Below are 225,215 nucleotides of genomic sequence, written 5' to 3'. Positions count from 1 at the left end.
CGATCGAGGTCGCCCAGATCGCCCGCGCGCTCGCTAGAGCGCTGAAGCTCGACGAGGATCTGGCGGAAGGCGTCGCTCTCGTGCACGATTTCGGCCACACGCCCTTCGGCCACACCGGCGAGGACGCGCTGCACGAGGTGCTACTGCCCTATGGCGGCTTCGACCACAATGCCCAGTCGCTGCGCATCGTCACCAAGCTCGAACGCCGCTACGCCGATTTCGACGGCATCAACCTGACATGGGAAAGCCTGGAAGGGCTGGTCAAGCATAACGGTCCGCTACTCACCAAGGACGGAACCGGCACACGCGGCCCCGTGCCGCAGCCGATCCTCGATTACTGCGAGATCCACGATCTCCAGATCGACACCTACGCCAGCCTTGAGGCCCAGGTTGCCGCGATCGCCGACGATATCGCCTATAACACCCACGATATCGATGACGGCCTGCGGTCGGGCTATCTCACCTTCGACATGCTGGAGGATATTCCCTTCCTGGCCGGGCTGATGGCCGAGGTGAGGGAGCGCTACCCCACGCTGGAGCCAAGCCGCTTCACCCACGAAATCATGCGCCGCCAGATCACCCGCATGGTCGAGGACGTGATTTCGGTCGCGCAGGAACGTCTGGCCGAGATCCGCCCCGAAAGCGCCGACGACGTCAGACACGCCAGCCGCGTGATCGCGACGTTCTCCGAGGGGATGGCCGAGACGGACAGGCAGATCAAGGCGATGCTCTTCAAGCGCATCTACCGCCATCCCGACATCATGCGCATTCGATCAGGCGCGGCCCAGATCGTCACCGACCTGTTTTCGGCCTACATGGCCAACCCGAAAGAGATGCAGAGCCACTATTGGGTGGATCACATCGCCGGGCTGGCCGAAGCGCCAAAGGCGCGCCATGTTGGCGATTACCTCGCCGGCATGACCGATACCTACGCCATCAGCGCCCACAGGCGATTGTTTGACCAGACTCCCGATTTGCGCTAGGCAGCGGTCGCTCGGCAAAGGCCGGGCGGATGCCGTGTGGCACAGCCTATGCATGGAAGAGTGCGATGAACCTTTTTACCGATTTCGAAGCCAGGATTAAAACCGCCCTTGAACAGATCGATCTGGTCAAGGAAAAGCGATCCGAGCTGGATTTCGGACGCATTGCCGTCGAGCCGCCGCGTGATGCGAGCCACGGCGATGTCGCGACCAATGCGGCGATGGTGCTTGCCAAGCCGCTCGGCACCAATCCGCGCGCGCTGGCCGAAATCATCACCGAAAAGTTGAAGGAAGATCCGGACGTAGCCGAAGTATCGGTCGCAGGCCCTGGTTTCATCAACGTCAGGATCGCCGTCGGCTACTGGCAGCGCCTGCTGGCCTCGATGATCACTGCTGGCACCGACTACGGTCGCTCGACAATGGGTGAGGGCCGCAAGGTCAATGTCGAATACGTCTCGGCCAACCCGACCGGCCCGATGCATGTCGGCCATTGCCGTGGCGCCGTCGTCGGCGACGCGCTGGCCAATCTGTTGTCCTTCGCCGGCTTCGACGTCACCAAGGAATATTACATCAACGACGCCGGCTCGCAGATCGACGTCTTGGCGCGCTCCGTCTTCCTGCGCTACCGCGAGGCGCTCGGCGAAAAGATCGGAGAGATTCCAGCTGGCCTCTATCCGGGCGATTATCTCGTTCCCGTCGGCGAAGCGCTGGCGCGTGATTACGGCGTCAAGCTGCACAACATGCCCGAGGATCAGTGGATGCCGCTGGTCAAGGATCGCACCATCGATGCGATGATGGTGATGATCCGCGAGGATCTGGAGGCGTTGAACGTCCATCACGACGTGTTCTTCTCCGAGCGCACGCTGCACGCCAATGGCGCTGCCGCCATCCGCACGGCCATCAACGACCTGACCTTCAAGGGCCACGTCTACAAGGGCACGCTGCCGCCGCCGAAGGGCCAGCTGCCGGAAGACTGGGAAGATCGCGAACAGACGCTGTTCCGCTCGACCGAAGTCGGCGACGACATGGATCGTCCGCTGATCAAGTCTGATGGCTCCTACACCTATTTCGCGGCCGACGTCGCCTACTTCAAGAACAAGTTCGATCGCGGCTTCAGCGAGATGATTTATGTGCTCGGCGCCGATCATGGCGGCTACGTCAAGCGCCTGGAAGCGGTTGCGCGCGGCGTGTCGGAAGGCAAGGCCAAGCTTACCGTTCTGCTGTGCCAGCTGGTCAAGCTGTTCCGCGATGGCGAACCGGTCAAGATGTCGAAGCGCTCGGGCGACTTCGTGACGCTCCGCGATGTGGTCGAGGAAGTCGGCCGCGATTCGGTGCGCTTCATGATGCTGTATAGAAAGAGCTCGGAGCCGTTGGACTTCGATTTCGCCAAAGTAACGGAACAGTCGAAAGACAATCCGGTCTTTTACGTACAGTACGCGCACGCCCGTTGCATGTCTGTCTTCAGGCAGGCCAAGGAGGCGTTTCCGGATCTCGACGTGTCGCCTGAAACCCTCGCGAAAGCTGTGTCTGGAATCTCGGATCCTGCGGAATTACAATTGGTTGCGAAGGTTGCCGAGTTCCCTCGGCTGGTCGAGGCGGCGGCTCAATCGCAAGAGCCGCATCGTGTCGTATTCTACCTCTATGATCTTGCCAGTTCTTTCCATGCTCATTGGAATAAGGGCAAGGATCAGGTAGACTTACGATTTATTAACGATAAGAGCCGAGAGTCTAGTATTACCAGACTAGGGCTGGTGTACGCCGTTGCGTCCGTTTTGAAGTCGGGTCTTGCCATCGCAGGAACGGCTGCGCCGGAAGAGATGCGGTAGCGTCACCATTTACCCACAATGCGCTGGCACGAAACCTTTGCATTTGCGAGTGGATGAGTATGGCAGATAAACAGCGGGCGTATGACACGCGTAACGATGCGAACCTCTTTGCTGACGACGATCCCCTTGCGGAGCTTGCGCGTATCGTCGGTTTTGAGCCCCGTGTAGCGGCAAACACCGTCGAAGCGGCGCCAAGGCAGGAGCCTGCCTTCAATCTCGAAGACGAACTGCTGCGCGAGTTCGAGCGTTACGACGCTCCGACCGCGCCTGCAGTCGTCGATCATCCGATCGAGGCGGCCTACGCTCAGCCTGAGCCCGTAGTCTATGCCGAGCCGGAGCCAGTCACCTACGACGAGCCCGAGCCGCACTACGAGGCCGCACAGCACTACGAGCAGGCACCGCGCTATGATGCCGAGCCGGTTCATTACGAGGCGCCGGTTGTCTCGGAACGGGTCGAAGACGAGGCCTTGCCTGTCATCGAGCAGCCGTCTGTCATCGAACAGCCAGATGCCCGCGCGATCCTCTCGTCCGCCGATTGGGCGGCCAGCGTCTCGCGGCCTGCGGAGCCTGTCTCCGGCGGCGCTCGTGATCTGATCGAGGAACTCGAGCTTTCGATCAGCGCCGCACCGACGCCGGTGCAGCCCGCCAAGGCGCCGCAGTGGTCGGCCGCAAGCATCCGCCTGCCGATCGCCAACTTCCATACGTCTCGCCGCGAAGAGCCGGCCGCAGCGCCTGTTGCCGCTCCGGCACCTGTCGTCGCTGCCGAGCCCGTGCCTGCCGCGCCGCGCTTTGAAGCGCCGGCCGCCGCAAGCTTCCCCGCCGAGATCGACCGTCATGAGCCGTCGTTCGTCGTCGAGCAGCCCGTCGCCGAGCCGATCGTCGAGCCTATGGTCGATCACAGCGCCTTCGATCTGGCCGCTGCCGCCAAGGATGGTGACGTCAAGGCCGATGCCGCACTGACGGAAGCCGTCGCCGAAGTCGATGATATCGCCTTCGATATCGATGACCTCCTCGCTGATGTTTCGCAATATCCGGTTACCGCTCGCGAAGCTGCGCCCGTGGAAGCCCAGCCGGTCGCCCCGGTCGTCCACGCGCCGATCCCTGCACCGGCCTATGTGCCCGAGCCGCCTGTTGCCGCCGCTCCTGTCGCGGCAGCGCCCGTAGCGCCGCGCTATGCACCCGAGCCCCAGCCGGTTGCTGCCAAGGCCGCACCTGACGTCGAAGACCCGTTTGCCGGCCATGACTTCGAGCTGGATCTCGAAGGCATCGAGCTCGAGCTCGCCGACCTCGATTTCGTCGAGCCTGTTGTTGCCGAAGAGATCGAACAGCCGAAGCCGCAGCCTGTAGCAGCACCCGTGGCCTACCAGCCGGCAGTCCGCCAGCCGGAGCCTGCCGCGCAGCCGGCACCCGCACCGTATCAGCCGTCCGCCCCGGCACAAGCTTATCAGGCGCCGACCTACCAGGCGCCCGCCTATCAGGCAGCCGCACCGGTCTACCGTTCGCCGGAGCCCGCAGCCCCCGCAGCGCCATCCTACCGCGCGCCGGCACCTGTCGTCGACACGACGGAAGAGCTGCCCTTCGATCCGTCGATGATCTCCGATGCGGAGTATCAGATGGAAGCGGTCGAGATGCATGTCCCGACGCTGCCGCCGGTCGAAAAGCACGAACCCGTTCCCGCGATGTCGGATTTCGATTTCGACGTCGATTCGGAAATCGCAAACCTGCTGACGCCAGCCAAGCCGGTCGAAGCACCCGCAAAGCCGGCTCAGGACATCCGCGCCCGCGCCCAGGCCTCTGTCGCCGCCGTGGCATCCGTTGCACGGCCGCAGCCGTCGCAGCCGCAGGCCCAGAGCTTCGATGAATTCGAGCGCGCTCTGGAGGAAGATTTCCGCCGCAGCGTCAACGAGCCCGTGCAGCAGCGTCGCGAGACGGTGTCCGAAGTTCAGATCCAGTCGGCGAGCGACGCCGAGGATATGAGCCGCGCGCGCTCGATGAAGCGCATGCTGGCGGCAGCCGCTGCCATCGTCATCTTCGGCGGCGTCGCTTATGCCGGCTATTCCTTCCTGGCGCGCGACGGCGGCCTCGGTGTCGCCACCGGCGAACCGCGCGTCATCGTGGCCGACAAGGATCCGGTCAAGGTCGTTCCGGAAAACCCGGGTGGCAAGACCGTTCCGAACCAGGACAAGGCTGTCTATGACAGCGTTGGTGGCGCGGCCACCGAAGCTCCGAAGCAGAAGTCGCTGGTGTCAAGCGACGAGCAGCCGGTTGACGTCGTTCAGCGCACGCTGACGCCGGAAACGCTGCCTGAAGACAACGACGCCCCGATGCCATCAATGGCAACGCCAGTCGGCGACACCGAGGATCCGCGCCTGCTGCCGAACGACAGCGCGACCGATACGGCAGCAGCCGCTCCGTCGGATGCCGATCGTTCGCCATCGGTCTCGGCCCGCAAGGTCCGCACCATGATCGTCAAGCCGGACGGCACGCTGGTCGCCAGGGAAGAGCCGGCGCCGGAGCCTGCGGCATCCTCGCTGCCGAAGCCCACCTCGGTGCAGACGCAGAAGATCGCGGCAGGTGGTGCATCGGCTTCGGCTCCGACGATCGAACAGCTGGCGTCCGCCGACATTCGCTCGACGCCGGTCGAAGGTGCTACGCCGACCGCAAAGCAGACTTCCGAGAACGTGCTTGCCAAGGCCGCGGCGGCAACGCCTGACAGCGTCAACCCGCCGGTCCGTGCCGTCACCAGCACCAAGACCGACACCGCGCCGACCCCGGCATCGCGTCCGGGCGCTTCGGCTCTCGCACCCGCGACGGCCGCACCGGCGCCAGCTGCCCAGGCACCAAAGGAAGTCGCGGCGGTTCCGCCGGCAGCGGCTCAGGCCCAGCCGACCACGGCCGCTCCTGGCAGCTACGGCGTCCAGATCGCATCGCTGCCGTCTGAAGCCGAAGCCAAGAAGTCCTATGCAAGCCTGTCGAAGAAGTTCGGCGGCGTACTGGCTGGCATGCCTTACGAAATCCGCAAGGCCGACATCGCAGGCAAGGGCACCTATTACCGCCTGCGCATCACTGCCGGTTCCAAGGACGAAGCAGCCGCGATCTGCGAAAAGTATCGCGCAGCCGGCGGCTCCTGCCTGATTTCGAAGTAAGGCTCGAAACTGAATTGATTGAGAGCGGCGGGGCCTACCCGCCGCTCTTTTCGTTTGCAGAACTCAGTTTTGCGTCGTTCTTTTTTGTGAATGGCAGTTGACGCTGCTCGCATTTCGCCAAGGCGTCTCTATGATTCGGGTATGACCGAATCAAAAGCGATGATCCTTGGCTGTAGCGGCCTTTCCCTGACGCCCGAAGAGAAGGCCTTTTACGCGGGCGAGCGCCCCTGGGGCTTCATCCTGTTCGGCCGCAATATTTCCGAGCCGCAGCAGATCTCTGACCTCGTGGCCGAGATGCGCGAAAGTGTCGGCTGGCAGGCGCCGGTACTGATCGATCAGGAGGGCGGCCGCGTCCAGCGCATTCGCCCACCGATCCTGCCGCATTATCCCTCCGGCCAGCAGCTGGGCGACCTCTATCGAGAGGACCCGGAAAAGGGCAAGCGCGCGGCCTGGCTGATGTCGCGCCTGCACGCCTTCGATCTCTCGAAATTCGGCATCAACGTCGATTGTCTGCCCGTCCTGGATGTTCCGGTCGAAGGCAGCAGCAACGTCATCGGCAACCGTGCCTATGGCATGGACCCGAAGACGGTGACCGACATGGGCAACGCCGCATCCGAGGGCCTGAAGGCCGGCGGCGTGCTCTCCGTGATGAAGCACATGCCGGGCCACGGCCGCGGCTTTGCCGATTCCCATCACGAGCTTCCGGTCGTCCGCGTCTCGCGCGAAGAGTTGGAAGCCCATGACTTCCCGCCATTCATCGCCATGAAGGACGAATTGATGGCGATGACCTGCCATCTCGTTTTCACCGCGATCGACCCGGAAAATCCCGCCACCACCTCGCGCAAGGTCATCGACGGCATCATCCGCGAGCATATCGGCTTCAAAGGCCTGTTGCTTTCCGATGATAGTTCGATGAACGCGCTGAGCGGCACGCTTGGCGAGCGGGCGGCGAATATCATTGCGGGCGGGTGCGATATCGTGCTGCATTGCAATGGTCATATGGATGAGATGCTTGAGGTGGTCGCCAACGTGCCGCTGCTGCAAGGTGGAGCGCTCGAACGTGCCAAGCGCGTGGAGCAGGGGTTCCCGACGGCCGATGGCGCCGACGAGGCCGTGATCCGCGACGAATTCGATGCGATGTTTGCGACGGTCTGATCGCGAAAGGAACGAGACGACGTGACAACGACGACAAAGGCTCAGGAGCGCCCGCAGACATCGGCAACGCCGATGGACAAGCTGTGGCAGGACGGCGGCGCCGACCGCGCCTCGACCGATCCGGCGCTGTTGATCGATGTCGCCGGCTTCGAAGGCCCGCTCGACCTCCTTCTCCATCTGGCCCGCACACAGAAGGTCGATCTCTCCCGCATTTCCGTGTTGGCGCTCGCCGAGCAATATCTGCTGTTCATCGACAGCGCCCGCCGCATCCGCATCGAGCTCGCGGCGGACTATCTGGTCATGGCGGCATGGCTCGCCTACCTGAAGTCACGCTTGCTCATTCCGCAGCAGGTGAAGGACGACGGCCCCTCGGGCGAGGAAATGGCGGCGTCGCTGGCGTTTCGCCTGAAGCGCCTGGAAGCGATGCGCGAGGCGGCCGGTGGTCTCGTGAACCGTAACCGTCTCGGCCGCGACGTGCTCGCCCGCGGCGCGCCCGAGCATATTCCCGATCGCCACCAATCCGCCTACGACGCCAGCCTCTACGATCTGCTGACCGCCTATGCCTCGCTGCGCCAGCGGCAGGCGGTGACGCAGGTCACGATCGCGCGCCGCACGGTCTGGTCGCTCACCGAGGCGCGCGAACTGCTGACCCGCCTGATCGGTGAGATCGGCGACTGGACGGCGCTCGAGCAGCATATCCTGACCTACATGGTCTCGCCCGAAGACCGGGTGACGGCGATCGCCAGCGCCTTTGCGGCATCGCTCGAGCTCGCACGCGAAGGAAAGATCGAAATCCGCCAGGAAGGCGTCTTCGAGCCGATCTACATGCGGCGCGGACCAAACCATGCGACACTGCAGGTCGTCGAACAGGAGCTGCCGGCGTGAGCGATCTGGAAGATACCGATCTGGACGATGGCGACGCCGAGCGCGACACCGACCGTACCGGTGATGACACCGTCCAAGACGAGAGCGAGGCAGCGCGTATCGCCGAGGCCCTCGTCTTCGCCTCCGCCCAGCCCGTCTCGGAAGCTTTCATCAGCGATCGCCTGCCTAAGGCATTCGACGTGCGCGCCATCATGCTGCGGCTGCAGCAGGAATACGCCCATCGCGGCGTCAATCTGGCGAGGGTTGATGATGCCTGGGCGTTCCGCACCGCCGCCGACCTCTCCTTCGTCATCCGCCGCGATGAAAACGAGGTGCGCAAGCTCTCTCGCGCCGCGCTCGAGGTTCTCGCCATCATCGCCTATCACCAGCCGGTGACGCGTGCCGAGATCGAGGATATCCGAGGCGTGCAGACCTCGCGCGGCACGCTGGATGTGCTGATGGAAGCCGGTTGGGTGCGTTTTCGCGGCCGCCGCCGCACGCCGGGACGTCCGGTCACGCTCGGCACCACCCGCGACTTCCTCGATCATTTCGGGCTCGAGGAACTGCGCGACCTGCCGGGTATCGAGGAGTTGAAGGGGGCAGGGCTGCTCTCCGGCCGCATTCCGGCCAATTTCAACATTCCGTCGCCGTCGATGAACGACGAGCTGACTGAAGAGGAAGACCCCATCACGCAGATGGATCTCGAGGAACTGGGCCTTCTGGCGCCCGGTGGCGCGTCCGAGGAATAGCCGGCTCCGTGTCTTTGTTTCGCCACTGGAAGCGAAAACAATTGTCTTCACGACTTTTCGACCGGGGACTATCTTGTCACGATGGTCGATACCGTGACATTAAGCGTCTATCTACGGGGAATTAGATGTTGGATTTGATGTCGGGTATTCTTACATCAATAGAGCATCACAACAGGAGTTAGCGTAATGGGTTCTTTTAGCATGTGGCACTGGCTGATCGTTCTGGTCATCGTGCTGTTGCTCTTCGGTCGCGGCAAGATTCCGGAACTGATGGGCGATGTTGCCAAGGGCATCAAGAGCTTCAAGAAGGGCATGAACGACGAGGACGCGCCCGAAGCTTCGAGCACGACCACCGCAGGCAAGACCGTCGATCACAAGGCCGACGAAACGAAGTAACCACGTCCGGGCAGCGCCGCCCCCGCGTTTCCCGTTCAGGAGCCTTGAATGTTCGATATTGGCTGGACCGAGCTGCTTGTCATCGCGGTCGTATTGATTGTCGTGGTGGGTCCCAAGGATCTGCCCCCGATGCTTCGTGCTTTCGGCAAGATGACGCAGCGTGCCCGCAAGGTCGCCGGCGAATTCCGTGCCCAGTTCGACGAGGCGCTGCGCGAAGCCGATATGGACGACGTGCGCCAGACGCTGAGCGACGCGCAGAAGCTCAATCCCGTCAACACGCTGCGTGAGGCGATGAACCCGCTTCGCCAGATGGGCAACGAGATCAAGGCTGATCTTCAGCGCTCGACAACGGTCGATAGCAAGACGGAAGCGCCGCTCGGCTTGATGCCGGCGCCCGAGGTCGCACCGACCGAGACGCCTGCGGTCATGCCGGCTCCGACGCCGGTGCCTGCAGCATCGGCCGCCGTGCCCGAGGCCGCCGCGGCAAAGCCCGCTCGCAAGCCCCGCGCCAAGGCCGCCGACAAGGCGGACGCTGTAGCCGCCGTCGCGGTGACGCCGGCCGAAAAGCCGAAGCGCGCTGCTGCCAAGCCAGTTGCCGTCAAGGCGGCGCCGGCTCCGGCAAGTGCCGCTCCTGCCAAGGCTGCTCCCGCAAAGAAGACGGCCGCCGCCAAGCCGGCAGCAGTAGCCACGGCCGCGCCCAAGAAGCCGGCGGCGAAGAAAAAGAAAGATGAAGCATGAGCGGTGATATCGAAGACAAGCCGCAGCCGTTGATCGAGCACCTGATGGAGCTGCGCACGCGGCTCATGTGGTCGATCGGCGCCTTCTTCGCTGCCTTCATCGTCTGCTTCATTTTCGCCAAGCATCTCTTCAATGCGCTGGTCTTCCCTTACAAATGGGCGGTCCAGTGGGCGCATCTCGATGTCTCCAAGGCGCAGCTGATCTACACGGCGCCGCAGGAGTTCTTCTTCACGCAGGTGAAGGTGGCGATGTTTGGTGGTCTCGTGATCGCCTTTCCGATCATCGCCGCGCAGATCTACAAGTTCGTGGCCCCCGGCCTCTACAAGAACGAGCGTTCGGCCTTCCTGCCGTTCCTGATCGCCTCTCCGATCCTGTTCCTGATGGGCGCCGCACTCGTCTATTTCTTCTTCACGCCGATGGTCATGTGGTTCTTCCTGACCATGCAACAGGCGCCGGGCGAGGGCGACGTTGCCATCTCGCTCCTGCCGAAGGTCTCGGAATATCTCAGCCTCATCATGACGCTGGTCTTCTCCTTCGGCCTGGTCTTCCAGCTTCCCGTCATCACCACGCTGCTCGCCCGTGTCGGCCTGCTGACGTCCGACTGGCTGCGTGAAAAGCGCAAGTTCGCGATCGTCATGGCCTTCATCGTCGCAGCGGTGCTGACCCCGCCCGATCCGATGTCCCAGATCGGCCTTGCGCTGCCGACCATCATTCTCTACGAGATTGCCATCTACGCGGCGCGACTCGTGGAACGCCAGCGTGCTCGCGATGCGGCCACCGAGGCTGAAGGGTCCCAGGACGTTGCCAAGACGGACAACGTCTAGCGTCACCGCAATTCCTCGATGAGCGCTTTCCAATATCCGGTCGAGGCCCGGTCAGGCTTTGGCCGGGTCATCCTTTTTGTAACGACCTGGAACGACGATGCTCGATATCAAATGGATCCGTGAGAATCCCGAAGCCCTCGACGCGGCACTTGCCAAGCGTGGTGCCGAGCCCCTGTCTGAAAGCCTGATCGCGCTGGACGAAAAGCGCCGCACGGCCGTTCAGAAGGTCCAGGACATGCTGTCCCGCCGCAACGCCGCCTCCAAGGAGATCGGCGCTGCCATGGCGCAGAAGAACACCGAGCTGGCCGAGAATCTGAAGGCCGAGGTCGCCGACCTTAAGGTCCTGCTGCCGGCCGCCGAGGAAGACGATCGCGCCTTCTCCGAAGAGCTGAACGACGCCCTCTCGCGCATCCCCAACGTCCCCCATGACGACGTCCCCGTCGGCAAGGACGAGGCCGACAACGTCGTGACGCGTGTCACCGGCGAGAAGCCGCGTTGGAACCATACGCCTAGGGAACACTACGAAATCGGCGAAGCGCTCGGCTACATGGATTTCGAAACCGCCGCCAAGCTCTCCGGCTCGCGCTTCACCGTCCTGACCGGCCCGCTGGCAAGGCTTGAACGGGCGCTCGGCCAGTTCATGATCGACCTGCACACCAGCGAGCACGGCTATACCGAAGTGAGCTCGCCGCTGATGGTGCGCGACGAGGCGGTCTTTGGCGTGGGCCAGTTGCCGAAATTCGCCGAGGACATGTTTCGCACGACGGACGGCCGCTGGCTGATCCCGACCGCGGAAGTCACGCTCACCAACCTCGTGCGCGAGCAAATCCTTGAGCACGACAAGCTGCCGCTGCGCTTCACCGCGCTCACCCCGTCCTTCCGCTCGGAAGCAGGCTCGGCCGGCCGCGATACCCGCGGCATGCTGCGCCAGCACCAGTTCTGGAAGTGCGAGCTTGTCTCGATCACCGACGCCGAAAGCTCGATCGCCGAGCATGAGCGCATGACGGCTTGCGCCGAAGAAGTGCTGAAGCGCCTCGGCCTGCATTTCCGCACGCTGACGCTCTGCACCGGCGACATGGGCTTCGGTTCGCGCAAGACCTACGATCTCGAGGTCTGGCTGCCCGGTCAGAACACCTACCGCGAAATCTCGTCCTGCTCGGTCTGCGGCGATTTCCAGGCGCGGCGCATGAACACGCGCTATCGCGGCAAGGAAGACAAGACCAACCGCTTCGTTCACACGCTGAACGGCTCCGGCACCGCCGTCGGCCGCTGCCTGATCGCTGTTCTGGAAAACTATCTGAACGAGGATGGCTCGGTGACCATCCCCGACGTGCTGGTACCCTACATGGGCGGCCTGACGAAGATCGAAAAGGCGGCTTGAGACCATGCGCATTCTGCTTACCAACGACGACGGCATTCACGCGGAAGGCCTTGCGGCGCTGGAGCGGATTGCGCGCACGCTCTCCGACGACGTCTGGATCGTCGCGCCCGAGACCGACCAGAGCGGTCTCGCCCACTCGCTGAGCCTGTCGGAACCGCTGCGCCTGCGCAAAATCTCCGACAAGCACTTCGCGCTGCGCGGCACGCCGACCGATTGCGTCATCATGGGCATCAAGCAGGTGATGGAGATCAAGCCCGATCTCGTGCTGTCTGGCGTCAATGCCGGTTCGAACGTCGCTGACGATGTTACCTATTCAGGCACGATCGCCGGCGCCATCGAAGGCACGATGCAGGGCGTGCGCTCCTTTGCGTTGAGCCAGGCTTACATTCGCGAAGGCGACCAGCGCATCCTGCCCTGGGAAGTCTGCGAGGCGCATGCGCCGGCGCTGCTCAATAAGCTGATGTCGGTCGATCTGCCCGAGGGCACTTTCCTCAATCTCAATTTCCCGAACTGCGCGCCTGACGAAGTCGAGGGCACGGAAGTGACCGCGCAGGGCAAGCTCGCCTTCAATCTGGAGGTCGATGCCCGCGCCGACGGTCGTGGCTTTCCCTACTACTGGCTGAAGTTCGGCGAGCGCGCCGGTGCCTTCGTTGATGGCACCGATGTCAACGCGCTCAAGAATAGAAAGATTTCGGTAACGCCTTTGAAACTGGATCTGACCGATTATTCCGTACAGGACCGCGTGGCGCGGGCGCTTTCGGGTACGGAGTAAATCGCATTGGCGGCACGTCTGGTGGAGAAGGAAGAGTTTGCGGCACTCGTTTTGAGGCTGCGGGCCGAAGGCGTGTCCGATCTTGATCTGCTGACGGCGGTCGAGCAGGCGCCGCGCTCGCTCTTCGTGCCGCCGCAATTCGCAGAGCAGGCCTATTCCAGCCGCACCATCCCGATCGAATGCGGCTCCTTCCTCGAAGGCGTCGATTTCGCCGTCCGCGTCCTGCATCACCTGAGGGTAAAACCCGGCCAGCGTGTGCTGGAAGTGGGCACGGGCAGCGGCTTCATGACGGCTGTGATCGCTCGAATGGCCGAGCGCGTCCTCACCATCGACCGCTACAAGACGCTGACCTCTAATGCTCAGAAGCGCTTCGAGACGCTCGGCATCCGCAACATCATCGTGCGCCAGGCCGATGGCAGCGCCGGCCTGCAGGGCGAGGGCACCTTCGACCGTATCCTGGTCACCGCCGCCTTTGAGAGCATGCCGCGCTTCTATGCCGACCAGCTGGTTTCCGGCGGTTCGATGATCGCGCCGCTGATAATCTCCGAGACCGAATGTCGCCTCGTGCGCCTGACCAAGACCGGAAGTCGCTTCGAGCGCGAGGAGTTGTTCAACTCCCCATACCTGCCGATTGTTCCGCGCGTCGCCTCGCAACTCTGACCGCGTCGTCGCTATGGTTAGCGATTTGTCAAAAAACGCAAGCTGATGTTTCCGCCTTAACCGGTTGGTAATGCTAACGCGCTTTAATCATACCCACAAATGGTTGCGTTATTCAGTGGGTCGAGTGTCATGCGTTTCAGCGTTTCGCCTAAGTTCGGGAAGTCTGCCGGTAATGCCCTGATCGTGGCTCTCCTGGCGAGTGCTGCATCAGGTTGCAGTTCCGATGTGACGCGTTTCGGCGGTCTGTTTTCTTCGTCCGGTCAGGACCAGATGACGACAAATTCCATTCCGCGTCGGAGCATGAGCGGCCTTCAGGCTGATCCCGTGCCGCAGGCGGACATGCAGGGCGGCGCGATGCAGCCCAACTACGCCAACAACAATCAGGCGATGAATCAGCCCTATCCGAGCCAGCAGTCGACCTACGGCTCGAGCGCTCGCATGGCATCGGCTCCGGTTTCTGTTCAGCGCTCCGAGCTTGCCGCTCCCGGCGCTGTGTCGCAGGCTCCCATGGCTTCCGGCAACATATCCGCCGCTCGCGAAAAGCAGGTCGCTCTCGCTCAGCCGTTCCCGGCCGCCAACGCGCCGCAGCATTCCAGCCAGGTCATCGTTCCGCCGAAGCGCAACGCCGACAACATCGTCACGGGCTCGACGCCGAAGGTCTCCGGCTGGTCCTCGACCAACGCTCCCTCGGTGACCATGCGTCCCGGCGAAAGCGTCGCGATCCTCGCCAACCGCTATGGCGTTCCAGAAAAGGAAATCCTGCGCGCCAATGGCCTGAAGAGTGCCGCCGCCGCTAGGCCCGGCCAGACCATCCTGATCCCGACCTTCAACGGCGGCAACGCCGCCAAGGCCGCCGCGCAGTCGAACGACCTTGCGAAGGGTGGTCAGGCGCCGCAGCCGGCTCGTGGCCAGGAACAGAACCTTGCGGTCATCCCGAATGGCTCGAACGCCTCGCGTGACAAGTCGATGGCAAGTGCTGATCAGTCCGGCAAGGCGCCCGTCGGCGCCGGCCCGAAGGGCGCTGGCGGCACCTACGTCGTCAAGTCGGGTGACTCGCTTGCCAAGATCGCCAAGGCGACCGGCAACAGCATCGACGACATCAAGGCCGCCAACAACCTCACGGCCGGCTCGATCCGCATCGGTCAGGAACTGAACATCCCGAACGGCAGCGGCTCCGCCGACACCATGAAGACGGCGTCGATCCAGCCGAAGGCCGAGCCCAAGCCCGCCGCACAGCCGGCATCGGCATCGGCACCGGAAACGGCCGCAGCCCAGCCCGCCACCTACAAGGCGCCGGTCGCGACCGAAAGCGTCAGCGACGCCGCCAAGAAGGAAGTGGCATCGGCAGCACCTGAAGCCACCGGCATCGGCAAGTATCGCTGGCCGGTCCGTGGTGCCGTGATTGCCGCCTACGGCGCCAACGTCAACGGCAGCCGCAACGACGGTATCGACATCTCGGTTCCGCAGGGTACCGCCATCAAGGCAGCTGAAAACGGCGTCGTCATCTACGCCGGCAACGGCCTCAAGGAACTCGGCAACACCGTCCTCGTTCGCCACGACGACGGCACCGTCACCGTCTACGGCAATGCCGACACGCTGAGCGTGACGCGCGGTCAGAAGATCCAGCGCGGCCAGACGGTCGCCGTCTCCGGCATGAGCGGCAACGTCAAGCAGCCGCAGGTTCACTTCGAAGTCCGCAAGGACGCGACGCCGGTGAACCCGATGACTTTCCTCGAGTAGTTTAGGCGTCAGGTAGGTCAAGAGTTTCCTCGAATAGGTATTGTGTATCGAGGACAATGCAAAAGCCCGGCGGACGCCGGGCTTTTGTCGTTTCAGTCGATGATTGAATGAGGACTAGGCTCTATCGAGCGCGATCCGCTTCCGGCCCGCGAGGTCCTGAATGTACTGCCAAGCGACGCGGCCCGAGCGGGCGCCGCGCGTCGTTGCCCATTCCAGCGCTTCCGCATGCAGCGTTTCGCGGTCGAGCGGCAGCTTGAAGTGGGCGGCGTAGCCGTCGATCATCGTCAGATAGTCTTCCTGGCTGCACTTGTGGAAGCCGAGCCACAGCCCGAAGCGGTCCGACAGCGACACCTTCTCCTCCACCGCTTCCGACGGGTTGATCGCCGTCGACTGCTCGTTTTCCATCATGTGGCGCGGCAGCAGGTGGCGACGGTTGGAGGTCGCATAGAACAGTACATTTTCCGGCCGTCCCTCGACCCCGCCATCAAGCGCCGCCTTCAGCGACTTGTAGGCCGTGTCGTCGTGGTCGAAGGAAAGGTCGTCGCAGAAGACGATGACCCGGTGCGGCGTGTCCTTCAGGAGGTCGAGCAGTGTGGGCAGACTGGCGATATCCTCGCGGTGCACCTCTACCAGCTTCAGTGAGACGCCGCTGTCGCGTCTGACATCTTCGTGAACGGCCTTCACCAGCGACGACTTGCCCATGCCCCGTGCACCCCACAGAAGCACGTTGTTGGCTGCATAGCCCTCGGCGAAGCGCACCGTGTTTTCATGCAGGATATCGCGCACGCGATCGACGCCGCGGATCAGCCCCAGCGCCACACGGTTGGGGCGGGCAACAGGCTGCAGATGCTGGCGGGCAGGGGCCCAGACGAAACAGTCGGCCGCGTTCCAGTCGTTGATGGCGGGCGGCGGTCCCGCCAGCCGTTCCACGGCATCGGCAAGGCGGCGCAGTTCGCCGAGAATGATGCTGTTGACGTCTTCGGCCATGGCCTTTTCTCCTTGGGGCGTATGCGGCTGTGTGGCAATTGCTTTTCGTAGTCGGGTAGCATGGCCTTTTATACGCGGAAAGGTTATTAGGCAGCGGAATCGGTACGGTTTTCGGCTGTTTCAGTTGCAATCGCAAAGACCATAATTATAGTCCGGCCACCGAGAAAAAAGGCGACATTCCGCCTCCGGAAAAGTTTGAGGAGATTAGCATGTTCATCACCCCGGCATTCGCCCAGGCCACCGACAGTGCGGCGTCGCCGTTCGGTTCCGGCTTCGAAATGATCATCCTGTTCGTGCCGTTGATGGTCGTCTGGTATTTCCTGCTCATCCGTCCGCAGCGCGCCCAGGCGAAGAAGCGTGACGAAGCCCTGAAGGCAATCCGTCGCGGCGATCAGGTCGTCACATCCGGCGGTCTCGTCGGCAAGGTCACCAAGGTGATTGACGAAAAAGAAATCGAAGTCGAAATTGCTGATGGCGTGCGCGTTCGCGTTGTCCGCACCGGCGTCACCGAGATCCGCGTCAAGGGCGAGCCCGTAAAGGCAGACGCCGCATAATCATCACGCATATCCCACGAACCGGATCACCCGGATCTGACATAGTCGAGAGAAAATGCTTCATTTTTCCCGCTGGAAGACCCTTCTGATCTGGTTTGTGGTGCTGGTGGCCGTGTTGATCGCGGCCCCCAATTTTCTGCCGGTCGGCCAGTCCGGCCTGCTGTCTTCCTGGCTGTCCAAGCACCGCGTCGTGCTTGGTTCCGATCTCCGCGGCGGCACGCATGTCGTCTTCGAGGTCGACCGCGCCGATGTCGCGCGCCAGAAGCTGGTCGCCACCGTCGGCGAGATCAGCCGGTCCCTGCGCCAGGCCAATATCCGTTACACCGGGCTTACGGGCAACGACCAGACAGTCACCGTTAAGATCACCGACCCCGCGCAGGTCGACGCCGCCGTCGCCGCGCTGAAAAATCTGACATCGACGCAGGGTGTCACGCTCAAGCAGACCAATAGCGGCGACCTCACCATCGAAATCGCGGATGCCGCCATCAACGCCGCCATTTCTGAGGCGCAGGCCCAGTCCGTCGACATCGTCAGCCGCCGCATAGCCGGCCTCGGCAATCCGGATTTCGCGATCAAGCCCGAGGGTGCCGATCGTCTCGATGTCCAGGTCTTCGGCGTCATCGATGCCGAGCGTCTGAAGAATATCCTCAACGAACCCGCCAAGCTGTCGGTCCGCATGCTCGACGAGACCATGTCGGGGCAGGACGCGGTCAACGGCCGCTGGCCGGCTAGCTCCGAAGTTCTCTATTCGCTGGATGATCCGCCGATCCCCTATCTCGTGGACCGTACCGATTTCATCACCAGCGCCAATGTCGTCGATGTCCAATCCTTCGCGGATGCGCAGGCCGACACGGTGGCGATCCGCTACGCACTCGACGCCGAAGGCACCAAGCGCCTGGCGGAGAAGACGCAGCAGCACGCCGGCGGCCATCTCGCCATCATCTTTGACGACCAGGTCATGGCGTCGCTCCCGATCAGCGCGCCGATCCTCGACGGCAAGGGCGAGATCCCGGTCAGCTACACCGAACAGGGCGCCAGCGACCTGGCCCTCATGCTGCGCGCCGGCGCGCTTCCGGCCACGCTGACAACGGTCGAGGAGCGCACGGTCAGTCCGGCGCTCGGCGCGGAATCGGCGCGGGCAGGGCTCGTCGCCGGCACCGTCGCGGCCATCCTGGTCATCGGCCTGATGTTCGGCTTCTATCGCGGCCTCGGCCTGATCGCCGCTTTGTCGCTACTTCTGAACCTTATCCTCATCCTCGCGGTGATGAGCCTCATCGGCGCCACGCTCACCTTGCCGGGTATTGCCGGCATCGTGCTGATCATGGGCATGGCTGTCGACGCCAATGTGCTGATCTACGAGCGCATCCGCGACGAGGCAAAAACCGGCCGGCCCTTCTTCGAGGCGATCGATTACGGTTTCTCCCGCGCGATCATGACGATCCTCGACGCGAACGTCACCATCTTCATCGCCGCAGTCATCCTCTATTTCCTTGGCAACGACGCGGTGCGCGGCTTCGCCGTCACGCTCGCCGCGGGCATCCTCACCACCATCTTCACGGCGGTCACGCTCACCCGCTGGATCGTCGTCACCTGGCTGCATCGACGCCATCCCCGGCATCTGCCGAAGGATGTTCACACCGGCATCTTCGACCGCGCCAACATCCGCTTCATGGGCATCCGCCGCTACGTCTTCACCGCCTCGGCGGCGCTTTGCGTCGCCGCCATGCTGGGTTTCGCAGCGGTTGGAATGCATCTCGGCATTGACTTCGCCGGTGGCTCGATCATCGAGGTCAAGGCCAAGCAGGGCCCTGCCGATCTTGAGGATATCCGCGCCCGCCTCGGCGATCTGCCGATCGGCGATATCCTTGCCCGCAGGCTGGCCGATCCTGCCGGCGCGCTGATCCAGCTGGAAGCGCAGGGCGGCGGCGAGAATGCCGAACAGTCGGCGGTCACGCTGGTACGCGACGAACTCGCCAACGACTATGATTTCCGCCGCGTCGAAGTGGTCGGCCCCGCCATATCCGGCGAACTCACCCGCGCCGCCTCGCTCGGCGTGCTCGCGTCACTCATCGTAATCCTCGTCTATATCTGGATGCGCTTCGAGTGGCAGTTCGCCGTCGGCGCCATCGTCGCCACGTTGCACGACATCATTCTCATCCTCGGGCTCTTCGTGCTCACCGGCATCGAGTTCAACCTGACCAGCGTCGCGGCTCTTCTAACGATCATCGGCTACTCGCTCAACGATACCGTCGTGGTCTACGACCGCATGCGCGAAAACCTCAAGCGTTACCGCAAGATGCCGTTGCCGATCCTGATCGATGCGTCGATCAACCAGACGCTGTCGCGCACCGTGCTGACCGCCGCCACCACCATGCTGGCGCTGCTCGCGCTGGCGCTCTTCGGCGGCGAGGTCATCCGCTCCTTCGCCTTCATCATGTTGGCTGGCGTTGCCATCGGCACGTTTTCCTCCATCTACATTGCTGCACCGGTGCTGATCGTCTTCAAGCTCCGCCCGGATGCGCTCGATAACGATAACGACAAGAAAGTACCGGAACCGGCCGCCCAGCCCGGCAAGCCGGCAGTGTGAGAATATGGCAAGAGGCATAGAGATACGCGAAGCGCATTTTCCCGGCCGCGCTCCGATCGATACCTACGGGAACGGCGGCTTCCGCTTCGCCGACATGTCGCATCGCGGCTCCATCCTCTGCCTGCCGTCGGGCATCCACGGCTGGAACATGGACGCGACCATGCCGCTGTCGATCGAAAACCTGCAGCGCGTCCTGAACGAAGCGTCCGAGATCGAATTCCTGCTGCTCGGCACCGGCGTCGACATGCGCCCGATACCGGCTGACCTCAAGGCTGCGCTGAAGGGCGCCGGCATTTCCTCGGATTCGATGAGCACGGGTGCCGCGGTGCGCACCTTCAACATCATGCTGATGGAATCGCGCGCCGTCGCAGCGGCGCTGATCGCGGTCTGACGCATGGCCGATCAATCCTCGACGAACCAGGACATTTGCCTGGCGATGCTGCGCGACAGCGATCGCGACCGCTATCTCGCCTGCCTCCTGTCTCCCGAAGACAAGCGCGGCGCGCTGGCGGCGCTTTACGCCTTCAACGCTGAGCTCGCCCGCATCCGCGATCTCGTGCACGAGCCGCTGCCCGGCGAAGTTCGCATGCAATATTGGCGCGATCTTCTGGAGGGAACCGCGCACGGCTCCACCGAGGCCAACCCGCTGGCTGCGGCCCTGTTGTCAGCGGTCGAGACCCACCGCCTCCCGCGCCAGACGCTGTCGAATATGATCGACGCCCGCATCTTCGACCTCTACGACGATCCGATGGAATCGCGCGGCGCGCTGGAAGGCTATGCCGGCGAAACCGCTTCGGCGCTGATCCAGCTGGCAAGCCTGATCTTGTCGCCTGAGGAGGCAGCGCAGTCGGCCGAAGCGGCTGGCCATGCCGGCGTCGCCCAGGCGATCGCGGGATTGCTGCTCTTGATGCCGCTCCATCGCCACCGCGGCCAGATCTATATCCCACTTGAGATCCTTGCCGCGACCGGGCTTGACCGCGACAGCTTTCTGGCGGGCGAAGACAAGGCGCGCATCTCGGCCGCCATCGAGGCCTTCGCCGGACTTGGCCGCGACCATCTCGCGAGGGCGCGCAAGGTGACTATCCCGCAAGCGGTCTTCCCGGCCTTCCTGCCCGCAGCACTGGCCGCGCCGGTTCTGTCGAAAGCGCAGAAGCTGGGGGCGGGGCTGTTCGATCGCTCCGCGCAGCAACCGCAATGGCGCCGCCAGATCGGCATGACCATGGCGCTGATGCGCAAGAAAATCTGAGGCTCGTTCAAACTCGCGCAAGCCTCGCGCGTTATAGCTGTCATCATCGCTTGCTTTGAATGGAGTGTGACGTGAGCATAATGATCTGGGCCACTCTTTTCGTGATGCTCGTCATCGTGGCCTTCATCGCCGTGCGCATGTCGGCGAAGCACGAGGAGCAGGGCCTGCACGATACCGGCCTTGCCATCATCGAGTTCAACCGCGCCTTCCCGACCGAAGCGATCCGCTCGCTGCAGGCAACGGCCAACGGTCAGGTGGTCTTCGTCCGCCTGCACGACAACAAAGCCGGATTCATGCGTAGCATGCAGCGCCATTACTCCTGCCAGGTCATCCAGCCGGGTAGGGTGCGCGTTCTAAGCTCCGATAGCGGCAAGGGGCTGACGGTCGATTTCCTCGATACGCCGCATCAGAACGGCACCTTCGAATTCGCCTCGCCGAAGGAAGCCTCCGAAGTGGCCCTATGGCTACTCGGCAACTACGTCGCCGAACCCGATCGCGAACTGCCGCTGGCCGACCCGACGGCCGCAAACCACCGATAAGGCGACACGCACTCTTCCCTTACAACGCATTTCATCCCCGCCTATCGTTTGAGAGGGCGGGGATGGATGTTGAGCGTTGCTATCCGCGCTTTTAGTGCAGGATCTGGCTGAGGAAGAGCTTGGTGCGCTCGTGCTGCGGATTGTCAAAGAACTCGGCGGGCGAGTTCTGTTCGACGATCTGGCCCTGGTCCATGAAGATGACGCGGTTGGCGACCTGGCGGGCGAAGCCCATTTCGTGGGTCACGCACAGCATCGTCATGCCTTCTTCGGCCAGACCGACCATGGTGTCGAGCACTTCCTTGATCATCTCGGGGTCGAGCGCCGAGGTCGGCTCGTCGAACAGCATGATCTTCGGGTTCATGCAAAGCGAGCGGGCGATCGCCACGCGCTGCTGCTGGCCGCCGGAGAGCTGGCCCGGATACTTGTTGGCCTGCTCGGGGATCTTGACGCGCTTGAGGAAGTGCATGGCGATCTCTTCGGCCTGCTTCTTCGGCATCTTGCGCACCCAGATCGGCGCCAGCGTGCAGTTTTCCAGGATCGTCAGATGCGGGAAGAGGTTGAAGTGCTGGAAGACCATGCCGACTTCGCGGCGCACTTCGTCGATCTTCTTCAGGTCGTTGGTCAGTTCCGTACCATCGACGATGATCTGGCCTTTCTGGTGTTCTTCCAGACGGTTGATGCAGCGGATCATCGTCGATTTGCCGGAGCCAGAAGGGCCGGCGATGACGATGCGCTCGCCGCGCATGACCTTGAGGTTGATGTCGCGCAGCACGTGGAAATCACCGTACCACTTGTTCATGCCGATGATCTCGATGGCAACATCGGTTGCCGACACGGTCATCTTTTTGGGTTGGGCTTCAGCCATGATTTTTCCCCTTGCTCTTATCGTTTGTGGCCAGTGTCGAGGTGGCGTTCCATGAAGTTTGAATAGCGTGACATGCCGAAGCAGAAAAGCCAGAAAACGAAGCCCGCAAAGATCAGGCCGGTCAAAGGCGTCACGGCACTTGCCCAGTTGGCGTCCGAGAAGTTCAGGCGCACGATGTTCAAGAGGTCGAACATGCCGATGATAGACACCAGCGACGTATCCTTGAAGGTGCCGATGAAGGTGTTGACGATGCTGGGGATAACCAGCTTGATCGCCTGCGGCATGATCACCAGCCGGGTTTTCTGCCAGTAGCCGAGGCCGAGCGAATCCGCGCCCTCGAACTGGCCCTTCGGAATGGCCTGCAGGCCGCCGCGGATGACTTCGGCCATGTAAGCCGAGGTGAAGATCGAGACACCGATCAGTGCGCGCAGCAGCTTGTCGATGGTCCAGCCGGTGGGCAGGAACAGCGGCAGCATGACGCTTGCCATAAAGAGCACGGTGATCAGCGGTACGCCGCGGACGATTTCGATGAAGGCCACGCAGACCATGCGGATGACGGGCATCTTCGATCGCCGACCGAGCGCGAGCAGGATGCCGCAGGGGAAGGAGACCGCGATGCTGACGAAGGACAGGATCAGCGTCACCATCAGGCCGCCCCAGAGCGACGTTTCGACGACCTCAAGACCGAAGCCGCCGTAAAGCAGCCAGAAGGAAACGACCGGCAGGACGAGGAACAGCAGGATGGCGTTCAGACCCTTGCGCGGCACCGACGGGATCAGCATCGGTACCAGGAGTGCAACGAACAGGATGCCGACGATGGTCGGGCGCCAGCGGTCGCTGATCGGATAGCGGCCGAAGATGAACTGGTCGTACTTGGCCTGCACGAAGGCCCAGCATGCGCCGCTCCAGCCATCAGGCTGAACGCCGCCCTGCACGGTGGTGGCGCAGAAGGTGCGGTCGGGACCGGACCAGACGGCCTGGATGAACAGCCAGTTGACGATGTGCGGCACCGCCCAGAGGATGAGCGCCAGCGCAAGCACCGTCAGCACGACGTCTTTCGGCGTCGCCAGAAGGTTCTTGCGGACCCAGGCGGTGACGCCTTTTTCTCCCGCCGGAGCGGGTTCGGGCGACAGCATGGTGGTTCGGACGAAGGAGTTCTTGGATACGGACATCGTCTTATCTCTCCACCAGGGCCATCTTGGCGTTGAACCAGTTCATGAACAGCGAGGTGAGGATACTCAGCCCGAGGTAGATGATACCCCAGATACAGACGATCTCGATCGCCTGGCCGCTCTGGTTCATGATGGTGCCGCCGACCGCGACGAGGTCCGAGAAGCCGATGGCGATCGCCAGCGACGAGTTCTTGGTGAGGTTGAGATACTGGCTCGTCAGCGGCGGGATGATGATGCGCATCGCCTGCGGTACGACGACGAGGCGCGTAACGCTCGAGGGATGCAGACCAAGCGCACCGGCCGCTTCCGACTGGCCCTTCGGCACGCCCCGGATACCGCCGCGAACGATCTCGGCGATGAAGGATGCGGTGTAAAAGGACAGCGCCAGGAATAGCGACATGAACTCGGGCCCGACGACCGAGCCGCCGGTGAGGTTGAACTTGCCGGCAACGGGAATGTCGAAGGACATCGGCAGTCCCGATGCGAGGAAGGCCACGACGGGCAAACCGACGATCAGCCCGATCGACACCCAGATGGTGTGGAACGGCTTGCCGGTAGCCGCCTGCCGCTTGTGCGCCCAGCGCGCCATGAAGATGACGGCGATGATCGCGATCACGAAGGCCGCCAGCACCGCGAGCATGCCGCTCTCGAAGATCGGGCGAGGGAAGGCCAGGCCGCGATTGTTGAGGAACATGCTGAACGGCAGATGCAGCGATTCACGCGGCTGCGGCAGAACGGCGAGAACGCCGGAATACCAGAAGAAGATGACGAGCAGCGGCGGGATGTTGCGGAACACCTCGACATAGATCTGGCACAGCTTGGCGATCAGCCAGTTGTGCGACAGGCGCCCGATGCCGACGATGAAGCCGATGATGGTCGCCGTGATGATGCCGGTGATGGCCACCAGCATGGTGTTGAGGATACCGACGACAAGCGCGCGTCCATAGGTCGAATCGCTGGAATAGCTGATCAGCGACTGGCCGACTTCGAAGCCGGCGCGGCCGCGCAGGAAGCCGAAGCCCGAGGCCGTGTTGCTGCGGGCCAGGTTGGCCGCTGTGTTGTGCGCGATCCACCAGACGAGGCCGACGAGTGCGACAACGGTGAGAACCTGGAAGAAGATGCCCCGATATTTCGGGTCGTTGAGTACGGACCGGTAGTTCCAGCCGTTTTCGGATATGGGTGTGGTGTGAGCCGCCTCTTGCTGCGCCATGCCGAGCCTTTCCCCTGTGTGCCCCTTTTAGGGCTTTTCTTTTTTGGAAGACGGAAAGGCGGCTTGGCCGCCTTTCCGGGCTTTCATATGGGGCCGATTAGCGGACCGGAGGTGCGTACTGGATGCCGCCCTTGTTCCACAGCGCGTTCAGGCCGCGAGCGATCTTCAGCGGGCTGCCCTGGCCGATGTTGCGTTCGAAGATTTCGCCGTAGTTGCCGACGCCCTTGATGACGTTTGCAGCCCAGTCGTTGGTGAGACCGAGATCGGTGCCGATCTTGGTGTCAGCCTCGGAGCCGAGGAAGCGCTTGATGTCAGGGTTCGGCGAGTTCTTCATTTCGTCGACGTTGGCCTGAGTGATGCCGAATTCCTCGGCATTGATCAGCGCGTAAGCCGTCCAGGAAACGATGTCGAACCACTGGTCGTCGCCCTGGCGAACGGCCGGGCCGAGCGGCTCCTTGGAGATGATCTCAGGCAGGATCATGTGCTCGTCGGGGTTCTTCAGCGTCAGACGCAGCGAGTAGAGGCCGGACTGGTCGGTGGTGTAGACGTCGCAACGGCCCGAATCATAGGCTGCGTTGACTTCCTCGAGCTTTTCGAAAACCACCGGATTGTACTGCAGGTTGTTGGCCTTGAAGTAGTCGGCGAGGTTGAGCTCGGTCGTGGTGCCGGACTGTACGCAGATGGCAGCGCCCGAGAGCTCGAGAGCCGACTTCACGTTCAAGCTCTTGCGAACCATGAAGCCCTGACCGTCATAATAGGTGATCGGGCGGAAGTTGAAGCCGAGAGCGGTGTCACGGTTGATGGTCCAAGTCGTGTTACGCGACAGAACGTCGATTTCGCCGGACTGCAGCGCCGTGAAGCGCTCCTTGGCGTTGGTCGGCGTGTACTTTACCTTGGTGGGATCGCCGAAAACGGCGGATGCAACGGCCTTGCAGAAGTCGACGTCGAAACCGGCCCAGTTGCCGGAAGCGTCAGGTGCCGCGAAACCGGTCAGACCGGTGTTGACGCCGCACTGAACGAACCCTTTTGCTTTTACGTCCCCGAGCGTCGTCGCCGAAGCTGCCGAAGCGCCAAGTGCGAAGACTGCTGCGCCAATGGCGACCGACAGAAGCTTAATCTTCATTTTTCCCAACCTTTTTCCGTTATCTTTTGTTTATTGTGGGAGCGTCGGCAGAAGCATGCAGACCCCCCAAAAGACCCGACACCCTCCCGGCGCGAGTTGGCCTATCACAGTCGGAAATGTCACCACGGTCAAGTCTCGCGCCACAAGATTGCGTGATATTTCGGCAATTTGCTAAGCGCGGCTCACAAAATGAGCAATTGATTACCCAAAAGGCAGCGTTTGGCGAAAAAAATCGCGCAAACTAACTGATATATCTGGATAATTGCCGTACCGAGCGGTTCTCTTTGTCGACTTTACGTTACGTGAGCGGGGTTGACCCCGCCTCGGGACAGGTCCAAGACTTCCGCAAAGCGCGTTCATTCCAAAGGCTTAATTAGACATGACAGATAGAGACGGCCTGCTTCAAAACGCCGGCATTAATACCCGCCTTTCGCATATCGGCAACGACCCTTCCGACTATCATGGCTTCGTCAATCCGCCGGTCGTGCATGCATCGACGGTGCTGTTTCCCAATGCCAAGGCGATGGACCAGCGGGCGCAGAAATACACCTACGGAACACGCGGAACGCCAACCACCGATGCTCTTTGCGAAGCGATAGACGCGCTCGAGGGATCGGCCGGAACGATCCTCGTTCCCTCGGGTCTCGCCGCCGTCACCGTGCCGTTCCTGGCTTTCCTGTCGTCGGGCGACCATGCGCTGGTCGTCGATTCGGTCTATGGCCCGACCCGCCATTTCTGCGACACGATGCTGAAGCGCCTCGGCGTTTCCGTCGAATATTACGATCCGGCGATCGGTGTCGGCATCGAGACGCTGATCAAGCCGAACACCAAGCTGGTGCACACGGAAGCGCCGGGTTCCAACACCTTCGAGATGCAGGATATCCCGGCGATTGCCGCGATCGCCCACAAGCATGGCGCGGTGGTAACGATGGACAATACCTGGGCGACACCCGTCTATTTCCGCCCGCTCGATTACGGCGTCGATATCTCGATCCACGCGGCGACGAAATATCCGTCCGGTCACTCCGATATTCTGATGGGCACGGTGTCGGCCAATGCCAAGCATTGGGAGCAGCTGCACGAGGCCAACATCACGCTCGGCATCTGCGGCGCGCCCGACGATGCCTACCAGATCCTGCGCGGCCTGCGCACCATGGGCGTACGCCTCGAGCGCCACTACGAGAGCGCGCTCACCATCGCCAAATGGCTGGAAGGCCACGAAGACGTGGCCACCGTGCTGCATCCGGCGCTGCCGAGCTTCCCGGGCCACGATCTCTGGAAGCGCGACTTCAAGGGCGCCAGCGGCATCTTCTCCTTCGTGCTGAAGGCCGATAGCCCGGCCGCCTTCAAGCCAAAGGCACATGCCTTCCTCGATGCGCTGAGGATCTTCGGTCTCGGCTGGTCCTGGGGTGGCTTCGAGAGCCTAGCGGTCCACGTCAACCTGAACGACCGCCGCGTCACCAAGGCGCCGACCGAGGGGCCGGTGATCCGCCTTCAGATCGGTCTGGAGGACGTCGCCGATATCAAGCTCGATATCGAGCGCGGTTTCGCCGCCGCCAAGACGGCCTGATCAGGTGCGCTGTCAGTCCATCGCGCGATAAGCGTAGATCCAGTCAAGATCCGCCGCGAGGCTTTGCGGCGGCTTCAGCGAGAGAACGATATCACGCCCGATCCGGAATGGACCGCGGGCGTGATAGACGAACTGGTTGAAAGCGCCGCGCTGGCGCAGCCGGTTCACGCGCGGCACGCGATGCGTCTCGAACAGCGGCAGCGCTTCTGAAACGGGACGTTTGGCCAGGAACGACGCCAGTTCGTAGGCGTCCTCGATCGCCATCGCGGCACCCTGTGCGGCAAACGGCATCATCGCATGCGCCGCATCTCCGATCAGCACCGTATCGTGACCGTTCTGCCACTTGCCGCGCGTCGCCTCGTAAAGCGGCCAGAAGGTCATCTCACCGGATTTTTCGAATAGTGTCAGCAACGCCGGGTTCCAGCGCGAGAAGCGGGCGAGCAACTGCTGTCGCTGCGCCTGCGTCGGCTGCGCCAGCCACTCGCGCGCGGCTGCGTGACCAGTCGTGATCGCCACCATGTTGAAGCTGTCGGTCTCGCGCAGCGGATAGGCCACCAGATGCGCCGATGGCCCGAGAAAGGCCGAAACACTCTCCCGGTTGAGGACGCCCCGCGCATCCGCCGCCGAGACGGTGAAGCGATAGGCGATGTTGCCGGAAAAGCGCGAGGAGGGGCTGTCCGCGATGAGATCGCGCGTCTTCGACCAGACGCCATCGGCGCCGATGATCACGCCGCTGGCGCGGGTGATCGCGGCGATGTCGCCGCTTTCGATACGCGAGCCGAGATGAAGCGTGCAGAGCGGATTGTCTTTGACTGCGGCAAGCAGCGCGCCTTGCAGGCTGGTGCGATGCAGCACCCCGTAGGGTGCCTCCCAGCGCGCGCGGGCGGCAGGGCCCGATGGCACGGCGGCCAACTCATGCAGCGACCTGCCGGAGATCAGGCGAATGTTGTTCGGCTCGAGCCAGACCGGTGTCAGCAGGTCGAGAACACCGAGCTTGTCGAGGATGCGCGATGCATTGGGCGATATCTGCAGCCCGGCGCCCACCTCGGTCAGTTCGGGCGCCTGTTCGAAGATTTCGGAACGAATGCCATGCCTGGCGAGTGCCAGCGCCGCCGTCAGACCAGCGACGCCCGCTCCGATAATAGCGGCATGTTCGACCGACATGGTCGATCCAATCTGTGTTTCGGTGAATTAAGCGACCTGGAAGTGGAAGACGCAACCGGCCGGGTTCGTCTGGGTGGCCTTCAGCGCGCCGTTGAAGCGGTAGAGAGTCGAGCAGTAGGAACAGACCTTCTCGTTCTCGTCGCCCATGTCGATGAAGATATGAGGGTGGTCGTAGGGAACGGAGGCGCCGGTGCACATGAATTCCTTCACGCCGACTTCGATGACACGGTGTCCGCCGTCGTTCTGGAAGTGAGGGATATTGTGACCGGCCATGAGGGATCTCCGAATGCCTTTGAAAACGTGCGCACCTTATAGTGCGTCGCCGGAAATGTGTCGAGCCAAAGGAGAGGCGCGCCCGATAGTTTTTGGAGGCGCTTTCGGCCGTGCTTTTTGATTGGGGCAGGGGTTCCCGTCAGCGGCCCGATAAAATATGGTCCCGGCAAAACAGGACTGCCCCGATGAACTTGAATACGCCTGCCTTTTCGACCTTCGTGCACGACGGCCTCAACCTTTCCTATTTCGACGAGGGAAATCCCGAGGGGCCGCCGGTGCTGCTCATCCACGGCTTCGCCTCGACCGCCAGCGTCAACTGGGTCTACCCGGGCTGGCTGAAAACGCTGGGCGAGGCCGGATACCGGGTGATCGCCATGGACAACAGAGGCCACGGCGCAAGCGACAAGCCGCATGATTCCGAAGCCTATCGCCCCTGGATCATGGCTGCTGATTCCATCGCGCTGCTCGATCATCTCGGCATCTCGGAAGCCGACCTCATCGGCTATTCGATGGGTGCGCGCATCTCGGTCTTCGCAGCGCTCAGCAGGCCCGATCGCGTTCGTTCGCTGGTGCTCGGCGGCCTCGGCATCGGCATGACCGATGGTGTGGGCGACTGGGACCCGATCGCCGATGCGCTTCTCGCACCGTCGATCGATGGCGTCACCCATGCACGCGGCCGCATGTTCCGCGCCTTCGCCGAGCAGACGAAGAGCGACGGCCAGGCTCTCGCCGCCTGCATCAGGGGATCGCGCGATCTGGTCGAAAGAAGCGACATGGCAAAGATCGAGGCGCCGACGCTGGTCGCCGTCGGAACCAAGGACGATATTGCCGGTTCCCCGCAGGAACTGGCGGCGCTGATGCCTGACGCCCGCGCGCTCGATATCCCCGGCCGCGACCACATGCTTGCCGTCGGAGACAAGGTGTTCAAGGCGGCGGTGCTGGACTTTTACGCGGAACTCTCCGATCGGTGACATCAGGGGCGGACGCGCAAGGACGATCGTTCACCAAAATGCGGAAATAGCGAAAAGCTGTTTCCGCCGCCCCATTTATATCAGCCGGATTTTGCCCTATATAGGGTGACACTCAAGCGCCAGTGGCGTGGCCGGATCGCGCGATCTGGCCGGAATACAATGCCCGGATGGAGTGCCATTCGGAAGACAAGGAGACCTCGATGGTCGCGAAGTCAGACATTCGTCCTCTTGAGACCCAAGGTTCGCTCAAGGCGATGGACCCGATCTGGGATAGCCTGCGCGAGGAAGCGCGTCTTGCCGCCGAAGCCGATCCGGTGTTGGCGGCGTTTCTGTATTCGACCGTGCTCAACCATCGCTCGCTCGAGGAATGCGTGATCTACCGCATCTGCGAGCGTCTCGATCACCCCGATATGCAGGCGATCCTACTGCGCCAGACCTTCGACCAGATGCTGGCCGACTGGCCGGAATGGGGCGCCATCCTGCGCGTTGACATCCAGGCCGTTTACGACCGCGATCCGGCATGCCTGCGCTTCATGGAAGCGCTGCTCTACTTCAAGGGTTTCCACGCGCTGCAGACCCATCGCCTCGCGCACTGGCTGCTCAATCGCGGCCGGCGTGATCTGGCGCTCTATCTGCAGAGCCGCTCGTCGAGCGTCTTCCAGACCGATATCAACCCGGCCGCACGCATCGGCCGCGGCATCTTCCTCGATCACGCGACCGGCCTCGTCGTTGGCGAAACCGCCGTCATCGGCGACAACGTCTCGATCCTGCACGGCGTCACGCTCGGCGGCACCGGCAAGGAGGGCGCGGACCGCCATCCGAAGATCGCCAGCGGCGTGCTGATCGGCGCCGGCGCCAAGATCCTCGGCAATATCGAGATCGGTCATTGCTCGCGCATCGCCGCCGGCTCCGTCGTGCTGAAGGCGGTGCCGCCGAAGACGACGGTCGCGGGCGTACCCGCCAAGGTCGTCGGCACGGCCGGCTGTTCGGAACCATCCAGGCTCATGGATCAAGTGATCATGGATCAGGTGATGGGCGCCGACATCTAGGCGCTTTCGCGTCGCTCATAGCGACAACATGGCCTGAAGAACGGCGGGGAAAGCGGTGTCACTACCGGCTCCGCGCCTTTACAGGCCCAACTTTCCCATGCAAAAAGCGGCCATTGAGACCGCTCAGGAGATGCAGTGTGAAGCCCGAAGAAATCAAGAAACTCGACGCCTATTTCAAACGCACGTTCAACCCGGAAATGATCGTCAAGGCACGTCCGCGCAAGAACGACTCCGCTGAAGTCTACATGGGCGAGGAATTTCTGGGCGTCGTCTACATCGATGACGAGGACGGCGACCGCTCGTACAACTTCTCGATGGCGATCCTCGACGTCGATCTCTGATCCGATCGCGAGGTCCTTCTCGCAACGATTGTGCCTGGCCGCGACATCGCGGCCTGGCCGAAATTGCTGGTCCCGCTCTGGACCACCCGGTCTTGCGCCCCATCTTGGGTTTGAGCATGTGCTCAAGCGCCATCAAGGGGAAACCGGACATGGGTATTTTCGACAAGATCAAACACGCAATCTGGGGTGAAGCGCACGCCGCCGAGGCAGCGCCTGCCGCGCCGAAGATTGAGCCCGCGCAGGCGCCGATATCGCCCTCCGCGGCCCCGAGCCCGTCTCCGACCCCTGCACCGACATCGCCAGCCACGTCCGCTCCGTCAACCTCGGTCGATATCGCCATGGTGCTCGACGCTGCCGTCAAGAAGAATGGCCAGAAGCTCGATTGGCGCCGCTCGATCGTCGATCTCATGAAGGCGGTCGGTATGGATGCGAGCCTGACCGAGCGCAAGGAACTGGCGACCGAGCTCGGCTATACCGGCGACAAGAACGACTCGGCGACGATGAACATGTTCTTGCACAAGGCACTTCTGAAGAAGCTATCGGAGAATGGCGGCAAGGTGCCGGCCGATCTGCTCGACTGATCGTCGTCGAGAAAGTATTCGCGGCTCGCAACCGAGTTTTTGGTCAAAGCTTACGGTTGCGGCCGCCTGATATATTTTAGCGAAATCAATTAAAGACGTACGTCGCTCGAAAACCGGGCCAGGATTACAATTGCCATCGCAACCAATGATTGTTTTGCATTGCACAAAGTCGCTTGACTTCGTGTGCGGTGCAGCTAACCTTCGATGTCGAGGCAGGGCAAGGAGGCCCACGCACGGCAAGTACGCAAGACAAGGAGGATAGTCATGCTGAATTTTGAGGACACGAATCGCAAGAGCAAGGAAGCCATGGACGCGGTGCTGAAAAGCTACTCGGAAACGGCCAAGGGTATGCAGGCGATCGCGACGGAAACTACCGAATATTCCAAGAAGTCTTTTCAGGACGCTGTCACGCATTTCGAGACGCTCTCGGGCGCCCGCAGCTTCGAAGACGTCTTCGAATTGCAGACCAGCTATGTGAAGTCCGCCTATGAAAACTTCGTCGCCGAAGCGACGAAGCTGACGGAAATGTACTCCGACATCGCCAAGAGCGCCTACAAGCCCTACGAGGCGCCGGTCGCGGCCGCCACCAAGGCAATGAAGCCGGCGCCGGTGGCGACGCAGACGGCGGCGTAAGCTTAGCGCACACGTCTCTTACCTCTTGAAATACAAAGACCGGCTACGCATCTGCAGCCGGTCTTTTTGTTTTGCCGCCAGGCAGTCTCAAATCTGCGCGCTATTTTTGTGTCTTTGCGCCTGACGCGGGCGAATTGTGATTGCAGTGTGAAGCAAGGGGCTTAAAATCGCTCTATTATGAACTAAGTTAGTAGTCAGACATTCGGCGGGTAAAGCACATCTCCCATGCTCCGCCGGGTTGATCGAGGAACGAATGAAAATGATCGCAACGCCCGTCCGGATGCAGGATGATAGCGAAAGGAACGGGGACAACGGAAATCGCGGCACCTCGGTCATAACGCGCACCAAACCGAAGACCAAGAAGCCTAACCTGTACCGCGTGCTTATTCTGAACGACGACTACACGCCCATGGAATTCGTCATCCACATCCTGGAGCGGTTTTTTCAGAAGGACCGTGAAAGTGCCACCCGCATCATGCTGCATGTCCACAACCACGGCGTTGGCGAATGCGGAACATTTACATACGAGGTGGCGGAAACCAAGGTGAGCCAGGTGATGGACTTCGCCCGACAGCACCAGCATCCGCTGCAATGCGTCATGGAAAAGAAGTGAGGATCTGAACGTGCCAACATTTTCGCCTAGTCTTGAGAAGGCGCTCCATCAGGCACTGACCTTTGCCAACGAGCGGCATCACGAATATGCGACGCTCGAGCATCTGCTGCTCGCCCTGATCGACGACGCCGATGCGGCAGCCGTCATGGGTGCCTGCAACGTCGATCTCGTCGCGCTGAAGAAGACGCTCGTCGAATACGTCGACAATGAACTCTCCAACCTGATCACCGGATACGATGAAGACTCGAAGCCGACCTCCGGCTTCCAGCGTGTCATTCAGCGTGCGGTAATCCATGTGCAGTCGTCCGGCCGCGAGGAAGTGACCGGCGCCAACGTGCTCGTCGCCATCTTCGCCGAGCGCGAAAGCCATGCTGCATACTTCCTGCAGGAGCAGGAAATGACCCGCTACGACGCGGTCAACTACATCTCGCACGGCATCGGCAAGCGCGCCGGTTCTTCGGAGAACCGCACGCCGCGTGGCGCCGAGGAAGGCGAAGCCGAGAGCAAGCCGAATGCCGCGCGCGGCACCGAGGAAGAAGGCGGCGCCAAGAAGCAGCAGGACGCCCTGAAGGCCTATTGCGTCAACCTCAACGAGAAGGCCAAGACCGGCAAGATCGATCCGCTGATCGGTCGTCACGCCGAGGTCAACCGCACCATCCAGATCCTGTGCCGCCGTTCGAAGAACAATCCGCTCTACGTCGGTGATCCCGGCGTCGGCAAGACGGCGATCGCCGAAGGTCTGGCCAAGCGGATCATGGAAGGCAAGGTTCCGGAAGCGCTGGCCGATGCGACGATCTTCTCGCTCGACATGGGCACGCTGCTCGCCGGTACGCGCTATCGCGGTGACTTCGAGGAACGCCTGAAGCAGGTCGTCAAGGAACTCGAAGAGTATCCTGGTGCCGTTCTGTTCATCGACGAAATTCACACGGTGATCGGCGCCGGCGCCACCTCTGGCGGCGCGATGGATGCATCGAACCTCTTGAAGCCGGCTCTGTCTTCGGGCGCGATCCGCTGCATCGGTTCGACCACCTACAAGGAATATCGTCAGTTCTTCGAAAAGGACCGCGCTCTGGTGCGTCGCTTCCAGAAGATCGACGTGGCTGAGCCGTCCATCGACGACGCCATCGCGATCATGAAGGGGCTGAAGCCTTACTTCGAGGAATATCACCACCTGCGATACTCGAACGACGCCATCAAGACGGCGGTCGAGCTGTCGGCGCGCTACATCTCCGACCGCAAGCTGCCGGACAAGGCGATCGACGTGATCGACGAAACCGGTGCGGCCCAGATGCTGCTGCCGCCATCCAAGCGCCGCAAGCTGATCACCGAGAAGGAAATCGAGGCGACGATCGCCACGATGGCCCGTATCCCGCCAAAGAGCGTGTCGAAGGACGACGAAGCCGTTCTCGCCAATCTCGAGCAGGAACTGCGCTCAGTCGTCTACGGCCAGGATCTCGCGATCGAAGCGCTCTCGACCTCGATCAAGCTGGCACGCGCCGGCCTGCGCGAACCGAACAAGCCGATCGGCTCCTACGTTTTCTCCGGCCCGACCGGCGTCGGTAAGACGGAAGTGGCCAAGCAACTGGCCTCGTCGCTCGGCGTCGAGCTTCTGCGCTTCGACATGTCCGAGTACATGGAGCGGCACACGGTTTCGCGTCTGCTCGGTGCACCTCCCGGCTATGTCGGCTTCGACCAGGGCGGTCTCTTGACCGATGGCGTCGACCAGCATCCGCATTGCGTGGTTCTGCTCGACGAAATCGAAAAGGCCCATCCCGACATCTACAACATCCTGTTGCAGGTGATGGACCATGGCACGCTGACCGACCACAACGGCAAGAAGATCGACTTCCGCAACGTCATCCTGATCATGACGACCAATGCGGGCGCGTCGGAAATGGCAAAGGCCGCCTTCGGCTTCGGTTCGTCCAAGCGGACGGGCGAGGACGAGGAAGCGCTGAACCGCATCTTCACGCCGGAATTCCGCAACCGTCTCGACGCGGTCATTCCGTTCGCACCGCTGCCGACCGTGGTCATCCACAAAGTCGTGCAGAAGTTCATCATGCAGCTCGAAGCCCAGCTTTCCGAGCGGAATGTCACCTTCGACCTGCACGAGGATGCGATTTCGTGGCTGGCCGAGAAGGGCTACGACGAAAAGATGGGCGCCCGTCCGCTGGCGCGCGTCATCCAGGACGTCATCAAGAAGCCGCTGGCCAACGAAATCCTCTTCGGCAAGCTGAAGAAGGGCGGCGTCGTCAACGTTACCGTCGGACCGAAGGAAGACGGCAAGCCGGGCATCATCCTGGAAGCCGTGTCGGACACCGCGCCGATCAAGCCGAAGCCGGAAGCCGAGGTCGTACACCCCGAGGTGGACGACGAGGATGATGGCGAGCTGAAGACGAAGGCCAAGGCCAAGAAGGCCACGGTCAAGAAGTCGAAGGCAGCGGCGGTTGCCGAGCCCGAGGTAAAGAGCGCGCCGAAGAAGGGCGCGGTGCCAAGGGTGCCGAAGAAGTAAAACGAATATAAAAGGCGGCTCCCGGGCCGCCTTTTTTGATGTTTCGGAGCCTGTGCCTCCGACACGCGAACGCTACCCAGAAACGCTGGTCAGAGCGGTGTGTGGTCGATCTCGATAAACTCTTCGACCTCAGGCACCCAATGGTCGCGGACAAAGGCCGTGTGTACGGGATGCTCGTTGTAAGCGTCGTATCCGGCCTGATTTTCGAACTCCATCGAAAAGCCGAAGGCGAAGCTGTTCTTTCGGCTGGTCTGCCGCAACTGCTCAAAGTTTCTCACACTTGGGATCGTTGTGAGGATGAGTGCTGCGTCCAGAAAGGCCTTTTCCTCGGCGGATCCTTCCGCGTGCTTCAGGCGAAATGCCACGGTATGACGTATCATTGGTGTTCTCCTGATGTGGGTGCGGTCAGCCCAGTCGGCCTCATCAATCAAAGCTCCGCTTTGATCTTCTCCGCATTCGCAGCCAGCACGGCGCCATCTTCCATTTGGCCGGAATGCGGCTTCAGTGCGATGCCTTCGTGCCGTGGGATGACGTGGAAGTGCAGGTGGAATACGGTCTGGCCTGCCGCTGGTTCGTTGAACTGGCAGACGAAGACGCCATCGGCGTCAAACGCTTCCTTCACCGCGTTGGCGATCGTCTGGACGACGGGGATAGTCTTGGCGAGTGCGGCCGGATCGGCGTCGAGAAGGTTGCGCGAGGCGGCTTTCGGCACGACAAGCACGTGGCCCGGCGCCTGCGGCATCACATCCATGAAGGCCAGCGTATGTTCGTCCTCGTAGACCTTGACCGAGGGGATCTCGCCACGCAGGATTTTGGCGAAGATGTTGTTGGTGTCGTAAGCCGCGCTCGTCATCTTATCTCTCCTGATGGTGTCGTCTTCGCGTAGCGCGGCTGAGGCGAGGGCGTCAATCCTCCTGTAGCCGCTCGCCGCGACGGAACGGGCTGTGCTCGCTCAAAATCTCGTTCATGTGCTCGACGTCGTCGCGCTCGCGGGCGAGGTAAGCGCCGATCGCCTGGCGAAGGCCCGCATGGGCGACATAGTGAGCCGAGTGCGTTGTCACCGGTAGGTAACCTCGCGCCAGCTTGTGCTCTCCCTGCGCGCCTGCCTCCACCCGCTTTAGCCCCTTGGCGAGCGCGAAATCGATCGCCTGGTGATAGCAGACCTCGAAGTGCAGGAAGGGATGATCCTCGATGCAGCCCCAATGCCGGCCGTAGAGCGTTTCGGAGCCGATAAAGTTGATGGCGCCGGCGACGTAGCGGCCATTGTGCTTGGCCATGACAAGCAGGATATCCTCGGGCATGCGCTCGCCGATCAGCGAATAGAACTCCCGCGTCAGATAGGGCCGTCCCCATTTGCGGCTGCCGGTATCCATGTAGAAGGCAAAGAACTGGTCCCAGATATCCTCGGTGAGGTCGCTTCCAGTCAGCCAGTCGATGCTGATGCCGTTTTCGAGCGCGGCGCGACGTTCCTTGCGCAGCGCCTTGCGCTTGCGCGAGGCGAGCGTTTCCAGGAATTCATCGTGGTTGGCATAGCCTTCGTTGATGAAGTGGAACTGCTGGTCGGTGCGGTGCAGATACTCCTCGCTCTCCAGCACCGCCATTTCGTCGTCGGGCACGAAGGTGATGTGCGCGGAGGAGACGCCGAGACGACGCACGACTTCCTTCAGGCTCTCCGCCATCGCGTCCTGTACGGCGAGACGCGGATAATCCTCGGCGACGAGCAGGCGCGGGCCGGTGGCGGGCGTAAAAGGGATCGAGCATTGTAGCTTCGGATAATAGCGGCCGCCGGCACGCTCGAAGGCGTCGGCCCAGCCATGGTCGAAGACATATTCGCCGCGGCTGTGGTTCTTCAGATAGCCGGGCAGGGCGCCGACAAGGCGTCCGTCGTCCGTCTCGAGCAGCATGTGGTGCCCGAGCCATCCCGTCTCCGCCGTTGCCGATCCCGATTCCTCGAGCGAGGACAGGAAGGCATGCGAGACGAAGGGGTTGTAGGCGATCGATGTGTTTGATCGGGAAGCCCCGGCGAGCTTGAACCAGCTCTCCGGGGAAATAGCGGTGAAAGACCGCTCTATGCGGATTGAAAGTTCATCAGTCATGGAGCGAATGCGAGACCGTTTCAATGATTTGGGGGCATTGCCAGTCTGCGCATATCTTGATGAAAAAGCGAGGGCTTGTTGAAAAAGCGAGCGTCAAACGGACGCGCGCGGGTCGAAGCCCTCGAAGGTCATTTGGTCGGCGTTTTCGAAGGTATGCTTGCGCGCCTTCTCGTCACGAACCGTCCAGGTGATGACGACGATGCCCTTCTCTCGCTCTGCCGTGATGAACGAGTTGGGCAGGTCCGCATAGAAATAGGAAATGAAGTCGAGACCGTGTTTCATAGCCTTTTCATGGGCTTGGAACTCCTCCGGCTTGTTTCCACCGGCCGTCAACCCGATCGGGTAGGGAGCGTTCAGCGCCTTCAGTTCCTTCAAGAGCCAATGGTCGAAGCTCATCAGCGCCACCTGGCCTTCATAGCCCTCGAGCTCTTCCAGCACCGCCTCGACGAAGCCTTCATCGTCGGTTTCACGGCCCTTGAGCTCGATCACGAGCGGCACTTTTCCCTTCACAAGTTCGAGAAGTTGGCGAAGCGTCGGGATCTTGTCGGCCGTTCCGCCGACCGAGAGCATGCCAAGTTCCTTCGATGTACGCTCGCGCACGTCGCCTTTCAGATTGCAAAGGCGCTCGAGATTCTCATCGTGAAAGACGACGGGAACGCCATCCGAGGCATAATGCAGGTCGCATTCGATCGCGAAGCCTGCCTCGACCGCGCGCGCGAAGGCGGAAAGCGTGTTCTCCCAAACGACCTTGTTCTGGTCGTGATAGCCGCGGTGAGCGACGGGACGTTCCTTAAGCCATGCTGCAGAGGTCATTATGCGATTTCCATGATAGCATCGATTTCGACGGCGGCGTTCAGCGGCAGCGCCGCCATGCCGACGGCGGCACGCGCGTGTTTGCCGGCATCGCCGAGAACATTGGCGATAAGGTTAGACGCACCATTGATGACGAGGTGCTGTTCGACGAATTCAGGCACGGAAGCCACGAAGCCGTTCAGCTTGATGACGCGCTTGATGCGGCTAAGATCGCCGCCGAGTGCTGCACTTGCCTGCGCCAGGATGTTGATGACGCAGAGTTCAGCAGCGCGCTGGCCCGTGGCGACGTCGACATTGCGGCCGAGGTGGCCGGTAACCGCGATCTTGCCGTCTTCGATCGGCAACTGGCCGGAGATGTGGAGGACGTTGCCCGAGATGACATAGGAAACGTAGTTGGCGGCGGGTGCTGCAGCCTGGGGCAGGGATATCCCCATCTCTTTCAGCCGTGCTGCGATCTGATCGGACATTTTTCTCTCCGCTTTTATTGTGAATAGTTCTAAAACTATGCATCCGGGCTTGAATCAATTTTGTGACACGATCGAGCCTCGATTTAGCCGGATGCGTTCTTATAACATCGTTGGTGAGTCCAACAGGAGATTATCAATGGTCCGATCGAGTCTTGCCGCGCTGTTGCTTGCAGGCGTTTCGGCAACCGCTCATGCGGCGACACCCGCAGCCGGCGCAGTGATGGCCACGGGCCTGATCGCGCATCGGGCGATCTACGATCTGGAACTGAAGGATGCGTCGGAGCGCTCCGGCATTTCGGGCATGTCCGGCCGCATGGTCTACGAGTTCGATGGTGACTATTGCACCGGCTACACCACGAAGTTTCGCTTCGTGACGCAGATCGACACCGGCGATGCCGTGCGCGTCAGCGATCAGCAGACCAATACGTTCGAGAACCTGAAGGACCGCAAGTTCACCTTCGACACCAAGTCGTTTACCGACGACCAGCTCGACAAGGAAGTGAACGGTGCCGCCCAGGATCAGGCCGATGGAACCAAGGTCGATCTGAAGCAGCCGGCGAGCAAGGAGCTGCAGCTGGCCGCAAGCCGCTTCCCCACCGAGCACATGATGGACGTCATCAAGAACGCCAAGGCCGGCAACCGCCTGTTTGAAGCCCGCGTCTTCGATGGCTCGGATGATGGCGACAAGGCGCTGGCGACGACAACGGTTGTCGGCAAGGCGGTGACACCCGTTAGCGACGAAGCCGATGCCGGCAATGCGGGCGCCTTCTCCAAGACCTCGTTCTGGCCGGTGACCATTTCCTATTTCAACGAGAACACCAAGACGGACGCCCTTCCGGTCTATCGCATGTCGTTCAAGCTCTATGAGAATGGCATCACGCGCGACCTGACGATGGATTACGGCGATTTTGTCCTGACCGGCAAGCTCTCCAAGCTGGAGCTTCTGGACGCCAAAACCTCGCCTGTAAGTAATTGCACGCGTTGAACGATTTCACCGTTTCAGTTTGACACGGTATGCAAAGCGACGCGCTCTGTGCTAGAGATCGCTCTATAGTGAGCATTGACGGCAAGCGGAGTGCATATTTTGCCAGGCTTTAGAGTATCGATCATGGCCGTGACGGCCTTGGCTGTCGCCATGCTGGCGGCTGCATTTTCTAGTTCGATCTCCGCGGCCGATTGCGGCTCGACCGCCTCCGCGGGTATAGATTGGGGCGGTTGCAGCAAGAAAAACCTGATGTTGCAGGATGGCGATTTCGAGAAGGGAAACCTCGCCGACGCCGATTTCACGCTCACCAATCTCAGCCACAGCAATCTCGCCTCCGCCAACCTGGAAAAGGCGACGTTGGTGCGTACCTGGTTTACCGGCTCCGATCTGACGAAGGCAAATTTCTCCAAGGTCGAAGCTTATCGCTCCGGCTTTGAAGGCGTTAAGGCCGAAGGCGCCAATTTCACAGGCGCGGAGCTGCAGCGCGCCAACTTCAGTGGCGCAACGCTGAAGGGCGTCAATTTTGAAAAGGCTGAACTCGGTCGCGTCAACTTCAAGGGCGCAGACGTTACGGGCGCGAATTTCTCGCTGACCAACCTGTCGCGCGCCGATCTCAGCGGCGCCACCTTCACCGGTCCGATCTCGTTCGACCGCGCCTTCCTGTTCCTGACCAGGATAAGTGGATTGGATCTGTCGCAGGCGACCGGCCTTGAAGAGGCGCAGGTGGCACTGGCCTGTGGCGATTCGAAGACCAAGCTGCCCCAGGGCATGGCGACGCCGACAAGCTGGCCCTGCGACGCCGACTGATCCGCCCCAAGGTCCGGAATGTGCCTAAAGGCCGGGCATAGCGGTTATTTTGCCGATAAGGCTTGATTTTCCGGGGCGGGGAGGGTATGGCCCCCGCATTCCACACGTAAGGCATGGGATTGTCCGGGAGAAATCCGGATGGTTCCGCCCGGTGGCATTCTCGAAGAGAGTGCTGTTCGCCTTGCGGAGGTTCAACCGGAAAAGGATAACTAGGCATGGCATTGCCCGATTTTTCTATGCGCCAGCTGCTTGAAGCAGGCGTCCACTTTGGTCACCAGACTCACCGCTGGAACCCGAAGATGAAGCCGTACATTTTCGGCGATCGTAACAACATCCACATCATCGACCTCGCACAGACGGTTCCGCTTCTGTCGCGCGCTCTGCAGGCTGTTTCCGACACCGTAGCCCGTGGTGGCCGCGTTCTGTTCGTCGGCACCAAGCGCCAGGCTTCCGAGCTCATCGCTGACTCGGCCAAGCGTTCCGCTCAGTATTACGTCAACTCGCGTTGGCTCGGCGGCATGATGACCAACTGGAAGACGATTTCGAACTCGATCCAGCGTCTGCGCAAGCTCGACGAGATCCTGTCTTCGGAACAGTCCGGCTACAACAAGAAAGAGCGCCTGAACCTTGAGCGCGAGCGCGAGAAGCTCGACAAGGCTCTCGGTGGTATCAAGGACATGGGCGGCACGCCGGACCTGATGTTCATCATCGACACCAACAAGGAAAAGATCGCGATCGACGAAGCCAAGCGCCTCGGCATCCCGGTTGTCGCGATCATCGACTCGAACTGCGACCCGGATCTGATCGACTATCCGATCCCCGGCAACGACGACGCTTCGCGCGCCATCGCTCTCTACTGCGACCTGATCTCGCGCGCTGCCATCGACGGTATCGCTCGTCAGCAGAGCTCGTCGGGCCGTGACCTCGGTGCATCGATCGAAGCTCCGGTTGAGCCGGCGCTCGAAGGCGAAGCCGAAGCCTGATAAAAGAAGCAGGCGGATCAAATGGTCCGCCGTGCTTTCCAGAGATTGGGAAAAGGCCGCTCGCGACTTTCATGAAGTTGGGCGGCCTTGACCATTTCAGGCGAGGGGAAAAAGTCTCTCGCCATTTGAGTTTCGTTATGACGCGTCATTCATCACGCTGTCATACATACAGGTACATTTCGTGCCTCAATCCGGTGCCGCACCGCCTTTTGCGGGCCACCGTTTGAACCGACAAGAGGAAGCTTATGACCGAGATTACGGCTGCACTGGTGAAGGAACTGCGCGAGAAGTCCGGCGCAGGCATGATGGACTGCAAGAAGGCGCTGGTGGAAAACAACGGCGACATCGAAGCATCGATCGACTGGCTCCGCGCAAAGGGCATCTCGAAGGCCGACAAGAAGGCTGGTCGCGCTGCTGCTGAAGGCCTCGTTGCCATCGCCGGCGCCGGCCACAAGGCTGTTGTCGTCGAGCTCAACTCGGAAACCGACTTCGTTGCCCGTAACGACGCCTTCCAGGATCTGGTTCGTGGCATCGCCAACGTCGCCCTGACGACCGACGGCACGGTTGAAGCCATCTCGGCTGCGACCTACCCGGCATCCGGCAAGCCGGTCGCCGACACCATCAAGGACGCGATCGCCACCATCGGCGAAAACATGACGCTGCGTCGCTCTGCCAAGCTCGAAGTCGAGCACGGCGTTGTTGCGACCTACATCCACAACGCTGCCGGCGACGGCATCGGCAAGCTCGGCGTTCTGGTTGCCCTGAAGTCGGAAGGCGACAAGGCTGTCCTGACCTCGATCGGCCGCCAGGTTGCCATGCACATCGCTGCTACCAACCCGCTCGCGATCCGCGCTGAAGAAGTCGACGCTACCGTTGCAGAACGCGAACGCAACGTCTTCATCGAGCAGGCTCGCGAATCCGGCAAGCCGGAAGCCATCATCGAAAAGATGGTCGACGGCCGCATGCGCAAGTTCTTCGAAGAAGTCGCTCTTCTCTCGCAGGCTTTCGTCATCAACCCCGACCTGACGGTCGGTGCTGCTGTTGAAGCCGCTGCCAAGGAAGCTGGCGCCAAGATCGAAGTCGTCGGCATGGCGCGCCTCCTGCTCGGCGAAGGCGTCGAGAAGGAAGAGAGCGATTTCGCTGCTGAAGTGGCTGCTGTCGCCAAGAGCTGATCGTCCTATATATGTGAAAACAGAAGGGCATCGCGTGACAACGCGGTGCCCTTCGTGTATCCGGCACTCAGCGGTAATATACGAGGAGCCAAGATGTCGTCAGAGCCTGTCTACAAACGTGTTCTACTCAAGGCTTCCGGCGAAGCCCTCATGGGCAGCCAGGGATTTGGAATCGATGTAGCGGTGGCCGACCGCATTGCGGCCGACATAGCCGAAGCGCGGCAGATGGGCGTTGAAGTCGGCGTCGTCGTCGGCGGCGGCAACATCTTCCGCGGCGTGGCCGTCGCTTCCAAGGGCGGTGACCGCGTCACAGGCGACCACATGGGTATGCTCGCGACCGTCATCAACGCGCTGGCGCTGGCGACCTCGCTGCGCAAGCTCAACATTGATACGGTGGTGCTGTCGGCGATCGCCATGCCGGAGATCTGCGAGAGCTTCTCGCAGCGTGCCACGCTTTATCATCTTTCGCTGGGCCGTGTGGTGATCTTCGCCGGTGGTACCGGCAACCCATTCTTCACGACCGACTCGGCCGCAGCCCTTCGCGCCGCCGAAATGGGTGCCGAGGCAATCTTCAAGGGCACGCAGGTCGACGGCATCTATTCCGCCGATCCGAAGAAGGTGCCCGATGCGACGCGCTTCGACCAGCTTACGCACAAGGAAGTGCTCGACAAGGGCCTCGCCGTCATGGACGTTGCGGCTGTAGCACTCGCACGCGAAAATTCCATTCCGATCATCGTCTTCTCGATCCACGAGAAGGGCGGTTTTGCTGAAATCCTTAGGGGCGGTGGTCTGAAGACCATCGTTACCGACAACTGACAGAGTGGCGGCGCCCAAAGCGCGCCGCAGCTTCTACCGAGACGGGAGCACTGCTATGAGTGAAGGCATCGACATCAACGATATCAAGCGCCGCATGGATGGCGCGATCAACGCGTTCAAGAGCGATATCGCATCGCTGCGCACCGGTCGCGCATCGGCGAACATCCTCGACCCGGTCACGGTCGAAGCCTATGGTTCGCGCGTGCCGCTCAACCAGGTCGCGAACGTGACCGTACCGGAGCCGCGCATGCTCGGCATTTCGGTCTGGGACAAGTCGATGGTCGGCGCTGTCGATCGTGCGATCCGCGAAGCCAATCTCGGCCTCAACCCGATCGTTGACGGCCAGAACTTGCGCATTCCGCTGCCCGAACTCAACGAAGAGCGCCGCAAGTCGCTCGTCAAGGTCGCACACGACTATGCCGAGAAAAGCAAGGTTGCGATTCGCCATGTTCGCCGTGACGGCATGGACGGCCTTAAGAAAGCCGAAAAGGACGGTGTCATAGGGCAGGACCTGAGCCGCTCGCAGTCGGATCGTGTGCAGAAGATGACAGACGACACGATTTCTGAGGTCGACCGCTTGCTTGGCGAGAAGGAAAAGGAAATCATGCAGGTCTAAGGCGCAAAGCGCCTGCGCCTTGGACCTTAAAAACCGGACGGGAAATGTTGGAAAGAACATTTGTGACTGTGCCAGAACACGTTGCCATTATCATGGATGGCAACGGTCGATGGGCAAAGCAGCGGGGGTTGCCGCGCACCATGGGGCATCGCAAGGGCGTTGACGCCGTGCGTGAGACCGTGCGCGCAGCGGGCGACATCGGGGTCAAATATCTCACCCTCTTCGCCTTCTCGTCGGAGAACTGGCGCCGTCCGGAAACCGAGGTGTCGGACCTTTTGGGCCTGCTGAAGGCTTTCATTCGCCGCGACCTCGCCGAACTGCACAAGCAGAACGTGCGCGTGAAGATCATCGGCGATCGCCACAGCCTGCAGAACGACATTCTCGACCTCCTGATCGACGCCGAAGAGACCACCAAGGCCAACACGGCGCTGACGCTGATCATCGCCTTCAACTATGGCTCGCGCGACGAGATCGCCCGCGCCATGGCAAGCCTGGCGCGCGATGTCGAGCAGGGGAGGCTGCGCTCGCAGGATATCACGCCCGCGCTCATCAATGGCCGGCTTGATACCGCCGGCATCCCGGATCCCGATCTCATCATCCGCACCAGCGGCGAAGAGCGCCTGTCGAACTTCCTGCTCTGGCAGGCCGCCTATTCGGAATTCATCTTCATTCCCGATTACTGGCCGGATTTCAGCCGCGAGACGCTGTACGCGGCGCTCGAAACCTTCGCGTCCCGCAACCGCCGCTTTGGCGGTCTGGTCGCCGAAACCGCGGCGGCGGTGGGAACCTGATGCACCGCGAACTTCAGCTTCGTATCATCTCGGGCATCATCCTCGCCGTCATCGTGCTTGCAGCGACATGGTACGGCGGTCTCGCTTTCAGCCTTTTGGCGGCCCTGATCGGGCTTTTGATCTATTATGAGTGGTCGACGATCACCCGCCTCGCCAGTGAGCAGCCAGTCGCCAATGCGATGGGCTGGATCGGGCAGGCGGCGATCGCCGTTGCGGTCGTCTCCGGCACTGTCGGCTACTCGCTGATCCTGCTCTTGTTGTTCTTTGCCATTGCTGTCGGCTTTGTCGTCGCCCGTGGTGTCTCGCGCTGGTTCCCGGCGGGCATCGTCTATGCGGGGCTGACCGGGATTGCGCTCGCGAATATTCGCGGCAGCGATGCGGCCGGCCTGCACGCGATGCTCTTCGTCTTCGCCGTCGTCTGGGCGACCGACATCCTCGCCTACTTCATCGGCCGCGCCATCGGCGGGCCGAAGCTGGCACCAAGGATCTCGCCCGGCAAGACATGGTCGGGCGCGATTGGTGGTGCCGTCTGCGCGATCATCGCCGGCGTGCTGGTGGCCTACGCGGCATTTCCCGATGGTGTCGTGCTGGCGGCCTTCGTGGCGCTCGTGCTGTCCGTCTGCAGCCAGCTGGGTGACCTCTTCGAATCCTTCATCAAGCGCCGCTTCGGCGTCAAGGATTCGAGCCGTCTCATTCCGGGGCACGGCGGGGTCATGGACCGGGTTGACGGGCTCATTTTCGCCTGTTTTGCGGCGTTCTTGCTAGCCGGGCTTTTTTCGCTGATAAAGGGCGGAGAAATGGCGTCGCTGGGCGCGGCCTTGTTCGGCGGATAATGTCGATAGAGGCTGATGGAAGGATTTTATGGCAGGCTTGACCGAAGTTTTTGGGTTTCTGACGGGATATATCGTTCCTTTCGTGCTCGTGCTTTCTCTCTTGGTGTTCGTGCACGAGATGGGGCACTACCTCGTCGGTCGCTGGAGCGGCATCCGCATTCTGGCGTTTTCGGTCGGGTTTGGCCCGGAACTCCTGGGGCGAACCGATAAGCATGGAACGCGTTGGAAGCTCTCGCTGATCCCGCTCGGCGGCTATGTAAGGTTCTTCGGTGACGAGGATGCGTCGAGCAAGCCTGATGAGGACAAGCTCGCGCAGATGTCGGACGAGGAGCGTGCGCGGTCATTCGCAGGCGCCAAGCTCTGGAAGCGCGCGGCAACGGTCGCCGCCGGCCCGATTGCAAACTTCATCCTCGCAATTGCCATCTTCACCGTCCTGTTTTCGATCTACGGCCGCTCGGTTGCCGATCCCGTCGTTGCGCAGGTCAAGCCGGGCAGCGTTGCCGCAGAAGCCGGCGTCGTGCCGGGTGACCTCTTGATCGCGATCGATGGCGGCAAGGTGCAGACCTTCGACGATGTGCGCCGATACGTCAGCATCCGTCCGATGCAGCGCATCGTTGTGACGATCGAGCGCAACGGCGAGAAGATCGACGTGCCGATGGTGCCTGAACGCACCGAAATGACCGACCAGTTCGGTAACAAGATCGAGATAGGCCTGATCGGTATCGTCACCAATCAGGACGTCGGACACTTCCGCCAGCAGACCTACACGCCGCTTGAAGCGCTGCATGAGGGAACGCTGCAGACCTGGCACATCGTCACCGGTACCTTCAAATATATCGGCAATCTGGTGTCCGGTTACATGAAGCCGGACCAGCTGGGTGGCCCGATCCGTGTCGCGCAGGCATCCGGCCAGATGGCGACGCTGGGCGTTGCAGCTTTGCTTCAGCTGGCCGCCGTATTGTCGGTTTCGATCGGATTACTGAACCTGATGCCGGTTCCGGTACTTGATGGCGGCCATCTGATGTTCTATGCGATTGAAGCTGTGAGGGGAAAGCCGTTGGGATCGTCGGCTCAGGAGGTTGCGTTTCGCATCGGCCTGGCCATGGTTCTGAGCCTGATGGTTTTTGCCACGTGGAACGATATTAGTGCTCTGATCGGCTGATTGCGGGACGAGGGAAAATTACGATTTATTTACGATGTTTCAAAGCTGTAGTGGCGAAAGCGTCACGCTTTGAAATGAAGTAAACAGAAATTAACTAGCTCCCTTGCTTGTATATCAAAAGCGGGTAAAACGACACACGTGACCGGAATCGGGGGACGCCTGGTGATGGGGACGAGAAAAAAGGTAATGGGTGAAATGAAGGCTGGTTCAAGATTTTTGAACGCAGTATCGGCGGTTGCGCTGTCTGCAGGTATTGTTGCGTCGGGGGCTGGTGCAACGGTGTTCATCTCGGCTTCTGCTGCCGAGGCTGCAGTCATTCAGCGTGTTGACGTTCGCGGTGCAAACCGCGTTGGCGCCGAAGCTGTGCGGTCCAACCTCACGATCCAGCCCGGCCGGAGCTTCTCCAACACCGACATCGACGACTCCGTAAAGCAGCTCTACGACACGGGTTACTTCTCCGACGTCAAGATCTCCGTTTCCGGCAGCACGCTGGTTGTGACCGTTGAGGAAGCTCAGCTGATCAACCAGGTCGTGTTCAACGGCAACCGCAAGATCAAGGACGACAAGCTTGCAGCGGTCGTCAAGACGCAGTCTTCGGGCGCTTACAACGAAACCCAGATCCAGGCCGACATCCAGTCGATCAAGGACGCGTATGCAGCGACCGGTCGCAGCGAAGTCGAAGTGACGACGCAGGTCGTTCCGCTCGGCCAGGGCCGCGTCAACCTCGCATTCGTCATCAATGAAGGCGACCGCACGAAGATCGACTCGATCAACTTCGTCGGCAACAACGCCTATAGCTCTGGCCGTCTTGCATCGGTCATTGCCACCAAGCGAAGCAACTTCCTGTCCTTCCTGACCCGCAAGGACGTCTACAGCGCTGACAAGCTGCACGCAGACGAAGAAGCGCTCCGCCAGTTCTATTACAACCGTGGTTACGCCGACTTCCGCATCGTGTCTTCCGACGCGGCGTTCGACGAGACGACCAACAAGTACACGCTGACCTTCAATATCGAAGAAGGCCCGCGTTACGACTTCGGCGCAATCTCCGTTCAGTCCACCGTTCAGGGTGTCGACGGCGCGCAGCTTCAGGGTCTCGTTCGCACCCATGAAGGCCAGGTCTACAACGCCAAGGAAGTTCAGAAGTCGATGGAAGCGATTTCGGATCAGGTGGCTTCGGCCGGCTATCCGTTCGCTCGTGTCACGCCCCGTGGCAACCGCGACCTGAACAACAACACCATCGGCGTCGAATACCTCGTCGACCAGGGCGAAAAGGCCTACGTCGAGCGTATCGAAATCCGCGGCAACAGCCGTACGCGTGACTACGTCATCCGTCGCGAGTTCGACATGAGTGAAGGCGACGCCTTCAATCAGCAGATGATCACCAGAGCCAAGCGTCGTCTTGAGGCTCTCGGCTACTTCTCGACCGTCAACATCTCGACCCAGCCCGGCAGCTCGCCGGACCGCGTTGTCGTTGTTGTCGACGTTCAGGACCAGGCAACCGGTTCGTTCGGTATCGGCGCGGGTTACGCTGCCGGCGGAGACGGCCTGCTGCTCGAAGCTTCGATCGAAGAAAAGAACTTCCTCGGACGCGGCCAGTACATCAAGGTGTCTGCCGGTGGTGGTCAGGAAGGTTCGCGTACTTACGGCCTGAACTTCACCGAGCCTTACTTCCTCGGCTACCGTCTGGCTGTCGGCTTCGACATCAACCACAGCGAGACGTCGAGCAACGACAACTACGACTACGAAGAAAACAACGTCGTTCTGCGTGCGACCGCGCCGATCACCGAAGATCTGGCGACGACGTTCCGCTATAACTACAAGCAGATGAAGTACGATCCGTCGGGATCGCTCTCCGATCTGTCCACGCCTTACCAGGACCTCGTCAACAACAGCCCGTGGGTAAAGTCGTCTGTGTCGCAGACGCTGACCTACAACACGCTGGACGACATGGTTCTGCCGCGTGAAGGTATCTACGCCAGCCTGACGCACGAAATCGCCGGCCTCGGTGGTGACTCGCAGTTCTACAAGATCTATGGCAAGGCGCGTTATTACCACACGCTGGCTGACGACGCCGACATCATCGGCTCGGTTGCCGGTTCTGCCGGTTACGTCGTTGGCTTCGGCAAGGATCTGCATGTCTTCGATCAGTTCACGCTGACCAACGGTGACATCCGCGGCTTCGAGAATAAGGGTATCGGCCCGCGCGTTGGCGGCGGTCCGGATGATCCGCTCGGCGGCACGACCTACTTCACCGTTTCGGCTGAAGCATCGTTCCCGCTTCCGGCTTTCCCACGTGACTTCGGTCTTCGTGGCGCGGTCTTCGCGGACGCCGGTACGCTCTTTGGCAACAAGGTCAATGTCAGCGGTTCCGAGTTCGTGAACGGCGAAGATGCTTCGCTGCGCGCGTCCGTCGGTGTCGGTATCGTCTGGAACTCGCCGTTCGGTGCTCTGCGCGTCGACTACGCGATCCCGGTCCTGAAGGAAGACTACGACAAGGTTCAGCACTTCAAGTTTGGCATCAACAACCAATTCTGATATCGGCAGTCCGGAACCGTAAAATCGAATTCCGTTCTGGAGATTTGCCGATGGAGCAAACCTATTTCTTTCCGCCCCATGACGGTGTGAAGCTCTCGGAGCTAGCGCAATTTCTTGGGGCGGAACTTGCCGACCCCAAACATGCCGACATCGTGATCCGTTCCGTTTCGCCCGTAAGTCGGGCGAAGGCGGGCGATCTCTGTTACGTCATTTCCAAGAAGAGCAAGGACGAACTCGTGACATGCGAGGCGTCCGCTGTGCTGGTCAGTTCGGCATTGCAGTCGATCGTGCCGGCGCATGTGCCTGTTCTCGTGTCGAAAAACGCTCATGCCGCGTTCGCGATGGCTGGTGGGCTGCTCTATCCGAGCGCCTTGACGCCTCAGCGGCTGCGCTCTGTGAGTGCTGATGTTTCCGACCGCGCGTCTGTCGATCCAACGGCGAGACTGGAAGCGAATGTCGAGATCGAGCCGTTTGCCGTGATCGGCGCTCATGCCGAGATCGGTGAGGGCACGCGCATCGGCGCTGGCGCCGTCATCGGACCAGGCGTCAAGATTGGCCGTGATTGCACGATCGCCAGCGGCGCCAGCATTCTGTGCTCGCTGGTCGGCAATCGCGTGATCGTCCACAACGGCGCACGCATTGGCCAGGATGGCTTCGGCTACGCGCCGGGCCCTCGCGGCATGATCAAGATCGTTCAGATCGGCCGCGTCATCCTGCAGGATGATGTCGAGGTTGGTGCCAACACGACGATCGATCGCGGCACGATGGACGACACCGTGATCGGCGAAGGGACGAAGATCGATAACCTGGTCCAGATTGGCCACAATGTTCGCATCGGCCGTCATTGCGCCGTTGTCTCGCAGGTCGGTATTGCCGGAAGCGCCATTATCGGCGATGGCGTGCAGATCGGTGGTCATTCTGGTATTCGAGGCCATATAACAATTAACGACGGTGCCCAGATCGCTGCCATGAGCGGCGTAGTGTCCGACATCCCCGCTGGGGAGCGCTACGGCGGCATACCTGCACGGCCGGCGCATGACTTTTTGCGCGAAGTCGCGGCAGTCATGATGCGGACGACGGGCCCCAAGAAAACGGGAGAAAAGAATGGCTGAAGAAGTCAAGAAGTCGCTTTCCTCGGCTGACATCATCGAAATCATGAAGTTGCTGCCGCATCGCTATCCGTTCCTGCTGGTCGACAAGATCATCGACATCGACGGCGATGATTCCGCGATCGGCATCAAGAACGTGACGGCCAACGAACCGCATTTTACCGGACACTTCCCGGAGCAGCCAATCATGCCTGGCGTCCTCTTGGTCGAAGGCATGGCCCAGACGGCCGGCGCGATCTGTGCCAAGAAGGAAGGCGAAAGCGGCAATCTGGTCTACTTCATGACCATCGACAACGCCCGTTTCCGCAAGCCTGTGGTTCCTGGAGACCGGGTGGAGTACCATGTCGTCAAGCAGAAGCAGCGCGGCAACATCTGGAAGTTCCACTGTGATGCGAAGGTCGATGGAGCGCTGGTCGCCGAAGCCGATATCGGCGCGATGATCGTGCGCAAGGATCAGGCATGAGCACGATCGCAGCCAGTGCCAGCATTCACCCGATGGCAGTCGTCGAAGACGGCGCCGTAATCGGCGAGAACGTCAAGATCGGCCCGTTCTGCCATGTCGGCCCGCGGGTCGTGCTCGGCGATAACACCGAAATGCTCCCGCATTCCATCGTCAGCGGCATCACCACGCTCGGCAAGGGATGCCGGATTTTCCCGATGGCTGTCATCGGCGGCGATCCGCAGAGCGTTCATCATGGCGGCGAAGAGACGACCTTGACGGTCGGCGACAATTGCACGATGCGCGAAGGTGTGACGATCAACACCGGCACCGCCGATTTCGGCGGCAAGACCATCGTCGGCAACAACAACCTGTTTCTCGCCAATTCGCACATCGCCCATGATTGCCGCGTCGGCAACCACGTCATCATGTCCAACAACGTGATGCTTGCCGGCCACGTGGTCATCGAGGATCGCGTGATCCTGGGTGGTGGTTGCGCCGTGCACCAGTTCACCCGCGTTGGCCGCCACGCTTTCGTTGGTGGTCTATCGGCCGTGAGCTACGACGTCATTCCGTACGGCATGCTGAACGGCAATCCCGGTCTGCTCGGCGGTCTCAACGTCGTCGGCATGACGCGTGCGGGCATCGATCGCGCGACGATCCATATCGTGCGCCGTGCCTACAAGGCTATCTTCGAGACCGAAGGCAATCTGCGCGACAACGCCGCCGCCATCCGCGAGGAATTCGCCGATTGCGAGCAGGTCGTCCAGATCCTCGACTTCATTGCTGCCGAAAGCGATCGCGCGCTCTCTTCTCCGACGCGGGGACAGAAGGGATAAACCTTGTCTCCAGCAAGTGACACGGCAAAAGGCCGCCTGGCGATCATCGCCGGCAGCGGCTTCTTGCCGTCCTATGTCGCCGAGGCCGCCAAGAGCGCCGGCGAAGACCCGTTGATCATCGCGCTGAAGAACGAGACTGACCGGACGTGGGAAGGCTTCGAGCACGCCATCGTCGGCGTCGGCGATTTCGCCGCCATCGACGGCATGCTGGATAGCCATCGCATCGAGCGTGTTGTCATGTCCGGCGCCGTGCGCCGGCGCCCGGAATGGCGCGAGGTTCGCCCGACGCTGAAGACGCTCGCAAGCATTCCCTCGACCATTCGCACCCTGCTCTCAGGCGGTGACGATACCGTGCTGCGCATGGTGATCGGACTGATAGAGAAGAACGGCCGCCGCGTTATCGGCGTGCAGGAGATTGCACCGGATCTTCTGGCCGCAGTCGGTCCGCTCGGCGCGATTGCGCCATCGGCCGAGGACGTCAAGGACATCGCCAAGGCGGGTGCCGCGGCTGATGCGCTCGGCCGGCTGGATGTCGGGCAGGGCGCCGTCTCTGTCGGTGGCCGTATCGTGGCGCTCGAGGGTGTCGAGGGCACTGACAGCATGTTGCAGCGAGTGGCCGATCTGCGCGCCGCCGGCCGTATCTCGGCCCGCCGTCGCGGCGTGCTGGTCAAACTCTGCAAGCCGCAGCAGGATCTGCGCGCCGATCTGCCGTCGATCGGAATCTCGACCATCGAAAATGCCAGCAAGGCCGGCTTGGCGGGTGTTGCGATCGAGGCCGGGCGCGCGCTGATCCTGGATCGCCCGGCAGTCATATCGGCGGCAAAGGAAGCCGGTATCTTCGTCTGCGGTCTTGATCGTGGATTGCCATCCTGGGGGCTTGAATGAGCGTGCGTGCATTGAAGGTCGCGATCATCGCGGGCGAAGTCTCCGGTGATCTTCTTGCGGCCGATCTGATCGCCGCGCTGAAGCAGCAACATGCGGGTCCGGTGGAACTCGTCGGCGTCGGCGGCGAGGGGCTGCAGGCACAAGGGCTGACGTCGCTGTTCGATTTCTCCGAGCTGTCGATCATGGGCATCACCCAAGTTCTCGCCAAGCTGCCGACGCTGGTCAAGCGCATCCGCCAGACGGCTGCGGCCGTCATCGCCGCCAAGCCCGATGTGCTCGTCATTGTCGACAGCCCCGATTTTACCCACCGCGTCGCCAAGCGCGTACGCACGGCGCTGCCCGACCTGCCTGTCGTGAACTATGTCTGTCCAAGCGTCTGGGCATGGAAGGAATACCGTGCGCAGCGTATGCTGCCCTATATCGACCATGTGCTCGCCGTGCTGCCCTTCGAGCCCGAGGTGATGCGCAAGCTCGGCGGCCCGCCGACAAGCTATGTCGGCCATCGCCTGACCGCTGACGTCGATGTTCTCGCGACCCGCAAGGCGAGGGCGGCAAGCAAGCCGCGCCCGGCACATGAGCCGAAGACGATCATGCTTCTGCCGGGTTCGCGCGGATCCGAGATCACCAAGCTCTTGCCCTATTTCGGCGACGCAGTGGCCGAGCTCTCCGCCCGCAACGAAGGCATGCGCTTTGTGCTGCCGACGGCGCCGCGCCGCGAGGCCATGGTGCGCGAAATCATCAAGGATTGGCCGGTCAAGCCCGACGTGGTGACGGGCAAGGACGACAAGTGGAAAGCCTTCGCCGAGGCCGACGCCGCCATGGCCGCATCCGGCACTGTCATCCTGGAGCTGGGGCTTGCGGGCGTGCCCACCGTCTCGGCCTACAAGACGGATTGGATCATCAAGCTGATGACCGGCAAGATCAAGATCTGGACGGCGGCGATCCCGAACCTCGTCGCGGATTACGCGGTCGTGCCCGAATATATCAACGAGGTCGTGCGTGGCGCAAGTTTCACGCGCTGGGCCGAGAAGCTCTCATCCGACACCTTGCCGCGCCGCTCGATGATGGAGGGCTACGATCTCGTCTGGGAACGTATGCAGACCGAAAAGCCGCCCGGCGTCCACGCCGCGGAAATCGTGCTTGATGTCCTGAAGAACAAAAAACCCGGTCAGGCCTGACCGGGTTTCTTTTTAAGCTTCGATGCGTCGAGATTAACGCTTGGAAACCGGAACGTAGTCGCGCTGCGCTTCGCCGATGTAGAGCTGGCGCGGACGGCCGATACGCTGCTGCGGATCTTCGATCATTTCGTTCCACTGCGCGATCCAGCCGACGGTGCGCGCGAGAGCGAACAGAACGGTGAACATGGTCGTGGGGAAGCCGAGAGCCTTGAGCGTGATACCCGAGTAGAAGTCGATGTTCGGATAGAGCTTCTTCTCGATGAAGTATGGATCGGTCAGCGCGATGCGCTCGAGTTCCATGGCGACGTCGAGCAACGGATCGTCCTTGATACCGAGCTCGCCGAGCACTTCATGCGTGGTCTTCTGCATGATCTTGGCGCGCGGGTCGTAGTTCTTGTAGACGCGGTGGCCAAAGCCCATCAGGCGGAACGGGTCGTTCTTGTCCTTGGCGCGGGCGATGTACTCAGGAATGCGGTCAACCGTGCCGATTTCTTGCAGCATGTTGAGCGCTGCTTCGTTGGCGCCGCCGTGAGCCGGGCCCCAGAGGCAGGCAATGCCGGCCGCGATGCAGGCGAACGGGTTTGCGCCCGAGGAGCCGGCGAGACGAACGGTCGAGGTCGAAGCGTTCTGCTCGTGGTCGGCGTGCAGGATGAAGATGCGGTCCATGGCGCGGGCAAGCACCGGATTGACCACATATTCCTCGCAAGGAACGGCAAAGCACATGCGCAGGAAGTTCGATGCGTAGTCGAGATCGTTCTTCGGGTAAACGAAGGGCTGGCCGATATGGTACTTGTAGGCCATGGCGGCGATCGTCGGCATCTTGGCGATCATGCGCAGCGAAGCGACCATGCGCTGGTGCGGATCGGTGATGTCGGTGCTGTCGTGGTAGAAGGCCGACAGGGCGCCAACGCAGCCGCACATGACGGCCATCGGATGCGCGTCGCGGCGGAAGCCGGTGAAGAAGCGGCTCATCTGCTCGTGCACCATGGTGTGGTGCGTCACGCGGTAGTCGAAGTCTTTCTTCTGCGCGGCCGTCGGCAGTTCGCCGTAGAGGAGCAGGTAGCAGACTTCGAGGAAGTCGCCCTGTTCGGCCAGCTGCTCGATCGGGTAACCGCGATGGAGCAGAACGCCCTCGTCGCCGTCGATATAGGTGATTTTCGATTCACAGGATGCGGTCGAGGTGAAACCAGGATCGTACGTGAAGGAAGCCGTGTTCTTGTAGAGGGCGCCGATATCGATGACATCAGGTCCGATCGTGCCGCTCTTGACCGGCAGGTCGACTGTTTTCTCACCGAGTTTTAGTGTTGCGCTTTGATCCGTCATTCTGATCCTCCAAACTGGCGGTTGGCGCCTTAAAAGCGCCATAGGGTTAAGCGTCGTCTGCGATAGCTATATGATCGCGCGCCTAATGCCAAGTTACCGTGATGCCATTTTGTGCATCGCAGTATCAACTTTTGAGCACTGCTGAGATGCCGTCTCCGCATAGCGGAAGCCAATGATAATCCTGACATTTTCGATGGTTTTATTTCCCGTTTGAATTCAAACGATTATAGTTGCGTTTCGGTTCCGCTGGCCTCATTCTGATTGCAGGTCAGGGTGGCTTTCGGGTGTCGTTGCATGCCGGAGTTGAATGCCAGTCACGTCGTTTTGATGCCACCCGAAGCGGAGCAAATTGCCAATTTGCCGGCCGTACCGGGGCAAAATGCCCGTGCCATAATGACGCGCGCGCCGTTGACGCAGTCGACGTCGGGTTTTCTGAGTCGCGCAAGCCGAGGGATCGGCCGCCAGGCAGCCGTTGCAGCACAAGCGTTCAGCACGGAATTCGATCACGGCCGCTTTTTCCTGGCGTCGCCCATCTTCCTCGGCGCAGGCGCCATCGCCTGGTTCCGCCTTGCTGTCGATATCCCGCCCATGCGGCTCCTTGCCTGGGCTATCCTCTTTGGTCTCGTTTTCGTCGCGGCAGGCGCCGCGCGTGTCGCGAGCGGCCGCGTGGCGATATCAGGCTTGCTTGTCGTCCTCGGCATGTTCGCGGCGTAACTCGAGACCTGGCGCGCTGATACCGTCGTTCTCGATACAGCGGTGACGACGACCGTGACCGGCCGCGTGGAACGGCGCGAGGGCGACGACAACGGCCGCTGGCGCTATATCTTAAGGGTAACGCGCACGGACGAGCCCTCTCTCAAGCGGCCGCCGCAGCAAGTCTCGCTCGTCGCGCGTGCCGGCGAGCCTGTCGCGGTCGGCGGATGGCTCAGGGGCCGAGTGCGCCTGACGCCGCCAGCCGGACCGGCATTGCCCGAACTCAACGATTTCGCATTCTCCGCCTATTTCGACGGCATCGGCGCCAACGGCTTCTTCTACGGCGTTCCGCAGCCCATCGCGTCGCAGACCGATATCGCCGATCTCTCTGCCGCCGATCGCGCCGTGGAATGGCTCTACGGTCTGCGCAGCAGTATTGGCGACCGCATTCGCAGCATCCTGCCTGATGATACCGGCGCCTTCGCCGCCTCGCTTGTCACCGACGAGAGACGCGCCATCTCCAACGAGACGACGGAGGCGCTGCGCCAATCTGGCCTCGCACACATCGTCGCGATCTCGGGCCTCAACATGGCGCTGTCGGCCGGTATCTGCTTTGTCGGGCTGCGCCTGTTCTTCGGCCTCTTCCCCGGTTTCGCGCAGGCCTATCCGACCAAGAAGTTCGCCGCCGGCAGCGCGCTTCTGGCGTTGACGGCCTATTACATGATCTCCGGCTTCGCGGTCTCGGCCGAGCGCGCCTTCATCATGATGGCGATCATGCTTGTCGCGGTGCTGTTCGATCGCCCCTCGATCAGCCTGCGCAACATCGCGCTCTCGGCGCTGCTGATCATCTTGATGTCCCCATCGGAGGTGCTGGGCCCCAGCTTCCAGATGTCCTACGCCGCGACGCTGGCGCTGGTCGCGGGCTTTGCGGTCTGGACCAGAAGGCGACACCGCGAAAGCGTTCTTCTCACGCATCCCGCGATAAAGCCGGTCATGGTCACGATCCGCTTCTTCGGCGGCATTGCGCTGACCTCGATGATCGGCGGTTTCTCGACAGCGCTGTTTTCGATCGAACATTTTCACAGGCTGAGCGGCTACGGCCTTCCCGCCAACCTGCTGGCCATGCCCGTCATCTCCTTCATCGTCATGCCTTTCGGAATGCTCGCGATGTTGGCGACGCCCTTTGGCCTGGATGCGCCACTGTGGACCGTCGCCGGCTTCGGGCTGGATCTGGTGATCGACATCGCAAAGATGGTTTCCAGCTGGGGCGGCAGTGTCGATATCGGGCGGATCCCCGAATGGTACTTCGCGATCGCCGTCCTCGGCTTCCTCGTCTGGGGGCTGATGCGCACACGCCTGCGGTGGATCGGTGCTGCGGTTGCTGCGCTTGCAACGCTCGTCGTCGTCCTGCTGCCTGCGACACCTGCGCCAGAACTCGTCGTGTCCGAGGATGGAAGCCTTGTGGCGGCAGTTACAGGCGACAGTCTCGCCAGCAATCGCGAACGCCCGCCCGACTTCATCTTCGGGCAATGGCAACGCGCGCTCGCGATCGAAGAACACAAGCCGCCGGATGTGATAGAAGGCGAGGCCTTGCCCATCCCCAGGAGGGGTGAGCCAAGGCCACGACTGACACTGAAACAACAACGCGAAGCGCGCGCAATGATGCGCGCTGCAGCGGCTTCGACAAGTGACAGCCGCTTCCAGTGCCTGAAGACCGCGTGGTGCATAACAGCGCTCGATAGCGGCTACGTCATCGCGACGCTCGAAAACGCCGCCTATCTCGGTCCCGCCTGCGATGTGGCCGATATCGTCATCACGCCTGTCCGTCTGCGCCAGGCGACATGCCGTTCCGGCGCCATGCTATTGACGGGCGAAACGCTTAGGCGGTCAGGCGCCGTCGAAATCCGTATCGACGAGCAGGGGGTGCCTGCCGTCAAAACCGCCTATGAAAGCCTCGGCCGTCCCTGGATGCGCCATCGCGCCTATGACTGGCGCAACGACAACTTCAGCGACGACCCGTCATCAACTAGTGACGTCACCACTCAGTGATACCGGCGAATAAGCCCGACGAGCTTGCCCTGGACCTTGACGCGATCAGGTCCGAAAATGCGGGTTTCGTAAGCCGGGTTCGCGGCCTCAAGCGCGATCGAGGCGCCCTTGCGGCGGAAGCGCTTCAGCGTTGCCTCTTCATCGTCGACGAGCGCCACGACGATATCACCGGGATTGGCGGTATTGCCGTTGCGGATGATGACGGTGTCGCCGTCGAAAATGCCGGCTTCGATCATCGAGTCGCCCTTGACCTCGAGCGCGTAATGCTCGCCGGAGCCGAGCATGTCGGCGGGGACGGTGATGTCGTGGGTGTTGTTCTGGATCGCCGAGATCGGCACACCGGCAGCGATCCGGCCCATGACGGGAACGGACGCTGAGTTGCCGTTGTCGGCGCTCGGCGCGGCCTTCGGGGCAGGGGCTGCGGCCACCGGCTGCGGCTTGCCGAGGCTGCCTTCAATGACGCTCGGCGAGAAGCCGCGTCGCGGCTGCAGGCTCGGATTATAGGCTTCCGGCAGCTTGATGACCTCGAGCGCGCGCGCTCGGTTCGGCAGCCGGCGAATGAAGCCGCGCTCTTCCAGCGCGGTGATCAGCCGGTGAATGCCGGATTTCGATGCGAGATCGAGTGCATCCTTCATTTCGTCGAAGGATGGCGGAACGCCCGACTCTTTCATCCGCTCGTGAATGAACAGAAGCAGTTCTTGTTGCTTGCGTGTCAGCATCGAAATGAACCCCAGAGTCGTGAAACAAAGCCAGAACGGACACTATATGTTCCATATGTGTTCCGCAAGTGCCTAAATTTTCGTAAAACTTGGCTCGGAATCGTCGCGATTTTACACTTCATTCGATTTAACCGCGCTCGCCTCTTGCATTGTGGCGAAAGCCAGCGCACATCTCTGCCGAATTCGGGAGGATTTGCCAATGAGTGACCCCCATCCCCTGGACCACGTGGTGCTGCCGGTCGTCAACATCGAGATGGCGCGCGAGCGCCTGGGCAAACTCGGCTTCACCGTCGCCGCCGATGCGCGGCATCCATTCGGCACCGAGAATGCCTGCGTCTTCTTCGCCGACAAAACCTATCTCGAGCCGCTCGGCGTCGCCAGTCTGGAGACTTACGAGGCGGCCATAGGAGACGGCAACGTCTTCACCGCTCGCGACCGCGCCTTTCGCTTCCGCTGCGGCGATGACGGCCTATCGGCGATCGTCTTCGGCACGCCGGATGCCGACGGCGATCACGCCCGCTTTCTCGCCGATGGCATGAGCGGCGGCGAGATGCTGCAGTTCGCCCGGCAGATGAAGATGCCGGATGGTTCGCAAGCGACCGCGGCGTTCCGGCTGGCCTTTGCTGCCGATTTGCGCGCACCCGATTTCTTCCTCTTCGCCTGCCAGCGCGTCAACCCGTTGCCCAGCGACCGCAAGGCACTGGAAACGCATGCGAACGGCGTGTTGGGCATCCTGTCGATCGTGCTCTCGTCGTCCGATCCCAAGGCGTTCGCGCCGCTGTTGCAGTTGGCGTCGGATGCGCAGGCGACCCGCGAGGAGGCATTCGGTGTCAGCCTGGATGCCGGCAACGCCCGTATCAACATCCTGTCGCCGGATGGCCTGAACGCTTACTACGATCTCGCCGAGCCCAAGGCCGATCGCGGGCTGCGCGGCGCGGCGATTGTATTTTCCGTTGCCGATCTCGCCGTGACAGAGGCGCATTTGGCTGCTAACGGGATCACCTATACACGCAAGAACAATCGAATTCTGGTGAAGGCCGCACCCGGCCAGGGCGCGCTCTTCGCCTTCGAGGAGAAACGATGACTGAAACCAATTCCGAAGTGGCCGTCGGCGAAGGCGCCGGCCGTGTGGTGTTTTCCAACACCGGCAAGCTGTCGCTGATCGCCGGCCCCTGTCAAATGGAAAGCCGCGACCATGCCTTCATGATCGCCGGCACGCTGAAGGAGCTCTGCGACAAGCTCGGTATCGGCCTTGTCTACAAGTCCTCCTTCGACAAGGCCAACCGCACCTCGCTGTCGGCCCAGCGCGGCATCGGGCTTGAAACGGCGCTTGAAGTGTTCGCCGATCTCAAGAAGGAATACGGTTTCCCCGTTCTCACCGACATCCACACCGAGGAGCAGTGCGCCGAAGTCGCCACGGTCGTCGATGTGCTGCAGATTCCGGCCTTCCTTAGCCGGCAGACGGACCTGCTGGTCGCCGCCGCCAAGACCGGCCGCGCCATCAACGTCAAGAAGGGCCAGTTCCTGGCGCCCTGGGACATGAAGAACGTGCTGGCCAAGCTGAATGCTAGCGGCAACCCGAACATCATGCTGTGCGAACGCGGCGCGTCCTTCGGCTACAACACACTGGTCTCCGACATGCGCTCGCTGCCGATCATGGAAGCCATGGGTGCGCCTGTTGTTTTCGACGCGACCCATTCGGTGCAGCAGCCGGGCGGGCAGGGTGGCTCGAGTGGCGGCCAGCGCGAATTCGTGGAAACGCTGGCGCGTGCGGCGGTTGCCGTTGGTGTCGCCGGTGTGTTCGTCGAGACGCACGAAGATCCCGACAATGCGCCGTCGGATGGTCCGAACATGGTCTATCTCAAGGACATGCCGCGCCTGCTTGAGAAGCTGCTGGCCTTCGACGCCATCGCCAAGGGCTGACGTTCAAAAGACTGACACGTTCCTGTATTAGGCCACCGAGGAACAAAGCGGCGAAGCATGCGCAAAACGGCCCCAAACTGGCATTGTAATTTGCGCATCTTCGATTAAAGACGAATTTCAAACGATTTATCCACCCCTCAAGCAGAGAAGAGCCGATGACCGCTATTACCGATATTATCGCCCGCGAGATTCTCGACAGCCGTGGTAATCCCACCGTCGAAGTCGATGTCTATCTCGAAGATGGCAGCATGGGCCGCGCCGCCGTTCCGTCGGGCGCGTCGACCGGCGCGCACGAAGCCGTCGAACTCCGCGATGGTGGCAAGCGTTATCTCGGCAAGGGTGTCGAAAAGGCCGTCGAAGCCGCCAACACCGAAATCTTCGACGCCATCGGTGGCATCGACGCTGAAAACCAGATCCAGATCGACAACATCATGATCGAACTGGACGGCACGCCGAACAAGTCGCGTCTCGGCGCCAACGCCATCCTCGGCGTTTCGCTCGCCGTTGCCAAGGCTGCCGCTGAAGCTGCTGGCCTGCCGCTGTACCGCTACGTTGGTGGCGCTTCCGCTCACCTGCTGCCGGTTCCGATGATGAACATCATCAACGGCGGCGCGCATGCCGACAACCCGATCGACTTCCAGGAATTCATGATCCTGCCGGTTGGCGCTGATTCCATCCGCGAAGCCGTTCGCATGGGCTCGGAAGTCTTCCATACGCTCCGCAAGGAACTCGCGGCCCAGGGCCACAACACCAACGTTGGCGACGAAGGCGGTTTCGCGCCGGGCCTGAAGAGCGCTCCTGAAGCCCTCGACTTCATCATGAAGTCGATCGAGAAAGCCGGCTACAAGCCTGGTGAAGACATCCATCTCGGCCTCGACTGCGCCTCGACCGAATTCTTCAAGGACGGCAAGTACGTTCTCGAAGGCGAAGGCCGCACGCTGGAGCCGGGCGCAATGGCTGAATACCTGGCACAGCTCGCTGCCCAGTACCCGATCATCTCGATCGAAGACGGCATGGCTGAAGACGACTGGGATGGCTGGAAGGCTTTGACGGATCTGGCCGGCAAGAAGGTTCAGCTGGTCGGCGACGATCTCTTCGTCACCAACTCGGCTCGCCTGCGTGATGGTATCAAGATGGGCGTCGCCAACTCGATCCTCGTCAAGGTCAACCAGATCGGTTCGCTGACGGAAACGCTCGACGCCGTCAACACCGCGCACAAGGCAGCCTACACCGCTGTCATGTCGCACCGTTCTGGCGAAACCGAAGACAGCACGATCGCCGATCTCGCTGTCGCGACCAACTGCGGTCAGATCAAGACCGGCTCGCTGTCGCGCTCGGATCGTCTTGCCAAGTACAACCAGCTGATCCGCATCGAAGAGGGCCTCGGCCCGCAGGCCCAGTACGCCGGCCGTTCGATCATCCGCGGCTAAGTCGTCTTATTTCAAGCATTTGGAACCCGCGCCCCAACCGGCGCGGGTTTTTTGTTGCGCCGCGTTCATAGTCAACGGACGGTTAATCTCTGCCCGGTAGTCTTCTGGTCAAGGGTAATGCGTTTCGAGAATGCGTGTATGTGGACCAAGCATCATAAGAAGAAAAAGATCGGCCGTTTCGTCATCCCGGCGATGGCGGTCGCGTTTCTCTCCTACTTCGGCTACCATTGCATCCATGGCGACTACGGCCTGCGCGCGACAGAAGTGTTCGAGCGTCAGCGCATCGCGCGCGAAAGGGAGCTGGCCGTGCTTAAAAATAAGCGCGAACACCTTGAAAAGCAGGTGGCGCTCCTAAGTGATGGTTCCATGGATAAGGATATGCTGGACGAGAAGGCCCGTCTTCAGCTGAACTTCTCCCGCGCCGACGAGATCGTCATATTCAATCATTATTCGAATTAACCGAATTCCGGTTAATCGAAATAAATTGATATTTATCAACAGCTTACGCCAGAATATGAGCCATGCATTTATGGCATTGCTGTGGCGAAATTTCTTCCCTATGGTGCGCACCACCCAAGAACCGATAAACCCATAGGGAGGGTTGAATGGCTCCGCGAAAAAACGCGACCGTTTCCAGCCGTAAGACAAGCGCAAAGCCTGCAGCCAAGGCATCGAATGGTGGCCCGGTGGCCGATTTCGATCGTGACGAAGAGCTCAAGGCCTATCGCGAAATGCTGCTCATTCGCCGTTTCGAAGAGAAGGCGGGCCAGCTTTACGGCATGGGCTTCATCGGCGGTTTCTGTCACCTTTATATCGGCCAGGAAGCTGTCGTCGTCGGCATGCAGATGGCGCAGAAGGAAGGTGACCAGGTCATCACCGCTTACCGCGACCACGGTCACATGCTGGCAACCGGCATGACCGCACGCGGCGTCATGGCCGAGCTGACCGGCCGCATCGACGGCTACTCCCGTGGCAAGGGCGGTTCGATGCACATGTTCTCCAAGGAGAAGCATTTCTACGGCGGTCACGGCATCGTCGGCGCACAGGTGTCGCTCGGCACCGGTCTCGCCTTCGCCAACCGCTATCGCGGCAATGACAGCGTCTCGATCGCTTATTTCGGCGACGGCGCTGCCAACCAGGGCCAGGTCTACGAGAGCTTCAACATGGCTGCTCTCTGGAAGCTCCCGATCATCTACATCATCGAGAACAACCGTTACGCCATGGGCACGTCCACGGCACGCGCCACGGCGCAGTCGAACTACTCGCTGCGCGGTTCCGGCTTCGGCATCCCCGGCGTCCAGGTCGACGGCATGGATGTTCGCGCCGTCAAGGCTGCGGCCGACGAGGCGCTCGAGCATTGCCGTTCCGGCAAGGGCCCGATCATTCTCGAAATGCTGACCTATCGCTATCGCGGTCACTCCATGTCCGACCCGGCCAAGTATCGCTCCAAGGAAGAAGTGCAGAAGATGCGCTCCGAGCAGGATCCGATCGAACAGGTCAAGGCACGCCTCATCGAAAAGGGCTGGGCCTCAGAGGACGATCTCAAGGCGGTCGACAAGGACGTTCGCGACATCGTCGCCGATAGCGCCGACTTCGCCCAGGCCGCACCGGAGCCGGATGCATCCGAGCTCTACACCGACATTCTGCTGTAATCGGGGAGGGTAGACCCATGCCAATCGATATTCTCATGCCCGCCCTCTCTCCGACGATGGAAGAAGGCACGCTGTCCAAGTGGCTGAAGCAGGAAGGTGACAAGGTCACCTCCGGCGACATCATTGCCGAAATCGAAACCGACAAGGCGACGATGGAAGTCGAAGCCGTCGACGAAGGCGTTATCGGCAAGCTGCTCGTTGCCGCCGGCACCGAAGGCGTCAAGGTAAACGCCAAGATCGCTATCCTCCTGCAGGACGGCGAATCCGCATCCGACATCTCGGCAGCACCTGCCGCTGCCGCACCGGCCGCCACTGAGGCACCCAAGGCTGCTGAAGCGCCCGCCGCTGCTGCAGCTCCGGTTCCGGCCGAGCCCAAGGCTCAGGTTCCGAACGATCCTGAAATCCCCGCCGGCACCGAAATGGTCTCCATGACCGTTCGCGAAGCACTTCGCGATGCCATGGCCGAGGAAATGCGCGGCGACGACAACGTTTTCGTCATGGGCGAGGAAGTGGCCGAATACCAGGGTGCTTACAAGGTGACCCAGGGTCTGCTGCAGGAATTCGGCGCCCGCCGCGTCATCGACACCCCGATCACCGAGCACGGCTTTGCCGGCGTCGGCGTTGGTGCGGCGATGTCCGGCCTGAAGCCGATCGTCGAGTTCATGACCTTCAACTTCGCCATGCAGGCGATCGACCAGATCATCAACTCCGCTGCCAAGACGCTCTACATGTCCGGCGGCCAGATGGGTGCGCCGATCGTGTTCCGTGGCCCGAACGGTGCCGCTGCCCGCGTCGGCGCCCAGCACAGCCAGGACTACTCGGCCTGGTACAGCCAGATCCCGGGCCTCAAGGTCGTCATGCCCTACACGGCATCCGACGCCAAGGGCCTGCTCAAGGCCGCCATCCGCGATCCGAACCCTGTCGTCTTCCTTGAAAACGAAATCCTCTACGGTCAGCACTTCGACGTGCCGAAGATGGACGACTTCGTTCTCCCGATCGGCAAGGCCCGCATCCACCGTCAGGGCAAGGACGTCACGATCGTTTCCTTCGGTATCGGCATGACCTATGCCACCAAGGCCGTCGCCGAACTCGAGAAGATCGGCATCGACGTCGAACTGATCGACCTGCGCACGCTGCGTCCGATGGACCTGCCGACCGTGATCGAATCGGTCAAGAAGACCGGCCGTCTCGTCACCGTCGAGGAAGGCTACCCGCAGAACTCGGTCGGTACCGAAATCGCCACCCGCGTCATGCAGCAGGCCTTCGATTATCTCGATGCGCCGGTTCTCACGATAGCCGGCAAGGACGTTCCGATGCCGTACGCCGCCAACCTCGAAAAGCTTGCGCTGCCAAGCGTCGACGAAGTCGTCCAGGCCGTGAAAGCCGTCTGCTATACGAGGTGATGAATGTCGTTGCTGACGCCGCATTTTCGCAAAGCGATCGAGAATCTGCCTTTGTCGCCGGAGTTGGGAATCCTTCATCTGCGTGATTCGATTGAGGAATGGAATTCGCTACCTCCTCATGAGGATGACAGTGCAACAAGGGCGCAGCTTAACAGTTTCATCAGGAAGTTTGTCCGGAAACACAATCTGGACATTCCCTTACCTGACGAGGCCGATAATTTTGCTGCTCTTTCAGAGATATTGGATGCCTATGGCAAAGAATATCGGAAGAATGTTGTTGAAGAGGAGTTGGACGAATTAATCGAAGGTATTTCGTCTGAAGCCGACGCAGAATCTTTTGGATACGCACAGCTAAACCAATCGGAGAAGGAACGGATCCACGGCAATATTAGCCGAATCCGGGAGATGATTGGTGCATCTGATCTAACTGATAGAAAAAAGAACGCGCTTTATGATCGCTTGAACCAACTCGCCAGCGAGGTTGATAAGAGCGGTACAAAGACAGATCGTTTTTTTGCGTTCATGGGCGATGCCGCATTTGTTTTGGGTGATATGGCAACCAAGGCAAAGCCATTCACTACTGAACTAAAAGACATGATCAAGACAATCGGGAAAGCTCGCTCTCGCAAGGAGGGTAGTTTATTGCCCCCAGGAGAAGAAGTGTTGACGCTTCCTGCGCCTGAAGAACGGGAGAACAACGATGCCGATTAACATCACGATGCCTGCCCTGTCTCCGACCATGGAAGAGGGCAACCTCGCCAAGTGGCTGGTCAAGGAAGGCGATACGGTTAAGTCTGGCGATGTCATCGCCGAGATCGAAACCGACAAGGCGACGATGGAAGTCGAAGCGGTCGACGAAGGTGTCGTCGCCAAGCTCGTCGTTCCCGCCGGCACCGAAGGCGTCAAGGTCAATGCCTTGATCGCCGTTCTGGCTGCCGATGGCGAAGATGTCGCTGCCGCAGCAAGCGGCGCGGGTTCGGCTGCTCCGGCACCGAAGGCTGCCGAAGCGCCGAAGGCCGAGGCAAAGACCGAAGCCGCTCCGGCTCCCGCGGCTGCTCCTGCACCGGCTGCAGCGCCCGCCGCTGCTTCCACGGGCGGCAACCGCACCTTCTCCTCGCCGCTCGCGCGTCGCCTGGCGAAGGAAGCCGGTATCGATCTCGCAGCTGTCGCAGGCTCCGGCCCGCATGGCCGCGTCGTCAAGAGCGACGTCGAGGCCGCCGTCGCCGGTGGTGGTGCAAAGGCTGCGCCTGCCGCTGCTCCGCAGGCTGCCGCATCGGCTCCTGCCGCCGCACCGAAGGGCGCTTCCGACGAGACCGTTCTCAAGCTGTTCGAGCCGGGTTCCTACGAACTCGTGCCGCATGACGGCATGCGCAAGGTCATCGCCAAGCGTCTGGTCGAATCCAAGCAGACCGTGCCGCACTTCTACGTCACCGTGGATTGCGAGCTCGATGCGCTCCTGGCGCTGCGCGCCCAGCTCAACGACGCCGCTCCCCGCAAGGAGGGCGCGCCGGCCTACAAGCTGTCGGTCAACGACATGGTCATCAAGGCCATGGCTCTTGCACTGCGCGACGTTCCGGATGCCAACGTCTCCTGGACCGAAGCCAACATGGTCAAGCACAAGCACGCCGATGTCGGCGTTGCTGTCTCGATCCCGGGCGGCCTGATCACCCCGATCATCCGCAAGGCCGAGGAAAAGACCCTGTCGGCCATCTCCAACGAGATGCGCGACCTCGGCAAGCGTGCCAAGGACCGCAAGCTGAAGCCTGAGGAGTATCAGGGCGGCACCTCGTCGGTCTCCAACATGGGCATGATGGGCGTCAAGCACTTCGCAGCCGTCATCAACCCGCCGCACGCAACGATCCTCGCGGTCGGCGCGGGCGAGCAGCGCCCCGTCGTCAAGAACGGCCAGCTGGCTGTCGCTACCGTGATGACCGTCACGCTGTCGACCGACCATCGCTGCGTCGATGGCGCGTTGGGCGCGGAGCTGCTGCAGGCGTTCAAGGGCTACATCGAAAACCCGATGGGCATGCTCGTCTGATCAAACGGCGGAGGCGGAAATGACGAAGACCGTTCTTTGCTATGGTGATAGCCTGACCTGGGGTTATGACGCCGCGTCCGTCGGCCGTCATGAGTACAAGGATCGTTGGCCGAGTGCGCTTCAGGCTGCACTCGGCAATGAAGTCAGGGTTATCGCCGAGGGATTGAACGGCCGTACCACCGCCTTCGACGACCATCTGGCCGATTGCGACCGCAACGGCGCCCGCGTCCTGCCGACCATCCTGCAGACGCATGCGCCGCTCGATCTCGTCATTCTGCTGCTCGGCACCAACGACATGAAGAATGTCGTGGCCGGATCGGCCTTCGCCGCCTGCCAGGGCATCGCCCGGCTGGTGCGGCTGATCCGCAACCACGCATGGCCGTTCGATTTCGTCGTGCCGGATATCCTGATCGTCGCGCCGCCGAGGATCTGCGAAACGGCAAACGTGCCCTTCGCGGCCTCCTTCATCGGCGGCATCGAGGAATCGGCAATGCTCGCGACGCTCTACAGGGATCTCGCCGACGAGCTCGGCTGCGGTTTCTTCGACGGCAATTCGGTTGCCAAGACGACGCCGCTCGACGGCATCCATCTTGATGCCGAAAATACCCGCGCTCTCGGGCGCGGCATGGAATCGACCGTGCGGATGATGTTGGGGCTTTGACGGTGGCGTCTTTCGTGACGCTGCGTCCTGCCACACGGGATGACGCGGCCGAACTGGCGATCCTCTCGGACATTGCCTCGCATGGTTTCGCCTCCTGGCTTTGGCTGGGTGAACTGGGCGGCACCGGAAGCGATACGCCGATGGAGCTTGGCCGGCTGAAGATGCGTCAGGACGAAGGTTACGGCACATGGCGCCACGCGGTGCTGGCCGAAGCCTACGGAGAGACGGCGGGCGCGGCGATAGGCTACGCGCTGGGCGAGGACGTAAAGAATATGGAGGTCGACCGCGTGGCTTTGCAGCCGGTGATCGACCTGCAGAAGATGATTGTTGGCAGCTGGTTCATTGCAACGCTCGGCGTCTATAGCCATCTGCGCGGCATCGGGATCGGCAGGGAAATACTTAAAGGTCAGATCGATATGGCAGGGTCGCTGCCGGTCAGTCTGATCACCGCAAGTGACAATGAAGCGGCGCTGTCGCTTTACAAGAAGAATGGATTTTCGGAAGCGGCGCGCCAGAAGGCGATGTCGCTTTTCGAAAGCAGCAGGAAACACGAGTGGGTGCTTCTCACCCGCGACGCCCGATAACAAAGGCAGGAAAACATGGCTGAGAATTACGACGTCATCATCATCGGCTCCGGTCCCGGCGGCTACGTGGCCGCTGTGCGCGCCAGCCAGCTCGGTCTCAAGACCGCGATCGTCGAGCGCGAGCATCTGGGCGGTATCTGCCTGAACTGGGGCTGCATCCCGACCAAGGCGCTGCTGCGCTCGGCCGAGGTGCTCGACCACGCCAACCACGCCAAGGACTACGGTCTCGTTCTCGAAGGCAAGATGAGCGCCGACGTCAAGGCTGTCGTCGCCCGTTCGCGCGGTGTCTCGGCGCGCCTCAACGGCGGCGTCGGCTTCCTGATGAAAAAGAACAAGGTCGATGTGATCTGGGGCGAAGCCAAGATCACCAAGCCGGGCGAAATCGTCGTCGGCAAGTCCTCCAAGCCCGTCGTCGAGCCGCAGAACCCGGTTCCGAAGAACGTCAAGGGCGAGGGCACCTACAACGCAAAGCACATCATCATCGCGACCGGCGCCCGCCCGCGCGCGCTGCCGGGCATCGAGCCGGATGGCAAGCTGATCTGGACCTATTTCGAGGCGATGAAGCCGGCAGCGCTGCCGAAGTCGCTGATCGTCATGGGCTCTGGCGCCATCGGCATCGAGTTCGCGAGCTTCTACCGCTCGATGGGCGTCGACGTCACGGTCGTCGAAGTCATGCCGACCATCATGCCGGTCGAGGACGTCGAAGTCACCGCGATCGCGCGCAAGCAGCTTGAGAAGCGCGGCATGAAAATCCTGACCAGCGCCAAGATCACCAAGGTTGAAAAGGCCGCTGATAGCCTCACCGCCCATGTCGAGACGGCCAACGGCAAGGTCCAGCAGATCACCGCAGACCGCATGATCTCGGCTGTCGGCGTCCAGGGCAACATCGAAAACCTCGGCCTCGAAGCCGTCGGCGTCAAGACCGACCGCGGCTGCGTCGTTATCGATGGCTACGGCAAGACCAATATCGCCGGCATCTACGCCATCGGCGACGTTGCCGGCCCGCCGATGCTCGCCCACAAGGCCGAGCACGAAGGCGTCGTCTGCGTCGAAAAGATCGCCGGCCTGCCGAACGTTCACGCCACCGACAAGGGCAAGGTCCCGGGCTGCACCTACTGCCACCCGCAGGTCGCCTCCGTCGGCCTGACGGAAGCCAAGGCCAAGGAATCCGGCCGCGACATCCGCGTGGGTCGCTTCTCCTTTGCCGCCAACGGCAAGGCAATTGCGCTCGGCGAAGACCAGGGGCTCTGCAAGGTGATCTTCGACAAGAAGACCGGCGAACTGCTCGGCGCGCACATGGTCGGCGCCGAAGTCACCGAACTCATCCAGGGCTTCGTCGTCGCCATGAACCTGGAGACGACCGAAGAAGAACTGATGCACACCATCTTCCCGCATCCGACGGTTTCCGAAACCATGAAGGAAGCGGTTCTGGATGCCTATGGTCGCGTCCTCAACGCTTGATAATTTTCTTCGCCGCTCTCTATGACGGATTGAACCACGTTCAATCTTGGACTGGAAAAAGCGAAAGGAAATCATCATGTCCATGGGTACGCAGGCACTGCTCATCTTCCTCCTGATCGGTCTGGTCGCGGGGTTCCTCGCCAGTCTGATCGTTGGCGGAGGCGGATTGATACGGTGCCTGCTCAGCGGCATCATCGGCGCGTTCGTCGGAGGCTTTCTCTTCAACGCGCTGGGGATCAACCTGGGCATAGACAGCGCCATCGTGGTGCAGATCATTCACGCCACGGTCGGCGCCATAATCGTGGTGTTGATCGCAAGGGCGATAGCTTGAGGGGATAGGACCGGATGGAAGGTGTGGGCTGGATTACGGCGATCATCGTCGGCGGCTTGGCGGGCTGGCTCGCGGGCATTTTGATGGGCATACGCTTCGGCGTTTTGATGAACATCGTCATCGGCATCGTCGGTGCTGTCATCGGCAGTGCGATCTTTGCCCGCGCCGGCATCTATGTCGCCAGCGGTTGGCAGGGTTACCTTGTGACGGGTTTCATCGGCTCTTGTATCTTGCTATTTCTGGCAAAACTCGTCAGACGCTGACGAAAGAGGCCGTTTCGGCGGTTTGAAGGCAGGTTATTGATGGTAACTATTCTCGACAGGATCAATCCAAGCGCTGAAAAGCGCGTGCGGCACCCGGAAAAGGCGCATCGCCCGGACACGGAAGTCATGCGCAAGCCGGACTGGATCCGCGTCAAGGCGCCGACCTCCAAGGGCTACGCCGAAACCCGCTCGATCGTGAAGGAGCACAAGCTCGTCACCGTCTGCGAGGAAGCTGGCTGCCCGAATATCGGCGAGTGCTGGGACAAGAAGCACGCCACCTTCATGATCATGGGCGAGATCTGTACGCGCGCCTGTTCCTTCTGCAACGTCGCGACCGGCAAGCCGAACGCGCTCGACATGGCCGAGCCCGAGAGCGTGGCGAAGGCCGTCAAGGAGATGGGCCTCAGCCACGTGGTCATCACGTCAGTTGACCGCGACGATCTGGAAGACGGCGGTGCCGAGCACTTCGAAAAGGTGATCTGGGCGATCCGCGCGGCATCGCCGACGACCACGATCGAAATCCTGACGCCTGACTTCCTGAAGAAGCCCGGTGCGCTGGAGCGCGTCGTTGCCGCCAAGCCCGACGTCTTCAACCACAACATGGAAACCGTCCCGGGCAACTATCTGACGGTTCGTCCCGGCGCCCGCTATTTCCACTCCGTTCGCCTGCTGCAGCGGGTGAAGGAACTGGACCCGACCATGTTCACCAAGTCGGGCATCATGGTTGGCCTCGGCGAGGAGCGCAACGAAGTGCTGCAGTTGATGGACGACCTGCGCGTCGCCGACGTCGACTTCCTGACGATCGGCCAGTACCTGCAGCCGACCCGCAAGCACCACGCGGTCATGAGCTACGTCACGCCCGAGGAATTCAAGTCCTACGAGACGGTCGCCTACACCAAGGGCTTCCTGATGGTCGCCTCCAGCCCGCTGACCCGCTCCTCGCACCACGCCGGCGACGACTTCGCCCGCCTGCGCGCCGCGCGTGAGAAGAAGCTGCTGGTGGCTGCGGAGTAAGACGGTTCTCTTGTGTGGCCTGCTGTGCCATGATCGGCGGCAGGCAATGCAGCGAAGGAACACGTCATGCCCGTGGTAACAGTGACCGTGCCGGATGAGATGAAGGCCTGGCTGGAAAAGCAGGCCTCCGCCGGCCGCTATGCCGATGCGTCCGATTACGTCCGCGATCTCGTTCGCCGTGACCAGGAGCGCGCGACCAAGATCGCTCGTATGCAGGCTCTTGTCGATGAAGGGCTGGCGAGCGGCGTATCCGACGAAACAATGAATGACATTCTGCGGTCGCTGCACTAGGTGATAGGACGAGCGCTGCGTCGTACACGCACGAATGAGGAGATGTGGATGCAGATCATTCCTGTCGACCCCATCCATCCCGGTGAAATCCTCAAGGAGGACTTCCTGAAGGAATACGGCATCTCCGCCTATAGAGCGGCGGAGGATATGGGAATTCCGCGCACGCGGATCGAACGGGTCCTGCGCGGCGAAAACGGCATTACCGCGGACACGGCGTTGCGTCTCTCCCGCTATTTCAACAACAGCCCGGAATTTTGGCTCAATCTGCAGCGCACCTATGACCTTGCGGTCGCGCGGAGGGCCGCTGGCGATCTCAGTGGGATTACACCCGTCCAGGCGGCCTGATCTTCCCCGCAATCAGACAAGAGGCCATCGTGTTGCAACAACCGAAGCATCGGCTGAAGGTCACTGATCTCGGTGAGGCGGCTGAATTCCTGAAACGCGCCGACCGCATCGTCATCGTTGGCGCTTCCGGTGGCGGCAAGAGCACGCTGGCGCAGAAGCTCGCGCGGATCCTCGGCGTCCGCTATGTCTCCATGGACCGCGAGGTCTTCTGGCTGCCGGGGTGGGTGTCGAGGCCGAGGCCGGCGCAGCGCGAGATCATCGCCAGGATCGTGACCGAGGACCGCTGGATCATCGACGGGAATAATCCAAGGACGCTCGATCTCAGGCTGCCGCGCGCCGATGTGATCCTGTGGGTGAGGGTGTCGCGCTGGCTCTGCCTGTGGAGCATCTTCAAGCGCGGCATCGTCTATCGCGGCAGGACGCGTCCCGACATGGCGCCTGGGTGCCTGGAGCAGTGGCCGGATCGGGAGTTCATATCCTATGTCTGGAATTTCGAGAGGGACGATGTGCCCGAATTCATGGAAGGCATACGTCTGCATGGGCCTGATGTACCACTCGTTGAACTGAGGAGCAGGGCGCAGATGGCACAGCTGCTTCAGCGTCTCGAAGCCATCGGCTAGGATGACGGTCTGATTCGGTCTTTGCTTGCTGGAGGGGAAGGACATGCCGAATTTCGTCACCGATATCACCAGTGCCGCCGACCTCGTCAGCCGCGCCGACCGCATTCTCGTGATTGGCTGCTCCGGCGGCGGAAAGACGACGCTATCGAAACGCCTCGGCGCGCGGCTCGGCGTGCGGCATATATCGATGGACCGCGACTTCTATTGGTTGCCCGGCTGGGTGAAACGGCCGAAGGCCGAGGAGCGCGAGATGATCGCGGCGGCCGTTGCTGAAGAGCGGTGGCTGATGGACGGCACCGGCGCCTCGACCTTCGACCTCAGGATGCCGCGCACCGATATGGTGCTCTGGGTGCGGCTGCCGCGCTGGCGTTGCCTGCTTGGTGTCACCACCAGGTGGCTTCGCTGGCGGGGCAAAGCGCGGCCGGAGATGGCGCCGGGTTGCCCGGAAAAGCTCGATGGCGAGTTCCTGACCTACATATGGAACTTCGAGCGACGCTGGGCTCCGCTCATCCTCGCGGGGATCGAGCGACACAAGCCCGATGTACCCGTCCTTCAGTTGAAATCGCACCGTGAAATGCGCCGCCTTCTTGATCTTCTCGGCGCGCCCGCTTAACTGCCGGTCATGCCTCAGTTCGAAACGCACCGCCCCGTCCCGCATTCCGCAGACCAGATGTTCGATCTCGTTGCCGATGTCGAGAAATACCCGCAATTTCTGCCGCTCTGCGAAGGGCTTGCGATCCGCAGTCGCAAGGAGCGCGATGGCAAGGTTTTGCTCATCGCCGACATGACGGTCGGTTACAAGGCGATCCGCGAGACCTTCACGACGCAGGTGCTGCTCAACAAGGCGGAGCGCGTCATCGACGTCAAATACATCGACGGCCCCTTCAAGTACCTCGACAATCGCTGGCGCTTCGAGGACACGCCGTCGGGCTCCGACGTGCATTTCTTCATCGATTACGAGTTCAAGAGCCGCATCCTTGGCGCTCTCATGGGCTCGATGTTCGACCGCGCTTTCCGGATGTTTACCGAAGCCTTCGAAACGCGCGCCGGCAAGATCTACAGCTGATCCGGCCTACTGCGGCCCGAGCTGCCGGATCATCGCCAGCGCCGTCCTGACGGTGGCAAGACGAACCTCGCCGCGACCGATATCGCCATAGAGCATCTTGTTGTGAATGAGGTCACCGTTGCGTGACTTGGCGGCGAGGTGCACGAGGCCAACGGGCTTTTCCGCCGATCCGCCGCCTGGCCCGGCAATGCCCGTGACAGCGACGGCGATCGATGCGCGCGAGCGGAAGAGGGCACCATGCACCATCTGCCGCGCCGTCTCTTCCGACACCGCGCCGAAACGCGCAAGCGTCGCTTCCTGGACGCCCAGCATCTCCATCTTCGCGGTGTTCGTATAGGTGACGAAGCCCCGGTCTGCGACCGCCGACGAGCCGGAGATTTCGGTGAGCGCGCCGGCGATCAGCCCGCCGGTGCATGATTCCGCCGTCGACACCATCAATCCCGCCGCTCCGAATGTCCTGATAATGGCTTCGGCCTCGGACAGGATATCGGCGGGATAGAGGCTCATTGGCTGATCTCCTGATAGACGACGGTGGCGGTCGCGATGGCGGCGATGCCCTCGCGACGGCCGACGAAACCGATGGTCTCGTTGGTCGTCGCCTTGACCGAGCACCGGTCGATCGAGATGCCGAGGAATTCCGAAAGCATGGCGCGCATCATGTCGCGGTGCGGCCCGACCTTCGGCGCTTCGGCAATCAGCGTCACGTCGGCGTTCATGATGGTGCCGCCGCGCTCGCGCACGATCTTGGCCGCATGCTCGATGAAGATGCGAGATGGAGCGCCCTTCCATTGCGGGTCCGACGGCGGGAAGTGGTCGCCGATATCGCCGGCGCCGCAGGTGGCAAGCAGCGCGTCCGTCAGCGCATGCAGCGCCACATCAGCGTCGGAGTGGCCCTTGAGCTTCTGGTCGTGCGGGATGAACACGCCGCAGAGCGTCACGCCATCGCCGGCCTCGAGTTGGTGCACGTCGTAGCCGTTGCCGGTTCGCACATCGGGAAGGCGTGTGCTGGAAAGTCTCTGGTCGGCCATTGCGATATCACGCCTCACTGTCAGTTTTACATTGTCGGCCATGCCCTCGACGATGGTCACGGGATGGCCGGCCCATTCGGCGATCGCCGCATCGTCGGTGAAATCGTTGCGATCGGTCGCTGCCGCCTTCTCATGCGCGGCAAGGATGATGCCGAAGTCGAAGGATTGTGGTGTCTGCGCCGCAAAGAGCTGCGCGCGGGGCACTGTCTCGACCACGATGCCGGATTGATCGGCGCGCTTCAGCGTATCTGCAACCGGCATGGCCGGCAGCACGGCAGGCGCTCCCTCAGCCAGCGTGGCCGCCACGCGGTCGAGCAGATCGTGATCGAAGAACGGCCGCACGGCGTCGTGAATCAGGACGTGGGAGACTCCCTTGTCCTTCAGATGCCGAAGCCCTGCGAGCACTGATTGTTGGCGCGTCGAGCCGCCGTGGACAGTAACGATCGGCAGCTTGGAGGTGACACCAGCGGTTGCCTTCGCAAACAGGGCTTCGTCATCGGCGTGAATCACGGCGACGATCTCAGCCGCATTAGGCCATGTCGCGAAATTTTCGAGCGTGTGGGCAATGACGGGCCGGCCACCGATCCGGCGATACTGCTTCGGGCCTTCGACGGATGCGCCGGCGCGCTCGCCCCGGCCTGCGGCCACCACGATAATTCCGATCGATATCGGTTGCTTTTGATGCATTTGCGGCATAAATCCCCAAAAAGCAGAATTTCTGGAGGTGCTCTAACGGCTTGGCGCACCGAATTCCAGCATCTGCCCGAAAAATATCAATTCGGGCACTTCCCCCTTGGCAAGTCTTTTAAATCTGTCTAAAAATAGTGCACCTGCTTAGCGTGCCTGAAAGATAATCAGTTGTCTGACATACACCTCGCATCTCCTTTGTGCATCGGAACCGTTGCGGTGCGCAACCGTATCGTGCTGGCGCCCATGTCCGGCGTCACCGATATGCCGTTCCGTCAACTGGCCTGGCGCCATGGCGCAGGGCTGGTGGTGACCGAGATGGTGGCGAGCCGCGAGCTCGTCAACGACACCGAGCAATCCTGGGCGCGGCTGAAGACCGCGGGCTTCAATCCGCAAATGGTGCAGCTTGCCGGCCGCGAAGCGCACTGGATGGCGGCGGGCGCGAAGATCGCGGCCGCGCATGGTGCCGATATCATCGATATCAACATGGGGTGCCCGGCGAAGAAGGTGATCGGCGGCTACTCCGGCTCGGCGCTGATGCGCGATCCGGATCACGCGCTCGGCCTCATCGAGGCGACGGTCAAGGCGGTGGATGTTCCCGTCACGCTGAAGATGCGGCTTGGCTGGGACGAGAATTCGATCAACGCGCCCGAAATCGCAAAGCGTGCCCAGGAGGCCGGCGTCCAGCTGGTGACGATCCACGGTCGTACGCGCATGCAGTTTTACGAGGGACGCGCCGATTGGGACGCAATCCGCGCGGTTCGTGATGTCCTCACCATCCCGCTGGTCGCCAATGGTGACGTCGAAACGGTCGAGGACGCCCATGAAATCCTGCGCCGCTCCGGCGCCGATGCCGTGATGATCGGCCGTGGCTGCCAGGGGCGCCCGTGGCATGCCGGCGTGCTCGCCGGCGCCGATGCGCCTCAGCCATGGGAGATCGCCGATATCGCCGTCGAACATTATCGCATGATGCTCGATTTTTACGGCGAAGCGGTCGGCGTTCGTCATGCTCGCAAGCATCTCGGCTGGTATATGGAGCGCTTCGCACCGTCGGTTTCGGCAAACGACAAGGCGGCGATCATGACGGCGCGCGACCCACGCGAGGTCTCGCAACGATTCCACGATGCCCTAGTCGCGGCGGCAGACAATACAGATGCCCGGGAGGCTGCATGACAAACGACGCGTCGCTATCATCTGCCCATGTCGGCAGTGCCGTCGCCATGGCCGTTCTCAACGCCATTCAGAACCCCGTCATCATGGTCGATGATGCTGGGCTTGTGGCCTTTGCCAACTGGGAGGCGGAAGCCTTCTTCGGGGCCAGCGCCTCTCATCTGGCGCGTTACAAGATCTCGACCTTCATTCCCTTCGGTAGCCCGCTTCTGGCGCTGATCGACCAGGTGCGCGAACGCCGCGCGCCGATCAACGAGTATCGCGTCGATCTGAGTTCGCCGAGGCTTGGCCAGGACAAGCTCGTCGACATCTACGTCGCGCCGGTGACGAGCGAGCCGGGCTCCGTCGTCATCGTCTTCCAGGAACGCTCGATGGCCGACAAGATCGACCGGCAGCTGACGCACCGCGCCGCCGCCCGTTCGGTCACCGGTCTCGCCTCGATGTTGGCGCACGAGATCAAGAACCCGCTCTCGGGCATTCGCGGCGCAGCACAGCTGCTCGAGCACTCTGCGACCGACGATGACCGCGCGCTGACCCGGCTGATCTGCGACGAGACCGACCGCATCGTCTCGCTGGTCGATCGCATGGAAGTCTTCTCCGACGAGCGCCCGGTCGACCGTGTCCCCGTGAACATCCATTCCGTGCTCGATCATGTGAAGGCGGTGGCCAAGGCGGGCTTTGCGCGTCACATCAAGATCACCGAGAACTATGACCCCTCGCTGCCGTCGGTCTACGCCAACCGCGACCAGCTGGTGCAGGTCTTCCTCAATCTCGTGAAGAACGCCGCCGAGGCGATCGGCGACCGGCCGGATGGCGAGGTCGTGCTGACGACTGCCTATCGTCCCGGCATCCGCCTTTCGGTCGCGGGAACCCGCGAGAAGATTTCGCTGCCGCTGGAGTTCTGCGTGCAGGACAACGGCCCGGGCGTTCCGTCCGATCTCCTGCCGCATCTGTTCGACCCCTTCATCACCACCAAGACCAACGGCAGCGGCCTCGGCCTCGCGCTGGTGGCCAAGATCATCGGTGATCATGGCGGCATCATCGAATGCGACAGCCAGACCAACAAAACCACATTCCGCGTGCTCATGCCTGCCTCCAAGGACGCATCGCTTGAGGACGCAACCATAACCCCCACAGGACCTTCTCGATGACAGCAACGATCCTCGTCGCGGATGATGATGCGGCAATTCGTACGGTGCTTAATCAGGCCTTGAGCCGCGCCGGATATGACGTGCGTATCACCTCGAACGCCGCCACCCTGTGGCGCTGGGTTTCGGCCGGCGAGGGCGACCTCGTGGTCACCGACGTCGTCATGCCCGACGAGAATGCCTTCGACCTGCTTCCGCGCATCAAGAAGGCCCGTCCGGATCTTCCGGTGCTGGTCATGAGCGCGCAGAACACCTTCATGACGGCGATCAAGGCCTCGGAAAAGGGCGCCTACGACTATCTGCCCAAGCCCTTCGATCTGACCGAGCTGATTGGCATCATCGGCCGGGCGTTGTCGGAACCGAAGCGCAAGCCGGCGAAGGTCGAGGACGACGTGCAGGACGGCATGCCGCTGGTAGGCCGCTCGGCCGCCATGCAGGAAATCTATCGCGTTCTAGCGCGTCTGATGCTGACCGACCTGACGCTGATGATCACCGGCGAATCCGGCACCGGCAAGGAGCTCGTCGCCCGCGCGCTGCACGACTATGGCAAGCGCCGCAACGGCCCCTTCGTGGCGATCAACATGGCCGCGATCCCGCGCGACCTGATCGAATCCGAGCTCTTCGGCCATGAGAAGGGCGCCTTCACCGGCGCCCAGACCCGCTCCACCGGCCGCTTCGAGCAGGCGGAGGGCGGCACGCTGTTCCTCGACGAAATCGGCGATATGCCGATGGATGCGCAGACGCGCCTGCTGCGCGTGCTGCAGCAGGGCGAATACACCACTGTCGGCGGACGCACGCCGATCCGCACCGACGTGCGCATCGTTGCTGCCACCAACAAGGATCTGAAGCAGGCGATCAACCAGGGCCTCTTCCGCGAGGACTTGTACTACCGCCTCAACGTCGTGCCGCTGCGCCTGCCGCCGCTGCGCGATCGCGCTGAAGACATCCCCGATCTCGTCCGACACTTCGTCCAGCAGGCGGAGAAGGAAGGTCTCGGCACCAAGCGTTTCGATCAGGAAGCGCTCGATCTGATGAAGGCTTATGCCTGGCCGGGCAACGTGCGCGAGCTGGAGAACCTTATCCGCCGCCTGATGGCACTTTATCCACAGGATGTGATCACCCGCGAAATCATCGAATCCGAGCTGCGTTCCGACGTGCCTGACAGTCCGATCGAGAAGGGTCCGATCCGCAATGGCAACATGACCATTGCGCAGGCCGTCGAAGAAAACATGCGGTCCTATTTCGCGACTTTCGGCGATAACCTGCCGCCTCCGGGCCTTTATGACCGCGTTTTGACCGAGATGGAGTATCCGCTCATCCTGGCAGCGCTGACGGCCACGCGCGGAAACCAGATCAAGGCCGCCGACCTGCTCGGTCTCAACCGCAATACCTTGCGCAAGAAGATCCGCGAACTCGGCGTATCCGTCTACAGAAGCTCCCGCACCGCTTGACGCCCTGCAACGCTTGACAATGTGACGCGATGCGTTGCATTTTCGCCACATTGCGTTGCCAATAAGTCACGCAAGGGGTTTGTGTTCCTGCGGTCAGTTCTGCGTCCGAAGATCCGGCTCGACGATGGACGAGCGGGAGATTGAGCGCGGTCTTTCACCCTGACCCATGGACGGCGGCGAAATGCGTTTCGCCGCGTGGAGAGTTAAACGAATGAAGCAGGATGCGTTGCCGCCGGCGGCGGAGGGCGAAGCAGTTACCACGGTAACGGATCGCCGCGCGCTGTTTGCTCTGCCCGGTCTCGTGCTTGCCGGGGGCGCGCTTCTCTGCGCCACGATGACGCTCTTCGTGCTGCTCGGCCTGACGCCGATCGCCCCGACATCGCCGGTGGTCATCACCTCGGTCGTCGTCAATTCCTTCTTCGTGCTCGGCCTGATGGCGCTGATCGGCCGCGAGGTCTCGCGGCTTCTCAAAGCGCGCAAGCGTGGCCGCGCCGCGGCACGCCTGCATATCCGTATCGTCGTGCTCTTCTCGATCGTGGCGATCACGCCCGCGATTCTCGTTGCCCTCTTTGCCAGTATCACGTTGAACGCCGGTCTCGACCGCTGGTTCGCGCTGAGAACGCAATCGATCGTCAGTTCCTCCCGAAACATCGGGCAGGCCTACATGATGGAGAATGCGAGCTATCTGCAGGGCCAGACGGTCTCGATGGCCAACGACCTGGAGCGCAATCGCCAGCTGTTCAATCTCGACCGCACCGGCTTTGCCGAGTTGATGACGCGCCAGGCGAGGGGACGCGGCCTGCTCGGCGCCTTCCTGGTGCAGGCGGATGGCACGGTCATCACGCAGGCCGATATCAAGACCGAGAAACCGCTGCCGGCGATCCCGCAGGATGCCCTGAACAAGGCCTCGGCTGGTCAGCCGACGCTGATCCCGCCAGGTGTCACCAACCTTGTCGGCGCCATCATCCGGCTCGAATCCATAGACGGCGCCTTCCTTTATACGGTGCGCGCGGTCGACCCCAAGGTCATGACCGCGATGCGGATGATGGAGGAGAACGCCACCGAATACAGGTCGATGGAGGCCGGGCGTTTCTCGCTGCAGATCGCCTTCGCTATCCTCTATGTCGGCTTCGCACTGATCGTGCTTCTTGCCGCGATCTGGACGGCCATCGCCGTCGCCGACCGTATCGTCCGCCCGATTCGGCTGCTGATCACCGCAGCTGACAGCGTCGCAACCGGCAACATGGACATCGTCGTTCCCGTGCATGCCGTGGATGGCGACGTCGCCAACCTGTCGCGCACCTTCAACAAGATGATCTCGGAGATCCGTACGCAACGCGACGAGATCCTTGAGGCGAAGGACGAGGTGGACGATCGCCGCCGCTTCATCGAAGCGGTTCTTTCGGGTGTGACCGCCGCCGTTATCGGGGTTGAGAGCGATCGGCGGGTCACGATCGTCAACAGTTCGGCCGAAACGCTGATGGCGCTCGATGCCGGCGACATGCTCGGCAAGCAACTCTCCGAAATCGCACCTGAGGTCGATCAGGTCCTGACCGAGGCCGCGTCGCGCTATCGCGGCGATTTCCGCAAGCAGATTGCGCTCGTACGCGCCGGAACCGTGCGCACCCTCAGCGTCCAGGTGACGCGCGAGGAAGTGCGCGACCTCAGCGAATCCTACGTCATCACGCTCGACGACATCACCGACCTCGTCATCGCCCAGCGCTCCACCGCCTGGGGCGACGTGGCGCGCCGCATCGCCCACGAAATCAAGAACCCGCTCACCCCCATCCAGCTGTCTGCCGAGCGCATCCAGCGCCGCTATGGCAAGCAGATCAACCAGGACGATCGCGGCGTTTTCGATCAGTGCACGGAAACGATCATCCGCCAGGTCGGCGATATCGGCCGCATGGTCGACGAATTCTCCTCTTTCGCGCGCATGCCGAAGCCCATCAAGGAGCCGAGCGACCTGCGCAAGATCCTGCACGACGCGGTCTTCCTGCGCGAGATGGGCAACAGTCACGTCGCTTTCCTGCAGGAGTTCGGGGATGCGCCGCTAGAAGGGCAGTTCGACAGCCGCATGCTGGGACAGGCCTTCGGCAATCTCATCAAGAATGCGGTGGAAGCGATCGAGGCCGTGCCGGCCAACGAGCGCGAGGAGCGCAAGGTGCTGGTGCGCGCAGCGCTCGACCAGCCGCGTGACCGCTTCACTGTCGATATCATCGACAACGGCCGCGGTCTGCCGGTCGAGAACCGGCACAGCATCTTGGAACCGTATATGACGATGCGCGAGAAAGGGACCGGTCTCGGCCTCGCCATCGTGAAGAAGATTATTGAAGAACATGGCGGGCAGCTCGAACTGCATGATGCTCCTGCCGATTTTGACCAGGGAAGAGGGGCCATGATCCGCGTGCATCTGCCACGCCTGGAGCAATCGCCCGCCGCCTCGGCCGCAAGTGACAAGGAAAATGCATATGGCCTCTGATATTCTGGTCGTCGACGACGAGCACGACATCCGCGAGATCGTCTCCGGCATTCTCTCCGACGAGGGCCACGAGACCCGCACCGCCCACGACAGCGACAGCGCTCTGGCTGCGATCTCGGACCGTGCGCCGCGGCTGATCTTCCTCGACATCTGGATGCAGGGCAGCAAGCTCGACGGTCTGGCGCTGCTGGATGAGGTCAAGGCGCGCCATCCCGATATCCCCGTCGTCATGATCTCCGGCCACGGCAATGTCGAAACCGCCGTCTCCGCCATCAAGCGCGGCGCCTTCGATTTCATTGAGAAGCCCTTCAAGGCGGATCGTCTGATCCTGATCGCCGAGCGTGCGTTGGAAAATTCCAAGCTCAAGCGCGAGGTCTCCGAATTGAAGCGCAAGGCTGGCGATCCGGTCGAGCTGATCGGCACCTCCGTTGCCGTCTCGCAGCTGCGCCAGACGATCGAGAAGGTATCGCCGACCAACAGCCGCATCATGATCCTCGGCTCCTCCGGCTCCGGCAAGGAGCTGGTCGCGCGGATGATCCACAAGAAGTCGTCGCGCGCGAGTGGTCCGTTCGTGGCCATCAATGCGGCGAACATCACGCCCGATCGCATGGAAGTGGCGCTTTTCGGAACCGAGGGTTCGCCCGGCCAGGCGCGCAAGATCGGCGCGCTTGAGGAAGCGCATCGCGGCATTCTCTATCTCGATGAGGTCGGCGAAATGCCGCGCGAGACGCAGAACAAGATCCTGCGCGTGTTGGTCGATCAGCAGTTCGAACGCGTCGGCGGTTCCAAGCGGGTGAAGGTCGATGTGCGCATCGTCTCGTCCACGGCCTACAATCTCGAAAGCCGCATCGCCGAAGGCTGGTTCCGCGAGGATCTCTATCACCGCCTCGCCGTGGTGCCGGTAAAGGTGCCGTCGTTGGCCGAGCGTCGCGAGGACATCCCGTTCCTCGTCGATCAGCTGATGCGCCAGATTTCCGAGCAGGCCGGCATTCGTCCACGCCGCATCGGCGACGATGCGATGGCGGTTCTGCAGGCCCATGACTGGCCGGGCAATATCCGCCAGCTACGCAACAACATCGAGCGCCTGATGATTCTCGCCCGGTCCGACGGCCCGGATGCGCCGATCACCGCCGAGATGCTGCCGACAGACCTGGGCGACATGCTGCCGAAGGTATCGGCGAAGAACGACTATCACATCATGACGCTTCCTCTGCGCGAAGCGCGCGAGATGTTCGAGAAGGATTATCTGATTGCCCAGATCAATCGATTCGGCGGCAATATCTCGCGTACCGCCGAGTTCGTTGGCATGGAGCGTTCCGCGCTGCACCGCAAGTTGAAGTCGCTCGGCGTTTGATCGGAGGTTTGATCGGTAGCAGGCGTGTCTTTTTGATAGGCGGGCAGGGCTGCGGCAGCGCTTGAGGTGATCTGCCGCCCCATAAAATTAGACAGGTCTTTTTCGCCGTTGCGGAAAAGATTGCGATTTGATACCAAAGGCTTTCCAGGCTGCAGGGATGAGGGTTGTCGGCTGCCTGATGGAAAAATAAGAAGTATTTTACCGGCACGTGAAGGCCGGCAATAAAGAAAGAATCGGCGCGATGGCGGAACGTTCTCAAAACCTGCAGGACTTATTTCTCAATACTGTTCGCAAGCAAAAGATTTCCCTGACTATATTTCTGATTAACGGTGTGAAGCTGACCGGCGTTGTTACGTCGTTCGACAACTTCTGCGTTCTGCTGCGCCGTGACGGCCATTCGCAACTCGTGTATAAACACGCGATCTCGACCATCATGCCCGGCCAGCCGATGCAGATGTTCGAAAGCGAAGAATCCGCTTCCTGACAGGACAGACGTCATCTCGACACGTGATACCAAGAATGATTCGATCATCCCGGAAGCTGTGAAGCACCGGGATGACATGCGCGCGACCGTCGTCGTGCCCGTGCTCAAGCAGGCACGCGGCAGCCGCGGCAGTGCCGACACCATCACCACGACCCGCACGCCGGAAAGCCGCCTCGAAGAGGCGACAGGACTGGCGCAGGCGATCGATCTCGATGTGGTCAAGGGCACCATCGTCACCGTCAGCGAACCGCGTCCGGCGACGCTGATGGGTACCGGCAAGATCCAGGAGATCAAGGACAGCCTTGATGAGACCGATTCCGGCCTCGTCATCGTCGATCATCCGTTGACCCCGGTTCAGCAGCGCAATCTCGAGAAGGAATGGAACGCCAAGGTCATCGACCGCACGGGCCTCATTCTCGAAATCTTCGGCCGCCGCGCCTCCACCAAGGAAGGTACGCTGCAGGTCGATCTCGCCCATCTCAACTACCAGAAGGGCCGGCTGGTTCGCAGCTGGACCCACCTAGAGCGTCAGCGCGGTGGTGGTGGCTTCATGGGTGGTCCGGGTGAAACCCAGATCGAAGCCGACCGCCGCATGCTGCAGGACCGCATCATCAAGCTCGAGCGCGAGCTGGAGCAGGTGGTCCGCACCCGCCAGCTGCATCGCGCCAAGCGCCGCAAGGTGCCGCATCCGATCGTGGCGCTGGTCGGCTACACCAACGCCGGCAAGTCGACGCTGTTCAACCGCATCACCGGCGCCGGCGTGCTCGCCGAAGACATGTTGTTTGCGACGCTCGATCCGACGCTGCGCCGCATGAAGCTGCCGCATGGCCGCACTGTCATCCTGTCTGATACCGTCGGCTTCATCTCCGACCTGCCCACCCACCTCGTTGCCGCCTTCCGCGCGACGCTGGAAGAGGTGCTGGAAGCGGACCTCGTTCTGCACGTCCGCGACATGGCCGATGAGGACAACCAGGCGCAAAGCGCCGACGTGCTCCGCATCCTGAAGGATCTCGGCATCGACGAGGCCGAGGGCGAAAAGCGCATCATCGAGGTCTGGAACAAGATCGACCGCCTCGAGCCGGAAAACCACGAAGCGATCGTCCAGAAGGCCGAAGGCGCGCGCAATGTCGTGGCCGTCTCCGCCGTGACGGGCGAGGGCGTCGATGCGCTGATGGAAGAGATCAGCCGCAGGCTGTCCGGCGTGCTGACGGAAACCACCGTCGTGCTCCCGGTCGACAAGCTGGCCTTGCTGCCATGGCTCTACGATCACGCCATCGTCGATAGCCGCGAAGACAACGAAGACGGATCGGTCACGCTCGATCTCAGACTGTCTGAAACGGAAGCCGTCGAACTCGAGCGCCGGCTTGGCAATACGACAAGGCCGAAGGAAGACTGGGAGCGCTGATCGGGCGCCCCATTGTCGATTCGGCGCGCCGCCGGCCTCGTCCGTCGCGGTGATGGCCGTGGTTGTGATGGTGTGGTTCATCAGGCGAGTGACGAAGCGTGCTGATGCCCAGTCGATCCTGGCCCGCATGCCGCATGACGTTGATCTGCAGAACACCGAGAGACGTCCGCAACCGAACAGAATTAACGTTATGCAAACCGGTCTAGAGATTTAAACCGGACAGTGGTCGGTGATGCCGAGAGTACATTACAGACTTCTCGGCATCACCCTAGGATACGCTCAATTTGGCAGCTTAGGCACTATTGAGCGGGTGCATCGGGCAACGCGTAAGCGATGACATAATCGCCGCGGTCACGATTGGTTCCGGTACGGGTCGCCCCGCCGTCCACGACGATGATGTACTGCTTGCCATTCTTGTCCATGTAGGACATCGGTACGCCCTGGCCGCCGACCGGCAGGCGCGAGCGCCACAGTTCGTCGCCCGTGTCGTTGTCGAATGCCCGGACATAATAGTCCAGCGATCCATGGAAGAACGTCAGGCCGCCCTTCGTGACCAGTGGTCCGCCCAGAACCGGCATGCCGATCGGGATGTTGACGCCCGGGCGAATGCCGTTCTTGAAGATGCCGTAGATCGTGGCGTCTTCCATGCTGCCAAGGGGCACCTGCCAACGGACCTTGTTGGTCGTCAGATCGACGGCCGTCATCGAGCCATAGGGCGGCTTGAAGCATGGGGTGCCGAGCGGTGACAGGAACATGCCGCGCTCCACACCCCAAGGGGTGCCGTTCTGTTCGGAATACTCGCCTTCCGTCGACGGGACGAGACCTGCCTTGCTGGCGTCTTCACGCTTGAGGAACTTGCCCCACATCGCCATGCGGATGTCGTTGACGATCAGGGTTCCCGTCGTCGGGTCGATGGCGCCACCGCCCCAGTTGAAGCCGCCGTAATATCCCGGCCAAATCAACGTGCGTTGCTTGTCGGAGAGCGGTGTCCATTCACCTTCCCAGCGCATCTGCTTGAACTGAACTCGGCAATAGAGCTGATCGAAGATCGTGGCGCCCCACATGTCCGATTCTTTTAGCGGATCGACGCCAATGGACAGGGCTGAGTAAGGCTGGGTCTCGGACACCTGCATGCCCGGCATGACGTCGGTTGCGACCTTTCTGTATTCCACCGGAAAAACGGGCTTGCCGTCGCGCCGGTCGAGAATGAATACCTGCCCGCGCTTCGTCAGCTGAATCACGACCGGAACGGTCGTGCCGTCCTTGCGCGGCAGATCGTAGAGAATCGGCTGCGAGGTGACGTCATAGTCGAACTGGTCGATGTTGGCGGTGCGGAAATGCCACCGTTCCTTGCCCGTCTTCAAGTCTACCGCGACAATAGCGTCGTTGTATTCGTTGGAGTAGGGATGGCGGTTGCCAGTCCAGAAGTCCGGGGTCTGGTTGCCCGTCGGGAAGTATGCCAGGCCAAGTTTGGGATCGTATGCGGCGGTGCCCCAGAAATTGGGGGTTTCGGGCGCGTAGTATTGCCCCTCGGGCAGCGGCGTGCTGTCCGTCGCGCCACGGGCAGGATCCCAGGCCCATAGGATGTTACCACTGACGACGTCGAAGCCGCGGACGACACCCGAAGGCTCGCCGACAGTCAGGTTGTCGTTCAGGCGTCCGCCGACGACCACAACACCATCAGCAACCAAAGGCGCCGACGTGACGTTGTAGCTGCCAACCTGACCACCCTTGGGATCGGGCGTTAGGCCGACGGTCAGATCGACATAGCCGTTGACGCCGAAACCTTCGCAAAGCTTGCCGGTCTCTGCATCCACAGCCAGAATGCGCGCATCGATAGTCGTCTCGATGATGCGCTTGCGGCATGTTGCGACCGCCGGGTCCCCGGTGTTGGCGACCGGCTGGCCGCCGCTCTGGTCAGCCTTTAGCTGGTCGAGATCGGCATATCCGACGCCACGGCAACGCTTCCAGCCCTTGACGCTTTCGCTGATCTTCGGCTGCGGGTCGAAGCGCCATTTTTCCTTGCCCGTTGTCGCATCGATAGCGATCACCTTGCTCAAAGGCGTGCACAGATAAACGGTGTCGTCGATCTTAAGCGGCGTTACCTGATACTCGCCACCATCCACGGCCATTTCGCCGGTCCGGTATGTCCAGGCGACCTTGAGATCCTTGACGTTGGTCTTGTTGACCTGGTCGAACTGAACGAACTTCTGCCCCAGCGTATTGCGACCCCAGGCAGTCCAGTCCGCGCCCTCGGACTTACCGGCATCGGGGCTGACGATTTCCGCCTTCTCCCCGCTGGGCGAGACGGTGGCGTGTGGCCGGAACATACCGACGAACGTTCCCACGACGGCGATCGCCAGCACGGCCGCCACTCCGAAGGCCGGCCGCGGGCCGATGCCGGGCTGACCGTTCTTCTTGCGCAGCAATGGAGAGAACACGCTAACGAGAAGCGTGATTATGGCGAATGCAAAAAGGCGCGGTACCAACTGCCAGAAGTCAATGCCGACCTCCCACAGGGCCCATATGACGCTGGCGACGAGAAGGGCCAGGCTGAGAGGGAAAGCGAAGACTCGCTGGCGGATCAATCCATACCCGACGCCCGCGAGTGCCAGTCCTGCCAGCAGATAAAACCAGGAGCCGCCCAGTACGACAAGGTAAAGGCCGCCTGCGGCCAGTCCCACCCCCAGCAGGGCGAGGACGACGCCGAGCACGATGCGCGCCCAGTTGAGAAAAATATTCATAGAGTAGACCTTGGAATTGAGGTTAAATTGCCTCAACGTGATGCATTTGCATCTGATCAAAATGTCCGCTTAAATAATGCAAAAAACGACCTATCGAGCATGTGAGACAATTTGACCACTTGTATGCCTCTTTTTGAGTTTGTGAAGAAGGAAAAATGCCTCATTATGAGGCATTAATGAGAAGGCGGGAGGATTCTGGGAATGGAAAACTGTTGGCTTGGAGGAGCTAAATGAAAAGGCCGAGCATCAAACAATTGATGGAACTGACCGAGCTTAGCCGTGCGACATTGGATCGCGCGCTCAATCAGCGGCCGGGAGTGCACCCTCGAACGCAGAAGATTGTCGAGCAGGCCCTTGACCGACTGGCGGCTCCTCCACTTGGATCGGACCAGCATCCCGCGCTGCGCTTTCGCTTGTTCGTGCAAACGGGCGAAGCCTTTGTCGAATGGCTGTCCCAGCGGATCGACCATCTTGCGTCGGAGATGGCACATGCCCGCGTTCAGCTCGACCTCGTGAACTGTTTCCGGGATAGCGATGAGCAACTGGCCGCGCGAATCCTGCAGTCCGAGGATTCCGTCGACGGGATTGCCATTGTGGGACGAAATACGGCCGTAACGACCGCCGCATCGCGGCATTGCATGGACAATGGCAAGGCGGTCATCTCGCTTGTTTCGGATTTGGAGCCAGAAGCGCGTCATGCGTTTGTCGGCATAAACAACCGTGCGGCTGGCCAATCGGCGGGGTTTCTCATTGGCCGGCACCTGCAACCACTCCAGTCGCCCAATGTGGCGGTGATAGTGGCGACGGCCGCCTATATCGGTCACGAAGATCGGGAAATCGGGTTTCGCTCGCTCTGTCGCAACAGCTTTCCGAACATCAACATCCTGGAAGTCATCAATGGCCAGGATACGGATGAAGCGAATTACGAGGGCGTGCGGAACTTCATACGCAAGCACGGGCGTCTGGACGGAATTTATAATGTCGGCGGAGGTAACGACGGCATGGCGCAGGCCTTGGTTGAACAGGGCCTTGCTGGTCGTACCGTTTGCATTGCGCATGAGCTGGATAGCGTAACGGAACGACGGCTGCGCTCGGGCGCCATCGACTATGTCCTGTCACAAGATCTGGACAACCTTCTTAGGACGGCCGCCGCCGCGCTCAAGTCCGTTTGCGATGGAAATCTCATCGCCGATCAGACTCTGCTTCCTATAGACACCTATTCGCGCTACTCCCTGCGAAGGGAACATACCGGCTGAGGCTCATAAATACCGGATCAAGAGCCCCAAACTAACTTAAATCAGCGCGCTCGCATCCTGCACCGCGACTTTCTTCTTTGACACGAGCCGATCAAGCTCGATCCGTCCAACCGGATCGAGCAGCTCACCCGTGACCAGCGTGGTGATCAGGCTACGCACCAGCGGTAGCTTGGTCGCCGGGCCGATCATAATGTCGCGACTGAACGGCAATACCGCACTGTCGGATTGATAAAACGGCGTCAGGATCCGGCTCAGCAGCTGATAGAAGCGGATATGGATTTGCCGCTGCTTCAAATGGCGGTTAATGGCATCGCCGACGGTAACCTCGCGACACAGCGCTGAGGCGAGCGACGCAGCGTCGAGCAGCGCCATGTTCGCGCCTTGGCCAAGCTGCGGGCTTGTTGCATGCCATGCATCACCGATTTTCAGAACGTGCTTTCCCGCAACCGGCGTGCGGGTCAGATGCCGGTAGCGCGCGTGCACCGGCTCGGCCACGGCGGCAAGCGCTTCCGCTTCCGGCCAGAAGGATCGCACCGCGTCGATCCAGGCCTCGCGCCCGGCAGCCCGCCACGCCTCGAAATCCTTGTTGCGGATGCTCCAGAAGAACGTCGCCATCGGAGCCGCGCCATCGCGTGCGGTGCCGACAGGCAGCACGCCGGCCATCTGGCTTGCCCTCTTGTATCGTTGCTCCAGCTCGTCCTTGCGGAATACGCCATGCTCCGGCCAGGGCACCGTCGCCCAAAGCGCGCCGTAGCCGAGTTCGGTGGCGGCCTTCGCGGCGACCGGCGAGTTGGCGCCCATGGCGTCAATGGCGAGGTCGGCGGTCGCCGTACGCATGCCGCCGTCGAGGACCAGGCGCGGCGCGCTGCCAGCCTCGATCTCGGTCACCCGCGACGATGTTTCGAACCGCACCCCGGCACTGATAGCAGCCTCAAGCAAGAGGTCGAACAGGGCGACGCGCTGGATGGCGATGCCGTAGGCGCCCGGGCGATAGCCGACATCGAGCACGGTTCTGCCGTTGCCGGCGAGGCGCCCATGCATGCGGCTGATGCGGGCGCCGCGTGCCTCGACTTGATCAAGCAGGCCCATCCGCAAGAGGACCGCAGCACCCGTCGGCTGCAGCACGAAGCCGGAGCCAACCGGCTGCGGCGCGCTCATCTGATCATAGACGGTCACGCGGGCGCCGCGGCCTGCCAGCAGTGCTGCCAGCGAAAGACCGCCAACGCCGGCGCCAGCAATCGCGATGTTGAGCGTTTCAAGCTTCATGGCGCCCAGATCAGCCCAGCTGGCGTTCGATGGCCTTGGCGGCCTGCCAAAGCTCCTCCATCCGCTCCAGCGTCGCCGCCTCCAGCGTTTCACCTTGCGCTTCAAGAGACGTTTCTATGTGGTTGAAACGGCGCCTGAACTTGGTATTCGTACCGCGCAGAGATTGCTCCGGATCAGCCTTCACATGCCGGCCGATATTGACCACCGCGAAGATCAGGTCGCCAAGTTCGTCGCTGACCTTGCCATGATCGCCCGAGGCCAGTGCTTCCCTCAGTTCCCCGATCTCTTCCTCGATCTTGTCGAGAATGGGCTCCGGCGCCGACCAGTCGAAACCGACCTTGGCGGCGCGTTCCTGCAGCTTCAGCGCTTCCGTCAATGCCGGAAAGCTGCGCTGCACGGAGCCGAGAAAACCTGCCTTGAAATCCTCCGAGATTCCGCGCGCGGCCCGGCGCTCGGCACGCTCGCGCTTTTCCGCCTGCTTGATATCGTCCCACTGCTTCTTCACTGCATCGGGCGTATCAGCCTCGGAGCGGGCGAAGACATGCGGATGGCGGCGGATCATCTTAGCCGTGATCGCCTCGACCACATCGCCAAAAGAGAACTCTCCGCCCTCCTCGGCCATGCGGGCATGGAACACGACCTGCAAAAGCAGGTCGCCCAGCTCATCGCAGAGGTCGTCCATGTCGTTACGCTCGATCGCGTCGGAAACCTCGTAGGCCTCCTCGATCGTGTAGGGCTTGATCGTCTCGAAAGTCTGGACGATGTCCCAGGGGCAACCGGTCTCGGGGTTGCGGAGGGCGGCCATGATTTCGATCAGGCGGGAAATGTCTTTGGAGGCTTCCATCGTGTTCTGGTCGCTCGCGTCAGTTCAACGGAATATCGTTGTCGCCCTTGGACGACTGGTAGCTTTCGGAGAGAGCGTCGTAGCGCCCCTTGATTCGCGCCGTCTGCGCCTTGAGGTCGGCCTTTCTGGCGTCGCTCTCGGTCTCGACAAGATCAGCGATCGCGAAGCTGTTCCAGAAGGCGTTGCTGCGACGATAACCGCCCGGCTCGAGCCCGAACACCTCCTTCAGGATCTTCAGGTCGTGGGGGATCGCGAAGGCGTCGCGGGAATCCTCGTGACTGAAGAAATAGTAGAAATTGTCGAAGCCGGCCCAGGTGATCGCCGACATGCACATGGTGCAGGGTTCATGGGTCGAAAGGAAGATCAGGTCCTTGGTGGCGGGCTTATCGCCCAGCTCGTAGAAGCGCTTCAGCGTGTGCACCTCGCCATGCCATAGCGGGTTCTCCAGCTCGTTGTTGGTCTCGGCAATCACGAGCGAAAGGTCCGATTTGCGCAGGATGGCCGCGCCGAAGACCTTGTTGCCGAGGCCGACGCCGCGTTCGGTCATCGGCAGGATATCGTGCTCCATGACATCGAGCAGTCGGGCGGCAATGGTGGTGTCGGACATGATGTTCTCCTTGTTGCCGGCACTCTATCGCCGGCGCCGCGCGAGGCAAACGAGGATTCTTGGCCGCGCCAGAATTTGTCACAGGCTTTGTGCCGCATTGCAGCGTGATTCATCGTGCCACGAGCGCCGCATCGGTGAGTTTTGCTCAAATCATTGACATGCCGGGTAAAACAATACGCGGTCGTAGCGGGTTTGGAATTTATGTTTCTTCATTTGGCTGGTCCGGTGGTGCATATTCCGGCAACTTCGAAATGGATTGATGATGCCTTCCAAGAGTGAGCAACTGTCGGTTTTTCCTGCCTTCGTTCGTGTCGAAGGCAAGATTGCGGCTGTCTTCGGCAATGGCGATGAAGCCTTCGCCAAGGTGCGCCTGCTGTCCAACACCAAGGCCCGGATCGTCGCCTACACGGACCGCCCCGAGGCCGACTATCACGCCCATCTGATCGCCAACCGCGTTGAGACCGTGCGCGCCGCCTTTGCGCCCGAACAGGTTGAGGGCGCGGCGCTTGTCTTCGCGGCCACGGGCGATGCGGCCGCCGATCGCGCCATCGTCGACGCTGCGCGCGCCGCCAAGGTGCCGGCCAATGCCGTCGATCAGCCCGACTACTGCGATTTCTACACCCCGGCGCTCGTCAACCGCGCGCCTGTCGCGGTTGCGATCGGCACGGAAGGGGCAGGGCCTGTTCTCGCGCAGATCATCCGCGCGCAGGTCGATCAGCTGCTGGCGCCGTCGCTCGGTCGCCTCGCGGAGCTGGCTGTCAGCTATCGCGGTCGCGTCGAGCATGCTCTTGAGAAGGGCGCCACGCGCCGTCTCTTCTGGCGTCGCTTCTTCTCCGGTGGTGTGGCCGACGCTGTCTCCAACGAAAACATGCCGCAGGCACAGCGCCTCGCCGACGAACTGTTGCACTCCGCCGACAAGGCCGAGGGCCGCATCTGGTTGGTCGGTGCCGGTCCGGGTGCTGCCGATCTCCTGACGCTGCGCGCCCAGCGCGTGATGATGGAAGCCGATGTCATCGTCTATGACGCATTGGTGCCGCAGGAAATCGTCGACATGGGCCGCCGCGATGCGGAGCGCCTCTCGGTCGGCAAGCGCAAGGGCTGTCATTCCAAGTCGCAGGAAGAGATCAACGACCTGCTGGTCTATCTCGGCCGCGAGGGCAAGCGCGTCGTCCGCCTGAAATCTGGCGATCCGCTGGTCTATGGCCGCGCGGGCGAGGAAATGGCCGCATTGCGCGCTGCCGGCATCGCCTATGAGGTCGTGCCCGGCATCACCTCTGCTTTCGCCGCCGCGGCCGATTTCGAACTGCCGCTGACGCTGCGCGGCGTTGCGTCCTCGCTGGTCTTTACGACGGGCCACGATCTGACCGGCGATGTGCTTCCCGATTGGGCGAGCCTTGCCGTATCCGGCGCCACGATCGCCGTCTACATGGGCCGCACCGTCGCGGCGTCGGTTGCCGAGCGCCTGATGCGCGCCGGAATCGCGCCGGAGACGACGGTCGCCGTCATCGAGAACGCCAGCCGCGCCGATCGCCGGCTGATGCATGGTACGCTGCGCGATCTGCCCGATCTGCAGAACCGTGATGAACTCACCGGACCTGTCATGGTCATCATCGGCGACGCCGTTGCGGGCGCCAATTTCGAACTGTCCGAACCGCTGGTGCGTGCACGCGCCCGGTCCGATGAACTGCTAAGGAGCTGACTATGGGAGACAAGGTTCTGACCGCCAACAGGCTGACCGACGGCATCGCCGTCTGGCTCGATGCCAACGGCACCTGGGTGACGTCGCTGCAGGATGCGCTGGTCGCGCGCCATGCCGAGGCCGTTGCAGCGCTGGAGGCGATCGGCAAGAAGTCCTACGCCGATAATCTGGTCGTTGATGTCGCCGTGGTTGACGTGCAAGAGACCGATGGTGTTCTCTGGCCGCTGCGCCTTCGCGAGCGCATTCGTGCACAGGGTCCGACTATGGAATACGCGCCGGGCTACAAGCCCGCCGATCCCGCATTCATTGCAGTCTGAGGAATACGATGTACCGTTACGACGAATTTGACCACGCCTTTGTCGCCGAGCGCGTCGCGCAGTTCCGCGATCAGGTTGAGCGCCGTCTGTCCGGCGAACTCGCCGAGGATGCGTTCAAGCCGCTGCGCCTGATGAACGGCGTCTATCTTCAGCTGCATGCCTACATGCTGCGTATCGCCATTCCCTATGGCACGCTGAATTCCAAGCAGATGCGGATGCTCGCCCATGTCGCGCGCACCTATGACCGTGGCTACGGCCACTTCACCACCCGCCAGAACCTGCAGTTCAACTGGCCGAAACTATCAGACATGCCCGACGTGCTGGCCGAGCTTGCCACCGTCGAGATGCATGCCATCCAGACCTCTGGCAACTGCATCAGAAACGTCACCGCCGATCATTTCGCCGGTGCCGCCGCCGATGAAGTCGCCGATCCACGTCCTTACGCCGAAATCCTGCGCCAGTGGTCTTCCGTCCATCCGGAATTCTCCTTCCTGCCGCGCAAGTTCAAGATCGCCGTTACCGGTGCCGAGCGGGACCGCGCCGCGATCCAGGTCCACGACATCGGCCTGCACCTGAAGAAGAACGACAAGGGCGAGATCGGCTTTGCCGTCTACGTCGGTGGCGGCCAGGGCCGTACGCCGATGATCGCCAAGCTGATCAAGGACTTCCTGCCGGAAGAGGACCTGCTGTCCTACACCACCGCCGTCATGCGCGTTTATAACCTGCATGGCCGTCGCGACAACAAGTACAAGGCCCGCATCAAGATCCTCGTCCACGAAACGGGCGCCGAGGAACTGGCCCGCCAGGTCGAGGTCGAGTTCGCGGCGCTGAAGGATACCGAGCTGAAGCTCCCGGAAGCTGACGTCGCCGCCATCACCGCCTATTTCGCACCGCCGGCTCTGCCGCAGCGTGCCGAAGGTTGGGAAAACCTTGCGCGCTGGAAGAAGGCCGATCCGGCGTTCTCCCGCTGGGTCCACCAGAACGTCCAGCCGCACAAGAACCCCGACTACGGCATGGTGACGATCTCGCTGAAGCCGATCGGCGGCATTCCGGGCGACGCCTCCGACAGCCAGATGGACGCGGTGGCCGATATCGCCGAGGAATATGCCTTCGACGAAATCCGCGTCAGCCATGAGCAGAACCTCATCCTGCCGCATGTCGCGCTGGCCGATCTCGAAGCCGTCTATCGCGGCCTCGTCGCCATCGGTCTCGCAGAAGCCAATGCCGGCCTGATCACCGACATCATTGCCTGTCCCGGCTTGGACTACTGCGCGCTCGCCAATGCGCGCTCCATCCCGGTCGCGCAGGAAATCTCCAGGCGTTTCGGCAATCCCGAGCGCCAGGCCGAGATCGGTGAGCTGAAGATCAAAATCTCCGGCTGCATCAACGCCTGCGGCCACCACCATGTCGGCCATATCGGCCTCTTGGGCGTCGAGAAGAAGGGTGCGGAACTCTATCAGATCACGCTTGGCGGCTCCGGTGACGAGCACACCTCGATCGGCGAAATCATCGGCCGTGGATTCGAGCCGGAGAAGGTGACGGATGCGATCGAGAAGATCGTCGATACCTATCTCGGCCTGCGCAACGATCCGTCCGAGATCTTCCTCGATGCCTATCGCCGCGTCGGGCCGCAGCCCTTCAAGGATGCGCTCTACGGTGATTCCAAGGCGGAGGCTGCGTGATGACCAGGATCTGGAGAGAAACCGGCTTCGTCGACAACGACCCCTGGGTCATCGAGACCGAGGAAGTGAAGGCGGGCGAGGGGCAGAAGCCTCTGCTCAGCCTAGAGGAACTGGTGGCCAAGGCTGACGAGAGCAACGAAGTCGGCTTCGGCGTGCTGATCAAGCCCGCCGACGACGTGCGCAAGCTCGAGCCCTATCTCTATCGTCTCGAAGTGGTGGCGGTGGCGTTTCCTGCCTTCAACGACGGCCGCTCTTTCAGCCATGCCTCGCTGCTGCGCGAGCGTCTCGGCTACACCAACGAACTGCGCGCCGTCGGCGATGTGCTGATCGACCAGGTGCCATTGATGCTGCGTTGCGGCATCGATAGCTTCGCCGTCACCAACGAGACTGCGATAAAGCGTCTCACGGAGAAGCGCCTGCCTGAGATTCCGCATTATTATCAGCCGACTGCGCGTGACGCGGAGCCGGGCAAGAGCTATAGTTGGCGCCGTCAGGCGAAGCCGGCGGCATAAGGCCGGCTCGCCGTTTCAGAATTTGCGGAACGGTGCAATGAAGACTTTCGAAATCGCGGTGATCGGTGGCGGACTGGCCGGAATGATCGCCGCAATCGCTCTTGGACGCGGCGGACGCAACGTTGCACTCGTTGCGCCGCCGGCACCAAGGGAAGACCGCCGGACGACGGCGCTGATGGATCAGTCGATCCGCTTCATCGACCGGCTGACGCTCTGGGAGCGCCTGCGTCCTTCTTCCGCGCCGCTTTCGACCATGCGCATCATCGACGGCACGAACCGCCTGCTGCGCGCACCGACCGCGACCTTCCGTGCCGCCGAAGTCGGGCTCGAAGCCTTCGGCTACAATTTTCCCAACAAGGCATTGATGGAAGTGCTGGAAGCGGCCGCAGCCGCCGAGGGCAACATCACCCGCTTCACGGCCTTTGCCGATGTGATCGATGTCACCGAAGATGCCGTCTCCATCTCGCTCGACAATGGCGAAACGCTCACCGCCGATTTCGCGATCGGCGCCGATGGCCGCAGGTCGAAGCTGCGCGAGACTGTCGGTATCGACGTCAAGAAATGGTCCTATCCGCAATCGGCCATGGTGCTGAATTTCCAGCATTCCCTGCCGCACGAAAACATCTCCACCGAGTTCCACACGGAAAACGGCCCCTTCACCCAGGTGCCGCTTCCCGGCAATCGCTCAAGCCTCGTCTGGGTGCAGAGCCCGTCGGATGCTCAGACGCGCAGCGAGCTTTCGCTGGCCGAACTCAGCAACGTGGTCGAGGAGCGCATGCAATCGCTGCTCGGCAAGGTGACGGTCGAGGAGGGCGTGCAGATATGGCCGCTGTCCGGCATGATGGCCCACCGCTCGGGCAAGGGCCGGGTGGCGCTGATCGGCGAAGCCGCCCACGTTTTCCCGCCCATCGGCGCGCAGGGGCTGAATCTCAGCTTGCGCGACGTCATGGCGCTGACCGACATCCTCTGCGACCGGCCGGAACTGCCGATATCAAAGGACGCCGGCAGCCAGTTCGACCGCAAGCGCCGCGTCGATATCATGACCCGCACGGCAAGCGTCGATGTGCTGAACCGTTCGCTTCTATCCGATTTCCTGCCGATGCAGGTGCTGCGCGCAGCCGGCCTGCATATCCTGGCCGCCGTACCGCCGTTCCGCAGCATGGTGATGCGTGAGGGTGTCGAGCCCGGACGTGGTCTGCGCGCCATCCCGGATGTGATCAAGGAACATCTACGTCGGAAGAAAGCCTGACTTCATCGCGATCAGGAACAGCGATACGGTCACCACTGACAGCGTCGTGGTGATCAGGATCGTGGCCGACGCCCGCTCCTGCCAGACTCCGTAGAGCTGACCGATGACGAAGACATTGGTTGCCGTCGGCAGGGTGGCGAGCAGGACGGCGGCGTAAATCCACACCGGATCGAAGCCGCCGACCGTTGTCAACGCGAGGTAGACGACGATGGGGTGGATGATCAGCTTGGCCGGAACGATGTAGCTGATTTCAACCGGAATACGCCGCATCGGCCTTAGCGCCAGCGTGACGCCCATGGCAAACAGCGCACACGGGGCAGCGGCCTGCGCGAGATAATCGATAAAGCGCTGGAAGGCCGCCGGCTGCGGTATCTCGAAGCCGGCCGCGACGAAACCAAGTGCGGTCGACAAAATGAACGGATGAAGCGCCACCTTCCGCGCGATATCGAACACCAGCCGTCCGCGTGAACGCTTGTCGTCACCCGACGCCGCCATCATCGCCGGCGCGACGATGAAGTGAAACGCATTTTCGATGCAGACGATCAACGCCACCGGCACGGCAGCCCCTTCGCCGAGCGCCACCAGCGCAAGACCGGGACCCATGTAGCCGATATTGCCGTAGGACCCGGCAAAAGCCTGGATCGTGCTATCGGCAAACGAGTTGCGGCGCAGAAAGCGGCCGATCAGGAACATCGCGATGAAGATCGAATAGGTGGCGGCGAGATCCGTGACGATGAAGTCGATCCGCGTCAGATCCTCGAACGGGGTGCGCGACACCAGCTTGAAATAGAGCGCGGGCAGGGCGGCATAGACGATAAAGGTGTTCAGCCACCCCATCGCCTCGGCCGGTTGCTTGGTCACCTTGGCAGCGATGAAGCCAATGAGGATCAGGCCGAAGAACGGCAGGAGAAGACTGACGATGTCGGCCAAGGGTCATTCCAATGCTGGCGCCGATGTGGCGCTATAGGCGACCAAGACGGCTTGTCGGTGGGAGGAGCCTAGGCTTAGCCGATTTTCATCAGGATTGGAAAGGTCTGCTGGAACCAGATTGCGGCGTCGCTGACAAAACCGAAGATGAAGGCGAGGCCGGTCAGGATCAGGAACACGCCCATGACCTTCTCCACCGTGCCGAGGTGGCGGCGGAAGCGCGTAAGGAAGCCCATGAAGGCGCCGGAAAAGCCGGCGGCGATCCAGAAGGGGATGGCGAGCCCGAGCGAATAGACCGCAAGCAGGCCGGCACCAGAGCCGACCGTTTCGCGCGAGGCGGCAACACCCAGGATGGCACCGAGCACCGGGCCGATGCATGGCGTCCAGCCGAAGGCGAAGGCAAGCCCCATCACATAGGCGCCTGTCAGCGTCGCCGGCTTGCCGCTTCCCTGAAAGCGTGCTTCCCGCGCCAGAACGCCGATGCGGAAGACGCCAAGGAAGTTCAGGCCCATGACGATGATGATCAGCCCGCCGATCTTGGAGAGCAGATCGAGATGCTGCCGCAGCGCCATGCCAATGCTCGACGCGCCGGCCCCGAGCGCCACGAAAACGGTTGCAAAGCCGAGCGTGAAGAACAGCGCCGAAAACAGCACGCCGCGCCGAACATCCGGTGCAACAGCGACCGCCCCGCCGCCCCTGAACTGCTCGACCGATATACCGGCCATGTAACAGAGATAGGGCGGCACCAGCGGCAGCACGCAGGGCGAGAGAAATGACAGGGCGCCGGCAAGCAAGGCACTCAACAGGGAAATATCGGCAATCGACACGCGGTTCTCCGGCGCAGGGCATTCGAGCGCAGTCCTAGCGCAGCGGGTGGCCCGCCGCCAATCACCTTTTTGCGTCTCGCGTCTCGGGAGCTTGCATGGGCCGATACAACCTGTGTTAATTGTCTGGCAATTCGGATGCCCTAATATACCCACATGCGGATCAGCGTCATCACCAACTGGGCCTACGGAGTGACGGTTGTTCTGACCGTGCTGTCGGGCTCCGCCTTCATCCTGTCTGCCACAAGTGCCACCCGCGAACGGATCGCGGTCGAGGAGCATTTGGCGCTGGACGATCTCGCTGACGAGCTGGCGCTCGGCGCTGAAGAGCGCACCGATGAAGCGCGGCTCTATGTCATGCGCGATGATATCAGGCACCTCGATGCCTTCCAGGGCAAGGAAGGCGAGGAGCGTCAGCGCGAACGTGCGATCAAAGGCGTCCGCGATTTGGGCGCCACGCCCATCGAATTGCAGGCGCTCGAGGACGTCGAGAAAAACGCCGACGTTCTCGACAAGATCGAGGAGGAGGCGATTGCCGCGTATCGCAACGGCGATCAGGCGGGCGCCCGCCAGACCTTGTTTGGCCCGGAACATGACCGCCTCCAGACGGCGCTGCTCGCCGCTGTCACGCGCTTTCGCGATCTCGCGAACGCCCGCACCCAGTCGGTAATGCACGACACGCAGGCGCGCAGCGACTGGTGGGGTTTCATCGCCAAGACGCTGCTTGCCGTCACCGCCGCCCTGTTCTTGAGCGTCCTCTATTTCATCCTGAAGCGCCGCGTCGCCATGCCGTTGATGCGTATGACCGGAATCGTCACGCGCCTTGCCAAGCAGGATTACGCCGTCGACGTGCCGCTCGATCGTCGTCGCGACGAGATCGGCGAAATGAACGAGGCCATCCACATCTTCCGCGAAAACGGGCTGGAGCGCGATCGTCTGGACGCCGAGCGCCGGCGCGACCAGCAGACGAAGGACCTGATCCTGCAGATGATGCACCGCCTGCAGGCCTGTCAGGCACAGGAGGAACTGGCCGAAGTCGTGACGCTTTTCGCCCCGCAGATCTTTCCCGATCTCGCCGGCAACCTCTACATCATGAATGAGAGCCGCTCGACATTGTCGCGCATCTCCTCATGGCACGAGCCGCAGCGCTCCGATCAGGTGTTTCCCGCGACGGCCTGTTGGGGCCTTAGGCGCGGCCGTCCGCATGTGAGCTCGCACGAGCACGGCGACATCAGCTGCCAGCATCTCGACCAATCCGATACGATGGGACTGTGCGTCCCGCTGACGGCGCAGGGCGATGTCGTCGGGCTGCTCTATTTCGAGGAGCGGCCGCAGGGCCATATGGAGGCCGAGGCGTCGCGGCTCTATCTGGAACTCATCGCCGAGAACATCGGCCTCGCCGCCGCCAACCTACAGCTGCGCGACAAGCTGACAAACCTCTCCATTCGCGACGCGCTGACCGGGCTCTATAATAGGCGCTCGCTCGACGAGGACATGAACCAGCATGCCCGCGACCGCGAGCTGGAGCAGCTCAGCTGCATGATGGTCGATATCGATCACTTCAAGCGCTTCAACGACGAGTTCGGCCATGACGCCGGCGACGAGGTTATGCGCTACGTCGCGCAGACCATTCTCGACACCATCGGCGACGCCGGCCGCGCCTACCGCTTCGGCGGCGAGGAGTTCACCGTGCTGCTGCCTGATATCGGCGATGCAGAAGGCTTCGAGATCGCGGAGCGGCTGAGGTCCAATATTCGCGGCCTTGCGCTCTCGCATCGCGGCCGCATTCTCGGGCCAATCTCGGTATCGATCGGCGTCGGCTCACTGGCAGAGGGCGCTGCCGTCTCGACATTGCTGACACGTGCTGACGCGGCATTGCTGCAAGCGAAGGCCCAGGGACGCAACAGGACCGTCACGGCCTCGGTGCTGGTGCCGGATAGCAAGCGGCGTGGCTCCGCCTGAAAGGCGAGGTGATCGCTTACTTCTGCGTAGATCCAAGTCGCACGAGGACCTCGTCCGGAATGCCGTAGCGTTGGATAACGTCGCGAGTGTTGCGCAGACCGCAAATCTCGCGCTGAACGAAGAGATCCCATACGGCATCCGCCGCCTTCCTGAGGCGCGCGTCGCGATCGTCCTGGCCATGGCGCGCCGGATCCCAGCCTTTCAGCTCGGCCAATGCCGCCTCGGCCTTCAGACCGCTGCGTCCAAGCGAGTTCGCCCGCTCCGCTCTCAATTCGTATTCAAGAACATTGAACCCGCCCTCGACCGAGAAGGGCTGCCTCAGCGATTGCGGCGGACGAACGGTCATGACCATACCCTCAGGCTCGCGCACAGATAGGCTGCTGGCGAGCGTCGCTCGGTTGACGAATACCGCGATAGAGTAGGGGCGATCGGCTCGCCGGTAAAGACGCTCGCCGAAGCATGCAAGATGCCTTAGCGAGATCTCGTTATCGATCCCAAGACGCAGCTAGCCGCCTTACTTGGCGGCGGCGTTGCCAACCCGGTTGCCCGCATTCTGCGTCGCATCGACGGTGTTGGCCGCATCCTTGCCCATGCCGCGGATCGTATTGCCGCAGGAGTTGAGGGCCAGCATGACGCAAAGAGCAGCCGCGATCTTCGTGGTGATGGAGGAAGTCATGTCACAATCCTTTTCGTGGAACCTGTGACACAACGCATGGAGCGGCTGCTGGTTGCATTCCATGGTCGCTCACGCCTACCTGTCGCGCTATGGCTGCTCGCGCATTCCGGGCGTCGCTTCCCGCTCGTCGGCATCTTCCAGATCCGTCTTCACGATGAAGGCATCGGTATGCTGTCTCGCTGCTTCCCTGAGCGCCTCGAGGTTCGGCACATCATCACCCTCGATCTGGTCGCCGCCATGATTGATCTCATGCTCGGCCTGCGACCAATGCTCCTCATGACGTCCCTCAGGTCTGCCTTCGCGCTCCCAGATGGCATGGGCGCGGTTGCGAATGTCTTTCTCACGGTCTGACATGATGTTCTCCGATGTTTTCCATCGCTAGAACTGGCGGCAGCAGCAAATGTTCCGCATGCGGTCGAGTGGTTTTCCATCCCCCGCAAGAAATGTGCCTAATGCACAGGAAAGGTGGATTTTTCAGTTGACCGCAATGGGGCGTCTGCATATGTTCCGCGCACTTCCAGACGGGGCCTTTCAGAGACGCCTCGTGACACGGGAGAGCGTAGCTCAGCTGGTAGAGCAACTGACTTTTAATCAGTAGGTCATGGGTTCGAGCCCCATCGCTCTCACCATTAAATCAAATAGTTAGAAGATTTGTGGTGTTTTGGTCGCGGGTCGGAAAATCCGCAACTCTCAAATTTGGGATCAACCCGAGTTGCTGGAGCGCCTTCGGCTCAACGATCGCCGCAAATGCACGAGCAGCAATAAAGTTCCCCAAAAATATTTAATAAAATCAATCGGTTCAATCGCGTTCGCGGCTTAACAAATTGATCCCCGACCCTAAATCTCCCTTATACAAGGAGATGACCATGACTAACGTGATCGAACACACCAATAGCCGCAAGGTGCTGCGTGGCCGTGCCTATAGTCTTACGGAGTTCTCGCGCAAATACAGGCTCGGCCAGGATGAAGCCGTTCGCCTGTTCGAGAAATTCGGCCCGTCCGCCACCGAACTCGATCTGCTGATGGCCGCCAAGCGCCGTCCGCCAGTGTCGCTGGAATCACTTGGCGCCTGATCGGCGCCATCCGCGCCCGGCGTAGAATCACGCGGGCGATCAGCGCTCGCGAGCGGTGATGTGCGGCGTAGGCTCCGCCACAAACTCGACTTTCATTACCAAGATTTCATTTCCATTTGACGTTGCTGCGTGCCAATGCGGTCAACTTGCTAATCCTGCGTTCAGCTTCAGATCGTTATTCCCGAAGCTGACAGTCGTATTGGCTGTATCTGACCGAGGCTGCCCGCATGAACGATATGACAACGCCCAATAAACCCCAGAGCAGGAAGCCCCAGAGCACGGCAACTGCCGATCTCGCCGCTGTCCTTGCCGCTTCCCAGCAGAAGCAGAAGGGCCGGTGGTGGAAGCGCTCGTTGGTTTCGCTCGTCGTCGTCGCGGCTTTGGCAGGCGGATTCTATCTGTATTCGCGCCAGGGCGGCAGCGAGGTGAGCTACACCACGCAGCCGGTCAAGAACGGCGACCTGACCGTGCTTGTGACAGCCACCGGATCGGTACAGCCGACCGAGCAGGTTGATATCTCCAGCGAACTGTCAGGTACCGTGCGCGATGTCAATGTCGACTATAACAGCGAGGTGAAGGCCGGCGACGTGCTCGCGGTGCTCGACACGATCAAGGTAGAGGCCGACGTCAAGAGCACGCAGGCGAAGCTCGATTCGGCGAAGGCGAACGTCGTCAAGGCTACCGCGGATCTGGAGTCCGCCAAGAGCTCCTACGATCGGTATCGAAATCTCGTCCAAAGCAACGTGACGACGCAGCAAAGCCTTGAGGACGCGCGCTACAAATACGATTCGGCCGTCGCCACGAAGGAGATCAACGAAGCCGCTGTGCTGTCGGCGGAAGCCGATCTGCAGCTCGCCCAGGTCAATCTCACCAAGTCCAAGATCGTCTCGCCGATCGATGGCGTCATTCTCACACGCTCCGTCGATCCGGGGGCGACGGTGGCGGCCTCGCTGTCCGCGCCTGTTCTCTTCGTCATCGGCGGCGACCTCAGGCAGATGGAGTTGCAGGTCGATGTCGATGAGGCCGATGTTGGCCAGATCGCGGTCGGTCAGAAAGCGACCTTCACGGTCGATGCCTATCCGGATCGCACATTCCCGGCCGAGATCAAGCAGATCCGCTTTGCCTCGGAAACGACGAATAACGTCGTCACCTACAAGGCCATCCTCTCCGTCGACAACGCCGACCTGCTCCTGCGCCCAGGCATGACGGCGACCGCCGACGTCACTGTCGAAGCGGTCAAGAGCACGCTCATGGTGCCGAATGCCGCCTTGCGCTACGCGCCGCCGGCCACGGAAACCAGACGCAACCGCGGCCTGTTCGGCATGTTCGCTCCCCCGCGCATGGGTCCTCGCGGCGGCAATCAGGGTGGTGGCGAGACCTTGACCGGTGCCAAGCGTCGGGTCTGGGTGCTGAAATCCGGCAAGCCGTCGCCCGTTGTCATCCAGGTTGGCTCCTCCGATGGGCAGTTCACCCAGGTGACGTCAGGCGATCTCAAGGAAAACGAAGCGATCATCACCGATTCGACCGAGCGGTCGAGATAGCGGCGCACCATGACCACGCCGCCTCTCATCGAGTTCAGCAAGGTGTCGAAGATCTACGGTCGCGGCGAAGCCTCGATCCGTGCGCTCGATCATGTCGATCTCGCCATCCGCGAGCACGAGTTCGTCGCGATCATGGGGCCATCGGGCTCCGGCAAGTCGACGGCCATGAACATTCTCGGCTGTCTCGATGTCCCAAGCGCCGGCGATTACCTGTTCCAGGGCATCTCGACCACCGGTTTCGACCGCGCGCAATTGACGATGCTGCGCCGTCACATGCTGGGCTTCGTCTTCCAGGGCTTCAACCTTCTGCCGCGCACGTCGGCAGTCGAGAATGTCGAACTGCCGCTGATCTATCGCGGCGTGCCGGCCGCGGAGCGGCACCGGCTGGCGAAGGAAGCGCTCGGCTTGGTCGGCCTTGGCGGCCGTGAACATCACAAGACGCAGGAGCTGTCCGGCGGCCAGCAGCAGCGCGTCGCCATCGCGCGCGCCATCGTCACGCAGCCGTCCCTGCTTCTCGCCGACGAGCCGACAGGCAATCTCGACACCAAGACCAGCATCGAAATCATGGACCTGATGACGCGGCTGAACCGCGAGCAGGGCATCACCATCGTCATGGTTACGCACGAGCCTGACATCGCGGCCTATGCGCAGCGGCTGCTGCGCTTTGTCGATGGTAAGCTGGAAGCGGAAACAGCGCATCAGGGAAGGGCGGGTCACCATGTTTCTTGAGACGGTCAAGCTCGCGCTGCGCGCCATAAGCCGCAACATGTTGCGGTCGTTCCTGACGGTTCTCGGTGTCGTCATCGGCGTCGCCGCCGTCATCGCGCTGGTCACGATCGGCAACGGCACCACGGCACAGGTCACGTCCGAGCTGTCGCGTCTCGGCACCAACATGCTGTTTGCCCGCCCCGGCCAGTTCGGTCCCGGCCGCGCAAGCTCCGAGGCACGGCGCTTCACCGTGGCAGATGTCGACGCCATCAGCGAGCAGGTGAGCGGGCTGCGGGCCGTGGCGCCGCTCAACCAGACCACAGCGACCGTCATCTATGGGGGGCAGAGCCACTCGACGACGGTGATGGGCACGACCAACGATTATTTCACCGCACAGGACTGGGATATCGCCTCGGGTCGCACTTTCGATGCCGCCGAAGAGCGCGGCCGCGCGCGCTGCATTCTCGGCGAAACCGTCCGTTCGCAGCTCTTCGGGTCCGCCGATCCGATCGGCCAGCAGGTGCGCGTCGGCAAGGTCTCCTGCGGCGTCATCGGCGTTCTGGCCAAGCGCGGACAATCCGGCATGGGCACCGACCAGGACGATGTCGTCATCGTACCGATCAAGGTCTACCAGCGCCGTATCGGCGGCAAGGCCAATGCCAATGTCTCGATGATCCTGATCTCGGCGCGCGATGGCGTTGCCACATCCAAGGTCCAGTCGGACACGGAAAACCTGCTGCGCGAACGCCGCAAGATCATCCCCGGCCGCGAAGACGATTTCAACGTCAACGACATGACCCAGATCGCAGCCGCGATGACCGGCACGACGACGTTGCTCACCAGCCTGCTTGGCGCGGTTGCCGCGATCAGCCTGCTCGTGGGCGGCATCGGCATCATGAACATCATGCTGGTCTCGGTGACCGAGCGCACGCGCGAAATTGGCATTCGCCTGGCGATCGGCGCGCTGGAGCGGCAGGTGTTGATGCAGTTTCTGGTCGAGGCGGTGGCGCTGTCGATATTCGGTGGCATGAGCGGCATTCTGCTCGGGCTGGGGCTCGGCTTCGGCGCCGTCTCCCTACTCAAGGTGCCGTTCGTGGTCAGCCCGACGATGATCATCGTCGCCTTCGCCTTTTCCGCCGCGATCGGCATGATCTTCGGCTATTTCCCTGCAAGGCGAGCCGCCCAGCTCAATCCGATCGATGCGCTGCGGCACGAGTAAGTCGCTGTAAAATAACGGCTCTCGCTGCAGCCTAATATATCATGGCAACCTGCCATTGAATCCGTTAACGCGGGGCTTATGATATATCAGCTCGAATCACGGATCCGCGATGCCGAACTCCTCACAGAGCCATCTTGCCTATCTGGCGCTGGAACATGCCATCGTGACCTTGGCACTGACACCTGGTGCGCTCGTCAATGAAAAGCAGTTGATCGATCTCTCCGGACACGGCCGTACGCCGGTACGCGAGGCGATCCAGAAGCTGGCATGGCAGGGATTGATCGTGGTGAAGCCGCGCGTCGGCCTGCAGATCGCCGAGATCAAGCCGACCGACCACGCCCATGTCATGCAGGTTCGCCGTGAGCTCGAACCGATTGCCGCGGCACTCGTTGCCGAACAGGCGACCGACGGGCAGCGCAACCAGCTGGTCGAATGCGCACGCGCCATGAACAATTGCGCCGTCAGCGGCGATCTCGCGGGCTTCTTCGCAGCCGACAAGGCTTTCGACGAGATCCTTGAAGAGTCCTGTCCCAATGCCTTCATCACTTCGGCGCTCGGCCCGGTGCAGACCCATTCGCGCCGCCTCTGGTATTCGAAGGCGAGCCCGGAGCGCATGGATCGGTCGATTTCGCTGCACGTTGCCGTTATCCGCGCGATCCAGCAGGGCAAGGCGACTGAAGCACGCAAGGCCATGACGACATTGATCGATTATCTCGGCCAGAAATGAAAACGGCCCCGTTTCCGGAGCCGTTGTTCTAAGGATGTGATGGTCGATCAGCCGACGAAGGCGCGCTCGATGACGAACTGCGCCGGCTTGCTGTTCGCGCCTTCTTCAAGGCCAGCCTGCTCAAGCAGTTCCTTGGTGTCCTTCAGCATCGCCGAAGAGCCGCAAATCATGCCGCGGTCGATCTCGGGATCGAGCTTGGGAACGCCGAGGTCGGTGAACAGCTTGCCTGAGGAGATCAGGTCGGTGATCCGGCCGCGATACTCGAAGTCCTCGCGCGTCACCGTTGCGTAGTGCAGCAGCTTGTCGCCGACCACTTCCTGCAAGAGTTCGTCGTTCTGGATCTCGTGAACCAGATCGAAGCCGTATTTCAGTTCGGCTATATTGCGCGTGGTGTGGGTCAGGATGACCTGGTCGAACTTCTCGTAGGTCTCCGGATCGCGGATGAGGCTGGCAAAGGGCGCGATGCCGGTGCCGGTCGAGAACATGTAGAGACGACGGCCGGGCGTCAGCGCGTCGAGCACCAACGTACCCGTCGGCTTCTTGCGCATCAGCACCTGGTCGCCGGGCTTGATGGCCTGCAGGTGCGAGGTCAGCGGACCATCGGGAACCTTGATGGAGAAGAATTCGAGTTCTTCGGCCCAGGCGGGGCTGGCGATCGAGTAGGCGCGGAAGATCGGTTTGCCCTCGACCATGAGACCGATCATCGCGAATTCGCCCGAGCGGAAGCGGAAACCTTCAGGACGCGTCATTGTGAAGCGGAACAGGTTGTCCGTGTAATGCGTGACGCTGAGAACGGTTTCGGCGAATACGCCGGCAGGGATTGGGGCTGCGAATTCTTCGGTCTTTGCAGGGGCGTTCATTGCGGTATCGGATCCCGTAGTTCGTCGATCATCAATTCGATGCGAGCGAGATATTACAAATAGGCGGCGGATTAAAGGTATTCCATTCCCTCTGTGGCGAGTTGCATGAAATATGCATGTTATCGTCAGGTTTGGGAAACCCGATGTGCATCATTCGCTTTTGCTCTGGCGAAGCCTGACAAAGGATGCATATTAGGCCGAAATCGCGCCTCGGGGGTGCGGATTGCTTATGGCAACTCGGGGAAACATGAAGATTTTCAATTACAAGCGCGTACCCTACGCGGAAATGCGCGCATTTTCCGTCCATATTTTGACGGCCTCCGGTTCCTTCCTTGCTTTCCTCGGCGTCGTCGCCGCCGCCGAGCATCGTTTCGTCGACATGTTCTGGTGGCTTGGGCTCGCACTTCTGGTCGATGGTATCGACGGGCCGATCGCGCGCAAGGTCAAGGTCAAGGAAGTGCTGCCGAACTGGTCTGGCGATACGCTCGACAACATCATCGATTACGTCACTTACGTCCTGTTGCCGGCCTTTGCGCTCTATCAGAGTGGCATGATCGGCGAGCCATGGTCCTTCGTGGCCGCCGGCATGATCGTCGTGTCGAGCGCCATCTATTACGCCGACATGGGGATGAAGACGGAGGAGTATTTCTTCTCAGGCTTCCCCGTTGTCTGGAACATGATCGTCTTCACGCTGTTCGTCATGGATGCCAGCGCCACGACGGCGCTCGTCGTCGTCACCGTGTCGGTGATCCTGACCTTCCTGCCGATCAACTTCCTGCATCCGGTGCGCGTCCAGCGCCTGCGTCCGCTCAATCTCGGCATCTTCTTCCTGTGGTCGGCGCTCGGCATCTATGCGCTGCTGATGCATTTCGTCGTGCCGCAATGGGCGCTCGTTCTTTTCGTTCTGAGCGGTATCTATCTCTACTGCATCGGCGCCGTCCTGCAGTTCCTGCCGGCGCTGGGACGCCGCGCTTAGGGGAATTAGGCATAGGAGAGCTGGAATGACGAAGACACAGGCGGTCGTGCTGAATGGGACCGGCGGTCCCGAAGTTCTCGATTATGTCGATATCGACCTGCCGCCGCCCGGCGCCGGCGAAGTTCAGATACGGCACGCGGCGATCGGCCTGAATTTCATCGACGTCTATTTCCGCACCGGCCTCTACAAGGCGCCGCATATGCCCTTCGTTCCGGGCAAGGAAGCTGCCGGCACCGTGACGGCGGTCGGTCCCGGCGTTTCGGATTTCAAGGTCGGCGACCGCGTCGCCTATGCCGGCTCCGACGGCGCCTACAGCATCGAGCGCAACATCGAGACCAGGCATCTGGTCAAAGTGCCCGATGGCATAGGGCTCGATACTGCCGCGGCGATGATGCTGAAGGGCATGACGGCACAGTATCTGCTGAACCGCACCTTCAAGGTCGGCCCTGATACCACGCTGCTCTTCCACGCCGCCGCCGGCGGCGTCGGCCTGATCGCCGGTCAGTGGGCCAAGGCGCTTGGCGCGACTGTCGTCGGTACGGTTGGCTCGGACGCCAAGGCTGAGCTCGCACGCGAGCATGGCTACGACCACGTCATCAACTACAACACCGAGGATTTCGTCGCGCGTGTGTCGGAGATCACGGGCGGCAAGGGCGTCGACGTGGTCTACGATTCGATCGGTCGCGACACCTTCCCGCAATCACTCGACTGCCTGAAACGCTTGGGCATGTTCGTATCCTTCGGCCAGTCATCCGGGCCGATCGAGGATTTCACCCTGGCGTTGCTGGCGCAGAAGGGCTCGCTCTTTGCGACCCGTCCGACGCTTTTCACCTATATCGCCACGAGGGATGAGCTAACTGATTGTGCAAACGCATTATTTGATGTTGTTTTGAGCAACAAAGTGCGTATCAATGTCAATCAGACCTATCCGTTGCGCGAGGTTGGGCGAGCCCATACGGAACTGGAAGCTAGAAAAACGACCGGAGCGACGCTGCTGATCCCAGAATGATCCTGAAGGGGCAGGTCGGCAGTGGGAAATGAGGGGAAAGTGTCGTCATCGACTGTGCCGGCATCAGGCGCGTTATTGTCCGTCCAGAAACTGACAAAGCTCTTCGGCAGCTTTGCTGCCTGCAACCACATAGACCTCGAGATCGCTCCCGGCGAAATCCATGCATTGCTAGGCGAAAACGGCGCGGGAAAATCCACGCTGGTCAAGATGCTGTTCGGCGTCCTTGAGCCGAGCGAGGGCGATATCGTCTGGGAGGGACGTCCGGTCGCGATCAACTCGCCCGGAGCCGCGCGCAAGCTCGGCATCGGCATGGTGTTCCAGCATTTCTCGCTGTTCGAAGCGCTCACCGTTGCCGAAAACATCGCACTCTCTCTCGATGATAGCATCCCGATCGGCAAGATCGCCGAGGAGGCGAGGGCGCTGTCGCAGGCCTATGGCCTGCCGCTCGACCCACACGCCCATGTGGCGGATCTGTCCGTTGGCGAGCGCCAGCGCATCGAGATCGTCCGCGCGCTCTTGCAAAACCCGAAGCTGATCATTCTCGACGAGCCGACCTCGGTGCTGACGCCGCAGGAAGCAGACAAGATGTTCGAGACGCTGTTCAAGCTCAAGGCCGAGGGCCGCTCGGTGCTTTACATCAGCCACCGCCTGGAAGAGGTGCAGCGCATCTGCGACCGCGCCACGGTGCTACGCCATGGCAAGGTCACCGGCGCTTGCGTACCGGCCGATGAAACGCCGGCCTCACTTGCGCGCATGATGGTCGGCAACGACGTGGCTTCCGTCACCCACCCCGATCGCGGCGCCAAGGGTCCCGTCCAGCTTGCCGTCTCCGGCCTCTCCGTCGCCCCGCGCACGCCCTTCGCCATGCCGCTGAAGGACGTGTCGATGACGGTCTGTTCCGGTCAGATCCTTGCGATCGCAGGCGTTGCCGGAAACGGGCAGGGCGAGTTGTTCGATGCGCTCTCGGGCGAGTATCCGGTATCAAAGCCCGAAGCCGTCGTCATCCGCAACAAGCCTGTCGGAAACCAGGGGATCACCGCGCGCCGCCTGCTCGGCGCCGGTTTCGTGCCTGAGGAGCGCCACGGTCACGCCGCCGTCTCCGCGATGAAGCTTTCCGACAACCTCGTGCTCGCCCGCAGCAAATCCGACCGCAAGGCGTTTCTATCGGGCGGCTTCCTCAAGATCATCCGCCGGAGCGCCGTCAAGAACGCCACGAAGCGTATTTCCGAGGAGATGGATGTTCGCAAGAGCGGCGAGGATCCGGCAGCCGGCTCGCTCTCGGGCGGCAACCTGCAGAAATTCATCGTCGGCCGCGAGCTCGACCGCCAGCCGGCCGTCCTCGTCGTCAACCAGCCGACCTGGGGCGTGGACGCCGGTGCAGCCAGCCGCATCCGCCAGGCCCTCGTCGATCTCGCCCGCAACGGTTCGGCGGTTGTCGTCATCAGCCAGGATCTGGACGAGATTTTCGAGGTCGCCACCGAAATCGCCGTCATTTCCGAGGGACGCCTGTCGTCGCCATTCCCTGCGGGCGAGCTGACGCGCGAGAAGATCGGCCTGCTGATGGGCGGCCTGCATGAAAGCAAGACCGCGCCGGAGACCACGCATGCGCATTGAACTCGAAAAGCGTCCGCAAGCGTCGAAGCTCTACGGTCTCGTCTCGCCGCTGCTGGCGCTCATTCTGACGCTGGTTGCCGGCGCGATCATGTTCGAGATTTTGGGCAAGGATCCGATCGAGGCGCTCGACGCCTTCTTCCTGGAGCCGCTGCTCGAAGTCTGGTCGCTGCACGAGCTGGCGATCAAGGCCGCACCTTTGATCATGATCGCCGTCGGCTTGGCCGTCTGTTATCGCTCCAACAACTGGAACATCGGCGCCGAGGGCCAGTTCACCATGGGCGCGATCACCGGCTCGATCCTGCCGATCCTGTTCACCGAGTGGCATTCGCCCCTGGTGTTGCCGCTGATGCTGATCATGGGCGCTCTCGGCGGAGCGCTGTTCGCCGGCATCCCGGCGCTGCTCAAGGCGCACTTCAACACCAATGAAATCCTGACCAGCCTGATGCTGGTCTATATCGCGCAGCTCTTTCTCGACTGGCTGATCCGCGGCGCCTGGCGCAATCCCGCCGGCTTCAACTTCCCCGAAAGCGTCTCATTTCCGCCCGAAGCGGTGCTTCCGGCGATCTGGGAAGAATCCGGCCGCGCCCACTGGGCCTTCGTCTTCGCGATCATTGCCGCGATCCTCGTCTGGTTCATGCTGAAATACACGCTGAAGGGCTTCGAGATCGTCGTCCTCGGACAGTCGGAACGGGCAGGGCGCTTTGCCGGTTTCTCCTCGAAGAAGATGATCTGGTTCAGCTTCCTGTTCTCGGGCGCGCTGGCCGGTCTCGCCGGCATCTCGGAAGTCTCGGGCTCGATCGGCCACCTGCAGCCGGCGATCTCGCCGGGCTACGGCTTCACGGCGATCATCGTCGCCTTCCTCGGACGCCTCAACCCGCTCGGCATCATCGCCTCCGGCCTGGTGCTGGCGCTGACCTATCTCGGCGGCGAGGCGGCGCAGCTGTCGATCGGTGTCTCCGACAAGGTCACCCGCGTTTTCCAGGGGCTGCTGTTGTTCTTCGTCCTGTCCTGCGACACGCTGATCGCCTACAAGATCCGCATCGTCTGGTCGCGTGTCCGGGGAGGCGTCGCATGAGCATTTTCGAAGCCATCCTGCTGACAGTCATCACCGCTTCGACGCCGCTCGTCATCGCCGCCCTCGGCGAACTGGTGACTGAACGTTCCGGCGTGCTGAACCTCGGCGTCGAGGGAATGATGATCATGGGCGCCGTCGCGGCCTTCGCCGGGGCTCAGATATCGGGTTCGCCCTATATCGGGCTTCTCGCCGGTATCGCCATGGGCGCCATCTTCTCGCTGCTCTTCGCCTTCCTGACGCTGACGCTGGTCGCCAACCAGGTGGCAACAGGTCTTGCGCTCACCATCCTCGGCCTCGGCCTGTCGGGCATGCTGGGCGAGGGGTATGTCAGCGTGCCCGGCGTGCGGCTCGCACCGATCGTCGTACCCTACCTCTCCGAACTTCCCTTCGTCGGCTCGGTGCTCTTCAAGCAGGATCTGACCTTCTACCTGTCGCTGGCGCTTCTCTTCGGCGTCAGCTGGTTCCTGTTTCGCAGCCGCGCTGGTCTCAAGCTGCGCGCCATCGGCGACAGCCACGGCTCGGCGCATGCGCTTGGGATTAGCGTCATCCGCACGCGCTATCTCGCGGTGATGTTCGGCGGCGCCTGCGCCGGGCTTGCCGGTGCGCAGCTTTCGCTCGTCTATACGCCGCAATGGGTGGAGAACATGTCATCAGGTCGCGGCTGGATCACGCTGGCGCTGGTCGTCTTCGCCTCCTGGCGTCCGTGGCGGGTCTTCGCCGGCGGCTATCTATTCGGTGCCGTCACCATCCTGCAGCTGCATGCCCAGGCCTTCGGTATCGGTATTCCGGCGCAGTTCCTGTCGATGCTGCCTTATGCGGCCACTATTGTGGTTCTCGTCATCATTTCTCATAATCGGCGCACGACGCTGATCAACACGCCGGCGTCCCTGGGAAAACCATTCGTCCCGGAACGATAGAACAAGAACAAACGAACTCAGAAATTCCAAACCACAGGGGTTACCATGAAAAGACTAGCATTCGCATTTGCCGCTTCGGCAGCTGCCATCCTGAGCGTCGGCTCGGCCGCCCAGGCAGCCGACAAGACCAAGGTCTGCTTCGTCTACGTCGGCTCGCACACCGACGGCGGCTACTCGCAGGCGCACGACCTCGGCCGCCAGCAGATCCAGAAGGAATTCGGCGACAAGATCGACACGCCGTATCTCGAAAACGTTCCTGAAGGCCCGGATGCAGAGCGCGCCATCGAGCGTCTCGCCCGCTCCGGCTGCAAGCTGATCTTTACGACCTCGTTCGGCTTCATGGACGCCACCGTCAAGGTTGCCGCCAAGTTCCCGGATGTGAAGTTCGAGCACGGCACCGGCTACAAGTCCGGCCCGAACCTCGCGACCTACAACTCGCGCTTCTACGAAGGCCGCTACATCCTCGGCCAGATCGCCGCCAAGACCTCGAAGAACCATGGCGCTGCCTACATCGCCTCCTTCCCGATCCCGGAAGTGGTCATGGGCATCAACTCCTTCGAGCAGGGCGCGAAGTCTGTCGATCCTGATTTCAAGCTCAAGGTCATCTGGGTGAACACCTGGTTCGACCCGGGCAAGGAAGCCGACGCCGCCAAGGCCATGGTCGACCAGGGCGTCGACGTCCTGACGCAGCACACCGACACGACGGCCCCGATGCAGGTTGCTGAAGAACGCGGCATCCACGCATTCGGCCAGGCTTCCGACATGATCGCCGCCGGCCCGAAGGCACAGCTGACGGCTATCGTCGACACCTGGGGCAACTACTACTCCAAGCGCGTTCACGCGCTGCTCGATGGCACCTGGAAGTCCGAGCAGAGCTGGGACGGCCTGAAGGACGGCATCCTCAAGATGGCCGACTACACCAACATGCCTGACGACGTGAAGAAGATGGCGCAGGATACCGAAGCCAAGATCAAGTCGGGCGAGATTCACCCCTTCACCGGCCCGATCAACAAGCAGGACGGTACCCCGTGGCTGAAGGCTGGCGAGAAGGCTGACGATGCCACGCTGCTCGGCATGAACTTCTACGTTGAAGGCGTGGACGACAAGCTGCCGAAGTGAGCATTTCTCACTGTTAGCACGTGCGAAAGGGCGCTCGTTTCGGGCGCCCTTTTTGCTGCATTGCATACCAGAAAGTGCATTTACAAAAGTAATACTATATGATTTTCCTAGTGTGTGCCGCGGGAGGCGGCTTTTGGAGGAAATCATGAAATTCAAGACAGCACTCATGAGTGCCACGGTTTTTGCTGCCTGCATGTTCGGCTCGGCACAGGCCGCCGAACTGGTTGTCGGCTTCTCGCAGATCGGTTCGGAATCGGGCTGGCGCGCTGCTGAGACGACCGTCACCAAGGAAGAGGCGAAGAAGCGCGGCATCGACCTGAAGTTCGCCGACGCCCAGCAGAAGCAGGAAAACCAGATCAAGGCGATCCGCTCCTTCATCGCCCAGGGCGTCAACGCCATCCTGCTCGCACCGGTTGTTGAAACCGGCTGGGATGCGGTTCTGAAGGAAGCCAAGGAAGCCGATATCCCGGTCATCCTTCTCGACCGCACGATCAAGGCGCCTGAAGACCTCTACCTGACGGCCGTGACCTCCGACCAGGTTCACGAAGGCAAGGTTGCCGGTGACTGGCTCGTGAAGACCGTTGCCGACAAGAAGTGCAACATCGTCGAGCTCCAGGGCACTACCGGCTCGTCTCCGGCCATCGCCCGCAAGAAGGGCTTCGAGGAAGCCATTGCCGGCAAGTCGAACTTCAAGATCGTTCGCAGCCAGACCGGCGACTTTACCCGCACCAAGGGCAAGGAAGTCATGGAAAGCTTCCTGAAGGCTGAGAACGGCGGCAAGGACATCTGCGCCCTCTACGCCCATAACGACGATATGGCTGTCGGCGGTATCCAGGCGATCAAGGAAGCCGGCCTGAAGCCGGGCAAGGACATCCTCGTCGTCTCGATCGACTCCGTTCCTGATATCTTCAAGGCAATGGAAGCGGGTGAAGCCAATGCGACCGTCGAGCTGACACCGAACATGGCAGGCCCGGCATTCGACGCGCTCGACGCCTACCTCAAGGACAAGAAGGCTCCGGCCAAGTGGATCCAGACCGAATCGAAGCTCTACACCCAGGCTGACGATCCGAAGAAGGTCTACGAGTCCAAGAAGGGTCTCGGCTACTGATCTGACACATGAACCGCACCGGTCCATCATGGACCGGTGCGGAACTGCCGCGAACGCTGCCAGACATCATGTCGGGTTGCTATCAGGCCATGTCGGTCAATATCAGGAAAAGCCCACTTGATGATTCACAATTTCGAGAACGTCCTTGCCGCATCCGGCATATCGAAATTCTTCCCCGGAGCCGTCGCTCTCGACAAGGTCGATTTCACCCTTCGCAAGGGCGAAGTGCACGCGCTGCTCGGTGAAAACGGCGCCGGAAAATCGACGCTGATCAAGTGCATTACCGGTGCTTATCGCCGCGACGAAGGCAGCCTCACGCTTGATGGCGCCGAGATCGATCCGGCTGATACCCTTGCTGCGCAGCGGCTTGGCATCGGCACCGTGTATCAGGAGGTCAATCTCCTTTCCAATTTGAGCGTTGCCGAAAACCTGTTTCTCGGACGCCAGCCGAAGCGCTTCGGCATGATCGACGTTTCCGCCATGAACCGCCAGGCGAGCGAGTTGCTGCGACAATATGGCATGGAGATAGACGTCACCGCGCAGCTCGATCGCTTCTCCGTCGCCGTCCAGCAGGTCGTGGCCATTGCCCGCGCCGTCGATCTCTCCGGCAAGGTGTTGATCCTCGATGAACCGACGGCAAGTCTCGACGCGCAGGAAGTGGCGATGCTCTTCGGCATCTTGCGCGACTTGAAGAAACGCGGCCTCGGCATCGTCTTCATCACCCACTTCCTTGAGCAGGTCTACGACATCAGCGATCGCATCACGGTACTGCGCAATGGCAAGCTCGTCGGCACACGCGAGAAGGCCGAACTGCCGCGCCAAGGCCTGATCTCGATGATGCTCGGCCACGAATTGGCGCATGCCGAAGCCGCCGTGAAGGAACGCAGCGTCGCTGCCGGTCCCGTGAAATACAGCTTCGAGGGATACGGCAAGCGCGGCAAGGTGAAGCCGTTTGACCTGAACGTTCGTGTCGGCGAGGTCGTCGGCGTCGCCGGTCTGCTTGGCTCGGGACGCACGGAAACGGCCGAACTTCTCTTCGGCATCGAGAATGCCGATAGCGGCACCGCCAAGATCGACGGCAAGGCAGTGGCTCTCTCTAACCCGCGCGCCGCGATCCGCGCCGGTTTCGGCTTCTGCCCGGAGGATCGCAAGACCGATGGCATTTTCGGCGATCTCTCGATCCGCGAGAACATCGCGCTGGCGCTGCAGGCGCGCCGAGGATGGGCGCGGCCGCTGTCTCGCGGCGAGCAGAACACGCTTGCCGACCAGTACATCAAGGCGCTCGACATCCGCACCACCGACCGCGAAAAGCCGATCCGTCTGCTGTCAGGCGGCAATCAGCAGAAGGCGATCCTCGCCCGCTGGCTGGCCACCAATCCTGATTTCCTGATCCTGGACGAGCCGACCCGCGGCATCGATGTCGGCGCCCATGCCGAGATCATAAAGCTGATCGAGGAGCTCTGCGAAAGGGGCATGTCTCTGATCGTTATTTCATCGGAATTAGAAGAGCTTATCGCCTACAGTTCACGTATTTTGGTATTGCGGGACCGCGAACATGTGGCGGAGTTGACGGGTGAGAACGTCAGCACGTCGCGCATCGTCCAAGCAATTGCCGCCGTGCAGAAAAAGACGGAGGACGCATGACGTCGTCACAGAAGGCGCTGCTCATTCGCCTGGCACCGCAATTGATCGCGCTAGCCGTCATATTGCTGTTGAACTTCATTATGTTCCCACAGTTTTTTAATGTCACAATTCAAAATGGCCGGCTCTACGGCAGCTTGATCGACGTCTTGAATCGCGGTGCGCCCGTAGCGCTGCTGGCGATCGGCATGACGCTCGTTATCGCCACCAAGGGCATAGACCTCTCCGTCGGCGCGGTCATCGCCATCTGCGGCGCCGTCGCAGCGTCGTCGATCGTCTCAGGCAACTCGCTCGCCTGGACGCTGGTGCTGACGCTGCTGATCGGTCTCGCATGCGGCGTCTGGAACGGCTTCCTTGTGGCTGTCCTCAACATCCAGCCGATCATCGCCACGCTGGTGCTGATGGTGGCCGGTCGCGGCATCGCGCAGCTGATCACCGAGGGCGTGATTATGACCTTCAACGATGACGGTCTGATCTTCTTCGGCAGCGGCTCCTTCGCTTTCATGCCGATGCCCGTCGTCATCTGGCTGGTCGTCGGCGTTCTGGTCACGCTGCTCGTTCGCCGCACCGCGCTCGGCATGCTCGTCGAGGCAACCGGCATCAACCGCCGCGCAAGCACTCTGTCGGGCGTCCGCACGCCGGTGCTGCTGATGGCGGTCTACATGCTGAGCGGACTTTGCGCGGCGATCGCCGGCATCATCGTCGCTGCCGACATCAAGGGCGCCGACGCCAACAATGCCGGCCTCTGGCTCGAGCTCGACGCGATCCTCGCGGTCGTCGTCGGTGGCAACTCGCTGCTCGGCGGCCGCTTCAGCATCGTCGGCTCGCTCATCGGCGCGATGATCATCCAGGCGGTCAACACCGGCATCCTGCTCTCAGGCTTCCCGCCGGAGTTCAACCTGATCATCAAGGCGGTGATTGTTTTGGTCATCCTGGTGATCCAGTCGCCGGCCGTGCAATCGGCAGCCGTCTTTATGGGGCGTCGCTCCGGCCCGAGAGGGGAACTGCAGAAATGAATTCGAAATACCTGCCGCTTCTCGCGACAATCGTGATCTTCATCCTCTCCTACGCCGTCTGCGCCACGCAGTATCCGAGCATGCTGTCGACGCGCGTGGTCGGCAATCTCTTGACCGACAACGCCTTCCTCGGCATTGCCGCCGTCGGCATGACCTTCGTGATCATCTCGGGTGGCATCGACCTGTCGATCGGCTCGGTCATCGCTTTCACGGGCGTGTTCTTAGCCGTCATCCTGCAGAACACCAGCATTCATCCGCTGGTCGCCTTCGCGCTGGTGCTCGTCATCACCACGGCTTTCGGCGCGGCGATGGGCGCCGTGATCCATTATCTGCAGATGCCTGCCTTCATCGTCACGCTTGCCGGCATGTTCCTGGCGCGCGGGATGGCCTTCGTGCTCTCCATCGACAGCATCCCGATCGGCCACGATTATTACAACACGCTGTCAGGCCTCTATTACAAGCTGCCGGGCGGCGGCCGACTCACTTTGATCGGTGCCGTGATGCTCCTGGTCTTCGCCGTCGGCATCTTCATCGCCCACCGCACCCGCTTCGGCACCAACGTTTACGCGCTTGGCGGTGGGGCCCACACGGCGCAGTTGATGGGTGTGCCGGTTGGTCGCACCACAATTCAGATTTATGCGCTTTCCGGCTTCCTTGCCGGCCTGTCCGGAATCGTTTTTTCCCTCTATACGTCCGCCGGCTACTCGTTGGCGGCTGTCGGTGTCGAGCTCGATGCCATCGCGGCGGTTGTCATTGGGGGCACTTTGCTGACGGGTGGAGCGGGATTTGTAGCAGGGACCTTTATCGGGCTCCTGATACAAGGGTTGATTCAGACCTACATCACCTTCGATGGAACACTCTCCAGTTGGTGGACGAAGATACTGATCGGCCTGCTGCTTTTTGCATTCATCCTGATGCAGAAAGCCATCCTGTTCCTCTCGAGTTTGAACAAGAGGTATGCCTGACGGGGGCCGTGGCTTGCGCAATCGAATTCTGGACACCGGGAAGACACAACGCCGATCTCGCACCAGCCACGCACAGGTGGTGGACGAACTCGGCCGCGCCATCGTGGCCGGCACCTATCCCGTCGGGAGCATCCTTCCTGGCGACATCGAACTCGCGCAGCGCTTCAAGGTGTCCCGCACGGTTCTTCGCGAAACGATGAAGACGCTGGCCGCCAAGGGCATGATCGTCGCCAAGGCGCGCGTCGGCACCCGGGTCACCGAAAAGAGCCAGTGGAACATGTTCGACAGCGAAGTGATCGCCTGGCACTTCGATGACGACGTGACCGAGGAATTTCTGCTGCAGCTCTACGATATTCGGCTGGCCGTCGAACCTTTCGCGGCTGGCCTCGCGGCCGAACGGGCAACGCCTGAGGAGATCGCACTCCTGACCGATCTCGCCAAGGAGATGGCCGCGCCCGACCATACGACGGAGAGTCTCGCTATGGCCGATCTCGAGTTCCACCTCGCCGTCGCCGATGCCGCGCACAATCCTTTCATGCATACGCTCGGCAGCCTGATCGAGGCCGCGCTCGTAGGCATGTTCCGCATCAGCACGCCGCCCTCGCAGAGCGGCTTCTCGAACATCGCCGAAACGCACATGCGCATCGTCAAGGCGATCGCGGCAGGCGACGTGCCGGCCGCCCGTTCAGCGATGGAGGCGGTCATCGTCGAGGGCCGCGATCATGTGCATGACGCCTACGCCGGAATGACCAAGGTATCGGCCTAATCCATTTTGATCTTTGTTCCGTGTTCGTCTTGCTGCTATGAGGCGGCAACGCGCCTGTAACGGATTCTTGGGAGCAGACCATGGAACGCACTTGTCTTGCCGTCATTCTCGCTGCGGGTGACAGCACGCGAATGAAATCGTCGAAGTCGAAGGTTCTCCACCCGGTGGCCAACCGCCCGATGATCGCCCATGTCGTCGAAGCCGTGGCCAAGACCGATATCGGCGCTGTGGCGCTCGTGGTCGGCCGTGATGCCGACGAGGTTGCCACGGCGGCTGCTGTCGGCGGCGTCGAGATCGAGGCCTATCTCCAGAAAGAACGCCTTGGCACCGGCCATGCCGTTCTCGCCGCACGCGACGCAATTGCGCGCGGTTATGACGATGTGATCGTCACCTATGGCGACGTTCCCCTGCAGACGGAAGCGCCTCTGAAGGCGGCACGCCAGGCGCTGGCTGATGGTAGTGATATCGTCGTCATCGGCTTTCACACCGACAAGCCGACCGGCTACGGCCGCCTGCTGGTCAAGGATGGTGAGCTGATCGCCATACGCGAGGAAAAGGACGCGACCGACGCCGAGCGCGCCGTCACCTGGTGCAACAGCGGCCTGATGGCCATCAACGGCCGCAAGGCGCTGGAGCTTCTGGCGCTGATCGGCAACAACAATGCCAAGGGCGAGTATTATCTGACCGACCTCGTTGAGATCGCCCGCTCGCAGGGCGGCCGCGTCACTGCGGTCGATGCCCCCGAGGTCGAAATGACCGGCACCAACAACCGCGCCGAGCTCGCCGTCATCGAGCGGCTCTGGCAGGAGCGTCGTCGCCACGAACTGATGATCTCGGGCGTCACCATGGTCGCCCCCGAAACCGTCTTCCTGTCCTACGACACCGTCATCGGCCAGGATGCGTTGATCGAACCGAACGTCGTCTTTGGCCCCGGTGTGGTGATCGACGGCGGCGCCGTCATCCATGCCTTCTCGCACATCGAGGGCGCACATGTCAGCGTCGGCGCGACGGTCGGCCCGTTCGCGCGCCTGCGGCCGGGCGCCGATCTCGCCGAGGGATCGAAGGTCGGCAATTTCTGCGAGGTGAAGAACGGCAAGGTGGGCGAGGGCGCCAAGGTCAATCACCTGACCTATATCGGCGACGCGCGCATTGGCGCCGGCGCGAATATCGGCGCGGGCACGATCACCTGCAACTATGATGGCGTCAACAAGAGCGAAACGATCATCGGCGCAAACGCTTTCGTCGGTTCGAACTCCTCGCTGGTGGCGCCCATAAGCATTGGCGACAACGCCTACATCGCCTCAGGCAGCGTCATCACCAATGACGTTCCGGCTGATGCGCTTGCCTTCGGACGCGCGCGCCAGGAGATCAAGCCCGGCCGCGCCACCATCTTGCGCGAACTGGCGCTTGCGAAGAAGGCCGCCAAGAAGGCGAAAGGCTGATTGTCTTCGTAACGCGCGGTCACCGAAAGTGACCGCCGGGCCGATTGAGTAAAAAGCGAAAATTGTTACGACTGCCTGCAATTGATTGCTGGCTCTGGGGATTTCTTTATGTGTGGTATTGTTGGTATCGTTGGTAATAGCCCTGTGGCGGTGCGTCTGGTCGATGCGCTGAAGCGGCTCGAATATCGCGGTTATGATTCCGCCGGCGTTGCCACCATCCACGATGGCGCCATGGACCGCCGTCGCGCCGAAGGCAAACTCTTCAATCTTGAAAAACGCCTCGATAGCGAGCCGCTGGCCGGCACGACCGGTATCGCGCACACCCGCTGGGCAACGCATGGCGTTCCCAACGAAACCAACGCCCACCCGCATTTCGTCAAGGGCGTCGCCGTCGTACACAACGGCATCATCGAGAACTTCTCCGAACTGCGCGACGAACTGACCGCCGAGGGCGCCGTCTTCGAAACGCAGACCGACACAGAAGTCGTGGCGCACCTGGTTGCGAAGTATCTCGGCGAAGGCCTCGAGCCGCGCGCGGCGATGATGAAGATGCTGAACCGCGTCACCGGCGCCTACGCACTGGCCGTCATGCTGCAGAAGGACCCCGACACGATCATGGCGGCGCGCTCCGGCCCGCCGCTCGCCGTCGGCTACGGCAAGGGCGAGATGTTCCTGGGCTCGGATGCCATCGCGCTGTCGCCCTTCACCAGCGAGATCACCTATCTCGTCGACGGCGACTGGGCGGTTCTGACCAAGGACGGCGCGACCATTCTCGATTTCGACGGCAACGAAGTTTCGCGTCCGCGCCAGATCTCGCAGACGACGGCCTATGTCGTCGACAAGGGCAACCATCGCCACTTCATGGAAAAGGAAATCTACGAGCAGCCCGAGGTCATCTCCCACGCGCTCAGCCAGTATGTGGATTTCGCCAGCAACACGATCAGCGCCAACGCGGCGGCGATCGATTTCAAGTCGGTGACGGGTCTCGCCATCTCCGCATGCGGCACCGCCTATCTCGCCGGTCTCGTCGGCAAATACTGGTTCGAGCGCTATGCGCGCCTGCCGGTTGAGATCGACGTTGCCTCGGAGTTCCGCTACCGCGAAATGCCGCTGTCGCCGACGCAGGCAGCGCTCTTCATCTCGCAATCAGGCGAGACCGCCGATACGCTGGCCTCGCTGCGCTACTGCAAGGACAATGGCCTGAAGATCGGAGCGGTCGTCAACGTCAAGGAATCGACGATCGCCCGTGAATCGGACGCGATCTTCCCGATCATGGCGGGCCCCGAAATCGGCGTCGCCTCCACCAAGGCCTTCACCTGCCAGCTCGCCGTTCTGGCATCGCTGGCGCTCGGCGCCGGCAAGGCGAGGGGCACGATCGGCCCGGATCAGGAAAAGGAGTTGGTGCGCCATCTCGCCGAGATGCCGCGCATCATGAGCCGCGTGCTCAACGCCATTCAGCCGCAGATGGAAACCTTGTCGCGTGAACTGTCGAAGTGCAAGGACGTGCTCTATCTCGGTCGTGGCACGAGCTATCCGCTTGCCATGGAAGGTGCGCTGAAGCTCAAGGAAATCTCCTATATCCACGCCGAAGGCTATGCGGCCGGCGAGTTGAAGCATGGCCCGATCGCGCTGATCGACGAGAACATGCCCGTCATCGTCATCGCGCCCTACGACCGCTTCTTCGAAAAGACCGTGTCGAACATGCAGGAAGTGGCAGCCCGCGGCGGTCGTATCATCTTCATCACCGATGAAGCGGGTGCCGCGCATTCCAAGCTGCCGACCATGGCGACGATCGTTCTTCCCAATGTCGACGAAATCATCGCGCCGATGATCTTTTCACTGCCGATCCAGCTTCTGGCCTATCACACGGCGGTCTTCATGGGCACCGATGTGGATCAGCCGCGCAATCTCGCCAAGTCGGTCACGGTCGAGTGAGTCCGACCGACCGAGGCTTGTGCGGGGCGGCGAATTCTGGCAGTTTTTGGCACGGAAAGCACGGGGGCACTGATTTCCGATCGCAGCTAAACTCAACGGAGTTCGTCGGCATACGATGACGGAAAAACTGCCCCGATTGTCGGTCGCGACGCGCATCAGAAACAACTTTCTGGCGGGCATCATCATCTGCGCGCCGATCGCCATCACGCTGTGGCTGACATGGTCGGTGGTGCGCTGGGCCGATAGCTGGGTGAAACCCTACCTTCCGGCGCGCTACGACCCCGACAACTACCTGAATTTCGCCGTTCCGGGCTCCGGCCTGCTGATCGGCCTGATCATCATCACCATCATCGGCTTTCTCGGCAAGAACCTGATCGGCCAGCAGATCGTGATGTTCAGCGAGTCTCTCGTGCGCCGCGTACCGCTGGTCCGCGTCATCTACAAGAGCGTTAAGCAGATTTTCGAGACGGTGCTCAAGGAGCGCAGCAACTCCTTCAAGAAGGTCGGGCTGATCGAGTATCCGAGCCAAGGCCTCTGGGCGATGGTCTTTATCGCGACGGATGCGAAGGGCGAGATCGCCTCGAAGTTCAATGCCATGGGCCACGACATGGTCAGCGTCTTCCTGCCGCCGACCCCGGTGCCGACGGCGGGCTTCCTGATTTTCGTGCCGCGCGAAAAGATCGTGCTGCTCGACATGTCGCCGGAAGACGCCGCGAAGCTCTTGATCTCTGGCGGCCTCGTAACCCCGGAAGAACTGGCCTCGCAGATCGCGGCACCTGAGCCTGCGCGCAAGCCGCTGCCTGCGCCGGTTGAGATGTAATCCAGCCGGTTCAGCCGCCGGCCTTCTCCCACTTCTTCACCAACCGGTCGCGCTTCAGCTTCGACAGTCGCTGTAGCCAGAAAATCCCGTCGAGCTGGTCGACCTCGTGCTGGATGCAGATGGCAAGGAAGCCCTCCGCGTCCGCCTCGTGCGTGTGTCCATCAACATCCTGATAGCGAAACCGGATCGCGTTCGGTCGGATCACCTCGTCGGTAGCCCCAGGCATCGAGACGCTGCCCTCGGTATTGCGGCTGGTCTCCCCGGATGCGCTGACGATCTCGGGATTGACGTAAACCCGCACCCCATCCTCACGACTAAGCTCGATGACGGTCACGCGCTCGAACACGCCGATATGCGCCGCGGTGATGCCGACACCAGGGGCCGCACGCATCGTGTCGAGGAGATCGGCGACAAGCGTGCGGAGCCTGTCGTCGAAGGCTGTCACCGGTGCGCAGGGCGTTTTGAGACCGGGGTGAGGGAAGCGTAGAATGGGGCGGACGGTCACGAAAACCTCTCCTGATTTCAGATGCGTCGAAACTATCTTCCGACTGGCGAATTGTCATCCGTATGAACGGTTTAACGCTGGACGTTCCCATGTCTTTCGGCTAGCACGGGTTGAATTCCGGCGTATCGAAGCGTTCTAAACTTCGAAAGAGATGCGAGGGCGGCAAAGATGACGAACGACGCAGAAGAGCTCGTCCGCACGCGTCCGGAGGACAGCGAAGCCGACCTCTACGACGAGAATGGAAACGTCCGCAGCGACTTCCTGGCGCTGGTCGGCGCGGCAATCGCCGACCGCGATACGATCTTCCTCAGACAGCATGTCGCGCGCCTGCACGAATCGGAACTGGGCGATCTGCTGGAATCGATCCAGCCCGATCAGCGCTTAGCGCTCGTTCGCCTGCTCGGCGACCAGTTCGACATGACGGCGCTGACCGAGGTCGACGAGGCGATCCGCCGCGAGATCGTCGACCAGATGCCGAACGAGCAGATCGCAGCCGCGATCGGCGAACTCGATTCGGACGACGCCGTCTACATTCTGGAAGATCTCGACCAGGAAGACCGCGACGAGATCCTGGCGCAGCTGCCCTTCACCGAGCGCGTTCGCCTGCGCCGGGCGCTCGACTATCCTGAGAGCTCCGCCGGCCGCCGCATGCAGACGGAGTTCGTCGCCGTGCCGCCGTTCTGGACGGTCGGACAGACGATTGACTACATGCGCGACGAGGAGAACCTGCCGGATTCCTTCTCGCAGATCTTCGTCATCGACCCGACGTTCAAACTGCTCGGCGCCATCGATCTCGACAAGATCCTGCGCACCAAGCGGCAGAACAAGATCGAAACGATCATGCGCGAGACCAACCACCCGATCCCGGCCGAGATGGACCAGGAAGAGGCGGCGCAGCTCTTCGAGCAATACGACCTTCTCTCCGCCGCCGTCGTCGACGAGAACGACCGGCTGGTCGGCGTGCTCACCATCGATGATGTCGTCGACGTCATCCACGAAGAGGCCGACGAGGACATCAAGCGCCTCGGCGGTGTCGGCGATGAAGAGCTGTCGGACAACGTCTTCTCGACGGTCAAATCGCGTTTCCTGTGGCTGGTGATCAATCTTGGCACAGCACTTCTATCGGCCAGCGTCATCGGCCTGTTCGACGGCTCGATCGAGAAGATGATCGCGCTGGCCGTGCTGATGCCGATCGTGGCCTCCATGGGCGGCAATGCCGGGACGCAGACCATGACCGTGACCGTGCGCGCGCTCGCGACCGGCGATCTCGATATATACAATGCAGGCCGCGTCATCCGAAGGGAAGTGGCGGTCGGCCTTGCCAATGGCGCCATGTTCTCCGTGATCATGGGCACCATCGCCGCCACATGGTTTCATGACTACCAGCTTGGCTTCGTCATCGGCTCCGCGATGATCATCAATCTCTTCGCCGCAGCCGTCGCCGGCATTCTTTTGCCGTTGTTGCTGGATAAGGTCGGCGCCGATCCCGCCATTGCCTCGTCGGTTTTCGTGACCACGGTCACCGATTGCACCGGCTTCTTCGCTTTTCTGGGGATCGCCACCTGGTGGTTTGGCATATAGGCAACTCGCAGCCGGGTTGCACAAATTGACTATTACGTAAAAGTCAATATTATGGTTCCTGAATATCGAGGGATCCATGCCGGTAAGCAAATATTACAGTATCACGGAGTTGACGCGCGAATTCGGAGTTTCGACGCGCACGCTTCGCTTTTATGAAGACGAAGGCCTCATTCACCCGGAGCGTCGTGGCCGCACGCGGCTGTTTCGCCCGACCGATCGGCGCCTGATCCAGGAAATCCTGCGCGGTCGCCGCATCGGCTTCACCATCGCCGAAATTCGCGAAATCATTCAGGTCTACAAGGAGCCGCCGGGCGAGCTCGGACAGCTGAAGCTGCTGATGAAGCGCGTCGACGAAAAGCGCGAGGACCTGCGCCAGAAGCGCAAGGATATCGACGACACGCTTGCCGAACTCGACAATATCGAAGAATCCTGCCTCGGCCGCCTCGCAGAAATCGGCGTCGGCACCTGATCAGCCAATGCGCCCCTTATTGGGGCGCTGCGCTGCATTCGCTGGCAAGGCTGAGGATGCGACCATCATCGGCCTTGACCTCGCCGGATTGAAACGGCGTGAACAGCTTCTGTTCCTGCAGTTTATCGAGCGTGCACTGGCAGAAACTGCGACACAATGCTTCGCCTTCCTGCAGGCTGCAGGACGTGTTGCATTGCTGCAGGTAGGTTTGCACGGGATCGGGCTTGGCCGGCGGCACGATGTATGCCAGGGCAAACGCAATCGAGATCAGCACCGGCTGGTGGATGAGGTAGAAGGCGAGGCTGTGCCGGCCCAGCCGCGCAAGCAGGCTCGATCCAGTCCCTAGACCGGCGAGCTTCGCCGGCAGCTTGGTGCGCAAAGCGATCGCAGCACTCGTCAGGCCAAGCAGAAACGGCACCATCCACGGAAACAACGGAACATAGTCGTTGGAGCGTTGCGGCATTTCCGCAAAGCCGATCCAGGCGAAGTAGCGCGGGTCGAAGAACGGCGAGCGCAGGATACCCGGCGACACCCATGTATCGGCGATCCAGCCGACGACCGCCACGATGGTGACGGCGACGATCGCGGGCAGGGGCAACCGCAACAGCAGCACGCCAACCACGCTCAGCACGGCGATGCAGTGCAGGATCCCAAAGAAGATCCACTCTCCGGGCATGAAGAAATAGGTCGCCACGGAGATGGCCACCGACGCGGCGGCGATCATCGCGAACCGCTTCCAGAACGAAGTCCAGCGCGTCTCCGGCGTATTGGCGAGAACCAGGCTGACGCCGACGATGAACAGGAAGGTCGAGGCGATGGCGCGGGCATAGAGCTTCAGCCAGCCGGTCTCGGCCGTGCCCGGCGCAAGATAGCCGACGAACTCCATGTCCCAGGTGAAATGATAAGTCGCCATCGCGATCAGCGCTGCGCCACGCAGCGTGTCGAGCAGGCCGATGCGCGGCGGCTTTGGCGCCGCTGCGTTCTCCGTCGCCGGAACAGTCATTCACAATCCCCCAGATGAGTCGTTTCCGTCGGCTGACGGATTGCTGCGGGGAATAGGAGAAAGGTGGAGATTTGATGACGGCTCGCGATCCATGATCGCCAGCCGCGCCTCCGAGAAGAACTGCCGCCGCGTCAGGACGACGATGACGATCGTGGTCGTCAGCATGAAGACGTAGGGGTTTATGAACCAGCCGAGATAGCCGATCGACAGGAAGATCGCCCTGAGCCCCTCGTTAAAGTGGCCGCCGGCGATGATGTTCATGCGGATGACCCGCTCAGCCGCGCGCTCCGCCGCCAGAACGTCGTTTTCCGTGTCGCGCATCATCGGGATGCCGCCGAACAGGATGGTGCAGTAGTTGAACAGGCGATAGGACCAGCCGAACTTGAAGAAGGCATAGCCGAACAGCGCCGCCAGACCGCCGACCTTCATCTCGAACACCGCGTGGCCGCTATGGAGAACCAGCGGCAGATCTGCGAACACCGCATCCACCTTTTCCGTCGCGCCGAGCAGCGCGAAGCAGCTGCCGACCGCGAAGATCGAGGTGGAGGCGAAGAAGGCCGTGCCGTTCTGCAGGCCGGCCATGATCTGCGTATCGATCATCTTCAGGTCGCGGCGCAGGGAATTGTAGATCCACTCGCGCCGCCGCTCGATCATCGCATGCGTAAGGCTGGTGCGGCCGAAGAGGCTTGCGCTGCGCAACAGTCGCGCATAGCCGAACCACATGAGCGCGAAGAAGCACAGGGCGATGTAATCTGGTGTCGTCATCATTATATTGATTCAGTCCCTCTCCACGCGCCCACTCTATAGATAGAAGCGCTGACCGCAACAACGGGCGGAAGTGGAACCTTTCACAGGATGATGTCGCACGCGTGAAATGCTATGTCGGTGGACCGAACGGATCGCAAGCCGCGCTGGCGTAGCTTGATTAAGTAAATTCTCAACAGGACGCACAAATGTTCCTTTCTGTTTTCGACGTATTCAAGATCGGCGTCGGCCCTTCCAGTTCCCACACGATGGGGCCGATGACGGCGGCGACCCGCTTTCTCGATCTGATTCTGTCGGATGAATGGCCGCGCCCGTCGTCGGGTGCCAATGTCGCGGCGATCAAGGTCAGCCTGCACGGCTCGCTCGCCCACACCGGCATCGGCCACGGGACGGGCAGGGCCGTCATCCTCGGCCTGATGGGCGAGCAGCCTGACAGCGTCGATCCCGATCAGATGGACGGCATTATCGACAAGGTCGAGCGCTCCGGCCGTATTACGCCACCCGGACACCCGGCCTATCAGTTCCAGCCGAAGACCGATCTGGTGTTCGACAAGAAGCAGCCGCTTCCGGGCCACGCCAACGGCATGTCCTTCTCCGCCTTCGACAAGGACGGTCGAATGCTCGTCCGTCGCATCTACTATTCCGTCGGCGGCGGCTTCGTCGTGACCGACACGGAACTGGAGACAATGCGCGCCAAGAAGAAGATGCCGTCGGATGGCGTCAAGGTGCCGTATCCCTTCTCCACCGCCAAGCAGATGCTCGACATGGCGGCGCGCTCCGGCATCTCGATCGCACAGATGAAGCGCGCCAACGAGGAAAGCCAGCGCAGCCGCGAGGAGCTCGACGAGGGCCTCGACCGGATTTGGGAAGCGATGCGCTCCTGCATCGAACGCGGCCTCAAGGTCGATGGCATCATGCCGGGTGGCCTCAATGTCCGCCGCCGCGCTCGTTCCATCCACGACAAGCTGCAGGAAGAGTGGCGCAGCAACCGCATCAATCCGCTGCTCGCCAACGACTGGCTGAGCGTCTACGCCATGGCCGTCAACGAGGAGAACGCTGCGGGCGGCCGCGTGGTCACCGCGCCGACCAACGGTGCGGCCGGCGTCATCCCGGCGACGATCCGCTATTACGAACACTTTCACGACGATTGGGATCAGAACGGCATCCGAGACTACCTGCTGACGGCAGCGGCCGTCGGCGGCATCATCAAGCACAACGCCTCGATCTCGGGCGCCGAAGTCGGCTGTCAGGGCGAAGTCGGCTCGGCTGCCGCAATGGCCGCCGCCGGTCTCGCCGCCGTCATGGGCGGAACACCGGAGCAGATCGAGAATGCAGCCGAGATCGCGCTGGAACACCATCTCGGCATGAGCTGCGATCCTGTCGCCGGTCTCGTTCAGGTTCCCTGCATCGAACGCAATGCGCTTGGCGCCGTGAAGGCCGTGACCGCCGCATCGCTGGCGATCAAGGGTGACGGTCGCCACTTCGTTCCGCTCGACGCTTGTATCGAGACCATGCGCCAGACCGGCTACGACATGAGCGAGAAGTACAAGGAAACCTCGACCGGCGGCCTCGCGGTCAACGTCGTGGAGTGTTGATAGGCTGGGCCGGCTATCGCGGTCTGGACGGCATATCACACTGTGATTGGAAAACCGGCGGCTATGGGCCGCCGGTGCCTTCAAGCCGCTTGACGCTGCCGCGCAAAAGGATTTGAACGGCGGTATGGCATTGCATCTTATCAAACTCTGCGTCGGCGCCGACTCGATCGACGACCTGCGCGAATGGGTGGCCGAACGCTCCTTGAGGGCGATTGCGGCCGGCATGGAACCGCACTCCGTCCATACGACCCGAATGGTCCCGAAGCGCGTCGAAGAGCTGCTCGACGGCGGCTCGCTGTATTGGGTGATCAAGGGCCAGGTTCAGGCGCGGCAGAAGCTGCTCGATATTCAAAGCTTTACCGATGGCGAGGGCATTGGCCGCTGCCATCTGGTGCTTGGCCCCGAGGTCATCGAAACGGCGGTTCAGCCGAAACGTGCCTTTCAGGGCTGGCGCTATTATCCAGAGGAAGATCGCCCGCGTGATCTCGATACGCTCGGCGAGGGCGTTGCTGAGATGCCCGCGGACCTGCGCCGCGAGCTCTCCGAACTCGGCCTTCTCTGACGAAACGCATCACGTCAGAGAAAGACCCGTTCGTTTCGGCTCAGCGGAGCCGCATCGTCACCGGCGCCCGGCCTTCCGGGTTGGTGACGTGAAGATGGATACTTGCTTCGGGCTGCGAGTAGCGCCAGGCGCGCGCGCCATGCGACAAGAGCAGATTGATCAGGTCCTTGGTCTTGGCCGTCTTCGCCTTCGGCCGCGGCATGCCAATCTCGGCAAGACGCATCGCCGCTTCGTGAAGCGGATGCAGAACCGAGCGCGGATTCTTGCCAGTCAACCGACCTTCGGCCGGAAATTCCGGAACATTCTCGTTGATCGCCATAATTATCCCCGTACGCAATACAAATCAGGTCTAGGAAGGTCGGCCCTGTCGCGAACACCGATCAAGGCCGAATTCCGGGCCGCCGCCTGAACGTGATAGGCGGCGGTCGTCTTCATCACTGGGCGGATGCCCAGCACTTCACGCCGGCACGCTTCAGCGTGTTGCAGGCGTTGACGGCTTGCTTCTGGTCGTCGAAGCCACCGAAACGTGCGCGATAGCTGCCGGCATAGGCGACGGCGAAGGGCTTCGCGGAACGCAGTGCCTTGCCGCCCTTGCTCTTGGCGCCATCGAGCAGATCCATGGCTGCTTCGCGGCTGGCCGAGACGCCGATCTGCACGACCCAACCTTCCGGCTGCGCCTGCTTGGTGGATGCGGTCGTGACGCTATCGACCGAGGTATCACCCTGTTCCGGCGGAACATAGGCGGTGGTCGGCGTGGGAACCGGAGCGGCTGCGGCCTGCTTGATCGGCTGCGTCTTCACCTTCGTCGGCTGCGGCATTTCCTGCAGAAGCGGATTGTCGGACTTGGACGACGACGTGCCGGCATAGGCGACCTGCGCCGAGGCAACCTCGGTGCGGCTGACCGGCAGCGGATGCGTCGGCGGCAGTTCCGCGACTTCCTGCTTGGCAACGGTTACCGGAATGACGGTTTCGGACGAAATCTTCGGCGCCTGGGCAACCAGCGCGGATCCGCCACGGGTCGAAGCCTTCGGCAGGTACGACGCAATCAGGTTGCGCATCTGTGTGTCGCGGGCAGGCGTGGAGGCGCCACCGAGAACGACGCCGACGATCGACTTGCCATCGACCTGAACCGAGCTCACGAGATTGAAGCCGGCAGCGCGGGTGTAACCGGTCTTGATGCCGTCAACGCCGCGCACCGAACCGACCAGGCGGTTGTGGCTGCGGATGATGCGGTTGCCGAACTTGAAGCTCTGCGTGGAGAAATAGCCATAATACTGCGGGAAATGCTGGCGCAGCGCGATGCCGAGACGGGCCTGGTCGCGCGCCGTCGTCATCTGCGCGGTGTTCGGCAGGCCGTTGGCATTGCGGTAGGTCGTGCGCGTCATGCCGAGTGCATGGGCTTTCGCAGTCATGATCTGCGCGAAACGGTCTTCCGAGCCGCCGAGCAGTTCGCCAAGCGCGGTCGAGGCATCGTTGGCGGAAAGGGTGACGAGGCCGAGAATTGCCTGCTCGACCGAAATCGTGGCGCCCGGGCGAACGCCGAGTTTGGTCGGTGCCTGGCCGGATGCATGAGCGGAAAAGGGAACGGCGCTATCGAGACGGATGCGGCCCTGCTCGAGCGCTTCGAACGTCAGATAGAGCGTCATCATCTTGGTCAGCGAAGCCGGATACTGCAAGCGATCGGCGTTTTCGCTGTAGAGGACATTGCCGGTATTGGCGTCGACGACGATGCCGGCATACTTCGAATTGGCAGCTTCCGCGTCGGAATTGACCGTATCCAGACCGAGCAAACCGACTGCCATGGACAGCGCAACGATCGCCTTGATCAGGAAATTGCTGGAGCGGGACGGGGAAGCGGAAGAAGCTGACCTTGACACTATTTCACTCTTTGCTTGGCTTGCAGTTTAGAAGAATCGGGACCGCGCTTCGCCCGCACGATCAACCTCATCGAAGGTAGCTCTTCGGGGTTACCAATCCGTTTATGATTAATCGTTTGTTTCACCGTTTCGGACCATTCTACCTGGATGTCGCGGAACGGTTCACGAGGCGCGTTTCCACAAATTGGGCAATAGCGGCATCAATATGTTCCCACTCCGCCAAATGACGGCTGGAGAAGCGGTAAAGCACACTTAAATCGCGCCCGACCTTGATATCACGCTGGCAGTCGCCGCTGGTCGTCAGCTCCGGGCTCGCCGGCAGCAGGCAGCGCACGACGTAGTCGGGACCACCCTTTCGCGGCGCCGTCAGCAGCACTTCGTCGCCATATCCGGTATCGGCCCGAAGCTTGTGAAGCGTCATTCCATTGGCGAAGGGATGTGGGGTCGGGTCGATCAGATGCGAGTAGATCGGCTCGAACCGGCCCGACATGTCACGCGACATGGTGGCCTGCGTGACCTGCAGGAAAATCAGGTCCGGGGATTTGGCGATATCGTCGAAGCGATCGCGATTCTCGCTCGAATAGCCCTGCATCTGCGGCCAAGCAAGATAGAGGTCGGCGCGCTCGGTGGTGCCGCTGTGCCGCTGGCTGGGGAAGCGAATCGTGTTTTCCTGGAGCTGCAGTGTGTCCTGGCCGATCGTCAGCGTCACCGGCGCCGTGCTGTCGGTATTTCCGGCGAGCGAGACGCGCGCGCCAAACCATCGGCCGCCGACGCTGATGGCAACGGTAAGCACCGCCAGAAGCGCGATGACAATGGTTGTGCGGATGAGAAAGCCAGTCGATAGGAGAGGGGATTCCTCGACCTCTGTGGAGCTCTGAATGGCCTGGCGCATGACGGCTTTCGAGTATCTGACCGTCGCAGGAAAAACGTGAGCCGCCGGTGTCGCTGATCTATGGCGTGATGATCGGGCTTGCGTGGTTAATTAAGCGTTAAGCAAGAGCGTCGGGCTCATGCCGGTGGCCCATAAAAAGCGAGCCGCTCCTGGGACAGCAGGAGCGGCTCTTGAGACGCCGGTCTGGACGTGCATGCGGGGACGGGACCAGGCGCCTTGCTTGCCCGCCGGATTGCTCCGGCGGATGGAATTACTTGACGCTACCGACAGCCACGGCGCGGCCGTCCTGAAGCTTGACCCAGCGGGTCGGATCGCTGGACGACTGGCGCTTCAGATAGGTGTACTCGGTATCGGCCCAGAGCATGACCTTGTTGCGCATGTTGTCGAGAATGAAGTCGCCGCGATCGGTGCGAACGGTCAGCACGGCATGGCCATCGCCATTCGGCTGCAGCACGACGGTCATCAGGAGGTTCGACGGCGAGAAGCCGGCTTCGATCAGCATTTTGCGCTTCAGAAGCGCATAGTCTTCGCAGTCGCCTGCGGTCTTCGGATAGGCCCAGCGTTCCTCGACGCCGTAGATCTCCATGTCGGTCATCGGCGTGATCTCGGAGTTGACCTGGTAGTTGATCTTTAGGATCGTCTTCCAGCTGTCTTCGGTCAGCACCATCGTGCCCTGATCGCCGGCTGCGTTCTTGCAGTCCTCAGGAATTTCCTTGCAGAACTGATAGGCGCCGATCGGCGGGCTGGTGTTGCCGAGAACGGTCATGCTCTGGTAGCCGGCCTGTCCGACGCCTGCCATCGACATGAGCATCGCAGCAGCGGCGAAGCCGCCCTTGATGAAGTTTGTTATCGTCATTGGTATGTCCCCGTTTGTGAGGAGACATTGCCAGACGTGTTTTTACTCGACGCAAAATTCAGAAGCAAAATTAAAGGCTTAGTTGATTCAAAAGCGCGTCGAATTCGACTAAAATCAACATCGAATTTTACCGGAATTCGAAGGCAATTTTTACCAAGATTGCTTCAACTTTTATCTTTCTCAAAAAGCCTCGCCGCCATCGGGTGGCTCGTTTCGAGGCAAAAGATTAACGCGGGCGGTTAGGTCGCCATTTCGGTAATATTGCGTTCATCATGTGGCTTGGAGGGAATCGGTGCTCTCTCGACCGTCGAACCGTCGGATTCGCGCGCAAATGGCGCGTTTTGAGCCGCTTTTTAAGGTGATGCGTCGAAAATTATTTTTGAGAAATTTCGCAGAATCTGTCGGTCGCGGCGATAATTGCGCGCGCCATGCCGTCGTGATCGGGTGCATGAGCAGCGTTTTCGACGATGATGAGCTCGCTTCCCGGCCACGCCCGCGCCAATTCCCATGCCGTGGTCAATGGCGCCTCCAGATCGAGCCGTCCCTGAACGAGAACGCCGGGGATCGAGGCCAGCTTTCCGGCGTCCCGCAATAGCGCACCTTCCTCGAGCCATGCCGCGTGGCTGAAATAGTGGGTTATGATCCGGGCACGAGTGAGCAGGTAGTCAGGATTTCGCCAGCGTCGCGGATAGCCGTCGGGGTTGGCAAGCAGGATGGATGCCGCCTCCCAATCGTGCCAGTCCCGCGCCGCCTTGAGGCGCACGTCGAGATCGGGCCCATTGAGCAATTTTCGATAAGCTTCGACTACGCCCTTGGCTCTCATATCACCGGGAAGGGATGCGTTGAGCCGATGCCATTCCTCGGGAAACAGCGCGGCCATGCCCTGGGTCAACCATTCGATTTCCGATCGGCGCGTCGTCGTCACACCGGCAAGAACCACAGCCGCGACGCGGGCCGGGTGGGTCTGCGCATAGGCGAGCGCAAGCGTGGATCCCCAGGATGTCCCGAACAGTACCCAATCCGTCACCCCAAGGTGACAACGGAGCTTCTCAATGTCGTCGATCAGGTGCCAGGTCGTGTTGGCGGAAAGATCCGTCCCCATCTCGGCGGCATTGGGAAGGCTGCGGCCGCAATTTCTCTGGTCGAACAGGATGATCCGATAGGCGGATGAGTCGAAATAGCGTGCCGCCGAGGGCGATGCGCCGGAGCCCGGCCCGCCATGCAGATAGAGCGCCGGCCGTCCATACGGATTGCCGTAGCTTTCCCAATGGATGAGGTTGCCGTCTCCGACATCGAGGAGGCCGTGGTCGTAAGCTTCAATCTCTGGGAAAAGAATCGACATCGGGCGCGCCTCCTAAAGAGGCGCTTCAATCCATCAGCTTTGTGAAGCCGCGATGACGACGGTCAGAGAAATTCGCGTAGCGTGTCGCGCGATTGAAGCGACAGGAACTCGATCGCGACGCCTTCGACGAAGTGACGCACCACGCGGCCGCGCATGTTGCCGAGACGAAGCGCTGTGCCGATCGCCGGGCGAACCTCGACGTCGACGGCAGCACCCGAGAGCGACAAGTCCATGATCCGGCACATATACTGCGTACCGTCTTCAAGCGTGATTTCCGTCTGCGTCTCGCGCGGCATCAGACGATCGTGACGACGATCTTCCGGCAGGCCGAGCTCGTGCTTGTTGGCAAGCCACGTCAGCTGCGCGGCAAGCTTCTCGCGCTTGCGCTCGGTGGCGTGGATGGACATGTTGAAGCCGCGGCTGTCGATCGTCTGGACATAGCCTTCGACGCGACCGAGGTGATCGATATAGGCAACGACGCGTTCGTTGACGCGCGGGCGGCCCTGGCAGGTCACATACATGTCGCCGGGCGACATATCGATGACCAGACACTCGAATTCCTCGTAGTTTGCCAGCATCAGGCGGCCCTGCATATTGATGGGCACGCGCTGGAATGCACCTTGTTCAAGGCGAGGCGCAGTTTTTTGCGTCTGAGCTTGCTGGAAAGCGTGCATTAAAGGGCTTCTTTTACAAATAGCTTTGGCGCCAAGCTTTACTCGCAATCCATTAACAGAAGGTTGTTCAGGCGAGGGGGTTTTACCGCTCAGCGGTAGTGCCGAAATGGTGCATCCTGTTTCACGGGTTCATCCATCAGGCTGGACATCAGACGACGCACCGTATCGGCGATCGAGCGGCTGCCGCTGGTCGCCGCGCGAGGCTCGTTCGCGCCGCTTGGCGTGCTCTCCGCCGGGTCGAGCTGCTCATGCAGCAAACGGCTGCGGTCGAGCGCCAGGAACTGCAGCGGAACGACCTCCAGCCAGCTCGCGGTCGTGGCCGGTGCGATCGCGCCGAGCAGCTTGTCGCATTCCCCCTCGGCATTGCGCAGCGGCAGAAGAATGATCTCGAAGGCGGCGCGATGACCGGCGGTGCTGTATCCGGTGGCGTTCAACAGCGCCGGGATGCCGTGCTCCATGACGCCGACGGCAGTCTTTTCGATATCCTCGTGACCGTGCGCCCAGAGCTCCGACAAACAGCTGCCGCCGAGGTCGTGGCCGAAGAGATCGCAGATGCGGGTACCGGCGAGACGGAAGGTGACGCGGCTCGTCTCGGACGTTTCGAGCATGAAGAGGCTGGAGAGAAGCTGGCTGATATCGCGTGGTTCCACCTGCGTCCGCAGGGGAGCGATCTCGCTGCCGCGTAGCTTGTTCCAGTAGTCGAAGATCTGGATGGTGGTGTTGAGGCGCATGGGACTGCCGATCTGTTTCATTTCGGTTCAAACGGCGGCCATCATGGCCACCTTGCCCTATGCCATGCGGATTTCATGCCAGATCCGGCCGGTTAAGGTTAAGGAAGGGTTTCGATTGTCTGTGACGGCCCGTCGTGCCACTATCTTTTCATTGCTTCCGGTATTGGAAGTTCAGCATGAATTGCTCGGGCGCGAGGTCATTCTCGGGGGACGCTCAGCAAGCCGTTCGGTAGATTGCCGGACGGCTTTTTTTTTGACCTGTCGTCCTGTAAGCCAGTGCACGCGAAGTGAACGAGGAATGCAATGGACGATACGAACGAGCCGCACCAGCCGACCGAGCCCGCCGCCAAGCCGCCGCGTACGCCCATTTTCAATCTTCCAGGCGCCATTGTCGCAACGATCGGCCTCCTTGCGGCGATCTATGCGGTGCAGGCGATTTTCCTGACCGAAAGCGGCGTCGATATGCTGTTCTTCGATTTCGGCTTCATCCCGCTACGCTACATCACGCCCTTGGCCGAGCAGGGGCCGCAATTGTTCTGGACGCCGCTCACCTATTCGCTGCTGCACGGCAATATCGAACACATCCTGTTCAACGGGCTATGGTTGATGGCGTTCGGCGCGCCGGTCGCCCGACGCATCGGCTGGGTTCGCTACACGGTCTTTTGGGTGCTCGCAGCTGTTGCCTCGGCCGCGCTTCACGCCGTGCTGAATTGGGGGCAGGCCACGGTTCTGATCGGCGCATCCGGCGTCGTTTCGGCCTTGATGGGCGCAGCCTGCCGCTTTGCGTTCCCGTCGGAGCGCCGCGTCGCGCTTCCCGCCCATCTCAATCCGCGGCTCTCGATCGCGGAAACCTTCCGCAGCCGCACCGTCGTCATGTTCATGCTCTTCTGGTTCGTCGGCAACATCCTGATCGCCGTCGGCATTCCACTGATCGGTGACACCGGCGCGCCGATTGCCTGGGACGCCCATATCGGCGGCTTTCTCTTCGGCTTCGTGCTGTTTTCGCTCTTCGACCGCCCGCCGCCCGAACTTCCCTCTATTTCAGAGGATGCGGATATATTGCATTCCTGAGCTTTGAAGTGCACCATTCGAACTGATCCGCGTTGGGAGGAGAGACCGCCGCGGATGCCTGTGATCAGCTGAAGTGTCTCACTTTCGACATAGGAGGTTCAAATGTCCAATACAGTCAAAGCCATACTGGATGCCAAGGGCAGGGACGTCGTCACCGCCGGCCCGAACACGACCGTTTCCGAAGCAGCCGCGATTCTGAGCAAGAAGAAGATCGGCGCCATCGTCATCGTCGGTATGGAAAACAAGATCGCCGGGATTTTTACCGAGCGCGACGTGGTTCACGCGATCGCCAAGTCCGGCCCCGCCTGTCTTGATAGCTCCGTGGCATCGGTGATGACGGCGAAGGTCTATCGCTGCAACGAGGCAACGACCGTTAACGAGCTGATGGAACTGATGACCAGCCGGCGCTTCCGCCATGTGCCGGTCGAAACCTCGGGAAAGCTTGCGGGCATCATCTCGATCGGTGACGTGGTCAAGACCCGTATCGCCGAGGTCGAACGCGAGGCCGAAGACATCAAGGCCTATATCGCAGGCTGAATGAAGGCGCGCCGCATTGCTCAGCTGGAGCCGGCAAACAACTCCTGCATGCGCCTCAACTCGGGAAGCCGCGCCGTGGCTTCCTGATAGCCGCGCTCGATCGCTTCGCCGGCGCGATGAAATTCCGAGAGACCGATATCGCTCAATCTTGGTTGAAGCGAGATATCTGGCGGATCGCCCGCCAGACGCGCGCGCGCGATGCGGTCCTGGATGATATTGAACGCCTGCACCATCACCCCAGTCATACCGAGCTTGGCATAAGGCGCATGTTCCTGCTTCTGCACCTCCGACGGTGTCAGGCTGGCGCTGTGGCGCACGACGGCCGAGCGGCCATAGATGTCGTAGTTCAGGTTGACGGCGACGACTAGCGGCTGCTCGTAGGCACGGCAGACCGAGACGGGGACAGGATTGACCAGCGCGCCGTCGACCAGCGTCCGGTGATTGCTGCGCACCGGCTCGAAAATGCCGGGCAGGGCGTAGGAAGCCCTGAGTGCCGTGATCAGCGAGCCATTGGCGATCCAGACCTCGTGGCCGCTATTGACCTCGGCCGACACCGCGACGAACGGGCGGTCGAGATCCTCGACATTCAACCCTTCCAGGTGTTCCTGCATGCGCTTGGTGAGCCGCATGCCGCCGAATAGGCCGCTGCCGCCGATGGTCAGATCAAGCAGGCTGGCGATCCGGCGCATGGTCAGCGACCGGGCGAAACTCTCGAGTTCATCAAGCTTGCCCGCCAGATAGCAACCGCCGACCAGCGCGCCAATCGAGGTGCCAGCGATCATGCCGATCTCGATGCCCGCTTCGTCAAGTGCACGCAGTACGCCGATATGCGCCCAGCCGCGCGCAGCGCCGCCGCCAAGGGCAAGCGCCAGCTTCGGCTTTTTCGGTGTGGGGGCGGGAAGCTTGATGTCGGAGGGCGAGGCGATGCCAGCGTCGGAACCGACGGCTTCGGAGCCTTGACGGATCAAACTCCAGCTCACCATGGCAAACCTCCCCCTGGCACGACGCGCAGGCAAATATTAGTGCGCCGCCACCCTTTCGAATTGGTATATGGCCGCCCCTCCTGACCCAAAAAGATACGGTAGGCCGTTGTTACGGCTCTTTTCCGTAGACTTCGTGAGGATCGAACTGGCGCTCGTCGTCGGCGATCTCGAGCATCGGCTTGCCGTCTTCCAGGCTCACCGTCCGATAGAAGCAGGATCGGCGGCCAGTGTGGCAGGTCGCGTCGTGACCGGCAACTTCGACCTTTAGCCAAATTGCATCCTGGTCGCAGTCGGTGCGGATTTCCTTCACCGTCTGGATGTTGCCCGAGGTTTCGCCCTTCAGCCAGAGCTTGCCGCGCGAGCGGCTGAAATAGTGGGCCTGGCCGGTCTGGATCGTCAGCGCCAATGCCTTGGCGTTCATATGCGCCACCATCAGCAGCTCGCCGTCATGGGCGTCCGTCACGATCGCCGTGATCAGGCCGCGGTCATCGAACCGCGGCGTGAAATCACCGGCATCCTCGAGCTCGGACTTGTCTTCGGACGGCGCATTGAAGGCAAATGGCATCATCGCGGCTTTCTGAAATGAAGCCGGTCAGCGGCTCCGCACCATGGAAATAAACCGGGCTTGGTCAGCCGGCTCAGTTTTAAATGTGCCGGTGAAGGTTGTCGTCAATGTGGTCGAGCCCTGTTTCTGAACACCGCGCATAGCCATGCACATATGTTCGGCCTCGATCATCACGGCGACGCCGCGGGGAGCGAGCGTTTCGTCGATCGAGCGGGCGATCTGGGCGGTCATGGTTTCCTGCGTTTGCAGGCGGCGGCCATAGATTTCAACCACGCGCGCGATCTTCGACAGGCCGAGAACCTTGCCGTCGGGCATGTAGGCCACATGCGCCTTGCCGATGATCGGAACCATGTGGTGTTCGCAATGCGAGAAGAAGGGAATGTCCTTCACCAGCACCATGTCGTCATAGCCCGCGACCTCTTCGAAGGTCCGGCCAAGCACCTCTTGCGCATCCATCTCATAGCCGGCGAAAAGCTCGCGATAGGCTTTCGCGACACGCGCCGGCGTATCCAGCAAACCCTCGCGCGCAGGGTCGTCACCGGCCCAGCGGAGCAGCGTGCGCACCGCATCTTCGGCTTCCTTCTGGCTTGGGCGATTGGATTCTGGCGTGGTCTGCGGAAAGTTCTTTACGATGGCGTCCATCTGCAACTGTCTCCTGATCCGCAATGCGGACCGTATTTCGGACTAGCCACTGGCAATCCCATTCGGGAATAGTGCACCTTTGGCAGGCTCCGGGGCTTTCAGGGCAAAAATCTGCGGCCCATCCGGCACGGTTTCCCATTCAAACTTACACGAGGCCATTGCATTTCCATGGCCTTCGAACGACATACATATAGGAAAACGGCATCGCTATGTAAGTCTTCCAGCGTGACACGGTGTGTTTTTGTTTGGGTGACGATCAACAATGAGCCGTCTATCCGCATGAAATATGGAGCGGAATACCCGATGGACGACATCTACAACAGCAAAATTCTCGAATTTGCCGGTAATATTCCGCTGATCGGCGCTCTTGAGGAACCCGACGCCAGCGCCCAGGCGCACTCCAAGCTCTGCGGCTCGAAGGTCAGGATCTGGCTGAAGATGGACGGCGACACGGTCTCGGCCTTTGCCCATGACGTCAAGGCCTGTGCGCTCGGCCAAGCCTCTTCCTCGATCATGGCCCGCCACGTGGTCGGCGCGACGGCACAGGAGCTGCGCCAGGCGCGTTCGGACATGCTCGCCATGCTGAAGGAAGACGGTGAGGGCCCATCGGGGCGTTTCGAGGATATGCGCTATCTGCGGCCCGTTCGCGACTACAAGGCCCGCCACGCCTCCACCATGCTGACCTTCGACGCCGTGGTCGATGCGATCGGACAGGTCGAGGCCAAGCGCGCCGAGACCGTGGAGGCCTGAGCGGATCACCATGTGCCAGTTCTGCTCGCTGAACCATGATCACGACGAGGACGAAGGCGGCGCGGCCGCGTCGCCCAGGAAGAAGCCGGTTCATCGCTCACGCAATTACGCCGGCCCCTTCCGCAAGACACCGGATCGCCTGTTCGGCATGGGCCTTATCCGGCTCTACCAACTGACCCTATCCGGCTTCATCGGCAACTCCTGCCGACACATCCCGACATGTTCCGAGTACGGCTACGAGGCCATCGCCCGCCATGGCCTCTGGAGCGGCGGATGGATGACGCTGTTTCGCGTCGGCCGCTGCGGCCCTGGCGGCACCAGCGGCCTCGACCGTGTGCCGGAAACGCTGGGTGACCGTTTCCACTGGTGGACGCCGTGGCGCTATCTCGCGTTCGGCCGCAAGCCGACGTGACCGCTTACGTCGCGCTTCTCCATAGCATCGTCCTGGCACCAGGCCGCAGAGTGATCATGTCCGACCTGCGCGACATGGCCACGTCGCTCGGCTATCGCAACCCGCGCACGCTCGTTTCAACAGGCAACATCGTCTTCGAAGCGCCGTCGTCACCGATCGGAGACATAGAGGCGCGGCTGGAGCAGGCGTTCTGCGTGCGCTTCGGAAAACCGGTCGATATCCTCGTTCGCACGGCCGAGGATTGGCGCAAGATCGCCGCCGCCAACCCGTTCCCCGATGGCGATGGCAGCCAGGTCATTCTGCGCGTGATGCGAAAGCCGCTCGACCGCACCGTCATCGAGCGGCTGCAGCCTCATGCCCAGCCGACCCAGCGTCTTGCCTTGATCGGTGGCGATCTCTGGATCGATTTCGCCGGCAAGCCCAGCGAATGGAAGCTGCTCTCCGCTCTGACGACCAAACGCATGGGCGTCGGCACGCTGCGCAACTGGAACACCGTTCGCCGCCTCGCCGAAATGGTCGCACAGGATCCCGGCATTCAGCCTCGGGTCTAGAGTTCGGGCGATCCGTAGCAAATGAAGGCCAGCTTGTTGCCGTCGGGGTCCCTGATATAGGCGGCGTAAGGCGCGCCGCTGTAATGAGCCCGGTAGCCGGGTGCCCCATCGTCCGATCCGCCGCCGGTAAGCGCGATTTCATGCAGGCGATCGACCCGGGCAGGCTCGTCGATACGAAACGCCGTCATCGTTCCGTTGCCGGCGGTTGAATATCCTTTCAACGGGTAGCCGACAGAGAAGCGTGAAACCGTTTCGTCATCCTTGCGCCCCCAGGACGCGGAGGTGCCATCGAGAAAGCACTGCTCAAGGCCCATCTCACGAAACAGTGCATCGTAGAAACCGACCGATCGTGGGAGGTCGTTTGTTCCAACGGTGGTGTAAAGGATCATGCGCCACCTTGCGTTGCTGTTTCTGTCACTTTGCCATCGGCCGGGCCATTGTCAATGTGACGATACCGTTGACGCGTCGGATCGGCTTTTCCTTTACTGCGACGGCAAATCCCGGTATCAGGCGGCGGCGTATTCGTGATCCGAAACGCGTCATTGCAACCACCCGCATTCGTTGGCGGGACTGGACAAGGAGAAGTCTAAAGTGTCCCAATCCGTTTCCCTGACATTCCCCGATGGTTCCGTGCGCAGCTACGATGCTGGCGCAACCGGCAAGGATGTCGCTGAATCCATTTCCAAGTCGCTTGCCAAGAAGGCCGTCGCGATTGCGATCGACGGCGCCGTGCGCGACCTTTCCGATCCCGTCGTCGACGGCACGATCGAGATCATCACCCGCACCGATCCCCGTGCGCTGGAACTCATCCGCCACGACGCGGCCCACGTCATGGCCGAAGCCGTGCAGGAACTCTGGCCCGGCACGCAGGTCACGATCGGTCCGGTGATCGAGAACGGCTTCTATTACGACTTCGCCAAGAACGAACCCTTCACGCCTGACGATCTGCCGAAGATCGAAAAGAAGATGAAGGAGATCATCTCGCGCAACGCTGCCTTCACCAAGCAGATCTGGTCGCGCGAGAAGGCCAAGGAAGTCTTCGCCGCCAAGGGCGAAAGCTACAAGGTCGAACTCGTCGATGCGATTCCTGAAGGCCAGGACCTGAAGATCTACAATCAGGGCGAATGGTTCGACCTCTGCCGTGGCCCGCATATGGCCTCCACCGGCCAGATCGGCACGGCCTTCAAGCTGATGAAGGTAGCCGGCGCTTACTGGCGTGGCGACAGCAACAACGCCATGCTCTCGCGCATCTACGGCACGGCATGGGCCGAGCAGGCGGATCTCGACAACTACCTGCACATGCTGGCGGAAGCCGAAAAGCGCGATCACCGCAAGCTTGGCCGCGAGATGGACCTGTTCCATTTCCAGGAAGAGGGCCCCGGCGTCGTCTTCTGGCATGGCAAGGGCTGGCGGATGTTCCAGGCGCTGACCTCCTACATGCGCCGCCGCCTCGCCGGCACCTATGAAGAGGTCAACGCCCCGCAGGTTCTCGATGCCTCGCTCTGGGAGACCTCGGGTCACTGGGGCTGGTACCAGGAGAACATGTTCGCGGTGAAGTCGGCCTATGCCTTCACGCATCCGGAAGACAAGGAAGCCGACAACCGCGTCTTCGCGCTGAAGCCGATGAACTGCCCGGGTCACGTGCAGATCTTCAAGCATGGCCTGAAGTCCTATCGCGAGCTGCCGATCCGTCTGGCCGAATTCGGCACGGTGCACCGTTACGAAGCCTCCGGCGCGCTGCACGGCCTGATGCGCGTTCGCGGCTTCACCCAGGACGACGCGCACGTCTTCTGCACGGAAGAGCAGATGGCGGCCGAATGCCTGCGGATCAACGATCTCATCCTGTCGGTCTATGAAGACTTCGGCTTCAAGGAAATCGTCGTCAAGCTCTCGACCCGCCCTGAAAAGCGCGTCGGCTCCGACGCTCTGTGGGATCGCGCCGAGGCCGTCATGACCGAGGTGCTGAAGACGATCGAGGAACAGTCGGAAGGCCGTATCAAGACCGGCATTCTGCCGGGCGAGGGCGCGTTCTACGGTCCGAAGTTCGAATATACGCTGAAGGACGCGATCGGCCGTGAATGGCAGTGCGGCACCACGCAGGTCGACTTCAACCTGCCGGAACGATTCGGCGCCTTCTATATCGACAGCAACTCCGAAAAGACGCAGCCGGTGATGATCCATCGCGCCATCTGCGGCTCGATGGAGCGCTTCCTGGGTATCCTGATCGAGAACTTCGCCGGCCACCTGCCGCTGTGGATGTCGCCGCTGCAGATCGTCGTCGCGACGATCACGTCGGAAGCCGACGCTTACGGCGAAGAAGTGGCCGAGGCGCTGCGCGAAGCCGGCCTCCACGTCGAGACCGATTTCCGCAACGAGAAGATCAACTACAAGGTCCGCGAACACTCGGTCACCAAGGTGCCCGTGATCATCGTTTGCGGCAAGAAGGAAGCCGAAGAGCGCACGGTCAACATCCGCCGTCTCGGCAGCCAGGAGCAAAGCTCGATGTCGCTCGACGACGCGATCGCTGCCCTGACGCACGAAGCGACACCGCCGGATGTGCTGCGCAAGGCCGCTGCCAGGAAGGCGAAGGCCGCTTGAGGCCTTGGTGATCCCGGACTGAAAAACGAAAACGCCCGGTCAACAATGACCGGGCGTTTTGCGTTGAAAGCGATGTAGGATGCGTCAGTCGGAATCGACACCACCTGCGGCGGCTCCGCTTTGCAACTGCTCGAACGAGGGCAGCGGCTGCGCGGCGTGAGATTGTTCCGTCGGGGTCTGCTGCTCCGGCGGCAGCTGCTGCAATGTCGTGGCGGCCGGTCCCTGGTCCGGCTGCACGTCCTTCATAAGGACTTCGACATCGGTGTTCTTGCCGGCTTCGACCTTGAATTCGCGCTGATAGATCTTGTCCTTGTTGCGCGCGACGGCCGAATATTCGCCTTCGGCAAGCACCATGGTCGGAAACGCGCTGACACTTTCGCCGACGCTGTCGCCTGCGGCCGTCAGGATCGACCAGGCCGTATCGGCGATCGCTTCGCCGCCCTTGTCGGAAACCAGCTTGAAGGTGATCTGCGCCGCCTTGTGCTGGATCGTGGCTTCGGTGAGCTTGCCCGCTTCCACCTGGATGTCGGCGCGCACCGACGCGTTGGTCTCGCCGTAATCTGAGACGACGTGATAGGTGCCGGCGTTGAGCCGTACGACTGTGTTCGGCGGCACATCGGCCATCACCAGACCACGCTCGCCGTCATCGCGCACATCGGCGGAATAGATCGAGAAGCTCAGCTGATCCGGCCGGATTTTCACATCCGATCCCGAGACGGCATTGAGCAGCAGGCCACCGGCTTCCAGAACCATCGTCTGCTTTTCAAGCGCACCGTCCTCGGGCACCGAGAGCTTGCGCGTCACGCCCGCGCGGCCGAAGGACACGTTGACGAAATAATCGCCCGGCGCCAGCTGGAAGTCAGCCGAACCGCCCTGGGAGCTGGCGATCAGCGGCAGCTTGCCGTCGCTGCCTGCGACCGGGCTGAACACATACCAGGAGAGCCCGTCCTTGACGGCGTCGCCCGATGCCGTGAGCTTCGCCTCGAGCGCGACGGAATGCAGCTTCGCGCCCTGCGGCGTTGTGCCGGGTGCGATGAAGGCGTTGAGCTTGGGCATCTTCGTCGTGGTGTCGAGCTGCTTGAACTCCTTGAAGGCATCCTGCGCGCCGGCGCCGGCGGGGATCAAGGCAAGGAGGGCTACGGCAACACTCCAGCGCGCGTATGGCAAAATGCCGAGCATGTGTTTTGCGAACCAATTGACAACTGAAATGACAGAGGCCACTTCAAGACCAACCGGATGGCAAATTCAAGACCCATCCCCGATACCGCAATGAAAATGAGAGTTTCTTGCCTATGAGATCCGATATCAAGCTGATCGACTACCTCGGCGTCCGCCGTTCCATCCCCGCCTTCCAGATGTCCGAGCCCGGTCCCGAAAAGCCCGAGATCGAGGAAATCCTGCGCCTTGCCTCGCGCGTACCGGATCACGGCAAGCTCGCGCCCTGGCGTTTCATCGTCTATCGCGGCGAGGAACGCGCCCGCATCGGCGAGGAGCTTTTGAAGCTTGCCTTGGAAAAGAAGCCCGATCTCTCCGAAGAGATGATCCAGGTCGAGCGCAGCCGCTTCACCCGCGCGCCGGTCGTCGTCGCGGTCGTCAGCAAGGCCGGCCCGCACATCAAGATCCCGGAATGGGAACAGCTGATGTCGGCGGGCGCCGTCTGCCTCAACATCATCTTCGCAGCCAATGCCCATGGCTGGGTCGCCAATTGGCTGACCGAGTGGTTCGCCTATGACGAGCGCGCCTATCCGCTGCTGGGCGTCGAGGAAGGCGAAAAGGTCGCGGGCTTTATCCACATGGGCTCGACGACGTTCCCGCCCGTCGAACGCCCACGCCCCGAGCTTTCCGAGACGGTCACCTGGGTCGGCGGGGAAGGCTGATGTTCTACACGACGGATCAGAACCGGCACGGCCTTGCGCACGATCCCTTCAAGGCGATCGTGTCGCCAAGGCCGATCGGCTGGATCGGCAGCAAGGGCAGGGATGGCACGCTCAACCTCGCGCCGTACTCCTTCTTCAACGCCGTGTCGGATCGTCCGAAGCTCGTGATGTTCTCGTCGAGCGGTCGCAAGGACAGCTACCGAAACGCCAGCGAAACCGGCGAGTTCACCTGCAACTTCGTGAGCCGCAACCTGATCGACAAGATGAACATGTCCTCGGCAGCCGTCACCTATGACGTCGACGAGTTCGCTTTGTCCGGCCTGACGCCGAAAAAGGGCGAGCTCGTCGATGCTCCCTATGTGGCCGAAGCCTTCGCGGTGCTGGAGTGCAAGGTCACCGAGATCATCGAGCCGAAGTCGCTGAGCGGTGAGCCGTCGGAGAATGTGATGATCTTCGGCCAGGTCGTCGGTATCCATATCGACGAGGCGATCCTGCGCGATGGCCGTATCGACATGGGTCTGGCGAGACCCGTCGCGCGCCTCGGCTACATGGATTACAGCGAGAGCAGCGACGTGTTCGAGCTCTTCCGACCCAAGGCCTGACCGTCCGTCAGTCCTGCTGAACGGTTAAAGTATATGGTGAACCAATCATAAACTTTTTGCCGCTACCGTCATCCTCAACACTTGGGGTGCGAGAGAATCGCACTTGAGGATTGGGGTTCGCGGTGATCGTAGAGGCATTTCTTCGTTGGGTTGAGACTGCCAAGGTTGGAGACCGGGCGAGGGCGGCGAGCGCGCTCGGCCGGGCCTACCTGCAGTCTGAAATGTCTCTGGAAGAGCGCAAGGCCGCCGAGATGGCGATGACCTTCCTGCTCGACGACCCGTCGCCGAAGGTTCGCCTTGCCATGGCCGAAGCGATCGCCTGGTCGCCGGACGCGCCTCGTGCCATCGTCCTGTCTCTGGCTGGTGATCAGGCCGAGATCGCCTGCCACGCCATCACCTTCTCGCCGCTTCTGTCGGACGCCGATCTTGTCGATCTCGCCGCACGCGGCAGCGCCGTCACCCGCATGCTGATCGCCGCCCGTTCCAGCATCTCGCGCTCGGTCGCAGCCGCGCTTGCCGAGATTGGCGGCGCGGAAGACGTGCTGTGCCTGCTTGAAAACGAAGGGGCCGCAATTGCACCGCAGGCGCTGAAGCGCATTGCCGAACGGCTGGGCGACGACTGCGAAGTCCGCAACCTCCTGCTCGATCGCCCGGACCTGCCCGCCGATGCCCGCCAACTCTTGACGCAGCACGTCAGCGACGCCCTGATCAATCTGCCGCTGGCGCAGGCCGCGATCGGCACCGGCCGGCTGCAGCGCGTGGCCCGCGAGGCGACGGAAACCGCGATCGTCGCCATCGCCGGCGAGATCACGCCGCGCGAAGTTGCCGATCTGGTCGAGCATCTGCGCGTCAGCGGGCGCCTGACGCCATCCTTCCTCATGCACACGCTCTGCTCCGGCAAGATCGAGTTCTTCGCCGGCGCCATCGTCAATCTCACAGGCTGCGACGAGCGACGGGTGCGTTCGATCCTGGCGACCGGCCGCATGCACGCCGTACGCGCCCTTTGCGAGTCCGCTGGCCTTGCCCGCGATATCAGCGTGATCTTCGTCGAAGCCACCTTGCTGTGGCGCGAGGCGTCGAAATCCACATCAGGCACGATGCTGGCCAATGTTTGCGGCCGGTTGCTGCAGAGCTTCCGCAGCCGTAGCACCACGCATGGCGCGGTGCAGGAACTGCTGGAGATGGTCGAGAAGCTGCATGTCGCCGAGCAGCGACAGTCGGCACGCGGCTACGCGTATATGACGGCGCTCGCCGCTGCTTGAGGCTAATTGCTCAAGCGCCTGACGACCCAGGAATAGCTTCCTGTTACGAAGTGCACGGGCGTTGCGAGCGCGGATTTCATCGAATGGCCAGAGGGAAGGTGCGTGCGTACCTCTGCCGCCATTCTGGACGCTAGCCCGGAAACCCCGCTCTCCGGTTTTTCCTCGATAACGGCAGGCGCTGGTACTGGCGCTGCGGCGACCACCTTGGGCTCAGGCGGTAGCGGCGGATGCGGAGGCTCGCAGACGGCGATGACCGTCGGGTAGCTGATGCTGGAATAATGCTTCAACTGCCGTTCGGAATCGGCATCGCACATCGCCACCGTCTCAAAGTGCTTTCCAACCGTCGCCACGTAATTGCACTGCGTGACCGAGTCGTTGCAGCCGAGGATGGTCATGGCGATGAGGACAGCTTGCATGGGGGCGCTTTCGATATTGAACCGCTCCCCTTAGACGCAGCAATTTCAACCAAATGAAGGCCGCTTTCCGGCATCCATACGGAGCAAGATTACAATCAGGAAAGGTGACGCCGTCGATGAGCCTTCGGCGACGGGCCCGATCAGCCTTCGGCGACCCTGGGTGGCGGCGGAGCTTGCTCGTCGATCAGCACCTGAGGCCCGAGATCCGGCTTTTCGGCCGTGCGAACCTCATGCATCCATTCGCGCCAGATCGCCACCAGAAGCGCCATCAGCACCGGGCCGATGAAGAGCCCGAGGAAGCCCATGGTCTTCACGCCGCCGATCAGACCGAAGAAGGTCGGCAGGAACGGCAGCTTGATCGGGCCGCCCACGAGCTTGGGGCGCAGCGTCTTGTCGACGATGAAGAGTTCGACGGTGCCCCAGACGAACAGGCTGACGCCGGCAACGGGCGAGCCGCTGGCAAGCAGGTACAGCGACACCAACGTGAACGACAGCGGTGCACCGCCGGGGATTAGCGCCATGATGCCGGTGATGACGCCGAGCGTCACGGGCGAGGGCACGCCCGCCACCCAATAAGCGACGCCGAGCACGATGCCTTCGCCGATGGCGATCAGCGTCATGCCCATCACGGTCGAGCTGATCGTGGCAGGCACCACGCGCGAAATCCGTTCCCAGCGATTGGGCAGGATGCGTTCGCCGAGCATGTCGATCTGGCGGGAGAAATCCGCGCCGTCGCGATAGACGAAGAACAGTGCGATCAGCATGAAGAGCAGCGTCAGCAGCAGATGGAAAGCACCGCCACCGGCTGCGAGCACCGCGCGATAGATATTGCCGATATGCGCGCCGCTGACCGCCTGGATCACTTCGCCCATGCTGCCGGGGCTGCCGATATACTTGACCCAGAGCTCGTCGAGGTAGGGCCCGACAAATGGAAAGGCCGAAATCCACTGCGGCGTCGGTTCGCCAAAGCGGTTCACATGGATAAGCCAGCCGACCCATTCGCGCACTTCGCCCGTGGTATAGGTGACGGCAAGCACGATCGGCGTGATGAGAAAGGTGACGATGAGCACGATCGCGATAGTCGCCGCAACCGTCGTGTTGCCGCCGACCCTTTGCAGCAGCCGGCGATAAAGCGGCCAGCTTGCAAATCCGATGACAAGCGCGGCCAGTACCGGCACGACGAAGCCGTAGAAGAAATAGACGCCGGCGGCCACGACGAGGATCAGAAGCCAGCGCGCCGCGGAGATCGAAGGGATGAGCGGCGTACGTGCGGGAGAGGATGGACCGATCCACCGCGACTCGCGCTGCATATTGTTGTTCGGAAGGCTCACGTCGTCCTTTTCCCCCTTATTTCACCTAAGGATATGGGCCATGCATCCTTTGCACGCAAGCGCCATCACCGATTTAAGCCCGATGACGCCCCCGCCGCCGGTCCATCGGCCTGATCCGCAGGCTTCATAACCTTACATCACGCAATCATTAAGACAGAAACCCTTCGACATCCTTGTCATGGATCACGCTCGGTCTGCGCGATCGGCGATTTTCGCCGAGATCGCGCCTGTTTCGACCGATATTGGAACGAACTACCGTGATCTGACGGAAATGTGATCCCGCAATTTTGGCTGCCGCACGCCTTCGAAGCTTCAGCGGCTTTCCGCCGGCTGACCCAATCCCACAACAAGCTCTTGCAGCGATGATGCGCCTCGTCTACTTTGGATCCATGGATACAAATGGAATCATCACATCGCTTCGACGCGATATCGAAGCCGGACATCTCGGCGCCGGCACGGTGCTCAAACAGGAACAACTGGCGGAGCGCTTCGGGGTCAGTCGCCAGCCCATCAGGCAGGCGCTGGACAGGCTGTTGGCATCAGGTCTCCTCATGCGCCGACCGGATCGCAGCCTTGCCGTGTCGGGTCTCAACGAAGAGCAAGCGCGTGAGCTCGCCGAAATTCGCCTGTCTCTGGAGACGACCGCGCTGCTGGCATCGATTAAGGCGCTGACCGACGGCGATTTGCGCAAGGCGCGACGGCTGAACGAGGATCTGCTCGATGAAGAAGACCCGCAACAGCTTGAGGAACTCGACCTCGCGTTTCACCGCACGCTCTACGGCCGCTGCGGGAATGCGAGATTGCTCGACATAATCGACACATTCCGCCGTGAATCGCGTCGGGCCTATGCGTGGCAACCGAAAGGCTCGGAGGCCCGCCCGACGCTTCATGGCGAGCATCAGGCGATCATCGAGGCATGCGCCAAGCGAGACGCCGATCTGGCGCGCCAGGCGCTTGCGCAACATCTGCAATTGACGACCGCAAGGCTTACCCGCGAAGGAGAAGAAGGATGACGACGTTTTCGGCACAGGTGGCGTGGAAGCTGGGCGAGGGCAGCTTTGTCGACGGACGCTACAGCCGTGGCCACACCTGGAGCTTCGACGGCGGCATCACGGTGCCGGCCTCCGCATCACCGCACAATGTGCCGTTGCCCTATGCCGTCGAAGAGAATGTCGATCCTGAGGAAGCCTATGTCGCGGCGCTCTCCAGCTGCCATATGCTGTTCTATCTTTGGATCGCCTCGAAGAAGCGCATCGGCATCGACAGCTATGTCGATGATGCGGTGGGCGTCATGGAGAAAGTCGATGGCCGGATGATGGTCAGCCGCGTCGAACTACGCCCGAAAGTCGGCTACACGGATGAAGTTCCGAGCCGTGACCTCGAGGAACAGATGCACCATCAGGCGCACGAACTCTGCTTCCTCGCCAATTCGGTAAAGACTGTGATCGAGATCAGGCTCGACTGAGCCTGATCCTGAACCTCAGATGTCGAGGTTTTCCGCGAATGCGGCGCGATCCTGGATGAAGCGGAAGCGGGCTTCCGGCTTTGTGCCCATGAGATCGTCGACCGCCGTGCGCGTGCCCTCGAAATCCACCTCGTCGATCAGCACGCGCAACATGGTGCGCTTGCTCGGATCCATGGTGGTTTCCTTGAGCTGCGCCGGCAGCATTTCACCGAGACCTTTGAAGCGGCTGATCTCGACCTTTGCCTTGCCCTTGAACTCCGTCTCCATCAGCTCGGCGCGGTGACGGTCGTCACGCGCATAGGCCGATTTCGCGCCCTGCGTGATCTTGTAGAGCGGCGGCACGGCGAGGAACAGGTGTCCGCCGCGCACGAGCTCGGGCATCTCCTGATAGAAGAAGGTGATGAGCAGCGATGCGATATGCGCGCCGTCGACGTCGGCATCGGTCATGACGATGATGCGTTCGTAGCGAAGATCTTCCTCGCGATACTTCGAGCGCGTGCCGCAGCCGAGCGCCTGGACGAGATCGGAGAGCTGCTGGTTGGCGCCAAGCTTTTCGCGACCGGCGCTGGCAACGTTGAGGATCTTGCCGCGCAAGGGCAGGATCGCCTGGTTGGCGCGGTTGCGCGCCTGCTTGGCGGAGCCACCGGCCGAATCCCCTTCGACGATGAAGAGCTCAGCGCCCTGGGCGGTGTTCTGAGAGCAATCGGCAAGCTTGCCGGGCAGGCGCAGCTTGCGCACGGCGGTCTTGCGGTTGACTTCCTTTTCCTTGCGGCGGCGCAGGCGCTCTTCCGCGCGCTCGATCACCCAGTCGAGCAGCTTGGCCGTTTCGTTCGGATTGTCGGCGAGATAATGGTCGAAGGGATCGCGCAGCGCGTTCTCGACGATGCGCTGGGCTTCGACGGTCGCAAGCTTGTCCTTCGTCTGGCCGACGAATTCAGGTTCGCGGATGAAGACCGACAGCATGCCGACGGCCGAGATCATCACGTCGTCGGTGGTGATCTGCGCGGCCCGCTTGTTCTGCGTCAGCTCGCCATAGGCCTTGAGGCCCTTGGTCAGCGCGATGCGCAGGCCGGCCTCGTGAGTGCCGCCTTCGGGTGTCGGAATGGTGTTGCAATAGGAGTGAACCTGCGGGTCGCCGCCGTACCAGGTTATCGCCCATTCGAGCGAACCATGGCCGCTGGTCTTCTCCGTCTTGCCGGCGAAGATCTCGCGGGTAACGGTGAACTCCTTGCCCATCGTCGCCTGCAGATAGTCCTTCAGGCCGCCGGGGAAGTGGAAAACCGCCTTATCGGGGATCTCGCCGCCTTCCTGCACGACACCAGGGTCGCAGCTCCAGCGGATCTCGACGCCGCCGAACAGATAGGCCTTGGACCGCGCCATGCGGAACACCCGGCCGGCATCGAACTTGGCGTGATCGCCGAAGATCTGCGGGTCGGGATGAAAGCGGACGCGCGTGCCGCGGCGGTTGTGAACGTCGCCCAGCTCTTCGAGGCCACCCTGCGGTATGCCGCGCGAAAAGCGCTGGCGGTAGAGCTTGCGATTGCGCGCAACCTCGACTTCGAGAACGTCCGAGAGCGCGTTGACGACGGAAACGCCGACGCCGTGCAGGCCGCCTGATGTCTCGTAGGCCTTGCCGTCGAACTTACCGCCGGCGTGCAGCTTGGTCATGATGACTTCGAGCGTCGACTTGCCGGGAACCTGCGGATGGTTCTCGACCGGAATACCACGGCCGTTGTCGCTGACGGTGAGGAAACCCATCGCGTCGAGATGCACTTCGATGAAATTGGCGTGGCCGGCCACCGCTTCGTCCATCGAGTTGTCGATGACTTCGGCGAAGAGGTGGTGCAGCGCCTTCTCGTCGGTGCCGCCGATATACATGCCGGGACGCATGCGCACCGGCTCCAGGCCTTCGAGAACGCGGATCGACGACGCGCCGTAATCCTCGGACGTGGAACTCGCCGGCGGCGCCTGCCGTGGCGCGGCAGTGGCGGCAGCGCTCGGCGCAGCCGAAGCGGCGACGGGCGCGGGGGCTACCGCGGCCGGCTTGGGCGCATCCTCCTGCTTCTTGGTCAGGGGCATTCCGGAAAAGAGGTCGTTGCTATCGTCCATGGAGCCGTTCAGATCTTCATCTTCTCGTGGGGTGGCCGCTTGCGCTTGAGCCTGACCCAAAATCACCGCAATTCATGTCACGTTTGCGAATCAGGCAGAGTCTGCCAGAAAGCACCTCGATACGCGACGCCACCTCATCGGGCGGACTTTCATTAAGAAATGATTTGCGTCCTGGGTCGCCGAATGGCAAGCGGCCAGACGCCTCAGGGAACCTTGCGCATGCGAATGTCCACAAGTCATTGCATAACTATCACAGCAATTGCGGCCTTTTTCATGGTCGCATCGGCTGATCTTAGTGCTGCCGACACCTTGCCACCCTTCAAGGACGACCTGTTTTCCGCGCAGACGACGCTTCAGACCGACAATGGCGGCGCCTTCGATGTCATCGACTACGACGAGATGCGCGATATCAACGGCCGCGACCAGATCCCGGAAAAGCGCACGCAGCAAAAATACGTCTCGCTCGGCATCCGCAAGCTTCAGAACAACGAAACGCTGTCGCTCGATGGCATCAAGCTGGACGTCGCGAGGGTAGGGCCGAGCGCCGGTGCCGCCTTCACGGTCATCTTCATCCACGGCCGAAACGGCGACCGCCGCCTCGGCGTCAACGACTATACCTTCGGCGGCAATTTCAACCGGCTGAAAAACCTCGTCGCCGGCAATGGCGGCGTCTATTACGCGCCTTCGGTCAAGACCTTCGACAGCGATGGCGTGACCGCTGTCGCCGGTCTCATCCGCTACGCCAGCGCCCAGGCGCCGGGCCGCCCGATCATCCTGACCTGCGCCTCCATGGGCAGCCAGATCTGCTGGGGGGCGACGCGCGACGCCGAGACGGTCAAGCGTCTCAAGGGCATGGTGATCATGAGCGGCGTCGCCGATCCCGATTTTACGAAGAGCGCCTTCTACAAGGCCAAGCTGCCGCTCTGGTTCGCCCATGGCAGCCGCGACCCGACCTACGCGGCCGCCGACCAGCAGGCGCTGTTCGAAACACTGATCAAATCGCGCTACCCGACGCATTTCACGCTGTACCAGACGGGCAATCACGGGACGCCGATCCGCATGATCGATTGGCGCCAGACGTTGAACTGGATACTGGCCTCCTAGAATTGAGGGGGCTAGCCATAGTTTAGGCAACACGGCTGACAAATTTTAAGCATTTGCGCCGCAAAACGCCGCAATTTCCCTTACGTAAGCGTCCCAAACCTTTTCATTCCCGCATGCTTTTGCTAAGGCGCGTGCTGACGGAGAAATGGGGAAGGCCGGCATGACACCTGACGTGCGACCGCTTGTGGCGGGAAACTGGAAAATGAACGGCACGCGTGCCTCGCTGGATCAGATCAAGGCGATCGCTTCGGGTGTCCAGGGTCTTCTTTCCAACAAGGTGGAAGCGCTGATTTGCCCGCCGGCGACTTTGCTTTACGTAGCGACCGCGCTCTGCACCGATAGCCCGCTCGCCATCGGCGCGCAGGATTGCCACCAGAACCCCGAAGGCGCCCATACAGGCGATATCTCGGCTGAAATGATCGCCGATTGCTTCGGCACCTATGTCATCGTCGGCCATTCCGAACGCCGCACAGATCATGCCGAGACGGACCATCTGGTGCGCGCCAAGGCCGAAGCCGCCGCTGCCGCCGACCTGACGGCGATCGTCTGCATCGGCGAGACCGCCGCCGAGCGCCAGGCCGGCCAGGCACTCGATATCATCAAGCGGCAGCTGTCGGCCTCCGTGCCGGAGAACGCCACACCTGAAACCACCGTGATTGCCTATGAACCGGTATGGGCGATCGGCACCGGTGTCACGCCGACCGTCGAGGACGTCGAGAAGGCGCATGCCTTCATGCGCGCCGAGCTCGTCGCCCGCTTCGGCGACAACGGCCGCAAGTTCCGCATCCTCTATGGTGGCTCGGTCAAGCCGGGTAACGCCAGGGAATTGATGGGCGTTGCCAATGTCGACGGCGCGCTGATCGGCGGCGCGAGCTTGAAAGCAACCGATTTCCTCGCCATCTACGGCGCATACGAGGCGTTGCTCTCTTGAGATGCGTGTATATTCCGGGCTGAAGGGCTTGGAATAGCGGATCACCTCATGTAAAGAGCGCCAGAATTTTACTTTATGCCCGCTTCGCGCCGGCAGGACTGGACCCATGCAGACCGTATTGATTGTCATTCATCTCATGATCGTGCTGGCGCTTGTCGGCGTTGTGCTTATCCAGCGCTCCGAAGGCGGTGGCCTCGGTATCGGCGGCGGTTCGGGCTTCATGTCGGCGCGCGGCACGGCCAATGCGCTGACCCGCACGACCGCGATCCTCGCAGCACTCTTCTTCATCACCTCGCTCGGCCTCGGCGTATTGAACCGCTACGAAAGCCGTCCGACTGACATCCTGAACCGCATTCCGGCAACGAGCGGGCAGGGCAACGGCATTCTCGATTCGCTCGGCGGCCAGCAGCAGAACGGCGCCGCCGCTCCGGCTGCACCTGCGGCTCCTGCCGGCAACGGCGTTCCGACCGGTGGCGACGCACCTGCGGCTCCGGCTGCTCAGGCACCTGCCGCGACCGCTCCGGCTGCGCCTGCAGCCACCGCACCGGCTCCCGCCGCGACCACGCCGGCCCCGGCAGCGACTGAAACTGCTCCGGCAGCACCGCAGGCCACCACGCCTGCCGCTCCGGCCCCGGCGACTGCTCCCAGCGGACAGTAAGCCGAACGACGCATAAACCGCCGGCAGGCCCCAGGGTCTGCCGGTTTTCTTTTGTCTTGAAGTCACCGACAGCGATCGCGCGGCAAGCGCGTGAAGAATGCTGTTAAATTAGAGCCCTAAAATTCAGGAAATGAATTTTAGGGCTGGTGGAATCGTTTTTGAAAAGGTAACCGGTAGCTCCCATGGCGCGATACGTATTCATCACTGGCGGCGTGGTTTCCTCTCTCGGTAAAGGAATTGCGGCCGCCGCTCTCGGAGCGTTGCTGCAGGCCCGTGGTTACCGGGTGCGGCTGCGCAAACTCGACCCCTATTTGAACGTGGATCCGGGCACCATGAGCCCGACCCAGCACGGCGAAGTCTTCGTCACCGACGATGGCGCGGAAACCGATCTCGATCTTGGCCACTACGAGCGCTTCACCGGCCGCTCGGCAACCAAGACCGACAACATCACCACCGGCCGCATCTACAAGAACATCATCGACAAGGAACGCCGCGGCGACTACCTCGGCGCGACCGTGCAGGTCATCCCGCACGTCACCAACGAGATCAAGGATTTCGTGATCGAGGGCAATGACGAGTACGACTTCGTCATCTGCGAAATCGGCGGCACCGTTGGCGATATCGAAGCGATGCCCTTCATGGAAGCCATCCGCCAGCTCGGCAACGACCTGCCGCGCGGCACGGCCGTCTACGTCCACCTGACGCTGATGCCCTATATCCCGGCAGCCGGCGAACTGAAGACCAAGCCGACCCAGCATTCCGTCAAGGAGCTGCAGGCGCTCGGTATTCACCCCGATATCCTGCTGGTTCGTGCCGATCGCGAAATCCCGGAAGCTGAGCGCCGCAAGCTCTCGCTGTTCTGTAACGTCCGCGAGAGCGCCGTCATCCAGGCGCTCGACGTTGCCAACATCTACGATGTGCCGATCGCCTACCACAAGGAAGGCCTCGACAACGAAGTCCTGGCAGCCTTCGGCATCGAGCCGGCGCCGAAGCCGCGCCTCGATTCCTGGGAAGAGGTCTGCAATCGCATTCGCACGCCTGAGGGTGAGGTCACGATCGCGATCGTCGGCAAGTACACCGGCCTCAAGGACGCCTACAAGTCGCTGATCGAAGCGCTGCACCATGGTGGTATCGCCAACCGTGTGAAGGTCAATCTCGAGTGGATCGAATCGGAAGTCTTCGAAAAGGAAGACCCGGCGCCCTATCTCGAAAAGGTCCATGGTATCCTCGTACCCGGCGGTTTCGGCGAGCGCGGCTCGGAAGGCAAGATCCTTGCTGCCCAGTTCGCCCGCGAGCGCAACGTTCCCTATTTCGGTATCTGCTTCGGCATGCAGATGGCAGTCGTTGAAGCCGCCCGTCATCTGGCCGGCATCGAGAAGGCCTCGTCGACCGAGTTCGGCAAGACCGACGAGCCGGTGGTCGGCCTGATGACCGAATGGGTCAAGGGCAACGAGCTGCAGAAGCGCACCTCTGCCGGCGACCTCGGCGGCACCATGCGCCTCGGCGCCTACAAGGCCGCGCTCAAGAAGGACACCAAGATCGCCGAGATCTACGGCTCGACCGACATCTCCGAGCGCCACCGCCACCGCTACGAAGTCAACATCGACTACAAGGACCGCCTGGAAAACTGCGGCCTCGTCTTCTCCGGCATGTCACCGGATGGCGTGCTGCCCGAGACCGTCGAATACCCTGACCATCCCTGGTTCATCGGCGTCCAGTACCACCCTGAACTGAAGTCCCGCCCGCTTGAGCCGCACCCGCTGTTCAAGAGCTTCATCGAAGCGGCGACCGAGCAGAGCCGGTTGGTTTAAGACATCTCGCAAGACGATAGAGAAGGCCGCTTTCGAGAGCGGCCTTTTTGCTTTTCTGGTCAAGGACTTGGGTTGGCCGAGGTCCTGTGACAAGCACGGAAATGAATGCGGAGTGGACGAAGTTGACGCCCAGTCGTAGGGTGAACGCAAGCTTAACGAACTCAGGAGCCGACGATGGTGTCTGTAGTGCGCAAGGGGCGTGAAGCGCCCAAGGTCGCCGGCATGCGCCCCATCCGGATTTGGGTGCCTGACACACGGCAGCCCGGATTTGTCGAGGAGTGCCGTCGCCAATCACTCCTGACAGCGCAGGCGGATAAGGCCGATAGCGACCTCGGATCCTTTATGGATGACGCGCTTGCCGACCTAGATCACAAATAATGAGGCAAGGTGATTTCGTTGCGGAGCCACCGCCGGGATATTCCCGAAACAACAAAAGCCGCCGACATCCAAAGATGCGGCGGCTCTTTCATTCCCAAATTTACGACGCGCCGCCTCAGGCCGCGCGTTGTCCCCGCGCAGGGACACCTGCTTCCGTCCCCTGATCGCGGATCATGCCGCGCCGGTTAAGCTTGAAGTGGTTGACCAACTCAGCCAGCAGCGCCGCACCCGATGCAAGCTCCGAGCTGATGCCCGTCGTGCGCTCCACCATGCCGGCATTTTGCTGTGTCATGCGGTCGATTTGCGAGACGGCGTTGTTGATTTCCGAAAGGCCGGTCGATTGCTCGGCGGCGGCGGTCGCCAGCGCGGTCATGTTGGTGTCGATCGATTCGACGAAGGTCTCGATCTCGTTGAGCGCCGTGCCGGTCGCGTCGACGAGGCGAACGCCTTCGTTGACTTCCTTGCCGGAGTTTTCGATCAGACCCTTGATCTCCTTGGCGGCCTTGGCCGAGCGCTGTGCCAGTTCGCGCACTTCCTGGGCGACCACGGCAAAGCCCTTGCCGGCTTCGCCGGCACGCGCCGCCTCGACACCTGCGTTCAGCGCCAGAAGGTTGGTCTGGAAAGCGATCTCGTCGATGACGCCGATGATCTGGCCTATTTCCTTCGAAGCCGAGGCGATCCGCTGCATGGCGGTGATCGTCTCACGCACGACGGCAGCGGAGGTCGAGGCCGAGGCGCGCGCGCTCTGCACCAGCTTGCGCGTCGCCTGCGTGTTTTCCGTCGAGGACTTGACCGTCGCCGTCACCGTCTCAAGCGCGGCGGACGTCTCCTCGAGCGAGACCGCCTGTTCCCTTGTCCGCGCGGAGAGCTGCTCGGCGGCGTCGCGCATTTCCTGGCTGTTGCCGTTCAGTGCGTTGGTCTGCTGCAGCACCTTCACCAGCGTTGCCTGGAACGCGCCGATCGAGGTGTTGAAATCGCGGCGCAAGGTCTCGAATTCGCCGACGAAGGGCTCGTCGATGGTCTGGCGGATATTGCATTCGGAGAGACGGGCAAGACCGGCGCCGAGATCGTTGACGACCTTCATCCGCTCGGTGACATCGGTCGCGAACTTCACGACCTTGAAGACGCGGCCCGACGCATCGATGATCGGATTGTAGGACGCCTGGATATAGATCTCGCGCCCGCCCTTTGCGATCCGTTTGAACTGGTCGGCGGCGAACTCGCCGGCGGCCAGTTTCGCCCAGAAGGTCTTGTATTCCGCGGAGCGGCTGTAATCCGCTTCGCAGAACATCGCGTGATGCTTGCCGACGATCTCGGACAGGGAATAGCCGAGCGTCGCCAGGAAATTCTCGTTGGCCGTGATGATGTTGCCCTCAGGCGTGAACTCGATGACTGCCTGTGCGCGTGAGAGCGCTTCGAGCTTGCCCTTGTCCTCGGCCGCCTGCTTCTTGGCGGCGGTGATGTCGGTCGCGAATTTCATCACCTTGTATGGCTTGTTGCCGCGATAGATCGGATTGTACGTCGCCTCGATCCAGATCTCGCGGCCGCCCTTGGCGATGCGTCGATATTGGCGCTGGTCGAACTTGCCTTCGCCAAGCCGCGCCCAGAAATCCGCATAATCCCTGGAGTTCGCCTCGGCCGGATCGACGAACATCCGGTGATGCTTGCCGACGATCTCGCTGAGCTCGTAGCCGACCGCCTTGCAGAAATTCTCGTTGGCCGTCAGAATCTTTCCGGTGAGGTCGAATTCGATGATTGCCTGCGACTTGTTCAACGCGTCCAGCACAGCGCTGCTGGAAGAGCTGATGCTTGATAGAAATCCGACCATGGACAAACCCCGATATGCCAAGCGTGCCAAAATGCACGCCGGGCAAATCTATGGGATTTGAGTAAATATTCGCTAAATCTCTATTAGTGTTGAGTTTTTCGGATTATGCGACCTTTGGTAGAGGGCCGGTATAGATCGAGCGGGGGCGGATCAATCGGCCGTTGAGTGCCTGCTCCCGGGCATGGGCGATCCAGCCCACAGTGCGCCCGATTGCGAAGATGCCGGTAAAGGCCTGCCGCTCGAAACCAAGCGATTCGAGAAGCAATGCCGTGTAGAACTCGACATTGACGTCGAGCGGCCGATCCGGCTTCCGCTCCCTGAGGATGGCAAGTGCCAATCGCTCGACGGACGCGGCCAGCGCCATCCGTTCACGATCGACCTGGCCTGATCGGACCAGAGGCGAGAGCGCATTCTTCAGCGCGTCGGCTCTCGGATCGCGAACACGATAGATCCGGTGCCCGAACCCCATCAGCCGCTCTCCGTGATCAAGTGCCGCCGTCAGCCATGCATGGGCGTTGGCTTCAGTTCCGATCGCATCCAGCATATCAAGTACCGGGCCGGGCGCGCCGCCATGAAGCGGTCCTTTCAGAGCGCCGATGGCGGCCAGTGCCGAGGATGTCAGCCCAGCCTGGGTGGAGGCGACGACGCGCGAAGCGAAGGTCGAGGCGTTCAATCCATGGTCCGAGATCGTCACCAGATAGGCGTTCAGCGCCGCGGTCTGCTCCGCGCTCGGCATCCTGTCGGTCAACATCCGCAATATGTCCGCTGATTGCGACAGCGACGCATCCGGCGCCACCGGCCGCTGGCCGGCTTGCAGCCTGAGGATGGCGGGCAGAAACACGGCGGGCGCTGCCATCAGGCGCAGAGCCGTGTCGAGATCCTGCCCATCGGCAAGGCGTGCGATCATGGCGCGCATGGCGTCGACAGGTGGCAGCGCCAGAAGCCCTTCGTCCAGATGCGCGACGTGCGAATAGAGGTCGACCCTCGCGGCGGCGAGCAGCGACCGCAATGTCGTCGCATCGACCGGACGCTCCATCAGTCCGTCGAGCAGCAGTGCTGCGACACCCTCATATGTCTCACCGGGAACGAGATCATCAAGCGAGACGCCGCGTATCACCAGGCGTCCGCGTTCACCGTCCACATCGGACAGTTGGGTTTCCGCTGCGATCACATCTTCCAAGCCGTTCTTCATTGCGTTTCTCCTTTACGCTTGGAAAGATCGGACCTAGATAGATTGACGTCAATCTTGATGAATAAGATCAATGTAAGAGGCTCTCATGACGTGGCTGACGGCCGAGGAAGCGTTGGAACGGCTCGGCACGAAGCCGCAGACGCTTTATGCCAATGTCAGCCGCGGTCGCATCCGCGCGAAGCCCGATGCCGCCGATAGCCGCCGGAGCCTCTATCATTCCGAGGACGTCGCGCGTCTGGCCAAGCGCCATGCGGGCAGGCGAAAGGCGGAGGCAATAGCCGCCGAGACGATCGACTGGGGCGAGCCGGTCCTGCCGACCGCGATTTCGATGATCGCGTATGGCCGGCTTTACTATCGCGGTCGCGAGGCGGTCGCCTTGTCCGAAAGGGCGACGTTCGAGCAGGTCGCGGCCGTGTTATGGGAGAGCCCGGCAGCCATATCCCCGCCAATCGAGTTGCCCACAGGCGAGCCATCAAGGATATCAGGCGCTTTCGTTTTGTTGGCGAGGAGAGCGGCGGCGGATCTGCCGGCTTTGGGCCGTGCGCCTGCCGCGTTGAAGACGGAGGCGGGGCAGGTGCTTGCGACAGTGGCAGCCGAACTTGCTCCAAGCCAGATGCCCGACTTGCCGCTGCACGAGCGCCTTGCACAGAGTTGGGATCGGCCGGAGGCGGCGGAGCCGATCAGACGGGCACTTGTGCTCGCCGCAGAACACGAACTCAACGTTTCCGCATTCGCGGCACGCGTCACCGCCTCATCGGGGGCTTCACTGGCCGCAGCCACGCTATCCGGCCTCTCGACGCTGACCGGCCCTCGTCACGGTGGGGCTTGGCAGGGCGCCGTGCGGCTGATGGATTTGTCGCGGGAAATCGGCGCGCGCGAGGCGATCAGGACCATGTTGGCGACGGAAGGCGTGGTGCGGGCCTTTGGCCATAAGCTCTATCCAGACGGCGATCCGCGCGCGGCGGCGATCATGCGTTCGTTCGAGATGCCGAAGCGCTACGCCGAGATTGCCGCTCTTGGCGCCGAGCTGTTGGGCGAGCCCGCGAATATCGATTTCGCGCTGGCGGCGATGGCCGGGCATTTCGACCTTCCCGACGACGCGCCGCTTATCATCTTTGCGCTTTCCCGCACCGCCGGCTGGCTCGCGCACGCCATCGAACAGGTGACCAGTGGAACTATGATCCGCCCGCGTGCCCGCTATATTGGACCATCGCCGGAGGCGCTTTGATGGAACGCGGGATGGTCTCATCGCCTGTGTAACTGCCGCCAAGCGCATTGCGGTGCCGGGCGAGGCGGGGTTAGAGTGCGCTATTCAGTCGTGGGGCGGAAATTGCTACAGGGGGATATCATGGAGACAGTATCGTACGGTCGTCCTTGTCTGGCCACCGCCATCGCCGCGACGACATTGCTTTGGGCGGGCCTCTGGGCTGGCTTGGCATCGGCACAGTCAGCCGGCTGCACGCTTGAACGCGTCGCCGGCACGTCGCGCCAGATCATGCGCTGCGCCGATGGCGTGACCGTCACTGCCGAAGGTGGTGCGCGGTTCCAGCTTGTCGACAGCAACGGCGACGGTCGTCCCGATTCTGTGTCGCTGCGTAGCAAGGCGGTCCTCGTCGATGTCGATAGCGCCAGACGCAGCGGTGGCTTTCAGGTAGTCACACCTCAGGCGATCGCCGCAGTGCGCGGCACGCGTTGGGCCGTCGACGTCAAGAATGGCACAACGTCGGTCTTCGTCGTACGTGGGCGTGTGGCTGTGGGCAGGCCATCGGCGGGGCCGAGGGTCGTGCTGGCGCCGGGCGAGGGCGTGGATGTGTCGCGCACGAGCGGCGCGCTCACTGTTCGGCGCTGGCCGCAGCCGCGCGCGGCGGCGCTTCTTACGCGGCTGGGCCAGTAGTCGCCCATGCAGGCCAGACGGCTTCTGATAACCATATCGCTGATCGCGGCCGCCCTTTGGGGCGGCGCGCTCGGCTATCTCCACATGCAGGGCAATGCCGGCTTTCTCGATCGCATGGAAGCATCGCTGGCGGACCTCAGAAGCCATCTCATTGGGCCAAGCAGCGCGCCTTCGGTTGTCACCATCGTCGCGATCGATGACCAGACGGCGACCGCCAACGGATATCCCCTGAGCAGGGCGACGCTCGCGCGGCTGGTGGAAACCATCGGCGCGCTGAAGCCGAAGGTCATTGCGCTGGACTTGCTGCTCGTTGATCCCGGACCGGAGGAGGGTGATCAGGCGCTCGTCGATGCGCTGAAGGGCGTTCCGACTGTCATCGCTGCGGCCGGCGTCTTCCCGTCAAGTCTTCAGTCGGTGACATCGAGTGCCGAGGATCCGCTAGCGACCATTCCGGTGGCTGATCGGATGATGTTGCCGATCGCCCGTTTCGCCGATTCAGCCGCGATCGGCGTCGTCAACGTGTCGACCGATCAGGGTGGGACGCCGCGTTATATTCCGCTGATCTCGCGCGGCGCGCAGCGCGTCGATGCCTCGTTTCCGCTGCGGGTGGCATCGGTGGCGCTCGGCGTCAATCCGGCCTTTACGCCGGCCGCTCTTGCCTTGGGCGAACTGCGCCTGCCGACCGATATCGGCCAGCGCCTGCCGCTGGCCTTCTACGGACCGCGCGGAACGATCCCCACCTTCAGCGCCGCCGATGCGCTTGCCGGCAAGATCGACGCCAAGATGGTGGAGGGCAGGGTGGTCGTGATCGGCTCGACGGTAACCGGCGGCGGCGACGTCTTTCCGACGCCGTTCGATCCGGTGCTTCCGGGCGTCGAGGTCATGTCCACAGCCATTACCCGGCTGATTGCAGGCGACAATATCGTGCGCGACGGCAATGTGCGCTCGTTCGATGCGCTGCTCGGGGTCGCTCTGCCGGTGCTGATCATCAGCCTGCTCGGCTGGCGCCGCAGCGCCGTGGCCTATAGCGCCATCGCAGCCGCCGTGCTGGCGTGGCTCACGTTCAACATCGTCGCCTTCTCGCATGGCTATTGGTTCAGCGCCGCGCTGCCAATCGCCGCGACCCTGCCGCCGGTGCTGCTGTTCGGCGCGATGGAGCTGTGGCTTGACCGCCGCCGCGCCACCCACTTTGCGGCGCAGAGCGACCTGCTGCAGCGAATCGAGGCGCCGGGCCTCGGCGAATGGCTGGCCCGCGATTCCACTTTCCTGTCACGCCCGGTGCGTCAGGAAGCCGCGGCGGTGTTCGTCGACCTGTCGGGCTTCACCGGATTGAGCGAGGCGATCGGTGCTGCGCGCGTGCAAGAGGTGCTGAGCGGCTTCTTCGAGCTGGTCGATGACGAGGCGCGCGCCCATGGCGGCGCGATCACCAGCTTCATGGGCGATGGCGCGATGATCCTCTTCGGTCTGCCGCGACCGGCCGATGACGACGCCTTGCGGGCGGCTGCCTGCGCCGTTGGGCTCGGCAATCGCTTGAGGGCCTGGCTTTCAGCAGATCCCGGGCTTTCCGTCCGCAAGATCGGCTTCAAGGTCGGCGCCCATTGCGGCACGGTCGTGGCCTCGCGGCTTGGCACCGGCACACGCCAGCAGATCACCGCGACCGGCGATACCGTCAATGTCGCAAGCCGCCTCATGGAAGTGGCGGCAAGCCGCGGTTTCGAGCTCGCGCTGAGTGCCGCCTTGATGAATGCGGCGGGGGCGGAGGCAGCGCCCAACCATCAAGGGCATATCGAAGGACCGGTCTCAGCCAAGATCAGGGGCCGCGCCGAAAGCATCGATGTCTTCCTGTGGCGCGGACATCCGCTTTGACATTTGTCGTTTGACGCAGTAGGAACAGCCCAACTTTTCAACCGGCAAGTTCCGGACGGCGCACCGTGCGCCCGATTATTCCGAAAGACAGACAAAATGACAGAGATAAGCGGCGTCGTTCCGGCGATCGGCAAGGCGTTGGCGAAGCGCGGTTATTCCGAGCTCACCCCCGTTCAGCAATCCATGCTCGATCCGGCGCTTGCCGCATCCGACGCGCTGGTCTCGGCGCAGACCGGCTCCGGCAAGACGGTTGCCTTCGGCCTCGCCATGGCGCCCACCCTGCTTGGCGACGACGATCGCTTCGAGCCGGCCGCCACCCCGCTGGCCCTCGTCATCGCGCCGACCCGCGAGCTTGCGCTGCAGGTCAAGCGCGAGCTGGAATGGCTCTATGAGCTGACCGGCGCCGTCATCGTCAGCTGCGTCGGCGGCATGGATATCCGCAGCGAGCGCCGTGCGCTTGAGCGTGGCGCCCACATCGTCGTTGGTACGCCCGGCCGTCTCTGCGACCACATCCGTCGCCGCGCGCTCGACATGTCCGATCTGAAGGCCGTCGTTCTCGACGAAGCCGACGAGATGCTCGACCTGGGCTTCCGCGAAGACCTCGAATTCATTCTTGATGCGTCCCCGGAAGATCGCCGTACGCTGATGTTCTCGGCAACCGTGCCGGCCGCTATCGCCAAGCTCGCCAAGAGCTACCAGAAGAACGCCGTGCGCATCGCCACCACGACGGAAGAAAAGCAGCACGTCGATATCGAATACCGTGCGCTGGCCGTCGCCCCGAGCGACCGCGAAAACGCCATCATCAACGTGTTGCGCTATTACGAGGCGACCAACGCCATCGTCTTCTGCTCGACCCGCGCCGCCGTCAACCATCTGACCGCCCGCTTCCATAACCGCAATTTCGACGTCGTCGCGCTCTCTGGTGAACTGACGCAGAACGAGCGCAGCCATGCGCTGCAGGCAATGCGCGATGGCCGCGCCCGCGTCTGCATCGCGACCGACGTCGCCGCCCGCGGCATCGACCTTCCAGGCCTCGATCTCGTCATCCATGCCGACCTGCCGACCAATCCGGAAACCCTGCTCCATCGCTCGGGCCGTACCGGCCGCGCCGGTCGCAAGGGCGTCAGCGCCATGATCGTGCCGCTCAACGCCCGCCGCAAGGCCGAACGTTTGCTCGACAACGCCGGCATCGCCGCCACATGGGCACTGCCGCCGTCGGCTGAGGAAGTTATTGCTCGCGACGAGGAACGTCTGCTCGCCGATCCGATCTTCGAGGAGGCTCCGCGCGAGGAAGAGCAGGACATCGTCAAGCGCCTGCTGGACGCGCATGGCGCCGAGAAACTCGCAAACGCCTTCGTCAATCTCTATCGCGCCAAGCAGTCGGCGCCGGAGGATCTGATGGAGATCAGCCTGCAGGCCGGTCCGCGCAAGCCACGCGACAACGCCGATGGCCCTCGTGACACAAGCCCGCGTGGCCCGCGCGACGATTTCGGCCCAAGCGTCTGGTTCTCGCTGTCCGTCGGCCGCAAGCAGAACGCCGAGCCGCGCTGGCTGATCCCGATGATCTGCCGCAACGGCAACCTCACTAAGCGCGATATCGGCGCCATCAAGATGCAGCCTGAAGAGACCTTCGTCGAGATCGCAGCCGGCAGCGCCGACGCCTTCCTCGCCGCGACCGGTCCGAACAAGACGATGGAACGCGGCATCCGCGTCAGCCGTCTGCCCGGTACGCCGGAATTCGGTCGCCAGGATTATGGCAAGTCGGATTTCAACAAGTCCGGCCCGAAGCCTTACGCCGCCAAGAAGAGCTACGACGATCGCCCGCGCGACGGCGGCTTCAAGAAGGGACCGCGCAGCGATGCGGCTCCGTCTGGCGAGCGCGACAGCAAGCCGTGGAGCAAGCCCGGCAAGCCGAAATTCGAGGGCAAGCCGAAATACGAAGGCAAGCCGAAGTTCGACGGCAACGGCCCGAAGCCGAAGTTCTCCAAGAAGAAGGGCTGAGGCCCAAAGCGTGACGGCGAGGATCGCATGCGCCGCCTGTCGTTCGGATGGTTCTGATTTTCAGGACCCCACTCGACCTGGCAGCCATGCCTCGCCGTCTTTCATTTCTGGCAATCGCGAAACGCTGAATTCGCGATTGCTGATCCGGACCAGGCGACGACATGCGCGATAAGACCGAGAGCATGACATCCGTTTCCGCTGCCGATGGTGCCCACGCGCAGAAGCGCACATCCTCCTTCGACGTCAGCGCCTTCATCGCCAGGAATCTCCAGCTTCTACCGGTGCCCGGCCTTCAGGATATCCAGCTCTACACCGCGCATTCTGGCAGCCGCCTGTCACGGCTCGGCGGCACTGATCCCGACGCGCCGGCGCCTTACTGGGCTTATGGCTGGGGCGGCGGAGCGGTGCTGGCACGTCATATCGCCGAGAACCCGCATCTCGTCCGCGACCGGCGCGTTCTCGACCTCGGCACTGGCTCCGGCCTCGTCGCAATCATCGCCGCCAGGGCTGGTGCCACATCCGTGGTCGCCGCCGACATCGACGAAAACGCCATCGCCGCCGCCCGCCTCAATGCGGCCGCCAATGGCGTAGAGCTCGATCTCCTGCGTGCCGACCTCCTCGACGGTCCGCCGCCTTCGGTCGATATGGTTCTGGCCGGTGACCTCTTCTATGACGAAGCGCTGGCAAAACGCGCGCTGGCGTTTCTCGAAACCTGCCGCGCCGCCGGCATCGACGTCCTGATCGGCGATCCCTATCGCGCGCCATTGCCAAAGGAGAGGCTGCACTGCATTTCCGAGTTTTCCGTGCCGGATTTCGGCCTTGGTGGTGACGGGAGCGAGGCGCGCGCCGGTGTCTTCAGCTTGGCCACGGTTCCGGACCTCTAGCCAATTCCACGCGCTCCAGCGTCAGCCCGCCGCCGCCTGCAGCTCCAGCAGCACCCGCATGGCCTCTTCGGCGTCGGCCGTTGGCACGAAGACGTGGTCGTGATGATAGGCGGCGACCATGTTGCAGGAGATGTCGTGACTGGCGAGAGCGGTGGCGACGGCGGCCGTCAGCCCAACACCTTCAAGAGAGGAGAAGACGGTGAGGGTGATCCGCCGCATGATGAGCGCGGTGTCGAAGCCCAGCCGTTGCGCATCGCCGGCCAGCAGTATCAAGGACACGCCTTCGGCTTCGCGAAACCAGCCAAGCGACAAAGGCGCAGCCTGCATGGCTAGCTGCTCGTCTTCCGTCGTGCAAAACACATAGTCTGCGGCGTCAAGGCTCGGCGTCATGCCACGCAGCATGGCCTTCGTATCGCGAACCGGCTCGATGGTCATGATCAGGCGTCCCAGCTATGAGTGAAGTGCGCCGAGTGTGGAACAAGCGCGGTATCCGCACAAGCCACCGCAATGACAGCAATCAGTCGGCAGGCGCGCCCGATCGAGCGTTCAGCCGAGCAGCTCCGGACGGATCAGCATGACCTCGCACGCCTCTCCCTCGGCAAGCTCCGGCGCGTGCGGCGGTCGTATGATCAGGCAGTCGGCTTCCGCGAAAATCTTCATCATCGACGAATCCTGCTTGCCGAATGGCTCGACCTTCAAGGCGCCAGATGGGGAATGCACCACTCTTGCCCTGACATAATCCTGCCGCTGGTCGTTGGCCTTCATGCTCACGCCAACTTCCGCCGTAGCGCTCCGCTTGACCGGAGGCAGCGACGCGAGCTTGTGGATCAGTGGCTCAAGAAACAGCAGGCCGCAAACGAGGCTGGAGACCGGGTTGCCAGGCAGGCCGAGCACATGGGTATCGCCGAAATTGCCGACCATCAGTGGCTTTCCCGGCCGCATGGCGATCCGCCAGAAATCGAGCTCCATGCCCGCGGCAAGCAGCGTTGCCTGCACGAGATCGTGGTCGCCGACCGATGCGCCGCCCAGTGTGACGATCACATCGACCTTGGCTTGCCGCGCTCTCTCGACGGCAGCCGTGATCGCCGCCTTGTCATCGGCAACGATACCGAGATCGAGCACCTCGGCGCCGGCCTTGCGCGCCAGTGCCGCAATCCCGAACGTACTGGAGGCGATGATCTGCGAAGGGCCGGGCTGTTGTCCTGGCGTCACCAGTTCGTCGCCGGTGGCAAGCAGCGCCACCAGAGGCTTGCGCCGGACATCGAGCGTCGCGTGGTTCATGCCGGCGGCAACGGTCAGTCGCGAGAAATCGATCACCGCGCCTGCCATCAGAACGGGCTCGCCCTCACGAAAGTCCTGCCCGCGTGGCCGCACATGCTGGCCGAGCCGCACGGGATAGGTGGTGCGGATGCCGTTGTCCGTCTTTTCAGCGTCTTCCTGCAGCAACACGCTGTCGGCGCCCTCGGGAACCGGCGCGCCGGTGAAGATCCGCACAGTCTCGCCGGCGCCGATCGTGCCGTCAAAGGCATGCCCCGCGGACGACGTCCCAATCACCCGCAGTTCACTGCCGGGCTCAAGGGCGTCCTCGCCGCGCAAGGCGTAGCCGTCCATCGCCGATGAATTGAAGGGCGGCTGTGTCAGCCGCGCCGCGACGTCGGTGGCGAGAACACGCCCCTCGGCCTCAGCCAGGGGAACGGTTTCGAGCGCCATGACCGGCTTTGCCCGCGACAGCAGGCGTTCCTGCGCTTCGGCAACGGGCAGCAGGCTCATTTCGCATGCTCCGGATGTCTGAAGTCGCCAGACTTCCCGCCCGATTTCTCAAGCAGGCGGATGCCGCCGATCTCCATCGCCTTGTCGGCGGCCTTGGCCATGTCGTAGATCGTGAGGCATGCGACAGACACGGCCGTCAGCGCTTCCATCTCGACGCCGGTCTTGCCGGTGAGCTTGGCGGTCGCCGTGACGCGCAGGCCGGGAAGGGCGCTATCCTCGGCAATCTCGACGGAAACCTTCGTCAGCATCAGCGGATGGCAGAGCGGGATGAGATTGCTGGTCTGCTTGGCGGCCATGATGCCGGCTAGCCGCGCCGTGCCGATCACGTCGCCTTTCTTGGCGTTGCCCTCGAGGATCAGTTGAAGCGTCGCCGGTGCCATCTTCACATGGCCCTCAGCGGTCGCGATGCGGGTCGTGTCGGCCTTGTCGCCGACATCGACCATATGCGCTTCGCCGGCCGCGTCGATATGGGTCAGACCCGCCTTCTCGCCACTCATCTTATTCGGCCGCCAGCGAGGCCTGGCCGAACAGCAGCGCCTGCGTGGCCGCCGTCACATCGTCCTTGCGCATCAGGCTCTCGCCAACCAGGAAAGTGTTGATGCCGAAAGCCTGCAGCCGCTTGCAATCCTCATGCGTGAAGATGCCGCTCTCGCCGACCAGCAGCCGGTCATCCGGCACCATGGCCGACAGTTCCTCGCTGACCGTGAGGCTGACCTCGAAGGTCCTCAGGTTGCGGTTGTTGATTCCGACCAGCGGCGAGGAGAGCTTCAGCGCCCGTTCCATCTCTTCGGCGTCGTGTACCTCGACGAGCACATCCATGCCGAGCCCGAAAGCCTCGTCCTGCAGCCGCTCCGCATCGCTGTCGGAGAGCGAAGCCATGATCAGGAGAATGCAATCCGCGCCCCAGGCACGGGCTTCCTGCACCTGATAGGTCTCGAACATGAAATCCTTGCGCAGGGCCGGCAGCTTGCACGCCGCCCGCGCTGCCATCAGAAACTCGGGCGCGCCCTGAAAGCTCGGCGTGTCCGTGAGTACCGACAGACAAGCCGCGCCGCCAAGCTCGTAAGCCTTTGCCAGAGCCGGCGGATCGAAATCCGGACGGATCAGTCCCTTGGACGGGCTTGCCTTCTTGATCTCGGCAATCAGGCCGAACTGGCCCGCATCGCGCTTGGAGACCAGCGCCTTGTAAAAACCGCGCGGCGCGGTCTGGTCCTGCTGCATCGCCTTCAGATCGGCGAGCGAAACCTTGGCCTTTGCCGCCGCGATCTCTTCGCGCTTGTAGAGTTCGATCTTCTGCAGAATGTCGGTCATGTCGCAATCCTAGTCGAGGTCGTTGGATACGGCGACAAGTTTGTCGAGCGCACCCGCGGTGGCGCCGCTGTCGAGCGACTGCGCGGCAAGCCGCATGCCGTCGTGCAGTGTTTCCGCCTTGCCGGCGATCACGAGCGATGCGGCGGCGTTGGCAAGCGCGATATCGCGGTAGGCGTTCTTCGCGCCGCTCAGCACATCGCGCAGCGCAGCCGCGTTTACGATCCCATCGCCGCCCTTGATCGCCTGAAGCTCGACAGTCTCGACGCCGAAGTCGCTAGGCGACAGCTCGAAGCTTCTGATCTTGCCGTTCTCAAGCGCCGCGACGCTGGTCTTGCCGGTGGTGGTGATTTCATCGAGGCCGTCGCCGTGCACGACCCAGACGCTCTCGGAGCCGAGATCGCGCATCACTTCGGCAATCGGCATGACGAGCTGCGACGAGTAGACGCCGAGCAGCTGGCGGCGAACGCCGGCCGGATTGGAGAGCGGGCCGAGAACGTTGAAGATCGTGCGCGTGCCGAGTTCGACGCGCGACGGGCCGACATGGCGCATCGCCGAATGGTGCTGCTGCGCGAACATGAAGCCAACGCCGGCTTCGCGAATGCAGCGCGAGATGACCTCGGGCGTAACGTCGAGCTTGACGCCCAGCGCGGCAAGGCTGTCGGCAGCACCCGATTTGGAGCTGAGCGCCCGGTTGCCGTGCTTGGCAACGGGCACACCGGCGCCGGCGACGATCAGGGCCGCCAGCGTCGAGATGTTGTAGGTGCCGCTGGCGTCACCGCCGGTGCCGACAATGTCGATGGCATCGGCTGGCGCTTCCACCGTCAGCATCTTCGAGCGCATGGTCGTGACGGCGCCGACGATCTCGTCGACCGTCTCGCCGCGAACGCGCAGCGCCATCAGAAAGCCGCCGATCTGAGAGGGCGTCGCCTGGCCGGACATCAGGATGTCGAAGGCCTCGCGGGCCTCCTCACGTGTCAGAGGTTCGCGGCTTGCGGCCTTCGCCAGGAGCGGCTTCAGATCGGTCATGCGTTCATCTTCCCCTTAGCGCGAGGCTGCCTGTTCGGCGAGCTGCTGGTTGATCGACACGCCATACTGCGTCTGCAGCAGGGAGACCATCTGGTCCAGGATGTCGTCGCCGGCGGCGTTCGCGATCGCGTTGATCTGCTGGTCCTGGTTAGCAAGCACGTCGCCTGTTGGCTCGGTGTTCACTTCGGTCACCTTCATCAGGATCTGTGTCGTCGGATCGGCGCCGATAGCGGTCGCGATCGTGTCGATCGGGCCGGAGAAGGAGGCGTTGACGCCACCAGTGCCAAGAACCACGTCGTCCATGCCGCGGGTGATCCCGCTCTTGCTCTCGACCTGAATGCCAAGCGGTGCGGCGATATCAGCGAGCGAGGTACCCTTCTGGGCCTGCTGCTTCAGCTCGTCCGCCTTCTTGGCGAGTTCCATCTTCTGCTGTTCGGCGGTCCAGTCGGCAACGGCCTTGTCGTGAACTTCGGCAAGCGGACGGTCGCGCTCGGGCGTGATGTCGCCGAGAGCAAACCACAGATAGCCATCCGTACCGATCGACAGCGACGGGATATCAGCGCCAGCTTCGGCACGGAACACCGCGCCCAGCACCTGCTGCTTTTCCGGGATGTCCTTGACCTCGTTGCCGGCCTTGTCCAGGCCCGTTGCATCGACGGCGTCGATGGTCACGGCCCTGAGCTTCAGCTGCGTGGCGATCTGGTCGAGCGTCGAGCCGGAGCTGCGCAGGTCTTCGATCTGATCGTGAACGGTGATCATCTGCTGCGATGCATTGGCGACGGCGAGCTGCTTGCGCAGGTCTTCCTTGACCTCGTCGAAGCTCTTGGCGCTCTCCGACTTGATGTTGGTGATACGTAGGATAACCGGGCCGAAGCTGCCGTCGACGACGGGCGAGGTGCCGCCGTTGCGGGAAACCGCGAAGGCCGCGTCGGCAACGGACTGGTCGGGAACCTTGTCCTTGGTGAATTCGCCGAGCATGACGTCGTTGGCCGTCTTGCCCTGGTCGGTCACCAGCTGGTCGAAGGTCGTGCCTGTCTTCAGCGCATTGGCGGCCGCGTTGGCGAGATCCTTGTTCTGGAAGGTCAGCTGCTCGATCGTGCGGCTTTCCGGCGTGCGATAGGCGTCCTTGCGCTTCTCGAAGTCTTCGCGGATCTGATCGTCGGTCACCGTTCCGGCATCGGCGATGTCGGCCGGCTGCAGTTTCAGATAGGTGAACTTGCGATACTCGGGCGCACGATAGCGCGCCTTGGCGCCTTCGAACCACTTTGCGAGAACGTCGTCAGCCGGCGCCTTGATCGGCTCGATATTGGCGTTGGTCAGCAGCAGGTAGTCGATGCCGCGGCTTTCCTGGCGGTAGAGCTTCAGCGAATCGACCAGCGTCTTCGGAGGCGTGAAGCCGTTCGAGATCGCGTCGACGATCTGGCTGCGGACCGCGACCTTGCTGCGCTCCTTGATATAGTCGTCTTCGCGGATGCCGGCATTGCGCAGGCGTGAGGTAAACAGCGAACGGTCGAACTGGCCGTTGACGGCCTTGAACGCCGGATCGTCACCGATCAGCTGGGCAAGACGATCCTCGGAGAGGCCGAGCCCCATGTCGGCGGCGAGCTGGTCGAGCGAAGCGCCGGCCACCAACTGCGAGATCACCTGCTGCTCGACGCCAAAGGCGCGGGCCTGATCAGGTGTCAGGCGCATGCCGAACTGCTGGCTGAGGTTGGAGACCTGACGCTGATAGGCGAGGCGGAACTCGTTGACGTCGACCTGCTGGTCGCCGACCGTAACCACGGTCGTGCTGTTGCTGCCGGTCAGTAGGGAGTGTGACACACCCCAAATGCCGAAAGAGGCGACCAGGAGCAGCATCAGGAGCTTGGCCGCCCAGGTCCGGGCAGCTCTACGCAGAAGATCGAACATCGAAACGCAAACCTCGCATTATATTCGCCCGTTCGCGGGCAAAGCATTGGACGTTCCTTAGAGCAAACGCATGAGGAATTGAAGGGTTATCGCGCGAAAACATCTGCGCTATACCAGCCGTGTTTCGCGACGCCGATCGAAGACAAAAGATGCTCGCCTGCGGAACCTTTGGCAGCGCTATTTCGTTGAGCAGCATCCCCAAGAAACAGGAGCAAACAATGGCCGACATGAAAACCGCCTCCGCACAGTCCACAGCCGCGCGCGTCAAGGCGGAGATTGCAACGGACGACCTGTCCGCGCAGGTCGCCGCATTGCGGGAAGATTTGGCGCGTTTGTCCGAGAGCGTTGTCGCGCTGGGGCAGGGTGCAAAGACCGCCGTTGCAGATGAGGCCTCAGTTTTGACCGAGCGCGTTCGCGACAAGGTGCGCGAAGAGCCGATCCTTGCCATCGCGGTGACCGCCGGCGTGGCATACCTGTTTGGCCTGATGAGCCGCAGATAGAATTTTCTGAAATGAGATCGAAAGGGCCGGGCTGTGGAGCTCGGCCCTTTTTGCATCCGATTTTCGGCACGCCGAATTCGCCAAAGAAGACGCTTGTGAGAACTGTGCTTTGGTTGACCGATCATCTTACCCGGATGGTCGCCATGAGGCAGGAAATCACGCAAATGTGAAATACAACCACCGGGGGATTTTTATGAAATTACTCGACACATTGTGGAGTGATTGGACGTGGCGCACGCCTCGATGAGCGGAAGCCTCTCGCATGATGATCCATTTTGGTCGCAATGTTATTTTGGTGCCGCTTTATGGTTTATATAAAATCAACCTTTAGACGAATTTAGCAGGATACATAGAGTCAAAATATGTTCGAATATAAAAGCGGAAATATGGTAGCGATGTGATCTCGATTGTCTCGGATAATACTATGTAGAACTTTGACGGGGCGATAGATGTTGCTTGGTTGTTTTGTCGATGCCGAAGTATGCTTCATCATTTTCAATGATGTATCGCCAACTATGGAACATATTTATCACCCCATTCGCATCACTTTCGGTCAGGTTGCATGACTGATCGCTTTAGGCGAGTGTCGTTGAAAAACCTCATCCGCTGGCAAAATTTAGGTTTTGATCAGCAATCCCTTGCTCAACCTGCAATCTATGTCATGGTACAGCCTTGGACATGAGGGGTAACAGAGATGATCAATCTTCAGTCAGCTCGCAGTGACACCAACCACGACCAGCGTTTGCTCGATTGCCGCGCCGACGTCGAACCAGCACTCCACCAGATTATCAGAGAAGCGCAGAAGAACGGCTGGGCGGCGGCCGAGGTGGCCATGGCGATCGCCGATGCCGCCGACGATTACATTCTTCTGCTGGCAAACCGCAAAACCACCGCACACTGATCGTCTTTTCCTTCGCTCATCCGACGTCTTCGCTCGTGCTCCAGCGCCATTATGCGAGATCACGGCGCGAAGACGCGGCCGGGCTGGTTGACGGTGCCGACGAAGCAGCTTAAAGCCTTCGAAACCTGATTTGGTGACACCCAAGGTGCGCGCATTTTGCCGCCGGGCCATCAGATTGGTGCGCTGGATGGGTGGCCGAGTGGTTTAAGGCAACGGTCTTGAAAACCGTCGTGCGGGGAACCGTACCGTGGGTTCGAATCCCACCCCATCCGCCAATTTCGCTTTGGTCCGACCCGGACGCGCGGCTAAACTCCGTACCGAATACATAGGTGGCAACCTCGTCCCTTGTTGCCGATCACGTGCGCAGACCGGCTCTCGGGCGGGCTTGGTCTTGCACTGAGCATAGCTTTCAGGTGGCCGTCAGGCTCATTCATCAAAGTCCCGCTCGCACTTTGATGAATGAGGTTTGTCGTCATGCGTTTCGCCGCCAGTCGGAAGAAGATCCTATTGAGAGCCGCCGCCTGCGTGTTGTTCGCAGGCGCCCTGTTCGGAGGCTATATCGGCTATCTGCAATTGAGCGGGAATTTTCACAGCGTCGTTCATGGAGAGTTTTACCGATCGGCGCAGCTCTCTCCAGCGCAGCTTGAGCGCCACGTCCGCGATCACGGCATCAAGACGATCATCAACCTGCGCGGCGAGAATGTGAACGCGCAGTGGTACAATGCCGAGGTCGAAACGGCGGCGCGGCTTGGTGTCCAGCACATCGATTTCGCAATGTCGTCCGGTACCGTCCTGACACCCGAACGGGCGGACCAGTTGGTCGCCATCATGAAGGCGGCGCCGAAGCCGATCCTCGTGCACTGCCAGAGTGGTGCCGATCGAACCGGCCTGGTGTCGGTCATCTATAGCCAGCAGATCGCGGGCGTCGGCGAAGATGTCGCTGAGCGCCAACTGTCTGTGCGTTACGGCCATGTCGCCATACCGCATGTTTCGTCCGTCTACGCGATGGATGTCAGCTGGGATCGGTTGGAAACGCATTATGGCCTCAAGGGCTAAGGGCAAAGCTGACTCGGGCTAGGGGCTGCAAGCTGTATTTTGTGTCTGCGTAGGAGGGGAGATGCAGGAAATACTCACCATTTCCAAACCTCTCCGGCGCCTGCAGGCGCACGGAGCGGCCTCCGTTGATCGCATATAGCCTGGAAGCATTCAGGCTTGTGTCAGAAAAGAAAGGCATTCCGTCACGCATTGGCGGGATAAGGCCATCGCTTTGACGGTGTCCCGCGCCAGCTATTGCGGAGACATCGAATTGAACGACAGTAATGATCGAGCCGGACCACGCTTTTTTCGTCCGGAAATTGGAAGCATCACGCTCTGCCTGCTGACGACCGCTTATCTTCTGGCCGTCACCAACCAAACCTTCTGGTCCAAGGCCTTCGGCTATTTTGCTGCCGATCGCTTCGGCTTCTCGATCTTCGTGATCGGCATCGCGGCGGCGAGCCTCGGCGTAGTCACCTTCTTCTCCGCGAAATACATCACCAAGCCGTTCCTGATCTTCTTCGTGATCGTGGCGTCCGCCGCATCGTGGTTTACCGATTCGTTCGGCGTCATTGTTGACAAGGAAATGATCCGCAACGCCGTCGTGTCGACCGGTGCCGAAGCTGGGCACCTGATTACCGGCCGGTTTGCATGGCATATCTTTCTGACCGGTATCGTGCCGTCGCTGCTCATCCTTTGGGTCCGCATTCGGCACCGGCCGATCCTCGGGAAGCTGGCGCACAACACGGCCGTTATCCTTGCCTGCACGGCCGTTTTCGCGGCAATCGGCATTGGTGACTACCGGACCTTCGCGGGCGTCGGGCGCGCTCACAAGGATATTCTCGACACGCTCAACCCGTTTGTGCCGATCACCAGCGCCGTGCGCTTCGCAATTTCGTCGGGGCAGGACGCCAACATCGTCGCGCAGCCGCTTGGCGCGGATGCCCATCGTGTCAACACGACCGCAACCACCAAGCCGCGGGTCCTCATCATGGTCGCCGGCGAAACGGCCCGTGCCCAGGATTTTGCGCTCGGCGGCTATACGCGCGATACCAATCCCGAGCTGGCGAAGCAGAATGTCGTCTATTTCCCCAACACGAGCAGCTGTGGAACCGCAACGGCGATCTCGATCCCATGCCTGTTTTCTGTGTATCCGAGAACGGCCTACACGCATCGCAAGGGGCTGGAGACGGAGAATGTTCTCGACGTTCTCGGACATGCGAACGTTTCCGTTTCATGGCTCGACAACGACACCGGCAGCTACCACGTCACCGACCGGGTACCCTACGAATTCCTGCCGGATTCGGCCGATCCGAGATTCTGCAAGGACGGCGAATGCCTCGATGCGATCCTCCTGGACAAGATTGACGGCTGGCTCGACAAGGTAAAGGGCGATAGCGTGCTGGTGCTTCATCAGCTCGGCAGTCATGGCCCGGCATATTATGCCCGCTATCCCGAGGAGTTCCGCCGCTTCCAGCCGGATTGCCGCGCCAACGATTTCGGAAGCTGCTCGCCGGAAGAGATCCGCAATGCCTATGACAATACGGTCCTTTACACGGATCATATCGTGTCGACGGTTATCGATAAGCTGAAGAAGCGGTCCGATACCGTTGCGGGCTCCGTGGTCTACGTCTCCGACCATGGTGAATCGCTGGGCGAGAATGGGCTCTATCTGCACGGTACGCCCTATGTCGTTGCGCCGATCCAGCAGACCCACGTGCCATTTCTGGTATGGCTCTCCGACGATCTCCAGGCGTCGGCTGGCTTCGACATGGCGTGCCTGGCGAGCAACGCCAACAAGACGACCTCGCACGACAATATCTTCCATAGCCTGCTCGGCCTGATGGATGTTTCGACCAAGGTGTATGACCCCGCGCTGGACGTGTTTTCCAGTTGCCGGAAGGGGGATTCCCATGTCGCCAGTGTGAGCTCCGCGGTCGGCGTCAACTGAAATCAGATCGTTTTTGATAACCGGGGCTGAAAGGCCCCGGTCGCATGTTATGCGCGACCTTGGCCGCGCGTCCGCGTCTTCTTCGCCGGCGAACCGCCGATGTCGCAATAATGTCATTTCCGCTTCAGGTTGTTGTCAGCAGCCCAAGCCATAGAGCAACTCTCTTCGATATTACTTAGGAGATACTCTTGCGCGCACTGAAGCGAGTCCGGATCGCCCGCCCTGTAAAGATTTTCGGCGGCCTGATACTTTTGACGGGCCTGACACTCGCCGGCTATGTCGGTTATCTCCAGTTTACCGGGAATTTTCATACTGTCGTGGCTGGCCAGTTCTACCGTTCGGCGCAGCCATCTCCGTCTCAGCTGGAACGCTATATCCGCGAGCACGGCATCAAGACCGTGATCAACTTGCGCGGTGACAGCGGACACGCGAAATGGTGGGCGGAAGAAGTCGCCGTGTCGGAGCGGCTGGGTGTTGAGCATATCGATTTCGGTATGTCGGCATCCAGAATTCTCACCACCGAAAAGGCGGACCGCCTCGTCGCCATCATGCGCGACGCTCCAAAACCGATCCTGGTCCACTGCCTTTCCGGTGCCGACAGGACCGGCTTGGCCTCCGTGCTCTATAGCCAGCAGATTGCCAACGTGAAGGAAGATGTCGCCGAGCGCCAGCTGTCCTTCGCGTTCGGGCATGTGGGCATTCCCAAGCTGTCGTCGGCCTATGCCATGGACCAGAGCTGGACGAACCTCGAGAAGCACTACGGGCTCGACAAGGTACCGGCTCCAATTCCGGCGCCGGTTCGCGACGCCCAGGCGGAAAGCACCCAGATCACTGGTGGCGCTGGCTAGGCGGAAGGCGCGCGGTCATGAATGTGTTGTTGGTCGAAGATAACGCGATCCTCGGAGATGCCGTTTGCGACCATGTTTCGGCAAATGGCTATTCGGTGGAATGGTGCCTGACGCTTGCCGACGCGACCCGCGCCGTCGATAGCGGCGAATACGGCCTGGTCCTGCTCGATTTGCGCCTTCCCGATGGCAGCGGACTGTCTTTGCTGCGCCGCTTGCGCGGCCGTGCCAACAATGTCCCGATCATCATTCTTACCGCGCATGATCAGGTCTCCGATCAGGTCGAGGGCTTTACTTGCGGTGCTACGGACTATCTGGTGAAGCCCTTCGGCCTGTCTGATCTTGATCTGCGCATTCAGTCCGTTACCCGCAGCCACCCTATGGCCGAGCGACGTCCGGCTTGATTCTGATCGAATCCTTGGAACGCCGAGCCTTGGGCCGAGTGCGTTCGCGCGACACGCATCTTCTCCATCACGCCGCCAATTGAATAGGCATGGCCACGCCCCTTGGTCTCCAGCGGCGCTGCGGCGATTTGTGCTTACCGATCGACCTGAACAGCAAGGCCCACGCAAGCAACCAGGCACAAAAGTGAACTCGAATATTTGCCAACCGGTGATGTCGCGGTGAGTCACGCCGCGGTCGATCAAGCCGGTTCATATGGAGTTGATGCCCGTGAAAACTGCCGCCGCCCAGATCCACGAACTTGAAGACCTGCACGCAATAGCTGGCAAGGCGGCGATCGTTCGCACGGTCTATGAGGGCAAGGACATCTCGCCTTATTGGGATGCGCTGATGGCGCGGGTATCCGCCGATGTCTCCGATGCGGGCGCCTTCATGGATCTCGCGATTATCCTGCAAACGCTAGGCAAGAGCCACGAAGCCGCCATCACCCAGAAGGGCGCGCTGGAGATGAGCCGCAAATACCATATTCGCAACGGCAGCGGGTCGGGCCTTCGCGTCCTCGTGATCGCCACCCGCGGCGACTTCATGGCCAACACGCCGATCGAGTTCCTGCTGGAGAGCTCCAATGCGAACATCCTCCTCCACTACGTCGATGAGTTGACGGCTGATCTGAACGATATGCCGGAGCATGACGTGGCCTTCGTCGCGGTCGGCGAGTCGCCCGAAAATCTGGCCGTGCTGGAAAACCTTGAGCGACTGCTGGCAAGCTGGACCGGCCCAATCGTGAACAATGCGCCGCGCCGGGTCATCGACCTGTCGCGCGAGGGCGTGGCCGAAGCCTTCCGCAACGAGCCCGCCATTCTCGCTCCGCTGACGACGCGCATCGCTCGTCAGACGCTCGTTGATCTCTCAGCGGGGTTGCTCTCGATCAATTTGATCGACGGACTGACATCCTTCCCGATCATCCTTCGCCCGATCGGCACCCACGCCGGTCACGGAATGGACAAGATCGGCTCTGCCGATGAGATTGCCGCTTATCTCACCAGCCGCCCGGAAGCCGAGTTCTACATTGCCCCCTTCATCGATTACAGCGACGAGGACGGCAAGTTTCGCAAGCAGCGCATCGCGGTCATCGATGGCAAGCCCTATGCGAGCCACCTCGCGATTTCCGATCACTGGATGGTGCACTATCTCAGCGCCGGCATGGCGGAGCATGCGGAGCGTCGGCTGGAGGAGGCGTCGTGGATGGCGGATTTCCAGACCGATTTCGCCGTAAGGCACGCCGACGCGTTTGCAGCGCTGCACCGCCGCCTGGGCCTCGACTACTTCGCCATCGATTGCGCCGAGCTATCGGACGGACGCCTGCTGCTGTTTGAGGCAGACGTGGCGATGATCGTCCATTCGATGGATTCCGAGACCGTCTTTCCCTACAAGAAACAGGCAATGGCAACGCTATTTGCGGCGTTCGAAGATGCGCTGGGCAGCCGCGCCGGGCAGGCCAAACCTCTACGAGGCCAGCAGGCGCACGGCTCCAATCAGGCAGGCGCCGTGTCGCTTGTGGAAGCGCTGTGATCGCAGCATCGAGGGCCACCAGATCCGGAGACGACATATTCGCTGCCAGGACGATGTCCGAACTTGTTCCTGATTACCGGCACAAGCTGGGCGCGGCCAGTATCGACCACACGCTGTCGCTTCTGTTCGCGGCCGGCGGCGACAGCCGTATCTGGCCGAATGCAGCAACCGGCCGTAATCGATACGGAACCCGCACCACTGCGGCCAAGGACGAGATTTCCTTCGCGTCCACGACCGCGAGCAACGTCTCGCCGCAGGGCGTCACCGCTGCTGGACACCAGCTGAAGCGGCTGTTCGGCGTGGACGGCGCCACCGCTGTCGCCATCGACGAATGGTTCGCCGAAATCCGTGGCCGTATCGGCCGCAACATCGGATGCGACGAGAGCGGCATTGTGCTTGCTGCATCCGGAACGGATGTGGAGCTTCTCGCGCTCGGCCTGATGCTTTCGCTGTCGCCACGCCCGATCACCAACATCCTCATCGCGCCTGAAGAAACCGGAAGCGGCGTACCGCGCGCCGCCGGTGGAAGCCATTTTGCGAATGTGACGGCGCTGGGGCACACGGTCAGTGCGGGCGAGATGCTCGCCGGCATCACCGCCGATCGCGTCGAAGTGCAGACGGTGGCGATCCGCAACGCGACGGGCCAGGCGCGAAACCCCGACGACGTCGATGCCGACGTCATATCGCTTGCCGAGGACGCGCTGAAGCGCGACAGGGATGTTCTCGTCCATGTTCTTGATACGTCGAAGACAGGCCTGACCGGCGTCTCGCGACAGGCTGCTCGGTATATATCAGCGCGCGCGCCCGGACGTGTTCGTATTCTTGTCGATGCCTGCCAGTTTCGCTGCAGCGCCGCCACGCTCGCCAGGGATATCGCCGACGGTTTTCTCGTCGCGGTGACCGGCTCGAAGTTCCTAGCCGGACCGCCCTTCGCGGGCGCGCTTGCTGTACCGCCGGCGCTTGTCGAGGAACTTGCCACGAAACAGGCACTTGCGCCGGGGCTATCCGACTACACGGCCCTTCATGATTGGCCGGCGCGTCTGCGCGGCGGCAATGACCAGCAATTCGGATCACACTTCAATCTTGGTCTGGGCCTGAGGTGGGTTGCCGCGCTCGAGCAGCTGGAACCGTTGGCCGCAATCGATGCCGCCGTTCAGCGCCGGATCAAGCAGGCCTTCGCCGACCTCGTACGCGCCCGCGCCGAGCATGTTGAAGGCGTCTTGATCCATCCCGATGACGAAGGCGACCACATCGTCGATCGCGCCATCTTCCCCTTGACCATGACTGCCGACGACAATGGCTTCGCGTCGCTTGCGCAGGCGCAAAGGATCCATCTGGCGCTCCGCGAGAACGACATTGGACCGGTCTGCCACGTCGGGCAGGCGGTCAATCTCGGTGCCCGCACGATCCTTAGGGTCGCGGCCTCGGCGATCGATATCAATGCCGTGTCCGATAGATTGGCCGGCGGCGACACCATGGAAAAGGCGATGCGTCCGATCGCCGACGATCTCGACGTCGTGTTCGAGAAATGGGCCGCCGTCTCCCGGGCTGATCGAGAGCTGTGATGTCACGGATTGCGAAGACGGACATGCCGGAAGGGCCGGATCTGGAGAAATCGACGAGCCTAGACCCCACGGACTGGCAGGCGTTTCGCGAAGCAGCCCACCGCATGCTCGACGACACCATCGATCATATCGCCAACGTCAGACAAAAGCCGGTCTGGCAGCCGATGCCATCAGACACGCGTGCCAGGTTCGCCCGCGCGCTGCCGGATGACCCCCGTGCGCTCGACGATGTGCTCGACGATGTCCGTACGCATGTCTTCCCCCACGCCACTGGCAACCTGCACCCGCTGTTCATGGGCTGGGTCCATGGCGCGGGCACACCCGTCGGCATGGTGGCGGAGATGGTCGCGGCCGGCTTGAACATGAATTGCGGCGGCCGCGATCATGTTGGCATCGAGGTTGAAAAGCAGATCGCCCTATGGATGGCGCAAGTGCTTGGCTATCCCTCATCGGCAAGCGGCCTTTTCGTCACCGGTTCATCGATGGCCAATTTCCTGGCACTGACCATCGCCCGCACCGAGGCCCTGAGCCGAAGCGTGCGGCGGGACGGATTGCGCAAGGCCGACCGACAGTTGGTGGCCTACACATCCTCGCAAGCGCATGTCTGCATCGCGCAGGCCATGGAGCTGTCCGGCATTGGCTCGGCGAACCTGAGATCTATCGCGGTCGACGAAGCCGGTCGCATGAGCGTCGAGGCGCTGGCCTTAGCGATCGCGCAAGACCGCGCACAAGGCTTGCTCCCGTTTCTGGTGGTCGGCACGGCAGGCACGGTGAACACCGGTGCGATCGATCCTCTCCTGGAGATATCGAAGCTCGCCGAAGCGGAAAATATCTGGTTCCATGTCGACGGAGCGATCGGCGCGCTGGCCATGCTGTCGCCCGAGATGCGCCAGCTGTTTTCGGGCATCGAGCGGTCTGCCTCTATCGCGCTCGACTTCCACAAATGGGGGCACGTGCCCTACGACGCCGGCTTCCTGCTGGTTCGCGACAGCGCCGCGCATAAGCGCGCATTCGCCCAACCGGCCGCGTATTTGCAACGGTCGGGCAGGGGGCTTGCCGCCGGCGAGACATGGCCTTGCGACCTCGGCCCCGATCTGTCGAGAGGCTTCCGGGCGCTGAAGACCTGGATGACGATCGAAACGCTGGGCGCGGAGCGAATGGGAAATGCCATCGCGCGCACCTGCGAACTCGCCCGCTATCTCGCCGCAAGCCTCAAGCGCGATCCGCGCTTCGAGATAAAGGCCCCCGTTGGCCTCAACATCGTCTGCTTCGGCATTCGTGGCGCTGACGACGATTTCATCCGCGACCTCGTGCTTGATCTTCACGAGCAGGGACTGGCCGTGCCCTCCTGGACAACGCTGCAGGGCGAACTGGTGGTGCGCTGCGCGATCGTCAATCACCGCACGACCAGCGAGGATATCGACGTCTTTCTCAAGATCCTGACGGATTACCTCGACCGATATCCGCGAGCCTGAGCCGAGGCGTCGGCAGCGTAGCCACGCGGGCACTGTTGTCTTCCAGACACGACGCAGCAAATGAATCAGACGAGCGGTGCTACTGAAATAGCCCTGTTACAAACGGCGGCGAATATCCCGGCCATCGCAACCCGGGGACCACTCATGCGCCGCGCATTCCGCCTCTCCACATACGCACTCGTTACCGCTGCCTGTCTCTACGCTCCGGCAAAGGCCGAGGATCTGCAGTTCTCCGTCTATGGTGGCTACCAGACGGCACCGCACAGCGGCGTGGATGTCTCCGACGGCACGCATTTCAATGCCGGCTGGGAAGGCAAGTCCTTCGGCTCGCCGCCCTATTACGGCGCGCGCGTCACCTGGTGGCTCGAGAACCTCAATCACCCCAACCTCGGCCTCTCCATCGATTACACCCACGATAAGGTCTATGCCGACGAAAAGACGCTGGCGACATCCGGCTGGTCGCACTTCGAATTCACCGATGGGCTGAACCTCTTGACGGCGAACGCCCTCTATCGCTTCCCGATCGAAGGCCAGCGCTGGACGCCCTATGTCGGCGCCGGCGTCGGCGTCAACATTCCACACGTGGAAGTAACACGCCCGCAGGGCAAGACCTTCGATTACGAGTTCGGCGGCGTGACGTTCCAGGCCCAGGCCGGTGTGGATTTCCGCATCACCGACCGTTGGTCGACCTTCGTCGAGTACAAGGGAACATATTCCCGCGTGAACGTGCCAATCGATAGCGGCGACAGTCTGAAGACCAACATCATCACGAACGCCGTTAACCTGGGTGTCTCGTTTCACTTCTGATGGTCCGGCCGGCAGCCAGTCCGCGCTGTCGCAGAGGTCATGGATGTGCTGGATCGCTTCATTAATTTAGCGATCCATTAACCATATTCATTAGAATTGTCTCTATCTCGGCGAAAGCTTTCGCAAATTCGCCGCGAAGGTCGCATGATTAAAGTCTCGTTAGGTTGATGGCGGTACGGCTTGTTTTGCCTGAATAGGCGGACTTTAAGCCATAACGGTCTTGAGCGGCGTGGGACATATGAGACGAGACTTCGGGGCGGCGGCACTTGCGACACCAATGCGGTGGGTAGGCTTGTCGCTTATCTGTGCGACGGTGACCGCTTGCGGAACGGCACCCACGACGACGGCCAAGCGCACACACGGCAAGGAATATTTTGCCGAGTCGGAATATGGCGTCAAGGCGAGCCCGCGCGTCGCCACCGGCAACAATATTCCGAAGGGCGGCGGTCGCTACATCGTTGGCAATCCCTATGTCGTCAAGGGCAAGACCTATTTCCCGAAAGAGGATTTCTCCTACAACAAGGTCGGCATCGCTTCCTGGTACGGCTCGGCTTTCCACGGCCGCCTGACGGCCAATGGTGAAGTCTACGATCAGATGCACATTTCCGCCGCGCATCCGACATTTCCGCTGCCGAGCTATGCGCGCGTCACCAACGTCGAAAACGGCTCGTCCATCATCGTGCGCGTCAACGACCGCGGTCCTTATCATGAAGGTCGCATCATCGACCTCTCGAACAAGACGGCCGATCTGCTCGATCTCCAGCACAGCGGTACCGGCAATGTGCGCGTGCAGTATGTCGGCAAGGCCCGCATGGATGGCCACGACATGCCGTATCTGATGGCCTCCTACGTGCCGAAGGGCAGCCGCATTCCTGGCGTCTATCCGGGCGAGGGCCAGATCGCCACCGGCGTCATGGTTGCCTCCAACAGCAAGCGCATCACGCGCGACGAGATCCAGAGCTTCGGCGGCTTCACGCCGCCTGCGGCCGATAGCGTACCGGTTCCGCGCTCCGCGACCTCCTATGCCGGCTCGACTCCGAGCGCGCCTTACAACGCCGCTCCGGTTCCGACACCGCTGCGCGCACCGTCCTTCGACAATGCTGCGCCGGCCTCGTTTGGCGAGATGGTCGTGCTGCCCGAGATCGGACCCTATCCCTACGAGCGCCCCTATGGCTGGCAGCAGGGATCGATGGCCATGGGCTACCAGGAAGAGGGCGTAAAGACCGTGACGGTCGATCTCGCCTTTGACGCGGTCATGGTTCGCAATGACGGCTTGACCGAAGACAGCATTTTGGCATCATTCAAGCGTCAGAAGGCAGCAAAGGCTGCGCTGAAGTAAGTGTTTCCGAGGTCCTTCGGGGCCGGATCGATGAGGGTTTCGATGCTGAAACATATGCTTCGTCTCTGTGTCTGCCTGTTGCCGCTGGCTCAGGCCGTTGCGACCGATGCCATGGCAGCGCCCGCCGACACCAATCAGTCGTTCGTCACCAAGGCCGCGCAGGCCTATATGGTCGAAGCATCGACCGGCACGGTCCTGCTTGCCAAGAACGAACACCAGACATTCTCGCCGGCCTCGCTTGCCAAGCTGATGACGGTCGAGCTCGTCTTCGATGCGTTGACCAGCAAGCAGATCACGCTCGATACCCAATATCCCGTCTCCGAATTTGCCTGGCGCACCGGCGGCGCGCCGTCGCGCACCGCGACCATGTTCGCGGCGCTGAAATCCAATGTGCGTGTCGAGGATCTGGTGCGCGGGATCGCCATCCAGGGCGCCAACGACAGCTGCATCATTCTCGCCGAAGGCATGAGCGGCGGCGAGCCGGCTTTCGCTGAGAGCATGACGCGACGCGCGAAGACGCTCGGCATGCAGCACTCGCTCTTCGCCAACTCCACCGGACTTCCCGACGGCAAGAGCAAGACCACGGCCTTCGATATGGTCGCGCTGGCCGAGCGCCTGCAACAGGGCTACCCGGCATATTATCCCTACTTCGCGCAGCCGGATTTCGAGTGGAACAAGATTTTCCAGCGTAACCGCAACCCGCTGCTCGGCTTTGGTCTCGGCGTCGACGGTCTGGCGACAGGCTTTGCCGAAGGCGAGGGCTATTCGATCGTTGCGTCGGCCGAGCGCAACGGCCGTCGCCTGTTCATGACGCTCGGCGGTATCGGATCCGACAAGGAGCGTACCGAGGAAGCCAAGCGCGTGCTCGAATGGGGCCTCAGTGCTTTCGAAATCCGCCAGCTTTTCGCGGAAAACGAAGTCATCGGCACCGCGAGCGTCTATGGCGGCGCATCGCGCAGCGTCGAGCTTGTCGCGAAAAGCCCGATCAGCGTTTACATCCCGGTCAACAATCCCGACCGGCTTGCCGCCCGCATCGTCTATCACTGGCCGCTGCCGGCACCGGTCGAAGCGGACCGCGAAGTCGGCACGCTGCGCCTTTTCGCCGGCAGCAGATTGCTGCGTGAAGTGCCGCTCTACACCAAGGCCGCGGTCGAGGAGGGCACTCTCAGCAGTCGCGCTGTCGACGCCGTGCTGGAGCTCGGCGAAACGCTGCTGTTTTCCTGGCTCTGGGATAAGCCGGCCGAGCCCACATGATCGCCATAGTCGCGTTTCACCTTGTGACAAAGCCGAGAGATCGACGCGAAGCGGTTCCGCTCGCCGTCATCTTCGGCTAGATGTACGGACGAGGTGCCGCTGGCGCCGATTGAGTGCAGGCCAAGATCGCAGGAACATATTGTTGTCATCCGCTACCGGATTGTTCGTTACGTTTGAAGGCGGTGAGGGCGCTGGTAAGTCCACCCAGATCCGTCGGCTGGCCGATGCCTTGCGCGCCAAGGGCCATGAGGTCGTGGTCACGCGCGAGCCGGGCGGTTCGCCGGGTGCGGAAGCCGTACGCCACGTGCTGCTCTCGGGTGCCGCCGAATCCTTTGGAACGCGCATGGAAGCGATTCTCTTTGCGGCTGCCCGCAACGATCATGTCGAAGAAATCATCCGTCCGGCTCTTGGCCAGGGCAAGGTCGTGCTCTGTGATCGCTTCATGGATTCTTCGCGCGTCTACCAGGGCGTGACGGGCAATCTGGAGCCCGATTTCATCGAAACGCTGCAACGCGTCGCGATCAACGGCGTCGTTCCCGATTGCACGCTGATGCTCGACCTGCCGGCGAAAGCTGGTCTCGAGCGCGCCAAGCGCCGGGGTGCTGCCGGCGACGTGGCGCCCGATCGCTTCGAGAAGGAAGAGATCGAAACCCACGAAAAGCGCCGCGAAGCTTTCCTCGACATAGCCTCGCGCGAGCCCGAGCGCTGCCACGTCGTCAACGCCATGCAGACCGAGGAGGCGATCGCAGCGGAGATCGTCTCGATCGTCGGCCAGTTGCTGGCGCCTGCGGACGACCCCAAGGTCGCCGAGCCGGCGATGAGTGCGATCGATGAGTGACGAGCACCCGAGCCTTCTCGACGGCGCGATCTGGCCGCCCGAAAACACCAAGCTCTTCGGTCATGAAGACGCCGAAGCCTTCCTCGCGCAGTCCTACCGTTCCGGCAAGGGGCACCACGCCCTGCTGATGGAAGGGCCGTCGGGGATCGGCAAGGCGACGCTCGCCTTTCGTTTCGCCAATCATGTCCTGTCGCATCCGGACCCGGAGCGCGCGCCTGACGTCCTCGCCGATCCCGATCCGAATTCCTCCGTCAGCCGCCAAATCAACTCGGGCGCCTCGCACAACCTGCTGCATCTCGCCCGCCCGGTGGACGAGAAAACAGGCAAGGTGAAATCGGCGATTACCGTCGATGAAGTGCGCCGCGCCGGCCGCTTCTTTTCGCAGACATCGGGCACCGGCAACTGGCGCATCGTCATCATCGATCCCGCCGACGACATGAACCGAAGTGCCGCCAACGCCATCCTGAAGATTCTCGAGGAGCCGCCAAAGCGTGCGCTGTTCCTGTTGATCTCGCATGCGCCGGGCAAGCTGCTCCCCACCATCCGCTCCCGCTGCCTGCCGCTCAAACTGTCGCCGCTCGGTGACGAGGCGCTGCGCTCGGCTCTAGGGCATCTCGGCGTGGACGCGAACGACCCATCGCTGCTGGCGTCGGCCAATGGCAGTGTCGGTGAAGCGCTGAAGCTGGTGAACTACGGCGGCGGCGAGATCATTTCGGCCTACAACGAGGTTCTGACTTTGCAGGGGCCATCGGCGCGCAAGGCCATGCACCGTCTGGCCGACGCGCTGTCTGGCAAGGAAAGCGACACGATCTTCGAGTTCTTCGCGGGCCATCTCGGCGACGACCTGATGGGCAAGGCGAAGGCTGCGGCGATGGCGGGGCAGGTGGCCCAGGCCGAACGCTTGTCACGCCTACACAGCGATATCATCGAGCGCCTGACGGTCTCCGACGCCTACAATCTCGACCGCAAGCAGACGATTCTGAGCATTCTCGGCGATATCAAGCAGCCCGGACCTTGATCCGTTAAGTCCCTGATCAGGAAGTCAGAAGCTTGTAAGCGACGACGGCCAGTGTTGCAGCCAGCACCAGGCGGATGGTCCGCTCATGCAGCTTCGGCGCAAGCAGGCTGCCCGCGATGATCCCCGGGATCGAGCCGACGAGCAGCGCCGCAAGCATGATCCAATCGATCTCGCCGATCATCCAGTAGCCCATGCCGCCGATCAACGTCAGCGGCACCGCATGGACGATGTCGGAACCGACGATCTCGCGCACATCGAGCCTGGGATAAAGCACCAGCAGGATGGTGACGCCAAGCGCGCCTGCTCCGACCGACGTCAACGTGACGAGAATACCGAGCGCCAGCCCGAGCACGACGGTGAGAATGCCACGCGTCGCCGGCCGCAGAGTCCGTCGCTCGCCTGTGGAACGCTGCGCGAACGCCAGCACCTGTTTGCGAAACACCAGCATGAAGGCCGTCATGACGAGCAGCCAGCCAAGCGCCGTCGTGATCGTATGCGCGACTTCGATGCTCTTGCGGTCGACGCCCGACAGCAGCCACAGCATGATCAGCGCCGCCGGCACGCTGCCGGCGGCAAGACAGCCGACGATCCGCCAGTTGATGCGCCCGTGCATCCCGTGAACCGCGGTGCCGGCGCTCTTGGTGACGGCCGCGTAGAGCAGGTCGGTCCCGACGGCGGTCGCCGGATGGACGCCGAACAGAAGCACCAGCAACGGCGTCATCAGTGAGCCGCCACCGACGCCGGTGATGCCGACAAGCGCGCCGACGAAGAAACCCGAGAGCGAATAAAGCGGATCGAAATGGGAGAACATCAAATCGCAGGCCCCAAGCCTGCATGCAATAAGCCTACGTGGAAGCGGTAGGCGCGGGGGACGGCTGATGTCACGTTTGCGGAACCCTGTTCGATGGTTCCCTTGGGTAGAATGTGGAAAAAAACGAGTCAAGCGCGCGGCGGTCACGAAGATTGCACTGCTGCGTGTTGGAGGCGTCGCTTTCCAAACTTACTGTTTCGCTTCGCCGCCACATGCGCTAAGGAGCGGCATATAGATTTCAAAGAATAAGCCGCACGAGAATGGCCGCCATGACAGACAAGACACCCTTCTACATCACCACCGCGATTTCCTACCCGAACGGCAAGCCGCACATCGGCCACGCCTACGAGCTGATCGCGACGGATGCCATGGCGCGCTACCAGCGCCTCGACGGTAAGGACGTGTTCTTCCTGACCGGCACCGACGAGCACGGCCAGAAGATGCAGCAGACGGCCCGCGCCGAAGGCATCACCGCGCAGGAACTCGCCGACCGTAACTCCGGCGAATTCCAGGCGATGGCCAAGCTCCTCAACGCCTCGAACGACGACTTCATCCGCACCACGCAGGAGCGTCACCACGAGACGTCGCGAAACATCTGGAACCTGATGGCCGATGCCGGCGACATCTACAAGGACAGCTATGCGGGCTGGTACTCGGTACGCGACGAGGCCTATTACCAGGAAAACGAGACCGAGCTGCGCGCCGATGGCGTGCGCTACGGACCGCAGGGCACGCCTGTCGAGTGGGTGGAAGAGGCAAGCTACTTCTTCAAGCTCTCAGAATATCAGGATAAGCTGCTGGCGCTCTATGAAGCCGAGCCCGATTTCATCGGTCCGGCCGAACGCCGCAACGAGGTGATCTCCTTCGTCAAGTCCGGCCTCAAGGATCTGTCGATCTCGCGCACCACCTTCGACTGGGGCATCAAGGTGCCGAATGATCCGGAACACGTCATGTACGTCTGGGTCGACGCGCTGACCAATTATCTCACAGCCACCGGCTACCTCGAGGACAAGAACGGCCCGCGCGCCAAGTATTGGCCGGCCGACGTCCACATCATCGGCAAGGACATCATTCGTTTCCATGCCGTTTACTGGCCTGCCTTCCTGATGTCGGCCAAGCTGCCGCTGCCCAAGCGCGTCTTCGCGCATGGCTTCGTGCTGGCCAAGGGCGGCGAGAAGATGTCGAAGTCGCTCGGCAACGTGCTCGATCCGTTCGAGCTGATCGAGCATTTCGGCCTCGACGCGATACGCTACTTCCTGATGCGCGAAATCTCCTTTGGCCATGACGGCAATTGCAGCGAAGAGGCGATCGGCACCCGCATCAACGCCGACCTCGCCAACGGTATCGGCAACCTCGCCAGCCGCTCGCTGTCGATGATCGTCAAGAACTGCGACGGCAAGATCCCCGTCTGCGGTCCGCTGACCGACGAAGACAAGGCGATGCTGGCAGCCGCCGATGCGCTACTCGCCTCGACGCGCGAGGACATGGACAAGCAGCTCATCCATCGCGCGCTGACGTCGATCATCGCAGTCGTGTCCGAGACCGACCGCTATTTTGCCGGCCAGCAGCCCTGGGCGCTGAAGAAGACCGATCCAGCCCGCATGGAGACCGTGCTTTACGTTACGGCCGAGGTCGTTCGTCAGATCGCCATCCTGCTGCAGCCATTCGTTCCGGGCTCCGCTGAAAAGATGCTCGACCTCGTGGGTGCCGCCGCCGACAAACGCGACTTTACGGCTCTCGGTGAAGCGGGCCGCCTGGTTTCGGGCACGCCGCTGGAAGCGCCGACGCCGGTCTTCCCGCGCTACGTCGCGCCGCAGGCGTGAGGCTGAGATGCTGATCGATACCCATTGCCACCTGGATTTCGCCGACTTCGAGGAGGAGCGCGACGAGATCGTCAAGCGCGCTCACGACAGTGGCGTCAAGCAGATGGTGACGATCTCCACGCGTGTCCGCAAGCTGGACGGTCTGCTCGCGATCACCGAGAAGTATCCGTCCGTCTTCTGCTCCGTCGGCACGCATCCCAACAGTGCCGACGAAGAGCTGGATATCCAGGCCGAAGACCTGATCCGTCTGGCGAATGCGCATGAAAAAGTCGTGGCGATCGGCGAGGCGGGTCTCGATTACTTCTACGACACGCAGAAGCCCGAGGACCAGAAGACCGGTTTTCTGCGCCACATCGAGGCGGCCCGCGAAACGAAGTTGCCGCTGGTCATCCACAGCCGCAGCGCCGACGAGGATATGGCCGCGATCCTGACCGAGGAAACGGGCAAGGGCGCCTTCCCCTTCATCCTGCACTGCTTCTCGGCGGGTGCCGATCTTGCGCGCGTTGGCGTCGAGCTCGGCGGCTACATCTCGTTTTCCGGCATCCTGACCTTCCCGAAGTCGCAGGAGCTGCGCGACATCGCCGCCACCATCCCGCACGATCGCCTGCTGGTCGAGACCGACGCGCCCTATCTCGCGCCGAAGCGCTGGCGCGGCAAGCGCAACGAGCCGTCCTATGTCGTCAACACGGCCGAAGTCTTGGCCGAGACGCTTGGGTTTAGCTACGCCGAGATGGCCGCGATCACGACGGACAATGCCTTCCGCTGCTTCTCCAAGATGCCGAGGATCTGACACGGTGGGCTACAGGCGGCGGTTCACCATTCTCGGCTGCTCGTCGTCTCCAGGCGTTCCGCGCATCACCGGCGACTGGGGCGCCTGCAATCCCGACAATCCGAAAAACAGGCGCACCCGCGCCTCGTTCATGATCCAGCAATATGACGCCAACGGCGGCGTCACCACTGTCGTCATCGATACCGGACCGGATTTTCGCGAGCAGATGATTGCGGCCAAGGTCGGGCATATCGACGCCGTGATGTACACGCATCCGCACGCCGATCATATTCACGGGCTGGACGACCTGCGCGGTTACTATTTCGGTGCGCAGCAGCGCGTGCCGATCTATGCCGACGAAGCGACCATGGACCGCATCCGCCAGGGCTTCGGCTATTGCCTGGAAACACCACCCGGCAGCAACTATCCGCCGATCGTCGAGGCAAGAGTGATCCGCGATCTCGACAAGCCTGTTCATATCACCGGCGCGGGCGGTGCGATCTCATTGCGCCCGCACGTACAGCAGCACGGCGACATCACCTCGCTCGGCTTCCGCATCGGCGATGTCGCTTATTGCAGCGATATCAGCGACTTCCCACCGGAAACCGTGCCGAAGCTGCAAGGCCTCGATGTCTTGATCATCGACGCGCTGCAATACCGCTACCACCCGAGCCATCTGTCGCTGGAGCAATCGCTGGAATGGATCGGCCGCCTGCAGCCGAAGCGCGCCATCCTCACCCACATGCACACGCCGCTCGACTACGACACCGTCATGACCGAGACGCCTGAACATGTCGTTCCGGCCTACGACCAGATGAGCTTCGAGATCGAGCTGGAAAGCCTGGAGCGCGGGGCCTAAGCCCACGCGCTTCAACGCGCGATATCATCGCGCGCCGCCGGCCTTCTGCTGCGATCCTGCCTCGACGTAGCTGCGCCAGCCGCCATAGGCGGTGATATCGGCCGCGCCGGAGATCGCCGCCGCCTCGACCAGAAACCCCTTCAATTCGGTCCCGTCCGAAAGCGAAATGCTGCCGATCCCGAGCGGCGAGGGAATGGCGGCCACGAAGCGGCCGAAGGCATCCGGCGTCAACCGCCACACCTCTACATCGATTGCGCCTCCGGTGCCGGCTTCGACACGGATAAGCCCCGGCTTGGCGGGAACCTGGCCTGCGAGCGCATAAAGGCGGTAGCCATCCGTCGTCCGCGCCTCGCGCATGAAGCTTGCGTTGAGCTCGCGCAGCTGACCGTTGAGCGGCATCCCCGAGAGATGCGCCCCGACCACGACGATGTCGATCCCGGGCTCAATCTCCGCATCCGGCTGCCCGGCACTCGGCAACGACCAACCGGTTGCGCCCATCGTCAGGCCGGAGGCGCGGTGGATGTCGCGGGCGAGCGACGCCGTCAGCCCGTCCCGCCCGAAAGGCGCGAGCAGCGTGACACTCGCCGGCAGGCCGTCCGAACGTTTGCCGGTGGGAACCGCGATGCCGCACATGTCGAGCAGGTTGACGAAGTTGGTATAGGTGCCCAACCGCGAATTTTCGCGGATCGGCTCGGCGGCGAGATCGGCGAGCGTATAGTGGCTTGGAGCCGTCGGCACGCAGAAGAGATCGACGGAGGCAATCACGGGCGCGAGCTTCCGCTTCATCGCCTGCAGCGCATAAAATCCGTTGAACGCATCCGCCGCCGTCAGCGTCTTCGCCGCGCCATAGATCTTGCGGGTAACCGGGTGGAAGCTTGCTTCACTCGTATCGAAGAAATCCTTCACCGCCGCATAACGCTCCGCCACCCAGGCGCCCTCGTAAAGCAGGTTGGCAACATCGTAGAAATCGACGAACGGCACTTCGACGATCCGATGACCAAGACCTTGAAGCATGTCGAGCGCATCCTCGTAGGAGGCCTCCATGACAGCGTCGCCAAAGAAACGCAGATCCGCCTTCGCGGGCACGCCGATCGAAAGCATCGGCGGCAACCGTCCGTAACCCGTCGCCGGCACCGCGCGCGAATAGGCGTCATCGCCATCCTCCCGGGCGGCGACGCTGAAGACGTGCCAGGCGTCATCGACGGAAAGTGCGAAGATCGACACGCAGTCCAGCGTCCGGCAGGCGGGAATGACGCCAGTCGTCGACAGAGCGCCGACGCTTGGCTTCAGCCCGACGATATTGTTGAGCCCGGCCGGAATGCGGCCGGAGCCGGCGGTATCCGTCCCCAGCGCGAAGCTGACGATCCCCTGAGCGGTGGCCACCGCCGAGCCGGAGCTGGAACCACCAGGCACCAGCGTCGGATCGATCGCATTGCGCGGTATCGGATAGGGCGAACGAACACCGACAAGGCCGGTTGCGAACTGGTCGAGATTGGTTTTGCCGACAATAAGCGCTCCTGCTTCCCTGAGCAGCCGCACCACGGTCGCGTCACGGGTCGCGTGATAGGCATAATCGGGGCAGGCGGCCGTCGTCGGCATGCCGGCCACGTCGATGTTGTCCTTCACAGCGAAGGGAATGCCCCAAAGCGGCTTTGTCACCGGATCGAAGGTTCCGAGCGCGGCCGCTTCCGCCAGCAGCGATTGGCGATCGGCGAGATGTAAAAAGATACCGGGATCATCGACGGCGGCGATCCGCGCGAACACCTGACCGATGATCTCAGCCACCGTGCCACCGCCGGCATAGAAGGCGTGCAGCGAAGCGATATCGAACGCGGGCGTGCTCATGCTACGGCCTCCTCGAGGATTTTCACCGGCCGATCCCACTGGATGAGCACCACACAGCCCGTGTCGCTCCAGACCGAATGCTCGGTGCCGATAGCATTGACCACATAGCTCCCCTTGCCATAGTCGCCAGCCTCGTCCGACTGGACGCCGTCAAGCACCAGGATCGTCTCCAGCCCCTCATGCCGATGCCGAGGCACGGAAGCGCCGGCCTCGTATTTCAACAGTGCCACGCCCGGCTGGTCGCCCTCGAAAGGCTTGATCCAATGAATGGTCACGCCATCGCGAAACGGTCCGAAGGCTAGGTCCTTCCACCCACCCGATGTCAGCAGTTCGCGCGTTGTCTCAGGCATGGCTGATCGTCTCCAATATGTCATCGATATCGGCCGTCCATCCGACGATCGCCCCTTGGGCGCGGATCATCGCGATGGCGGCTTCCTTGAATTCCGGAAAATAGCTTTCCGTCGCCTGCTCGCAGAGCAGGCATTCGTAACCGCGGTCGTTGGCCTCGCGCATCGTCGTCTGCACACAGACCTCGGTCGTCACGCCCGCAAACACCAGCTGCGTGATGCCTTTTTCCCTCAGCACATCGCCGAGTTCGGTCGCGTAGAAGGCACCTTTGCCCGGCTTCTCGATGACGGCTTCGCCATCAACAGGCGCGAGTTCCGGCAGGATCGCCGTGCCCGGCTCGCCCGCGATCAGGATGCGCCCCATCGGCCCCTCGTCGCCGATCCTCAGGCTCGGCTTGCCCCGGTTGCGCTTGGCGATGGGCAGGTCCGAGAGGTCAGGCCGGTGGCACTCCATCGTGTGAATGACCGGCAGCCCGGCATCGCGGAACCCTTGGATCAGTCGCTTGACGTCGGGGATGATCCTGGTGATGGGACCGACATCGTTGCCGAGACTGGCGCCGAAGCCGCCGGGCTCGGCGAAATCGCGCTGCATGTCGATGACGACGAGCGCGATCTCCTGTTTTCGGAAAGGAAAATCAAACGGTTGCGCCTTGATCTCAGCCATCAGTGATGCCCCGCCATATGCGCGCCGATCACGGAGATGTCGGCAGCCAGCGCCGGCGTCTCGTAGACCAGCTTGCCCTCCGAGATCACCATGATCCGGTCGGACATCTCCAGCAGTTCATCGAGATCCTCGGACAGCAGCAGCACGGCCGCACCCGAATTGCGCGCCCGCATGATCCGCGCGCGGATCTCCGCCACGGCCGAGAAATCGAGGCCGAAGCAAGGGTTGGACACAATCAGCAGATCGACCTCGCCGGTGAGTTCCCGCGCCAGCACCGCCCGCTGCACGTTACCGCCGGAGAGCGCCGCGATCGGCGAGGAGGACGATGCGGTCTTGACCTTGAAATCGGCGATCAGGTCGCTGGCGCGTTTGCGCATCTTGCCCTTGCTGAGCCAGATCGCATCCTTGCCGTCGGCCTTCAGATCGAAGGTGCGGAAGGCGAGGTTTTCGCTGACCGTCATCTTCGGCGCGCAAGCGTTCTGCAGCGGCTCCTCGGGGATGAAGCGCACATTGTTGCGCCGCGTTTCCGGCCGCGTCGCGCCATAGGCGTCACCATTGACCTCAACCGTGCCCGCATCGGTTGGCCGCTGGCCGGCGAGGATTTCGGTCAGCTCCTTCTGGCCATTGCCCGAAATGCCGGCGATCCCAACGATCTCACCGGATCGCACCGTCAGGTTGTCGATCTCGATCGTCTTCAGCCCGGACCGATCCGGCGCCTTCACCTTCTCGACCTTGAGAACCGGCTTGGCGGCGGAAGACACTGGCACGCGCGTGTCGAGCTCCGCAAGTTTCACGTCGCCGATCATCATCGCCGCCATATCAGCCGTCGAGAGTTCACCGACCTTGCCTGATCCCACCAGCTTGCCGCGCCGGAGAATGGAGACGGCATCCGCGAACTTGGTGACTTCGTGGAATTTGTGCGAGATCATCAGCACGGTCAGTTCACCGCGTTCGGTCATCCCGCGCACTAGCCCGAGCATCTCGTCGGCCTCGGCAGGCGTCAGCACCGAGGTCGGCTCGTCGAGCACCAGGAAGGAGCGGCCGAGATAGAGCTGTTTGACGATCTCCAGCTTCTGCTTCTCACCGGCCGCCAGTTCGCTCACCGGCCTGTCGAGCGGGATCTTGAATGGCATCCGCTCCATGAAGGCCGCAAGGTCCTTGCGCTCCTTGCCCCAGTTGATGATCGCGGGCACTGCGGCGCGGCTGATGACGAGGTTCTCGGCGCCCGTCAGCGACGGCACCAGCGTAAAGTGCTGGTAGACCATGCCGAGCCCATAAGTCGCCGCATCCTTGGGCGAGGCGACCGCCACCTCGCGGCCATCCACCGAGAGCGAGCCGGAGGTCTGATGGTAGAAACCCATGATGCATTTCACCAGCGTCGACTTGCCGGCGCCGTTCTCGCCGAGCAGCGCATGGAAGCTGCCGGCCGGGATGTCGACCGAGACATGGTCGAGTGCCGTGAAACTGCCGAAGCGCATGGTCATGTCGAGGGTCTGGATGCCGACGGCCTTGCCGGCCTGCGGAAGAGGCGTGTCGCGGACTATGCTCACTTCAGGTCTCCTTTTCGACGATGATTGCCACGGGACCGCCACCCGGCGGCCCCTGATGCTCGGCGCCACCCGAGACGTAGAGATCGGTCATCCCGAACACGCCAGAGAGCACGCCGCCGACGAAGGCGCGGGCATGGCGTGTGCCGGATATGTCGGAATCGCCGAGCATGGTGTGCCGGTTGCCGCGCACCTGACCGCTCGGATCCGGCTCCGCCTTGGCCAGCACCGCCGCGAGCTTGCCCGCAGGTAGCCGCGCATAGGCTGCCTTGACCGATTGCACATCGATTGCATCGCGCATGACAGCATGGTCAATCTGGAACGGACCGGACCACTTGGAGCTCATGCCGAGCACGACGATCTCGTGATCCAAAAGCTCGACGCCAGCCGACGCCGAGGCGCAGCGCGAATAAAGCTCCTGGCGCGTGCCGATATCCCCATCGGTGATCTCGTCCGCGTCGAGCTCGCCGAGCGCCACCGCGACGCCCAGCGCAGAGGCACCGCGCGAAAGCCCCATGGATTTCAGCGTGTCGCGCGTGGCGACCGTCTTGCCTGACGCTTCCACCATGGCGATCCGCTGCGTGGTAAGCAGCGGGCACTTGATCTGCACGAAATGCACGTCCGCCATATCCTCGATCCCGGCATCCTGGATCGCGGTCTTCACGGCATCGGCCACCATCAGCACCTGTGCACGACGCCCGAGATCATGCGAGGGTAGGGCAGGCGTCCGGGCCACCCCGATCGCCAGCGACCGCGTTGCCGGCGCTTCGGTCTCCTCGCGGGCAAACACCGTCCAGTGCGGCGAAAGCGCTCCTTCCGTGCCGCCGGACATGACGATCGACACGCCCTCGACGCCGTGGCGGCGAAACAGCGCCTCGAAGCTCGATGTCGCGTAGCCGCGGGTGAAATCGTTGACGCACCCGTTGCCTTCGGTCTTCCCGAGGATGGCGACCACACTTTCCGGCTTCAGGCCGGCAGCAAACAGCGCCTCGACGCCGGAGACATCATCCGGCCCGTCGGCCGGCACGCGAAAGACCTGGGCACGCATCGATGGCATCAGACGAGCGCCTCGATCAGAGCCTTGGAATTGGAAACCGAGCCGAACACGCCGCCCTGCATCTTCACCATATTGATGGCGGCGAGGTGGTTGTTATAGTCGGTAGCGCCGCAGCAATCCTCCAGCAGCAGGCATTCGAAGCCGCGATCATTGGCCTCGCGCATGGTGGTGGAGACGCAGACGTCGGTGGTGATCCCGGTGAGGATGATGTTCTCGATGCGCTTCTGGTTGAGGATCAGTTCCAGATCCGTGGCGCAGAAAGAGCCCTTGCCCGGCTTGTCGATAATCACTTCGCCGTCGAGAGGATAGAGTTCCGGAATGATATCCCAGCCCGGCTCTCCGCGCACCAGGATGCGGCCGCAAGGCCCGGCGTCGCCGATGCCCGCGCCGATCCGCTGCGAGCGCCAGCGCTTGTTGGCCGGCAGGTCGGCGAGGTCAGGCCGGTGGCCTTCGCGGGTGTGGATGATGTGATAACCTTTGGCGCGCATCGCCGTCAGCACCGCCTTGATCGGCTCGATCGGCGCCTGCACGAGCGCGAGGTCGTAGCCCATGTGATCGACATAGCCGCCCTTGCCGCAGAAGTCGGTCTGCATGTCGATGATGATGAGCGCCGTGTTGTCGGGCCTCAACGCGCCGTTATAGGGCCAGGGGTAGGGATCGGCCTTGACGTAGTGCTCTTTTGCCTCGGTCATCATGTCCATCGTCCGTCTCCTCTATTCGCCCGCAAGCTTGAATGTTTCGCCATAGCGCCTCGCCGGCTTGTCGAAGCCACAGGAGGTGCCGTCGGTGATCTTGATGTCCGCCTCCCAGGGCAGCTTGTATTGGCCAGCGATCAGGTCGTGCATGTAGCTGTAGGGCGCGTCACCCGCGCCGCCCTCGACAGCGACATAGCCGCGATGGCCAAACTGGTAGATGTTGTTCTCCACGCCCCAGCCGAGCCGCGCCTCGCGCACCAGGTCGGGACGCACTTCGGCGGTGATGATCTCGTTGACGCGGCCGGATGTGCCGTGGGCGATGATCGAGCCGTCGAAATTGCAGATCATGCCTTCGCCCATGCTGTCGAAGGTGCCGTCCGAGCCGCACATGCACACGCTCGCTGTGACCATGAGGTTGCAGAAGGCGTTGGACTGGTTGGTGAACTTCCAGCTGTCGCGGATCGGCGCGGTATAGCCCGCCGTGCGGATCATGATCTCGGCGCCCTTGTAGGCGCATTCCCGCGCCATCTCGGGAAACATGCCGTCATGGCAGATGATCAGCGCCAGCTTGGCGCCCTTTGGGCCATCGATGACGGGAATGCCAAGATTGCCCGGCTCCCACGGCTCGACAGGCACCCAGGGATGCATCTTGCGATAATAGAGCTTCAACTCGCCCGTGTCGTCGATGACGATGCCGGAATTATAGGGCATGCCGCCGGGGTTGAATTCCATGATCGAGAAGCAGCCCCAGATCCGGTTGTCCAGGCACGCCTTCTTGAACGCCGCGACCTCAGGCCCATCCAGCCGGCACATGATCTCGGGGTTGATATCCATCGACAGCCCGTGCAGCGCATATTCGGGGAACACGACGAGATCCATGCCCGGCTGGTTGCGCCGCGCCTTGGCCACGAGATCGACGATCACCTGCGTTTGCCGCGCCAGATCCTCCTTGGTGACGGTTACCGGAAGCTGGAGCTGCACGAGGCCGATGCCGACGCCGTGTTCGGATTTGTTGAGGCCGCCGAGACCGTTCATGGCTAAATCCCTATTTCAAAACAGAATTACTGGGTGAGTGACTTATTTCGTCAGTGACAGGGCGCCCGGCGCACCCGCAAGCGAGCGGGTGGGCGAGGAGGTGGCGATCAGGATGGCGAGCGTCAGCACGTAGGGCGCCGCGTAAAACAGGTAGTAGCCCTGTGTGACACCGACCGATTGCAGGGCGGGGCCAAGCGCGCCGGCACCGCCGAAGAGCAGCGCGGCCAGGAAGCAGCCGATCGGGTTCCAGCGCGCGAAGATGACAAGCGCCACCGCCATCAGACCCTGGCCGGATGAAATGCCCTCGTTCCAGGAGCCAGGATAGTAGAGCGAGAGATAGGCCCCGCCGACGGCGGCCAGCGATCCGCCGGCAGCTGTGGCAAGCAAGCGGACACGATCCGGATCGATACCCATGGCCCGTGCCGCATCCGTGCTGTCGCCGACGACGCGCAGGATCAACCCGACGCGGGTATTCTTGAACGCCCACCACAGCGCCACCGCCAGCAGCGCGCCGATGACGAATAGCACATTGATGTTCAAGGCAGCCTGTACCTGCGGCAGGCTCGACCAGCCGCCGAGCGGGATCGAGGGCAGATGCGGCGCCACCGGCTTGATGAAGGGCTTGCCGAGGAAGAAGGCCATCCCCAGGCCGAACTGCATCATGGCGATGCCGATCGCGATGTCGTTGACCTTCGGCCACTTGCAGATCCAGCCGTGCACTAGGCCGAAGACAGCCCCTGCCGCCATTGCCGCCAGCACGCCGAGCCAGGCCGACCCGCTCATGACAGCCACCGCGTAGGCGGTCATCGCACCGAACACGAGCGTTCCCTCAAGTCCGATATTGATGCGCCCCGATCGCTCGGTGATCGTCTCGCCGAGGCTGACAAAGATGAAAGGCGTGGAGACACGGATGGCGCCGGCGAGGATCGCCAGCGGTACACCCCATATGCCGATACCGGTCTCGTCCATCACGGGTTCCTCTTCCAAAGGTCGGGGTTGAAGATCTTGAAGCGGCCGTAGAACGTCTCGAACAGCAGGATGACGACGAAGAGCGTCCCCTGCAGAACCAGCACGGTCGCATCCGGCAGGCCCATGCGCCGCTGGATCAACCCGCCCGAGGCATCGATGCCGCCGAGAAGGATGGCCACGGGAATGATCGCCAGCGGATTGTGTCGCGCCAGGAAGGCAACGAGGATGCCGGTATAGCCGTAGCCGGCCGCGATCGAAGCATTGGCGCTGCCCTGGACGGCGGCGACCTCGATCATGCCCGCAAGCCCGGCGAAGCTGCCGGCAATCGCCGTGAAGCCGACGATCAGTCGCCCCACCGGCAAGCCCTGGATCTGCGCAGCGCGCACATTGCCGCCGGCGATGCGGGCGGCGAAGCCGTAGCTCGTCACCTCGATCAGGATCCAGGAGACAATGCAGGCAACGACACCGATCACCAGACCCCAGTGCACGTCCATGCCCGGTATCTTGCCCATCATGTACTCCGCCGGCAGCGGCGCGGTAGAGGGCTTGTTGAGGCTGGCTGGATCGCGCAGCGGCCCCTCGACGAATTGGTTCATCAGCGCGATCGCGATATAGGCGAGCAGCAGCGAGGAGATCGTCTCGTTCACCCCGCGATAGTGCCGCAGGAAGCCCGCGAAGCCGATCCAGATGCCGCCGACCACCATGGCCGCCGCTGCCATCAGAAGCAGCACCAGAATGGCGGGCAGGGTGCCGATGAAGGGAAGGGCGATTGCCGCGGCCGCAACGCCACCAAGCACGACGGCTCCCTCGCCGCCGATGATGGTCAGGCCCAGCCGCGCCGGCAGCGCCACGCAGAGCGCGGTCAGGAGCAGCGGCGCGGAACGGCTGAGGCTATTCTGCACCGAAAACCAGCTGCCGAAGCCGCCGGTATACATGAGCTGGAAAAGCACGGCCGGCGATTTGCCGACCGCCATGATGAAGAGCGAGAAAAGCGCCAGACCGACCAGGATCGCGCCGAGGCTGATGACGACGGGTTCCGCCCGCCGCGCCAGCCATGCCAGCAACGGCCCCAGGAAGGACCGCGCCGGCGTATCGGAGATTGCAGGCGATAGGGATGGATTGTTCGCCTCGATTGTCATGACGCTTCTCCCTCTGGCTTAAGCCGTGGATCCGACGACGCCCTCGACCAGATAGTCCATGCTCTCGAGCTCGATCGCGTCCTCGGCGAGCGCCTTGTCGGCCGCGACGATGACGTTGCCCTTGTTGTCCTTCATCGGTCCCTTGAAGACCGAGAACTTGCCGCTCATGATCTCGGCATGGACGGCCTCGAACTTGGTGCGGGCTTCGGCCGAAACGGCCGGCCCGAGCGGGCTCATCTTGACGAAGCCGTCCTTCAGGCCGCCGCGCACGAAATTGCCGAGCTTCTCGCCGGCCTGCGCCTTCTTGACGAAATCGGTGTAGACGTTGCCCCAGGCCCATTCGGCGCCGGTGAGGTACTTCTCGGGCGCCAGCGGGCTCTGGTTGGCGTGGTAGCCGCAGACGAAGGCGCCGCGACCGGCCGCGGTTTCGACCACCACCTTCGGGCTGTCCACATGGCAGGTGATGACGTCGGCGCCCTGGTCGACCAGCGCATTGGTGGCTTCGGCTTCCTTGACGGCCAGCGACCATTCGCCGGTGAAGATCACCTGGCAGGTGATGGCGGGATCGACAGAGCGCGCGCCGAGCAGGAAGGAATTGATGTTCTGCAGCACCTGCGGGATTGGCTTGGCGGCGACAAAGCCGATCTTCTTGCTCTTCGAGGCGTAACCGGCAGCGATCCCGTTCAGATACTGGCCCTGGCCGATATAGCCGAAATAGGAGCCGGTATTCATCGGGTTCTTGCCCTCCTGCCAGAGGCCACCGCAATGGCGGAACTGGATGTCGGGATATTTCGCGGCCATGGCCAGCATGTGGGGGTCGAAATAGCCGAACGAGGTCGGGAAGAGCAGGGTCGCGCCATCGAGATTGATCATCGATTCCATCGTCTTCTGGACATCGACGGTTTCAGGCACATTTTCTTCTTCGACGACCGTGACGCCTTCGAGCGCCTTGACGGCGGCGGCACCCTCGGCGTGCGCCTGGTTATAGCCGTAGTCGTCCTTCGGGCCGACATAGATGAAGCCGACGGTGAGCGCGGTCTGCGCCATGGCGCGACCCGCCATCAGGCCCGGTGTCATCGCCAGCGCACCGGCGGCGGAAGCCTGGAGGAAATGGCGGCGATTCATGGAAAGGAGCTTGGTCATTGCGATTCTCCCTGCGGCAAGGCCGCGTCAAACAAATGGTTGCGGGAAAAAGTGCATGCAATGGCCGTGCCAGATTTTAACCCATTGTTATTGCCTGCTTTTCAAAAGAGGGGAGGAGGCAGCGCGTAAACTGTATGCAGATTGCAATCCGGATGTGATTAAAAATGCATCCATGTCTGAAAAGTCATCGTATGTATCTGATAATAACGAAAAAATGCTGCACGGCGACGTTCAGATAAGTCCATAAGATACTGCAAATATATAATTATTTGACTTTCTGTGTTTCGCCGTTCATCTGTATGCAATGTGAAATACAGAGTTTGGAAGTGAAGCAGATCAGGCGCAAACAGATCATACGCACAGGCACCACCGTCGAGCAGATGGTGCGCGCCATCGCGGACATGATCGTCACCGGCGTCATGCATCCCGGCGAACGGCTGGATGAACTCTCCCTTGCTGTCCGTTTCGACGTCTCCAGAACGCCGGTGCGCGAGGCCTTGCGCGAATTGGGCGCCATGGGCCTTGTCGATCGCGAGCCCAACCGCAGCGCCGTGGTCGCCAATGTCACGGAAGCCTATCTGCACTCCATGTTCGAGGCCATGTCGGAGCTGGAAGCCATTTGCGCACGGCTGGCCGCGGAGCGCATGACTGTCGATGAGCGCCACGCGCTCGAGCTCGAACATCGCGCATCGGCCAGATTGGTCCACGCCAACGCCCAGGAAGACTACGCCGCCCACAATACGGAGTTTCACACCCGCCTCTATCGCGGCGCCCACAACGACCATATCTACGAAATGGTGACCCAGACCCGGGCACGCCTGGCACCGTTTCGTCGGGCGCAATTCCGGCTCCCCGGGCGCCTCGCCAAGTCCTATGACGAGCACGACGTCATCGTCACGGCGATCATGCGCGGCGACGCTGCCGCAGCCAGCCAGGCCGCCTTTTCGCATGTTGCCATCGTCAGCGATGCCAGTATTGTATTCGCGTCCGACAAGGCGGAGTGATCTTCCCGTTGGATATCAGCAATGCACCATAAATAATTGTGAAATATAGGTTTTCATGAAGAACGCGATCAATCCCCCATCTGTTCGCAAGCCCTTCGGCAACTACAATCACGGCCTCCTCGTGCCGCCAGGGGCTTCGCTACTGGTAACCTCAGGCCAGCTCGGTATCGCCGTTGACGACACCATTCCCGAAGGCGTCACCGCCCAGGCGGAACTCTGCTTCAAGGCGATCGGCGCGATCCTGGAGGAGGCCGGCATGACCTATGCGGACGTGATCCGCATCTCCGGCTTCGTGACCCGCCGCGAGGACTTCCCGGCCTACATGGCCGTGCGCGACCGCTACACGCTCGACCCCAAGCCCGTCTCCACGTTGCTCGTCGTCGGCGGCTTTACGCGGGCGGAGTTTCTGGTCGAGGTCGAGGTGACGGCGGCGAAGGTGGCATAAAAATTTTCGGTCCATATTGGCTGCACCACAACCATCGATTACCTTAGATCTGTGGACTTGACGGAAGGAAGCCATCATGTCGAAAAAAGGTCAGCATGTCGTTCCTAATGGCGAGAAATGGAGTGTTCGAAAGGCTGGGGCATCCCGTGCTTCCGGCACTTACGACACCCAGCGAGAGGCTGTCGATAAGGCCCGCGAGATAGCGCGCAATCAGCAGACCGAGCTTTACATCCATGGCCGGGATGGGCGTATCAGAGAGCGCAATTCTTACGGAAGCGACCCATTTCCCCCAAAAGGTTGAACTCATATGGAGCCACCACCTTTTGACAAAAGCATATTTGTAAATTGCCCTTTTGATGAAGACTATGAACCCATCTTGCAGGCGGTGATGTTCTGCATGGTCTACCTCGGATTTACACCCCGGCTGGCGACCGAACGTAATGATGGCGCCGAAAATCGATTGATGAAGATCCTGGGGCTAATCGAAGGTTCGAAATATTCGGTCCACGACCTCAGCCGATCTCAGGCAAAGATCGTCGGAGAGCATTATCGGCTGAACATGCCCTTCGAACTCGGCATCGATTACGGCTGCCGGCAGTATTTTGGTCAGGGGCGCGAACAGAAAAAGATCCTGATCCTGGAAGAGAAAAGATACAGGCACTAGGTGTCGATTTCCGATCTTGCCGGTTGCGATATCGACATACACGATGGGGACTATCAGAAGGCCGTCAGGAAGGTTCGCAATTGGCTGGCCAGCGAAGCAGAAATCGATGCACCAGGGGCGAAGAAGATCCTCGGTGCATATGTCGACTTTCAGGAGTGGAACTACGAGCGGCAACTGGCCGCCGGCTTTTCGGACGATGATATTCAAGACTATCCGACAAAGGAACTTCTTGGTTCGATGAGCCTGTGGGTCGAGCAGGGCAAGCCACTGTAAGCGGCGCAGCTTGACTAGAACCGCCCCATCGCCGTCCCGACCTTCCCCATGAACGCCGCCCTCGTTTCTTCCGTGCAGTTGTTCATGTCGTAGTGTGCGAGAAAGGTCACCGGGCGCACGGGGTTGATCTGCGCCCTCAGCACCCGCTTGACGATCTTCTTCGGCGGATTGCCGGCGACGAAGGCGCGGAACGGGGTGGCTCCATAGGTCAGCACCGCGCCGAGCTTGCGGATATGCCGCAGACGGGATTCGACCTTCCCGTCCACCAGTTCGAAGGACACGCCCGGCAGCCAGACGCGGTCGAAATAGCCCTTGAGGATTGCCGGAAAGCCGAAGTTCCAGATCGGGGTGACGATAACCAGTCCCTCCGCACGCTTCAGCCGCTGGACATGGTCTTTCACTAGCTCGGTATTCTCGGGATAGTCGTGGTAGACCAACCGGTCATGCCGCGACAGAACCGGATCGAACTCCTCGGCGTAGAGGTCGCAGGCATCGACCTCGTGACCGGCCGCCTTCAGGCTCTCCAGCGTCTTTTGATAGAGCGCCTTGCCGTAGCTCGATTCCACCGGATGCGAGTGAAGGACGAGAACCCTCATGCGCTCTCCATCACCGAGGCCAGGCCCGGGAACAGATAGTTCTGGCCGGCGGAGAAATCGAAATCGGGGTTCTCCCAGGCGATCATCTTGCCGGGGTTCAGCAGACCCTTCGGATCGGTCTCATGCTTGAAGGCGAGTTGCACCTTGTCCGTCTGCTTCATGCCGCCTTCCTCGAGCGTATAGCGGTGCGGATTGAAGATCGGGCAGCCATGGTCCTGGTGGATCTTGATGATCTCCTCCAGCCGCTCCTCCGTCGTGTAGCGCACCAGCGGCAGGCCCGAGCACTGGATCTGCCCGTCGAACTTGATGAATTCGAGATGGCCGGGCACCTCGTCGCCGAAGATCTCGACCATCTTGGCGACCTTCGCCACATGATCGGGGCCGGGGTACTGGACCTGCAGATAGGTGTATTCGGGATCGACCTTGAGCGCGCGCAGCGTCGTGTGGTTCCAGGCGAGCTCATAGGCATGCGGAATGCCCTTCATGCTCTCGACCTTGTCGGAGCGGAAGATGATCTCGCCCTTCTGCGAGGCCGTGAACGCGGCGAAGGCGTCGATCGAATGCGGTGCCACCATCACCACCACGACGGACTGCCCTTCGCGGATATAGGGCTTGTGGCGGGTGAAGTAGCTGTAGGGGATGGGGGCCGCGATCGGGGCGATCTCCTTGGTCAGGATGCCGTTGCACTTCGCCAGCGCATCGGCGTAGCGCAGGCCGTCCATGAACTGGTCGTATCCAACCAGTACGTCGACCCAGTCGTAGGCGGGAGCCAGCGGCATCTCGATCTCGGTGATGATACCGTTGGTGCCATAGGCGTGGCTGACCTTCTGCAGGTCCCAACCGGTGAGCTCCAGCACGCGCGGCTCGGCCTCCATGGTCACCACCCGCAGCCGGATGATGTTGCCGATATCGCGCAGGCCACCCCAGGTGATCGACCCCACACCGCCGGAACCGCCGGCAATGAAACCGCCGATCGTCGCCGTCTGCGCCGTCGATGGGTGGAAGCGCAGCTCCTGGCCGGAATGCGCCTTGGTCTGCTTGTCGAGCTGGGCGATGATGATCCCGGGCTCGCAGATCACCCGGCCCGGGTGGATTTGCTTGATCTGGTCCATGGCCGCCAGATTGAGAACGATACCGCCGGAGAGCGGCATGGCCTGGCCGTAATTGCCGGTGCCGGCACCGCGCGGGGTGACCGGAACGCCATGGGCGAACGCCACCTTCAGCGTCTGGATGACCTCCGCCTCGTTCTTCGGCGTGACCACCAGATCGGCGGTGACGCCGTCGAGCTGCGCCTTCAGCACGGGGGAGTACCAATAGAAGTCCCGGCTCTTCTGGCGCACCAGCGCCGGATTGTCCTCGATGGCGATGCCTTCGAGTTCCTGTTTGATCTTCTGGTAATCCGGCATGTCAGGCTCCAATGACGCTATCGAGTTCACGGTAATCCGGCAGGCTGCGGTCGATGACCTTGCCGCGGCGTAGCACCACGCGGTCGGCTTGCGGACGGGATAGAAATTCGCTCCAGCGCCGGGCGCTGAAAAGCACGAGATCGGCGGGCAGGCCGACAGCGATGCGGCCCATGTTAGGGCGCCCTGCGATATCGGCGGCCGATGTGGTCACGACGCGCGCGGCGCTGTCGAGCGGGTGATCGAGCTGCAGGATGCGCACCGCCTCGCGGAACACCTCGACCGGATCGAGATCGCCATAGGCATAGAAGGGATCGCGCGTATTGTCGGAGGCGACGGCCGTCAGCACCCCGGCGGCATCGAGCTCCTTGAACAGCGTCACCCCACGCCAGCGCGGCGTGCGATCAGGATAACGGTCCTGAAGGTACATGTTGCACATCGGCAGGGAAATGATTGCAATTCCTGCCTTTTGCACCAGGTCGATGGTGCGCTTGGCGAGCTCGTCGTCCTGCCGCGCGAGCGAGCAGCAATGCCCGGCCGTCACCTTGCCGGTGAAACCATTGCGCAGCACCGCCTCGGCGATCGCCTTCAGCGTCTCGGCACCAGGATCGTCGGTCTCATCGACATGCAGGTCGACGTCGAGCCCATTGTCGGCGGCGGCCTTCAGCAGCGTGTCGAGCTGCCAGGTGAGATCCGCACTCATCTTCGTCACGCCGCCGAGCAGGCAGCCGGTGTCGCGAACGATTTGGACAAGTTCGGCGAAGTAGGCCTCGTTGACCATGTCGTCCATTGGAAACAGGGCCGCCGCCTGCAGCGCGATCTTGTCCTTCCAGGCGTCGCGCACCTCGGCGAAGACCTCGAACGAGATGCGATGCTGCGGAGAGGGCGAATCCAGATGCGTGCGGATCAGGCTGGTGCCGTGCGCGTATGCCGAGCGCAGCGAAAACTCCATCCGCTTGCGCACATCGGCGGCATTCCAGTGCGTCGCGCGGTCGACGCCGACTGAGGTCAGCGCGCCCATGAAGGTGCCATCTGGATTGCTGTTGCGCGCCCAGATATGACCCTTGTCGAGATGCGTGTGGACATCGGCGAAACATGGCCAGATCATGCCGTCGCGCATGTCGGATTTCGCCAACTCCTGCGGCGCCGAACCGGGCGGCAGGATCGCGGCGATCAGCCCGTCCTCGATGACGAGATCGGCCTTCACCAGCCCCTCGACTGAGACACCCTCGTAACCCTCGACGGCGATATCGGGCAGCGTCGCATGGCTGAGCACGAAGCGTGCGGAATTGGGCGGCGACATGAAGGAATAAGTCATCAGTTTTCCCGCTTCAGGCTGCTCTCATGCCAGCGGTGCAGGCTGAGCCAGGAGATGAATGAGGTGACCGCGAAGATCGCCACGCCAAGCAGCGATAGCATGAGCAGGGCGGCGAAGAGGCGAGGGATGTTCATGCGGTATTGAGCCTCGAGCAGGCGGAAGGCCAACCCCGATCCGGCACCCGCCGAGCCCGCCGCGAATTCGGCAACGACGGCTGCGATCAGCGCCAGTCCGCCGCCGATCCTGAGGCCCGTCATGAAATAGGGCTGGGCGGCCGGCAGCTTCAGATAGAGCAGAGTCTGCCAGCGCGAGGCGCCATAGAGTTCGAAGAGGTTGATCAGGTTGTGATCGACGCTCTTCAGCCCCTGCACCATGTTCGACAGGATCGGGAAGAAGGCGACGAGAAAGGCGCAGATGAGCAGCGCCACCTGTGTCGACGGGGCATAGATCAGGATCAGCGGCGAGATCGCCACGACAGGGGTTACCTGGAGGATGACCGCCAGCGGATAGAACGCGATCTCGATCCAGCGCGACTGGACCAAAAAGACGGCGAAGCCGACGCCGCCGATCAGTGCCAGGATCAACGACATAAAGGTGATCTTGGTGGTGACCCAAAGGGCAGGGGCGAGCGTTCCCCAATCGCTGACGAAGGCACTGGCGACCGCCGCCGGACCCGGCAGGATATAGGGCGGCACGCCAGACAGCTTGACATAGAGCCACCAGATCACGACCAGCGCCGCAACCGTCAACACCGGAACGAGGATCCGCAGCGCCAGATCGCGGCGGCGCGCATTGAGCGGCTTGGCAACCTCGATGGCGGGTGTCTCAGCGATATCGGCCATCAGTGGTCTTCCTTCGCGGCGTTGATCGCGCCGATCAGCGAGTGCGAGACCGTCTCGCAAGCCTGGCGGTATTCCTCGGAGGTGCGGTAATGCGCATCGCGCTCGAGGCTGGTGACGAGCGGCAGATCGGCATGCACCCGTCCCGGCCGCGCCTTCATGACGACGATGCGGTTGGAAAGGTAGGCGGATTCGAACACCGAATGCGTGACGAAGATCACCGTGATGCCGGTCTCCTTCCAGAGCCGCAGCACGTCGTCGTTCAGCTTCTGCCGGGTTATTTCATCAAGCGCCGCGAAGGGCTCATCCATCAGAAGCAGCTTTGGCTTCGTCACCAGCGCGCGTGCGATCGACACGCGCATCTTCATGCCGCCCGAGAGCTCGCGCGGATAGGCCTCGGCGAAATCCTGCAGCCCGACGGTCGCAAGCACCGCCATGATCTCGGCCCGCGCCGCAGCTTTCGATACACCGCGCAGCTTCAACGGCAGGTGCACATTGTCGAACACGTTCTTCCAGGGCATCAGCGTCGGCTCCTGGAACACGAAGCTGATATCGCCCTCCGGCAGGCCGCGCGAATTGATGCGCGAGCTCGGCCAGTCGATCGTCCCGGATGACACGTCGCCGAGCCCGGCCATGATCCGCAGCGCCGTCGACTTGCCGCAGCCGGATGGCCCGAGCAGGCTAATGAATTCACCGCTTTCGACCGTCAAGCTCATGCCGGAAAGCGCGACCGTGCCGCTGGAAAAGATTTTCGAGACCTGCTTCATCGCAACGAGCGGCCGCCTGCGCGCTTCGGCTGGTGTCGCTGACGGGTTGGGCTGCGATGAAGTCATGAGGTCCGTTCGTTTCCTGGGTATGCAATGGGCCTCGTCTCCACACAGGAGAGGAGGAAGCCCGACTTACTTCTTCAACGCCATGCCCACGCCCTTGCAGACGTATTTGGTCGTGAACGCCTTGGTGTAATCCGTGTCGGCCTTCAGCACCTTGATGCCGACCATCTCGTCGAAGAATTTCTTGTAGTGCGCGTCGGTCATACAGCCGATGCCCTTGTCCAGCGCCTCGCCGGACTCGACGATCCCGTATTCCTTCATCTTGGCGATGGAATAGGCGATCTGACCATCGGTCATCTCGGGATTGTCTTTCTTGATCAACTCGTTGGCCTTGGCATTGTCGCCATAGAGATAATTGTACCAGCCCTCGATCGAGGCGTCGACGAAGCGCTGCACCACGTCGGATTTGCCGTCGATCATCGCCTGCGTCGTGGTGATCGCCGTGGAGTAGGGGCTGTAGCCGTTGTCGGCGAGCAGGAAGACCTTCGGCTCCCAGCCCGTCTGCTTCTGGATCTCGTAGGGCTCGGATGTCAGATAACCCTGCTGCGCCGAGGACTTGTCGGCGATGAAGGGGCCGGGGTTGAAATTGTACGGCTTATACTGCTCGTCCTTGAAGCCGGAATAGTTGGCCTTCATCCACTCGAAGAAGGTCAGATAGCCATCCTTGCCGAGAAACAGCGCGTTGAGCTTGGCGAGATCCTCGAACTTCTCGACGCCGGCATCGGGATGCGCGATCAGCACCTGCGGATCCTTCTGGAAGATCGCCGCGACATCGACCAGCGGAATACCCTGCTCGACGGCCGTCAGTTCACCCTGCGAACTGCCCATGTAAAAGTCGATCTTGCCGGAGATCAGCAGCGCCGAGTTGGCCGCATTCGGCCCACCCTGAACGATCGTCACATCGAGACCGTGCTTGGCGTAAGTGCCGTCCGCGACCGCCTGGTAGAAGCCGCCATGTTCTGCCTGCGCCAGCCAGTTGGTCCCGTAGCTCACCTTGTCGAGCGCGTAGGAAGGAGCGGCCGCGCAAAGCGCCGTTCCGAGACCGAGCAGCGTCGTAAAAGCCATCGTCTTCAATGCATTGGACATGTCAGCCATTCCCCTTTGAGGCCAGGGAGCGTCTTCGACAGCGCTCCATTTCTTTCATTTGAGCGATTGCTTTGCTGTTTGAAAAGCATCAAAATTCGTGCGCAACGATGCCTTTTTGGCATCTCATGAAGCGTCTGTTTCTAATTTGTGCGCGGCGCTTAAAATAGATGCACCGAGGGTCGAATGCTGCACTCCAGAAAGCTCCAATACATCGACGAGATCGCCCGCTCCGGCTCGATCCGCAAGGCGGCCGCGCGCCTCAACGTCGCATCCTCGGCCATCAACCGGCAGATCCTGGCGCTCGAGGAGGAAATCGGAGCGCCGCTTTTCGAGCGCCTGCCGCGCGGGCTGAGACTGACGGCCGCAGGCGAGCTGTGCATCGAGCATATCCGCGAGGTGCTTAAGAATTACGATCGCCTGGAAGGTCGCATCCGCAGCCTGAAGATGCAACAGGCCGGCAAGGTGCGACTGGTGACGACGGTGGGGCTTGCATCGGGGCCGCTTGCGGAAATCATCGCGCGCTTCCAGACCGAACATCCGCGCGTCTATTTCCAGATCAGGAACGACGCCGGCACGACGACGGTCAATCCGGTGCTTTCAGGCGAGGTCGACATCGGCCTCGGTTTCAACATTCCGGCCACGCCAGGCATTCGCTCGCTCGGAAGCTTCGACATCCCGATCGGCATCGTCCTGCCGCCCGGCCACCGGCTGATCGGTGACGGACCGATCAATCTCGGCGATGTCGTCCAGGAGCGGCTGCTGCTGGCGCAGCAGGGCACCAGTCTGCGCGATGTCATCAATCTCGCGCTGGCGCGGCTTGATGTGTCCGTCGAACCGGTGCTTGAGAGCAACGCCTCGGAAATGCTGAAGAAACTGGTGAAATGCGGGGCAGGGCTGACCATGCTCAACCCGCTCGACGTGGTAACCGAATGCCGTGCCGGCGAACTGGTGTTCCGCCCGATCGCCGAACCGCATGCCCGCCATCAGCCGATGAAGCTCTTCGCCCGCGCCCGCGCGCCGCTGGACGCCGCCACCAGCCTGTTCGTCGAATATCTCCTGGCCGAGCTCGCCGGGCTGGTTCAAGAACTGCAGGACAAGGGCCACATCGCGCCCGACAGATCAGCCGCCACGTGATGATAGGTCCGGCCGGGCCGCAGCCTATTTGCTGTAGAGATTGGAGAGCGGATAGCGCTTGAGGTCCTCAAGCATCTCGACGAAGCCCTTGACCTGATGCTTGCAGATCGCCTTGCCCTTTTCGGCGGTGCCGCGCGAGGCATCGCCGACCACGCCGTTCGGATTGAGATCATGGGCGATCCAGGCAAGGGAATGCGGCGGCAGTGGTTGGATGAACTTCGACTGTTCGCGCATCCATTCGGCCTTCGAGGTGAAGTTCTCGGCCTTCTCCATTCGCACCAGATCCGGCCGGAAATGCAGCATCAGCGAGGTCTCGACCTCGCCGCCGTGAATGCCGTAGCGCGTCTCATGCTCGCTGATCATTCCGTCGGGATGGCCAAAGCGGCCCCACTGCGTGGAAACCACGGCCATCTGATAGCGCACTCTAAGCTCACGCGCGACGATGCTCATGATATCGACATTGCCGCCGTGCGAATTGACGATCACCATCTTGCGCAGGCCGGCTTCCGCCACCTTCGCGCCGATCGCGGTCCAGACGGGAATGAGCAGTTCCGCGCTGAGAGACAGCGTGCCCGGGCCATAGACATGCTCGTTGGCCTTGCCGATTTCCTGCGTCGGCAGCACCAATATGTCGAGATCGTCGGGCCGCTGGCGGCGCAGTTCCTGCAGCATGCCGTTGGCAATGGCGACATCGGTCGCAACAGGCAGATGCGGCCCATGCTGCTCGGTGGACGCGATAGGCAGGATCGCGATCGTGGTGTCGGCGGACAGCCCGGCAAAATCGTAGGTGTTGAGCTCGTTCCAGTAAAATGGGGTTGCCATCGCCGTGTCCTCTTCGATCTGATGGGACATTGACTAGGCCTTAAGCCGGCATGCGAAAAGCATCAATTTGCGTTCGTGCCGATGCCTTTTTGCGAGAGATCTGCACGACCGGGACGGAGGAGGGCGCGCTACAGCACAGATGCCGGGCAGGGCGCCCCGCCCCGCTTCTACCGCTCGGGACGCGGCATGCGCAGCACATACCAACCGAAATGCCGCTGGATGGTCGGCGTCACCAGAAACACGATCAGCGACACCATGACGGGCGTGATGACCAGCGTGCGGTGCCACGTCTCCCAGCTGCTGGTGAGCGGCATCAGAATATAGAGAAGCGCGGTAATCAGCGGATAGACGGCGATGATCAGCAGGAAGGACAGGCGAAATCGGCACGGTCTGGGCAGCCGGTGCGGCGGCGTCGTGCCCGTATCGCCAGAAGATGCGGTATCGTTATGGTCGGCGCTCATGGTTTTCCCCTCTTATAAGAACGCATCGTTTCGATGAGACCATAACGAAACGATACGTTTCATTCAAGTCTGCGTTGTGCTACGAAAGTCAGGGATAACGGAGGAGTTTCATGACATCGACACTGACGTCCGAGCGACGCACCTCGATCGGCGCGCAGCGCAATCCGGCGAGCCAGGAAGCGATCCTGAAGGCCGCCGCCGATATTCTGCGTGAGACAGGATTGAGCGGCTTCTCCATCGAGGCCGTCGCCAGACGCGCACACGCCGGAAAGCCGACGATCTATCGCTGGTGGTCATCGCGCGCAGCACTTCTGCTCGACGTCTATCATGATCAGAAGCACGTCGAGCCGGTTCCGGATACAGGATCGATCGAAAGCGACCTGTTCGCCTTCGTCACCGCGCTCTTCGATTACTGGCGCGACAGCGAAGCTGGCTCGATCTTCCGCTTCGTCATCGCCGAAGCCCAAAGCGACGCCACGACATCCGCTGCGCTCAGAACCTACATGGCCGAACGCATCGACCAGACCGCCGAACTCGTGCGCCGCGCAACGCGCCGAGGCGAGATCGACGCCGACGTCGATCCGGAACTCACCATCGAACTTCTGGCCGGCTTCGCCTGGAGCCGCTTGCTGAGCGGCCGGCTGGACGTCGATCCTCAGCAGCTTCACAAACTCATTGGCCAGATGATCAGGGGATTGCGCAGCGGCGGTGATCGAGGTGGGGAGCGATGAGGTAAGCAGCGGGCGGCTTGCTGAGCATTCGGAGTCAGTAGCTTTACGTATCCGCGTACATCTGATAGTTCCAAAGAGTGCGGTTTCGGCTTTGAAGCTGGGTGAGTGAGTGAACGAGAAGCTTTGCGGAGCGAGGGCTTCCGCGTTCCAGCGGTGAGAAGGGGTGTTGCCGCACTGGTTTCCCGGTGTTTGTTGCTTTTTCCTGCGCATGGAATTGCAACATCCTTTGATGATGTTGCCGAGTCCAAACTAGCCTTCTGTTGCTTTATTCTTCGTCGAACCGAAGAGCGGTGTTCCGCTGCAGGCTTGCGGGAGCGGCCTCGATGATCTCGTTGATCAGATCGATGTCTCCAACGAGGACTACAGTCTCTATGCCGCGAGTTATCGCGGTGTAGAGCATCGTCCGGTCCAGCAGCTTCGACCGGACGACGGGGATAATGACCCGCTTGAAGGCCGACCCCTGAGCCTTGTGGACGCTGATCGCCCAGCCATGGGTAAGCTTCTCAAGGTCGGCCGTGGTGATCACGTCTTCAGCGCCGTCGTCGAACCGCACCCAGGCACCTTTGGGGTGCGGCTTGGTGACGACGCCCAGAGAGCCGTTCATGAAGCCTGCACAGATCGGATCGCCAGTCACCTTATCGACAACAGGTTTCCCGTCGGCGTCGAGCTGAGGAGCCTTCGAGTAATCGTTCTTCAGCCACATGATCTTCGAGCCGAGGCTGAGGCCCCAATCCTCGACGTTGGGCTGCTTGCCCATGTATTCGACTTCGATGGCGCGGTTCAGGTCCTTCGATCCAGCGGGGCCGTTCTTCACCTGCGTGAGTATCTGGACGTCCATCTCGTGCAGGGCGGCCGTCTTGCCATAGGCCGGAATCCGCCCGCACATTGCGCGGAACGCGGCTATAGTCTTCGCGGCCACGTCGTCTTTCGACGCCGGGAAGAGGTAGACACCAGGTGTCAGGGCGACGTTCGGATCGAAGCGCCGGAGACCGACCGCTTTTCCTGTCCGCACGGCGGATGCGACGGCAGGAATGCCGGTGGCGTCATCCTGCCTGTGAACCACGTCGAGGGTGACCGATGGAATGCTCGCCGCCTTCACCATGGTGTGGAAGGGCAGGCCGGGACCGATGGGCGGAAGCTGGCCGGGGTCGCCGATGAAGATCAGGTTGACTTCAATGGGCAACTGGGCGAGCACCCGGTAGATCGACGGGGTATCAAGCATGGAAGATTCGTCGAAGATGACCGTCCCCGCCTCGATACGACGACCGGCATCCTCGATGTCGTGCACCAAGCGCGATAGGGTACTCGCTGGGCGACCTGTCGCCTCGCTGATCCGCCTGACGGCGCGGCCCGCGAGAGCCACTTGCAGGTGTTCTACGCCATGGCGCTGCGATACTGGCAGATGGTCACGGATGGCCTCCAAGGCGGCGAGGATCGCCCGGACGACTGTCGTCTTGCCAGTGCCCGCGCCGCCGCTGATCACGCAGACGCCGCAGGTCGTGGCCATGAAGACCGCCTCGCGCTGCGCATCGGTTAGAGCGTAGCCGATCTCCGCCTCGACACTAGCCATGGCGTCGACCACGAGTTTGCCATCGAATCCCGGAACCTCACGGCCGATGCGTTCGTCGATGTGTCGGGCGACCTCTTCCTCCATGAACCGGCAGGCTCGGGACTGAAGAAGATCAAGTGACGGCGACACAACGCGACCGTTTGCCAAGGCCAGATCGATGGCAATCGCCGGATCGCCGGACCAAGGTGCGAGCAGACGTTTCACGAGAGGCTTCAGAACCGGGGAAGGGGAGGCCATGTTCCCTGCCCGGAAGCGGATGGCCAATGCCTCCTCGACGGTGGCCGTCAACCGCCTCGGGTCGTCGAGGGCTAGGCCCAGCCGCAACGCTCTCGCGTCGACGTCCTTCCACGGCTCCAGCAATGTCATCCCGAACGGATCGGCCTTGATGCGGGCGATGGCCCCAAGACCCCAGACGCGGGCGGCAGCACCAGCCACACGAGGCGAGACGCCATATCGGTCCAGCCAGCGGAAGATTTCGACCTCCTCAGCATGCATGCCGAAGCCGTCGACGATGGCAATTGCCCGATCCGCCCCCACGACCTCCGCGAGCGCCTTCAAGTCGCGGTCCCTGATGATGTCGTAGATGGTCTCTCCGAAGCGCTCCCAGACCCTCTCTGCCGTCGCCCAGCCGATATTTACGAACCGCTTGTCGGTCGCCAGATGGCGAATGATAGCCCGTCCTTTGGTGACAAGGGGCATGGCCACTTCGGCATGGAGCTGCGGACCATACTCGGGATGGAGTTGGATAGAGCCTGTGATACGCCACGTCTCGCCGACGGCCGGATCACGCGGCGACCGCTTGGCAAGAACGAGGGCACGCCGGAGATGCTCGGTCTCGTCGCGGCCGATGATGACATGGTCGCCGAACCGGCTGGCATGGACTGACGTGATGGACAGCTCCCAGGAAGACTGCTCAGAACGCTCACCAAGGACCAGGAACGTCTGATCCTCAGAGCCACCCCGTCGTTGATTGGCCCCTGCCATGGGCTCTGGCTCTCCGTTCACTGCGGCCACCCACGACGGGACGTCGCGGGTCCCTGTGCCTCATTCACTGCGATCCAGCTCCCACGGCCTGTCGGGGCCACGACGGCGCGGCTCCGAGGACCAGACTTCAAACACCCAATCATGGAAGTCTCCCAGTCTCGGCGATCACCGCGCTCAACCGCTTCATGCGGTCAAGGTCGCGGCGCAGCGAGGCGTTCTCCGCCTTCAGCCGAAGGTTCTCTTCCTCCAAGGCCATCTGGTTGCCATCGACCTTGGCCTTCTGCTCGCGGTCCGCCTCTGCCTGTTCGAGGCGGGTCAGGTTGGTCTTGCGATCACGGTCGTCGGCGCTGCTCAGGATTTCGGCACAACGGGGATTGCTACGGAAGACCTGACGGTCGAAGCCGCAGGCCTTGGCGATGGCACTCTTGTTCAGCTCGACGCCGCCGTAACGGGGCAGCGGCTGGTCACCGAGGTTCTCCAGATACGCTTCCAGGGCATCGACATGTTCTTGAGCGACCTCGACGCCGCTCTTACCCGTTCCTCGCGCCATCAGGATTTCCTCGGCGGAAGGGTTACGACTTCACCGGTTGGGATCGCATCCATGCTATGAAGCTTGTTGATAGCTACGTCGTACTCCTCGAAGAACTGCTTCCATTTAGAGCGTCCGCCCATTTGAGCAACAGCATGGATCATCATGCGGTGGGATGAGATCAGCAGCTCCCGGTCGGCCTTGAGCTGACCGATGTCATCATTCTTCACCTCGACAAGCCGCTCCAGTTCGGAGCGGGACTTCTTGCTGCTCCGGTCGATGGCAGCCCGTATCGTCTCCTGTCTGAGCTGCGCTGCCTCAAACTTGGCACGACGGTCGACATTCCGGGTGATGTCGGTAGCGTTCTTGAAGACGTCCCCGCTCCGCCGGACGATAGCCCTTGCTGTGATGGTTTCGTTTTCGGCGATCATCGCCTCAAGCAATTCCTCAAGACGGGCGTTCTTATCAATCATCGAGGTCTCTCAGGCGGCTCATGGTGTCGATGATGGTGTTGCCGAACTTCTGCTCGGGCGTCACGGACAAGTCCGTGCCATCGGGGAAGGGACGTTCACCGGGCTCTGTCGTGAGCGCCTTGCCGATGTTCTCGTAGCGGATACGCGCGTGGGCGATCTGGTTCGCCCATCCGGCATATCGACGGCCTTCTGGCACGGATTCCAACTGGATGATGATCTTCGCAAATCGGTCACGCAGCTTTTCGAGATGATCGTGCTCCTCTACGACGTCGGTCCGGGCCAGATGGAGGCAGCCGTTGAAGCATTCAAGGTGTTTCGGACAAGGATCGCTGGTGAAGCTGTTCACGCATAGCCCGTAGGGAGTGACGTGGAGGCCGTCGGCCTCTGCATTGAGGTAGTCGAAGGCTGCGTCGTCGCCATACTCGCGTTGGACACGCCGGAACTCGTCGACGATAGGTCCACGCACCTTGTTGGCGGCGATCATCTTGTAGACCTGAAGCGCCTTGTCGCCGAGAGAATCTTCGGCTTCCGGAGGAACGTCGATATGTTCGATATCCTCATGAAGGCTTCGGTGATCGTACTCGTAGCTCTGCTGGACGCTACGGCGGCCGAACTTCTTGGTGATCATCGTGTCGGCGACCCCTAGACGGAACAGCTCTGTGTTCTGCAGGTGCCGCAAGGAATGAGAGGTCAGCGTCAGCGCACGATCCTCGGCGGTCTGGCCGTAACGCTGGAAGAGGGTTTCGCCGCTTGCCTTGCCGCTCAAGGAGCCGTTCAGCGGGCCTTTGTCCAGAATGCCGACGGCCGAGTACATAGTTATGTCGAGAAGGCCGTTGTTGCGCCCCTCGATGAGGTTTCTGATCGGCATCAAGAACAAGAGTTCATGAGGATAGAACTTGGAACCATCCGTGAGAATGGTCGGTGTCGTGTCCGACACCTTCGTCCCGATATGTTCGTGGACATAACTCTCTACGTCACCTACGCGCACCAGCGCCTCGCGCCACTTAACGTTACCGATCATGGGATTACCGAAGGCGTCCCTTATAGGCACTGAAGCTAGTTCTCCACGGAACCAATATTGGGGCAGGCCTTTGGGACGCCCCTGCAAGTGGATTTCGCGCATATCCTGGAGTAACTGGGGATCGTAGCTCTCGCGGTATTGCCGGATCAGCTCCGGCGGAACCTCTACGTCCGAGAAGACGGCATTTCCTGTCATGCGGACATACATCTCCCACGCGGGAACGAGCGCGTCCTCGGCATATTCGGGAAAGATACGGCCCGTCTCGGCCTGCCGTTTCAATCGCTCCCGCAGCGGGGCGGTGATGGTGGCGATGTGGTCGAGCGTCTCTACCAAAATTTCCTCGAACATCGGTGGGACGTGCTGGATGTTCTCGTAAAGGGCCAAGCCCTCGGCGAGGTCGTCCTCTTCCTGCTTTTCGGCGAAGTACCTGATGATCAGCGAGCGGGAGAGCCCACCATGCTCTCCGGCCGGTCGGCCGTCGGCGTCCAGATATTCGCGCCAACGTTTCCAATCCAACGGTAGTAGGGCCGCCTCTCCGATCCGGAAGCCCATGATGATCTGAACCTTGAATGCCGCAAACCGGATCGCATCCGAGAAGGACAGGGGCGTCTCGGTGAAGACAATCCGCACCAGTTCCCAGAAGGCCTTCTCATCCGGAAGCTTCGACGCCGACTTCCGTTCAGCCAGGCTGCGCCTAAGGCTCTTGCGGCCACCATGAGCGTTTTGACGGTCCTTAACCGCATCGGCCCGCTGCTGCGCTGTCAATGCTTCCTTGCTGGCATATGGCTGACAGAACCGGGCCAGAGCAGGGATATCGGCAAGCTTCTGCTTGTCGATGACGTTCCTGACCATCGTCACGAAGTCGAGCGCTTGCTTGCCGGATTCCGATGACCGAAGAACGGCGTTATAGGCCTGCTGGATTTGATCAGGGGTAACTGCCCAGGGCGGAGAATCCTCTGCTGCAGGTGCCAGCCGTCGAATGCCAACGCCCACTTGAACGGCGCTTCCGGGCTTCGTCTGACCAAGGAGGAGCTGGTGGATCAAAACGGCCTGGAAGAAGTCCAGCCAGTGAGGCGACATGGGCTTTGGCAGCAGGAGACCTTGCCCCATTTCGACTCTGATCTCGTTTAGTTTCTCGAACGGCGCGGTGTCGACCCCGACCTGCCCGAGCCATTGGACCGGTTTGGAGAGCCCGCCCCTCAGCTCCGTCAGGTTCCACCTTGTCTCCTTGCTGACCTTGCCATCACCGTCAAAGACCAGGTTCCAGCTCAGGCCGCGCTCTTCGGCCAGCCTCTTTGCCGTGGTGATAAATTCGGCATAGAATGGATTCATACCTCTTCCTCACCATCGGATTTCAGTTCCTCGGCAACACGTCTTGCGGCGTCGAGGGTGCTCTTCAACTGAGCGTAAGCGGGCGATTGCTGGTTGTTGCGGGATACGGCGGCGAACTCAGTAACGACCGGGCGAAGGCTCTCCACGACGTCCTGATGGATTTCAGGATCATTGAGCGGCATGAACTGGGAGCAGGTGTAGCAAGCTACCACCGGGTTCTTCATGCAGAGGTTTTGACCCAGGTTGCAACCTCCTATCCCCGCAATAGGAATCCCGTGAGGCACGCCCCCGATCTGCTTCTCGGCCGGGAGGCCCAGAAGCATTTCCTTGTCGATGGTCCTCGTCGTCGCAATCTTGGCTACGTTTTTGTAGATTGGTGAGATCGCAAGCGCATCATTGATACGCTTGGCCTGTGGTGGAGATGCGTCGAAGTAGACGTTGGCTACGCGGTCGCTGGAGTGTCCCATGAACTCCGACAGACCGGCGTGCGAGATGCCGCCGTCCGCGAGGCGTTGCGCCGCCGTATGTCTCAGGTTAGTTGGAGACCAGGCTTCTCCTGTCAAGTCCGACGTAAGCTCAAGAATGACCCGGCTAACACCGGACGGTGTGAGGCCGAAGAGGAGGCGAGGGGGCACGCCCTCCTCTATCATGACGCTTCCTGCGTCCCGGCGCTTCACGAACTCATTGAAGAGCGGCCCCCACTCTCGCTTGATCCGCCGGGTTTCTCGAATGCGCTTGCGGTGATCCTTCTGCTTGATCCGGGTGACCGCCACATGCACCGCACCAGTCGAGTACAGCCGAACATCGGCCGTCTCGATCCGTGCTATCTGACCCGGACGGAAGGCATACTGGTATGACGTGACCAAGATGCACACGTCCCGCAACGCTTCGTCATCAATCGACTGGGGATCATTCGATAGCGCGGCGCACATCGCATCGATGTGGTCGACAATCAGGCTTTGGTGATCCAGTGGCAGGAAGCAATCACCGATGCGAACGACGCGATACTTGTCGGTCTTTGGGCTCTTCAGAGCTCGAATGATCGATGCCGCCGTGGGCGTCCAATGACCAATGTTGAGCCGACAGAGGGAATGAAGAATGGCTCTTAGCGAGTAGCTTTCTCTGGCGCTTACCTCTGCAAGAACGAATGTGTTCCAATGGGATCGAGCATCGAATGGCTGTGACACCAATAGCTCGATGAGAGAGGGGACGCCGCGACGTGCGAGATAGCTCAGGGTGCTGCCAAACAGGATCGTCACGTAGTGAAGGTCGTGTTCGCCAAGCCATTCGGCGAACACATGTTTCATTACCTGCGTTGCGGGACCAAACGCATGGAACGATATTGAATGCTGGCGGCCGTCCACGGCAAGGAAGACTTGGTCGGTTTCGGATAGGTCTCGGACGGAGCATATCTCGTTCGCAAAATCATCATAGTATTTAACCACCGCAGGCAGCGGCGGCAATCTCGATGTCAGGCGATCAATAGCGGCGGCGAGGCGGTCGTTCTGATGCGTGACGGCGGCTTTCAATGGGATGTCTCCGGAACAGTGCGTCGAAGAGCATCCACAAAGTGGTCAAATTTTTCGCCCCAGACTTCGTCCAGGCTGGTTTCGAAGTAGGCCTTGGCATAGAGGCGCGGCATATCCGACTTCTTCGACCACCCAAAAAATGTCCGCAGCTTCTCCTGAGCCTTGTCCAGATCATTGCCCGTGTCCTGATACCGACGCATCCTAACGACAGCGGATGTATGGCGGAGATCGTGACAAGAGACGCCTTTAAGTCCTTGCTTTTTCAGAGACTGCTTAGCTTCGTCGGACAGCGCCTTCGTCGCAACCTCGAAGATTTCACTGAGGGATCGCAGCGAAAGTGGCAGGCCTTTTTGAGAGATCAGAAGGTGTGGGTGGTTTACCCGTCCGCGATAGTTGCGGATGTAGAACCTGACGAGTTCAACGATCTCTTCCTGTAACGGAAGCTGGCGTCGCGAGGTCTCCGTCTTCAGTCCAGGCTGTTCGTACCGTGGGTCCGGATCATCGACTTCCTCGACATCCAACCAGTGAACGGTCTTGCGAGCGACTGGATCGAAGTCCTCCTTAAACGAGGAAGCGTACAGCAACGCGCCTTCACCACGCCGAAGCCCAAGGCGCAACAGCAACATGAAGACCAAGAGGTTGCGCCAGCGCAGCGCTTCAGTCTTGAAGGGGTTTCGCGTCGAATCCGGCCTGAAGATTTCGTACAGGTCCTCGATTACGAGCGGCGGAAGTGCCCGGATCGGCGGCGGCGGCTTCTGGGGGTTCGGAACTAGGTTGCGGTAGAAGGTCTCAAGGCGATGTACCTTTGCCTGGATTTCGTTCGCCCGCGTACCGGCCGTGCTACCGGCCTGGCGAAGCATTTCCGTCGCGAAGTCGAGCGCAAACTTCCAAGTAGACGACTTGTCCGCATTTTCGATGACTGCCTCGTTTCTGAGCTGAGCGAAGAAGCCAAGGAGACATTCTTCCAAGGCATCGCCATCAGCATCAGCAATGAGGCGGTCCAGACAATCGACACCATGTTGTTCGGAGACTGCCTCGTAGAGACGGTCGATGGCCGTCAAATATTTCTGGCGGCTCGACGGCTCCAGTCTTGGGTTCAGGATGTCGCTCCATATGGTTGCCCAGAACCGTGGTAGGCCAAGCGAGTTGACAATGATGAGGCCGCGTGCGGCCGGTGGTAGCTCTTCACTTCGGATATTGATAACTGGCATGAAGGCTCGCATATTTGCAACGAGTGCAAACATGCCATCGGCGCAAGAGAACGCAACAGCGGAAACCGCAAGATAGGCCGTTTTCCACAGTCGAGGAAAAAGCGGTTTGGGCACGAAATGCAACACGCACCAAACCGCCCAGATGTTCCATAATCTATCTTATGCGATAACTGTGTGTAGCCGCAAAGTTAGAATGTCCTAATTTAGCAAAGTTAGAGTGTCACACTCCCCGCGTTTGATAACGCGGAGACG

The 225,215-nt window shown here is 61.7% G+C and carries 219 protein-coding genes, 2 tRNA genes and 2 pseudogenes (1 of these 223 running past the window's edge); 146 read left to right on the top strand and 77 right to left on the bottom strand.

Annotated elements, in window-relative coordinates; genetic code table 11:
- From ACCD05_RS01115 to ACCD05_RS01055, 13 genes are all read left to right on the top strand, one after another.
- Positions 1 to 983, top strand: the 3' portion of a protein-coding gene (locus ACCD05_RS01115) for a deoxyguanosinetriphosphate triphosphohydrolase (RefSeq protein WP_413390640.1). 235 nt of this gene lie to the left of the window's left edge; only the last 983 of its 1,218 coding nucleotides appear in the window; its start codon lies off the left edge, out of view; its stop codon occupies positions 981 to 983.
- A 65-nt stretch (positions 984 to 1,048) separates the two neighbouring features.
- Positions 1,049 to 2,806 (top strand): arginine--tRNA ligase, encoded by a 1,758-nt coding sequence (gene argS, locus ACCD05_RS01110; RefSeq protein WP_112941461.1) that lies wholly within the window; start codon positions 1,049 to 1,051, stop codon positions 2,804 to 2,806.
- A gap of 59 nt (positions 2,807 to 2,865) precedes the next feature.
- On the top strand, positions 2,866 to 5,952 hold the full coding sequence (locus ACCD05_RS01105; RefSeq protein WP_413390638.1) for an SPOR domain-containing protein: 3,087 nt from the start codon (positions 2,866 to 2,868) through the stop codon (positions 5,950 to 5,952).
- A gap of 141 nt (positions 5,953 to 6,093) precedes the next feature.
- Positions 6,094 to 7,107, top strand: coding sequence for a beta-N-acetylhexosaminidase (nagZ, locus tag ACCD05_RS01100; protein WP_413390636.1), 1,014 nt, complete (start codon positions 6,094 to 6,096; stop codon positions 7,105 to 7,107).
- A gap of 72 nt (positions 7,108 to 7,179) precedes the next feature.
- Positions 7,180 to 7,992 (top strand): segregation and condensation protein A, encoded by an 813-nt coding sequence (locus ACCD05_RS01095; protein WP_112979592.1) that lies wholly within the window; start codon positions 7,180 to 7,182, stop codon positions 7,990 to 7,992.
- Positions 7,993 to 8,012: 20 nt separating this feature from the next.
- Entirely contained in the window at positions 8,013 to 8,720 is a 708-nt protein-coding gene (scpB, locus tag ACCD05_RS01090) for an SMC-Scp complex subunit ScpB (protein WP_413391051.1), read from the top strand.
- 186 nt (positions 8,721 to 8,906) lie between these two features.
- Positions 8,907 to 9,116: a twin-arginine translocase TatA/TatE family subunit gene (locus ACCD05_RS01085; RefSeq protein WP_047510174.1), complete on the top strand. Its 210-nt coding sequence runs from the start codon at positions 8,907 to 8,909 to the stop codon at positions 9,114 to 9,116.
- 48 nt (positions 9,117 to 9,164) lie between these two features.
- The gene (gene tatB, locus ACCD05_RS01080) at positions 9,165 to 9,854 is read left to right on the top strand and encodes a Sec-independent protein translocase protein TatB (RefSeq protein WP_413390634.1); all 690 of its coding nucleotides are present in this window, start codon (positions 9,165 to 9,167) and stop codon (positions 9,852 to 9,854) included.
- Positions 9,851 to 10,678, top strand: a complete 828-nt coding sequence (gene tatC, locus ACCD05_RS01075) for a twin-arginine translocase subunit TatC (protein WP_018900081.1) — start codon at positions 9,851 to 9,853, stop codon at positions 10,676 to 10,678. Before tatB ends, tatC begins: the two co-directional genes overlap by 4 nt.
- A gap of 97 nt (positions 10,679 to 10,775) precedes the next feature.
- Entirely contained in the window at positions 10,776 to 12,059 is a 1,284-nt protein-coding gene (serS, locus tag ACCD05_RS01070) for a serine--tRNA ligase (protein WP_413390632.1), read from the top strand.
- Positions 12,060 to 12,063: 4 nt separating this feature from the next.
- Positions 12,064 to 12,831 (top strand): 5'/3'-nucleotidase SurE, encoded by a 768-nt coding sequence (gene surE, locus ACCD05_RS01065; RefSeq protein ID WP_413390630.1) that lies wholly within the window; start codon positions 12,064 to 12,066, stop codon positions 12,829 to 12,831.
- Between the two features lie 6 nt (positions 12,832 to 12,837).
- Positions 12,838 to 13,491, top strand: a complete 654-nt coding sequence (locus tag ACCD05_RS01060) for a protein-L-isoaspartate(D-aspartate) O-methyltransferase (protein ID WP_111561385.1) — start codon at positions 12,838 to 12,840, stop codon at positions 13,489 to 13,491.
- Positions 13,492 to 13,620: 129 nt separating this feature from the next.
- Positions 13,621 to 15,231: a peptidoglycan DD-metalloendopeptidase family protein gene (locus ACCD05_RS01055; RefSeq protein WP_413390627.1), complete on the top strand. Its 1,611-nt coding sequence runs from the start codon at positions 13,621 to 13,623 to the stop codon at positions 15,229 to 15,231.
- A 114-nt stretch (positions 15,232 to 15,345) separates the two neighbouring features.
- Here the strand turns inward: ACCD05_RS01055 and ACCD05_RS01050 are convergent, their stop codons facing one another.
- Positions 15,346 to 16,218: an ATP-binding protein gene (locus tag ACCD05_RS01050; protein ID WP_413390625.1), complete on the bottom strand. Its 873-nt coding sequence runs from the start codon at positions 16,216 to 16,218 to the stop codon at positions 15,346 to 15,348.
- Between the two features lie 209 nt (positions 16,219 to 16,427).
- Here ACCD05_RS01050 and yajC point away from each other — a divergent pair, with 209 nt between their 5' ends.
- The 5 genes from yajC to ACCD05_RS01025 all read left to right on the top strand — a co-directional run bounded on the left by yajC (position 16,428) and on the right by ACCD05_RS01025 (position 21,144).
- The gene (gene yajC, locus ACCD05_RS01045; RefSeq protein ID WP_047510188.1) at positions 16,428 to 16,772 is read left to right on the top strand and encodes a preprotein translocase subunit YajC; all 345 of its coding nucleotides are present in this window, start codon (positions 16,428 to 16,430) and stop codon (positions 16,770 to 16,772) included.
- Positions 16,773 to 16,827: 55 nt separating this feature from the next.
- Positions 16,828 to 19,359 carry a protein translocase subunit SecDF gene (secDF, locus tag ACCD05_RS01040; protein WP_413390623.1) on the top strand — a complete coding sequence of 844 codons (2,532 nt, stop codon included), beginning with the start codon at positions 16,828 to 16,830 and terminating at the stop codon, positions 19,357 to 19,359.
- A 4-nt stretch (positions 19,360 to 19,363) separates the two neighbouring features.
- Entirely contained in the window at positions 19,364 to 19,750 is a 387-nt protein-coding gene (locus tag ACCD05_RS01035) for an Mth938-like domain-containing protein (protein ID WP_018900073.1), read from the top strand.
- A 3-nt stretch (positions 19,751 to 19,753) separates the two neighbouring features.
- Positions 19,754 to 20,605, top strand: coding sequence for a phytoene/squalene synthase family protein (locus tag ACCD05_RS01030; RefSeq protein WP_413390620.1), 852 nt, complete (start codon positions 19,754 to 19,756; stop codon positions 20,603 to 20,605).
- 71 nt (positions 20,606 to 20,676) lie between these two features.
- Positions 20,677 to 21,144, top strand: a complete 468-nt coding sequence (locus ACCD05_RS01025) for a hypothetical protein (protein ID WP_111561390.1) — start codon at positions 20,677 to 20,679, stop codon at positions 21,142 to 21,144.
- 91 nt (positions 21,145 to 21,235) lie between these two features.
- Here ACCD05_RS01025 and ACCD05_RS01020 read toward each other — a convergent pair whose 3' ends face one another.
- The 4 genes from ACCD05_RS01020 to ACCD05_RS01005 form a co-directional block, all read right to left on the bottom strand.
- On the bottom strand, positions 21,236 to 22,009 hold the full coding sequence (locus tag ACCD05_RS01020; RefSeq protein WP_018900031.1) for an amino acid ABC transporter ATP-binding protein: 774 nt from the start codon (positions 22,007 to 22,009) through the stop codon (positions 21,236 to 21,238).
- 17 nt (positions 22,010 to 22,026) lie between these two features.
- A complete protein-coding gene (locus ACCD05_RS01015) occupies positions 22,027 to 23,181 on the bottom strand; it encodes an amino acid ABC transporter permease (RefSeq protein ID WP_113200282.1) in 1,155 nt (384 codons plus the stop codon).
- Positions 23,182 to 23,185: 4 nt separating this feature from the next.
- Positions 23,186 to 24,391: an amino acid ABC transporter permease gene (locus tag ACCD05_RS01010; protein ID WP_111561392.1), complete on the bottom strand. Its 1,206-nt coding sequence runs from the start codon at positions 24,389 to 24,391 to the stop codon at positions 23,186 to 23,188.
- A 97-nt stretch (positions 24,392 to 24,488) separates the two neighbouring features.
- The gene (locus ACCD05_RS01005) at positions 24,489 to 25,514 is read right to left on the bottom strand and encodes an amino acid ABC transporter substrate-binding protein (RefSeq protein ID WP_018900028.1); all 1,026 of its coding nucleotides are present in this window, start codon (positions 25,512 to 25,514) and stop codon (positions 24,489 to 24,491) included.
- Between the two features lie 379 nt (positions 25,515 to 25,893).
- Here ACCD05_RS01005 and ACCD05_RS01000 point away from each other — a divergent pair, with 379 nt between their 5' ends.
- Positions 25,894 to 27,084 carry a cystathionine beta-lyase gene (locus ACCD05_RS01000; RefSeq protein WP_413390617.1) on the top strand — a complete coding sequence of 397 codons (1,191 nt, stop codon included), beginning with the start codon at positions 25,894 to 25,896 and terminating at the stop codon, positions 27,082 to 27,084.
- A gap of 12 nt (positions 27,085 to 27,096) precedes the next feature.
- Here ACCD05_RS01000 and ACCD05_RS00995 read toward each other — a convergent pair whose 3' ends face one another.
- Both ACCD05_RS00995 and ACCD05_RS00990 read right to left on the bottom strand, forming a co-directional pair.
- Positions 27,097 to 28,248, bottom strand: coding sequence for an FAD-dependent monooxygenase (locus tag ACCD05_RS00995; protein ID WP_413390615.1), 1,152 nt, complete (start codon positions 28,246 to 28,248; stop codon positions 27,097 to 27,099).
- A 27-nt stretch (positions 28,249 to 28,275) separates the two neighbouring features.
- Positions 28,276 to 28,521 carry a zinc-finger domain-containing protein gene (locus ACCD05_RS00990; protein WP_018900025.1) on the bottom strand — a complete coding sequence of 82 codons (246 nt, stop codon included), beginning with the start codon at positions 28,519 to 28,521 and terminating at the stop codon, positions 28,276 to 28,278.
- 185 nt (positions 28,522 to 28,706) lie between these two features.
- Here ACCD05_RS00990 and ACCD05_RS00985 point away from each other — a divergent pair, with 185 nt between their 5' ends.
- From ACCD05_RS00985 to clpA, 7 genes are all read left to right on the top strand, one after another.
- A complete protein-coding gene (locus tag ACCD05_RS00985) occupies positions 28,707 to 29,492 on the top strand; it encodes an alpha/beta fold hydrolase (RefSeq protein WP_413390613.1) in 786 nt (261 codons plus the stop codon).
- A gap of 200 nt (positions 29,493 to 29,692) precedes the next feature.
- On the top strand, positions 29,693 to 30,541 hold the full coding sequence (gene cysE, locus ACCD05_RS00980; RefSeq protein ID WP_026283285.1) for a serine O-acetyltransferase: 849 nt from the start codon (positions 29,693 to 29,695) through the stop codon (positions 30,539 to 30,541).
- A 137-nt stretch (positions 30,542 to 30,678) separates the two neighbouring features.
- The gene (locus tag ACCD05_RS00975) at positions 30,679 to 30,882 is read left to right on the top strand and encodes a DUF3126 family protein (RefSeq protein ID WP_018900022.1); all 204 of its coding nucleotides are present in this window, start codon (positions 30,679 to 30,681) and stop codon (positions 30,880 to 30,882) included.
- Between the two features lie 149 nt (positions 30,883 to 31,031).
- Entirely contained in the window at positions 31,032 to 31,463 is a 432-nt protein-coding gene (locus tag ACCD05_RS00970; protein WP_413390611.1) for a DUF3597 domain-containing protein, read from the top strand.
- 264 nt (positions 31,464 to 31,727) lie between these two features.
- The gene (locus ACCD05_RS00965) at positions 31,728 to 32,096 is read left to right on the top strand and encodes a phasin family protein (RefSeq protein WP_413390609.1); all 369 of its coding nucleotides are present in this window, start codon (positions 31,728 to 31,730) and stop codon (positions 32,094 to 32,096) included.
- A 259-nt stretch (positions 32,097 to 32,355) separates the two neighbouring features.
- Entirely contained in the window at positions 32,356 to 32,709 is a 354-nt protein-coding gene (gene clpS, locus ACCD05_RS00960; RefSeq protein WP_018900019.1) for an ATP-dependent Clp protease adapter ClpS, read from the top strand.
- 10 nt (positions 32,710 to 32,719) lie between these two features.
- Complete coding sequence (clpA, locus tag ACCD05_RS00955; RefSeq protein WP_018900018.1) at positions 32,720 to 35,221, top strand: ATP-dependent Clp protease ATP-binding subunit ClpA; 2,502 nt, start codon at positions 32,720 to 32,722, stop codon at positions 35,219 to 35,221.
- Positions 35,222 to 35,310: 89 nt separating this feature from the next.
- Here the strand turns inward: clpA and ACCD05_RS00950 are convergent, their stop codons facing one another.
- The 5 genes from ACCD05_RS00950 to ACCD05_RS00930 form a co-directional block, all read right to left on the bottom strand.
- Entirely contained in the window at positions 35,311 to 35,601 is a 291-nt protein-coding gene (locus ACCD05_RS00950; RefSeq protein WP_413390607.1) for a Dabb family protein, read from the bottom strand.
- A 47-nt stretch (positions 35,602 to 35,648) separates the two neighbouring features.
- Positions 35,649 to 36,074 (bottom strand): HIT family protein, encoded by a 426-nt coding sequence (locus tag ACCD05_RS00945; RefSeq protein ID WP_018900016.1) that lies wholly within the window; start codon positions 36,072 to 36,074, stop codon positions 35,649 to 35,651.
- 52 nt (positions 36,075 to 36,126) lie between these two features.
- Positions 36,127 to 37,317, bottom strand: coding sequence for a GNAT family N-acetyltransferase (locus tag ACCD05_RS00940; RefSeq protein ID WP_413390605.1), 1,191 nt, complete (start codon positions 37,315 to 37,317; stop codon positions 36,127 to 36,129).
- Positions 37,318 to 37,410: 93 nt separating this feature from the next.
- Entirely contained in the window at positions 37,411 to 38,130 is a 720-nt protein-coding gene (locus ACCD05_RS00935) for a glycerophosphodiester phosphodiesterase (RefSeq protein ID WP_413390603.1), read from the bottom strand.
- Positions 38,130 to 38,597: a RidA family protein gene (locus ACCD05_RS00930; protein ID WP_047510218.1), complete on the bottom strand. Its 468-nt coding sequence runs from the start codon at positions 38,595 to 38,597 to the stop codon at positions 38,130 to 38,132. Before ACCD05_RS00930 ends, ACCD05_RS00935 begins: the two co-directional genes overlap by 1 nt.
- Positions 38,598 to 38,733: 136 nt before the next feature.
- Here ACCD05_RS00930 and ACCD05_RS00925 point away from each other — a divergent pair, with 136 nt between their 5' ends.
- From ACCD05_RS00925 to lpxB, 15 genes are all read left to right on the top strand, one after another.
- A complete protein-coding gene (locus tag ACCD05_RS00925) occupies positions 38,734 to 39,582 on the top strand; it encodes a cell envelope integrity EipB family protein (RefSeq protein WP_413390600.1) in 849 nt (282 codons plus the stop codon).
- Between the two features lie 123 nt (positions 39,583 to 39,705).
- Positions 39,706 to 40,389, top strand: a complete 684-nt coding sequence (locus ACCD05_RS00920; protein ID WP_197067341.1) for a pentapeptide repeat-containing protein — start codon at positions 39,706 to 39,708, stop codon at positions 40,387 to 40,389.
- A 215-nt stretch (positions 40,390 to 40,604) separates the two neighbouring features.
- On the top strand, positions 40,605 to 41,372 hold the full coding sequence (rpsB, locus tag ACCD05_RS00915; protein WP_047510222.1) for a 30S ribosomal protein S2: 768 nt from the start codon (positions 40,605 to 40,607) through the stop codon (positions 41,370 to 41,372).
- A 245-nt stretch (positions 41,373 to 41,617) separates the two neighbouring features.
- The gene (tsf, locus tag ACCD05_RS00910) at positions 41,618 to 42,544 is read left to right on the top strand and encodes a translation elongation factor Ts (RefSeq protein WP_111561405.1); all 927 of its coding nucleotides are present in this window, start codon (positions 41,618 to 41,620) and stop codon (positions 42,542 to 42,544) included.
- A gap of 93 nt (positions 42,545 to 42,637) precedes the next feature.
- Complete coding sequence (pyrH, locus tag ACCD05_RS00905) at positions 42,638 to 43,360, top strand: UMP kinase (RefSeq protein WP_018900008.1); 723 nt, start codon at positions 42,638 to 42,640, stop codon at positions 43,358 to 43,360.
- 55 nt (positions 43,361 to 43,415) lie between these two features.
- On the top strand, positions 43,416 to 43,976 hold the full coding sequence (gene frr, locus ACCD05_RS00900) for a ribosome recycling factor (protein WP_018900007.1): 561 nt from the start codon (positions 43,416 to 43,418) through the stop codon (positions 43,974 to 43,976).
- Between the two features lie 44 nt (positions 43,977 to 44,020).
- Positions 44,021 to 44,767: an isoprenyl transferase gene (locus ACCD05_RS00895; RefSeq protein WP_111561406.1), complete on the top strand. Its 747-nt coding sequence runs from the start codon at positions 44,021 to 44,023 to the stop codon at positions 44,765 to 44,767.
- Positions 44,767 to 45,600: a phosphatidate cytidylyltransferase gene (locus tag ACCD05_RS00890; protein WP_413390597.1), complete on the top strand. Its 834-nt coding sequence runs from the start codon at positions 44,767 to 44,769 to the stop codon at positions 45,598 to 45,600. The genes ACCD05_RS00895 and ACCD05_RS00890 overlap by 1 nt, the downstream gene beginning before the upstream one ends.
- Positions 45,601 to 45,628: 28 nt before the next feature.
- Positions 45,629 to 46,762 carry an RIP metalloprotease RseP gene (gene rseP / locus ACCD05_RS00885; RefSeq protein ID WP_111561408.1) on the top strand — a complete coding sequence of 378 codons (1,134 nt, stop codon included), beginning with the start codon at positions 45,629 to 45,631 and terminating at the stop codon, positions 46,760 to 46,762.
- Between the two features lie 195 nt (positions 46,763 to 46,957).
- On the top strand, positions 46,958 to 49,297 hold the full coding sequence (gene bamA, locus ACCD05_RS00880) for an outer membrane protein assembly factor BamA (protein ID WP_047510561.1): 2,340 nt from the start codon (positions 46,958 to 46,960) through the stop codon (positions 49,295 to 49,297).
- 50 nt (positions 49,298 to 49,347) lie between these two features.
- On the top strand, positions 49,348 to 50,409 hold the full coding sequence (gene lpxD, locus ACCD05_RS00875; RefSeq protein WP_413390595.1) for a UDP-3-O-(3-hydroxymyristoyl)glucosamine N-acyltransferase: 1,062 nt from the start codon (positions 49,348 to 49,350) through the stop codon (positions 50,407 to 50,409).
- Positions 50,402 to 50,869, top strand: coding sequence for a 3-hydroxyacyl-ACP dehydratase FabZ (gene fabZ / locus ACCD05_RS00870; protein WP_047510230.1), 468 nt, complete (start codon positions 50,402 to 50,404; stop codon positions 50,867 to 50,869). Before lpxD ends, fabZ begins: the two co-directional genes overlap by 8 nt.
- Positions 50,866 to 51,684, top strand: coding sequence for an acyl-ACP--UDP-N-acetylglucosamine O-acyltransferase (lpxA, locus tag ACCD05_RS00865; RefSeq protein WP_047510232.1), 819 nt, complete (start codon positions 50,866 to 50,868; stop codon positions 51,682 to 51,684). The genes fabZ and lpxA overlap by 4 nt, the downstream gene beginning before the upstream one ends.
- A gap of 3 nt (positions 51,685 to 51,687) precedes the next feature.
- The gene (locus ACCD05_RS00860; RefSeq protein ID WP_413390592.1) at positions 51,688 to 52,569 is read left to right on the top strand and encodes an LpxI family protein; all 882 of its coding nucleotides are present in this window, start codon (positions 51,688 to 51,690) and stop codon (positions 52,567 to 52,569) included.
- Positions 52,566 to 53,747 (top strand): lipid-A-disaccharide synthase, encoded by a 1,182-nt coding sequence (gene lpxB / locus ACCD05_RS00855; protein WP_413390590.1) that lies wholly within the window; start codon positions 52,566 to 52,568, stop codon positions 53,745 to 53,747. Before ACCD05_RS00860 ends, lpxB begins: the two co-directional genes overlap by 4 nt.
- 33 nt (positions 53,748 to 53,780) lie before the next feature.
- On the opposite strand, the gene gltA is transcribed toward lpxB, so the two are convergent.
- Positions 53,781 to 55,070 (bottom strand): citrate synthase, encoded by a 1,290-nt coding sequence (gene gltA / locus ACCD05_RS00850; protein ID WP_018899997.1) that lies wholly within the window; start codon positions 55,068 to 55,070, stop codon positions 53,781 to 53,783.
- A 327-nt stretch (positions 55,071 to 55,397) separates the two neighbouring features.
- On the opposite strand from gltA, the pseudogene ACCD05_RS00845 reads away from it, so the two are divergent.
- Positions 55,398 to 57,812, top strand: a pseudogene (locus ACCD05_RS00845) (ComEC/Rec2 family competence protein).
- Here the strand turns inward: ACCD05_RS00845 and lexA are convergent.
- Complete coding sequence (gene lexA / locus ACCD05_RS00840; RefSeq protein ID WP_018899995.1) at positions 57,806 to 58,531, bottom strand: transcriptional repressor LexA; 726 nt, start codon at positions 58,529 to 58,531, stop codon at positions 57,806 to 57,808. The pseudogene ACCD05_RS00845 and the gene lexA sit on opposite strands and share 7 nt — an antisense overlap.
- A 199-nt stretch (positions 58,532 to 58,730) precedes the next feature.
- Between lexA and ACCD05_RS00835 the strand changes: the two genes are divergently transcribed.
- The 19 genes from ACCD05_RS00835 to ACCD05_RS00745 all read left to right on the top strand — a co-directional run bounded on the left by ACCD05_RS00835 (position 58,731) and on the right by ACCD05_RS00745 (position 73,613).
- Positions 58,731 to 59,615: a VOC family protein gene (locus ACCD05_RS00835; protein WP_413390587.1), complete on the top strand. Its 885-nt coding sequence runs from the start codon at positions 58,731 to 58,733 to the stop codon at positions 59,613 to 59,615.
- Entirely contained in the window at positions 59,612 to 60,454 is an 843-nt protein-coding gene (kdsA, locus tag ACCD05_RS00830) for a 3-deoxy-8-phosphooctulonate synthase (protein ID WP_112979638.1), read from the top strand. The genes ACCD05_RS00835 and kdsA overlap by 4 nt, the downstream gene beginning before the upstream one ends.
- Before the next feature lie 155 nt (positions 60,455 to 60,609).
- Positions 60,610 to 61,884, top strand: coding sequence for a phosphopyruvate hydratase (eno, locus tag ACCD05_RS00825; protein ID WP_018899992.1), 1,275 nt, complete (start codon positions 60,610 to 60,612; stop codon positions 61,882 to 61,884).
- Positions 61,885 to 62,022: 138 nt separating this feature from the next.
- A complete protein-coding gene (locus ACCD05_RS00820; protein WP_111561415.1) occupies positions 62,023 to 62,343 on the top strand; it encodes an FtsB family cell division protein in 321 nt (106 codons plus the stop codon).
- A 146-nt stretch (positions 62,344 to 62,489) separates the two neighbouring features.
- On the top strand, positions 62,490 to 63,536 hold the full coding sequence (gene pdhA / locus ACCD05_RS00815; RefSeq protein WP_018899990.1) for a pyruvate dehydrogenase (acetyl-transferring) E1 component subunit alpha: 1,047 nt from the start codon (positions 62,490 to 62,492) through the stop codon (positions 63,534 to 63,536).
- A 17-nt stretch (positions 63,537 to 63,553) separates the two neighbouring features.
- Complete coding sequence (locus ACCD05_RS00810) at positions 63,554 to 64,939, top strand: pyruvate dehydrogenase complex E1 component subunit beta (protein ID WP_413390584.1); 1,386 nt, start codon at positions 63,554 to 63,556, stop codon at positions 64,937 to 64,939.
- Between the two features lie 3 nt (positions 64,940 to 64,942).
- Positions 64,943 to 65,650, top strand: coding sequence for a hypothetical protein (locus tag ACCD05_RS00805; protein ID WP_413390582.1), 708 nt, complete (start codon positions 64,943 to 64,945; stop codon positions 65,648 to 65,650).
- Positions 65,640 to 66,977, top strand: a complete 1,338-nt coding sequence (locus ACCD05_RS00800; protein ID WP_413390580.1) for a pyruvate dehydrogenase complex dihydrolipoamide acetyltransferase — start codon at positions 65,640 to 65,642, stop codon at positions 66,975 to 66,977. The genes ACCD05_RS00805 and ACCD05_RS00800 overlap by 11 nt, the downstream gene beginning before the upstream one ends.
- A gap of 19 nt (positions 66,978 to 66,996) precedes the next feature.
- The gene (locus tag ACCD05_RS00795; RefSeq protein WP_413390578.1) at positions 66,997 to 67,638 is read left to right on the top strand and encodes an SGNH/GDSL hydrolase family protein; all 642 of its coding nucleotides are present in this window, start codon (positions 66,997 to 66,999) and stop codon (positions 67,636 to 67,638) included.
- 2 nt (positions 67,639 to 67,640) lie between these two features.
- On the top strand, positions 67,641 to 68,222 hold the full coding sequence (locus ACCD05_RS00790; protein ID WP_413390576.1) for an N-acetyltransferase family protein: 582 nt from the start codon (positions 67,641 to 67,643) through the stop codon (positions 68,220 to 68,222).
- 15 nt (positions 68,223 to 68,237) lie between these two features.
- The gene (lpdA, locus tag ACCD05_RS00785; protein ID WP_413390574.1) at positions 68,238 to 69,683 is read left to right on the top strand and encodes a dihydrolipoyl dehydrogenase; all 1,446 of its coding nucleotides are present in this window, start codon (positions 68,238 to 68,240) and stop codon (positions 69,681 to 69,683) included.
- A 76-nt stretch (positions 69,684 to 69,759) separates the two neighbouring features.
- Complete coding sequence (locus ACCD05_RS00780; RefSeq protein ID WP_047510255.1) at positions 69,760 to 70,014, top strand: GlsB/YeaQ/YmgE family stress response membrane protein; 255 nt, start codon at positions 69,760 to 69,762, stop codon at positions 70,012 to 70,014.
- Between the two features lie 14 nt (positions 70,015 to 70,028).
- Positions 70,029 to 70,277: a GlsB/YeaQ/YmgE family stress response membrane protein gene (locus tag ACCD05_RS00775; protein ID WP_047510257.1), complete on the top strand. Its 249-nt coding sequence runs from the start codon at positions 70,029 to 70,031 to the stop codon at positions 70,275 to 70,277.
- Between the two features lie 39 nt (positions 70,278 to 70,316).
- Positions 70,317 to 71,291 (top strand): lipoyl synthase, encoded by a 975-nt coding sequence (lipA, locus tag ACCD05_RS00770; RefSeq protein ID WP_018899982.1) that lies wholly within the window; start codon positions 70,317 to 70,319, stop codon positions 71,289 to 71,291.
- 66 nt (positions 71,292 to 71,357) lie between these two features.
- On the top strand, positions 71,358 to 71,582 hold the full coding sequence (locus ACCD05_RS00765; RefSeq protein WP_413390571.1) for a type II toxin-antitoxin system ParD family antitoxin: 225 nt from the start codon (positions 71,358 to 71,360) through the stop codon (positions 71,580 to 71,582).
- A gap of 48 nt (positions 71,583 to 71,630) precedes the next feature.
- Positions 71,631 to 71,927, top strand: a complete 297-nt coding sequence (locus ACCD05_RS00760; protein WP_413390569.1) for a HigA family addiction module antitoxin — start codon at positions 71,631 to 71,633, stop codon at positions 71,925 to 71,927.
- 32 nt (positions 71,928 to 71,959) lie between these two features.
- Positions 71,960 to 72,547, top strand: a complete 588-nt coding sequence (locus tag ACCD05_RS00755; RefSeq protein ID WP_413391048.1) for an AAA family ATPase — start codon at positions 71,960 to 71,962, stop codon at positions 72,545 to 72,547.
- A gap of 43 nt (positions 72,548 to 72,590) precedes the next feature.
- On the top strand, positions 72,591 to 73,160 hold the full coding sequence (locus ACCD05_RS00750) for an AAA family ATPase (RefSeq protein ID WP_413390567.1): 570 nt from the start codon (positions 72,591 to 72,593) through the stop codon (positions 73,158 to 73,160).
- Between the two features lie 9 nt (positions 73,161 to 73,169).
- A complete protein-coding gene (locus ACCD05_RS00745; RefSeq protein WP_413390565.1) occupies positions 73,170 to 73,613 on the top strand; it encodes a type II toxin-antitoxin system RatA family toxin in 444 nt (147 codons plus the stop codon).
- Between the two features lie 6 nt (positions 73,614 to 73,619).
- On the opposite strand, the gene ACCD05_RS00740 is transcribed toward ACCD05_RS00745, so the two are convergent.
- Positions 73,620 to 74,120, bottom strand: a complete 501-nt coding sequence (locus ACCD05_RS00740; protein WP_413390563.1) for a CinA family protein — start codon at positions 74,118 to 74,120, stop codon at positions 73,620 to 73,622.
- Positions 74,117 to 75,337, bottom strand: a complete 1,221-nt coding sequence (locus ACCD05_RS00735; RefSeq protein ID WP_413390561.1) for a bifunctional 2-C-methyl-D-erythritol 4-phosphate cytidylyltransferase/2-C-methyl-D-erythritol 2,4-cyclodiphosphate synthase — start codon at positions 75,335 to 75,337, stop codon at positions 74,117 to 74,119. Before ACCD05_RS00735 ends, ACCD05_RS00740 begins: the two co-directional genes overlap by 4 nt.
- Before the next feature lie 147 nt (positions 75,338 to 75,484).
- On the opposite strand from ACCD05_RS00735, the gene dusB reads away from it, so the two are divergent.
- The 7 genes from dusB (at position 75,485) to hflX (ending at position 84,822) form a co-directional block, all read left to right on the top strand.
- Entirely contained in the window at positions 75,485 to 76,501 is a 1,017-nt protein-coding gene (gene dusB, locus ACCD05_RS00730) for a tRNA dihydrouridine synthase DusB (protein ID WP_413391046.1), read from the top strand.
- A complete protein-coding gene (locus ACCD05_RS00725) occupies positions 76,498 to 77,649 on the top strand; it encodes a two-component system sensor histidine kinase NtrB (RefSeq protein WP_413390559.1) in 1,152 nt (383 codons plus the stop codon). Before dusB ends, ACCD05_RS00725 begins: the two co-directional genes overlap by 4 nt.
- Positions 77,646 to 79,097, top strand: a complete 1,452-nt coding sequence (ntrC, locus tag ACCD05_RS00720; protein ID WP_018899972.1) for a nitrogen regulation protein NR(I) — start codon at positions 77,646 to 77,648, stop codon at positions 79,095 to 79,097. The genes ACCD05_RS00725 and ntrC overlap by 4 nt, the downstream gene beginning before the upstream one ends.
- 211 nt (positions 79,098 to 79,308) lie before the next feature.
- Entirely contained in the window at positions 79,309 to 81,579 is a 2,271-nt protein-coding gene (locus tag ACCD05_RS00715; protein ID WP_047510272.1) for a sensor histidine kinase NtrY-like, read from the top strand.
- Positions 81,569 to 82,933, top strand: coding sequence for a sigma-54-dependent transcriptional regulator (locus tag ACCD05_RS00710; protein WP_018899970.1), 1,365 nt, complete (start codon positions 81,569 to 81,571; stop codon positions 82,931 to 82,933). The genes ACCD05_RS00715 and ACCD05_RS00710 overlap by 11 nt, the downstream gene beginning before the upstream one ends.
- A gap of 241 nt (positions 82,934 to 83,174) precedes the next feature.
- On the top strand, positions 83,175 to 83,417 hold the full coding sequence (gene hfq / locus ACCD05_RS00705; protein ID WP_018325164.1) for an RNA chaperone Hfq: 243 nt from the start codon (positions 83,175 to 83,177) through the stop codon (positions 83,415 to 83,417).
- A gap of 76 nt (positions 83,418 to 83,493) precedes the next feature.
- Positions 83,494 to 84,822 carry a GTPase HflX gene (hflX, locus tag ACCD05_RS00700; protein ID WP_018899968.1) on the top strand — a complete coding sequence of 443 codons (1,329 nt, stop codon included), beginning with the start codon at positions 83,494 to 83,496 and terminating at the stop codon, positions 84,820 to 84,822.
- A 299-nt stretch (positions 84,823 to 85,121) separates the two neighbouring features.
- On the opposite strand, the gene ACCD05_RS00695 is transcribed toward hflX, so the two are convergent.
- The gene (locus ACCD05_RS00695; protein WP_209233345.1) at positions 85,122 to 87,566 is read right to left on the bottom strand and encodes a membrane-bound PQQ-dependent dehydrogenase, glucose/quinate/shikimate family; all 2,445 of its coding nucleotides are present in this window, start codon (positions 87,564 to 87,566) and stop codon (positions 85,122 to 85,124) included.
- 230 nt (positions 87,567 to 87,796) lie between these two features.
- Between ACCD05_RS00695 and ACCD05_RS00690 the strand changes: the two genes are divergently transcribed.
- Positions 87,797 to 88,822, top strand: a complete 1,026-nt coding sequence (locus tag ACCD05_RS00690) for a substrate-binding domain-containing protein (RefSeq protein WP_413390555.1) — start codon at positions 87,797 to 87,799, stop codon at positions 88,820 to 88,822.
- A gap of 36 nt (positions 88,823 to 88,858) precedes the next feature.
- Here ACCD05_RS00690 and ACCD05_RS00685 read toward each other — a convergent pair whose 3' ends face one another.
- Genes ACCD05_RS00685 through ACCD05_RS00675 form a run of 3 tightly spaced genes read right to left on the bottom strand, consistent with a single transcriptional unit; the run spans position 88,859 to position 91,539 of the window.
- A complete protein-coding gene (locus ACCD05_RS00685; protein WP_413390553.1) occupies positions 88,859 to 90,088 on the bottom strand; it encodes an FAD-dependent oxidoreductase in 1,230 nt (409 codons plus the stop codon).
- 10 nt (positions 90,089 to 90,098) lie between these two features.
- Positions 90,099 to 90,932, bottom strand: a complete 834-nt coding sequence (mazG, locus tag ACCD05_RS00680; RefSeq protein WP_413390551.1) for a nucleoside triphosphate pyrophosphohydrolase — start codon at positions 90,930 to 90,932, stop codon at positions 90,099 to 90,101.
- Positions 90,933 to 90,951: 19 nt separating this feature from the next.
- A complete protein-coding gene (locus tag ACCD05_RS00675; protein WP_413390549.1) occupies positions 90,952 to 91,539 on the bottom strand; it encodes a nucleoside deaminase in 588 nt (195 codons plus the stop codon).
- 59 nt (positions 91,540 to 91,598) lie between these two features.
- On the opposite strand from ACCD05_RS00675, the gene ACCD05_RS00670 reads away from it, so the two are divergent.
- From ACCD05_RS00670 to ACCD05_RS00645, 6 genes are read left to right on the top strand one after another with little or no spacing between them, the layout of a single operon-like run.
- The gene (locus ACCD05_RS00670; protein ID WP_413390547.1) at positions 91,599 to 91,799 is read left to right on the top strand and encodes a hypothetical protein; all 201 of its coding nucleotides are present in this window, start codon (positions 91,599 to 91,601) and stop codon (positions 91,797 to 91,799) included.
- Between the two features lie 2 nt (positions 91,800 to 91,801).
- A complete protein-coding gene (gene cysG, locus ACCD05_RS00665; protein ID WP_413390545.1) occupies positions 91,802 to 93,238 on the top strand; it encodes a siroheme synthase CysG in 1,437 nt (478 codons plus the stop codon).
- Between the two features lie 2 nt (positions 93,239 to 93,240).
- A complete protein-coding gene (locus ACCD05_RS00660) occupies positions 93,241 to 93,555 on the top strand; it encodes a DUF2849 domain-containing protein (RefSeq protein WP_111561437.1) in 315 nt (104 codons plus the stop codon).
- A gap of 8 nt (positions 93,556 to 93,563) precedes the next feature.
- Positions 93,564 to 95,237: a nitrite/sulfite reductase gene (locus ACCD05_RS00655; protein ID WP_047510288.1), complete on the top strand. Its 1,674-nt coding sequence runs from the start codon at positions 93,564 to 93,566 to the stop codon at positions 95,235 to 95,237.
- On the top strand, positions 95,237 to 95,749 hold the full coding sequence (locus ACCD05_RS00650; RefSeq protein ID WP_413390542.1) for a DUF934 domain-containing protein: 513 nt from the start codon (positions 95,237 to 95,239) through the stop codon (positions 95,747 to 95,749). Before ACCD05_RS00655 ends, ACCD05_RS00650 begins: the two co-directional genes overlap by 1 nt.
- Before the next feature lie 37 nt (positions 95,750 to 95,786).
- Positions 95,787 to 96,998 carry a UbiH/UbiF family hydroxylase gene (locus tag ACCD05_RS00645; protein WP_413390540.1) on the top strand — a complete coding sequence of 404 codons (1,212 nt, stop codon included), beginning with the start codon at positions 95,787 to 95,789 and terminating at the stop codon, positions 96,996 to 96,998.
- Here the strand turns inward: ACCD05_RS00645 and ACCD05_RS00640 are convergent.
- Positions 96,978 to 97,928 (bottom strand): AEC family transporter, encoded by a 951-nt coding sequence (locus ACCD05_RS00640; protein ID WP_413390538.1) that lies wholly within the window; start codon positions 97,926 to 97,928, stop codon positions 96,978 to 96,980. The genes ACCD05_RS00645 and ACCD05_RS00640 overlap by 21 nt on opposite strands.
- Before the next feature lie 74 nt (positions 97,929 to 98,002).
- Positions 98,003 to 98,752 carry a cytochrome c biogenesis CcdA family protein gene (locus tag ACCD05_RS00635; RefSeq protein ID WP_413390536.1) on the bottom strand — a complete coding sequence of 250 codons (750 nt, stop codon included), beginning with the start codon at positions 98,750 to 98,752 and terminating at the stop codon, positions 98,003 to 98,005.
- Positions 98,753 to 98,905: 153 nt separating this feature from the next.
- Here ACCD05_RS00635 and ACCD05_RS00630 point away from each other — a divergent pair, with 153 nt between their 5' ends.
- Positions 98,906 to 100,711, top strand: coding sequence for a diguanylate cyclase (locus ACCD05_RS00630; protein ID WP_413390534.1), 1,806 nt, complete (start codon positions 98,906 to 98,908; stop codon positions 100,709 to 100,711).
- A 16-nt stretch (positions 100,712 to 100,727) separates the two neighbouring features.
- Here ACCD05_RS00630 and ACCD05_RS00625 read toward each other — a convergent pair whose 3' ends face one another.
- The 3 genes and pseudogenes from ACCD05_RS00625 to ACCD05_RS00615 form a co-directional block, all read right to left on the bottom strand.
- Positions 100,728 to 101,057 carry a DUF6665 family protein gene (locus tag ACCD05_RS00625; protein WP_413390532.1) on the bottom strand — a complete coding sequence of 110 codons (330 nt, stop codon included), beginning with the start codon at positions 101,055 to 101,057 and terminating at the stop codon, positions 100,728 to 100,730.
- Positions 101,058 to 101,225: 168 nt separating this feature from the next.
- Positions 101,226 to 101,387 (bottom strand): entericidin, encoded by a 162-nt coding sequence (locus tag ACCD05_RS00620; protein ID WP_413390530.1) that lies wholly within the window; start codon positions 101,385 to 101,387, stop codon positions 101,226 to 101,228.
- 87 nt (positions 101,388 to 101,474) lie between these two features.
- A pseudogene (locus tag ACCD05_RS00615) lies at positions 101,475 to 101,732 on the bottom strand (DUF2934 domain-containing protein); the annotation flags it as partial.
- A 208-nt stretch (positions 101,733 to 101,940) separates the two neighbouring features.
- Here ACCD05_RS00615 and ACCD05_RS00610 point away from each other — a divergent pair.
- From ACCD05_RS00610 to ACCD05_RS00585, 6 genes are all read left to right on the top strand, one after another.
- Positions 101,941 to 102,016, top strand: a tRNA-Lys gene (locus tag ACCD05_RS00610).
- Between the two features lie 237 nt (positions 102,017 to 102,253).
- Positions 102,254 to 102,460, top strand: a complete 207-nt coding sequence (locus ACCD05_RS00605) for a hypothetical protein (protein ID WP_018899952.1) — start codon at positions 102,254 to 102,256, stop codon at positions 102,458 to 102,460.
- 227 nt (positions 102,461 to 102,687) lie between these two features.
- Positions 102,688 to 104,001, top strand: a complete 1,314-nt coding sequence (locus ACCD05_RS00600) for an efflux RND transporter periplasmic adaptor subunit (RefSeq protein WP_413390528.1) — start codon at positions 102,688 to 102,690, stop codon at positions 103,999 to 104,001.
- A 9-nt stretch (positions 104,002 to 104,010) separates the two neighbouring features.
- Positions 104,011 to 104,730: an ABC transporter ATP-binding protein gene (locus ACCD05_RS00595; RefSeq protein WP_413390526.1), complete on the top strand. Its 720-nt coding sequence runs from the start codon at positions 104,011 to 104,013 to the stop codon at positions 104,728 to 104,730.
- A complete protein-coding gene (locus ACCD05_RS00590) occupies positions 104,720 to 105,928 on the top strand; it encodes an ABC transporter permease (protein WP_018899949.1) in 1,209 nt (402 codons plus the stop codon). The genes ACCD05_RS00595 and ACCD05_RS00590 overlap by 11 nt, the downstream gene beginning before the upstream one ends.
- 109 nt (positions 105,929 to 106,037) lie before the next feature.
- Positions 106,038 to 106,655, top strand: a complete 618-nt coding sequence (locus ACCD05_RS00585) for a GntR family transcriptional regulator (protein ID WP_413390524.1) — start codon at positions 106,038 to 106,040, stop codon at positions 106,653 to 106,655.
- Between the two features lie 47 nt (positions 106,656 to 106,702).
- Here ACCD05_RS00585 and ACCD05_RS00580 read toward each other — a convergent pair whose 3' ends face one another.
- Positions 106,703 to 107,515 (bottom strand): ferredoxin--NADP reductase, encoded by an 813-nt coding sequence (locus ACCD05_RS00580; protein WP_112979677.1) that lies wholly within the window; start codon positions 107,513 to 107,515, stop codon positions 106,703 to 106,705.
- A gap of 247 nt (positions 107,516 to 107,762) precedes the next feature.
- Here ACCD05_RS00580 and pcsA point away from each other — a divergent pair, with 247 nt between their 5' ends.
- The 14 genes from pcsA to ACCD05_RS00510 all read left to right on the top strand — a co-directional run bounded on the left by pcsA (position 107,763) and on the right by ACCD05_RS00510 (position 123,918).
- Positions 107,763 to 108,491 (top strand): phosphatidylcholine synthase, encoded by a 729-nt coding sequence (pcsA, locus tag ACCD05_RS00575; RefSeq protein ID WP_018899946.1) that lies wholly within the window; start codon positions 107,763 to 107,765, stop codon positions 108,489 to 108,491.
- Between the two features lie 25 nt (positions 108,492 to 108,516).
- On the top strand, positions 108,517 to 109,500 hold the full coding sequence (locus tag ACCD05_RS00570; RefSeq protein WP_413390521.1) for a quinone oxidoreductase family protein: 984 nt from the start codon (positions 108,517 to 108,519) through the stop codon (positions 109,498 to 109,500).
- A gap of 39 nt (positions 109,501 to 109,539) precedes the next feature.
- Positions 109,540 to 111,114, top strand: coding sequence for an ABC transporter ATP-binding protein (locus tag ACCD05_RS00565; protein WP_413390519.1), 1,575 nt, complete (start codon positions 109,540 to 109,542; stop codon positions 111,112 to 111,114).
- Positions 111,104 to 112,189 (top strand): ABC transporter permease, encoded by a 1,086-nt coding sequence (locus tag ACCD05_RS00560; protein WP_413390517.1) that lies wholly within the window; start codon positions 111,104 to 111,106, stop codon positions 112,187 to 112,189. Before ACCD05_RS00565 ends, ACCD05_RS00560 begins: the two co-directional genes overlap by 11 nt.
- Positions 112,186 to 113,106: an ABC transporter permease gene (locus tag ACCD05_RS00555; RefSeq protein ID WP_413390515.1), complete on the top strand. Its 921-nt coding sequence runs from the start codon at positions 112,186 to 112,188 to the stop codon at positions 113,104 to 113,106. The genes ACCD05_RS00560 and ACCD05_RS00555 overlap by 4 nt, the downstream gene beginning before the upstream one ends.
- A gap of 45 nt (positions 113,107 to 113,151) precedes the next feature.
- A complete protein-coding gene (locus ACCD05_RS00550) occupies positions 113,152 to 114,225 on the top strand; it encodes a BMP family ABC transporter substrate-binding protein (protein ID WP_413390513.1) in 1,074 nt (357 codons plus the stop codon).
- Positions 114,226 to 114,370: 145 nt separating this feature from the next.
- Positions 114,371 to 115,333, top strand: coding sequence for a galactofuranose ABC transporter, galactofuranose-binding protein YtfQ (gene ytfQ, locus ACCD05_RS00545; RefSeq protein ID WP_018899940.1), 963 nt, complete (start codon positions 114,371 to 114,373; stop codon positions 115,331 to 115,333).
- 120 nt (positions 115,334 to 115,453) lie between these two features.
- Positions 115,454 to 116,977 carry a galactofuranose ABC transporter, ATP-binding protein YtfR gene (gene ytfR / locus ACCD05_RS00540; RefSeq protein ID WP_413391043.1) on the top strand — a complete coding sequence of 508 codons (1,524 nt, stop codon included), beginning with the start codon at positions 115,454 to 115,456 and terminating at the stop codon, positions 116,975 to 116,977.
- On the top strand, positions 116,974 to 117,990 hold the full coding sequence (locus ACCD05_RS00535) for an ABC transporter permease (protein WP_413390511.1): 1,017 nt from the start codon (positions 116,974 to 116,976) through the stop codon (positions 117,988 to 117,990). The genes ytfR and ACCD05_RS00535 overlap by 4 nt, the downstream gene beginning before the upstream one ends.
- Entirely contained in the window at positions 117,987 to 118,955 is a 969-nt protein-coding gene (yjfF, locus tag ACCD05_RS00530) for a galactofuranose ABC transporter, permease protein YjfF (protein ID WP_413390509.1), read from the top strand. Before ACCD05_RS00535 ends, yjfF begins: the two co-directional genes overlap by 4 nt.
- Before the next feature lie 13 nt (positions 118,956 to 118,968).
- Positions 118,969 to 119,721 carry a FadR/GntR family transcriptional regulator gene (locus tag ACCD05_RS00525; RefSeq protein ID WP_112979764.1) on the top strand — a complete coding sequence of 251 codons (753 nt, stop codon included), beginning with the start codon at positions 118,969 to 118,971 and terminating at the stop codon, positions 119,719 to 119,721.
- Between the two features lie 80 nt (positions 119,722 to 119,801).
- Positions 119,802 to 121,163: a bifunctional UDP-N-acetylglucosamine diphosphorylase/glucosamine-1-phosphate N-acetyltransferase GlmU gene (gene glmU, locus ACCD05_RS00520; protein WP_413390506.1), complete on the top strand. Its 1,362-nt coding sequence runs from the start codon at positions 119,802 to 119,804 to the stop codon at positions 121,161 to 121,163.
- Between the two features lie 108 nt (positions 121,164 to 121,271).
- The gene (glmS, locus tag ACCD05_RS00515; protein WP_413390504.1) at positions 121,272 to 123,098 is read left to right on the top strand and encodes a glutamine--fructose-6-phosphate transaminase (isomerizing); all 1,827 of its coding nucleotides are present in this window, start codon (positions 121,272 to 121,274) and stop codon (positions 123,096 to 123,098) included.
- A 115-nt stretch (positions 123,099 to 123,213) separates the two neighbouring features.
- The gene (locus tag ACCD05_RS00510; RefSeq protein ID WP_413390502.1) at positions 123,214 to 123,918 is read left to right on the top strand and encodes a DUF502 domain-containing protein; all 705 of its coding nucleotides are present in this window, start codon (positions 123,214 to 123,216) and stop codon (positions 123,916 to 123,918) included.
- 10 nt (positions 123,919 to 123,928) lie between these two features.
- Here ACCD05_RS00510 and ACCD05_RS00505 read toward each other — a convergent pair whose 3' ends face one another.
- Positions 123,929 to 124,423, bottom strand: a complete 495-nt coding sequence (locus ACCD05_RS00505) for a peptide deformylase (RefSeq protein WP_413390500.1) — start codon at positions 124,421 to 124,423, stop codon at positions 123,929 to 123,931.
- A 168-nt stretch (positions 124,424 to 124,591) separates the two neighbouring features.
- On the opposite strand from ACCD05_RS00505, the gene mgtE reads away from it, so the two are divergent.
- Complete coding sequence (gene mgtE, locus ACCD05_RS00500; RefSeq protein ID WP_018899931.1) at positions 124,592 to 126,004, top strand: magnesium transporter; 1,413 nt, start codon at positions 124,592 to 124,594, stop codon at positions 126,002 to 126,004.
- 76 nt (positions 126,005 to 126,080) lie between these two features.
- Positions 126,081 to 126,473, top strand: a complete 393-nt coding sequence (locus ACCD05_RS00495; RefSeq protein ID WP_018899930.1) for a MerR family transcriptional regulator — start codon at positions 126,081 to 126,083, stop codon at positions 126,471 to 126,473.
- 16 nt (positions 126,474 to 126,489) lie between these two features.
- On the opposite strand, the gene ACCD05_RS00490 is transcribed toward ACCD05_RS00495, so the two are convergent.
- Positions 126,490 to 127,476: a heparan-alpha-glucosaminide N-acetyltransferase gene (locus ACCD05_RS00490; protein ID WP_413390497.1), complete on the bottom strand. Its 987-nt coding sequence runs from the start codon at positions 127,474 to 127,476 to the stop codon at positions 126,490 to 126,492.
- Positions 127,477 to 128,241 (bottom strand): DUF599 family protein, encoded by a 765-nt coding sequence (locus tag ACCD05_RS00485; RefSeq protein ID WP_047510582.1) that lies wholly within the window; start codon positions 128,239 to 128,241, stop codon positions 127,477 to 127,479.
- Positions 128,242 to 128,429: 188 nt separating this feature from the next.
- On the opposite strand from ACCD05_RS00485, the gene ACCD05_RS00480 reads away from it, so the two are divergent.
- Together ACCD05_RS00480 and ACCD05_RS00475 are read left to right on the top strand one after the other, a co-directional pair.
- Positions 128,430 to 129,836 (top strand): L-serine ammonia-lyase, encoded by a 1,407-nt coding sequence (locus tag ACCD05_RS00480; RefSeq protein ID WP_413390495.1) that lies wholly within the window; start codon positions 128,430 to 128,432, stop codon positions 129,834 to 129,836.
- A gap of 124 nt (positions 129,837 to 129,960) precedes the next feature.
- Positions 129,961 to 130,398 carry a DUF1489 family protein gene (locus tag ACCD05_RS00475; RefSeq protein ID WP_026283272.1) on the top strand — a complete coding sequence of 146 codons (438 nt, stop codon included), beginning with the start codon at positions 129,961 to 129,963 and terminating at the stop codon, positions 130,396 to 130,398.
- 40 nt (positions 130,399 to 130,438) lie between these two features.
- Here the strand turns inward: ACCD05_RS00475 and ACCD05_RS00470 are convergent, their stop codons facing one another.
- From ACCD05_RS00470 to ACCD05_RS00440, 7 genes are all read right to left on the bottom strand, one after another.
- Complete coding sequence (locus tag ACCD05_RS00470; protein WP_018899925.1) at positions 130,439 to 130,717, bottom strand: hypothetical protein; 279 nt, start codon at positions 130,715 to 130,717, stop codon at positions 130,439 to 130,441.
- Positions 130,718 to 130,832: 115 nt separating this feature from the next.
- Positions 130,833 to 132,275 carry a serine hydrolase gene (locus ACCD05_RS00465; protein ID WP_413390492.1) on the bottom strand — a complete coding sequence of 481 codons (1,443 nt, stop codon included), beginning with the start codon at positions 132,273 to 132,275 and terminating at the stop codon, positions 130,833 to 130,835.
- A 139-nt stretch (positions 132,276 to 132,414) separates the two neighbouring features.
- The gene (locus tag ACCD05_RS00460) at positions 132,415 to 133,167 is read right to left on the bottom strand and encodes a hypothetical protein (protein ID WP_413390490.1); all 753 of its coding nucleotides are present in this window, start codon (positions 133,165 to 133,167) and stop codon (positions 132,415 to 132,417) included.
- 250 nt (positions 133,168 to 133,417) lie between these two features.
- Positions 133,418 to 134,023: a transglutaminase-like cysteine peptidase gene (locus tag ACCD05_RS00455; protein WP_111561458.1), complete on the bottom strand. Its 606-nt coding sequence runs from the start codon at positions 134,021 to 134,023 to the stop codon at positions 133,418 to 133,420.
- A gap of 373 nt (positions 134,024 to 134,396) precedes the next feature.
- Positions 134,397 to 135,365, bottom strand: coding sequence for a prolyl aminopeptidase (pip, locus tag ACCD05_RS00450; protein WP_413390488.1), 969 nt, complete (start codon positions 135,363 to 135,365; stop codon positions 134,397 to 134,399).
- Positions 135,366 to 135,427: 62 nt separating this feature from the next.
- Positions 135,428 to 136,039, bottom strand: a complete 612-nt coding sequence (locus tag ACCD05_RS00445) for a PilZ domain-containing protein (protein WP_026283270.1) — start codon at positions 136,037 to 136,039, stop codon at positions 135,428 to 135,430.
- An 89-nt stretch (positions 136,040 to 136,128) separates the two neighbouring features.
- Positions 136,129 to 136,770, bottom strand: coding sequence for a PAS domain-containing protein (locus ACCD05_RS00440; protein ID WP_413390486.1), 642 nt, complete (start codon positions 136,768 to 136,770; stop codon positions 136,129 to 136,131).
- A 303-nt stretch (positions 136,771 to 137,073) separates the two neighbouring features.
- Here ACCD05_RS00440 and ACCD05_RS00435 point away from each other — a divergent pair, with 303 nt between their 5' ends.
- A complete protein-coding gene (locus tag ACCD05_RS00435) occupies positions 137,074 to 137,841 on the top strand; it encodes a rhomboid family intramembrane serine protease (RefSeq protein WP_413390484.1) in 768 nt (255 codons plus the stop codon).
- A gap of 102 nt (positions 137,842 to 137,943) precedes the next feature.
- A complete protein-coding gene (locus ACCD05_RS00430) occupies positions 137,944 to 138,378 on the top strand; it encodes a CBS domain-containing protein (RefSeq protein ID WP_413390482.1) in 435 nt (144 codons plus the stop codon).
- 20 nt (positions 138,379 to 138,398) lie between these two features.
- Here ACCD05_RS00430 and ACCD05_RS00425 read toward each other — a convergent pair whose 3' ends face one another.
- From ACCD05_RS00425 to folE, 3 genes are all read right to left on the bottom strand, one after another.
- A complete protein-coding gene (locus tag ACCD05_RS00425) occupies positions 138,399 to 139,361 on the bottom strand; it encodes a patatin-like phospholipase family protein (protein WP_113200216.1) in 963 nt (320 codons plus the stop codon).
- 109 nt (positions 139,362 to 139,470) lie between these two features.
- A complete protein-coding gene (gene hisI / locus ACCD05_RS00420; protein ID WP_018899914.1) occupies positions 139,471 to 139,929 on the bottom strand; it encodes a phosphoribosyl-AMP cyclohydrolase in 459 nt (152 codons plus the stop codon).
- A gap of 24 nt (positions 139,930 to 139,953) precedes the next feature.
- Positions 139,954 to 140,568: a GTP cyclohydrolase I FolE gene (folE, locus tag ACCD05_RS00415; RefSeq protein ID WP_047510394.1), complete on the bottom strand. Its 615-nt coding sequence runs from the start codon at positions 140,566 to 140,568 to the stop codon at positions 139,954 to 139,956.
- A 303-nt stretch (positions 140,569 to 140,871) separates the two neighbouring features.
- Between folE and ACCD05_RS00410 the strand changes: the two genes are divergently transcribed.
- Genes ACCD05_RS00410 through ACCD05_RS00400 form a run of 3 tightly spaced genes read left to right on the top strand, consistent with a single transcriptional unit; the run spans position 140,872 to position 142,281 of the window.
- A complete protein-coding gene (locus ACCD05_RS00410; RefSeq protein WP_111561465.1) occupies positions 140,872 to 141,318 on the top strand; it encodes an iron-sulfur cluster assembly scaffold protein in 447 nt (148 codons plus the stop codon).
- 10 nt (positions 141,319 to 141,328) lie between these two features.
- A complete protein-coding gene (gene yidD, locus ACCD05_RS00405) occupies positions 141,329 to 141,730 on the top strand; it encodes a membrane protein insertion efficiency factor YidD (RefSeq protein ID WP_413390479.1) in 402 nt (133 codons plus the stop codon).
- Positions 141,727 to 142,281: a DUF1697 domain-containing protein gene (locus ACCD05_RS00400; RefSeq protein ID WP_413391041.1), complete on the top strand. Its 555-nt coding sequence runs from the start codon at positions 141,727 to 141,729 to the stop codon at positions 142,279 to 142,281. Before yidD ends, ACCD05_RS00400 begins: the two co-directional genes overlap by 4 nt.
- Here the strand turns inward: ACCD05_RS00400 and ACCD05_RS00395 are convergent.
- Positions 142,278 to 142,670, bottom strand: a complete 393-nt coding sequence (locus ACCD05_RS00395) for a VOC family protein (protein ID WP_111561468.1) — start codon at positions 142,668 to 142,670, stop codon at positions 142,278 to 142,280. The two genes, ACCD05_RS00400 and ACCD05_RS00395, sit on opposite strands and share 4 nt — an antisense overlap.
- A 202-nt stretch (positions 142,671 to 142,872) precedes the next feature.
- On the opposite strand from ACCD05_RS00395, the gene thrS reads away from it, so the two are divergent.
- A complete protein-coding gene (gene thrS, locus ACCD05_RS00390; protein WP_413390476.1) occupies positions 142,873 to 144,879 on the top strand; it encodes a threonine--tRNA ligase in 2,007 nt (668 codons plus the stop codon).
- 84 nt (positions 144,880 to 144,963) lie between these two features.
- Here the strand turns inward: thrS and ACCD05_RS00385 are convergent, their stop codons facing one another.
- Positions 144,964 to 146,058 (bottom strand): hypothetical protein, encoded by a 1,095-nt coding sequence (locus ACCD05_RS00385; RefSeq protein ID WP_209190512.1) that lies wholly within the window; start codon positions 146,056 to 146,058, stop codon positions 144,964 to 144,966.
- Between the two features lie 113 nt (positions 146,059 to 146,171).
- On the opposite strand from ACCD05_RS00385, the gene ACCD05_RS00380 reads away from it, so the two are divergent.
- From ACCD05_RS00380 to ACCD05_RS00370, 3 genes are all read left to right on the top strand, one after another.
- On the top strand, positions 146,172 to 146,756 hold the full coding sequence (locus ACCD05_RS00380) for a nitroreductase (protein ID WP_112979700.1): 585 nt from the start codon (positions 146,172 to 146,174) through the stop codon (positions 146,754 to 146,756).
- Positions 146,756 to 147,358, top strand: coding sequence for a flavin reductase family protein (locus ACCD05_RS00375; RefSeq protein WP_413390474.1), 603 nt, complete (start codon positions 146,756 to 146,758; stop codon positions 147,356 to 147,358). Before ACCD05_RS00380 ends, ACCD05_RS00375 begins: the two co-directional genes overlap by 1 nt.
- A 122-nt stretch (positions 147,359 to 147,480) precedes the next feature.
- A complete protein-coding gene (locus ACCD05_RS00370; RefSeq protein ID WP_413390472.1) occupies positions 147,481 to 148,620 on the top strand; it encodes a DUF2336 domain-containing protein in 1,140 nt (379 codons plus the stop codon).
- A gap of 2 nt (positions 148,621 to 148,622) precedes the next feature.
- On the opposite strand, the gene ACCD05_RS00365 is transcribed toward ACCD05_RS00370, so the two are convergent.
- Both ACCD05_RS00365 and ACCD05_RS00360 read right to left on the bottom strand, forming a co-directional pair.
- Positions 148,623 to 149,036, bottom strand: coding sequence for a hypothetical protein (locus ACCD05_RS00365; RefSeq protein WP_413390470.1), 414 nt, complete (start codon positions 149,034 to 149,036; stop codon positions 148,623 to 148,625).
- Between the two features lie 140 nt (positions 149,037 to 149,176).
- Entirely contained in the window at positions 149,177 to 150,346 is a 1,170-nt protein-coding gene (locus ACCD05_RS00360; protein ID WP_413391039.1) for an AI-2E family transporter, read from the bottom strand.
- Between the two features lie 386 nt (positions 150,347 to 150,732).
- On the opposite strand from ACCD05_RS00360, the gene ACCD05_RS00355 reads away from it, so the two are divergent.
- Entirely contained in the window at positions 150,733 to 151,380 is a 648-nt protein-coding gene (locus tag ACCD05_RS00355) for a GntR family transcriptional regulator (RefSeq protein ID WP_413390468.1), read from the top strand.
- Positions 151,377 to 151,832 carry an OsmC family protein gene (locus tag ACCD05_RS00350; protein ID WP_413390466.1) on the top strand — a complete coding sequence of 152 codons (456 nt, stop codon included), beginning with the start codon at positions 151,377 to 151,379 and terminating at the stop codon, positions 151,830 to 151,832. Before ACCD05_RS00355 ends, ACCD05_RS00350 begins: the two co-directional genes overlap by 4 nt.
- Before the next feature lie 15 nt (positions 151,833 to 151,847).
- Here ACCD05_RS00350 and parE read toward each other — a convergent pair whose 3' ends face one another.
- Complete coding sequence (gene parE, locus ACCD05_RS00345) at positions 151,848 to 153,941, bottom strand: DNA topoisomerase IV subunit B (RefSeq protein WP_413390464.1); 2,094 nt, start codon at positions 153,939 to 153,941, stop codon at positions 151,848 to 151,850.
- A 219-nt stretch (positions 153,942 to 154,160) separates the two neighbouring features.
- Between parE and ACCD05_RS00340 the strand changes: the two genes are divergently transcribed.
- From ACCD05_RS00340 to ACCD05_RS00320, 5 genes are all read left to right on the top strand, one after another.
- Positions 154,161 to 155,045, top strand: coding sequence for an alpha/beta hydrolase (locus tag ACCD05_RS00340; protein ID WP_413390462.1), 885 nt, complete (start codon positions 154,161 to 154,163; stop codon positions 155,043 to 155,045).
- A gap of 160 nt (positions 155,046 to 155,205) precedes the next feature.
- Entirely contained in the window at positions 155,206 to 155,976 is a 771-nt protein-coding gene (gene tpiA, locus ACCD05_RS00335) for a triose-phosphate isomerase (RefSeq protein WP_413390460.1), read from the top strand.
- A 106-nt stretch (positions 155,977 to 156,082) separates the two neighbouring features.
- Positions 156,083 to 156,634 carry a preprotein translocase subunit SecG gene (gene secG / locus ACCD05_RS00330; protein ID WP_047510429.1) on the top strand — a complete coding sequence of 184 codons (552 nt, stop codon included), beginning with the start codon at positions 156,083 to 156,085 and terminating at the stop codon, positions 156,632 to 156,634.
- 182 nt (positions 156,635 to 156,816) lie between these two features.
- On the top strand, positions 156,817 to 158,445 hold the full coding sequence (locus tag ACCD05_RS00325) for a CTP synthase (RefSeq protein ID WP_289726408.1): 1,629 nt from the start codon (positions 156,817 to 156,819) through the stop codon (positions 158,443 to 158,445).
- A gap of 174 nt (positions 158,446 to 158,619) precedes the next feature.
- Entirely contained in the window at positions 158,620 to 158,823 is a 204-nt protein-coding gene (locus tag ACCD05_RS00320) for an antitoxin MazE family protein (RefSeq protein WP_413390457.1), read from the top strand.
- Between the two features lie 115 nt (positions 158,824 to 158,938).
- Here the strand turns inward: ACCD05_RS00320 and ACCD05_RS00315 are convergent, their stop codons facing one another.
- Together ACCD05_RS00315 and ACCD05_RS00310 are read right to left on the bottom strand one after the other, a co-directional pair.
- Entirely contained in the window at positions 158,939 to 160,651 is a 1,713-nt protein-coding gene (locus tag ACCD05_RS00315; RefSeq protein WP_413390455.1) for a methyl-accepting chemotaxis protein, read from the bottom strand.
- A gap of 103 nt (positions 160,652 to 160,754) precedes the next feature.
- Positions 160,755 to 161,843 (bottom strand): citrate synthase/methylcitrate synthase, encoded by a 1,089-nt coding sequence (locus ACCD05_RS00310; RefSeq protein ID WP_413390453.1) that lies wholly within the window; start codon positions 161,841 to 161,843, stop codon positions 160,755 to 160,757.
- An 85-nt stretch (positions 161,844 to 161,928) separates the two neighbouring features.
- On the opposite strand from ACCD05_RS00310, the gene ACCD05_RS00305 reads away from it, so the two are divergent.
- The 5 genes from ACCD05_RS00305 to ACCD05_RS00285 all read left to right on the top strand — a co-directional run bounded on the left by ACCD05_RS00305 (position 161,929) and on the right by ACCD05_RS00285 (position 168,488).
- Positions 161,929 to 163,071: a citrate/2-methylcitrate synthase gene (locus ACCD05_RS00305; protein ID WP_413390451.1), complete on the top strand. Its 1,143-nt coding sequence runs from the start codon at positions 161,929 to 161,931 to the stop codon at positions 163,069 to 163,071.
- A 120-nt stretch (positions 163,072 to 163,191) separates the two neighbouring features.
- A complete protein-coding gene (locus ACCD05_RS00300) occupies positions 163,192 to 163,737 on the top strand; it encodes a FecR domain-containing protein (protein ID WP_413390449.1) in 546 nt (181 codons plus the stop codon).
- A gap of 6 nt (positions 163,738 to 163,743) precedes the next feature.
- Positions 163,744 to 165,603, top strand: coding sequence for a CHASE2 domain-containing protein (locus tag ACCD05_RS00295; protein ID WP_413390447.1), 1,860 nt, complete (start codon positions 163,744 to 163,746; stop codon positions 165,601 to 165,603).
- 96 nt (positions 165,604 to 165,699) lie between these two features.
- Positions 165,700 to 167,604 carry a DEAD/DEAH box helicase gene (locus ACCD05_RS00290; RefSeq protein ID WP_413390445.1) on the top strand — a complete coding sequence of 635 codons (1,905 nt, stop codon included), beginning with the start codon at positions 165,700 to 165,702 and terminating at the stop codon, positions 167,602 to 167,604.
- Positions 167,605 to 167,765: 161 nt separating this feature from the next.
- On the top strand, positions 167,766 to 168,488 hold the full coding sequence (locus ACCD05_RS00285) for a class I SAM-dependent methyltransferase (RefSeq protein ID WP_413390443.1): 723 nt from the start codon (positions 167,766 to 167,768) through the stop codon (positions 168,486 to 168,488).
- Between the two features lie 21 nt (positions 168,489 to 168,509).
- Here the strand turns inward: ACCD05_RS00285 and ACCD05_RS00280 are convergent, their stop codons facing one another.
- The 6 genes from ACCD05_RS00280 to ACCD05_RS00255 all read right to left on the bottom strand — a co-directional run bounded on the left by ACCD05_RS00280 (position 168,510) and on the right by ACCD05_RS00255 (position 174,503).
- Complete coding sequence (locus ACCD05_RS00280) at positions 168,510 to 168,923, bottom strand: ACT domain-containing protein (protein ID WP_413390442.1); 414 nt, start codon at positions 168,921 to 168,923, stop codon at positions 168,510 to 168,512.
- Positions 168,924 to 169,034: 111 nt separating this feature from the next.
- Positions 169,035 to 170,258: a gephyrin-like molybdotransferase Glp gene (gene glp / locus ACCD05_RS00275; protein WP_413390440.1), complete on the bottom strand. Its 1,224-nt coding sequence runs from the start codon at positions 170,256 to 170,258 to the stop codon at positions 169,035 to 169,037.
- Positions 170,255 to 170,755: a cyclic pyranopterin monophosphate synthase MoaC gene (moaC, locus tag ACCD05_RS00270; protein ID WP_413390438.1), complete on the bottom strand. Its 501-nt coding sequence runs from the start codon at positions 170,753 to 170,755 to the stop codon at positions 170,255 to 170,257. The genes glp and moaC overlap by 4 nt, the downstream gene beginning before the upstream one ends.
- Position 170,756: 1 nt before the next feature.
- Positions 170,757 to 171,569, bottom strand: coding sequence for an indole-3-glycerol phosphate synthase TrpC (gene trpC, locus ACCD05_RS00265; protein WP_413390436.1), 813 nt, complete (start codon positions 171,567 to 171,569; stop codon positions 170,757 to 170,759).
- 9 nt (positions 171,570 to 171,578) lie between these two features.
- Positions 171,579 to 172,595 (bottom strand): anthranilate phosphoribosyltransferase, encoded by a 1,017-nt coding sequence (gene trpD / locus ACCD05_RS00260; RefSeq protein ID WP_413390434.1) that lies wholly within the window; start codon positions 172,593 to 172,595, stop codon positions 171,579 to 171,581.
- A 15-nt stretch (positions 172,596 to 172,610) separates the two neighbouring features.
- On the bottom strand, positions 172,611 to 174,503 hold the full coding sequence (locus ACCD05_RS00255) for a SurA N-terminal domain-containing protein (RefSeq protein ID WP_413390432.1): 1,893 nt from the start codon (positions 174,501 to 174,503) through the stop codon (positions 172,611 to 172,613).
- Between the two features lie 218 nt (positions 174,504 to 174,721).
- Here ACCD05_RS00255 and ACCD05_RS00250 point away from each other — a divergent pair, with 218 nt between their 5' ends.
- The 15 genes from ACCD05_RS00250 (at position 174,722) to ACCD05_RS00180 (ending at position 190,005) form a co-directional block, all read left to right on the top strand.
- Positions 174,722 to 175,003, top strand: coding sequence for a hypothetical protein (locus ACCD05_RS00250; RefSeq protein WP_018899882.1), 282 nt, complete (start codon positions 174,722 to 174,724; stop codon positions 175,001 to 175,003).
- A gap of 694 nt (positions 175,004 to 175,697) precedes the next feature.
- Positions 175,698 to 175,904 carry a hypothetical protein gene (locus ACCD05_RS00245; RefSeq protein WP_018899881.1) on the top strand — a complete coding sequence of 69 codons (207 nt, stop codon included), beginning with the start codon at positions 175,698 to 175,700 and terminating at the stop codon, positions 175,902 to 175,904.
- A gap of 185 nt (positions 175,905 to 176,089) precedes the next feature.
- Positions 176,090 to 176,179: transfer RNA gene (locus ACCD05_RS00240), tRNA-Ser, on the top strand.
- A 199-nt stretch (positions 176,180 to 176,378) separates the two neighbouring features.
- Complete coding sequence (locus tag ACCD05_RS00235; RefSeq protein WP_081993033.1) at positions 176,379 to 176,960, top strand: dual specificity protein phosphatase family protein; 582 nt, start codon at positions 176,379 to 176,381, stop codon at positions 176,958 to 176,960.
- A gap of 250 nt (positions 176,961 to 177,210) precedes the next feature.
- Positions 177,211 to 178,890: a phosphoethanolamine transferase gene (locus ACCD05_RS00230; RefSeq protein ID WP_413390429.1), complete on the top strand. Its 1,680-nt coding sequence runs from the start codon at positions 177,211 to 177,213 to the stop codon at positions 178,888 to 178,890.
- Positions 178,891 to 179,141: 251 nt separating this feature from the next.
- On the top strand, positions 179,142 to 179,738 hold the full coding sequence (locus ACCD05_RS00225; protein ID WP_413391037.1) for a tyrosine-protein phosphatase: 597 nt from the start codon (positions 179,142 to 179,144) through the stop codon (positions 179,736 to 179,738).
- Positions 179,739 to 179,755: 17 nt separating this feature from the next.
- On the top strand, positions 179,756 to 180,139 hold the full coding sequence (locus ACCD05_RS00220; protein WP_111561491.1) for a response regulator: 384 nt from the start codon (positions 179,756 to 179,758) through the stop codon (positions 180,137 to 180,139).
- Between the two features lie 262 nt (positions 180,140 to 180,401).
- The gene (locus ACCD05_RS00215) at positions 180,402 to 181,709 is read left to right on the top strand and encodes an ATP-grasp domain-containing protein (RefSeq protein WP_413390426.1); all 1,308 of its coding nucleotides are present in this window, start codon (positions 180,402 to 180,404) and stop codon (positions 181,707 to 181,709) included.
- Positions 181,710 to 181,762: 53 nt separating this feature from the next.
- Entirely contained in the window at positions 181,763 to 183,274 is a 1,512-nt protein-coding gene (locus tag ACCD05_RS00210; protein WP_413390424.1) for a hypothetical protein, read from the top strand.
- The gene (locus ACCD05_RS00205) at positions 183,274 to 184,749 is read left to right on the top strand and encodes a pyridoxal phosphate-dependent decarboxylase family protein (protein ID WP_413390422.1); all 1,476 of its coding nucleotides are present in this window, start codon (positions 183,274 to 183,276) and stop codon (positions 184,747 to 184,749) included. The genes ACCD05_RS00210 and ACCD05_RS00205 overlap by 1 nt, the downstream gene beginning before the upstream one ends.
- A 144-nt stretch (positions 184,750 to 184,893) precedes the next feature.
- Positions 184,894 to 185,556, top strand: a complete 663-nt coding sequence (locus ACCD05_RS00200) for an outer membrane protein (RefSeq protein ID WP_413390420.1) — start codon at positions 184,894 to 184,896, stop codon at positions 185,554 to 185,556.
- Positions 185,557 to 185,794: 238 nt separating this feature from the next.
- The gene (locus ACCD05_RS00195) at positions 185,795 to 186,895 is read left to right on the top strand and encodes a septal ring lytic transglycosylase RlpA family protein (RefSeq protein ID WP_413390418.1); all 1,101 of its coding nucleotides are present in this window, start codon (positions 185,795 to 185,797) and stop codon (positions 186,893 to 186,895) included.
- A gap of 42 nt (positions 186,896 to 186,937) precedes the next feature.
- Positions 186,938 to 188,149, top strand: coding sequence for a D-alanyl-D-alanine carboxypeptidase family protein (locus ACCD05_RS00190; RefSeq protein WP_413390416.1), 1,212 nt, complete (start codon positions 186,938 to 186,940; stop codon positions 188,147 to 188,149).
- A 142-nt stretch (positions 188,150 to 188,291) separates the two neighbouring features.
- Complete coding sequence (gene tmk, locus ACCD05_RS00185; RefSeq protein WP_413390414.1) at positions 188,292 to 188,987, top strand: dTMP kinase; 696 nt, start codon at positions 188,292 to 188,294, stop codon at positions 188,985 to 188,987.
- Positions 188,980 to 190,005 (top strand): DNA polymerase III subunit delta', encoded by a 1,026-nt coding sequence (locus tag ACCD05_RS00180; protein WP_413390412.1) that lies wholly within the window; start codon positions 188,980 to 188,982, stop codon positions 190,003 to 190,005. The genes tmk and ACCD05_RS00180 overlap by 8 nt, the downstream gene beginning before the upstream one ends.
- Before the next feature lie 16 nt (positions 190,006 to 190,021).
- Here the strand turns inward: ACCD05_RS00180 and ACCD05_RS00175 are convergent, their stop codons facing one another.
- Positions 190,022 to 190,816, bottom strand: a complete 795-nt coding sequence (locus ACCD05_RS00175; protein WP_413390410.1) for a sulfite exporter TauE/SafE family protein — start codon at positions 190,814 to 190,816, stop codon at positions 190,022 to 190,024.
- Positions 190,817 to 191,085: 269 nt separating this feature from the next.
- Between ACCD05_RS00175 and metG the strand changes: the two genes are divergently transcribed.
- Genes metG through ACCD05_RS00160 form a run of 3 tightly spaced genes read left to right on the top strand, consistent with a single transcriptional unit; the run spans position 191,086 to position 194,267 of the window.
- On the top strand, positions 191,086 to 192,639 hold the full coding sequence (gene metG / locus ACCD05_RS00170; protein ID WP_413390408.1) for a methionine--tRNA ligase: 1,554 nt from the start codon (positions 191,086 to 191,088) through the stop codon (positions 192,637 to 192,639).
- Positions 192,640 to 192,646: 7 nt separating this feature from the next.
- Positions 192,647 to 193,429, top strand: a complete 783-nt coding sequence (locus tag ACCD05_RS00165; RefSeq protein WP_413390406.1) for a TatD family hydrolase — start codon at positions 192,647 to 192,649, stop codon at positions 193,427 to 193,429.
- A gap of 4 nt (positions 193,430 to 193,433) precedes the next feature.
- Entirely contained in the window at positions 193,434 to 194,267 is an 834-nt protein-coding gene (locus ACCD05_RS00160; protein ID WP_047510482.1) for an MBL fold metallo-hydrolase, read from the top strand.
- Positions 194,268 to 194,291: 24 nt separating this feature from the next.
- On the opposite strand, the gene atzF is transcribed toward ACCD05_RS00160, so the two are convergent.
- Genes atzF through ACCD05_RS00110 form a run of 10 tightly spaced genes read right to left on the bottom strand, consistent with a single transcriptional unit; the run spans position 194,292 to position 204,708 of the window.
- Positions 194,292 to 196,112: an allophanate hydrolase gene (atzF, locus tag ACCD05_RS00155; RefSeq protein WP_413390404.1), complete on the bottom strand. Its 1,821-nt coding sequence runs from the start codon at positions 196,110 to 196,112 to the stop codon at positions 194,292 to 194,294.
- A complete protein-coding gene (locus ACCD05_RS00150; RefSeq protein ID WP_413390401.1) occupies positions 196,109 to 196,462 on the bottom strand; it encodes a cupin domain-containing protein in 354 nt (117 codons plus the stop codon). Before ACCD05_RS00150 ends, atzF begins: the two co-directional genes overlap by 4 nt.
- Positions 196,455 to 197,123 carry a cysteine hydrolase family protein gene (locus tag ACCD05_RS00145; RefSeq protein WP_413390399.1) on the bottom strand — a complete coding sequence of 223 codons (669 nt, stop codon included), beginning with the start codon at positions 197,121 to 197,123 and terminating at the stop codon, positions 196,455 to 196,457. The genes ACCD05_RS00150 and ACCD05_RS00145 overlap by 8 nt, the downstream gene beginning before the upstream one ends.
- A complete protein-coding gene (locus tag ACCD05_RS00140; RefSeq protein ID WP_413390397.1) occupies positions 197,123 to 198,673 on the bottom strand; it encodes an ABC transporter ATP-binding protein in 1,551 nt (516 codons plus the stop codon). Before ACCD05_RS00140 ends, ACCD05_RS00145 begins: the two co-directional genes overlap by 1 nt.
- Before the next feature lies 1 nt (position 198,674).
- Positions 198,675 to 199,727, bottom strand: coding sequence for a ring-opening amidohydrolase (locus tag ACCD05_RS00135; protein WP_413390395.1), 1,053 nt, complete (start codon positions 199,725 to 199,727; stop codon positions 198,675 to 198,677).
- The gene (locus tag ACCD05_RS00130; protein WP_413390393.1) at positions 199,727 to 200,428 is read right to left on the bottom strand and encodes a cysteine hydrolase family protein; all 702 of its coding nucleotides are present in this window, start codon (positions 200,426 to 200,428) and stop codon (positions 199,727 to 199,729) included. Before ACCD05_RS00130 ends, ACCD05_RS00135 begins: the two co-directional genes overlap by 1 nt.
- A 12-nt stretch (positions 200,429 to 200,440) precedes the next feature.
- Complete coding sequence (locus tag ACCD05_RS00125) at positions 200,441 to 201,457, bottom strand: formamidase (protein WP_413390391.1); 1,017 nt, start codon at positions 201,455 to 201,457, stop codon at positions 200,441 to 200,443.
- Positions 201,458 to 201,499: 42 nt separating this feature from the next.
- Positions 201,500 to 202,426 (bottom strand): ABC transporter permease, encoded by a 927-nt coding sequence (locus ACCD05_RS00120; RefSeq protein WP_111561508.1) that lies wholly within the window; start codon positions 202,424 to 202,426, stop codon positions 201,500 to 201,502.
- Positions 202,426 to 203,565, bottom strand: a complete 1,140-nt coding sequence (locus ACCD05_RS00115) for an ABC transporter permease (RefSeq protein ID WP_413390389.1) — start codon at positions 203,563 to 203,565, stop codon at positions 202,426 to 202,428. Before ACCD05_RS00115 ends, ACCD05_RS00120 begins: the two co-directional genes overlap by 1 nt.
- 18 nt (positions 203,566 to 203,583) lie before the next feature.
- Positions 203,584 to 204,708 (bottom strand): BMP family ABC transporter substrate-binding protein, encoded by a 1,125-nt coding sequence (locus tag ACCD05_RS00110; RefSeq protein ID WP_111561510.1) that lies wholly within the window; start codon positions 204,706 to 204,708, stop codon positions 203,584 to 203,586.
- Positions 204,709 to 205,007: 299 nt separating this feature from the next.
- On the opposite strand from ACCD05_RS00110, the gene ACCD05_RS00105 reads away from it, so the two are divergent.
- From ACCD05_RS00105 to ACCD05_RS00085, 5 genes are all read left to right on the top strand, one after another.
- The gene (locus tag ACCD05_RS00105; RefSeq protein WP_413390387.1) at positions 205,008 to 205,712 is read left to right on the top strand and encodes a GntR family transcriptional regulator; all 705 of its coding nucleotides are present in this window, start codon (positions 205,008 to 205,010) and stop codon (positions 205,710 to 205,712) included.
- Positions 205,713 to 205,767: 55 nt separating this feature from the next.
- The gene (locus ACCD05_RS00100; protein ID WP_413390385.1) at positions 205,768 to 206,157 is read left to right on the top strand and encodes a RidA family protein; all 390 of its coding nucleotides are present in this window, start codon (positions 205,768 to 205,770) and stop codon (positions 206,155 to 206,157) included.
- A gap of 76 nt (positions 206,158 to 206,233) precedes the next feature.
- Positions 206,234 to 206,458 carry a DUF2188 domain-containing protein gene (locus tag ACCD05_RS00095; RefSeq protein WP_081993036.1) on the top strand — a complete coding sequence of 75 codons (225 nt, stop codon included), beginning with the start codon at positions 206,234 to 206,236 and terminating at the stop codon, positions 206,456 to 206,458.
- A gap of 6 nt (positions 206,459 to 206,464) precedes the next feature.
- Positions 206,465 to 206,821 carry a hypothetical protein gene (locus ACCD05_RS00090; protein ID WP_413390382.1) on the top strand — a complete coding sequence of 119 codons (357 nt, stop codon included), beginning with the start codon at positions 206,465 to 206,467 and terminating at the stop codon, positions 206,819 to 206,821.
- The gene (locus ACCD05_RS00085; protein ID WP_413390380.1) at positions 206,822 to 207,094 is read left to right on the top strand and encodes a hypothetical protein; all 273 of its coding nucleotides are present in this window, start codon (positions 206,822 to 206,824) and stop codon (positions 207,092 to 207,094) included.
- 14 nt (positions 207,095 to 207,108) lie between these two features.
- On the opposite strand, the gene ACCD05_RS00080 is transcribed toward ACCD05_RS00085, so the two are convergent.
- From ACCD05_RS00080 to ACCD05_RS00055, 6 genes are all read right to left on the bottom strand, one after another.
- Positions 207,109 to 207,690, bottom strand: a complete 582-nt coding sequence (locus ACCD05_RS00080) for an NAD(P)H-dependent oxidoreductase (RefSeq protein WP_413390378.1) — start codon at positions 207,688 to 207,690, stop codon at positions 207,109 to 207,111.
- Positions 207,687 to 209,096, bottom strand: a complete 1,410-nt coding sequence (locus ACCD05_RS00075; protein ID WP_413390376.1) for an FAD-binding oxidoreductase — start codon at positions 209,094 to 209,096, stop codon at positions 207,687 to 207,689. Before ACCD05_RS00075 ends, ACCD05_RS00080 begins: the two co-directional genes overlap by 4 nt.
- Before the next feature lies 1 nt (position 209,097).
- Entirely contained in the window at positions 209,098 to 210,411 is a 1,314-nt protein-coding gene (locus ACCD05_RS00070; protein WP_413390374.1) for a cytosine deaminase, read from the bottom strand.
- On the bottom strand, positions 210,411 to 211,253 hold the full coding sequence (locus tag ACCD05_RS00065; RefSeq protein ID WP_413390372.1) for an ABC transporter permease: 843 nt from the start codon (positions 211,251 to 211,253) through the stop codon (positions 210,411 to 210,413). Before ACCD05_RS00065 ends, ACCD05_RS00070 begins: the two co-directional genes overlap by 1 nt.
- Positions 211,253 to 212,083, bottom strand: a complete 831-nt coding sequence (locus tag ACCD05_RS00060) for an ABC transporter ATP-binding protein (RefSeq protein ID WP_413390370.1) — start codon at positions 212,081 to 212,083, stop codon at positions 211,253 to 211,255. The genes ACCD05_RS00065 and ACCD05_RS00060 overlap by 1 nt, the downstream gene beginning before the upstream one ends.
- Positions 212,084 to 212,149: 66 nt before the next feature.
- The gene (locus ACCD05_RS00055; protein ID WP_413390368.1) at positions 212,150 to 213,166 is read right to left on the bottom strand and encodes an ABC transporter substrate-binding protein; all 1,017 of its coding nucleotides are present in this window, start codon (positions 213,164 to 213,166) and stop codon (positions 212,150 to 212,152) included.
- 183 nt (positions 213,167 to 213,349) lie between these two features.
- Here ACCD05_RS00055 and ACCD05_RS00050 point away from each other — a divergent pair, with 183 nt between their 5' ends.
- Complete coding sequence (locus tag ACCD05_RS00050; protein ID WP_413390366.1) at positions 213,350 to 214,300, top strand: LysR family transcriptional regulator; 951 nt, start codon at positions 213,350 to 213,352, stop codon at positions 214,298 to 214,300.
- A gap of 24 nt (positions 214,301 to 214,324) precedes the next feature.
- Here the strand turns inward: ACCD05_RS00050 and ACCD05_RS00045 are convergent, their stop codons facing one another.
- Together ACCD05_RS00045 and ACCD05_RS00040 are read right to left on the bottom strand one after the other, a co-directional pair.
- A complete protein-coding gene (locus tag ACCD05_RS00045) occupies positions 214,325 to 215,122 on the bottom strand; it encodes a creatininase family protein (RefSeq protein ID WP_413390364.1) in 798 nt (265 codons plus the stop codon).
- 167 nt (positions 215,123 to 215,289) lie between these two features.
- The gene (locus ACCD05_RS00040) at positions 215,290 to 215,583 is read right to left on the bottom strand and encodes a hypothetical protein (RefSeq protein WP_413390362.1); all 294 of its coding nucleotides are present in this window, start codon (positions 215,581 to 215,583) and stop codon (positions 215,290 to 215,292) included.
- 110 nt (positions 215,584 to 215,693) lie between these two features.
- On the opposite strand from ACCD05_RS00040, the gene ACCD05_RS00035 reads away from it, so the two are divergent.
- Positions 215,694 to 216,314, top strand: coding sequence for a TetR/AcrR family transcriptional regulator (locus tag ACCD05_RS00035; RefSeq protein WP_413390360.1), 621 nt, complete (start codon positions 215,694 to 215,696; stop codon positions 216,312 to 216,314).
- Between the two features lie 265 nt (positions 216,315 to 216,579).
- Here ACCD05_RS00035 and ACCD05_RS00030 read toward each other — a convergent pair whose 3' ends face one another.
- From ACCD05_RS00030 to ACCD05_RS00005, 6 genes are all read right to left on the bottom strand, one after another.
- Positions 216,580 to 218,868, bottom strand: coding sequence for an AAA family ATPase (locus ACCD05_RS00030; RefSeq protein WP_413390358.1), 2,289 nt, complete (start codon positions 218,866 to 218,868; stop codon positions 216,580 to 216,582).
- Between the two features lie 139 nt (positions 218,869 to 219,007).
- Positions 219,008 to 219,418 (bottom strand): hypothetical protein, encoded by a 411-nt coding sequence (locus ACCD05_RS00025; RefSeq protein WP_413390356.1) that lies wholly within the window; start codon positions 219,416 to 219,418, stop codon positions 219,008 to 219,010.
- The gene (locus ACCD05_RS00020) at positions 219,418 to 219,870 is read right to left on the bottom strand and encodes a hypothetical protein (protein ID WP_413390355.1); all 453 of its coding nucleotides are present in this window, start codon (positions 219,868 to 219,870) and stop codon (positions 219,418 to 219,420) included. The genes ACCD05_RS00025 and ACCD05_RS00020 overlap by 1 nt, the downstream gene beginning before the upstream one ends.
- On the bottom strand, positions 219,863 to 222,223 hold the full coding sequence (locus ACCD05_RS00015) for a hypothetical protein (RefSeq protein ID WP_413390353.1): 2,361 nt from the start codon (positions 222,221 to 222,223) through the stop codon (positions 219,863 to 219,865). Before ACCD05_RS00015 ends, ACCD05_RS00020 begins: the two co-directional genes overlap by 8 nt.
- Positions 222,220 to 223,752: a tyrosine-type recombinase/integrase gene (locus ACCD05_RS00010; RefSeq protein ID WP_413390351.1), complete on the bottom strand. Its 1,533-nt coding sequence runs from the start codon at positions 223,750 to 223,752 to the stop codon at positions 222,220 to 222,222. The genes ACCD05_RS00015 and ACCD05_RS00010 overlap by 4 nt, the downstream gene beginning before the upstream one ends.
- On the bottom strand, positions 223,749 to 225,089 hold the full coding sequence (locus ACCD05_RS00005; protein WP_413390349.1) for a tyrosine-type recombinase/integrase: 1,341 nt from the start codon (positions 225,087 to 225,089) through the stop codon (positions 223,749 to 223,751). Before ACCD05_RS00005 ends, ACCD05_RS00010 begins: the two co-directional genes overlap by 4 nt.
- Positions 225,090 to 225,215: the final 126 nt, after the last annotated feature.

The organism is Rhizobium sp. Rhizsp42 (genome assembly GCF_047304155.1).
Taxonomy (GTDB): domain Bacteria; phylum Pseudomonadota; class Alphaproteobacteria; order Rhizobiales; family Rhizobiaceae; genus Rhizobium.
This window is presented reverse-complemented; position numbering and strand designations above follow the sequence as displayed.

Excerpts from the sequence above, each read along its gene's own strand:
- argS (WP_112941461.1), top strand. The coding sequence starts at position 1,049 with ATGAACCTTTTTACCGATTTCGAAGCCAGGATTAAAACCGCCCTTGAA.
- ACCD05_RS01105 (WP_413390638.1), top strand. The coding sequence starts at position 2,866 with ATGGCAGATAAACAGCGGGCGTATGACACGCGTAACGATGCGAACCTC.
- nagZ (WP_413390636.1), top strand. The coding sequence starts at position 6,094 with ATGACCGAATCAAAAGCGATGATCCTTGGCTGTAGCGGCCTTTCCCTG.
- ACCD05_RS01095 (WP_112979592.1), top strand. The coding sequence starts at position 7,180 with ATGGACAAGCTGTGGCAGGACGGCGGCGCCGACCGCGCCTCGACCGAT.
- ACCD05_RS01085 (WP_047510174.1), top strand. The coding sequence starts at position 8,907 with ATGGGTTCTTTTAGCATGTGGCACTGGCTGATCGTTCTGGTCATCGTG.
- tatB (WP_413390634.1), top strand. The coding sequence starts at position 9,165 with ATGTTCGATATTGGCTGGACCGAGCTGCTTGTCATCGCGGTCGTATTG.
- tatC (WP_018900081.1), top strand. The coding sequence starts at position 9,851 with ATGAGCGGTGATATCGAAGACAAGCCGCAGCCGTTGATCGAGCACCTG.
- serS (WP_413390632.1), top strand. The coding sequence starts at position 10,776 with ATGCTCGATATCAAATGGATCCGTGAGAATCCCGAAGCCCTCGACGCG.
- surE (WP_413390630.1), top strand. The coding sequence starts at position 12,064 with ATGCGCATTCTGCTTACCAACGACGACGGCATTCACGCGGAAGGCCTT.
- ACCD05_RS01055 (WP_413390627.1), top strand. The coding sequence starts at position 13,621 with ATGCGTTTCAGCGTTTCGCCTAAGTTCGGGAAGTCTGCCGGTAATGCC.
- ACCD05_RS01050 (WP_413390625.1), bottom strand. The coding sequence starts at position 16,218 with ATGGCCGAAGACGTCAACAGCATCATTCTCGGCGAACTGCGCCGCCTT.
- yajC (WP_047510188.1), top strand. The coding sequence starts at position 16,428 with ATGTTCATCACCCCGGCATTCGCCCAGGCCACCGACAGTGCGGCGTCG.
- secDF (WP_413390623.1), top strand. The coding sequence starts at position 16,828 with ATGCTTCATTTTTCCCGCTGGAAGACCCTTCTGATCTGGTTTGTGGTG.
- ACCD05_RS01035 (WP_018900073.1), top strand. The coding sequence starts at position 19,364 with ATGGCAAGAGGCATAGAGATACGCGAAGCGCATTTTCCCGGCCGCGCT.
- ACCD05_RS01030 (WP_413390620.1), top strand. The coding sequence starts at position 19,754 with ATGGCCGATCAATCCTCGACGAACCAGGACATTTGCCTGGCGATGCTG.
- ACCD05_RS01020 (WP_018900031.1), bottom strand. The coding sequence starts at position 22,009 with ATGGCTGAAGCCCAACCCAAAAAGATGACCGTGTCGGCAACCGATGTT.
- ACCD05_RS01015 (WP_113200282.1), bottom strand. The coding sequence starts at position 23,181 with ATGTCCGTATCCAAGAACTCCTTCGTCCGAACCACCATGCTGTCGCCC.
- ACCD05_RS01010 (WP_111561392.1), bottom strand. The coding sequence starts at position 24,391 with ATGGCGCAGCAAGAGGCGGCTCACACCACACCCATATCCGAAAACGGC.
- ACCD05_RS01005 (WP_018900028.1), bottom strand. The coding sequence starts at position 25,514 with ATGAAGATTAAGCTTCTGTCGGTCGCCATTGGCGCAGCAGTCTTCGCA.
- ACCD05_RS01000 (WP_413390617.1), top strand. The coding sequence starts at position 25,894 with ATGACAGATAGAGACGGCCTGCTTCAAAACGCCGGCATTAATACCCGC.
- ACCD05_RS00995 (WP_413390615.1), bottom strand. The coding sequence starts at position 28,248 with ATGTCGGTCGAACATGCCGCTATTATCGGAGCGGGCGTCGCTGGTCTG.
- ACCD05_RS00990 (WP_018900025.1), bottom strand. The coding sequence starts at position 28,521 with ATGGCCGGTCACAATATCCCTCACTTCCAGAACGACGGCGGACACCGT.
- ACCD05_RS00985 (WP_413390613.1), top strand. The coding sequence starts at position 28,707 with ATGAACTTGAATACGCCTGCCTTTTCGACCTTCGTGCACGACGGCCTC.
- cysE (WP_026283285.1), top strand. The coding sequence starts at position 29,693 with ATGGTCGCGAAGTCAGACATTCGTCCTCTTGAGACCCAAGGTTCGCTC.
- ACCD05_RS00970 (WP_413390611.1), top strand. The coding sequence starts at position 31,032 with ATGGGTATTTTCGACAAGATCAAACACGCAATCTGGGGTGAAGCGCAC.
- ACCD05_RS00965 (WP_413390609.1), top strand. The coding sequence starts at position 31,728 with ATGCTGAATTTTGAGGACACGAATCGCAAGAGCAAGGAAGCCATGGAC.
- clpS (WP_018900019.1), top strand. The coding sequence starts at position 32,356 with ATGATCGCAACGCCCGTCCGGATGCAGGATGATAGCGAAAGGAACGGG.
- ACCD05_RS00950 (WP_413390607.1), bottom strand. The coding sequence starts at position 35,601 with ATGATACGTCATACCGTGGCATTTCGCCTGAAGCACGCGGAAGGATCC.
- ACCD05_RS00945 (WP_018900016.1), bottom strand. The coding sequence starts at position 36,074 with ATGACGAGCGCGGCTTACGACACCAACAACATCTTCGCCAAAATCCTG.
- ACCD05_RS00940 (WP_413390605.1), bottom strand. The coding sequence starts at position 37,317 with ATGACTGATGAACTTTCAATCCGCATAGAGCGGTCTTTCACCGCTATT.
- ACCD05_RS00935 (WP_413390603.1), bottom strand. The coding sequence starts at position 38,130 with ATGACCTCTGCAGCATGGCTTAAGGAACGTCCCGTCGCTCACCGCGGC.
- ACCD05_RS00930 (WP_047510218.1), bottom strand. The coding sequence starts at position 38,597 with ATGTCCGATCAGATCGCAGCACGGCTGAAAGAGATGGGGATATCCCTG.
- ACCD05_RS00925 (WP_413390600.1), top strand. The coding sequence starts at position 38,734 with ATGGTCCGATCGAGTCTTGCCGCGCTGTTGCTTGCAGGCGTTTCGGCA.
- ACCD05_RS00920 (WP_197067341.1), top strand. The coding sequence starts at position 39,706 with ATGGCCGTGACGGCCTTGGCTGTCGCCATGCTGGCGGCTGCATTTTCT.
- rpsB (WP_047510222.1), top strand. The coding sequence starts at position 40,605 with ATGGCATTGCCCGATTTTTCTATGCGCCAGCTGCTTGAAGCAGGCGTC.
- tsf (WP_111561405.1), top strand. The coding sequence starts at position 41,618 with ATGACCGAGATTACGGCTGCACTGGTGAAGGAACTGCGCGAGAAGTCC.
- pyrH (WP_018900008.1), top strand. The coding sequence starts at position 42,638 with ATGTCGTCAGAGCCTGTCTACAAACGTGTTCTACTCAAGGCTTCCGGC.
- frr (WP_018900007.1), top strand. The coding sequence starts at position 43,416 with ATGAGTGAAGGCATCGACATCAACGATATCAAGCGCCGCATGGATGGC.
- ACCD05_RS00895 (WP_111561406.1), top strand. The coding sequence starts at position 44,021 with ATGTTGGAAAGAACATTTGTGACTGTGCCAGAACACGTTGCCATTATC.
- ACCD05_RS00890 (WP_413390597.1), top strand. The coding sequence starts at position 44,767 with ATGCACCGCGAACTTCAGCTTCGTATCATCTCGGGCATCATCCTCGCC.
- rseP (WP_111561408.1), top strand. The coding sequence starts at position 45,629 with ATGGCAGGCTTGACCGAAGTTTTTGGGTTTCTGACGGGATATATCGTT.
- bamA (WP_047510561.1), top strand. The coding sequence starts at position 46,958 with ATGAAGGCTGGTTCAAGATTTTTGAACGCAGTATCGGCGGTTGCGCTG.
- lpxD (WP_413390595.1), top strand. The coding sequence starts at position 49,348 with ATGGAGCAAACCTATTTCTTTCCGCCCCATGACGGTGTGAAGCTCTCG.
- fabZ (WP_047510230.1), top strand. The coding sequence starts at position 50,402 with ATGGCTGAAGAAGTCAAGAAGTCGCTTTCCTCGGCTGACATCATCGAA.
- lpxA (WP_047510232.1), top strand. The coding sequence starts at position 50,866 with ATGAGCACGATCGCAGCCAGTGCCAGCATTCACCCGATGGCAGTCGTC.
- lpxB (WP_413390590.1), top strand. The coding sequence starts at position 52,566 with ATGAGCGTGCGTGCATTGAAGGTCGCGATCATCGCGGGCGAAGTCTCC.
- gltA (WP_018899997.1), bottom strand. The coding sequence starts at position 55,070 with ATGACGGATCAAAGCGCAACACTAAAACTCGGTGAGAAAACAGTCGAC.
- lexA (WP_018899995.1), bottom strand. The coding sequence starts at position 58,531 with ATGCTGACACGCAAGCAACAAGAACTGCTTCTGTTCATTCACGAGCGG.
- ACCD05_RS00835 (WP_413390587.1), top strand. The coding sequence starts at position 58,731 with ATGAGTGACCCCCATCCCCTGGACCACGTGGTGCTGCCGGTCGTCAAC.
- kdsA (WP_112979638.1), top strand. The coding sequence starts at position 59,612 with ATGACTGAAACCAATTCCGAAGTGGCCGTCGGCGAAGGCGCCGGCCGT.
- eno (WP_018899992.1), top strand. The coding sequence starts at position 60,610 with ATGACCGCTATTACCGATATTATCGCCCGCGAGATTCTCGACAGCCGT.
- ACCD05_RS00820 (WP_111561415.1), top strand. The coding sequence starts at position 62,023 with ATGTGGACCAAGCATCATAAGAAGAAAAAGATCGGCCGTTTCGTCATC.
- pdhA (WP_018899990.1), top strand. The coding sequence starts at position 62,490 with ATGGCTCCGCGAAAAAACGCGACCGTTTCCAGCCGTAAGACAAGCGCA.
- ACCD05_RS00810 (WP_413390584.1), top strand. The coding sequence starts at position 63,554 with ATGCCAATCGATATTCTCATGCCCGCCCTCTCTCCGACGATGGAAGAA.
- ACCD05_RS00805 (WP_413390582.1), top strand. The coding sequence starts at position 64,943 with ATGTCGTTGCTGACGCCGCATTTTCGCAAAGCGATCGAGAATCTGCCT.
- ACCD05_RS00800 (WP_413390580.1), top strand. The coding sequence starts at position 65,640 with ATGCCGATTAACATCACGATGCCTGCCCTGTCTCCGACCATGGAAGAG.
- ACCD05_RS00795 (WP_413390578.1), top strand. The coding sequence starts at position 66,997 with ATGACGAAGACCGTTCTTTGCTATGGTGATAGCCTGACCTGGGGTTAT.
- lpdA (WP_413390574.1), top strand. The coding sequence starts at position 68,238 with ATGGCTGAGAATTACGACGTCATCATCATCGGCTCCGGTCCCGGCGGC.
- ACCD05_RS00780 (WP_047510255.1), top strand. The coding sequence starts at position 69,760 with ATGTCCATGGGTACGCAGGCACTGCTCATCTTCCTCCTGATCGGTCTG.
- ACCD05_RS00775 (WP_047510257.1), top strand. The coding sequence starts at position 70,029 with ATGGAAGGTGTGGGCTGGATTACGGCGATCATCGTCGGCGGCTTGGCG.
- lipA (WP_018899982.1), top strand. The coding sequence starts at position 70,317 with ATGGTAACTATTCTCGACAGGATCAATCCAAGCGCTGAAAAGCGCGTG.
- ACCD05_RS00765 (WP_413390571.1), top strand. The coding sequence starts at position 71,358 with ATGCCCGTGGTAACAGTGACCGTGCCGGATGAGATGAAGGCCTGGCTG.
- ACCD05_RS00760 (WP_413390569.1), top strand. The coding sequence starts at position 71,631 with ATGCAGATCATTCCTGTCGACCCCATCCATCCCGGTGAAATCCTCAAG.
- ACCD05_RS00750 (WP_413390567.1), top strand. The coding sequence starts at position 72,591 with ATGCCGAATTTCGTCACCGATATCACCAGTGCCGCCGACCTCGTCAGC.
- ACCD05_RS00745 (WP_413390565.1), top strand. The coding sequence starts at position 73,170 with ATGCCTCAGTTCGAAACGCACCGCCCCGTCCCGCATTCCGCAGACCAG.
- ACCD05_RS00740 (WP_413390563.1), bottom strand. The coding sequence starts at position 74,120 with ATGAGCCTCTATCCCGCCGATATCCTGTCCGAGGCCGAAGCCATTATC.
- ACCD05_RS00735 (WP_413390561.1), bottom strand. The coding sequence starts at position 75,337 with ATGCCGCAAATGCATCAAAAGCAACCGATATCGATCGGAATTATCGTG.
- ACCD05_RS00725 (WP_413390559.1), top strand. The coding sequence starts at position 76,498 with ATGACAAACGACGCGTCGCTATCATCTGCCCATGTCGGCAGTGCCGTC.
- ntrC (WP_018899972.1), top strand. The coding sequence starts at position 77,646 with ATGACAGCAACGATCCTCGTCGCGGATGATGATGCGGCAATTCGTACG.
- ACCD05_RS00715 (WP_047510272.1), top strand. The coding sequence starts at position 79,309 with ATGAAGCAGGATGCGTTGCCGCCGGCGGCGGAGGGCGAAGCAGTTACC.
- ACCD05_RS00710 (WP_018899970.1), top strand. The coding sequence starts at position 81,569 with ATGGCCTCTGATATTCTGGTCGTCGACGACGAGCACGACATCCGCGAG.
- hfq (WP_018325164.1), top strand. The coding sequence starts at position 83,175 with ATGGCGGAACGTTCTCAAAACCTGCAGGACTTATTTCTCAATACTGTT.
- hflX (WP_018899968.1), top strand. The coding sequence starts at position 83,494 with ATGCGCGCGACCGTCGTCGTGCCCGTGCTCAAGCAGGCACGCGGCAGC.
- ACCD05_RS00695 (WP_209233345.1), bottom strand. The coding sequence starts at position 87,566 with ATGAATATTTTTCTCAACTGGGCGCGCATCGTGCTCGGCGTCGTCCTC.
- ACCD05_RS00690 (WP_413390555.1), top strand. The coding sequence starts at position 87,797 with ATGAAAAGGCCGAGCATCAAACAATTGATGGAACTGACCGAGCTTAGC.
- ACCD05_RS00685 (WP_413390553.1), bottom strand. The coding sequence starts at position 90,088 with ATGAAGCTTGAAACGCTCAACATCGCGATTGCTGGCGCCGGCGTTGGC.
- mazG (WP_413390551.1), bottom strand. The coding sequence starts at position 90,932 with ATGGAAGCCTCCAAAGACATTTCCCGCCTGATCGAAATCATGGCCGCC.
- ACCD05_RS00675 (WP_413390549.1), bottom strand. The coding sequence starts at position 91,539 with ATGTCCGACACCACCATTGCCGCCCGACTGCTCGATGTCATGGAGCAC.
- cysG (WP_413390545.1), top strand. The coding sequence starts at position 91,802 with ATGCCTTCCAAGAGTGAGCAACTGTCGGTTTTTCCTGCCTTCGTTCGT.
- ACCD05_RS00660 (WP_111561437.1), top strand. The coding sequence starts at position 93,241 with ATGGGAGACAAGGTTCTGACCGCCAACAGGCTGACCGACGGCATCGCC.
- ACCD05_RS00655 (WP_047510288.1), top strand. The coding sequence starts at position 93,564 with ATGTACCGTTACGACGAATTTGACCACGCCTTTGTCGCCGAGCGCGTC.
- ACCD05_RS00650 (WP_413390542.1), top strand. The coding sequence starts at position 95,237 with ATGACCAGGATCTGGAGAGAAACCGGCTTCGTCGACAACGACCCCTGG.
- ACCD05_RS00645 (WP_413390540.1), top strand. The coding sequence starts at position 95,787 with ATGAAGACTTTCGAAATCGCGGTGATCGGTGGCGGACTGGCCGGAATG.
- ACCD05_RS00630 (WP_413390534.1), top strand. The coding sequence starts at position 98,906 with ATGCGGATCAGCGTCATCACCAACTGGGCCTACGGAGTGACGGTTGTT.
- ACCD05_RS00625 (WP_413390532.1), bottom strand. The coding sequence starts at position 101,057 with ATGACCGTTCGTCCGCCGCAATCGCTGAGGCAGCCCTTCTCGGTCGAG.
- ACCD05_RS00620 (WP_413390530.1), bottom strand. The coding sequence starts at position 101,387 with ATGACTTCCTCCATCACCACGAAGATCGCGGCTGCTCTTTGCGTCATG.
- ACCD05_RS00605 (WP_018899952.1), top strand. The coding sequence starts at position 102,254 with ATGACTAACGTGATCGAACACACCAATAGCCGCAAGGTGCTGCGTGGC.
- ACCD05_RS00600 (WP_413390528.1), top strand. The coding sequence starts at position 102,688 with ATGAACGATATGACAACGCCCAATAAACCCCAGAGCAGGAAGCCCCAG.
- ACCD05_RS00595 (WP_413390526.1), top strand. The coding sequence starts at position 104,011 with ATGACCACGCCGCCTCTCATCGAGTTCAGCAAGGTGTCGAAGATCTAC.
- ACCD05_RS00590 (WP_018899949.1), top strand. The coding sequence starts at position 104,720 with ATGTTTCTTGAGACGGTCAAGCTCGCGCTGCGCGCCATAAGCCGCAAC.
- ACCD05_RS00585 (WP_413390524.1), top strand. The coding sequence starts at position 106,038 with ATGCCGAACTCCTCACAGAGCCATCTTGCCTATCTGGCGCTGGAACAT.
- ACCD05_RS00580 (WP_112979677.1), bottom strand. The coding sequence starts at position 107,515 with ATGAACGCCCCTGCAAAGACCGAAGAATTCGCAGCCCCAATCCCTGCC.
- pcsA (WP_018899946.1), top strand. The coding sequence starts at position 107,763 with ATGAAGATTTTCAATTACAAGCGCGTACCCTACGCGGAAATGCGCGCA.
- ACCD05_RS00570 (WP_413390521.1), top strand. The coding sequence starts at position 108,517 with ATGACGAAGACACAGGCGGTCGTGCTGAATGGGACCGGCGGTCCCGAA.
- ACCD05_RS00560 (WP_413390517.1), top strand. The coding sequence starts at position 111,104 with ATGCGCATTGAACTCGAAAAGCGTCCGCAAGCGTCGAAGCTCTACGGT.
- ACCD05_RS00555 (WP_413390515.1), top strand. The coding sequence starts at position 112,186 with ATGAGCATTTTCGAAGCCATCCTGCTGACAGTCATCACCGCTTCGACG.
- ACCD05_RS00550 (WP_413390513.1), top strand. The coding sequence starts at position 113,152 with ATGAAAAGACTAGCATTCGCATTTGCCGCTTCGGCAGCTGCCATCCTG.
- ytfQ (WP_018899940.1), top strand. The coding sequence starts at position 114,371 with ATGAAATTCAAGACAGCACTCATGAGTGCCACGGTTTTTGCTGCCTGC.
- ytfR (WP_413391043.1), top strand. The coding sequence starts at position 115,454 with ATGATTCACAATTTCGAGAACGTCCTTGCCGCATCCGGCATATCGAAA.
- ACCD05_RS00535 (WP_413390511.1), top strand. The coding sequence starts at position 116,974 with ATGACGTCGTCACAGAAGGCGCTGCTCATTCGCCTGGCACCGCAATTG.
- yjfF (WP_413390509.1), top strand. The coding sequence starts at position 117,987 with ATGAATTCGAAATACCTGCCGCTTCTCGCGACAATCGTGATCTTCATC.
- glmU (WP_413390506.1), top strand. The coding sequence starts at position 119,802 with ATGGAACGCACTTGTCTTGCCGTCATTCTCGCTGCGGGTGACAGCACG.
- glmS (WP_413390504.1), top strand. The coding sequence starts at position 121,272 with ATGTGTGGTATTGTTGGTATCGTTGGTAATAGCCCTGTGGCGGTGCGT.
- ACCD05_RS00510 (WP_413390502.1), top strand. The coding sequence starts at position 123,214 with ATGACGGAAAAACTGCCCCGATTGTCGGTCGCGACGCGCATCAGAAAC.
- mgtE (WP_018899931.1), top strand. The coding sequence starts at position 124,592 with ATGACGAACGACGCAGAAGAGCTCGTCCGCACGCGTCCGGAGGACAGC.
- ACCD05_RS00495 (WP_018899930.1), top strand. The coding sequence starts at position 126,081 with ATGCCGGTAAGCAAATATTACAGTATCACGGAGTTGACGCGCGAATTC.
- ACCD05_RS00490 (WP_413390497.1), bottom strand. The coding sequence starts at position 127,476 with ATGACTGTTCCGGCGACGGAGAACGCAGCGGCGCCAAAGCCGCCGCGC.
- ACCD05_RS00485 (WP_047510582.1), bottom strand. The coding sequence starts at position 128,241 with ATGACGACACCAGATTACATCGCCCTGTGCTTCTTCGCGCTCATGTGG.
- ACCD05_RS00480 (WP_413390495.1), top strand. The coding sequence starts at position 128,430 with ATGTTCCTTTCTGTTTTCGACGTATTCAAGATCGGCGTCGGCCCTTCC.
- ACCD05_RS00475 (WP_026283272.1), top strand. The coding sequence starts at position 129,961 with ATGGCATTGCATCTTATCAAACTCTGCGTCGGCGCCGACTCGATCGAC.
- ACCD05_RS00470 (WP_018899925.1), bottom strand. The coding sequence starts at position 130,717 with ATGGCGATCAACGAGAATGTTCCGGAATTTCCGGCCGAAGGTCGGTTG.
- ACCD05_RS00460 (WP_413390490.1), bottom strand. The coding sequence starts at position 133,167 with ATGCGCCAGGCCATTCAGAGCTCCACAGAGGTCGAGGAATCCCCTCTC.
- ACCD05_RS00455 (WP_111561458.1), bottom strand. The coding sequence starts at position 134,023 with ATGACGATAACAAACTTCATCAAGGGCGGCTTCGCCGCTGCTGCGATG.
- pip (WP_413390488.1), bottom strand. The coding sequence starts at position 135,365 with ATGTCGATTCTTTTCCCAGAGATTGAAGCTTACGACCACGGCCTCCTC.
- ACCD05_RS00445 (WP_026283270.1), bottom strand. The coding sequence starts at position 136,039 with ATGCACGCTTTCCAGCAAGCTCAGACGCAAAAAACTGCGCCTCGCCTT.
- ACCD05_RS00440 (WP_413390486.1), bottom strand. The coding sequence starts at position 136,770 with ATGCGCCTCAACACCACCATCCAGATCTTCGACTACTGGAACAAGCTA.
- ACCD05_RS00435 (WP_413390484.1), top strand. The coding sequence starts at position 137,074 with ATGGACGATACGAACGAGCCGCACCAGCCGACCGAGCCCGCCGCCAAG.
- ACCD05_RS00430 (WP_413390482.1), top strand. The coding sequence starts at position 137,944 with ATGTCCAATACAGTCAAAGCCATACTGGATGCCAAGGGCAGGGACGTC.
- ACCD05_RS00425 (WP_113200216.1), bottom strand. The coding sequence starts at position 139,361 with ATGGTGAGCTGGAGTTTGATCCGTCAAGGCTCCGAAGCCGTCGGTTCC.
- hisI (WP_018899914.1), bottom strand. The coding sequence starts at position 139,929 with ATGATGCCATTTGCCTTCAATGCGCCGTCCGAAGACAAGTCCGAGCTC.
- folE (WP_047510394.1), bottom strand. The coding sequence starts at position 140,568 with ATGGACGCCATCGTAAAGAACTTTCCGCAGACCACGCCAGAATCCAAT.
- ACCD05_RS00410 (WP_111561465.1), top strand. The coding sequence starts at position 140,872 with ATGGACGACATCTACAACAGCAAAATTCTCGAATTTGCCGGTAATATT.
- yidD (WP_413390479.1), top strand. The coding sequence starts at position 141,329 with ATGTGCCAGTTCTGCTCGCTGAACCATGATCACGACGAGGACGAAGGC.
- ACCD05_RS00395 (WP_111561468.1), bottom strand. The coding sequence starts at position 142,670 with ATGATCCTTTACACCACCGTTGGAACAAACGACCTCCCACGATCGGTC.
- ACCD05_RS00385 (WP_209190512.1), bottom strand. The coding sequence starts at position 146,058 with ATGCTCGGCATTTTGCCATACGCGCGCTGGAGTGTTGCCGTAGCCCTC.
- ACCD05_RS00380 (WP_112979700.1), top strand. The coding sequence starts at position 146,172 with ATGAGATCCGATATCAAGCTGATCGACTACCTCGGCGTCCGCCGTTCC.
- ACCD05_RS00375 (WP_413390474.1), top strand. The coding sequence starts at position 146,756 with ATGTTCTACACGACGGATCAGAACCGGCACGGCCTTGCGCACGATCCC.
- ACCD05_RS00365 (WP_413390470.1), bottom strand. The coding sequence starts at position 149,036 with ATGCAAGCTGTCCTCATCGCCATGACCATCCTCGGCTGCAACGACTCG.
- ACCD05_RS00360 (WP_413391039.1), bottom strand. The coding sequence starts at position 150,346 with ATGCAGCGCGAGTCGCGGTGGATCGGTCCATCCTCTCCCGCACGTACG.
- ACCD05_RS00355 (WP_413390468.1), top strand. The coding sequence starts at position 150,733 with ATGCGCCTCGTCTACTTTGGATCCATGGATACAAATGGAATCATCACA.
- ACCD05_RS00350 (WP_413390466.1), top strand. The coding sequence starts at position 151,377 with ATGACGACGTTTTCGGCACAGGTGGCGTGGAAGCTGGGCGAGGGCAGC.
- parE (WP_413390464.1), bottom strand. The coding sequence starts at position 153,941 with ATGGACGATAGCAACGACCTCTTTTCCGGAATGCCCCTGACCAAGAAG.
- ACCD05_RS00340 (WP_413390462.1), top strand. The coding sequence starts at position 154,161 with ATGCGAATGTCCACAAGTCATTGCATAACTATCACAGCAATTGCGGCC.
- tpiA (WP_413390460.1), top strand. The coding sequence starts at position 155,206 with ATGACACCTGACGTGCGACCGCTTGTGGCGGGAAACTGGAAAATGAAC.
- secG (WP_047510429.1), top strand. The coding sequence starts at position 156,083 with ATGCAGACCGTATTGATTGTCATTCATCTCATGATCGTGCTGGCGCTT.
- ACCD05_RS00325 (WP_289726408.1), top strand. The coding sequence starts at position 156,817 with ATGGCGCGATACGTATTCATCACTGGCGGCGTGGTTTCCTCTCTCGGT.
- ACCD05_RS00320 (WP_413390457.1), top strand. The coding sequence starts at position 158,620 with ATGGTGTCTGTAGTGCGCAAGGGGCGTGAAGCGCCCAAGGTCGCCGGC.
- ACCD05_RS00315 (WP_413390455.1), bottom strand. The coding sequence starts at position 160,651 with ATGGTCGGATTTCTATCAAGCATCAGCTCTTCCAGCAGCGCTGTGCTG.
- ACCD05_RS00310 (WP_413390453.1), bottom strand. The coding sequence starts at position 161,843 with ATGAAGAACGGCTTGGAAGATGTGATCGCAGCGGAAACCCAACTGTCC.
- ACCD05_RS00305 (WP_413390451.1), top strand. The coding sequence starts at position 161,929 with ATGACGTGGCTGACGGCCGAGGAAGCGTTGGAACGGCTCGGCACGAAG.
- ACCD05_RS00300 (WP_413390449.1), top strand. The coding sequence starts at position 163,192 with ATGGAGACAGTATCGTACGGTCGTCCTTGTCTGGCCACCGCCATCGCC.
- ACCD05_RS00295 (WP_413390447.1), top strand. The coding sequence starts at position 163,744 with ATGCAGGCCAGACGGCTTCTGATAACCATATCGCTGATCGCGGCCGCC.
- ACCD05_RS00290 (WP_413390445.1), top strand. The coding sequence starts at position 165,700 with ATGACAGAGATAAGCGGCGTCGTTCCGGCGATCGGCAAGGCGTTGGCG.
- ACCD05_RS00285 (WP_413390443.1), top strand. The coding sequence starts at position 167,766 with ATGCGCGATAAGACCGAGAGCATGACATCCGTTTCCGCTGCCGATGGT.
- ACCD05_RS00280 (WP_413390442.1), bottom strand. The coding sequence starts at position 168,923 with ATGACCATCGAGCCGGTTCGCGATACGAAGGCCATGCTGCGTGGCATG.
- glp (WP_413390440.1), bottom strand. The coding sequence starts at position 170,258 with ATGAGCCTGCTGCCCGTTGCCGAAGCGCAGGAACGCCTGCTGTCGCGG.
- moaC (WP_413390438.1), bottom strand. The coding sequence starts at position 170,755 with ATGAGTGGCGAGAAGGCGGGTCTGACCCATATCGACGCGGCCGGCGAA.
- trpC (WP_413390436.1), bottom strand. The coding sequence starts at position 171,569 with ATGACCGACATTCTGCAGAAGATCGAACTCTACAAGCGCGAAGAGATC.
- trpD (WP_413390434.1), bottom strand. The coding sequence starts at position 172,595 with ATGACCGATCTGAAGCCGCTCCTGGCGAAGGCCGCAAGCCGCGAACCT.
- ACCD05_RS00255 (WP_413390432.1), bottom strand. The coding sequence starts at position 174,503 with ATGTTCGATCTTCTGCGTAGAGCTGCCCGGACCTGGGCGGCCAAGCTC.
- ACCD05_RS00250 (WP_018899882.1), top strand. The coding sequence starts at position 174,722 with ATGGCCGACATGAAAACCGCCTCCGCACAGTCCACAGCCGCGCGCGTC.
- ACCD05_RS00245 (WP_018899881.1), top strand. The coding sequence starts at position 175,698 with ATGATCAATCTTCAGTCAGCTCGCAGTGACACCAACCACGACCAGCGT.
- ACCD05_RS00235 (WP_081993033.1), top strand. The coding sequence starts at position 176,379 with ATGCGTTTCGCCGCCAGTCGGAAGAAGATCCTATTGAGAGCCGCCGCC.
- ACCD05_RS00220 (WP_111561491.1), top strand. The coding sequence starts at position 179,756 with ATGAATGTGTTGTTGGTCGAAGATAACGCGATCCTCGGAGATGCCGTT.
- ACCD05_RS00215 (WP_413390426.1), top strand. The coding sequence starts at position 180,402 with ATGCCCGTGAAAACTGCCGCCGCCCAGATCCACGAACTTGAAGACCTG.
- ACCD05_RS00210 (WP_413390424.1), top strand. The coding sequence starts at position 181,763 with ATGTCCGAACTTGTTCCTGATTACCGGCACAAGCTGGGCGCGGCCAGT.
- ACCD05_RS00205 (WP_413390422.1), top strand. The coding sequence starts at position 183,274 with ATGTCACGGATTGCGAAGACGGACATGCCGGAAGGGCCGGATCTGGAG.
- ACCD05_RS00200 (WP_413390420.1), top strand. The coding sequence starts at position 184,894 with ATGCGCCGCGCATTCCGCCTCTCCACATACGCACTCGTTACCGCTGCC.
- ACCD05_RS00195 (WP_413390418.1), top strand. The coding sequence starts at position 185,795 with ATGAGACGAGACTTCGGGGCGGCGGCACTTGCGACACCAATGCGGTGG.
- ACCD05_RS00190 (WP_413390416.1), top strand. The coding sequence starts at position 186,938 with ATGCTGAAACATATGCTTCGTCTCTGTGTCTGCCTGTTGCCGCTGGCT.
- ACCD05_RS00180 (WP_413390412.1), top strand. The coding sequence starts at position 188,980 with ATGAGTGACGAGCACCCGAGCCTTCTCGACGGCGCGATCTGGCCGCCC.
- ACCD05_RS00175 (WP_413390410.1), bottom strand. The coding sequence starts at position 190,816 with ATGTTCTCCCATTTCGATCCGCTTTATTCGCTCTCGGGTTTCTTCGTC.
- metG (WP_413390408.1), top strand. The coding sequence starts at position 191,086 with ATGACAGACAAGACACCCTTCTACATCACCACCGCGATTTCCTACCCG.
- ACCD05_RS00165 (WP_413390406.1), top strand. The coding sequence starts at position 192,647 with ATGCTGATCGATACCCATTGCCACCTGGATTTCGCCGACTTCGAGGAG.
- atzF (WP_413390404.1), bottom strand. The coding sequence starts at position 196,112 with ATGAGCACGCCCGCGTTCGATATCGCTTCGCTGCACGCCTTCTATGCC.
- ACCD05_RS00150 (WP_413390401.1), bottom strand. The coding sequence starts at position 196,462 with ATGCCTGAGACAACGCGCGAACTGCTGACATCGGGTGGGTGGAAGGAC.
- ACCD05_RS00145 (WP_413390399.1), bottom strand. The coding sequence starts at position 197,123 with ATGGCTGAGATCAAGGCGCAACCGTTTGATTTTCCTTTCCGAAAACAG.
- ACCD05_RS00135 (WP_413390395.1), bottom strand. The coding sequence starts at position 199,727 with ATGCCATCGATGCGTGCCCAGGTCTTTCGCGTGCCGGCCGACGGGCCG.
- ACCD05_RS00130 (WP_413390393.1), bottom strand. The coding sequence starts at position 200,428 with ATGGACATGATGACCGAGGCAAAAGAGCACTACGTCAAGGCCGATCCC.
- ACCD05_RS00125 (WP_413390391.1), bottom strand. The coding sequence starts at position 201,457 with ATGAACGGTCTCGGCGGCCTCAACAAATCCGAACACGGCGTCGGCATC.
- ACCD05_RS00120 (WP_111561508.1), bottom strand. The coding sequence starts at position 202,426 with ATGGACGAGACCGGTATCGGCATATGGGGTGTACCGCTGGCGATCCTC.
- ACCD05_RS00115 (WP_413390389.1), bottom strand. The coding sequence starts at position 203,565 with ATGACAATCGAGGCGAACAATCCATCCCTATCGCCTGCAATCTCCGAT.
- ACCD05_RS00110 (WP_111561510.1), bottom strand. The coding sequence starts at position 204,708 with ATGACCAAGCTCCTTTCCATGAATCGCCGCCATTTCCTCCAGGCTTCC.
- ACCD05_RS00105 (WP_413390387.1), top strand. The coding sequence starts at position 205,008 with ATGCAATGTGAAATACAGAGTTTGGAAGTGAAGCAGATCAGGCGCAAA.
- ACCD05_RS00100 (WP_413390385.1), top strand. The coding sequence starts at position 205,768 with ATGAAGAACGCGATCAATCCCCCATCTGTTCGCAAGCCCTTCGGCAAC.
- ACCD05_RS00095 (WP_081993036.1), top strand. The coding sequence starts at position 206,234 with ATGTCGAAAAAAGGTCAGCATGTCGTTCCTAATGGCGAGAAATGGAGT.
- ACCD05_RS00090 (WP_413390382.1), top strand. The coding sequence starts at position 206,465 with ATGGAGCCACCACCTTTTGACAAAAGCATATTTGTAAATTGCCCTTTT.
- ACCD05_RS00080 (WP_413390378.1), bottom strand. The coding sequence starts at position 207,690 with ATGAGGGTTCTCGTCCTTCACTCGCATCCGGTGGAATCGAGCTACGGC.
- ACCD05_RS00075 (WP_413390376.1), bottom strand. The coding sequence starts at position 209,096 with ATGCCGGATTACCAGAAGATCAAACAGGAACTCGAAGGCATCGCCATC.
- ACCD05_RS00070 (WP_413390374.1), bottom strand. The coding sequence starts at position 210,411 with ATGACTTATTCCTTCATGTCGCCGCCCAATTCCGCACGCTTCGTGCTC.
- ACCD05_RS00065 (WP_413390372.1), bottom strand. The coding sequence starts at position 211,253 with ATGGCCGATATCGCTGAGACACCCGCCATCGAGGTTGCCAAGCCGCTC.
- ACCD05_RS00060 (WP_413390370.1), bottom strand. The coding sequence starts at position 212,083 with ATGACTTCATCGCAGCCCAACCCGTCAGCGACACCAGCCGAAGCGCGC.
- ACCD05_RS00055 (WP_413390368.1), bottom strand. The coding sequence starts at position 213,166 with ATGTCCAATGCATTGAAGACGATGGCTTTTACGACGCTGCTCGGTCTC.
- ACCD05_RS00050 (WP_413390366.1), top strand. The coding sequence starts at position 213,350 with ATGCTGCACTCCAGAAAGCTCCAATACATCGACGAGATCGCCCGCTCC.
- ACCD05_RS00045 (WP_413390364.1), bottom strand. The coding sequence starts at position 215,122 with ATGGCAACCCCATTTTACTGGAACGAGCTCAACACCTACGATTTTGCC.
- ACCD05_RS00040 (WP_413390362.1), bottom strand. The coding sequence starts at position 215,583 with ATGAGCGCCGACCATAACGATACCGCATCTTCTGGCGATACGGGCACG.
- ACCD05_RS00035 (WP_413390360.1), top strand. The coding sequence starts at position 215,694 with ATGACATCGACACTGACGTCCGAGCGACGCACCTCGATCGGCGCGCAG.
- ACCD05_RS00030 (WP_413390358.1), bottom strand. The coding sequence starts at position 218,868 with ATGGCAGGGGCCAATCAACGACGGGGTGGCTCTGAGGATCAGACGTTC.
- ACCD05_RS00025 (WP_413390356.1), bottom strand. The coding sequence starts at position 219,418 with ATGGCGCGAGGAACGGGTAAGAGCGGCGTCGAGGTCGCTCAAGAACAT.
- ACCD05_RS00020 (WP_413390355.1), bottom strand. The coding sequence starts at position 219,870 with ATGATTGATAAGAACGCCCGTCTTGAGGAATTGCTTGAGGCGATGATC.
- ACCD05_RS00015 (WP_413390353.1), bottom strand. The coding sequence starts at position 222,223 with ATGAATCCATTCTATGCCGAATTTATCACCACGGCAAAGAGGCTGGCC.